207 protein-coding genes, 4 tRNA genes, 1 other RNA gene, 2 pseudogenes and 1 riboswitch (1 of these 215 cut by a window edge) are annotated in these 225,299 nt (G+C 62.9%); of the genes and pseudogenes, 123 read left to right on the forward strand and 91 right to left on the reverse strand.

Annotated elements, in window-relative coordinates; translation table 11 throughout:
• Window positions 1–26 precede the first annotated feature (26 nt).
• The 14 genes from NKI39_RS01260 to NKI39_RS01325 all read right to left on the reverse strand — a co-directional run bounded on the left by NKI39_RS01260 (window position 27) and on the right by NKI39_RS01325 (window position 14,829).
• On the reverse strand, window positions 27–818 hold the full coding sequence (locus NKI39_RS01260; RefSeq protein WP_352813744.1) for an ABC transporter substrate-binding protein: 792 nt from the start codon (window positions 816–818) through the stop codon (window positions 27–29).
• Window positions 819–996: 178 nt separating this feature from the next.
• Window positions 997–1,392 carry a RidA family protein gene (locus NKI39_RS01265; RefSeq protein ID WP_352813742.1) on the reverse strand — a complete coding sequence of 132 codons (396 nt, stop codon included), beginning with the start codon at window positions 1,390–1,392 and terminating at the stop codon, window positions 997–999.
• Between the two features lie 71 nt (window positions 1,393–1,463).
• Window positions 1,464–2,612 carry an acyl-CoA dehydrogenase family protein gene (locus NKI39_RS01270; RefSeq protein ID WP_352813741.1) on the reverse strand — a complete coding sequence of 383 codons (1,149 nt, stop codon included), beginning with the start codon at window positions 2,610–2,612 and terminating at the stop codon, window positions 1,464–1,466.
• A 224-nt stretch (window positions 2,613–2,836) separates the two neighbouring features.
• Entirely contained in the window at window positions 2,837–3,649 is an 813-nt protein-coding gene (locus NKI39_RS01275) for an enoyl-CoA hydratase family protein (protein ID WP_352830392.1), read from the reverse strand.
• Window positions 3,646–4,116 (reverse strand): MarR family winged helix-turn-helix transcriptional regulator, encoded by a 471-nt coding sequence (locus NKI39_RS01280; RefSeq protein WP_023676834.1) that lies wholly within the window; start codon window positions 4,114–4,116, stop codon window positions 3,646–3,648. Before NKI39_RS01280 ends, NKI39_RS01275 begins: the two co-directional genes overlap by 4 nt.
• Complete coding sequence (locus tag NKI39_RS01285; protein WP_352830395.1) at window positions 4,110–4,883, reverse strand: SDR family NAD(P)-dependent oxidoreductase; 774 nt, start codon at window positions 4,881–4,883, stop codon at window positions 4,110–4,112. The genes NKI39_RS01280 and NKI39_RS01285 overlap by 7 nt, the downstream gene beginning before the upstream one ends.
• Window positions 4,880–7,174: a bifunctional salicylyl-CoA 5-hydroxylase/oxidoreductase gene (locus NKI39_RS01290; protein WP_352813735.1), complete on the reverse strand. Its 2,295-nt coding sequence runs from the start codon at window positions 7,172–7,174 to the stop codon at window positions 4,880–4,882. Before NKI39_RS01290 ends, NKI39_RS01285 begins: the two co-directional genes overlap by 4 nt.
• A gap of 143 nt (window positions 7,175–7,317) precedes the next feature.
• Window positions 7,318–7,917: a VOC family protein gene (locus NKI39_RS01295; RefSeq protein ID WP_352830399.1), complete on the reverse strand. Its 600-nt coding sequence runs from the start codon at window positions 7,915–7,917 to the stop codon at window positions 7,318–7,320.
• Between the two features lie 80 nt (window positions 7,918–7,997).
• Window positions 7,998–8,828: an ATP-binding cassette domain-containing protein gene (locus tag NKI39_RS01300; RefSeq protein ID WP_352448550.1), complete on the reverse strand. Its 831-nt coding sequence runs from the start codon at window positions 8,826–8,828 to the stop codon at window positions 7,998–8,000.
• Window positions 8,821–9,711, reverse strand: a complete 891-nt coding sequence (locus NKI39_RS01305) for an ABC transporter ATP-binding protein (RefSeq protein WP_352767129.1) — start codon at window positions 9,709–9,711, stop codon at window positions 8,821–8,823. The genes NKI39_RS01300 and NKI39_RS01305 overlap by 8 nt, the downstream gene beginning before the upstream one ends.
• Window positions 9,708–10,556: an ABC transporter permease gene (locus tag NKI39_RS01310; protein WP_352540476.1), complete on the reverse strand. Its 849-nt coding sequence runs from the start codon at window positions 10,554–10,556 to the stop codon at window positions 9,708–9,710. The genes NKI39_RS01305 and NKI39_RS01310 overlap by 4 nt, the downstream gene beginning before the upstream one ends.
• Window positions 10,549–11,556: an ABC transporter permease gene (locus tag NKI39_RS01315; protein WP_352540477.1), complete on the reverse strand. Its 1,008-nt coding sequence runs from the start codon at window positions 11,554–11,556 to the stop codon at window positions 10,549–10,551. The genes NKI39_RS01310 and NKI39_RS01315 overlap by 8 nt, the downstream gene beginning before the upstream one ends.
• 64 nt (window positions 11,557–11,620) lie before the next feature.
• The gene (locus NKI39_RS01320) at window positions 11,621–13,147 is read right to left on the reverse strand and encodes an ABC transporter substrate-binding protein (protein ID WP_352813732.1); all 1,527 of its coding nucleotides are present in this window, start codon (window positions 13,145–13,147) and stop codon (window positions 11,621–11,623) included.
• Window positions 13,148–13,254: 107 nt separating this feature from the next.
• Window positions 13,255–14,829, reverse strand: coding sequence for a phytoene desaturase family protein (locus NKI39_RS01325; RefSeq protein ID WP_352540479.1), 1,575 nt, complete (start codon window positions 14,827–14,829; stop codon window positions 13,255–13,257).
• A 117-nt stretch (window positions 14,830–14,946) separates the two neighbouring features.
• Here NKI39_RS01325 and NKI39_RS01330 point away from each other — a divergent pair, with 117 nt between their 5' ends.
• From NKI39_RS01330 to NKI39_RS01350, 5 genes are all read left to right on the forward strand, one after another.
• Window positions 14,947–15,738 carry a cyclase family protein gene (locus NKI39_RS01330; RefSeq protein ID WP_352830404.1) on the forward strand — a complete coding sequence of 264 codons (792 nt, stop codon included), beginning with the start codon at window positions 14,947–14,949 and terminating at the stop codon, window positions 15,736–15,738.
• Between the two features lie 131 nt (window positions 15,739–15,869).
• Window positions 15,870–17,441 carry a phytoene desaturase family protein gene (locus NKI39_RS01335; RefSeq protein ID WP_352813730.1) on the forward strand — a complete coding sequence of 524 codons (1,572 nt, stop codon included), beginning with the start codon at window positions 15,870–15,872 and terminating at the stop codon, window positions 17,439–17,441.
• The gene (locus tag NKI39_RS01340) at window positions 17,441–17,920 is read left to right on the forward strand and encodes a MarR family winged helix-turn-helix transcriptional regulator (RefSeq protein WP_352455076.1); all 480 of its coding nucleotides are present in this window, start codon (window positions 17,441–17,443) and stop codon (window positions 17,918–17,920) included. Before NKI39_RS01335 ends, NKI39_RS01340 begins: the two co-directional genes overlap by 1 nt.
• A gap of 42 nt (window positions 17,921–17,962) precedes the next feature.
• On the forward strand, window positions 17,963–20,116 hold the full coding sequence (locus NKI39_RS01345; protein ID WP_352830407.1) for a thiamine pyrophosphate-dependent enzyme: 2,154 nt from the start codon (window positions 17,963–17,965) through the stop codon (window positions 20,114–20,116).
• Window positions 20,109–21,698, forward strand: coding sequence for an indolepyruvate oxidoreductase subunit beta family protein (locus NKI39_RS01350; RefSeq protein WP_352767116.1), 1,590 nt, complete (start codon window positions 20,109–20,111; stop codon window positions 21,696–21,698). Before NKI39_RS01345 ends, NKI39_RS01350 begins: the two co-directional genes overlap by 8 nt.
• Before the next feature lie 26 nt (window positions 21,699–21,724).
• Here NKI39_RS01350 and NKI39_RS01355 read toward each other — a convergent pair whose 3' ends face one another.
• Complete coding sequence (locus tag NKI39_RS01355) at window positions 21,725–21,895, reverse strand: hypothetical protein (protein WP_352681299.1); 171 nt, start codon at window positions 21,893–21,895, stop codon at window positions 21,725–21,727.
• Between the two features lie 331 nt (window positions 21,896–22,226).
• On the opposite strand from NKI39_RS01355, the gene NKI39_RS01360 reads away from it, so the two are divergent.
• The 3 genes from NKI39_RS01360 (at window position 22,227) to NKI39_RS01370 (ending at window position 26,587) form a co-directional block, all read left to right on the forward strand.
• A complete protein-coding gene (locus NKI39_RS01360) occupies window positions 22,227–24,911 on the forward strand; it encodes an ATP-binding protein (RefSeq protein ID WP_352830410.1) in 2,685 nt (894 codons plus the stop codon).
• A 319-nt stretch (window positions 24,912–25,230) separates the two neighbouring features.
• Complete coding sequence (locus NKI39_RS01365; protein ID WP_352470024.1) at window positions 25,231–25,857, forward strand: hypothetical protein; 627 nt, start codon at window positions 25,231–25,233, stop codon at window positions 25,855–25,857.
• Between the two features lie 109 nt (window positions 25,858–25,966).
• On the forward strand, window positions 25,967–26,587 hold the full coding sequence (locus tag NKI39_RS01370; protein ID WP_352767109.1) for a LysE family translocator: 621 nt from the start codon (window positions 25,967–25,969) through the stop codon (window positions 26,585–26,587).
• A 35-nt stretch (window positions 26,588–26,622) separates the two neighbouring features.
• Here NKI39_RS01370 and NKI39_RS01375 read toward each other — a convergent pair.
• A tRNA-Thr gene (locus NKI39_RS01375) sits at window positions 26,623–26,698 on the reverse strand.
• 354 nt (window positions 26,699–27,052) lie between these two features.
• Here NKI39_RS01375 and NKI39_RS01380 point away from each other — a divergent pair.
• On the forward strand, window positions 27,053–28,204 hold the full coding sequence (locus NKI39_RS01380) for a hypothetical protein (protein ID WP_352767107.1): 1,152 nt from the start codon (window positions 27,053–27,055) through the stop codon (window positions 28,202–28,204).
• 99 nt (window positions 28,205–28,303) lie between these two features.
• Here the strand turns inward: NKI39_RS01380 and NKI39_RS01385 are convergent, their stop codons facing one another.
• Together NKI39_RS01385 and NKI39_RS01390 are read right to left on the reverse strand one after the other, a co-directional pair.
• Complete coding sequence (locus NKI39_RS01385; protein WP_352540485.1) at window positions 28,304–29,905, reverse strand: cisplatin damage response ATP-dependent DNA ligase; 1,602 nt, start codon at window positions 29,903–29,905, stop codon at window positions 28,304–28,306.
• A gap of 73 nt (window positions 29,906–29,978) precedes the next feature.
• Window positions 29,979–30,989, reverse strand: a complete 1,011-nt coding sequence (locus NKI39_RS01390) for a ligase-associated DNA damage response exonuclease (RefSeq protein ID WP_352470029.1) — start codon at window positions 30,987–30,989, stop codon at window positions 29,979–29,981.
• 107 nt (window positions 30,990–31,096) lie between these two features.
• Here NKI39_RS01390 and NKI39_RS01395 point away from each other — a divergent pair, with 107 nt between their 5' ends.
• Window positions 31,097–32,041, forward strand: a complete 945-nt coding sequence (locus NKI39_RS01395) for a methyltransferase domain-containing protein (protein ID WP_352813723.1) — start codon at window positions 31,097–31,099, stop codon at window positions 32,039–32,041.
• A 55-nt stretch (window positions 32,042–32,096) separates the two neighbouring features.
• Window positions 32,097–32,453 (forward strand): hypothetical protein, encoded by a 357-nt coding sequence (locus NKI39_RS01400; RefSeq protein ID WP_352470032.1) that lies wholly within the window; start codon window positions 32,097–32,099, stop codon window positions 32,451–32,453.
• Between the two features lie 7 nt (window positions 32,454–32,460).
• Here NKI39_RS01400 and NKI39_RS01405 read toward each other — a convergent pair whose 3' ends face one another.
• Together NKI39_RS01405 and NKI39_RS01410 are read right to left on the reverse strand one after the other, a co-directional pair.
• On the reverse strand, window positions 32,461–33,324 hold the full coding sequence (locus tag NKI39_RS01405) for a prephenate dehydratase (RefSeq protein WP_352830414.1): 864 nt from the start codon (window positions 33,322–33,324) through the stop codon (window positions 32,461–32,463).
• A gap of 30 nt (window positions 33,325–33,354) precedes the next feature.
• Window positions 33,355–34,083, reverse strand: coding sequence for a 3-deoxy-manno-octulosonate cytidylyltransferase (locus NKI39_RS01410; RefSeq protein WP_352470034.1), 729 nt, complete (start codon window positions 34,081–34,083; stop codon window positions 33,355–33,357).
• 192 nt (window positions 34,084–34,275) lie between these two features.
• Here NKI39_RS01410 and NKI39_RS01415 point away from each other — a divergent pair, with 192 nt between their 5' ends.
• The 7 genes from NKI39_RS01415 to NKI39_RS01445 all read left to right on the forward strand — a co-directional run bounded on the left by NKI39_RS01415 (window position 34,276) and on the right by NKI39_RS01445 (window position 44,032).
• Complete coding sequence (locus NKI39_RS01415) at window positions 34,276–34,929, forward strand: c-type cytochrome (RefSeq protein ID WP_352470035.1); 654 nt, start codon at window positions 34,276–34,278, stop codon at window positions 34,927–34,929.
• 173 nt (window positions 34,930–35,102) lie between these two features.
• Complete coding sequence (locus tag NKI39_RS01420) at window positions 35,103–36,986, forward strand: extracellular solute-binding protein (protein ID WP_352830417.1); 1,884 nt, start codon at window positions 35,103–35,105, stop codon at window positions 36,984–36,986.
• Window positions 36,986–38,854, forward strand: coding sequence for an extracellular solute-binding protein (locus NKI39_RS01425; RefSeq protein WP_352830419.1), 1,869 nt, complete (start codon window positions 36,986–36,988; stop codon window positions 38,852–38,854). Before NKI39_RS01420 ends, NKI39_RS01425 begins: the two co-directional genes overlap by 1 nt.
• A gap of 279 nt (window positions 38,855–39,133) precedes the next feature.
• Entirely contained in the window at window positions 39,134–40,228 is a 1,095-nt protein-coding gene (locus tag NKI39_RS01430; RefSeq protein ID WP_352830422.1) for a microcin C ABC transporter permease YejB, read from the forward strand.
• Window positions 40,228–41,367, forward strand: coding sequence for an ABC transporter permease (locus NKI39_RS01435; protein ID WP_352767092.1), 1,140 nt, complete (start codon window positions 40,228–40,230; stop codon window positions 41,365–41,367). Before NKI39_RS01430 ends, NKI39_RS01435 begins: the two co-directional genes overlap by 1 nt.
• Complete coding sequence (locus tag NKI39_RS01440; RefSeq protein ID WP_352767090.1) at window positions 41,364–42,995, forward strand: ABC transporter ATP-binding protein; 1,632 nt, start codon at window positions 41,364–41,366, stop codon at window positions 42,993–42,995. The genes NKI39_RS01435 and NKI39_RS01440 overlap by 4 nt, the downstream gene beginning before the upstream one ends.
• A 95-nt stretch (window positions 42,996–43,090) precedes the next feature.
• The gene (locus NKI39_RS01445; protein ID WP_352613864.1) at window positions 43,091–44,032 is read left to right on the forward strand and encodes a 2-hydroxyacid dehydrogenase; all 942 of its coding nucleotides are present in this window, start codon (window positions 43,091–43,093) and stop codon (window positions 44,030–44,032) included.
• A 25-nt stretch (window positions 44,033–44,057) separates the two neighbouring features.
• Here the strand turns inward: NKI39_RS01445 and NKI39_RS01450 are convergent, their stop codons facing one another.
• The 3 genes from NKI39_RS01450 to NKI39_RS01460 are packed head-to-tail and all read right to left on the reverse strand — an operon-like array spanning window position 44,058 to window position 45,781.
• Entirely contained in the window at window positions 44,058–44,360 is a 303-nt protein-coding gene (locus tag NKI39_RS01450) for a Dabb family protein (RefSeq protein WP_023676866.1), read from the reverse strand.
• A 22-nt stretch (window positions 44,361–44,382) separates the two neighbouring features.
• The gene (gene nudC / locus NKI39_RS01455) at window positions 44,383–45,324 is read right to left on the reverse strand and encodes an NAD(+) diphosphatase (RefSeq protein WP_352830426.1); all 942 of its coding nucleotides are present in this window, start codon (window positions 45,322–45,324) and stop codon (window positions 44,383–44,385) included.
• Window positions 45,325–45,361: 37 nt separating this feature from the next.
• Window positions 45,362–45,781, reverse strand: coding sequence for an HIT family protein (locus tag NKI39_RS01460; protein ID WP_023676868.1), 420 nt, complete (start codon window positions 45,779–45,781; stop codon window positions 45,362–45,364).
• 358 nt (window positions 45,782–46,139) lie between these two features.
• Between NKI39_RS01460 and ffs the strand changes: the two genes are divergently transcribed.
• The 12 genes from ffs to NKI39_RS01520 all read left to right on the forward strand — a co-directional run bounded on the left by ffs (window position 46,140) and on the right by NKI39_RS01520 (window position 59,230).
• An RNA gene (ffs, locus tag NKI39_RS01465) (signal recognition particle sRNA small type) lies at window positions 46,140–46,236 on the forward strand.
• A gap of 104 nt (window positions 46,237–46,340) precedes the next feature.
• Complete coding sequence (locus NKI39_RS01470) at window positions 46,341–48,179, forward strand: DNA polymerase III subunit gamma/tau (protein ID WP_352767084.1); 1,839 nt, start codon at window positions 46,341–46,343, stop codon at window positions 48,177–48,179.
• A 31-nt stretch (window positions 48,180–48,210) separates the two neighbouring features.
• The gene (locus tag NKI39_RS01475; protein ID WP_352470044.1) at window positions 48,211–48,534 is read left to right on the forward strand and encodes a YbaB/EbfC family nucleoid-associated protein; all 324 of its coding nucleotides are present in this window, start codon (window positions 48,211–48,213) and stop codon (window positions 48,532–48,534) included.
• Between the two features lie 288 nt (window positions 48,535–48,822).
• Window positions 48,823–49,761 carry a cell wall hydrolase gene (locus NKI39_RS01480; RefSeq protein ID WP_352830429.1) on the forward strand — a complete coding sequence of 313 codons (939 nt, stop codon included), beginning with the start codon at window positions 48,823–48,825 and terminating at the stop codon, window positions 49,759–49,761.
• 331 nt (window positions 49,762–50,092) lie between these two features.
• A complete protein-coding gene (gene recR / locus NKI39_RS01485; RefSeq protein ID WP_352767079.1) occupies window positions 50,093–50,698 on the forward strand; it encodes a recombination mediator RecR in 606 nt (201 codons plus the stop codon).
• 178 nt (window positions 50,699–50,876) lie between these two features.
• Window positions 50,877–52,142: a lytic murein transglycosylase gene (locus tag NKI39_RS01490; protein WP_352767077.1), complete on the forward strand. Its 1,266-nt coding sequence runs from the start codon at window positions 50,877–50,879 to the stop codon at window positions 52,140–52,142.
• Window positions 52,143–52,343: 201 nt separating this feature from the next.
• Window positions 52,344–53,987, forward strand: a complete 1,644-nt coding sequence (locus NKI39_RS01495; RefSeq protein WP_352767075.1) for an ABC transporter substrate-binding protein — start codon at window positions 52,344–52,346, stop codon at window positions 53,985–53,987.
• Between the two features lie 18 nt (window positions 53,988–54,005).
• Entirely contained in the window at window positions 54,006–55,073 is a 1,068-nt protein-coding gene (locus tag NKI39_RS01500; RefSeq protein ID WP_352830433.1) for an ABC transporter permease, read from the forward strand.
• Between the two features lie 13 nt (window positions 55,074–55,086).
• A complete protein-coding gene (gene nikC, locus NKI39_RS01505) occupies window positions 55,087–56,007 on the forward strand; it encodes a nickel transporter permease (RefSeq protein WP_352830436.1) in 921 nt (306 codons plus the stop codon).
• A 10-nt stretch (window positions 56,008–56,017) separates the two neighbouring features.
• Window positions 56,018–56,851, forward strand: coding sequence for an ABC transporter ATP-binding protein (locus NKI39_RS01510; RefSeq protein WP_352767069.1), 834 nt, complete (start codon window positions 56,018–56,020; stop codon window positions 56,849–56,851).
• On the forward strand, window positions 56,848–57,597 hold the full coding sequence (locus NKI39_RS01515; protein ID WP_352830440.1) for an ABC transporter ATP-binding protein: 750 nt from the start codon (window positions 56,848–56,850) through the stop codon (window positions 57,595–57,597). The genes NKI39_RS01510 and NKI39_RS01515 overlap by 4 nt, the downstream gene beginning before the upstream one ends.
• A 355-nt stretch (window positions 57,598–57,952) precedes the next feature.
• On the forward strand, window positions 57,953–59,230 hold the full coding sequence (locus tag NKI39_RS01520; RefSeq protein ID WP_352767067.1) for a 4-aminobutyrate--2-oxoglutarate transaminase: 1,278 nt from the start codon (window positions 57,953–57,955) through the stop codon (window positions 59,228–59,230).
• A gap of 63 nt (window positions 59,231–59,293) precedes the next feature.
• On the opposite strand, the gene NKI39_RS01525 is transcribed toward NKI39_RS01520, so the two are convergent.
• Window positions 59,294–59,896 carry a sulfotransferase family protein gene (locus NKI39_RS01525; RefSeq protein ID WP_352813714.1) on the reverse strand — a complete coding sequence of 201 codons (603 nt, stop codon included), beginning with the start codon at window positions 59,894–59,896 and terminating at the stop codon, window positions 59,294–59,296.
• Between the two features lie 117 nt (window positions 59,897–60,013).
• Window positions 60,014–61,261 carry an NAD(P)/FAD-dependent oxidoreductase gene (locus NKI39_RS01530; RefSeq protein ID WP_352830443.1) on the reverse strand — a complete coding sequence of 416 codons (1,248 nt, stop codon included), beginning with the start codon at window positions 61,259–61,261 and terminating at the stop codon, window positions 60,014–60,016.
• 426 nt (window positions 61,262–61,687) lie between these two features.
• Here NKI39_RS01530 and NKI39_RS01535 point away from each other — a divergent pair, with 426 nt between their 5' ends.
• From NKI39_RS01535 to trmB, 18 genes are all read left to right on the forward strand, one after another.
• On the forward strand, window positions 61,688–62,977 hold the full coding sequence (locus NKI39_RS01535) for an imelysin family protein (protein WP_352767418.1): 1,290 nt from the start codon (window positions 61,688–61,690) through the stop codon (window positions 62,975–62,977).
• Between the two features lie 56 nt (window positions 62,978–63,033).
• Window positions 63,034–63,345, forward strand: a complete 312-nt coding sequence (locus NKI39_RS01540) for a (2Fe-2S)-binding protein (protein WP_023676882.1) — start codon at window positions 63,034–63,036, stop codon at window positions 63,343–63,345.
• Window positions 63,311–63,796, forward strand: a complete 486-nt coding sequence (bfr, locus tag NKI39_RS01545; RefSeq protein WP_352767061.1) for a bacterioferritin — start codon at window positions 63,311–63,313, stop codon at window positions 63,794–63,796. The genes NKI39_RS01540 and bfr overlap by 35 nt, the downstream gene beginning before the upstream one ends.
• 12 nt (window positions 63,797–63,808) lie before the next feature.
• The gene (locus NKI39_RS01550) at window positions 63,809–65,416 is read left to right on the forward strand and encodes a di-heme oxidoreductase family protein (RefSeq protein WP_352767059.1); all 1,608 of its coding nucleotides are present in this window, start codon (window positions 63,809–63,811) and stop codon (window positions 65,414–65,416) included.
• Entirely contained in the window at window positions 65,416–66,489 is a 1,074-nt protein-coding gene (locus NKI39_RS01555; protein ID WP_352767057.1) for an imelysin family protein, read from the forward strand. The genes NKI39_RS01550 and NKI39_RS01555 overlap by 1 nt, the downstream gene beginning before the upstream one ends.
• 2 nt (window positions 66,490–66,491) lie before the next feature.
• Window positions 66,492–67,598 carry a DUF1513 domain-containing protein gene (locus tag NKI39_RS01560; RefSeq protein WP_352767055.1) on the forward strand — a complete coding sequence of 369 codons (1,107 nt, stop codon included), beginning with the start codon at window positions 66,492–66,494 and terminating at the stop codon, window positions 67,596–67,598.
• 159 nt (window positions 67,599–67,757) lie between these two features.
• Window positions 67,758–68,450 carry a tRNA (adenosine(37)-N6)-threonylcarbamoyltransferase complex dimerization subunit type 1 TsaB gene (tsaB, locus tag NKI39_RS01565; RefSeq protein WP_352767053.1) on the forward strand — a complete coding sequence of 231 codons (693 nt, stop codon included), beginning with the start codon at window positions 67,758–67,760 and terminating at the stop codon, window positions 68,448–68,450.
• Window positions 68,450–68,944, forward strand: a complete 495-nt coding sequence (gene rimI / locus NKI39_RS01570) for a ribosomal protein S18-alanine N-acetyltransferase (RefSeq protein WP_352767051.1) — start codon at window positions 68,450–68,452, stop codon at window positions 68,942–68,944. Before tsaB ends, rimI begins: the two co-directional genes overlap by 1 nt.
• Window positions 68,945–68,965: 21 nt before the next feature.
• Window positions 68,966–69,766 carry a lyso-ornithine lipid O-acyltransferase gene (gene olsA / locus NKI39_RS01575; RefSeq protein ID WP_352767049.1) on the forward strand — a complete coding sequence of 267 codons (801 nt, stop codon included), beginning with the start codon at window positions 68,966–68,968 and terminating at the stop codon, window positions 69,764–69,766.
• Between the two features lie 63 nt (window positions 69,767–69,829).
• Entirely contained in the window at window positions 69,830–71,239 is a 1,410-nt protein-coding gene (gene miaB, locus NKI39_RS01580) for a tRNA (N6-isopentenyl adenosine(37)-C2)-methylthiotransferase MiaB (protein ID WP_352813712.1), read from the forward strand.
• Between the two features lie 26 nt (window positions 71,240–71,265).
• A complete protein-coding gene (locus NKI39_RS01585; RefSeq protein WP_352541253.1) occupies window positions 71,266–72,315 on the forward strand; it encodes a PhoH family protein in 1,050 nt (349 codons plus the stop codon).
• 17 nt (window positions 72,316–72,332) lie between these two features.
• On the forward strand, window positions 72,333–72,830 hold the full coding sequence (gene ybeY / locus NKI39_RS01590) for an rRNA maturation RNase YbeY (protein ID WP_352470060.1): 498 nt from the start codon (window positions 72,333–72,335) through the stop codon (window positions 72,828–72,830).
• A 28-nt stretch (window positions 72,831–72,858) separates the two neighbouring features.
• Window positions 72,859–73,932 carry a hemolysin family protein gene (locus tag NKI39_RS01595; RefSeq protein ID WP_352613880.1) on the forward strand — a complete coding sequence of 358 codons (1,074 nt, stop codon included), beginning with the start codon at window positions 72,859–72,861 and terminating at the stop codon, window positions 73,930–73,932.
• Between the two features lie 17 nt (window positions 73,933–73,949).
• Window positions 73,950–74,129, forward strand: coding sequence for a VOC family protein (locus NKI39_RS01600; RefSeq protein WP_352767044.1), 180 nt, complete (start codon window positions 73,950–73,952; stop codon window positions 74,127–74,129).
• A 229-nt stretch (window positions 74,130–74,358) separates the two neighbouring features.
• Window positions 74,359–75,945, forward strand: coding sequence for an apolipoprotein N-acyltransferase (lnt, locus tag NKI39_RS01605; protein WP_352541257.1), 1,587 nt, complete (start codon window positions 74,359–74,361; stop codon window positions 75,943–75,945).
• Window positions 75,946–76,082: 137 nt separating this feature from the next.
• Window positions 76,083–76,502 carry a helix-turn-helix domain-containing protein gene (locus tag NKI39_RS01610; protein WP_023676895.1) on the forward strand — a complete coding sequence of 140 codons (420 nt, stop codon included), beginning with the start codon at window positions 76,083–76,085 and terminating at the stop codon, window positions 76,500–76,502.
• Between the two features lie 329 nt (window positions 76,503–76,831).
• Window positions 76,832–78,121, forward strand: a complete 1,290-nt coding sequence (gene metK / locus NKI39_RS01615; protein WP_023676896.1) for a methionine adenosyltransferase — start codon at window positions 76,832–76,834, stop codon at window positions 78,119–78,121.
• Window positions 78,122–78,132: 11 nt separating this feature from the next.
• Window positions 78,133–78,834: a tRNA (guanine(46)-N(7))-methyltransferase TrmB gene (gene trmB / locus NKI39_RS01620; RefSeq protein ID WP_352614602.1), complete on the forward strand. Its 702-nt coding sequence runs from the start codon at window positions 78,133–78,135 to the stop codon at window positions 78,832–78,834.
• Between the two features lie 60 nt (window positions 78,835–78,894).
• Here trmB and NKI39_RS01625 read toward each other — a convergent pair whose 3' ends face one another.
• Complete coding sequence (locus NKI39_RS01625; RefSeq protein WP_352830451.1) at window positions 78,895–79,059, reverse strand: hypothetical protein; 165 nt, start codon at window positions 79,057–79,059, stop codon at window positions 78,895–78,897.
• Between the two features lie 281 nt (window positions 79,060–79,340).
• Here NKI39_RS01625 and rimP point away from each other — a divergent pair, with 281 nt between their 5' ends.
• The 11 genes from rimP to NKI39_RS01680 all read left to right on the forward strand — a co-directional run bounded on the left by rimP (window position 79,341) and on the right by NKI39_RS01680 (window position 92,286).
• Window positions 79,341–79,973 carry a ribosome maturation factor RimP gene (gene rimP / locus NKI39_RS01630; protein ID WP_023676900.1) on the forward strand — a complete coding sequence of 211 codons (633 nt, stop codon included), beginning with the start codon at window positions 79,341–79,343 and terminating at the stop codon, window positions 79,971–79,973.
• Window positions 79,974–80,020: 47 nt separating this feature from the next.
• Window positions 80,021–81,616 carry a transcription termination factor NusA gene (gene nusA, locus NKI39_RS01635; RefSeq protein ID WP_352681242.1) on the forward strand — a complete coding sequence of 532 codons (1,596 nt, stop codon included), beginning with the start codon at window positions 80,021–80,023 and terminating at the stop codon, window positions 81,614–81,616.
• A 38-nt stretch (window positions 81,617–81,654) separates the two neighbouring features.
• The gene (locus tag NKI39_RS01640) at window positions 81,655–82,305 is read left to right on the forward strand and encodes an RNA-binding protein (protein WP_352541262.1); all 651 of its coding nucleotides are present in this window, start codon (window positions 81,655–81,657) and stop codon (window positions 82,303–82,305) included.
• On the forward strand, window positions 82,302–84,869 hold the full coding sequence (gene infB, locus NKI39_RS01645) for a translation initiation factor IF-2 (protein WP_352470067.1): 2,568 nt from the start codon (window positions 82,302–82,304) through the stop codon (window positions 84,867–84,869). Before NKI39_RS01640 ends, infB begins: the two co-directional genes overlap by 4 nt.
• 16 nt (window positions 84,870–84,885) lie before the next feature.
• Window positions 84,886–85,341 carry a hypothetical protein gene (locus NKI39_RS01650; RefSeq protein WP_352830455.1) on the forward strand — a complete coding sequence of 152 codons (456 nt, stop codon included), beginning with the start codon at window positions 84,886–84,888 and terminating at the stop codon, window positions 85,339–85,341.
• Between the two features lie 215 nt (window positions 85,342–85,556).
• Window positions 85,557–85,982 (forward strand): 30S ribosome-binding factor RbfA, encoded by a 426-nt coding sequence (gene rbfA, locus NKI39_RS01655; protein ID WP_352541264.1) that lies wholly within the window; start codon window positions 85,557–85,559, stop codon window positions 85,980–85,982.
• Window positions 85,982–86,935, forward strand: coding sequence for a tRNA pseudouridine(55) synthase TruB (gene truB, locus NKI39_RS01660; protein ID WP_352541265.1), 954 nt, complete (start codon window positions 85,982–85,984; stop codon window positions 86,933–86,935). The genes rbfA and truB overlap by 1 nt, the downstream gene beginning before the upstream one ends.
• A 146-nt stretch (window positions 86,936–87,081) precedes the next feature.
• Window positions 87,082–88,176: a magnesium/cobalt transporter CorA gene (corA, locus tag NKI39_RS01665; RefSeq protein WP_352613885.1), complete on the forward strand. Its 1,095-nt coding sequence runs from the start codon at window positions 87,082–87,084 to the stop codon at window positions 88,174–88,176.
• A 140-nt stretch (window positions 88,177–88,316) separates the two neighbouring features.
• The gene (rpsO, locus tag NKI39_RS01670) at window positions 88,317–88,628 is read left to right on the forward strand and encodes a 30S ribosomal protein S15 (protein WP_280940423.1); all 312 of its coding nucleotides are present in this window, start codon (window positions 88,317–88,319) and stop codon (window positions 88,626–88,628) included.
• Between the two features lie 407 nt (window positions 88,629–89,035).
• Window positions 89,036–91,183 (forward strand): polyribonucleotide nucleotidyltransferase, encoded by a 2,148-nt coding sequence (pnp, locus tag NKI39_RS01675; protein ID WP_023676908.1) that lies wholly within the window; start codon window positions 89,036–89,038, stop codon window positions 91,181–91,183.
• Window positions 91,184–91,272: 89 nt separating this feature from the next.
• Complete coding sequence (locus tag NKI39_RS01680; protein ID WP_352767033.1) at window positions 91,273–92,286, forward strand: class I SAM-dependent methyltransferase; 1,014 nt, start codon at window positions 91,273–91,275, stop codon at window positions 92,284–92,286.
• A gap of 36 nt (window positions 92,287–92,322) precedes the next feature.
• On the opposite strand, the gene fabI is transcribed toward NKI39_RS01680, so the two are convergent.
• The 3 genes from fabI to fabA all read right to left on the reverse strand — a co-directional run bounded on the left by fabI (window position 92,323) and on the right by fabA (window position 95,008).
• Window positions 92,323–93,135 carry an enoyl-ACP reductase FabI gene (fabI, locus tag NKI39_RS01685; protein WP_352613887.1) on the reverse strand — a complete coding sequence of 271 codons (813 nt, stop codon included), beginning with the start codon at window positions 93,133–93,135 and terminating at the stop codon, window positions 92,323–92,325.
• Window positions 93,136–93,148: 13 nt separating this feature from the next.
• Window positions 93,149–94,369: a beta-ketoacyl-ACP synthase I gene (fabB, locus tag NKI39_RS01690; protein WP_352830458.1), complete on the reverse strand. Its 1,221-nt coding sequence runs from the start codon at window positions 94,367–94,369 to the stop codon at window positions 93,149–93,151.
• Window positions 94,370–94,489: 120 nt separating this feature from the next.
• Entirely contained in the window at window positions 94,490–95,008 is a 519-nt protein-coding gene (fabA, locus tag NKI39_RS01695) for a 3-hydroxyacyl-[acyl-carrier-protein] dehydratase FabA (RefSeq protein ID WP_352470073.1), read from the reverse strand.
• 240 nt (window positions 95,009–95,248) lie between these two features.
• On the opposite strand from fabA, the gene irrA reads away from it, so the two are divergent.
• Window positions 95,249–95,680, forward strand: a complete 432-nt coding sequence (irrA, locus tag NKI39_RS01700; protein ID WP_023676913.1) for an iron response transcriptional regulator IrrA — start codon at window positions 95,249–95,251, stop codon at window positions 95,678–95,680.
• A gap of 10 nt (window positions 95,681–95,690) precedes the next feature.
• Window positions 95,691–96,050 carry a DUF4260 domain-containing protein gene (locus NKI39_RS01705; RefSeq protein ID WP_352613888.1) on the forward strand — a complete coding sequence of 120 codons (360 nt, stop codon included), beginning with the start codon at window positions 95,691–95,693 and terminating at the stop codon, window positions 96,048–96,050.
• A gap of 81 nt (window positions 96,051–96,131) precedes the next feature.
• Here the strand turns inward: NKI39_RS01705 and NKI39_RS01710 are convergent, their stop codons facing one another.
• Window positions 96,132–96,689 (reverse strand): SH3 domain-containing protein, encoded by a 558-nt coding sequence (locus tag NKI39_RS01710; RefSeq protein ID WP_352541270.1) that lies wholly within the window; start codon window positions 96,687–96,689, stop codon window positions 96,132–96,134.
• A 156-nt stretch (window positions 96,690–96,845) separates the two neighbouring features.
• On the opposite strand from NKI39_RS01710, the gene NKI39_RS01715 reads away from it, so the two are divergent.
• A complete protein-coding gene (locus tag NKI39_RS01715; protein WP_352470076.1) occupies window positions 96,846–97,847 on the forward strand; it encodes a 2-hydroxyacid dehydrogenase in 1,002 nt (333 codons plus the stop codon).
• 64 nt (window positions 97,848–97,911) lie between these two features.
• On the opposite strand, the gene NKI39_RS01720 is transcribed toward NKI39_RS01715, so the two are convergent.
• The 9 genes from NKI39_RS01720 to NKI39_RS01760 all read right to left on the reverse strand — a co-directional run bounded on the left by NKI39_RS01720 (window position 97,912) and on the right by NKI39_RS01760 (window position 107,466).
• The gene (locus NKI39_RS01720) at window positions 97,912–98,400 is read right to left on the reverse strand and encodes a GNAT family N-acetyltransferase (RefSeq protein ID WP_352613890.1); all 489 of its coding nucleotides are present in this window, start codon (window positions 98,398–98,400) and stop codon (window positions 97,912–97,914) included.
• The gene (locus NKI39_RS01725) at window positions 98,397–99,158 is read right to left on the reverse strand and encodes a molybdopterin-synthase adenylyltransferase MoeB (RefSeq protein WP_352470078.1); all 762 of its coding nucleotides are present in this window, start codon (window positions 99,156–99,158) and stop codon (window positions 98,397–98,399) included. Before NKI39_RS01725 ends, NKI39_RS01720 begins: the two co-directional genes overlap by 4 nt.
• Before the next feature lie 76 nt (window positions 99,159–99,234).
• Window positions 99,235–100,383, reverse strand: a complete 1,149-nt coding sequence (gene recF, locus NKI39_RS01730) for a DNA replication/repair protein RecF (RefSeq protein ID WP_352613891.1) — start codon at window positions 100,381–100,383, stop codon at window positions 99,235–99,237.
• Window positions 100,384–100,409: 26 nt separating this feature from the next.
• Complete coding sequence (gene dnaN, locus NKI39_RS01735; RefSeq protein WP_352613892.1) at window positions 100,410–101,528, reverse strand: DNA polymerase III subunit beta; 1,119 nt, start codon at window positions 101,526–101,528, stop codon at window positions 100,410–100,412.
• Window positions 101,529–101,727: 199 nt separating this feature from the next.
• Entirely contained in the window at window positions 101,728–103,275 is a 1,548-nt protein-coding gene (gene dnaA / locus NKI39_RS01740) for a chromosomal replication initiator protein DnaA (protein WP_031211816.1), read from the reverse strand.
• Window positions 103,276–104,116: 841 nt separating this feature from the next.
• A complete protein-coding gene (gene rpsT / locus NKI39_RS01745; RefSeq protein ID WP_023676922.1) occupies window positions 104,117–104,383 on the reverse strand; it encodes a 30S ribosomal protein S20 in 267 nt (88 codons plus the stop codon).
• A 160-nt stretch (window positions 104,384–104,543) separates the two neighbouring features.
• Entirely contained in the window at window positions 104,544–105,317 is a 774-nt protein-coding gene (locus tag NKI39_RS01750; RefSeq protein ID WP_352613893.1) for an enoyl-CoA hydratase, read from the reverse strand.
• A 24-nt stretch (window positions 105,318–105,341) separates the two neighbouring features.
• Window positions 105,342–106,232 carry a bifunctional DNA-formamidopyrimidine glycosylase/DNA-(apurinic or apyrimidinic site) lyase gene (gene mutM, locus NKI39_RS01755; RefSeq protein WP_352613894.1) on the reverse strand — a complete coding sequence of 297 codons (891 nt, stop codon included), beginning with the start codon at window positions 106,230–106,232 and terminating at the stop codon, window positions 105,342–105,344.
• On the reverse strand, window positions 106,225–107,466 hold the full coding sequence (locus NKI39_RS01760; protein ID WP_352613895.1) for a phosphopentomutase: 1,242 nt from the start codon (window positions 107,464–107,466) through the stop codon (window positions 106,225–106,227). The genes mutM and NKI39_RS01760 overlap by 8 nt, the downstream gene beginning before the upstream one ends.
• A gap of 160 nt (window positions 107,467–107,626) precedes the next feature.
• On the opposite strand from NKI39_RS01760, the pseudogene NKI39_RS34265 reads away from it, so the two are divergent.
• Window positions 107,627–107,755 (forward strand): annotated as a pseudogene (locus tag NKI39_RS34265) (phosphate/phosphite/phosphonate ABC transporter substrate-binding protein); the annotation flags it as partial.
• A gap of 101 nt (window positions 107,756–107,856) precedes the next feature.
• Here NKI39_RS34265 and NKI39_RS01765 read toward each other — a convergent pair.
• From NKI39_RS01765 to NKI39_RS01775, 3 genes are all read right to left on the reverse strand, one after another.
• Complete coding sequence (locus NKI39_RS01765) at window positions 107,857–108,477, reverse strand: TadE/TadG family type IV pilus assembly protein (RefSeq protein ID WP_352470083.1); 621 nt, start codon at window positions 108,475–108,477, stop codon at window positions 107,857–107,859.
• A gap of 30 nt (window positions 108,478–108,507) precedes the next feature.
• On the reverse strand, window positions 108,508–109,068 hold the full coding sequence (locus tag NKI39_RS01770) for a TadE/TadG family type IV pilus assembly protein (RefSeq protein WP_352613896.1): 561 nt from the start codon (window positions 109,066–109,068) through the stop codon (window positions 108,508–108,510).
• A gap of 151 nt (window positions 109,069–109,219) precedes the next feature.
• Window positions 109,220–109,642 carry a pilus assembly protein N-terminal domain-containing protein gene (locus NKI39_RS01775; protein ID WP_352613897.1) on the reverse strand — a complete coding sequence of 141 codons (423 nt, stop codon included), beginning with the start codon at window positions 109,640–109,642 and terminating at the stop codon, window positions 109,220–109,222.
• 342 nt (window positions 109,643–109,984) lie between these two features.
• Here NKI39_RS01775 and NKI39_RS01780 point away from each other — a divergent pair, with 342 nt between their 5' ends.
• The 9 genes from NKI39_RS01780 to NKI39_RS01820 all read left to right on the forward strand — a co-directional run bounded on the left by NKI39_RS01780 (window position 109,985) and on the right by NKI39_RS01820 (window position 119,045).
• Entirely contained in the window at window positions 109,985–110,155 is a 171-nt protein-coding gene (locus NKI39_RS01780) for a Flp family type IVb pilin (RefSeq protein WP_023676929.1), read from the forward strand.
• 149 nt (window positions 110,156–110,304) lie between these two features.
• Complete coding sequence (locus NKI39_RS01785; protein WP_352613898.1) at window positions 110,305–110,823, forward strand: A24 family peptidase; 519 nt, start codon at window positions 110,305–110,307, stop codon at window positions 110,821–110,823.
• Window positions 110,824–111,012: 189 nt separating this feature from the next.
• A complete protein-coding gene (gene cpaB / locus NKI39_RS01790) occupies window positions 111,013–111,828 on the forward strand; it encodes a Flp pilus assembly protein CpaB (RefSeq protein WP_023676931.1) in 816 nt (271 codons plus the stop codon).
• On the forward strand, window positions 111,825–113,351 hold the full coding sequence (locus NKI39_RS01795; RefSeq protein WP_352613899.1) for a type II and III secretion system protein family protein: 1,527 nt from the start codon (window positions 111,825–111,827) through the stop codon (window positions 113,349–113,351). The genes cpaB and NKI39_RS01795 overlap by 4 nt, the downstream gene beginning before the upstream one ends.
• Window positions 113,352–113,365: 14 nt before the next feature.
• Window positions 113,366–114,100, forward strand: coding sequence for a CpaD family pilus assembly protein (locus NKI39_RS01800; protein WP_352448620.1), 735 nt, complete (start codon window positions 113,366–113,368; stop codon window positions 114,098–114,100).
• Between the two features lie 55 nt (window positions 114,101–114,155).
• On the forward strand, window positions 114,156–115,439 hold the full coding sequence (locus NKI39_RS01805) for a CpaE/TadZ family protein (RefSeq protein ID WP_352621909.1): 1,284 nt from the start codon (window positions 114,156–114,158) through the stop codon (window positions 115,437–115,439).
• 29 nt (window positions 115,440–115,468) lie between these two features.
• Entirely contained in the window at window positions 115,469–116,977 is a 1,509-nt protein-coding gene (locus NKI39_RS01810; RefSeq protein WP_352613901.1) for a TadA family conjugal transfer-associated ATPase, read from the forward strand.
• A 29-nt stretch (window positions 116,978–117,006) separates the two neighbouring features.
• Entirely contained in the window at window positions 117,007–118,020 is a 1,014-nt protein-coding gene (locus NKI39_RS01815) for a type II secretion system F family protein (protein WP_023676935.1), read from the forward strand.
• A gap of 8 nt (window positions 118,021–118,028) precedes the next feature.
• Window positions 118,029–119,045 carry a type II secretion system F family protein gene (locus NKI39_RS01820; protein ID WP_023676936.1) on the forward strand — a complete coding sequence of 339 codons (1,017 nt, stop codon included), beginning with the start codon at window positions 118,029–118,031 and terminating at the stop codon, window positions 119,043–119,045.
• A gap of 116 nt (window positions 119,046–119,161) precedes the next feature.
• Here NKI39_RS01820 and NKI39_RS01825 read toward each other — a convergent pair whose 3' ends face one another.
• Window positions 119,162–119,983 carry a tetratricopeptide repeat protein gene (locus tag NKI39_RS01825; protein WP_352470190.1) on the reverse strand — a complete coding sequence of 274 codons (822 nt, stop codon included), beginning with the start codon at window positions 119,981–119,983 and terminating at the stop codon, window positions 119,162–119,164.
• Window positions 119,984–120,105: 122 nt separating this feature from the next.
• On the opposite strand from NKI39_RS01825, the gene NKI39_RS01830 reads away from it, so the two are divergent.
• The 5 genes from NKI39_RS01830 to pdeM all read left to right on the forward strand — a co-directional run bounded on the left by NKI39_RS01830 (window position 120,106) and on the right by pdeM (window position 126,068).
• On the forward strand, window positions 120,106–121,470 hold the full coding sequence (locus NKI39_RS01830) for a leucyl aminopeptidase family protein (RefSeq protein ID WP_352613902.1): 1,365 nt from the start codon (window positions 120,106–120,108) through the stop codon (window positions 121,468–121,470).
• 70 nt (window positions 121,471–121,540) lie between these two features.
• Window positions 121,541–121,891, forward strand: coding sequence for a MarR family winged helix-turn-helix transcriptional regulator (locus NKI39_RS01835; protein WP_023676939.1), 351 nt, complete (start codon window positions 121,541–121,543; stop codon window positions 121,889–121,891).
• Window positions 121,854–122,765: a C40 family peptidase gene (locus NKI39_RS01840; RefSeq protein WP_502898527.1), complete on the forward strand. Its 912-nt coding sequence runs from the start codon at window positions 121,854–121,856 to the stop codon at window positions 122,763–122,765. The genes NKI39_RS01835 and NKI39_RS01840 overlap by 38 nt, the downstream gene beginning before the upstream one ends.
• 67 nt (window positions 122,766–122,832) lie before the next feature.
• Window positions 122,833–125,355: a ligase-associated DNA damage response DEXH box helicase gene (locus NKI39_RS01845; RefSeq protein WP_352830462.1), complete on the forward strand. Its 2,523-nt coding sequence runs from the start codon at window positions 122,833–122,835 to the stop codon at window positions 125,353–125,355.
• Window positions 125,352–126,068: a ligase-associated DNA damage response endonuclease PdeM gene (gene pdeM, locus NKI39_RS01850; protein ID WP_352830465.1), complete on the forward strand. Its 717-nt coding sequence runs from the start codon at window positions 125,352–125,354 to the stop codon at window positions 126,066–126,068. Before NKI39_RS01845 ends, pdeM begins: the two co-directional genes overlap by 4 nt.
• Window positions 126,069–126,070: 2 nt before the next feature.
• Here the strand turns inward: pdeM and NKI39_RS01855 are convergent, their stop codons facing one another.
• Genes NKI39_RS01855 through NKI39_RS01865 form a run of 3 tightly spaced genes read right to left on the reverse strand, consistent with a single transcriptional unit; the run spans window position 126,071 to window position 130,679 of the window.
• Complete coding sequence (locus NKI39_RS01855; RefSeq protein ID WP_352830468.1) at window positions 126,071–127,006, reverse strand: dimethyl sulfoxide reductase anchor subunit family protein; 936 nt, start codon at window positions 127,004–127,006, stop codon at window positions 126,071–126,073.
• An 11-nt stretch (window positions 127,007–127,017) separates the two neighbouring features.
• Window positions 127,018–127,752, reverse strand: coding sequence for a 4Fe-4S dicluster domain-containing protein (locus tag NKI39_RS01860; protein WP_352830471.1), 735 nt, complete (start codon window positions 127,750–127,752; stop codon window positions 127,018–127,020).
• Complete coding sequence (locus tag NKI39_RS01865; protein WP_352830473.1) at window positions 127,749–130,679, reverse strand: molybdopterin oxidoreductase family protein; 2,931 nt, start codon at window positions 130,677–130,679, stop codon at window positions 127,749–127,751. The genes NKI39_RS01860 and NKI39_RS01865 overlap by 4 nt, the downstream gene beginning before the upstream one ends.
• 279 nt (window positions 130,680–130,958) lie before the next feature.
• Between NKI39_RS01865 and NKI39_RS01870 the strand changes: the two genes are divergently transcribed.
• A complete protein-coding gene (locus NKI39_RS01870) occupies window positions 130,959–131,861 on the forward strand; it encodes a LysR substrate-binding domain-containing protein (protein WP_352770812.1) in 903 nt (300 codons plus the stop codon).
• 5 nt (window positions 131,862–131,866) lie between these two features.
• On the opposite strand, the gene NKI39_RS01875 is transcribed toward NKI39_RS01870, so the two are convergent.
• The 4 genes from NKI39_RS01875 to NKI39_RS01890 form a co-directional block, all read right to left on the reverse strand.
• On the reverse strand, window positions 131,867–133,123 hold the full coding sequence (locus NKI39_RS01875) for an Hsp70 family protein (protein WP_352830476.1): 1,257 nt from the start codon (window positions 133,121–133,123) through the stop codon (window positions 131,867–131,869).
• Between the two features lie 108 nt (window positions 133,124–133,231).
• Window positions 133,232–134,023, reverse strand: a complete 792-nt coding sequence (locus tag NKI39_RS01880) for a TIGR02186 family protein (protein WP_352455141.1) — start codon at window positions 134,021–134,023, stop codon at window positions 133,232–133,234.
• A complete protein-coding gene (locus NKI39_RS01885; RefSeq protein ID WP_023676949.1) occupies window positions 134,023–134,946 on the reverse strand; it encodes a sulfite exporter TauE/SafE family protein in 924 nt (307 codons plus the stop codon). Before NKI39_RS01885 ends, NKI39_RS01880 begins: the two co-directional genes overlap by 1 nt.
• A 191-nt stretch (window positions 134,947–135,137) precedes the next feature.
• Window positions 135,138–138,998 carry a peptidoglycan-binding protein gene (locus tag NKI39_RS01890; protein WP_352830479.1) on the reverse strand — a complete coding sequence of 1,287 codons (3,861 nt, stop codon included), beginning with the start codon at window positions 138,996–138,998 and terminating at the stop codon, window positions 135,138–135,140.
• A gap of 551 nt (window positions 138,999–139,549) precedes the next feature.
• Here NKI39_RS01890 and NKI39_RS01895 point away from each other — a divergent pair.
• The 7 genes from NKI39_RS01895 to NKI39_RS01925 all read left to right on the forward strand — a co-directional run bounded on the left by NKI39_RS01895 (window position 139,550) and on the right by NKI39_RS01925 (window position 148,504).
• Window positions 139,550–140,011 carry a MerR family transcriptional regulator gene (locus NKI39_RS01895; protein ID WP_023677331.1) on the forward strand — a complete coding sequence of 154 codons (462 nt, stop codon included), beginning with the start codon at window positions 139,550–139,552 and terminating at the stop codon, window positions 140,009–140,011.
• Between the two features lie 237 nt (window positions 140,012–140,248).
• Window positions 140,249–142,045, forward strand: coding sequence for an acyl-CoA dehydrogenase (locus NKI39_RS01900; RefSeq protein ID WP_352830481.1), 1,797 nt, complete (start codon window positions 140,249–140,251; stop codon window positions 142,043–142,045).
• 238 nt (window positions 142,046–142,283) lie between these two features.
• The gene (locus NKI39_RS01905; RefSeq protein ID WP_352830484.1) at window positions 142,284–143,453 is read left to right on the forward strand and encodes an acyl-CoA dehydrogenase family protein; all 1,170 of its coding nucleotides are present in this window, start codon (window positions 142,284–142,286) and stop codon (window positions 143,451–143,453) included.
• Window positions 143,454–143,485: 32 nt separating this feature from the next.
• Window positions 143,486–144,694 (forward strand): acetyl-CoA C-acetyltransferase, encoded by a 1,209-nt coding sequence (locus NKI39_RS01910; protein ID WP_352541294.1) that lies wholly within the window; start codon window positions 143,486–143,488, stop codon window positions 144,692–144,694.
• A gap of 12 nt (window positions 144,695–144,706) precedes the next feature.
• Complete coding sequence (locus NKI39_RS01915; RefSeq protein ID WP_352501746.1) at window positions 144,707–146,926, forward strand: 3-hydroxyacyl-CoA dehydrogenase NAD-binding domain-containing protein; 2,220 nt, start codon at window positions 144,707–144,709, stop codon at window positions 146,924–146,926.
• 82 nt (window positions 146,927–147,008) lie between these two features.
• Entirely contained in the window at window positions 147,009–147,653 is a 645-nt protein-coding gene (locus tag NKI39_RS01920; protein WP_352501699.1) for a S24 family peptidase, read from the forward strand.
• 11 nt (window positions 147,654–147,664) lie between these two features.
• A complete protein-coding gene (locus NKI39_RS01925; protein ID WP_352501700.1) occupies window positions 147,665–148,504 on the forward strand; it encodes a thermonuclease family protein in 840 nt (279 codons plus the stop codon).
• On the opposite strand, the gene NKI39_RS01930 is transcribed toward NKI39_RS01925, so the two are convergent.
• A complete protein-coding gene (locus NKI39_RS01930; RefSeq protein WP_352501701.1) occupies window positions 148,467–150,122 on the reverse strand; it encodes a lysine--tRNA ligase in 1,656 nt (551 codons plus the stop codon). The two genes, NKI39_RS01925 and NKI39_RS01930, sit on opposite strands and share 38 nt — an antisense overlap.
• Before the next feature lie 238 nt (window positions 150,123–150,360).
• Here NKI39_RS01930 and NKI39_RS01935 point away from each other — a divergent pair, with 238 nt between their 5' ends.
• A complete protein-coding gene (locus tag NKI39_RS01935) occupies window positions 150,361–150,771 on the forward strand; it encodes a tellurite resistance TerB family protein (protein ID WP_023677339.1) in 411 nt (136 codons plus the stop codon).
• Between the two features lie 14 nt (window positions 150,772–150,785).
• Here the strand turns inward: NKI39_RS01935 and NKI39_RS01940 are convergent, their stop codons facing one another.
• Window positions 150,786–151,637, reverse strand: a complete 852-nt coding sequence (locus NKI39_RS01940; RefSeq protein ID WP_352501702.1) for an ABC transporter substrate-binding protein — start codon at window positions 151,635–151,637, stop codon at window positions 150,786–150,788.
• A 271-nt stretch (window positions 151,638–151,908) separates the two neighbouring features.
• Between NKI39_RS01940 and NKI39_RS01945 the strand changes: the two genes are divergently transcribed.
• The 3 genes from NKI39_RS01945 (at window position 151,909) to NKI39_RS01955 (ending at window position 154,141) form a co-directional block, all read left to right on the forward strand.
• Window positions 151,909–152,640: a helix-turn-helix transcriptional regulator gene (locus NKI39_RS01945; RefSeq protein ID WP_023677341.1), complete on the forward strand. Its 732-nt coding sequence runs from the start codon at window positions 151,909–151,911 to the stop codon at window positions 152,638–152,640.
• Between the two features lie 97 nt (window positions 152,641–152,737).
• Entirely contained in the window at window positions 152,738–153,376 is a 639-nt protein-coding gene (locus NKI39_RS01950; RefSeq protein ID WP_023677342.1) for an acyl-homoserine-lactone synthase, read from the forward strand.
• A 15-nt stretch (window positions 153,377–153,391) separates the two neighbouring features.
• Window positions 153,392–154,141, forward strand: coding sequence for an enoyl-CoA hydratase-related protein (locus NKI39_RS01955; RefSeq protein ID WP_023677343.1), 750 nt, complete (start codon window positions 153,392–153,394; stop codon window positions 154,139–154,141).
• Between the two features lie 24 nt (window positions 154,142–154,165).
• On the opposite strand, the gene ppk2 is transcribed toward NKI39_RS01955, so the two are convergent.
• Entirely contained in the window at window positions 154,166–155,068 is a 903-nt protein-coding gene (gene ppk2, locus NKI39_RS01960; RefSeq protein ID WP_352501703.1) for a polyphosphate kinase 2, read from the reverse strand.
• A gap of 197 nt (window positions 155,069–155,265) precedes the next feature.
• On the opposite strand from ppk2, the gene NKI39_RS01965 reads away from it, so the two are divergent.
• The 3 genes from NKI39_RS01965 (at window position 155,266) to NKI39_RS01975 (ending at window position 158,495) form a co-directional block, all read left to right on the forward strand.
• Window positions 155,266–156,528: an ATP-binding protein gene (locus NKI39_RS01965; RefSeq protein ID WP_352501704.1), complete on the forward strand. Its 1,263-nt coding sequence runs from the start codon at window positions 155,266–155,268 to the stop codon at window positions 156,526–156,528.
• Window positions 156,529–156,645: 117 nt separating this feature from the next.
• The gene (gene phoU / locus NKI39_RS01970; RefSeq protein ID WP_023677346.1) at window positions 156,646–157,371 is read left to right on the forward strand and encodes a phosphate signaling complex protein PhoU; all 726 of its coding nucleotides are present in this window, start codon (window positions 156,646–156,648) and stop codon (window positions 157,369–157,371) included.
• Window positions 157,372–157,487: 116 nt separating this feature from the next.
• Window positions 157,488–158,495 carry a magnesium and cobalt transport protein CorA gene (locus NKI39_RS01975; protein WP_023677347.1) on the forward strand — a complete coding sequence of 336 codons (1,008 nt, stop codon included), beginning with the start codon at window positions 157,488–157,490 and terminating at the stop codon, window positions 158,493–158,495.
• A 90-nt stretch (window positions 158,496–158,585) separates the two neighbouring features.
• Here NKI39_RS01975 and NKI39_RS01980 read toward each other — a convergent pair whose 3' ends face one another.
• Entirely contained in the window at window positions 158,586–159,110 is a 525-nt protein-coding gene (locus NKI39_RS01980) for a GcrA family cell cycle regulator (protein WP_023677348.1), read from the reverse strand.
• A 355-nt stretch (window positions 159,111–159,465) separates the two neighbouring features.
• On the opposite strand from NKI39_RS01980, the gene NKI39_RS01985 reads away from it, so the two are divergent.
• The 3 genes from NKI39_RS01985 to NKI39_RS01995 all read left to right on the forward strand — a co-directional run bounded on the left by NKI39_RS01985 (window position 159,466) and on the right by NKI39_RS01995 (window position 162,764).
• The gene (locus tag NKI39_RS01985) at window positions 159,466–160,665 is read left to right on the forward strand and encodes an aspartate aminotransferase family protein (protein WP_352470110.1); all 1,200 of its coding nucleotides are present in this window, start codon (window positions 159,466–159,468) and stop codon (window positions 160,663–160,665) included.
• Window positions 160,666–160,679: 14 nt separating this feature from the next.
• The gene (gene argF, locus NKI39_RS01990) at window positions 160,680–161,591 is read left to right on the forward strand and encodes an ornithine carbamoyltransferase (protein ID WP_352470112.1); all 912 of its coding nucleotides are present in this window, start codon (window positions 160,680–160,682) and stop codon (window positions 161,589–161,591) included.
• Between the two features lie 162 nt (window positions 161,592–161,753).
• Entirely contained in the window at window positions 161,754–162,764 is a 1,011-nt protein-coding gene (locus tag NKI39_RS01995; protein WP_352501705.1) for an Hsp33 family molecular chaperone, read from the forward strand.
• 6 nt (window positions 162,765–162,770) lie between these two features.
• On the opposite strand, the gene apaG is transcribed toward NKI39_RS01995, so the two are convergent.
• Window positions 162,771–163,163 carry a Co2+/Mg2+ efflux facilitator ApaG/CorD gene (gene apaG, locus NKI39_RS02000; RefSeq protein ID WP_023677352.1) on the reverse strand — a complete coding sequence of 131 codons (393 nt, stop codon included), beginning with the start codon at window positions 163,161–163,163 and terminating at the stop codon, window positions 162,771–162,773.
• A gap of 227 nt (window positions 163,164–163,390) precedes the next feature.
• On the opposite strand from apaG, the gene NKI39_RS02005 reads away from it, so the two are divergent.
• On the forward strand, window positions 163,391–164,545 hold the full coding sequence (locus tag NKI39_RS02005) for a ceramide glucosyltransferase (RefSeq protein ID WP_352501706.1): 1,155 nt from the start codon (window positions 163,391–163,393) through the stop codon (window positions 164,543–164,545).
• Between the two features lie 37 nt (window positions 164,546–164,582).
• Here NKI39_RS02005 and NKI39_RS02010 read toward each other — a convergent pair whose 3' ends face one another.
• On the reverse strand, window positions 164,583–165,773 hold the full coding sequence (locus NKI39_RS02010) for an O-succinylhomoserine sulfhydrylase (protein ID WP_352501707.1): 1,191 nt from the start codon (window positions 165,771–165,773) through the stop codon (window positions 164,583–164,585).
• Window positions 165,774–165,843: 70 nt separating this feature from the next.
• Window positions 165,844–165,921: riboswitch (SAM riboswitch) on the reverse strand.
• A 135-nt stretch (window positions 165,922–166,056) separates the two neighbouring features.
• Here NKI39_RS02010 and NKI39_RS02015 point away from each other — a divergent pair.
• Window positions 166,057–167,151 (forward strand): 2'-deoxycytidine 5'-triphosphate deaminase, encoded by a 1,095-nt coding sequence (locus NKI39_RS02015; RefSeq protein WP_352470117.1) that lies wholly within the window; start codon window positions 166,057–166,059, stop codon window positions 167,149–167,151.
• Window positions 167,152–167,168: 17 nt separating this feature from the next.
• Here NKI39_RS02015 and NKI39_RS02020 read toward each other — a convergent pair whose 3' ends face one another.
• From NKI39_RS02020 to chvE, 5 genes are all read right to left on the reverse strand, one after another.
• Entirely contained in the window at window positions 167,169–167,621 is a 453-nt protein-coding gene (locus NKI39_RS02020; RefSeq protein WP_352501708.1) for a hypothetical protein, read from the reverse strand.
• A 27-nt stretch (window positions 167,622–167,648) separates the two neighbouring features.
• The gene (gene araD1 / locus NKI39_RS02025; protein WP_352457733.1) at window positions 167,649–168,641 is read right to left on the reverse strand and encodes an AraD1 family protein; all 993 of its coding nucleotides are present in this window, start codon (window positions 168,639–168,641) and stop codon (window positions 167,649–167,651) included.
• Window positions 168,642–168,831: 190 nt separating this feature from the next.
• On the reverse strand, window positions 168,832–170,124 hold the full coding sequence (gene mmsB, locus NKI39_RS02030; RefSeq protein ID WP_292659525.1) for a multiple monosaccharide ABC transporter permease: 1,293 nt from the start codon (window positions 170,122–170,124) through the stop codon (window positions 168,832–168,834).
• Complete coding sequence (gene mmsA / locus NKI39_RS02035) at window positions 170,121–171,653, reverse strand: multiple monosaccharide ABC transporter ATP-binding protein (protein ID WP_023677359.1); 1,533 nt, start codon at window positions 171,651–171,653, stop codon at window positions 170,121–170,123. The genes mmsB and mmsA overlap by 4 nt, the downstream gene beginning before the upstream one ends.
• 99 nt (window positions 171,654–171,752) lie before the next feature.
• Complete coding sequence (gene chvE, locus NKI39_RS02040; protein WP_254816339.1) at window positions 171,753–172,817, reverse strand: multiple monosaccharide ABC transporter substrate-binding protein; 1,065 nt, start codon at window positions 172,815–172,817, stop codon at window positions 171,753–171,755.
• Between the two features lie 316 nt (window positions 172,818–173,133).
• Here chvE and NKI39_RS02045 point away from each other — a divergent pair, with 316 nt between their 5' ends.
• Window positions 173,134–174,123 carry a LysR family transcriptional regulator gene (locus NKI39_RS02045; RefSeq protein ID WP_352464898.1) on the forward strand — a complete coding sequence of 330 codons (990 nt, stop codon included), beginning with the start codon at window positions 173,134–173,136 and terminating at the stop codon, window positions 174,121–174,123.
• A gap of 313 nt (window positions 174,124–174,436) precedes the next feature.
• Here the strand turns inward: NKI39_RS02045 and NKI39_RS02050 are convergent.
• Window positions 174,437–174,510 (reverse strand) — tRNA-Gly (locus NKI39_RS02050).
• A 131-nt stretch (window positions 174,511–174,641) separates the two neighbouring features.
• Here NKI39_RS02050 and NKI39_RS02055 point away from each other — a divergent pair.
• Window positions 174,642–174,905 (forward strand): DUF6460 domain-containing protein, encoded by a 264-nt coding sequence (locus NKI39_RS02055; protein ID WP_352830490.1) that lies wholly within the window; start codon window positions 174,642–174,644, stop codon window positions 174,903–174,905.
• Window positions 174,906–174,909: 4 nt separating this feature from the next.
• Here the strand turns inward: NKI39_RS02055 and NKI39_RS02060 are convergent, their stop codons facing one another.
• On the reverse strand, window positions 174,910–175,812 hold the full coding sequence (locus NKI39_RS02060; RefSeq protein WP_352830492.1) for a histone deacetylase family protein: 903 nt from the start codon (window positions 175,810–175,812) through the stop codon (window positions 174,910–174,912).
• 50 nt (window positions 175,813–175,862) lie between these two features.
• Between NKI39_RS02060 and NKI39_RS02065 the strand changes: the two genes are divergently transcribed.
• Window positions 175,863–177,287: an MATE family efflux transporter gene (locus tag NKI39_RS02065; RefSeq protein ID WP_352501747.1), complete on the forward strand. Its 1,425-nt coding sequence runs from the start codon at window positions 175,863–175,865 to the stop codon at window positions 177,285–177,287.
• 3 nt (window positions 177,288–177,290) lie between these two features.
• On the opposite strand, the gene NKI39_RS02070 is transcribed toward NKI39_RS02065, so the two are convergent.
• Window positions 177,291–178,367 carry a quinone-dependent dihydroorotate dehydrogenase gene (locus NKI39_RS02070; protein WP_352501711.1) on the reverse strand — a complete coding sequence of 359 codons (1,077 nt, stop codon included), beginning with the start codon at window positions 178,365–178,367 and terminating at the stop codon, window positions 177,291–177,293.
• Entirely contained in the window at window positions 178,364–178,714 is a 351-nt protein-coding gene (locus NKI39_RS02075; RefSeq protein ID WP_352830496.1) for a DUF952 domain-containing protein, read from the reverse strand. The genes NKI39_RS02070 and NKI39_RS02075 overlap by 4 nt, the downstream gene beginning before the upstream one ends.
• A 126-nt stretch (window positions 178,715–178,840) precedes the next feature.
• Here NKI39_RS02075 and NKI39_RS02080 point away from each other — a divergent pair, with 126 nt between their 5' ends.
• Together NKI39_RS02080 and NKI39_RS02085 are read left to right on the forward strand one after the other, a co-directional pair.
• Window positions 178,841–179,272: a hypothetical protein gene (locus NKI39_RS02080; RefSeq protein WP_352501713.1), complete on the forward strand. Its 432-nt coding sequence runs from the start codon at window positions 178,841–178,843 to the stop codon at window positions 179,270–179,272.
• A gap of 119 nt (window positions 179,273–179,391) precedes the next feature.
• Complete coding sequence (locus tag NKI39_RS02085) at window positions 179,392–180,054, forward strand: response regulator (protein WP_502893818.1); 663 nt, start codon at window positions 179,392–179,394, stop codon at window positions 180,052–180,054.
• Between the two features lie 3 nt (window positions 180,055–180,057).
• Here NKI39_RS02085 and NKI39_RS02090 read toward each other — a convergent pair whose 3' ends face one another.
• Window positions 180,058–183,546, reverse strand: coding sequence for a PAS domain-containing hybrid sensor histidine kinase/response regulator (locus NKI39_RS02090; protein ID WP_352501714.1), 3,489 nt, complete (start codon window positions 183,544–183,546; stop codon window positions 180,058–180,060).
• Between the two features lie 232 nt (window positions 183,547–183,778).
• Here NKI39_RS02090 and mscL point away from each other — a divergent pair, with 232 nt between their 5' ends.
• Together mscL and NKI39_RS02100 are read left to right on the forward strand one after the other, a co-directional pair.
• The gene (mscL, locus tag NKI39_RS02095) at window positions 183,779–184,201 is read left to right on the forward strand and encodes a large conductance mechanosensitive channel protein MscL (RefSeq protein WP_352830499.1); all 423 of its coding nucleotides are present in this window, start codon (window positions 183,779–183,781) and stop codon (window positions 184,199–184,201) included.
• Window positions 184,202–184,312: 111 nt separating this feature from the next.
• Window positions 184,313–185,479 carry a pyridoxal phosphate-dependent aminotransferase gene (locus NKI39_RS02100; protein ID WP_352501716.1) on the forward strand — a complete coding sequence of 389 codons (1,167 nt, stop codon included), beginning with the start codon at window positions 184,313–184,315 and terminating at the stop codon, window positions 185,477–185,479.
• A gap of 112 nt (window positions 185,480–185,591) precedes the next feature.
• Here the strand turns inward: NKI39_RS02100 and hemA are convergent, their stop codons facing one another.
• The gene (hemA, locus tag NKI39_RS02105) at window positions 185,592–186,869 is read right to left on the reverse strand and encodes a 5-aminolevulinate synthase (protein ID WP_352830503.1); all 1,278 of its coding nucleotides are present in this window, start codon (window positions 186,867–186,869) and stop codon (window positions 185,592–185,594) included.
• A gap of 265 nt (window positions 186,870–187,134) precedes the next feature.
• On the opposite strand from hemA, the gene galE reads away from it, so the two are divergent.
• Complete coding sequence (galE, locus tag NKI39_RS02110) at window positions 187,135–188,130, forward strand: UDP-glucose 4-epimerase GalE (protein WP_352488244.1); 996 nt, start codon at window positions 187,135–187,137, stop codon at window positions 188,128–188,130.
• A 43-nt stretch (window positions 188,131–188,173) separates the two neighbouring features.
• Entirely contained in the window at window positions 188,174–189,424 is a 1,251-nt protein-coding gene (locus tag NKI39_RS02115; protein ID WP_352501717.1) for a D-amino acid dehydrogenase, read from the forward strand.
• A 36-nt stretch (window positions 189,425–189,460) separates the two neighbouring features.
• Here NKI39_RS02115 and NKI39_RS02120 read toward each other — a convergent pair whose 3' ends face one another.
• The 7 genes from NKI39_RS02120 to NKI39_RS02150 form a co-directional block, all read right to left on the reverse strand.
• Window positions 189,461–190,831 (reverse strand): FGGY-family carbohydrate kinase, encoded by a 1,371-nt coding sequence (locus NKI39_RS02120; protein WP_352501718.1) that lies wholly within the window; start codon window positions 190,829–190,831, stop codon window positions 189,461–189,463.
• On the reverse strand, window positions 190,828–191,145 hold the full coding sequence (gene rhaM / locus NKI39_RS02125; protein WP_352470130.1) for an L-rhamnose mutarotase: 318 nt from the start codon (window positions 191,143–191,145) through the stop codon (window positions 190,828–190,830). Before rhaM ends, NKI39_RS02120 begins: the two co-directional genes overlap by 4 nt.
• Window positions 191,145–192,146, reverse strand: coding sequence for an ABC transporter permease (locus NKI39_RS02130; protein ID WP_352501719.1), 1,002 nt, complete (start codon window positions 192,144–192,146; stop codon window positions 191,145–191,147). Before NKI39_RS02130 ends, rhaM begins: the two co-directional genes overlap by 1 nt.
• Window positions 192,143–193,120: an ABC transporter permease gene (locus NKI39_RS02135; protein ID WP_352501720.1), complete on the reverse strand. Its 978-nt coding sequence runs from the start codon at window positions 193,118–193,120 to the stop codon at window positions 192,143–192,145. Before NKI39_RS02135 ends, NKI39_RS02130 begins: the two co-directional genes overlap by 4 nt.
• Window positions 193,117–194,658: a sugar ABC transporter ATP-binding protein gene (locus NKI39_RS02140; RefSeq protein ID WP_352830509.1), complete on the reverse strand. Its 1,542-nt coding sequence runs from the start codon at window positions 194,656–194,658 to the stop codon at window positions 193,117–193,119. The genes NKI39_RS02135 and NKI39_RS02140 overlap by 4 nt, the downstream gene beginning before the upstream one ends.
• Window positions 194,659–194,741: 83 nt before the next feature.
• Window positions 194,742–195,737 carry a rhamnose ABC transporter substrate-binding protein gene (gene rhaS, locus NKI39_RS02145; protein WP_352448664.1) on the reverse strand — a complete coding sequence of 332 codons (996 nt, stop codon included), beginning with the start codon at window positions 195,735–195,737 and terminating at the stop codon, window positions 194,742–194,744.
• 55 nt (window positions 195,738–195,792) lie between these two features.
• Complete coding sequence (locus tag NKI39_RS02150) at window positions 195,793–196,602, reverse strand: DeoR/GlpR family DNA-binding transcription regulator (protein WP_352488252.1); 810 nt, start codon at window positions 196,600–196,602, stop codon at window positions 195,793–195,795.
• Between the two features lie 187 nt (window positions 196,603–196,789).
• Between NKI39_RS02150 and NKI39_RS02155 the strand changes: the two genes are divergently transcribed.
• Window positions 196,790–198,892, forward strand: coding sequence for a bifunctional rhamnulose-1-phosphate aldolase/short-chain dehydrogenase (locus NKI39_RS02155; protein WP_352501722.1), 2,103 nt, complete (start codon window positions 196,790–196,792; stop codon window positions 198,890–198,892).
• Between the two features lie 125 nt (window positions 198,893–199,017).
• Window positions 199,018–200,310 (forward strand): L-rhamnose catabolism isomerase, encoded by a 1,293-nt coding sequence (gene rhaI, locus NKI39_RS02160; protein WP_352470137.1) that lies wholly within the window; start codon window positions 199,018–199,020, stop codon window positions 200,308–200,310.
• 67 nt (window positions 200,311–200,377) lie between these two features.
• On the opposite strand, the gene NKI39_RS02165 is transcribed toward rhaI, so the two are convergent.
• Window positions 200,378–200,623: a hypothetical protein gene (locus NKI39_RS02165; RefSeq protein ID WP_352501723.1), complete on the reverse strand. Its 246-nt coding sequence runs from the start codon at window positions 200,621–200,623 to the stop codon at window positions 200,378–200,380.
• 52 nt (window positions 200,624–200,675) lie between these two features.
• Here NKI39_RS02165 and NKI39_RS02170 point away from each other — a divergent pair.
• Window positions 200,676–200,816, forward strand: a pseudogene (locus NKI39_RS02170) (sugar isomerase); the annotation flags it as partial.
• Window positions 200,817–201,195: 379 nt separating this feature from the next.
• Entirely contained in the window at window positions 201,196–202,932 is a 1,737-nt protein-coding gene (gene ggt, locus NKI39_RS02175; RefSeq protein WP_352501724.1) for a gamma-glutamyltransferase, read from the forward strand.
• 64 nt (window positions 202,933–202,996) lie between these two features.
• Here the strand turns inward: ggt (NKI39_RS02175) and NKI39_RS02180 are convergent, their stop codons facing one another.
• The 3 genes from NKI39_RS02180 to NKI39_RS02190 all read right to left on the reverse strand — a co-directional run bounded on the left by NKI39_RS02180 (window position 202,997) and on the right by NKI39_RS02190 (window position 204,405).
• Window positions 202,997–203,338 carry a hypothetical protein gene (locus tag NKI39_RS02180; RefSeq protein ID WP_292663955.1) on the reverse strand — a complete coding sequence of 114 codons (342 nt, stop codon included), beginning with the start codon at window positions 203,336–203,338 and terminating at the stop codon, window positions 202,997–202,999.
• A gap of 181 nt (window positions 203,339–203,519) precedes the next feature.
• Window positions 203,520–203,966, reverse strand: a complete 447-nt coding sequence (locus tag NKI39_RS02185) for a hypothetical protein (RefSeq protein WP_352470141.1) — start codon at window positions 203,964–203,966, stop codon at window positions 203,520–203,522.
• 139 nt (window positions 203,967–204,105) lie between these two features.
• Complete coding sequence (locus NKI39_RS02190; RefSeq protein ID WP_352488261.1) at window positions 204,106–204,405, reverse strand: DUF1236 domain-containing protein; 300 nt, start codon at window positions 204,403–204,405, stop codon at window positions 204,106–204,108.
• A gap of 422 nt (window positions 204,406–204,827) precedes the next feature.
• Here NKI39_RS02190 and NKI39_RS02195 point away from each other — a divergent pair, with 422 nt between their 5' ends.
• The 8 genes from NKI39_RS02195 to ggt (NKI39_RS02230) all read left to right on the forward strand — a co-directional run bounded on the left by NKI39_RS02195 (window position 204,828) and on the right by ggt (NKI39_RS02230) (window position 211,668).
• Window positions 204,828–205,019 (forward strand): DUF3606 domain-containing protein, encoded by a 192-nt coding sequence (locus NKI39_RS02195; protein ID WP_352501725.1) that lies wholly within the window; start codon window positions 204,828–204,830, stop codon window positions 205,017–205,019.
• Between the two features lie 102 nt (window positions 205,020–205,121).
• Window positions 205,122–205,388, forward strand: a complete 267-nt coding sequence (locus tag NKI39_RS02200; RefSeq protein ID WP_352501726.1) for a DUF6894 family protein — start codon at window positions 205,122–205,124, stop codon at window positions 205,386–205,388.
• Window positions 205,389–206,067: 679 nt separating this feature from the next.
• Complete coding sequence (locus NKI39_RS02205) at window positions 206,068–206,418, forward strand: VanZ family protein (protein WP_352819315.1); 351 nt, start codon at window positions 206,068–206,070, stop codon at window positions 206,416–206,418.
• A gap of 511 nt (window positions 206,419–206,929) precedes the next feature.
• A complete protein-coding gene (locus NKI39_RS02210; protein WP_352470145.1) occupies window positions 206,930–207,601 on the forward strand; it encodes a GntR family transcriptional regulator in 672 nt (223 codons plus the stop codon).
• Between the two features lie 78 nt (window positions 207,602–207,679).
• A complete protein-coding gene (locus NKI39_RS02215) occupies window positions 207,680–208,525 on the forward strand; it encodes a transporter substrate-binding domain-containing protein (protein ID WP_352470146.1) in 846 nt (281 codons plus the stop codon).
• A gap of 99 nt (window positions 208,526–208,624) precedes the next feature.
• Window positions 208,625–209,320, forward strand: a complete 696-nt coding sequence (locus NKI39_RS02220; protein WP_502898530.1) for an ABC transporter permease — start codon at window positions 208,625–208,627, stop codon at window positions 209,318–209,320.
• A gap of 14 nt (window positions 209,321–209,334) precedes the next feature.
• The gene (locus tag NKI39_RS02225; protein ID WP_352501748.1) at window positions 209,335–210,054 is read left to right on the forward strand and encodes an ABC transporter permease; all 720 of its coding nucleotides are present in this window, start codon (window positions 209,335–209,337) and stop codon (window positions 210,052–210,054) included.
• A 21-nt stretch (window positions 210,055–210,075) separates the two neighbouring features.
• A complete protein-coding gene (ggt, locus tag NKI39_RS02230) occupies window positions 210,076–211,668 on the forward strand; it encodes a gamma-glutamyltransferase (RefSeq protein WP_352501729.1) in 1,593 nt (530 codons plus the stop codon).
• Between the two features lie 190 nt (window positions 211,669–211,858).
• Here ggt (NKI39_RS02230) and NKI39_RS02235 read toward each other — a convergent pair.
• The 10 genes from NKI39_RS02235 to NKI39_RS02280 form a co-directional block, all read right to left on the reverse strand.
• Window positions 211,859–211,934 (reverse strand) — tRNA-Phe (locus NKI39_RS02235).
• 319 nt (window positions 211,935–212,253) lie between these two features.
• Entirely contained in the window at window positions 212,254–212,445 is a 192-nt protein-coding gene (gene yacG, locus NKI39_RS02240) for a DNA gyrase inhibitor YacG (protein ID WP_352470149.1), read from the reverse strand.
• Complete coding sequence (locus NKI39_RS02245) at window positions 212,442–213,071, reverse strand: Maf-like protein (protein WP_352830515.1); 630 nt, start codon at window positions 213,069–213,071, stop codon at window positions 212,442–212,444. The genes yacG and NKI39_RS02245 overlap by 4 nt, the downstream gene beginning before the upstream one ends.
• A gap of 26 nt (window positions 213,072–213,097) precedes the next feature.
• Window positions 213,098–213,316 (reverse strand): translation initiation factor IF-1, encoded by a 219-nt coding sequence (gene infA / locus NKI39_RS02250; RefSeq protein WP_006200926.1) that lies wholly within the window; start codon window positions 213,314–213,316, stop codon window positions 213,098–213,100.
• A gap of 88 nt (window positions 213,317–213,404) precedes the next feature.
• Complete coding sequence (locus NKI39_RS02255) at window positions 213,405–213,887, reverse strand: arsenate-mycothiol transferase ArsC (RefSeq protein ID WP_502898533.1); 483 nt, start codon at window positions 213,885–213,887, stop codon at window positions 213,405–213,407.
• Window positions 213,875–214,360 (reverse strand): UPF0262 family protein, encoded by a 486-nt coding sequence (locus tag NKI39_RS02260; protein WP_352470151.1) that lies wholly within the window; start codon window positions 214,358–214,360, stop codon window positions 213,875–213,877. Before NKI39_RS02260 ends, NKI39_RS02255 begins: the two co-directional genes overlap by 13 nt.
• Before the next feature lie 2 nt (window positions 214,361–214,362).
• On the reverse strand, window positions 214,363–215,655 hold the full coding sequence (gene hisD, locus NKI39_RS02265; protein ID WP_352501730.1) for a histidinol dehydrogenase: 1,293 nt from the start codon (window positions 215,653–215,655) through the stop codon (window positions 214,363–214,365).
• Window positions 215,656–215,659: 4 nt separating this feature from the next.
• Window positions 215,660–216,094 (reverse strand): DUF2948 family protein, encoded by a 435-nt coding sequence (locus NKI39_RS02270; protein ID WP_352470153.1) that lies wholly within the window; start codon window positions 216,092–216,094, stop codon window positions 215,660–215,662.
• Between the two features lie 301 nt (window positions 216,095–216,395).
• Window positions 216,396–217,688 carry a UDP-N-acetylglucosamine 1-carboxyvinyltransferase gene (gene murA / locus NKI39_RS02275; RefSeq protein ID WP_023677408.1) on the reverse strand — a complete coding sequence of 431 codons (1,293 nt, stop codon included), beginning with the start codon at window positions 217,686–217,688 and terminating at the stop codon, window positions 216,396–216,398.
• Window positions 217,689–217,845: 157 nt separating this feature from the next.
• Complete coding sequence (locus NKI39_RS02280; RefSeq protein WP_352501732.1) at window positions 217,846–218,052, reverse strand: hypothetical protein; 207 nt, start codon at window positions 218,050–218,052, stop codon at window positions 217,846–217,848.
• Window positions 218,053–218,212: 160 nt separating this feature from the next.
• Between NKI39_RS02280 and NKI39_RS02285 the strand changes: the two genes are divergently transcribed.
• Window positions 218,213–218,287: transfer RNA gene (locus tag NKI39_RS02285), tRNA-Thr, on the forward strand.
• A 165-nt stretch (window positions 218,288–218,452) separates the two neighbouring features.
• Here the strand turns inward: NKI39_RS02285 and NKI39_RS02290 are convergent.
• The 3 genes from NKI39_RS02290 to NKI39_RS02300 all read right to left on the reverse strand — a co-directional run bounded on the left by NKI39_RS02290 (window position 218,453) and on the right by NKI39_RS02300 (window position 221,184).
• Window positions 218,453–218,791: a BRA0787 family protein gene (locus NKI39_RS02290; protein ID WP_352501733.1), complete on the reverse strand. Its 339-nt coding sequence runs from the start codon at window positions 218,789–218,791 to the stop codon at window positions 218,453–218,455.
• 67 nt (window positions 218,792–218,858) lie between these two features.
• The gene (locus NKI39_RS02295) at window positions 218,859–219,086 is read right to left on the reverse strand and encodes a hypothetical protein (protein ID WP_352819321.1); all 228 of its coding nucleotides are present in this window, start codon (window positions 219,084–219,086) and stop codon (window positions 218,859–218,861) included.
• Between the two features lie 295 nt (window positions 219,087–219,381).
• Window positions 219,382–221,184 (reverse strand): dipeptide ABC transporter ATP-binding protein, encoded by a 1,803-nt coding sequence (locus NKI39_RS02300; protein WP_352501735.1) that lies wholly within the window; start codon window positions 221,182–221,184, stop codon window positions 219,382–219,384.
• A 191-nt stretch (window positions 221,185–221,375) separates the two neighbouring features.
• On the opposite strand from NKI39_RS02300, the gene NKI39_RS02305 reads away from it, so the two are divergent.
• The 4 genes in view from NKI39_RS02305 to NKI39_RS02320 are tightly spaced (at most 33 nt apart) and all read left to right on the forward strand, a layout consistent with a single transcriptional unit that may run on beyond the window.
• Window positions 221,376–222,734: an LLM class flavin-dependent oxidoreductase gene (locus tag NKI39_RS02305; RefSeq protein WP_352501736.1), complete on the forward strand. Its 1,359-nt coding sequence runs from the start codon at window positions 221,376–221,378 to the stop codon at window positions 222,732–222,734.
• A gap of 22 nt (window positions 222,735–222,756) precedes the next feature.
• Window positions 222,757–223,533 (forward strand): DUF427 domain-containing protein, encoded by a 777-nt coding sequence (locus NKI39_RS02310; RefSeq protein WP_352501737.1) that lies wholly within the window; start codon window positions 222,757–222,759, stop codon window positions 223,531–223,533.
• 33 nt (window positions 223,534–223,566) lie between these two features.
• Window positions 223,567–225,201, forward strand: a complete 1,635-nt coding sequence (locus tag NKI39_RS02315) for an ABC transporter substrate-binding protein (RefSeq protein ID WP_352501738.1) — start codon at window positions 223,567–223,569, stop codon at window positions 225,199–225,201.
• Window positions 225,202–225,208: 7 nt separating this feature from the next.
• A protein-coding gene (locus tag NKI39_RS02320) for an ABC transporter permease (RefSeq protein ID WP_352830522.1) crosses the window boundary here: on the forward strand, window positions 225,209–225,299 show its beginning. 869 nt of this gene lie beyond the right edge of the window; only the first 91 of its 960 coding nucleotides appear in the window; the start codon lies at window positions 225,209–225,211; its stop codon lies off the right edge, out of view.

Below are 225,299 nucleotides of genomic sequence, written 5' to 3' on the forward strand. Positions count from 1 at the left end.
CACGACATTTAAGCGTGAACTGCCGCTCAGGCCCTCGGCATAGGAGTTTCCTTGACGGTCGAGGAATCGGCAGGTGCGTCGCTGCCGAACCACTTCTTGTGGATCGCGGCCAGCGTGCCGTCCTTCTTCATCGCGGTCAGCGCGTCGTTCAGCTTGCCGAGCAGCGGGTGGTCCTTGGTCATCATCAGACCGTACTGCTCGCCGGTCTTGATGCGCTCTTTTACGGCGAGATCCTTCATCCTGGTGAAAGAATATTCCAGGCCCGGAATATCGCTGACCGCCGCATCGACGCGGCCGGAGCTGAGATCGAGCAGCAAGTTCTGCTGCGTGTCGTAGCCCTTGACGTCACTGAACCCGTCCGCTTCCTGGTGGGCCTTGACCCAGGCTTCGCCGGTCGAGCCGGACAGCACGCCGACGATCTTGCCCTTGAGGTCGGCCTCGGCCTTGATCGGGCTGTCGGCCTTCGCGGCGATGCCCATGTCGGAATCATAGTAGGGCTGCGTGAACGACTGAGACTTCAGCCGCTCCGGCGTGATGGTGATCGACGAGATGGCGACGTCGATGCGCTTCGAGGTGGTGGCGGCGAACAGCGCCTGGAAACCGAGATCGGCGATATCAGTGGTCATGCCGATACGCTTTGCCGCCTCATTGATGATGTCGACTTCGAAACCCTCGAACGTGCCGCTCTCGTTCTTGTATTCAAAAGGCGGATTGGTCGGATAGGCGCCGACATTCAGCGTGCCTTCGGCGTAGGCCGGGCCGCCGGCGATGCCGATGGCAGCAGCAAGAAGCAGCAGGTTGCGACGGGTGAAGTTCATTTTCGTTCCCTCTGGTTGTGATCGGACGGGTTTGGCCCCGCACGGTTTTGATGCGTCAAGTGACGGGACTGCCGGAAAGCCCTCCCGGCACGGCAGTCGCAAGACATCGAATGCTATCCAAAGTACCGCGCTTTTCAAGGCGAAAGTTTTAAGCTTAAAAAATTGCCGCGTGTTGCCGTCACTCCGGAATAACCGCTGTGGCCTGGATCTCAACCTTGGCGCGATCCTCGACCAGCGCCATCACCTGCATGGCGGCCATCGCCGGAAAATGCCGGCCGATCACCTCGCGATAGACCTCGCCGATCCCCTTGAGATTGGCCAAATATTCCGCCTTGTCGGTAAAGTACCAGGTCATCGAGGTGATATGTTGCGGCTTGGCGTCGGCCTCGGCGAGCACAGCAACAATATTGGCCAGCGTCTGCCGCACCTGGCCGACAAGATCATCGGTCTCGAAGAGGCCCTGTCCGTTCCAGCCGACCTGCCCGCCGACGAAGACAAGCTGCCCACGCGCGGCGACGCCATTGGCGTAGCCGACGGGTTTCGCCCAGCCTTCCGGCTGCAGGATGGTGTGCATGTCAAAACCTCCCAATGCTCAAATCCGGTCGCTCAAAACTCGAAGACAATAATTTCACGCAAACTCCCGTCTCAGGCCGCTCCCATCACTTGCCGTGCAATCACCACCTTCTGCACATCGGACGCTCCCTCGTAGATGCGCAGCGCCCGGATCTCGCGATACAGGCTTTCGACGATATGGCCCTTGCGGACGCCGTCGCCGCCATGCAGCTGCACAGCCCTGTCGATCACCTCCTGCGCTTTGTCGGTAGCGAACAGCTTGGCCATGGCGGCTTCGCGGGTAACCCGAGCCGCGCCCATGTCCTTGGTCCAGGCGGCACGATAGACCAGCAACGCGGCGGCATCGACATCCAGCGCCATGTCGGCGATGTGGCCCTGCACCATCTGCAGCTCGGCCATCGGCGCACCGAACAGCCTGCGCTCGGCCACTCTTGTGATGCTTTCGTCCAGCGCGCGCCGGGCAAAGCCGAGCGCCGCTGCGCCGACGGTCGAACGGAACACGTCGAGCACGGACATGGCGATGCGAAAACCGTCCCCGGGTCTGCCGATCAGCGCCGAGGCTGGAATGCGTGCATTGTCGAAGGACAGCCGGGCGAGCGGGTGCGGCGCAATCACCTCCAGCCGCTCGGCAACGATCAGCCTCTCGGTTTCGGAAGGCACGACAAAGGCGGAAAGCCCCTTGGCGCCGGGCGCCTCGCCGGTACGGGCAAAGACAACATAAAAGTCAGCGATACCGCCGTTGGAGATCCAGGTCTTTTCGCCGGATAGGAGATAGCTGTCGCCGTCACGCGCGGCGGTCATTTCCATATTGGCGACGTCCGAGCCCGAGCGCGGCTCCGACAGCGCGAAAGCCGAAATCGCCTTGCCGGCCCGTGTCTTCGCCAGCCAGCTCTGCTGGTCGGGCGAGCCGAACAGGCTGAGCGCGCCAGTGCCGAGCCCTTGCATGGCGAAGGCGAAATCGGCCAGCCCATCATGCCGGGCCAGCGTCTCGCGCGTGAGGCAGAGCGTGCGCACGTCGAGTGCTGCAGGGTTGTCGGTGTCGAGGGCCGTCGGCTTCAGCCAGCCGTCCTTACCGAGCTTGGCCACCAGCTCGCGGCAGGCGGCGTCGACATCGTCATGCGCGACCGGCAGGTTCTTGGCGCACCATGCCTCCAGCCGCTCCGCCAGATCGCGGTGGCGATCCTCGAAGAACGGCCAGGAGAGGAAGGAACGGTCAGGCATTGCTGCCTCCACAATTCTCCGGCCCTGGCGCTCCACGGCGCCCCCCTCTGTCCTGCTGGACATCTCCCCCTCTAGGGGGGAGATTCGCGGCTTCGCTGCCACGGCTCTCCCTGCGATGTTGGAGATTGGCGAAAGCGGGCCTGATATCCAATCTCCCCCCTTGAGGGGGAGATGGCCGGCAGGCCAGAGGGGGGTGCTGTCCCGCCAGCGTGGAAGCGATCATCTCAATTTCCCTCGAACACCGGCTTCTCCTTAGCCACGAAAGCCGTGTACGCCCGCTCGAAATCGCGGGTCTGCATGCAGATCGCCTGCGCCTGTGCTTCCGCTTCGATCGCCTGGTCGAGACCCATCGACCATTCCTGGTTCAGCTGCGTCTTGGTCATGCCATGGGCGAAGGTCGGGCCGGAAACGATGCGCGCGGCCATGTCGAGCGCGTCGGCCTCAAGCGTTGCGGCATCGACCAGCCGGTTGTAGAAGCCCCAGCGCTCGCCTTCCTCGGCACTCATCGTGCGGCCGGTATAGAGCAGCTCGGCGGCGCGGCCCTGGCCAATGATGCGCGGCAGGATCGCGCAGGCCCCCATGTCGCAGCCGGCAAGGCCGACGCGGGTGAACAGGAATGCTGTCTTGGCCTGGGGCGTGGCGATGCGGATATCGGAGGCCATGGCGATAATCGCGCCGGCGCCGACCGCCACGCCATCGACCGCCGCAATAATCGGCTTGCCGCAATTCAGCATCGCCTTGACGAAATCGCCCGTCATGCGGGTGAAGGCGAGCAGCGCCTTCATGTCCATCTTGACCAGTGGGCCGATGATTTCGTGGACATCGCCGCCCGAGCAGAAATTGCCGCCATTGGGCAGGACCACCACAGCATCGACATCATCGGCGTAGACAAGGTCGCGAAATATGTCGCGCAATTCGGCATAACTGTCGAAAGTCAGCGGGTTCTTGCGCTCCGGTCGATCGAGCCGGATCTTTGCGATCTTGCCTTCGACCTGCCAGTGGAAATGCTTCGGCTTGCGGCCGGCCAGCTTCGTCATTCCCGTCCCTCCCAATTGCTGCGGAAGGAGGTCAGCATGCCGGTCAGCCGGCGCGCCTCATCCTCGCTCACATTGCCCAGCAACTCGCCGACCCATTTCTCATGCGCGGCGGCGATCACGGCGAAAATCTTCGATCCCTCTTCCGTCAGCCGCACCATCGAGGTGCGGCGGTCGCCATTGCGTCGGGCCCGCATCACCAACCCTTCCGAGACCAGCCGGTCGATGATGCCGGTGACATTGCCGTTGGACACCAGCAGGAAGCGCGAAAGATCGCTCATCAGCATGCCCTCCGGCGCGCGGTAGAGCGCGGCCATCACGTCGAAGCGCGGCAGCGTTGTGTTGAACTCTTGCCGCAGTCGTTCGCGCAGCTCGGCCTCGATGGTGCGCGAGGCGCGCAGCAGGCGTATCCACAGCCGCAGGCGGTCCTTGCCGGGTCCGGACGGGGCGGGCAGGGGACCGGCTACCATGTCTCACCTCCGGAGATCGAAATCGTCTGTCCGGTAATCGACCGGGCGGCGTCGCCACACAGATAAAGTACCGCGGCCGCAATTTCTTCCGGCTGGATGAAGCGGCCTTGCGGGTTGGTCGCGGCTAGGCTCGTCCGTGCCTGCTCGGACGAGCGGCCGGTCGTTTGGACGATGCGTTGGACGGTGCTCTCCAGCATCTCGGTTTCGACAAACCCTGGGCACACGGCATTCACTGTTATGCCGGACTTGGCGGTCTCGACGGCGAGTGCCCGCATCAGGCCGACGACGCCATGCTTGGCGGCAACGTACGCTGCGACATAGGGATAGCCTTTCAGTCCGGCGGTGGAAGCGACGAAGATGATACGGCCAGTCTTGCGCACTGCCATGCCGGCCAACGCCGGCTTCACCGTCAGGAACGCACCGGTCAAGTTGACGTCGAGCGTGCGCTGCCAGTCTGCCAGCGAGGTCCGCTGCGCCGGGGCACTGCCGGACATGCCGGCATTGGCAACGACGATGTCGAACGCTCCGCGTGCCGCTTCCGCGGCCTCGTAGAGCGACGCCATCGACGTCTCGTCGGTGACGTCGGCGGCAATGGCGAAGATGGACTTGTTCTCCGCGGCAACCTCGGCAAGCGGCTCCACGCGCCGGCCGCAGATGGTCACGTCAATGCCCGCGCCGGCCAGCGCCAGCGCGATCGCGCGGCCGACGCCGGAGCCGCCGCCGGTGACCAGCGCATGACGCCGCGAAATCGTCCCCGCGGCACTCATATTTTCAAGCCCGCTGCCGCTTCGCGTTCGGCCAGCCGGTAGAGCTGGTCGCGGCCGGGCAGATAGGGATCCGGCCATTTGACGCCGCGATCGCCAAGCGTGACGGCCGCGTGCAGCGTCCAATACGGATCGGCAAGATGCGGCCTAGCCAGTGCGACGAGATCGGCGCGGCCCGCCATCAGGATCGAGTTGACGTGGTCCGGCTCATAGATATTGCCGACCGCCATCGTCGCCATGCCGACCTCGTTGCGGATGCGATCGGAAAACGGCGTCTGGAACATGCGGCCATAGACCGGTCTTGCCACGGCCGACGTCTGGCCGGCCGATACGTCGCAGATGTCTACGCCGGCCTCATGCAGCAGCCGCGCGATCTCTACGGCATCGGCCGGCGTCACGCCTTCGATGCCCAGCCAGTCATTGGCGGAGATGCGCATCGAGATCGGCTTCTCGGCCGGCCACGCGGCGCGCACCGCATGAAAGATTTCCAAGGGGTAGCGCATGCGGTTTTCCAGCGAGCCGCCATAGGAGTCGGTGCGCCGGTTGGTCAAGGGCGTGATGAAGGAGGACAGGAGATAGCCGTGCGCGGCGTGGATTTCGAGCATGTCGAAGCCGCAGCGCGCCGCCATCTCGGCCGAAGCGACAAACTGGTCGCGCACCATATCCATGTCGGCGCGGTCCATCGCCTTCGGCACCTGGTTTTCCCGCGACCACGGCACGGAAGATGCTGCCATGACGGGCCAATTGCCTGAGGGCAGCGGCACGTCGGTTCCCTGCCAGCCGAGCCTGGTCGACCCCTTTGCACCGGAATGGCCGATCTGGGCGCAGATCTTGGCCTCGGTTTCGGCATGGACGAACTCGACCAGCCGCTTCCAGGCGACCTCATGCTCGGGCGCATAGAAACCGGGGCAGCCAGGCGTGATGCGGCCCTCCGCGCTGACGCACGTCATCTCGATGTAGAGGAGACCGGCGCCGCCCTTGGCCCGTTCGGCGTAATGGGCGAAATGCCAATCGGTCGGACAGCCGTCGACCGCTTTGTACTGCGCCATCGGTGAGACGACGACGCGGTTCTGCAGCCCCATGCCGCGCAGCCGGAACGGCGCGAACATCGGCGCGCGACGCAGATTGTTGCCCCCGGCGCCGGCCTGGCGCTGGAACCACTCCTCGGCGCCGGCCAGCCATTCGGCATCGCGCAGCCGTAAATTCTCGTGACTGATGCGTTGCGAACGCGTCAGCAGCGAATAGTTGAACTGCACCGGATCGAGGCCGAGATAGCGCTCGACCTCCTCGAACCATTCGAGCGAATTGCGCGCCGCCGACTGCAGCTTCAGCACTTCGGTGCGGCGGGCGTCCTCATATTTGCTAAAGGCGGCCTCGAGGTCTGGCTCGGACTCGACATAGTCGGCCAGCGCCACCGCGCTTTCCAGCGCCAGCTTGGTGCCGGAACCGATCGAGAAATGCGCGCTCGCCGCCGCGTCGCCCATCAGCGCCAGGTTCTTGTAGGACCAGCGTTCGCACAAGACGCGCGGGAAATTGATCCACGCCGAGCCGCGGATATGATTGGCGTTGGTCATCAGCGCGTGGCCGCCGAGATGACGGGCAAAGATGCGCTCGCAGACGGCAATCGATTCCTGCTGCGACATCGCGCCGAAGCCGAAGCGCTGCCAGGTCTGCTCGCTGCATTCGACGATGAAGGTCGCGGTATCGCTGTCGAACTGGTAGGCATGCGCCCACACCCAGCCATGCTCGGTCTTTTCGAAGATGAAGGTGAAGGCGTCGTCGAATTTCTGGTGGGTGCCGAGCCAGACGAACTTGCATCTACGAATGTCGATATCGGGCTTGAACACGTCGACGAAGGCGCCCCGCGCTTTCGAGTTCAACCCGTCGGCGGCGACAACCAGCTCGTGCGTCTCCATATATGGCTTGGGATCGGCGATGTCGGTTTCGAAGACCAGCTTGACGCCGAGTTCGCGCGCCCGCCGCTGCAGCAACGTGAGCAGCCGCTTGCGGCCAATGCCGCAAAAGCCGTGACCGGTCGAGACCGTGCGCACGCCGTCATGGATGACGGCGATATCGTCCCAATAGGCGAAATGCTTGCGGATCCAGACGGCGCTGACCGGGTCGTTTTTGGTCAGGTTCTCCAGCGTTTCGGCCGACAGCACGACGCCCCAGCCAAACGTATCATCGGCACGGTTGCGCTCGAACACCGTGACCTCATGCGCGGCATCCCTGAGCTTCAGCGAGATGGCAAAGTAGAGCCCGGCTGGTCCGCCGCCGAGAACCGCAACTTTCATCGTGCGATCTCCTCTTCGCTTCTGTTTGTCGAGTTTACGCCTGAGACGGATTAATTCAAGCTTGAAGTTTCAGGATTGAAACAATCCGTTCCAGAAACCCAGCTTGCCGGCAGTCGGCTTGCGCAGGCCAGGGACGCCCCGGGCTATTTTTCCGGGTTCTTCGGGCTCCACAGCACCGTCTCCGCATCTTTTTCATAGGCCATGCCATTGGGATAGCTGATCGCTTCCAACTGCAAGCCCCAGGGCGCCTGGAAGTAGAGGATGGTCTGGCCGGCGGCCGGGCCTTCGGTAACCGGCAGCGGTCCCATCCGCGTCTTGACGCCCTTGCCGTCAAGATAAGCTTTTGCGGCGGCGATGTCGTCGACATAGAAGGCGATAAGGAAGCCGCCTATGTCGCTGTTGCGAGGCGTCAGGTCCTTCTGGTCCGGCGCGGTGTATTTGAACAGCTCGATGTTCGACCCGTGTCCGCAGCGGACCAGGATGATCTCCTCAATCACCGCCTTGGGATCGACGCCCAGCAGATCTTGCATGAATGTGCCCTTGTCGTCGGCGAACGGGCCGAACGACATCGCCTTCTTGCAGCCAACCACCTCGGTGAAGAAATCGACCGCCTGCTCCATGTCGGGGACGGTGACGCCGGTGTGGTCGTGGCCACGCATGCCGGGAATGGAACTGGCGTAAGCCGTGCCGATGCCTCCCAGCACGGTGGCGGTGAGCACTGCGTAGCGGATTGCATTCTTCATGTCAGTCATCCTCCATCGCGGGACATTTTGCCGGGTGCACGCCTGAGGCCCGCTCTTTAGCGTGCGAATAGGATTGTGTTTCATGCCGGCGCCTTTGCGGCGGGAAGTAGCCAGGCATCATCGATCTCGGGCAGCGGAATGGCGGCGAGGAGATCGCGCGTGTAGCCCTGCTGCGGCTGCTCGAACAAAGCGTCGGTCGCACTGGCTTCGACGATCGCGCCTTCGCGCATGACGATCACTTGCCGGCAGAGCCGCCGGATCACCGACAGGTCATGGCTGATGAAGGCAACGGTCAGGCCCATTTCGGCGGCGAGTTTTTCCAGCAGCGTCAGGATCTGTGCCTGCGTCGACACGTCGAGGCCTGAGACGATTTCGTCGGCCAGCACGAATTTCGGCGACAGCGCCAGCGCGCGGGCAATGCCGACGCGCTGGCGCTGGCCGCCCGACAATTCATGACGATAGCGGCTGGCGAAGCCTTGCGGCAGGCCGACGCGCTGCAACGCCTCCGCGACACGATCCCTGAGATTGTCGCCAAGCCCGTTCTGCTTGAGCGGTGCTGCGATGATGCTGAAGATGGTGCGGCGCGGGTTGAGCGACGACATCGGATCCTGGAAGATCATCTGCAGATTGCGGCGCAGCGGCCGGAGCTCGGCCTCAGGCAGGTGTGTGATGTCGCGGCCGTCGAAGATGACCTTGCCGGCGCTCGGCTCCAGAAGCCGCACTAAGGCGCGGCCAAGCGTCGATTTGCCGGAGCCGGATTCGCCGACGATGCCGGTCACCGATCCCTTTGGCAGGTCGAAATCCAGCCCTTTCAGGATCTCGGCCAAGGGCGCGCGGCCGATCAGCGGCTTGCGCGTCATGTCGGGCAGCGCGACCTTCAGCCCACGCACGGAAAACAGCGGCTCAGCCATGCGGGCGCCTCCAGGCCTGATCGGCGGCGGCGATCTCCGCGGCTAGCCCGGCCAGTACCGCCTCGTCCACGGGTTTCAGCGAAGCGAAGGGATCGGTGTAGCGCGGAGTCGCGGCCATCAGCGCTCGCGTGTAGGGGTGCTGCGGGGCAGCGAAGAGAGCGGCCGTTTCGGCCTCCTCCACCACCTTGCCGGCATAGAGCACCGAGACCTTCTGGCTGATCTTGGCGACGACGCCGAGATCATGGGTAACGAACAGGATCGCCGTGCCGTGCTCGCGCTGCAGCTGCGCGATCAGCCGCAGGATCTGCTTCTGCACCGTCACGTCGAGCGCCGTGGTCGGCTCGTCGGCGACGATCAGCCTTGGTTCGGCCGCAAACGCCGCGGCGATCAGCACGCGCTGGCGCATGCCGCCGGACAGCTCGTGCGGATAGCATTTGAGGACACGCTCGGGGTCGCGGATCTGCACCTCGTCCAGCAATCGGCGGATGCGTGCATCGGCCTTCTCGCCGCTCCAGCCGAGGATGCGCACCAGCCGGTCGGTCATCTGCGGGCCGATGCGGCGTGACGGGTTGAGCGCGGTAAGCGGATCCTGCGGGATCAGCGCCGTGCGCGCGCCGATCAGCGTGCGCCTTGCCTTTGGCTGAAGCTTGCCGAGGTCCTCGCCCTCGAGCAGCATATCGCCTTCGACGATGCGCACGCTCGAAGGCAGGACGCCAAGCACCGCCTTGCCGATCATCGTCTTGCCGGCGCCGCTCTCGCCGACCAGCGCGCGCACCTCGCCGGGCTCGACGGCGAGCGACACCGAGCGCAGCACGCGCAGGCCATTAGGCAGCACCGCGCTAAGGCTGCGTATGTCGAGGCAGGGTTTCGCCTGCGCGTTCATCGCAGCACCGGATCGAAACGTGCCCTGAGGCCCTCGCCAAACTGGCTGAACGACAGCACCGTCAGGATCAGGGTGACCAGCGGGAACACCAGCACCCACCAGGCCTGATGGATCGACAGGCGACCCTCGGCGATGATGCCGCCCCAGGTCGGGTCGTCGGTCGAGATCGACAGATTGACGAAGGACAGGATCGCCTCGACGATGACGGCAATGCCCATCTCCAGCGACAGCAGCGCGACGATCGACGGCACCACATTGGGCAGCACTTCGCGCAGCATGATGCCGATGCGGCCGTAGCCTGCGATGCGGGCGTTCTCGACATAGTCCATGCGCGACTGGCCCATCGTCTCGGCGCGGATCACCCGGCAGAAGCGCGTCCAGTCGATGACGGCAATGGCAATGATAACCGAGCTCAAGCCGGTGCCGAGCACGGCGACCAGAAGGATGGCAAACAGCACCGGCGGAAACGCCATCCAGACATCGACGATACGTGAGATGATGCGGTCGGCCCAGCCGCCGAAATAGCCGGCGATCAGGCCGAGCGTCGAGCCGACCAGGCAGGCGGCAAAGGCTGCCGCGAAGGCGACGATGAAGGCGATACGGGCACCGAAGATCAGCCGTGACAGAAGATCGCGGCCGAGGCTGTCGGTGCCGAGCCAGTAGCCGGGCTCGGCGCCATCAATCCAGAAAGGCGGCAGCCGCTCCAGCATCAAATCCTGCGCCAGCGGGTCCTGCGGTGCGACCAACGGCGCAAAAATCGCGGCCAGCAGCGCAATCAGCAGCCAGCCGCCGGCCAGCCACAGGCGTGCCCGCGAGCCATGTCTCGAAATGCGGGCCTCATCCATGGCGCAGCCTCGGATTGAGCAGGGCGTACATCATGTCGACGGCAAGGTTGATCAGCACGAACAGCAGCGCGAAGACCAGCACGATGCCCTGGATCAGCGGCAGGTCGCGGTTGATGACGGCATCGATCGCCATGTTGCCGAGACCTTCATAGGAAAACAGTCGTTCGACGATGACCGTGCCGCCGATGAGGAAGGTGAACTGCACGCCGACCAGCGTCAGCGTCGGCAGGGCCGCGTTCTTCAGCGCCTCGCGCAGGATGACCTGCGTTTCCGAAAAGCCCTTTACCCGCGCCAGCACGACGTAGTCGAGGTCGAGCACTTCCTTCAGCGACTGTTTCAGCAGCTGCGAGATGATCGCGGCCAGCGGCAGCGCCAGCGCAATCGCCGGCATCAGCATGTGTGCCAGCAGGTCCCTGGTCAGGTCGAAGCGCAGCCGGACGATGCTTTCGAACAGATAGAATTGCGTGGCGAAGGGCAGGTCGAGCTGCGGCGACACCCGGCCAGAAATGTCGAAGATGGGCACCAGCACGCCAAACAGAAGGATCAGCACCAGGCCCCACAGGAAATCGGGAATCGAGAGTGCCGCACCGCTGGCAATGTCGATGCCGGCTTCGACCGCGGTGCCGCGTTCGCGCGCGCCGAGGATCGCCGTCGTGCCGCCGATCGCCAGCGCCATCACAAGCGCGACGATCGCGAGTTCCAGCGTCGCCGGCAGGCGGTTGAAGACCAGGCCCAGAACATCCTGCCGGAGCGAAATCGAAGTGCCGAAATCGCCCCTGACGACACCTGCCAGCCAGATGAAAAATTGCTGGACGATGGTCTTGTCCAGCCCGTAAAGCGCGCGCAGACGCGCGATGTCGGCATCGGTTGCACCGGGCGGCAGCATCATCGCGATCGGATCGCCTGGCGCGACACGGATGACGACGAAGACGACGACGGCCACGCCGAACAGCGTGATCGCCATCGTCAGAAGACGGATCAGGAATCTTTGCAGCAGCATGGTCGCCCGTGGCGGAAAATGCGCGCCGTCATTCCGGACGGCGCGCGACAAGCCGAAGACTGTCTCAGGCCGGGCTCATCAGCGCCGGCAGAAGTGCGCCCGACACATGCTGCACGACATTGACGCCCTTGGCATGCACGATCGGCTGCGCATACTGGATCAGCGGCAGCACATAGGCCTGTTCGGCGATATATTTGTCGACGGCCTTCCAGCCGGCAATGCGCTTGGCCTCGTCCTTCTCGCCCCATAGCGGGTTGATCATGTCGATCAGGTCCTGGCTGTCCCACACCGAGTGCGGGCTCGGGCCATACATGGCAAAGCCGGTCGACGTGGTGGGATCGCCGATGGCATTGCCCCAATTGTAGAAGGCCGCCGGCGCCAGCTTGTCGGCGGCGCGCAGCTCGTAGTGCTTGGCGATCTCGTAGACCTCGATGGTCGCCTCGATGCCGACCTTGCGCCACATGCCGACGATCGCCTGGATCATCTCGTAGTCCTTGGGCTTGAAGCCCTTGGTCGTCTGTATCGTGAACTTGACCGGTTTTTCCGGCGAATAGCCGGAGGCGGCCAGCAGTTCCTTGGCCTTGTCCGGATTGTGCTCCATCTTGATCGACGCATCGTAGGCCGCGTATTCCGGCGTCTCCAGCGTATCGATGGGCTGGCCGTAACCGCGCAGCAGCCGGTCGACCAAAAGCCTTTTGTCGACCGCCATCACCGCCGCCTGGCGCACGTTCTTGTCCAGCATCACGTCGATGTCGTTGAAGAAGATCATGCCGATGTCGGAAACGTTCTTGCATGAGCCGGCAAGTCCATCCTTGGCGATCAGGCGGTCATACTCCTCATAGGGGATTTCCAGCGTCACCTGCGAGGAACCGGACTCGATCTCGGCGACGCGGCTCGCCGCATCGGTAACGAACTTGATGGTTACGTTCTCGAAGGCCGGCTTGCCGCCCCAGTAGTTCGGGTTGGCCTTGAGCCGCAGGAAGGCGTTGCGCTCGAATTTGTCGACCATGTAGGGCCCGGTGCCGATCGGGGCTTTCTCAAAACCCTCGGCGCCGACCTTTTCGTAATAGGCCTTCGGCATGATGTAGCCGGTCAGGAACGACATCCACTTGAAATACACCGGGTCGAATTGCACGACGTCGCCGGTGATCTTGTTGCCGTCGATCTTGAAGTTGTTGACGTTCTTCCAGACGAACTGGATCGGGTTGCCGGTTTTTTCATCGCCCGCCCGCTGCAGCGACCAGACCACGTCTTCGGCCGTGAATGGCGAGCCGTCATGCCAGGTGACGCCCTCGCGCACCGTCATCATGATCTTGCTGCGACCCTCGTTCCAGCCCCATTCGGTGAGCAGGCCGGGCGCGAAAGAAAGATCCGGCTTCTGCGGGATGAACTGGTCGAACACCGACTGGTACAGACCCTGGATGGTCGGGTTGACCGCTGAAGGCCCGGTGGTCGGGTCCCAGGACGGCAAATTGACATTGTAGGCGATGGTCAGTTCGCCGGCAGCCCTGGCGATTTGCGGCAGGCCGAGCGCCGTGGCGCCAAGTGCGGCCGCGCCATATCCGAGCAATTCTCGTCTGTTGATTGTCATGGTCGTTCCCCTGTTGCTTTTATGCGCGGTGTCGTTGTCAATCGGTGGGTTCAGGCTCCTTGGGCAACCGCGCCTTGTCCTCCTTCACCCTAGATGAAAAATGGAGCCTACCTCCCGCCAAGTTGTTGCGCGAGCATGAAGCCCGACGCCGCCCCGGTGCCGGCGCCGGGCCATGTTGCCGCCCCGGTCAGGTGCAGATTGCCGACCGGCGTGTTCCAGCCAGCGTAACCGCGCGCCGGCCGGAACAGGAAATTCTGCGCCAGATGATGGCTGCCGCAGATCTGGTCGCCGCCGACAAGGTTCGGGTTCTCGCGTTCGAGGTCGATGGGCGAGAACACGGCGCGGCCGAGGATCTTCCGACGAAGGCCGGGCGCATAGCGCTCGATAATGTCGAGGACGCGCTCGGCGTAGTGCTCCCTAGCCTCGTCCCAGTGAGCCACCGCGATCGTGCCCGCCGCATCGCCTGCAATCTCGGCTGGCAGCATGCGCACCTGCACCCAAAGTACGTGCTTGCCGTCCGGCGCGCGCGAGGGATCGACGGCCGTCGGCTGGCCGACGACCAGCACCGGTTCGTCCGGCAGCACCCCTGACATCGCCTGCTGATAGGTCCAGGACATGGCATCGAGCGACGGCGACAGATGCACATAGGCGAACTGCCGAAGCTCGGCACCGGCGCGCCAGTCCGGCAGGTCGTCGAGCGCCAGATGGATCATCAACGTCCCCGGCGCGTGGCGGAATTTTTTCACGGCCGTGTCGAAGCCGGTGTCGCCGGATCCGTTAGGCAACAGTTTCCCGGTCAGCGCCTTGGGCGCTACACCGGCGATGACGGCCTTGGTGGCGGTGTGGGTCTCGCCGGAAGTGAGCCGCACGCCGGTCGCTTTGCCGGCCGAAACCGTGATCTCGGCGACATCAGCCCCAGTGACGATCTTGCCGCCGGCGGCCGTGAGCATGCCCGACAAAGCGCGGATAATCGTGTCGGCGCCGCCTCTGCCGAGCACCATGCCGAAGCACTGGTTGGCCATGGATTCGAGGTAAGGGAACACCGCGCCGCCGGCGATGTCAGGCGCGAAATCGAGATGCATGCCCCAGGTGGCCAGCGTCGCCCTGACATGCGGTGACTCGAAAGTATCCTCGAGCCAGGCGCGGGGTGACGAAAGCAGCAACCGACCTGTATCGAGCGCGCCGGCAAAACCCTTCTTGCGCCAGAGGTTCCAGGCGGTGCCGGCGAGCGCACGGCCGCTCATCGGCGAGCCCAGCAGCCGGAACAGATGCTCGGCCTCCGCCGGGAATGCCGCAACCAGACGGCGCCATGTCTGTGCGTCGGCGTCGGAAAAAGCGGCCATGCGCGAGGCGGTCACTTCCAGGTCGCTGCTGACGCCGAACCAGCGACCGTCGGGGAAGGCGCTGGCAAAACAGTCGGCCACCGGCACGAATTCCAGCCCGTGGGTTTTCAATTCATTTGCATATTTCTTGTGAAAGGCCGAGCCGGCGAACAGGCTGAGATTCATCGCGCCGAAATCGTGCCGGAAGCCCGGAAGCGTCAATTCGCGCGTCTGAACGGCGCCGCCGATCGTTGCATTACGCTCGAAAACTGCGGTTTTCCAGCCTTTGAGCGCCAGATGCGCGGCGCATGCCAGACTGTTGTGGCCTGCCCCGACAAATATGGCGTCGAACTCGCTCACGCCCCGTCCCATTTCCTTTATGCTTAAAGATAATTGCAGATGCATATGTTTTCGTCTAGTAGGATATTAAGGGCCGCGAGAGCCTTCAGCACCATCGAGAAAGAGGGAACAGAGACCATGGACACACAACAACTTTTAGGCGAAGTCGCCGGCCAGCTGCTTTCAGGCGCCATTCAGGTGGTCGACCTGACGGCGCCGCTCGGGCCCGACACACCGCTGATCAAGCTGCCGCCGGAACTGGCGGTCGACACGCCGAAGATCGAGATCCACGCCATCTCCGCCTATGACAAGAACGGTCCGTGGTGGGCGTGGAACTGGCTCAAGCTCGGGGAGCATTCGGGCACGCATTTCGACGCGCCCAACCACTGGATCACCGGCAAGGATTATCCGGACGGCGCCACCGACACCATTCCGGCGCAGAACTTCGTCGGACCCGTCAACGTCATCGACTGTTCCAAGCAAGCGGCAGCCGATCACGATTTCCTGCTCACCGTCGATCACATCAAGGCATGGGAAGCCGAACATGGCGCTATCAACCTCGGCGAGTGGGTGGTGATGCGCACCGACTGGTATAAGCGCAACGGCTCGGAAGCCGAGTTCCTCAACGCCAATGAGACCGGACCGCACACGCCTGGCCCGACCGCCGAAGCCATCCAGTATCTGATTAGCAAGGACATCAAGGGCTGGGGCAGCGAGACGATCGGCACGGATGCTGGAAAAGCAGGGGGAATGGAGCCGCCGTTCCCGGCGCATAGCCTGATGCACAAGGCTAACCGCTACGGTCTCGCCAGCCTTTGCAACCTCGACCGGCTGCCGCCGAAAGGCGCGATCCTGATCGCGGCGCCGCTCAAGATCGAGCACGGCACCGGCAGCCCGATCCGCGCGTTGGCGTTGGTGCCAAGGCAATAGGGTAGCTGCGGTCTTCGGGAGAAGATCATGTGCGGAAGTGGCACTGTGGTGACGGAGTGGGAGCGGCAGCCTTGCAAAGCTGCGGCTCTACGGCGCCGTAGAGCGCCAATCTCTGCTAGGAGCACGCATCGATGAGCGCTCCCGATCACATCGTCGTCGGCAGCGGCATCAACGCGCTGGTCTGCTCGGCGATGCTTGGCGGCAAGGGGGCGAAGGTGCTGGTGCTCGAGCGCAACGACCGCATCGGCGGCTGCATGCGCACCGAAGAAATCACCGCGCCCGGCTTCATCCACGACGTGATGGCGACGACCTTTGTCCTGTTCATCACCTCGCCGGCCTATGCGGCGCTGGGCAAGGATCTGGCGCGGCACGGCCTGGAGTTTTGCAACACCTCCACGCCGACCGGTGTGCTGCGCCCGGACGGCAGCCATGCCGTCCTGCGCACCGATCGTACCGCCAATGTAGCGGCGATCAATGCGCTTGCCGCGGGCGACGGCGACCGGCACGCAAACGATGTCGGCGAGATCGAGCGCAACGCCGGTCTGCTGTTCGGACTGCTCGGTGGCAGCCTGTGGTCCTACCCGACGGCCAGGCTGCTGGCGGGTGAAGCCTGGCGGCGCGGCCCGCGTGGCCTTGCCGCCTTTCTCGGCAGCGCGCTGGTGCCGGCGCGCGGTTGGCTGGAAAGCACCTACCAGTCGGAAACGATGCGCGCGCTGTGGGCGCCCTGGGTGCTGCATGCCGGCCTCGGGCCTGAGGACGCGTTCTCCGGCCAGATCGCCAAGGTCATCGCCTTCGCGCTTGAGGCGGCCGGCGCGCCGATCGTCAAGGGCGGTGCCAGGAATCTGCTGGCCGCCTTCGAGGCCCTGATCAGGGAACGTGGCGGCGAAATCCGCACCGGCGCCGACGTCGCGGCTATTGTCCAAAGCGGAGGCCGCGCCGCCGGCGTGCGGCTGGCTTCGGGCGAAACGATCAACGTGAACAAGAGCGTCATCTGCTCGGTCACGCCGACCCAGCTCTACGAGCGGCTGCTCGGCGACGCGGCGCCGAAAGCAGACGTCGAGGCAGCGCAAAAATACCGCTACGGCAAGGGCAATTTCCAGATCCACTATGCCTTGGACAAGCCGCCGGCATGGCGCGGCGAGGGCCTGGACAAGGTCGCGCTGCTGCATCTGACGCCGGGGCTCGACGGCGTCTCGAAGGCCTGCAACGAAGCCGTGCGCGGCATGCTGCCGGAGGTGCCGACCATGTGCATCGGCCAGCCGCACGCGCTAGACCCATCGCGCTGCCCGGACGGCAAGGCGGTCCTGTGGCTGCAACTGCCCGAGGCGCCACGGCATATCAAGGGCGATGCCGCCGGCAAACTGCAAACACCGGCAGACGGTCGCTGGACCGAGGCGCTGCGCGAAGCCTATGCCGACCGCGCCGAAGCGATCCTTGCCAGCCATATCGATGGGTTCAAGGACAGCGTCATCGCACGCCGCGCCTGTTCGCCGGCCGACCTGGAAGCGATGAACATCAATCTGGTCGGCGGCGACCCCTATGGCGGTTCCTCGGCTATCGACCAGTCGTTTCTGTGGCGGCCGTTCAAGACGAGCCGCAATCACGCCACCGGGGTCAGGGGTCTCTACCACATCGGTGCCTCGACCCATCCGGGTGCTGGCTTGGGCGGCGGCTCCGGCTTTCTCCTGGCGGGGAGGCTGTGATGGAACAGAAGGTTGAAAAGCGCCAGCGCATCTCGACTTTGGGCCAGATCGGCCTGCAGCAATTCGCGCCCTATCTGATGAACCGCATCATGGGCCGCTACAACGCCACCTTGCGTGACAATTTCCGCAAGCAGGGCCTGACCATTCCGCAGGTGCGTACGCTGGCCGTGTTGTCGGTCACCGATGGCGTCACCGTCAACGATCTCTCGGTCTATACCGTCATCGAGCAGTCGACCTTGAGCCGCACGCTCGACACGCTGGAGGGGCAAGGGTTTGTGCGGCGCGAGCAGGGGGTCACCGACAGCCGTATCCGCCATGTGTTCCTGACCGACGATGGCCGCGCCGAGTTCGCGCGCGCCTGGCCGGCCATGCACGACGCTTTCGAGGCAATGTTCGACGATGTCGACGATGCCGAATACGCGGCGCTGATCGCGACATTGCAGAAGATGCTGAAGAACATTCGCAAGCACGACATCTGATCTTACGCGCCGCCATCGGGGCGGTAACGGAAGGAGCCCAAAATGGCCGAACGGTCTTTTGCCAAGGAAGTCGAAAAGCTCAGGCTCGGCGCCGGCGAGGAGTTTTCCGGCGAAGGCATTCTCGCCATCACCAAGGCGCTGCTGCAATGCGGCGTCGGCTATGTCGGCGGCTATCAGGGCGCGCCGATCAGCCATTTGATGGACGTGCTGGCCGACGGGCAGGATATCCTGGGCGAGCTCGGCGTGCATTTCGAGGCGAGCGCCTCGGAAGCGACCGCCACCGCCATGCTTGCCGCATCGGTGCATTATCCTATCCGCGGCGCGGCGACCTTCAAGTCGACGGTCGGCACCAATGTCGCCTCCGACGCGCTCGCCAATCTCGCTTCCGGCGGCGTCACCGGCGGTGCATTGATCATCGTCGGCGAGGATTACGGCGAAGGCTCCTCGATCATGCAGGAGCGCAGCCACGCCTTTGCCATGAAGAGCCAGGTCTGGCTGCTCGACCCGCGACCGAACCTGCCGTCGATCGTCAAGGCGGTGGAGGACGGCTTCGAGCTGTCCGAGGTTTCCAACACGCCGGTCATGCTGCAGGTCCGTATTCGCTGCTGCCATGTCCACGGCCATTTCATCGCCAAGGACAACAAGCGCCCGGCGATGACTGTGGCCGATGCGCTCGAGGCGCCGCGCCGCGACACCGGCCGCATCGTGCTGCCGCCGGCGTCCTTCCTGCACGAAAAGGAAAAGGTGCAGAAACGCTGGCCGGCGGCGGTGGATTTCATCCGCGCCAACAAGATCAACGAGTTTTTCGGCCCGGAGCACGGCTCGGTCGGCATCGTCATGCAGGGCGGCATGTACAATTCGGTCATTCGGGCGCTGCAGCGGCTCGGCCTCGCCGACACTTATGGTGACACCGACGTACCGCTCTATGTGCTCAACGCCGTCTACCCGCTGGTCGATGACGAATTCCTGTCCTTCTGCGAAGGCAAGGACGCCGTTCTCGTCGTCGAGGAAGGCCAGCCCAACTACATCGAACAGGCCTTTGCCGCGATGCTGCACAAGGCCGGCCGCGGCACCAGGCTCGTCGGCAAGGAACATCTGCCTATGGCCGGCGAATATACCGGCCAGGTGATGCTCGACGGCATCGGATCGTTCCTGCGTGCCACCATCCCGCATCTGCTGCCAAGCGAGGTCCGCGCGCCGAACAAGATCGGCGACGGGCTCGACACCGCCGACCTGATCAACGTCGTCCCGGGCCGGCCGCCCGGCTTCTGCGTCGGCTGCCCGGAGCGGCCGATCTTCGCCGCCACCAAGCTGGTCGAGCAGGAGCTGGGCAAGCACCACATCGCCTCCGACATTGGCTGCCATCTGTTCTCGATCATGCCGCCTTTCGAGCTAGGTGCCACTACCATGGGCTACGGGCTGGGGCCGGCCTCGGCTTCGGCGTTCAATTCGCCCGATGCCAAGCGCCGCTCGATCTCCTTCGTCGGCGACGGCGGCTTCTGGCACAACGGCCTGACCTCCTCGGTCGGCAATGCCGTGTTCAACAAGAATGACGGCGTCATCGTCATCGTCGACAATTTCTATTCGGCCGCGACCGGAGGGCAGGACATCCTGTCGTCCCGCGCCGGCAACAAGACCAAGTCGACCAAGCACCCGATCACCGAGGCGGTGAAGGGCATGGGCGTCAAATGGCTGCGCCACATCGACCGCACCTACGACGTAACCAGAATGCAAGACACGCTGCGCGAGGCGCTGACGACGGACGAGAAGGGCCCGAAAGTCATTGTCGCCTCGTCCGAATGCATGCTCAACCGGCAGCGCCGCGAAAAGCCGCTGGTCGACAAGGCGATCAAGGGCGGGACGCGCATAGTCAAGCCGAAATTCGGTGTCGACGAAGATATCTGCACCGGCGACCATGCCTGCATGCGGCTGTCCGGCTGTCCGTCGCTTTCGGTGAAGTCGCTCGACGATCCGTTGCGCGACGATCCGGTGGCGCATATCGACCAAAGCTGCGTCGGTTGCGGCAATTGCGGCGAGGTCGCCGATGCGGCGGTGCTCTGCCCGTCCTTCTACCGCGCCGATGTCGTCCACAATCCGAGCCGCTGGGACCGTTTCCTTGAAGCCGCGCGTCGCGCCATGATCGGTCTCTTGCAGCGGCGCCGTGAAAACCGGCGCCTGACATTCGCCGATGCTTGACGCCGTGCCCTCATCGCGCTCGAAAGCCGGCGCCCCCGAAGACGAGCGCGTCATCAAGCTTGCCGTGCTGGCGGTCGGCGGCCAGGGCGGTGGCGTGCTGGCCGACTGGATCACCGACGTCGCCGAGCGCAACGGCTACGTCGCGCAATCGACCTCCGTTGCCGGCGTTGCCCAGCGCACCGGCGCCACCATCTATTATGTCGAAATGTGCCGCGACACCGGCCGCCTGCCGGTCTTCGCGCTGTCGCCGTCGCAGGGCGACGTCGACATCCTGATTGCCGCCGAACTGATGGAGGCCGGCCGCGCCATCATCCGCGGCTTCGTCACGCCCGAGCGCACCACGCTGATCGCCTCGTCGCACCGCATCGCCGCGGTCTCGGAGAAGATCGAGCCCGGCGACGGCCGCGCCTCGTCCTCCAAGGTGCATGCCACGGCGGAAGCCGCGGCCAAGCGCTTCATTGCCTTCGACATGGAGAAGATCGCCGCCGACAATGGCTCGATGATCTCGGCCAGCCTGCTCGGCGCGCTGGCCGGCTCCGACGCCTTGCCGTTCAGTCGCGAAAGCTATGAGCAGGCGGTCAGTGCCGGCGGCCGTGGTGTCAAGGCCAGCCTAGCCGCCTTCGGCGCCGCCTACGATCGGGCGCGCGGCATCGCGAGTGCGCCTTCGGGCGACAAGACTGCAGGGCCGGCGGCCGCCGAAACCGGCTTAGCCGCGACGACAAAAGTCAGCGGTCCGGAAAGCCTGTTAAAAGGCTGGCAATCGCTGGCCGCCCGGGTCGATGCTTTGCCGGCTCCGGTCCGCGACATGGCGCTTCGCGGCCTGAAAAAAGTGGTTGACTATCAGGACGTTGCTTATGGCGGCGAGTATCTCGATAGGCTCGACAAGGCCGTCGCTCTGGACGATGTCGAACACGCCTACGCGCTGTCGATCGCCGCCGCCAAGCATCTGGCCAACGCCATGTGCTACGACGACATGATCCGCGTCGCCGACCTGAAGACGCGCTCTAGCCGCGACCGACGCGTACGCCGCGAGGTCGGCGTCAGGGACGGCTCGGTCCTGCAGGTGACCGAATATTTCCATCCGCGCATCGAGGAATTCTGCGGCACGCTGCCGGCCGGGCTCGGCAGCTACATCGAGGACCGGCCGAAGCTCGCCGCCTTTCTCGACCGCCGCATCAATCGCGGCCGCCGCATCCGCACCGACAGTTTCGCCGGCTTTGCCGCTTTGTGGTTCATCGCCGGCCTGCGCCGCTGGCGCCGCCGCCTGCTGCGCCACAAGGCCGAGACCGCGCATCTCGAGCGCTGGTATGCGCTGGCGCTGGGCCAAGTCGGCCAGGACTACGCGCTTGGTACGGAGATCCTCAACTGCCGCCGGCTGATCAAGGGTTACAGCGACACCCACGCCCGCGCCCAGTCGAAATTCGACCGGGTGCTGTCGGCGCTCGACCAGCTCAAGGGCCGCCCGGACGCCGCAGACTGGATCCGGCGCCTGCGCGAAGCGGCGCTGAAGGACGAAAAGGGCGACATGCTCGACGGCGCGCTGAAGACTGTGGCGTCGCTGGGCGACAATCCGGTGAGCTGAGGCGCTCGTTCAACCCCGGCTGCAACTCAGTCTGGCGCCCATTTCGCCTTCGACGCGGCAGTCTGCACGGTGATTCTGAGGCCGATGATCTCGGCGATCGCGGCTTCCAGCACCAGAATGATCGTTTCCTTTCCCACATCGTCGAAATTTTCGGCGACATAGCTCAGGTCGCTCAGGATGTCGTCTTCCTCTTCCATGATTTTCTCCCCCTGTTGAACGTCAGGCCGGAACAGCCGACGATGAGATGGGCTTGGGGCTGGATCTATGGAACGCGTTTCTTTCGCCACTGTCACCAAGGAAGTGAAGGCTATCCTGTCCGCTTCGCCAGGCCTGCCGACGGCTTGCAGCCGTGGCGGTCTGCCTGTTCTGTGGCCTTCGTGCCTACGGCAGCAGCAAACATATCTGCTCCAGGACAAATGACGCCCGGTTCCGAGCGGCTATTTGCCAAACATCCCCGGCCATGTGAAACGACTGTGTTGCACTCATTGCCTGCTGTTGTACCTTCAATATTCTGGAGGCGCGGGCTTGATGCTGCTTGAGCGAGAGGACCCACTTGGAGCTTTGTTGGCCGCGGCCGAGAGAGCTGCTGCCGGACATGGCGGGACCGTGCTGGTGCACGGCGAGGCGGGCCTGGGCAAGACCTCTCTGCTGCGCGAATTCGCGGAAAACGCCGACCGGGACTGCCGGGTGCTGTGGGGCTGGTGCGAGGCGCTCTTCACGCCGCGCCCATTGGGCCCTCTCCAGGACATGGCGCACTTGCTCGACCCGCGCGTGGCGGCGCTGCTTGAGGAGACCGCTGCGCCGGAGCGGCTTTTCCCGGCATTGCTGAATGCGCTGCAGCGCGCCAAGGGCACGACCGTGCTCATCTTCGAGGACATGCATTGGGCGGACAATGCGACGCTCGACCTCGTAAGATATCTCGGGCGCCGCGTCTCCCTGCTCCGCACCATGCTGGTGCTGAGCATGCGCAGAGAGGATTTGAACGCCGATCACCCGCTGACCCACGTGCTCGGCGATCTTCCCGCCGCCTCGGTACGCCGCGTGACGCTTAGACCGCTGTCTCCCCAGGCGGTGACAATGCTGGCCGAACAGGCCGGCCGCTCCGCCGATGGGCTTTATCGCATTACCGAGGGCAATCCCTTCTTCGTTACCGAGCTCCTGTCCAGCAGCGAGACCGAATCGGCGCGTGTGCCCGATTCCATACGCGACGCGGTGTGGTCGCGCCTGTCGCGCCTGACGCCGGGAGAGCGCGACGTCCTGGAGGTCATGAGCATCATGCCGGGCAGCGTTGAGCCGTGGCTGATCCGGGCCCTTCTCGGGGCCGAGGCCGAAGTGCTCGTCGATCGATGTGTCGTGCGCGGATTGCTGCGGCGGGACGACCAGGGCGCGCTGACATTTCGTCACGAGCTTGCCAGGGAAGCGACGCTCGACCGGCTCTCCCCCTCTGTGCAACGCTCGCTCCATGCGAAGGTCGAAGCGGCACTCTCGGAAGTTCCGGCCTCGCAGGCAAGCGCTCTGCTTTCGCGCCGCGTGCACCACGCCGGCGGCGCCGACAATGGCGAACGCGTGCTCGAACTTGCGCCGCTCGCCGCCAGCCAAGCCGCGCGCCTGGGGGCGCATCGGGAGGCGGCCTCGCATCTGGCGACCGCACTCAGATATGTCGACCAGGCCCCGCCGGAGCTGGCCGCGCAGCTCCATGAGGACTGGGCATACGAGGCCGGGTTGGCGCTGCTTGTCTATGACGCCATCATCGAGGCCCGGCATCGCGCCATCGCTATCTGGCGGCAGCTGGGCCGGATCGACAAGGTAGGCCTTAATCTACGCTGGCTGTCGCGGCTGCACTGGCGGCGCGGCGAAGGCCCGCAGGCGGAGGAATATGCGGACCAGGCCGTGCGTGAGGTGGAAAGCCTGCCGCCCGGTCCCGAGGTGGCAATGGCCTACAGCACGCGCTCGCAGCTCCACATGCTGCACTATCGTTTCGATGAGGCGATCGAATGGGGCGAGCGCGCGATCAGTCTGGCCGATCGGCTGGGCGAGGTCGAGACGCGTGTTCACGCCCTCAACAATGTCGGAACCGCGCTCATGTTTGCCAACCGCCCCGGCGGCGTTGAGCGGCTGGAGGAAAGCCTTGCCCTGGCGCTCGAGCACGGGCTCCACGACCATGCGGCGCGGGCCTATACGAACTTTGCGGAATGCGCGGTGGTGGCCAAGGACTTCGAGCTGGCGGAGCGGCTGCTGGCCGAAGGCATCGCATTCTGCACCAGGCACGACCTCGATTCGGCGGCGCAATACCTGCTCGGCCGGCAGGCGCAGCTTTGCATGGAACAGGGCCGGTTTCGCGAGGCCGCAACCGTCGCTCAGGGCGTCATGAATGTGGAACGCCTGCCGATGGTGATGCACTTGCCGGCGCTCACCGTGCTTGGCACGGTCCGCGTAAGGCTGGGCGAGACCGACGGCGTCGACCTTTTGCAGCGCGCGCTTGTGGAGGGCCAGACGACCGGCGAGCCGCAGCGTATCGTCCCGGTTCGCCTGGCGCTGGCGGAGGCGGCCTGGCTTGCCGAGGATGTCGGCGCCAGCCACGCGCAGCTTACCGAGCTGGCGGCTATGAACCTCGACAATTTCCGCCCCCGGGACCTTGGCGAATTGTCGGTCTGGTGGCGTCGATGCGGAATGCCCGGGTCGCTGCCGGCGCAATCGGCGCCGATTCCCTCGCCCTGGTCCGCCGAGCTTCTCGGCGATCCGCAGACCGCCGCGGCGGAGTGGACGCGTTTGTCGCTGCCCTATGAGGCAGCGCTTTCCCTCATGCAGGTTCGTGGGGCGGATGCGGGGGCGGCGCTCGCTCGCGCCGTGGCGATGCTCGACCAGATCGACGCGCCCGCGGCCGGGGCGCTCGCGCGCAAGCTTGCGCAGCGTCAGGGCCTGTCAGGCCTGCTGCCGAAGGTGCAGCGCGGACCCTATGCGGCAGCTCGCCGCCATCCACTCGGCCTGACACGGCACGAGCAGAAGGTGCTCGCCCTGATCGCCCAGGGCATCAGCAACAAGGAGGTCGCGCGACATCTGTCGCGCTCGCCCCGCACGATCGAGCATCACGTCTCCTCGCTGCTCGGCAAGCTCAATGCCGCAAACCGCATGGAAATCCTCCTGCGCCTGCGAGGCGAGCCGTGGCTGTTGACGGGCACCCATCCGCTGGAACCGCACCAGACTGGATCATGATCCCAGCCGATTCTGTCGAGATGGAACAGGCTCTGGGTAGTTCCCACAGCAAAATTTCCGCGAAAACTGGGAAATCGACCGCCTAAAAATGGGTGGCGGTACCGATTTGCACGCCCGCCGCTCCGCGTAGGCTTCTGCTCGCAGCGTGGATGGACCTCCCAACACCACGACGCCTTCACGATCCGGGGGAGAAGGCGGGCAACGGCGGCGGAACGGGGGCCGCCGCCGGCGTCCGTCGCTGGGGCGGATCGTACCAGGAGCAGGGGCGATGTCGGCAAGCGAAAAAGCGGATGCCCAGCGGCGCTGGCCAGGACAACGATTGGCACAAGCGGTCGCGGTGCGGCTTTCAGGACCCGGAGGCTGTTATATTGCCGGTAATGTGCTGGGCCTCGGCATGGCCATGTTCATGCAGATTCGGTTGGCGCTAACCGAGGCGAGCAGCACTTTCGCCGCGCCTCTAATGTTCGGCCACGACCTCGCCGGCGGCTGGAACTCACTGGCGCTGCTGGTGGCGAGCGCCATCTTCTTGCGCAGCGGCGAGGAGTATCATCGCGCCCTCAGCAACGGACATCTCGACCCGTCGGTAATACAGCGCGCAGATTTTCTGTCCGGCACCGGGTCATTGGTGCTCGGGTCAAGTCTGCTGCTCGTCGGCAATCCAATCCTGGTCGTGACATCGGGGTTGCTCCATGCCGTGGGCAAGTTCGGCAGCGCCTTCAGGCTCGGCGCGCATGGCGCGGTGCTCTTCGGCCTCAAAATGCCGGAGCTCTTCCGCCTTTCGGTACTGCTCAGCCGCTTTCCGGCAATTATCGTCACCGCGACCGAAGTCGCCCGCGTCATTGCTGACGCTCGCACCGATCAGATCCAGGCTATCGCAATCCCTGCGACGCTTCTCGTCTGTTACCTGCTTTGGGCACGCGGGGATATTCTTCTATTTGGAAAGTAAATCTGAAAACATCTAAGCATTTTCGCGTCGCATGGTGAGAAACAGGGAGTGGGAGCGCGACGGTGATTCTTCTCTAATCTGTAACCGGCGCAGCAAACGGGAGACTGGCATGTCAAGTTCGCTTATTCTGTCGACGGCGATGCTGCAATTCCTGGCGGCATATACGGTGATCATGATCACGCCAGGCCCTATTGGCCTCGCGACCGGCAGCCTTGCCTCCTTGCACGGCTTTGGCAGGACGATCCCGCTGGTGGCCGGGATCGGCGCCGGTACCGCCGTGCTGGCGGTCCTGGTGGCGTTTGGCGCCGTTCATCTTTCCGGGTCGCTGTCGGTGCCGGCGGTCAAGATCGCCGGTGCGGCCGTCCTTGGCTGGATGGCCCTGCGCATCGCCAGAACGGCGCCGCCGGCCATCGGCGAAGCGCCTCGGCAGGCCGGATTGTTTGCCGGAGGGTTTCTCATCAGCATTCTCTCGCCTGAAACCGCCACTTTCTTCGCCGTCGCCTTCATGGGGCTGATGCTGCCGATCCGGACCTCGAACGAGATGCTGATGGTCGCGGCCATCGTCGCCATCATCGACATAGGCTGGTACGGATTCCTGGCCGTCGCGCTTTCGCGTCCGCTCGTGCGCGCTGCCGCGGTGCGGCATCATCGCGTCATCTGTCGGGCGGCGGGGATCGTGCTGGCAATGCTCGCCCTCGTCTCGGCGGCGTCAGCTTTTCCACTCGGCTGAGCGCTGGTTGAAGCAGGCGCGCGGGATAGGCCGTTTGGTGCCGCTTAGGTGACTCGAACACCTGACCCCATCATTACGAATGATGTGCTCTACCAACTGAGCTAAAGCGGCCCGGGAAGCCGAGCTTCCAAGATGGGCTGCGTGATAGACGCAACCGGCCGCGAATTCAAGATGGCAGTCGCGATTTCAGGACGAGGCAATTCGTGCCGCCTCCGGCCGGGCGCAAGGGCAGCCGCCGCGCGGATCTACCATTGGCCGCGTGATGCCGTATCGGCAGGCCGTCCCGTCCGCCACGTTGGCGGTGGCGGGAAAATCAGCGAAAAATGTTGATTCCTTTACCGAAAACCGCCGAAATGAGCTTTGTGCCCCTCGGCAAGGCAGAATGCGGCCGCTCGCTTGTTGATTGATTGGTCGCCTGCGGCTAACGATCATGGCAATGTGAGTGAAATTGCAGAGGGAATTCGCTTGGACGCGATCGAAAAAGCGATCCGCAATGCCTTCGAGAAAGGCAATGCCGACGACCGGGCGTTTCGCGAGCGGGTCTATCGATCGGCTTTCGCGGCACTCGACCGTGCCCTGCAGGCCAATCCAAACGTCACCGTGGAAGTCGCCATCAAGCGGCGCAAGGCGGTCCAGGCGAAGATCACCGAAATCGAATCGGAATTCCTGCCGGCGGTTGCCGACGTCGCCGCGCCGACCGACAGTTTGGAGGCAGCACCGGAGGTGGAGCCCCCGGCCGAAGCTGAAGCCGCGCCGTCGCCCGATGTCGTCGTTGACGGTCCGGCGCAGCCGCCCGAATCCGATGCGCCGCGGTCGCGCGTCCTGCCGGTCGTTCCCGACATCATGCCCGATGCGCCTGTTGCCGAGGCGCCGGTGATCGACATGGGGGCCTCGGTTCCGACCGAAGCCGACGCCGAAACCGACGACGCGGAAGTGACGCCCGACCGCGACGACCGGCGGGCGAGGCGGCGGCGCCTGCCCTTGACCGCGATCTTCTTCGGTGTGACGCTGCTCGCAGCCGCCGGCATCGGCCTTTATTTCGCCAACCAGACCGGCGTCTTCAAATCGGCGACCGAGCTCGACACGGCGCCGCCGGAAGCGCCGCCAACGGTCGACGGCGATGATTTCACGCCGGACGACACCGCTTCGCCGCCGAAGCAGGGCGAGGCGGACCAGGCGCACGACTGGATCAACGTCTTTTCGCCGGGTGACCCGACGCAGGTCAATGCACCGTCGGACACCAAGGCCGACGTCATCCAGGACGAAAGCGGTTCCTTCCTGCGCATCCGCTCGGGGGCATCCGGCTCGGCCATCAGCTTCGACGTCGGACAAGGCGTGCTGGAAAAACTGGCCGGCAAGCATGCCACATTCGACATCATCGCGCGCTCCGAGGAGGGCCAGGAGACGCAGATTTCCGTCGATTGCAATTTCGGCGAACTCGGCGACTGCGGCCGCAAGCGCTATGCCGTCGGTCGCGAGCGCAATGAATATCTGTTCGACGTGCGCTTTCCCAACAAGCGTCCGGGCGCTGCCGGCACCATCGCCATTAATTCCGACTTCGACAAGCAGGGCAAGTCGGTCGACATCTACGAGATCCGCGTTTCTGTCGTTCCCTAAAGCACGTCGCGTTCCGGCCTCATGCGACGCGCTTCAGGTTCTTGTTTTGATGCATGTCGTTACCGCAAAACCGCTGCACTCTTTTTTGCGCGACATGCATTAACTATCGAGCAGCGCCTGCAGCGTCTCGATGCGGTCGGCTTCGGCCGCCGGCTTGTCCCAGCGCAGCCGCGAAATGCGCGGAAAGCGCATGGCGACGCCGGATTTGTGCCGCGTCGAGCGGTTGAGCCCTTCGAATGCTACCTCAAGCACCAGCCCGTTCCTGCGGTCGGCACGCACCGAGCGGACCGGGCCAAAGCGCTCGATCGTATTGTCGCGGACATATTTGTCGATCTGCCTCAGTTCCTCGTCGGTGAAGCCGAAATAGGCTTTTCCCACCGGGACTAGCTCCTCCGATCCTTCCGGCCCGGACCAGACGCCGAATGTGTAGTCGGAATAGAAGCTCGAGCGTTTGCCGTGGCCGCGCTGGGCGTACATCAGCACGGCGTCGACCGTGTGCGGATCGCGCTTCCATTTGAACCACGGGCCCTTCGGCCGACCGGCCACATACGGCGAATCCCAGCGCTTCAGCATGACGCCTTCGATGACCGGATGCAGCGGCTTGCGGCGCAATTCCTCGAGTGCCTGCCAGTTGGTGAATTCGACCAGCGGCGACAGATCGAAGCGGCTCGGATCGAGCGTCCTGACGAAGGCCTCGAGCCGGCCGCGCCGTTCGCGGAAGGGAAGTCCGCGCAAATCCTCGTCACCAATCTGCAGCGCATCGTAGCACCGCATGAAGGCGGGGTATTGCTGCTGGATCTTGGGCGACACGCTCTTGCGGTTCAGCCGTTGCTGCAGGTCCGAGAACGTGCCCGTCGCCTGCCTGGGGTCTCCGACCAGAAGCTCGCCGTCGAGGGCGCCTGAAAAATCCATCGCCTCGGCAAGATCCGGAAAGGCGCCGGAGACGTCGTCACCGGTGCGCGAATAGAGCCGGCGAATGCCGCCTTCGCAAGCCGCCTGGACGCGGATGCCGTCCCATTTCCATTCGGCCGCGTAGTCGGCCGGGTCGAGCCTTTCGAGGTCGCCGTCGCCGACGGCATTCGACAGCATCACCGGCCTGAACAGCGCCAGCGCCGTTTTCCTGGGCTTTTCCGCTTTACCCTCCAGCCAGGCGAACAGCCCGATATAGGGCGGCGTCAGCCCGTGCCAGAGTTCCTCGATCTCGGCGATATCGACCTTGCCGAAATCGGCCAGTGCCTGCTTGGCCAGCCGCGCCGAGACGCCGATGCGCAGGCCGCCGGTGACCAGCTTTATGATGGCGAAGCGCGCCGACGTGCTGGCGCTGTCGAGCAGCCGGGCCAGCACCTGCGGCCCGTCGGAACGGCTCGCCGCCTGCAGCTTGGCCACCACCTCGGCCAGCGTCGGCTCGTGGTTCGCAACGTCGACCGGCGCTTGCGGCCAGACCAGCGACACGGTCTCGGCCAGGTCGCCGACATAGTCGTAGGAATAGCCGAACAGCACCGGATCCATGCGCTCGATCACCAGTGTGCGCAGCATCGCCGGCTTGACCGCGGCGATGGACAGATCGCCGGTAATGGCCGCCAGCGCCAGCCCGCGGTCCGGATCCTCGACGCTGCGGAAATAGTCGGTCAACAGCGTCAGCTTGCCGTTGCGCGACGGCGTCAGCACCAGCCGGTCGAGAAGCTCGGCGAAGCGGTTCATGGAAGGGGCGACGCCAATGAGAAAGGCTTGCCGCAGAGCGCCGTACCGGCGATTGCTGGATCCAAAAACACCATCAATCGCCCTCGTCCTCGTAGCCGACGAGATGCAGCGGCCTGGCGGCAATGCCTTCGAGTTCGCACCAGCGCACCAGAGCCTCCTCGCGGCCATGCGTTACCCAGATTTCTTCGGCGCCGGTCTCCTTGATCGTCGCCGTCAGCTCGTCCCAGTCGGAGTGATCGGAGATGATCAGCGGCAGCTCGACGCCGCCCTGCTTGGCGCGCTGGCGGATGCGCATCCAGCCTGAGGCGAAGCACGACATCGGATCGGGAAAACGCCGCGCCCAGCGATCGGCGAAGGCGGATGGCGGGCCGACGACGATGGCGCCGGCAAAGTCGCTTTTTTGGCCGGTCTCGACGGTCGCCGGTTCCAATGTGCCGAGATCGATGCCCTGGCTCTGGTAATATTCGCTGAGCTTGGCCAGCGCGCCGTGGATGTAGATCGGCTTTTCGTAGCCGGCATCGCGCAGCAGCCGCATGACGCGCTGCGCCTTGCCCAGCGCATAAGCGCCGACCAGATGCGTTCTCTCGGGAAACTGTTCGGTCGATTTCAGCAGCCGGGCGATCTCTTCGGAATCGGGCGGATGCCGAAACACCGGCAGGCCGAACGTCGCCTCGGTGATGAAGACATCGCATTTGAGCGGCTCGAACGGCTCGCAGGTCGCGTCCTTCTGGCGTTTATAGTCGCCGGACGCGACGATGCACGTGCCCTGGTGCGCGACCTTGATCTGGGCCGAGCCCAGCACATGGCCGGCCGGGTGAAAGCTGACGGTGACGCCGTCGAGCGCAATCGTCTCGCCGAGCACGGCGGCTTGCGTCGTTCCGGCAAAACTGTCGCCGTAGCGCAGCCCCATGATGTCGAGCGTCTGCTGCGTCGCCATCACCGAGCGGTGGCCGGAGCGGGCATGGTCGGAATGGCCATGTGTGATCAGCGCCCGGTTGACCGGCCGCACCGGGTCGATGAAGAAATCGCCGGGCGGGCAATACAGCCCTTCCGGCCGGGGATGAAGCAGGTCGCTGGCGCGCATGGCCCCAAGATAGGCGCTAATTCCGGCGCGGGAAGCCTGTTGTAAGTCACTGCTGACTCCAGCATAGAGCGCAAGCCGGCTGCAAACACCCGGCGGAACCCGATCGCATGAAACCGCTCCAGACCTCGTCCGGCGATTTGACCGCCGACCGCCGCGCCGACTATGCCGAAATGCTTTATGCATCCGGCGATCATACGGCAGCGGCGGAATTGCTGCTCGGCGCGCTCGAACTGGCGCCGCAATGGCCAGCCGGCTGGTTCCGCCTCGGCGAGATGCAGGAAGCGGCGGGCGCGCGCGATCGTGCCGCGCAGGCCTGGACGACGGCGCTGCGGCTGGACCCGGCGGACAGGCTCGGCGCGGTGCTCAAGCTGCAATTGATCGGCAGGGCGGCGGCGGCCCAGGCGCCGCCCAGCGCCTTCGTCGAGACGCTGTACGACCACTATGCCGGGAGTTTCGAGGGTGAACTGGTCGACAGGCTCGGCTACCGTCTGCCCGAATGCCTCGACCGCGCCATCCGGGCAGCACGGCCGGGCCGGTTTTCGCTGGCGCTCGATCTCGGCTGCGGTACCGGCCTCATGGGCCAGAGGCTGCGGCCGATCGCCGACCGGCTGGAGGGTTACGACATCTCGGCCGGCATGCTGAGGCAGGCGCGCGCCAAAGGCGTCTACGATCTGCTCGTCAAGACGGACCTGCAGGACTTTTGCTATTCTGGCCCGAAAGCCGATCTGGTGACGGCGGCCGATGTGTTCATCTATGCCGGCGCGCTCGACAGGGTGGTGAACAAGATTGCCGGAATGCTTGCCGGCGGCGGTCTGTTTGCGTTCTCCGTCGAGACGCTCCCGAGCGGAGAATCGTCTGACAGCGCCGGCTTCGCCTTGCAGCCGTCGCGCCGCTACGCGCATTCGCAAGGCTATGTAGAGCGGGTTCTGGATGCCGACGGCTTTTCGATCCTGTCGCTGCAGGCAACGATCATCCGGCAGGATCGCCGCCAACCGGTCGAAGGGCTGGCCGTAGTGGCAAGCTCGCTTTCCGGCAGCGTAAAATCTGGCTAAGACTTCTGCCGCTGCGCATGAGAAGCCGCAGCTGCGAAAGACAAGGAGCACGTTCATGCGCTGGAACATGACGGTCTTGGCATCTTGCCTGGCGATGGCCGGCTGCGTCGGCAATTCGATGTCCGAACGGCAGGACGAAAACGTCCAGTCCTCGCTGCTATTTGACAAGGTGCCTTGCGATCAATTGCTGGCGCAACGAAACGGCCTGGCGCAGCAATATCATCTGCCGGTGGACGCCAAGCCGTCGTTCTCCAACCCGGCGACGGGCTTTGGCCCGTTCACGCCGGATATGCGCTCAAAAGCCAAACGCGACGCCGACCAGGCAAGCGGCAAGATCGACGCCATGAACCGGTCGATCAGCCGGCGCGAATGCGGCAAGCCGGCCAAACGGAACAAGCTCGGCCTGACCTGACCGGATCTTAATCCGCCACCTTCCACTGCTCGCGCGAGGCGCTGCCGGGATAGACGCCGAGGATGCGCATTTCGCGCGAGAAAAAGCGCAACTCGTCGAGTGCCAGCTTCACCAGCGGATCGTCGGGATGACCCTCGATATCGGCGTAGAACAGCGTCGCTGTAAACGCGCCGAGCTGGTAGCTTTCCAGCTTGGTCATGTTGATGCCGTTGGTGGCGAAGCCGCCCATCGCCTTGTAGAGCGCCGCCGGCACATTGCGGACGCGGAAGATGAAGGTCGTCATCATCCTGGCGTCGGCCGAGGGACGTTCAGCCCATTGCTTGTTCTTGGTCAGCACGACGAAGCGGGTGACGTTGCTGTCGGTGTCCTCGACATTCTCCTCGATGATGTCGAGCCCGTAGAGCGTTGAGGCCAGCGCCGGCGCCAGCGCCGCCATGGTGCGGTCCTTCATCGCGGCGACCATCTTGGCGGCGCCCGCGGTGTCGCCGGCCACCGTCGCCTTCCAGCCGTTCTTGCGGATGTATTTGCGGCATTGGCCGAGCGCGTGGATGTGGCTGTGCACGGTCCTGATCTCGTCGCGCCTGACGCCGGGCAGCACCATCAGCTGGAAGTGGATCGGCAGAAAGTATTCGCCGATGATGTGCAGCTTCGATTCCGGCAAGAGATGATGGATGTCGGCGACGCGGCCGGCAATGGTGTTCTCGATCGGGATCATCGCCAGATCGGCCTTGCCGGTCTCGACGGCGTTGAAGGCGTCCTCGAAGGTCGGGCACGGCAACGGCTCCATTGACGGGAACATGTTGCGGCAGGCGGTGTCGGAATTGGCGCCCGGCTCGCCCTGGAAGGATATTTTGTTGGTCTTTTCAGGCATGCGCGGAGTCTCGGGAATTGAGGGAATTTCTTAGTCGGAAAGGAGCGCCCTGGCGCGTTCGAGATCGTCCGGCGTGTCGACGCCAAGCGGCACCGACTGCACGATCTCCGCATCGATGCGCATGCCGGCCTCAAGCGCCCGCAACTGCTCCAGCCGCTCGCGGCGCTCCAGCGGCGACGGCCTCAGCGCAACGAAGCGTTCGAGCGCGGCGCGGCGATAGGCATAGAGGCCGATATGATGGTAGAGCGGGCCTTCGCCCCAAGGGGCGGTGGCGCGGGTGAAATAGAGCGCCCTGAGCCGCGTCGTCGAGAGTGGCGAGCCGACCAGCTTGACGACGTTCGGATTGGTCTTTTCCTCGTCGCGTACGATCTCGACGCAGAGCGTGGCGATATCCACCGCTGCGTTCTCGAAAGGCTTCAGCGCGGCGCCGATAACAAGGGGGTCGATGGTCGGCAGATCGCCCTGCACATTAACGATGGTCTCGACGCTGTTGCCAGGGTCGAGAATGGTCAGCGCTTCGAAGATGCGGTCGGAACCGGTTTCGTGGTCCGCCCGCGTCATCACCGCCTCGAAACCATGCGCGCGCACCGCCCCCGCAACGCCCTGCGTGTCGGTGGCGACGACGACCCGGCCGAGCCCGGCATCGGCAGCACGGCGAGCGACGTGGACGATCATCGGAGTGCCGGCAATGTCGGCCAGCGGCTTGCCCGGCAGGCGGGTCGAGGCCATGCGGGCCGGGATCAGGATGAGCGTGGACATGAGGCGGGCAGGGGCTCGAAAAAGAGGGGGACAAAAGTGGCAAAAGGTCTCACTGGCAGCGCCCTTATAGGTGTTGCAACGCCGGAGCAAAAGACCTAGTTTCCGCGCGATTTGACCGCCTCGCAGGGTGGTTCACGATACCGACGGACGGAGTGGACGGATCGGTCCGCCGGAAAAGGGAGCCTGGGGCGTATGGATTCCAACGAAGTCAACAAGCTGCTCGCCGGCTTTCTCGGCACGGTGTTCATCGTCTTTTCCGTTGGCATCGTGTCCGACGCGCTGTTTGCCTCGCCGGCGCCGGAAAAGCCCGGCTTCGCCATCGAGGCGACCGAGCCCGCCGAAGGCGGCCCGGCCGTTCCCGCCGCGGCCGTGAAGCCGATCGCCGAGCTGCTGACCACCGCCAACGCCGAAGCGGGCGCCGCCATCTTCAAGAAATGCCAGGCTTGCCACTCCGGCGAAAAGGGTGGCCCCAACAAGGTTGGGCCCGATCTCTGGGACATCGTCGACCGTCCGGTCGCCGAGCATGAGGGCTTTGCCTATTCGGCCGGCATGAAGGAGTTCTCCAAGGGCGGCAGCGAGAAGTGGACCTACGACAATCTCAACCACTTCATCACCTCGCCGAAGAAGTTCGTGAAGGGCACCGCGATGGGCTTCGCCGGCCTGCCGAAGGATGAGGACCGCGCCAACGTCATCGCCTATCTGCGCACGCTGTCGGACAATCCGAAGCCGCTGCCGGCGCCCGGCGCCTCGGCCGAAAACGCGCCCGCCAAGCCGGCCGAAGGTGCAGCCCCTGCCAAGCCGGCAGAAGGCGCGGCGCCAGCCGCCCCGGCGGCACCCGCAAAATAACAAAACTGTAATGACATTATCCTTGAAAAAGCCGGGTTCAGCCCGGCTTTTTCGTTAGGAAAAATGCATATGCGACGACAAAGCCCCTCGGTTGCGGTTTTCAGCGCCGCCAAATGATCTAGATTGGGCCCAGACGCTATGGTGACGGCGCTATATCGCGAAGAGGAGAACGCATGACGGTTGGCCGAGCGCGGACGCTTCTGAAATCGGTGCTGATGCTGGCTGCCTTTGCCGGCGGCCTGCAGGCGGCCTTTGCGGACGAATGGCGCACGACCTCGTCGCTGATCGGCGAATCCAAATATGGCGACAATTTCCAGCACTACGACTACGTCACTCCGGATGCGCCGAAGGGCGGCACAGTGAACTCAGTGGTGCTCGGCACGTTCGACAGCTTCAACCCCTATGTCGTGCAGGGTTCGCCGGCCGCCGGCTTCGCGCAGTTCGGCGGCGGCCTGCTCCACGACACGCTGATGGAGCAGGCGACCGACGAGGGCAGCGTCAACCATCCGCTGATCGCCGATGCCTACAAATACCCGGCCGACTATTCCTCGGCGACCTACAGGCTCGATCCGCGGGCGAAATGGCATGACGGCCAGCCGATAACGACCGACGATGTGATCTGGTCGTTCCAGGTGCTGAAGGCCAACAGCCCGATGTACAGCCGTTATTTCGAGAACGTCACCGACGCGGTTGCGATCTCCGATCGCGAGGTGGAGTTCCATTTCAACCAGAAGGGCAATCGGGAGTTACCTCAGATTCTCGGCGGTCTCGTCGTGCTGCCGAAGCACTGGTGGGAAGGTACCGACGCCAACGGCAGGAAGCGCGACGTCACAAAGCCGACGCAGGAGCCGCCGCTCGGCTCGGCCGCCTACAAGATCGCCAGCTTCAAGCCGGGGTCCGAAATCATCTGGCAGCGCGTGCCGGACTACTGGGCGGCCAAGCTGCCGGTGAAAATTGGCCGTGAGAATTTCGACAGGCAGCGTTTCACCTATTTTCTCGACGACAATGCCGCCTGGCAGGCCTTCACCAAGGGCGGGCTGGACGACATCAAGCCGGAGAACAGTTCGAGGCGCTGGAACACGGCCTATGACTTCCCGGCGGTCAAGGCCGGCGACGTCATCAAGAAGGAATTCAAGACCGCGTCGCCCGAACCGATGCAGGCCTTCATGCTCAACACCAGGCGCCCGCTGTTTAGGGATCGCCTGGTGCGCGCCGCGCTGATGTATCCGTTCGATTTCGAGACGATGAACCGGACCCTGTTCTTCGGTTCCAACACCCGCACCAGCAGCTATTTCCAGGGCACCGAACTGGCGTCGAGCGGCCTGCCGCAAGGCAAGGAACTCGAAATCCTCGAGCAGTACCGTGACAAGCTGCCGCCTGAAGTCTTTACCCAGGAATTCAAGCTGCCGGTCTACGACAACCCGCAGGCTGAGCGCAAATACCTGAAAACCGCGGTCGATCTGTTCGCCAAGGCAGGCTGGATCATCAAGGGCGGCAAGATGGTCAACGCCAAGACCGGCGAGCCATGCAAGTTCGAAATCCTCGGCTGGAACGACACCGACCAGGTCATCGCCAGCCCCTACATCGCCAATCTGCGCAAGATCGGCGTCGACGCAACGCTGCGCCTGATCGACCAAACCCAGTATATCAACCGAGTCACTCACTTCGACTTTGACGTGGTCACTTCGATACTCGGGCAGTCGGACTCTCCTGGCAATGAACAGCGCGATTTCTGGAGTTCCAAGGCCGCCGATTCGCCGGGATCGCGCAATTACGCCGGCATCAAGAATCCGGTCGTCGATGCGCTGGTCGACCGCATCATCTTTGCCACCGACCGCGACGATCTGGTTGCCGCCACCCATGCGCTCGACCGGGTGCTGCTGTGGAACTACTATGTCGTGCCGCAATATTACCGTGCCGTGGTCTGGCTCGCCTACTGGAACAAGTTCGGTATGCCGGAGAAGCAGCCCGCCTATAGCGGCGTCGACCAGAATTCCTGGTGGATCGATCCGGTCAAGGAAAAGGCGCTGGCGGCCAAATACAAGAGTGGCAATTGATGGCGGTGCTGCCCCGTCGCGACTTCCTCGCCCTGGGCGGTGCCGCCGCGGCCGCGGCGCTGCTGCCCGGCCGGGCTTTCGCCACGATCCCGACCGGCGTGAAACTGCACGGCCTGTCGGCCTTCGGCGATCTCAAATATCCTCCGGATTTCGCGCATTTCGACTATGTCAATCCGGACGCTCCCAAGGGCGGCCGGATGAATTTCGCCCCGCCGAACTCCACCCTCAATCAGAGCTTCCTGACTTTCAACACGCTGAACTCGCTGGTGTTGAAAGGGGATTCGCCGCCGCGCACCGAACTCTGTTTCGATTCGCTGATGGCAAGGGCAGTCGATGAGCCGGATGCGGTCTACGGCCAGCTTGCCGAATCCGTTACCTTGTCGCAGGACCGCAACGGCTTCCGCTTCAGCCTGCGGCCACAAGCGCGTTTCCATGACGGCTCGCCGCTGACCGCCGAGGACGTTGCCTTCGCCTTGAACCTCTACAAAGATCGGGGACATCCGAACCTTTCCCAAGCGCTGCGGCACATGACGGATGCGGTCGCAATCGATCCGCTTACAGTCAGCCTTACCTTCAACGGCCAACAGTCGGCGCAGAATATCCTCGCGATCGTCGTAATGCCGATCGTGTCCAAAGCCTTCTACACGGCCAATGATTTCGACGCCTCGACGATGACCCCACCGCTCGGTTCCGGGCCGTACCGAATGGGGCGGGTGGTGGCCGGGCAGACCATCGAATATGAACGCGTCGCCGATTATTGGGGCCGCGATCTGGCCGTGAACCGCGGGCTTAATAATTTCGACCGCATCCGTATCGATTTCTACCTTGATCGCCAGGCAGCGTTTGAAGCGTTCAAGAAAGGGGATACGCATTTTCGCGAGGAGTTCACTGCGCGGGTATGGGCGACCGGCTACGACTTTCCAGCGCTGAAGGATGGCAGGGTCGTCAAACGCGAATTTCCCGGCGAGAAAACGCCATCCATGCAGGCTGTCGCACTCAATCAGCGCCGTCCGCAGTTCCGCGACATTCGCGTGAGACAGGCAATCGCCTATTGCTTCGACTTCGAATGGACCAGGCGGGTTCTGTTTTTCGACTCCTACGAGCGTTCGCAATCGAACTTCGAGCGGTCGGACTACAAGGCCAAGGGCCTGCCCTCACCCCAGGAATTGAAACTGCTGGAGCCGTTTCGAGCCGAGTTGCCGCCGGAGACCTTCGGCGATCCGGTGATGCAACCCCTCTCCGACGGTTCGGGCCACGACCGCAAGCTGCTGCGCGAGGCTTCGAGACTGCTTGCCGAAGCCGGCTGGAAGCGAACGGGCAATTTCGTCGTCAATGACAAGGGCGACCGGCTGCGGGTGGAAATGCTGGCCGAGGACGATGGCCTCGTTCGCATCTTCCTTCCGTGGTCCGAGAATATGAAGGCGATCGGCATCGACGCTTCGGTCCGGCAGGTCGATTCGGCGCAGTTTGAAGCGCGGCAGAGCAATTTCGACTTCGACTTCAACATGCTCGCATGGTCGATCGGAGCGACGCCAACCGCCGATGGTTTGGAGATCCTCTATGCTTCCCGGATGGCGAAAACGCCGGGGATGCGCAACTATCCGGGTACGGAAAGCAAAGCCATCGACGCGCTGATCGAGGCAGCCGGCAAGGCGCAGAGCCGGATCGAACTCGTCACCGCGCTCAACGCGCTCGATCGGGTCTTGCGCGCGCGGCTAGACTGGATTCCAACATATCATCTGGCGAATCACCGGGCAGCCTTCTGGGACATGTTCGGCTTTCCCGCTCAAAAGCCGGATTACGACTTTCCGGTCGAGACGCTGTGGTGGTTCGATAAAGACAAGGCGGCAAAGATTGGCAAAGCCTGAATTTCTTGCGAGCGCTGGCGCCGCCCCTCACCTGCCTGCCGGCATCCTCTCCCCGTATAGCGACGGGGAGAGGGGCGCTTTCATCGATGGTTTCGCCGATCATAAGCGTCGCAATAGAAGCGCCGAGACTACGGCCAGCCCCTTTCTCCCCGTCACTATACGGGGAGAAATGTCCGGCAGGACAATGAAGGGCGGCACCGTCTTCGGCAATTGGCCTGGGGCGATTGCCTTAGGGGCACCTTCAGACACAATGGTCGTCCTCAAGGAGGGTAAAGCCTGATGGGCGCCTACATATTGCGCCGCATCCTTTTGATGATCCCGACCCTGTTCGGTATCATGGCGGTGTCATTTGCCGTCATCCAGTTTGCTCCAGGCGGGCCGGTCGAGCAGGTCATCGCCAGGCTGACCAACCAGGGCGGCAGCGATCGCCTTGGCGGCGGCGGGGGCGATGCGGGCGGCGCCAATGTCGATGTCGCCGGCGACGTCGGCTCGAAATACCGCGGCGCGCAAGGGCTCGATCCGGAATTCATCAAGAAGCTGGAGAAGCAGTTCGGCTTCGACAAGCCGCCGCTCGAGCGCTTCGGCATGATGCTGTGGAACTATCTCCGCTTCGATTTCGGCGACAGCTATTTCCGCGACATATCGGTGCTCGACCTGATCCTGGAAAAGATGCCGGTGTCGATCTCGATCGGGCTGTGGATCACGCTTTTGTCCTACCTGATCTCGATCCCGCTCGGCATCCGCAAGGCGGTCAAGGACGGCTCCACTTTCGACGTCTGGACCAGCGGCGTCGTCACCGTCGGCTACGCGATTCCGGGCTTCCTGTTCGGCATCTTGCTGATGGTTCTGTTTGCCGGCGGCTCGTTCTGGGACTGGTTTCCGCTGCGCGGCATCACCTCCGACAATTGGGACCAGCTGTCCTGGCCGCAGCGGATCGTCGACTATTTCTGGCATATGACCCTGCCGCTGACGGCGCTGGTGCTGTCGGCCTTCGCCACGACGACGCTTTTGACCAAGAATTCCTTCCTCGAGGAAATCCGCAAGCAATATGTGGTCACCGCCCGCGCCAAGGGCCTGTCGGAGCGGCAGGTGCTTTATGGCCACGTCTTCCGCAACGCCATGCTGATCGTCATCGCCGGTTTTCCCGGTGCCTTCATCTCGGCATTCTTCACCGGGTCACTGCTGATCGAGAACATCTTTTCGCTCGACGGCCTCGGCCTGCTTGGTTTCAACTCGGTGGTGCAGCGCGACTATCCGGTGGTCTTCGCCAATCTCTACATCTTCTCGCTGCTTGGCCTGTTCGTCGGGCTGCTGTCCGATCTGATCTATACCTGGGTCGATCCGCGCATCGATTTCGAGCGGAGAGACGTCTGATGGCGCGGACCATGGCCGAAACGGCGCCGGCTCGGATCGCGCGGCCCTTTCTGTCGCCGCTCAACCAGCGGCGCCTGCAGAACTTCAAGTCCAACCGGCGCGGCTACTGGTCGTTGTGGATTTTCCTGTTCCTGTTCGTGCTGTCGCTGGTTTCCGAACTGATCGCCAACGACAAGCCGATCATCGCCTCCTACAAGGGCGAGATCCTGTTTCCGGTCCTGGTCGCCTATCCCGAGGAGAAGTTCGGTGGCTTCTATGCGGTCACCGACTACCGCGACCCGGTCATCCAGGACGAGATCAACGCCAATGGCTGGATGGTCTGGCCGCCGGTGCGCTACTCCTACCAGACCGTCAACAACGCTATTCCCGAAGCAGCACCGACCAAGCCGTCCTGGCTCTACGACAAGAAGACGCGCTGCAACCAGTATCCGAAAGGCGAGGCAGACCCCAATTGCAACGTCGGCAACTGGAACTGGCTGGGCACCGACGACCAGGCCCGCGACGTGCTGGCGCGCGTCATCTACGGCTTCAGGATCTCGGTGCTGTTTGGCCTGATCCTGACTGCCGGCTCGGCGCTGATCGGCGTGGCGGCCGGCGCTCTGCAGGGCTATTTCGGCGGCTGGACCGATCTTCTGTTCCAGCGCTTCATCGAGATCTGGTCGGCGATCCCGGTGCTGTATCTGCTCCTGATCGTTGCCGCCATCCTGCCGCCCGGCTTCTTCATCCTGCTCGGATTGATGCTGCTGTTCTCCTGGGTGGCACTGGTCGGCGTGGTGCGGGCCGAGTTCCTGCGCGCCCGTAACTTCGAATATGTCAATGCGGCGCGCGCGCTCGGCGTGTCCAACGTCACCATCATGTTCCGGCATCTGCTGCCCAACGCCATGGTGGCGACGCTGACCTTCCTGCCGTTCCTGCTCAGCGGCTCGATCTCGACGCTGACCTCGCTCGACTATCTCGGCTTCGGCCTGCCGCCCGGCTCCGCCTCGCTCGGTGAACTGTTGAAGCAGGCACAGCGCAACCTCAACGCGCCCTGGCTCGGCATTTCCGGCTTCGTCGTCATCTCGCTGATGCTGTCGCTGCTGGTCTTCGTCGGCGAGGCCACGCGCGACGCCTTCGATCCGCGCAAGACGTTCAGATGAGCGACACCCCGCTGCTTTCGGTCCAGGATCTCAGCGTCGCCTTCACGCAAGCCGGCGACCAGTCGATCGCCGTCGACCATATTTCCTTCGACCTTGCCAAGGGCGAGACGGTGGCGCTGGTCGGCGAATCCGGCTCCGGCAAGTCGGTCACCGCGCTGTCGGTGCTGAAGCTGCTGCCCTATCCGACCGCCAGCCACCCGTCGGGAAGGATACTGTTCCTCGGCGCCGACCTGCTTGCCGCCGACGAGAGAGACCTGCGCCGCGTGCGCGGCAACAAGATCACCATGATCTTCCAGGAGCCGATGACCTCGCTCAACCCGCTGCATACGATCGAGCAGCAGATCGTCGAGGTATTGAAGCTGCATCAGGGCCTGGGCGATCGCAAAGCCAAGGCGCGCACGCTGGAACTTCTGCACGAGGTCGGCATCCGCGAGCCGGAGAAGCGGCTTGACGCCTATCCGCACCAGCTTTCCGGCGGCCAGCGCCAGCGCGTCATGATCGCCATGTCGCTGGCCAACGAGCCTGAACTTTTGATCGCCGACGAGCCGACGACGGCGCTCGACGTCACCGTCCAGGCGCAGATCCTCGAATTGCTGGCCGGCCTGAAAAGCCGCAAGAACATGTCGATGCTGTTCATCACCCACGATCTCGGCATCGTCAGGAAGATCGCCGACCGGGTCTGCGTGATGACCAAGGGCAAGATCGTCGAGACCGGCCCGACCAACGAGATATTCGCCAATCCGCAGCACGCCTACACGCGGCATCTGCTTGCCGCCGAGCCGAAAGGCAAGCCGCCGGCGGCCAACCAGGCCGCCAAGCCGGTGATGGTCGGCAAGGACGTCAAGGTCTGGTTCCCGATCAAGAAGGGCTTCTTCCGGCGCACCGTCGACAATGTGAAGGCGGTCGACGGCATCGACGTCACCGTACGGGCCGGTCAGACGCTTGGCGTCGTCGGCGAATCCGGCTCAGGCAAGACGACGCTCGGCCTGGCGCTGGCCAGGATGATCTCGTCGACCGGGAACATCCAGTTCAACGGACGCGGCATCGATCAGCTGTCCTTCAACGAAATGCGGCCGTTGCGGCGCGAGTTGCAGATCGTCTTCCAGGATCCGTTCGGTTCGCTCAGTCCACGCATGTCGGTCGCCGAGATCATCGAGGAAGGGTTGAAGATCCATGAGCCGAAGCTGTCGCCTGATGCGCGCGACGAGCGTGTCGTCGACGTGCTGAAGGAAGTCGGCCTCGATCCGGCGACGCGCAACCGCTATCCGCACGAATTCTCCGGCGGCCAGCGCCAGCGCGTCGCCATCGCGCGCGCCATGGTGCTCAACCCGCGTTTCGTCATGCTGGACGAGCCGACCTCGGCGCTCGACATGAGCGTGCAGGCGCAGGTCGTCGACCTCTTGCGCAGCCTGCAGGCCAAGCACGACCTCGCCTACCTCTTCATCAGCCACGATCTGAGGGTCATCCGCGCGCTCGCCAACGAAGTCATCGTCATGCGCAATGGCAGGATCGTCGAGGCCGGTCCTTCCGAACAGATTTTTGGCAAACCGCGGACCGACTATACAAAGGCGTTGATCTCGGCCGCCTTCAAGATCGAAACGGCGCCGGTCGGCATCGTCAGCGAGTAGATTTTCGCCAGAGATCATGCACAAAATCAAAACGCAGCCGCGCCTTGCGCGTCGGGACGCGAACGCTGTTGGTAAAAAGGGAAAAACAATCCGCAATGGAAAAAGGCCGCATCCTGCTTGCCCTCACCGGTATTCATCCGCTGCGCTGGCGCGAACTGCTGTCGGCGGAGCGCGAGGTGGTGCTCGAGCCGAACGGCGCCGGCGATCCCTCGATCACCTATGCGGTGGTGTGGAAACAGCGGCCGAACCTGTTGTCGTCGCTGCCCAATCTGCGCGCCATCTTCTCGATCGGCGCCGGCGTCGACCACATCTTCGCCGATCCCACCTTGCCCGACGTACCGGTCGTCAAGGTGGTGGCCGACAACCTGACCCAGTACATGACCGAATACGTCGTCTGGCGGGTGCTCGACCACCATCGCCAGGGCATGCTCTACCGCGCCCAGCAGCAGAAGAAGATCTGGCATGAACCGCAGCAGCGGCCGGCCAGCGACATCTCGGTCGGCATTATGGGGCTCGGCACGCTTGGCCGCGCGGCGGCATCGGTGCTGTTGTCGCTCGGCTTTCCCGTCAATGGCTGGTCGCGCAGCGACCGGCCGATGCAAGGTGTCTCGACTTACGCGGGCGAGGCCGGCCTGATCCCGTTCCTCAACGCCACCGATATCCTGGTGGTGCTGCTGCCGCTGACGCCGCAGACGCACGGCATCATCAACCACAGCGTGCTGAAGGAGCTGCGCAAGCGCAACGGGCTCGGCGGCTCAGTGCTGATCAATGCCGGGCGCGGCAGGCTGCAGAAGGACGCCGACATTTTGCGCGCGCTGGACGACGGCACGCTGAAGGAAGCCAGCCTCGACGTTTTCGAGGTCGAGCCGCTGCCGAAGACCAGCCCGCTATGGAGCCACCCCAAAGTGTTCGTGACGCCGCACGCGGCGGCAACCTCCGATCCGGTCCACCTGGCGCCGATCATGCTGCGTCAGATGGATGCTTTCGAGCGCGGCGAAGCGCTGGAAAATGTAGTGGATCGCGACGCCGGGTATTAATTTTTTAGAGCGCCGCTTTCCAGTCTCAGCCCCAGCCGAGCGGCACGTAGTCGATCTCCATAAACGCCTCGACCTCGGGGATCCAGCGGTCGCGGACGAAGGCGACGTGGTCGGGATGGTCGTTATAGCCGGAATAGGCCCGCTGATCGGCAAACTCCATCGAGAAGCCGAAGCGGTAGTCGTTCTTGGGACTGACCTGCCGCAACTGCTCGAAATGCGTGACGCCCTTTATCGCCGTGAGAATCCTCTTGGCGTCGGCGAGGAACCGTTTTTCCTCGAGCGAATGCGGCGGGTGTTTCAGCGTGAACACGACGGTGTGACGGATCATTTTTTGCTCCTGCGTCTTCGTGTCACGCGCTGTCAGCCCAGGCGCGGATGAGGTTATAGGCGATCGCCCCCTTCGGCGGTGTCACCAGGCCGCCCGGATGCTCGCGGGCCACCATCGAGAGCACCTCGTCGCGAAAGAACCAGCGGCAATCTTCCAGCTCGTTGAGGTCGGGCTGGATATCGTCGTTGAGCGGTTCGCCGAAGCAGCCGATCATCAGCGAATAGGGAAACGGCCAGGGCTGGCTGGCGTGGTAGACGACGCGGCCGAGCCTGATGCCGGCTTCCTCCAGCGTTTCGCGGCGCACCGCCGCCTCGATCGTCTCGCCCGGCTCGATGAAACCGGCGAGCGCCGAATACATGCCGGGCCCGAAATGCCGGCCGCGGCCGAGCAGGCATTTTTCGCGTGTTGCCGTCAGCATGATCGCCACCGGGTCGGTGCGCGGAAAGTGCTCCGTACCGCAGGCCGGGCAATGCCGCTTGTAACCGCCCGCCCGCATCGCGGCTTCGGTGCCGCATTTGCTGCAGAAGCGATGGCTGGCATGCCAGGCGAGCAGCGCCGCCCCTTGCGCCAGCGCGCCGGCCGCCGCTTCGTCGATCAGCCCCTGCATATAGACCGAGCGATAGTCGATCGCCTTGATCGTCTCGGGAAGCTGCTCGGGCTCGACCCCGGCCGGCACCGCCAGCACCGGGCCGCTTTCGGAAAAACCGAGCAGGACGCCGTTTTCGAGCGATGCTTCGAGCGGCCGGCATTCGGCCACGCCGAACCAAGGGTCGAATGCGCCTTGCGCAAGCTTCAAATAGAGCCGGCCGCCACGCATCAGCAAAAGCCGCGCCGAGGGATCGGCGAGTGCCTTTTCGACGGAATCGTCGGCGCGGTTTTCGGACTGCCGGTCGATAACGTTGCCGGCGAAGCCGACGAACTGGCTCGGCTCGCGCAAGGGCGCGTCAAACAGGCGAAAGCTCATGCAGACTCGGGAAGGTTCAAGGTGGACACGGAGAGGCTTATAACGCTGCCTTGATCTTTTCCGCAAACTTGCGAAGGTCGGAGCGCTGATAGGGCTCGCGCAGGCCGTGCCCCCACACCGGGCCAGGCCAGCCGGGATCGCCTTCCGAGCGCGCAATGACGTGTACATGCAGCTGGCGCACGATGTTGCCGAGTGCGCCGGTGTTGATCTTGGTGCAGCCGGTCACCCGCTTCAGCGCCAGCGCCACCATGTTGGTCTCGAAGGTCAGCATCGCCTGGTCCAGCGGCGTCATGTCGTGGATTTCCTCGATGCCCGGCCGCTGCGGCACCAGCAGCAGCCATGGCCAGCGGCGGTCGTTCATGACGCGCAATTCGCACAGGCCGAGCCACATCAGCTGTTCGCTGTCGGCTTCCAGCTGGGCGTCAAGCGTGAATCCGGCCTTGAGGCCCGGCAGCATCGGCGTTTCCCTCACTTTTTGACGTTTTTTGAACTCCATCGACGCTAGAGCGGCTTCCGAAGGGCCGCAAGGGGCAGCAACCAACATTGGCCGTCGCGGCGCTGATTGTGCGCGAAGAAGTGAGGCCCGGGCAAATTGCATCAGCTTGGCGCTGCCCCGCCGAGATTGACGATTTTGATCGCGGCCACATTTTGTTCTTGCTTTGTGCCGGCAGCTATGCTACTAATCTCGCTATGGTGATTATTCGCACCAACGACCCGCCCGCCGAGGCGGGTTTTTGGTTTCAGCTTTCGCCATCGCTCAAGGACCCTATCATCCGCACTTGCATTTCATCGCCGGATTGCCGATATGGAGGTTGGGAGGTTGGTGGTGGACGGTCCACTCGCCAACCGGGTCAGGTCCGGAAGGAAGCAGCCCTAACGAGCCCGGAACGGGTCATTGTTCCAGCCTCCCGCCTCTTCGCCTTTTACCCCGACATTGACGGCGCCAAGCCGCGCGGGCGAAACTATGCGCAGGAATCGGCCGCCTCCAGTGGCAGCCCTTGGAGCTTAACGGGCGAATGAGCGAAGCCGGAAACGAGGCCGGGAAATTGGACAAGCCTGCCGCCTACCGCGTGCTGGCGCGCAAATACCGACCGTCGAATTTCTCCGAACTGATCGGCCAGGAGCCGATGGTCCGCACGTTGACCAATGCCTTTGCCACCGGCCGCATCGCCCAGGCCTGGATGCTGACCGGCGTGCGTGGCGTCGGCAAGACGACGACCGCGCGCATACTCGCGCGGGCCCTGAACTACAAAACATCGACCGTCGACCAGCCGTCCGTCGACCTTGCCGTGCTCGGCGAGCATTGCCAGGCGATCATGGAAGGCCGGCATGTCGACGTCATCGAGATGGACGCCGCCTCGCATACCGGCATCGACGACATCAGGGACATCATCGAGCGTGTGCGCTACGCCCCGGTGTCGGCGCGCTACAAGGTCTACATCATCGACGAAGTGCACATGCTTTCCAACCAGGCCTTCAACGGCCTGCTGAAGACGCTGGAAGAGCCGCCGCCGCACGTCAAGTTCATCTTCGCCACCACCGAAATCCGCAAGGTGCCGATCACCGTCCTGTCGCGCTGCCAGCGTTTCGACCTCAGGCGCATCGATGCGGCAATGATCAAGGCCGACCTTGCCAGGATAGCCCGTCTGGAGGGCATCGAAGTCGAAGACGATGCGCTGGCGATGATCGCGCGCGCGGCCGAAGGCTCGATGCGCGATGCGCAGTCCATCCTCGACCAGGCGATCGCCCATGGCGGCGGCGCGGTCAGCGCCGAAGCGGTGCGTGCTATGCTCGGCCTTGCCGACCGTGCCCGCATCGTCGACCTGTTCGAACATGTCATGAAGGGCGACGTCGCCGCCGCACTTGCCGAATTCCGTGCCCAGTACGATACCGGCGCCGATCCTGCCGCGGTGCTGACCGACCTTGCCGAGTTCAATCATCTGGTCACCCGTCTGCGTTTCGTGCCGGCTGCCATCGACGACGCCTCGCTGTCCGAGGACGAGCGCCGGCGCGGCGCCGATTTCGCCAGCACGCTGTCGGTCAAGGTGCTGTCGCGGACGTGGCAGATCCTCTTGAAAGGTATTCCCGAGGTGCAGACCTCCAACCGCCCGGTCAGCGCCGCCGAGATGGTGCTGATCCGGCTGGCCCATGCCGCCGACCTGCCGACGCTGGACGAGGCGCTGAAATCGCTGGAGAACGGCGGTACACTGCCGGGTGCCGCGCCGCGCGCGAATGGCACGCCGGCAAGCCCCGGCCCCGCAAACCATGCGCCTGCAGGCGGTGGTGCCGGCGCCGTGGCGCAGGCGCGGATGCCGACGTCCAATGGCGGCGCCCAGACAATGCGCCTGGTCGAGACGATGCGCCTGGTCGAGGCCGAGCCCGTGCCGACCAACTTCGTTGCTCCGCCGGAGCCGGCGGTCGAGGCGTCGCCGGTGCCGGTGAAATCGCTGGCCGACATTATCGCCCTTGCCGACGCCCAGCGCGACATGGCCTTCAAGGTGCTGGTGAAGCGTTGCGTGCGCCTGGTGCGCATCGAGCCCGGTCGTATCGACGTCAGCCTGACCGACGATGCGCCGAAGATGTTGCTCAATGATTTGACCGCCAAGCTGCGCGCCTGGACGGGCCGCAACTGGCTGGTGTCGCTGTCGAAGGACGAGGGCGGCCAGACCTTGGCCGAGATGGAATCGACAAAGCGCGAAAACGCCTTCCTCGATGCCAAGAGCGACCCGACGGTCGCCGCCATCCTGGCGCGCTTTCCCGGTGCCAAGATCATCGACGTGCGCATTCCCGATGCGCCGGAAGCCGACGAGGCCGAAGTGCCGGTCGAGCCGCCGGCCGACGACGACGAAACCTGAACAACCTGGACCAGCTGCAAAGGACAGTGCGATGAAAGACCTTCTCGGCATGATGGGCAAGGCAAAGGAAATGCAGGCCAAGTTCCAGGCCATGCAGGATGAGATCGCCACGCTGGAAGCCACCGGGCAGGCCGGCGGCGGCCTGGTCAGCGTGACGCTGACCGGCAAATTCGAGATGAAGTCGCTGAAGATCGACCCGGCGCTGTTCAAGGAGGACGAGGTCGAGATTCTCGAGGACCTGCTTCTCGCTGCCCACAACGACGCCAGGACCAAGGTCGAGCAGATCATGCAGGAGAAGACCAGGGCGCTGACCGCGGGCCTACCGATCCCGCCGGGAATGAAACTGCCGTTCTAAGGCTAGTGCATGTCGCGCAAAAGTGTGCAGCGGTTTTGCGATAACGACATGCATCAAAACAAGAACCTAAAGCGCGTCGCATAAGCCGGTCGAACGCGACGCGCTAGTCAATCGGTATGCCGTTACAGTGGCCGAAGAGTGCAGCGGCCCAGTGCTCGCTCCACCGCCAGCTGTGTCTATTAGGCAACTCCCCACACTTAATAACGCTTTAGCCATCTTTTTGCCTGAAAGTGTCTCATTCTTGCCGCAACCAGGGGCGGGCTGGCAGCAGAATTGAGGGGACACCTGTTGATCTCTACCCGATGGAAGACGCCGTTGCGGCTCGGCGTCGTTATCTCGCCGCTGTTTTTGGCCGCTTGCAGTCAGACCGCCTCGCACGGCATGTCCAGCCTGACCGATGCCATTACGCCGAGTTTCCTGAGCTCGCGCTCCTACAATTCCACGCCGAAGGAGAAGGAATGCCTGGAGCGGGCAATGTTCTTCGAGTCCAACCGGTCGAGCCGTGACGGCATGATTGCGGTCGGCACGGTGGTGATGAACCGGTTGCGGTCCGGCAATCACGGCAACACCATCTGCCAGGTCGTCGGCGAGCGCGGGCAGTTCGCGCCGGGCGTCATGACACGGCCGATGAATTCGAAGGCGATGCCCGACGTCGAGGAAGCCGCCGAGGCGGTGCTCAAGGGCGAGCGCAAAGCCAAGCTGAAGAATACCATGTTCTTCCACACCGCCGGCCTGCGCTTCCCCTACAAGAACATGCACTACACCATGGTCGCCGGCGGCAATGCCTTCTATGAAAAGCGCGGCCGCAACTGGCAGCCGCTGCCGGACGAGCCGGTGGTCGCCATGGCCCAGGCCAAGCCGCAAGCGCCTGCCGCTCAGGCCATACTTGTCGCCTCGGCGGAGCCGGCTCGCGAGGTCAAGCCGACATTCGCCAAGGCAACCTATGTGACCGCCGCAGCATCGCTGCCGGCAAAGCAGACAAGGGTGACCGCCGGAAAGGCGACCCCGGAGAAGACGACGGCGGAGAAGCCGATGCTTGTGGCGCTGCAGGAACCAATGCAGGAGCCGGATGCGGCCCGTTTTGGCGGAACCGTGAGCGAGCGGCCTGTCACCTCCTTCCAGGCCGTGCCGCCAGAGCCGACAATGTCGTTCGAGGCGACGCCCGAGAACACCGACGCCATCGGCGCGATGATCGCCGGCCAGACCCGGCCACTGGAAGAAAACTGAGGGCCCTAGTGGCTTGCAGTCGCTTCGGACAAATACGAGGAGTCGGCGCCGCCCCTCATCGCCCTGCCGGGCACTTCTCCCCGTATAGTGACGGGGAGAAGTGGGACGGCCGCAATCCTGGCGTACATTCTGCAACGATGATGATTGGCGAAACCGTCGATAAGAGCGTTCCTCTCCCCGTCACTATACGGGGAGAGGTCGCCGGCAGGCGGGTGAGGGGCAGCGCCAACGCCCGGAAAAGGGTGACGGGCGAATTCAAGCCTGAAGCGATTGCTCGGTCGCCCGCCTCAGCAGAGTTCCAAAACGCGTTGAAAAATCCTAAACCGGTGCGATGTCGAAGCGAATCGCCGGTCCCGAGATCGAACGCCTGATCCAGCTGCTGGCCAAGGTGCCGGGGCTCGGTCCGCGTTCGGCACGGCGCGCAGCACTCCACCTCATCAAGAAGAAGGAACAGCTGCTGGCGCCGCTCGCCGCCGCCATGGGCGAGGCGGTCGACAAGGTGCGCATCTGCTCGACCTGCGGCAATGTCGATACCTCGGATCCATGCATGATCTGCACCGACCCCCGCCGCGACCCCACTATGCTCATCGTCGTCGAGGACGTGGCCGACCTTTGGGCGCTGGAGCGGGCGACAGCCATGAACGTGCGCTACCATGTGCTCGGCGGTACGCTGTCGCCGCTCGACGGCATTGGTCCTGATGAGCTCAACATCCGTTCGCTGGTCGACCGCGTCGCCGGCGGCGAAGTCAAGGAAGTGATCCTCGCCGTCAACGCCACGGTCGAGGGCCAGACCACCGCGCACTACCTCACCGACCAGCTTTCCGGCTTCGACATCAAGGTGACGCGCCTGGCGCACGGTGTTCCGGTCGGCGGCGAACTCGATTATCTCGACGAAGGCACGCTGGCCGCCGCACTGCGCTCGCGGACGGTGTTTTGAGGCGAGCGGCGGGGAGAGTGCTTCCGAGATGATTGCGTTCCGTCGCGCCCCCCTCTGTCCTGCCGGACATCTCCCCCACGAGGGGGGAGATTGGCAGCCTCGATATCCCGGCCAAGCTTGCGACGTTGAAGATTGGCGAAAACAGACGCGACAGCCAATCTCCCCCCTGGAGGGGGAGATGTCCGGCAGGACAGAGGGGGGCGCGACAGGATGCCGACTTCGCAGGCTGGCCGTCGCGTTCTTTCTCGCCTTCCTCCTCGCCACCCCGGTCTCCGCCGCAAAAATCGACGACCAGTTCCACGCCTGGCTCAGCAACGACCTCTGGCCCGAAGCCAAGGCCAAAGGCATCTCCAGGAAAACCTTCGATGCCGCCTTCGAAGGCGTCAGGCCGGACCTGAAGCTGCCCGACCTGGTGAAGCCGGGCGAGAAGGCGACGACGCCGCAGAAGCAGCATCAGGCCGAGTTCGGTTCGCCGGGCGCCTATTTCGCTGAAAAGATAGTCCGAGCGGTGACCGCCGGCGGCCGCACCCGCGAGGCGACCAACGCTGGGACTCTTGCCGCGATCGAGAAACGCTACGGCGTGCCTGGCGAAGTGCTGCTGGCGATCTGGGGCCGCGAGAGCGGCTTCGGCGCGGCGAAGATGCCTTATGACGCCTTCGAGGTGCTGGGCACCAAGGCGTTCATGTCGACCAAGAAGGAATTCTTCCGCACCGAGCTCTTGGCTGCGCTCGAGATCGTCGAGCGCGGGCTTGCCCCGGTCGGCGCGATGAAATCGTCTTGGGCAGGCGCGCTTGGCCAGCCGCAGTTCATGCCGACATCGTTCCTCAAGCATGCCGTCGATTTCGATGGCGACGGCCGCACCGACATCTGGAATTCGACGCCCGACATACTGGCATCGATCGCCAATTATCTCGTCCATTATGGCTGGGTCAGGGGCCGCGGCTGGGGCTTCGAGGTGACTGTGCCGGACAGCGTCTCGTGCTCGCTCGAAGGTCCGGACCAGGGCAAGAAGATTTCCCAATGGGCTGATATGGGCATCAGGCGTGTGTCGGGTAAACCGTTCCCGGCGAGCGAACTGAAAGCCGAGGGCTTTCTTTTGATGCCGGCCGGGCGTAGCGGCCCGGCCTTCATCGTCACCCCCAATTTCTATGTGCTGAAGCAGTATAACACCAGCGATCTCTATGCCCTGTTCATCGGCCATGGCGCCGATCGCATCGCCCATGGCGACAGCAATTTCTCGGGCAATTGGGGCGCGGTCGGCGGGCTCTACCGCTCCGACATCGCCGCCCTGCAGCGGGCGCTGGAAGCTAAGGGCTACGATGTCGGCAGCGCCGACGGCCTGCCTGGCTTCAAGACGCGCCGCTCGATCGGCAAATGGCAGGCCAGCAACGGCCGTTCCGCTACCTGCTTTCCCGACGCCGACCTGGTTACCGCGCTGAAATAGCCGGATTTTTGCACCGCCGGTCTGGCCCAATCGACCGTTCTGCAAATGCTCGTTGCCGCGCTCGAAACCGCCGGATATGGTGAACCGGAACCGCACAAAAAATTGCCGAGACAACGGTCCGGGGATCACCGTTCGACGCGGCAAGAAATGCCACAACTCTGAGCCGGGAACTCAGGTCAACAAAAACAGGGAACAGTTAAAATGATGATGGAAAAGTTTGCTCTACGCTCCCGCTTCTTGCTCGCGGGCGCGGCCATGTCCGCGCTGCTTCTGGCCGGTGCGCCTGCCTTCGCGGTCACGCCCGCCGACACGCTGGTCGAGGGTTTCGCCATCGACGACATCATCACCATGGATCCGGGCGAAGCATTCGAATTGTCGACCGCAGAGGTCACCGGCAACACCTATGATCTTCTGGTACGCCTCGACCTCAGCGACACATCCAAGGTCAAGGGCGATCTCGCCGAAAGCTGGAGCGTCTCCGACGACGGCCTGACCTACACATTCAAGCTCAAGCCCGGCCTCAAATTCGCCTCCGGCAATCCGATCACGGCGGCCGACGTCGCCTATTCGTTCGAACGCGCCATCAAGCTCGACAAGAGCCCGGCCTTCATCATCGGCCAGCTCGGCCTCAATGGCGGCAACGTCACCGACAAAGCCAAGGCCGTCGACGATACGACCTTCCAGTTCACCGTTGACAAGGCCTATGCGCCAAGCTTCGTCTTGAACTGTCTGTCGGCGACCGTCGCCTCGGTCGTCGATGCCAAGCTGGTTAAGGAGCATGTCGCCGCGGTCACGCCGAGCGCCGACTACAAATGGGACAATGATTTCGGCAACGCCTGGCTGAAGACCGGCTATGCCGGCTCCGGTGCCTTCAAAATGCGCGAATGGCGGGCCAACGAGGCCGTCGTGCTGGAGCGCAACGACAATTACTACGGCGAAAAAGCCAAGCTTGCCCGCGTTATCTATCGCAATATGAAGGAAAGCTCGGGCCAGCGCCTGGCGCTCGAAGCCGGCGATATCGACGTCGCCCGCAATCTTGAGCCGAACGACCTCGATGCCATCGCCAAGAATGCCGACCTCACCACCACCTCGGCGCCGAAGGGCACCGTCTATTACATCAGCCTCAACCAGAAGAACCCGAACCTCGCCAAGCCCGAAGTTCGCCAGGCGTTCAAATATCTGGTCGACTACGACGCCCTGGGGTCGACCATCCTCAAGGGCATCGGCGAGATCCATCAGACCTTCCTGCCGAAAGGCGTGCTCGGCGAGCTGGACGAAAACCCGTTCAAACTCGACGTTGCTAAGGCCAAAGAGCTGCTCGCCAAGGCCGGCCTCGCCGACGGCTTCAGCGTCACCATGGACGTGCGCAGCGTCCAACCGCAGACCGGCATGGCGGAATCGATCCAGCAGACGCTGGGACAGGCCGGCATCAAGCTGGAGATCATCCCCGGCGACGGCAAGCAGACGCTGACCAAATACCGCGCCCGTAACCACGACATCTATATCGGTCAGTGGGGCCAGGATTATTTCGATCCGAACTCCAATGCCCAGACCTTCGCCAGCAACCCCGACAATTCGGATGAAGGCAAGACCAAGACCCTTGCCTGGCGCAACGCCTGGGACATCCCGGACCTGACCAAGCAGACCGAAGCGGCCCTTGTCGAGAAGGACGCGGCCAAGCGCGCCGCAATGTACCAGGATCTCGAGAAGAAGATCCTCGATACCAGCCCCTTCGTCATCATCCACCAGCAGCTGGAAGTGGCCGGCCTGCGCAAGAGCCTCAAGGGCTTCGCGCTCGGCCCGAGCTTCGACACCAACTTCGTCGGTCCCGTCTCGAAAGAGTGACGCCGGCGGACGCGCCGCATGAGTGTGGCTGAAAGCGAAGTGACGGCAGGGCGCGGTGGCGCCCGTGCTGTTGCCGTGGCCTCATCGATCGCCCGGTTCCTGGTTATCGCGATAACGACCTATCTAGGTCTGCTCGCGGTGACTTTCTTCATCGGCCGTGTCATTCCGATCGACCCGGTGCTGGCAGTGCTCGGGGACCGGGCGCCGGCCAATGTCGTCGAGCGCACGCGCCGCGAGATGGGCCTCGACCTGCCGCTGGTCGAGCAGTTCTACATCTATGTCAAACATGCCCTGAACGGCGATTTCGGCACTTCGGTGCTGACCACCAATCCGGTGATGACAGATATCCGCCGCGCCTTTCCGGCAACCCTCGAACTGGCGACGCTGGGGACGCTGATCGGTTCGGTGATCGGCGTGCCGCTCGGTGTGCTGGCCGCGGTGCGGCGCGGCAGCATCATCGACCAGATCGTGCGGATCATCGGCCTTGTCGGCTATTCCGTGCCGATCTTCTGGCTGGGGCTGCTGGCGCTGGTGCTGTTCTACGCCAAGCTGCAATGGATCGCCTTTCCCGGCCGCCTCGACGTCGTCTACGAATACACCTTCACGCCGATTACCGGCTTTTATCTGCTCGATGCACTCTGGCAGCGGCAGTGGGACGTATTTGCCGATGCCTTCCGCCACATCATCCTGCCGGCCTCGCTGCTCGGCTATTTCTCGCTCGCCTATATCAGCCGCATGACACGCTCGTTCATGCTGAACGAACTCACCCAGGAATATATCGTCGCGGCGCGCGCCAAGGGCCTGTCGGAAACGCGCATCATCTGGGGCCACGCGCTGCGCAACGCCGCGGTGCCGATGGTCACGGTGATCGCTCTGTCCTATGCCGGGCTGCTCGAAGGCTCGGTGCTGACCGAGACGGTGTTTTCGTGGCCGGGTATCGGCCTCTACATCACCAATTCCCTTCAGAACGCCGACATAAACGCCGTGCTCGGCGGCACCATCATCATCGGCTCGGTCTTCATCGCCATCAATCTACTCTCCGACCTGCTCTACCGGCTGCTCGATCCAAGGACCAAGGCAGGATGAGGACCAAGACAGGATGAGCACGGAAGCGATTCAAACCCGCCGCGACTGGCTGCTCAGCGAGCGGCCGGCGTCGCGCGTGCAGGCGAGGCTCGGCCGCGCCTATGTGGCGTGGCGGCGCTTTTCCGCCAACCGGCTGGCGTTTCTCGGGCTGCTCATCATCGTCGCCCTGCTGGTGGTCGCGGCGTTCGCCGATGTGCTGGCGCCCTATTCACCGACATTCGGCGACCTCAAGGGCTCGCGGCTCCTGGCGCCGAGTGCGGCGCACTGGTTCGGCACCGACGATCTCGGCCGCGATATCTATTCGCGCATCATCTTCGGCTCGCGCTGGACACTCTACGTCGTCGTTTTGGTTGCCATTATCGCCGCGCCCATCGGCTTGCTGGTCGGCACCGTCGCCGGTTACGCCGGCGGCTGGACCGATGCGATCCTGATGCGCATCACCGACATCTTTCTCGCCTTTCCGAAGCTGATCCTGGCGCTGGCCTTTGTCGCGGCGCTCGGCCCCGGCATCGAAAATGCCGTGCTTGCCATCGCCATCACCTCGTGGCCTCCCTATGCCCGCATTGCCCGCGCCGAAACGCTGACGGCGCGCAATTCCGATTATATCAAGGCGGTGCAATTGATGGGCGCCTCGCCGTTTCGCATCGTGCTTCGCCACATCATGCCGCTGTGCATCTCCTCGCTGATCATCAGGGTGACGCTCGACATGGCCGGCATCATCCTGACCGCTGCCGGCCTCGGCTTCCTCGGCCTCGGCGCGCAGCCGCCGCTGCCCGAATGGGGCGCGATGATCGCGTCGGGCCGCCGCTTCGTGCTCGACCAGTGGTGGGTGGCGGGTGCTCCGGGCTTTGCCATCCTCATCGTCAGCCTCGGCTTCAACCTACTCGGCGACGGACTGCGCGACGCGCTCGATCCCCGAAGCGGTGACCAATGAGTGGCGACCAATGAGCACGCTTCTCGAAGTCGACGACCTGCGCGTTACCTTCCCGACGCGCACCGGCCTGATCGAGGCAGTGCGCGGCGTTTCCTTCTCGCTCGGCCGCGAGCGGCTCGGCATCGTCGGCGAGAGCGGTTCGGGCAAGTCGCAGACCGGCCGCGCCATCATGGGCGTCACCCCGCCGCAGGCCGATGTGACCGCGAAGACGCTCGCTTTTGACGGCATCGACCTGCTGGCCGCCTCGGCGCGCGAGCGCCGCGCGCTGCGCGGCAAGCGTATCGCCATGATCCTGCAGGATCCGAAATATTCGCTCGACCCGGTGATGAGCATCGGCCGCCAGATCGTCGAGACGCTGCGCACGCATGAGAAGGTCTCCAAGGCCGAAGCCCGCGACCGCGCGCTGGCCATGCTGGAGGCTGTGCAGATCCGCGATCCGGCCCGTGTCTTCGACCTGCATCCGCACGAGGTTTCCGGCGGCATGGGCCAGCGCGCCATGATCGCCATGATGCTGATCGCCGGGCCGGAAATGATGATAGCCGACGAGCCGACCTCGGCACTCGACGTCACTGTCCAGCTCGACGTGCTCGGCATCCTCGACCGGCTGGTCAGCGAGCGCGGCATGGGGCTGATCTTCATCTCGCACGATCTGCGCCTGGTCTCGTCCTTCTGTGATCGTGTCATCGTCATGTATGCTGGCAAGGTGGTCGAACAGCTCAAAGCCTCGGAGCTCGGCCGCGCCCAGCATCCCTATACGCGCGGCCTGCTCAACTGCATGCCCAAGATCGGCGCCGACCGTCACCCGCTGCCGGTGCTCGACCGCAAGCCGGAGTGGGCAGCATGACGGCAGCCCTTTCCGTCGACAGGCTGGAGGTGGTCTTCGACCGCTTCCGCGCGTTGAAAGGCGTCAGCCTCGAGGTCGAATCCGGTGAATCCTTCGGCTTGGTCGGCGAGTCCGGCTCCGGCAAGTCGACGTTGCTCAGGGCAATCGCCGGCCTGGCGCCGGCCGCATCAGGCACCATCGCGGTCAACGGCAAAACGCTCGGCGCGCGTCGCGACAAGGCGTTCTACCGCGAGGTGCAGATGGTCTTCCAGGACCCGTACGGTTCGCTGCACCCGCGCCAGACCGTCGACCGCCTGCTGCAGGAGCCGCTCGCCATTCACGGCTTCACCCACGGCGAAAAGCGCATCCAGCGGGCACTCGACGAGGTCGGCCTCGGCACCGGGTTCCGTTTTCGCTATTCGCATCAATTGTCCGGCGGTCAGCGCCAGCGCGTGGCGATCGCCCGCGCCCTGATTCTGGAACCGTCGATCCTGCTGCTCGACGAGCCGACCTCGGCGCTCGACGCTTCGGTGCAGGCGGAGGTGCTGAACCTGCTGGAAGAGATCAGGCGCCGCCGCAAGCTGACCTTCCTGATGGTCAGCCACGACCTAGCCATCATCACCCACATGTGCGAACGGCTGATGGTGATGCAGAACGGCGAGGCGATGGAGAATCTGACCGCGGACGATCTTGTCGAACGCCGTGTCACCAAGGATTATACGCGCAATTTGCTGAGGGCCAGCGAGGGGTTCGTGCGGACGGCGTGAGTAGGCTTGCTTTCAATTCCCCGCGTCGTGTTCTTTCGCGCCCCCCTCTGGCCTGCCGGCCATCTCCCCCACGGGTGGGGAGATTGGCTGTCACCACTGATTTCGCCAATCGCCAACGTTATAGAAGGAACGCTGCCGACGAAGCTGCCAATCTCCCTCCTTGTGGGGGAGATGTCCGGCAGGACAGAGGGGGGCGCGAAGGAACGGGACTTGGCAACTTTGTGTCAGGTCGCCCGCCGGACGGGCAGGCCCAATCACCCGCCGCCAGTGCCAACTTGAGGAAAACCTGAAATAAGCCCAGAAGAGTCTCAACAGCCATCAAACGAGAGCGGGCGCCGGCCCGGTGAGGGATACGATGACAAATTCAGCCATTTCCGAACGCAAGAGCCAGTCGATTTCGCGCGGCGTCGGCATGACCACTCAGATCTATGCCGATCGCGCCGAAAACTCGGAGATCTGGGATGTGGAAGGCCGCCGCTACATCGATTTCTCGTCCGGCATCGCCGTCGTCAACACCGGGCACCGTCACCCCAGGGTGATCGAAGCGGTCAAGGCGCAGCTCGACCGCTTCACCCACACCTGCTATCAGGTCGTGCCCTATGAGAGCTATATCAGGCTGGCCGAACGGCTGAATGGCATGCTGCCCGGCAAGTTCGACAAAAAGACGATTTTTGTCACCACCGGCGCCGAGGCGGTCGAGAACGCGATCAAGATCGCCCGAAACGCCACCGGCCGGCCGGCGGTCATCGCTTTTTCCGGCGGCTTTCACGGCCGCACCTTCATGGGCATGGCACTCACCGGCAAGGTCGTGCCCTACAAGGTCGGCTTCGGCGCCATGCCGGCGGATGTCTTCCATGCGCCGTTCCCGGTTGCACTGCACGGCGTGTCGGTCGCCGATTCGCTGGCTGCGCTCGACCGGCTGTTCAAGGCCGACGTCGATCCGGCCCGCGTCGCCGCGATCATCGTCGAGCCGGTCCAGGGCGAGGGTGGCTTCTACGAGGCGCCGCGCGACTTCATGACCGCATTGCGCAAGATCTGCGACCAGCACGGCATGCTGCTGATCGCCGACGAGGTGCAGACCGGCTTTGCCCGCACTGGCAAGATGTTCGCCATGGACCACCACGAGGTGGCGGCCGACATCACCACCATGGCCAAGAGCCTGGCCGGCGGCTTCCCCTTGGCGGCGGTCACCGGGCGTGCCGAGATCATGGATGCGCCGAACCCCGGCGGACTCGGCGGCACCTATGGCGGCAGCCCGATCGGCGTCGCCGCGGCGCATGCCGTGCTCGACGTCATCGACGAGGAGAAGCTCTGCGACCGGGCCAACACGCTGGGCAACCGGCTGAAGCAGCGCCTGCAAGCGATCCGCGACGAAGCCCCGGAAATCGTCGATATCAGAGGCCCCGGCTTCATGAACGCGGTCGAGTTCAACGATGTGACGAAGGGGCTGCCGTCGCCGGAACTCGCCAATGCGGTCCGGCTGAAGGCGCTCGACAAGGGCCTGATCCTGCTGACCTGCGGCGTCTACGGCAACGTCATCCGCTTCCTCGCGCCGATCACCATCCAGGACGGAGTCATGAACGAGGCGCTCGACATCCTGGAAAGTTCGATCCGCGAGGCCTGCGCCGCCTGAGCGGCGAGGATATCGCCTAGGATTCAACTGCGGCGAAGGCCGAGATAGGTGGCAAGCCGCCGTTCAACGCCCTATGCGAGCACGAAATTCGGCAGTCGAATTGGTGCGTGGAAACGGTTCGGAAGGCAACTGTACACCGAGAAAGGCACAAAGCGGCTCCCACCCTTCGGAGGCCTGATAAGTAAGAAGGCGTTCAGGTGGCAGCGTTGATTTCACGGAAGCGTTATGTGCTTCATAGACAGCGATTGCGTGATCACGGTTATCAAATCGACCGCCAAAGACAGTGTTTCCAACCACCGCCACACCAAAGGACTGTGGATCATTGGTAGCAGCATCCATCGTGAGCCCTATTGTTTGCGCCATGCTGTCATACCAGGCTTCCGGGTCACGAACTGTCAGGATAACCTTTGCATGAAGGTAGTGGTCACTCACTTCGCGCCAAAAATGCGCCGTTGGCCAATCGACGGCGGAAAGATAGCCGGCATATGCCGCATCCCAGGTCGGGAGTTGTCCCTGTCCGGCGGCGCGCCACAGCGCCTTCTGCTCGGGATTGGCGTGGACATCTGCCATGTGATGACACGGCCCGAACCCAAGATGCTCCAACGCGAGCTTCAGCGAATATGTGCCAGTGCGACCCATGCCTGCGCCAATGACATATAGAGCCATGAGCACCCCCCGACGAATTTCAATTGGTCAAAATACCGCTGTTTCCTTTACTTCGCTATATATTTTGAAGGTCAGCTCCCGGTCGAACTTGGTCATTCAGGGTGATTGGGTTTGATCTTATCCCGCAGCGCGGACAGGCTCCTGGAAGGCGGCGAGCGCCGCCTTCAGTCCACCCGGCCCGGTCGCGACAATCTGCGGCGACGGCGAAAAGCCGGCGCCGAGCATCTTGCGGCCAAGCATGTGGTCGCCGGGCCGGTTGACCGATTCGATGCCGAGCAGCCGGCTTCCGGCATAGTGGTAGATCGAGAATTTGTTCTCGGCCACGTCGCCCAGCACGACATGGCTGTCGCCACCCGCAATCAGGCCGACCATCTGCAGCTTCATGTCGCCGATATCGGACCAGAACCACGGCACTGCCGAGTAATTGTCGGTGTGGCCGACGATGGTGCGCGCGGCGAGCCGCGCCTGGTCAGTGGCGTTCTGTACCGATTCCAGCCGCACATCGCCGCCGGTGAACCAGTGCCGGTAGGAGGCGGCATCGCCGATGGCGAGGATTTCCGGCACCGACGTACGCATCTGCTGGTCGACGCGGATGCCGTTGCCGATGGCAATGCCGGCGGCTTCGGCCAGTTCGACATTCGGCACGACGCCAATGCCGATGACGACCATCTGCGCCGGCAATCTTTCGCCGGATGAGGTGATTGCAGCCGAAACACGGCCGTTCTCGTCCTCCAGCCGTTCGATGGTGGTGCCGGTAAGGATGCGCACACCGGTGGCCTCCAGCCGCAGGCGCACATGGCCGGCGATGACCGCTGCCACGGCGCGGCCGAGCAGCCGGTCGACCGCCTCGACCACCGTAACCTTGCGGCCTGCCGCGGTGAGCGTCGCGGCAATCTCCAGGCCGATGAAGCCGCCGCCGAGGATGACGACCTCCTCGCTTTGCGCGCTCAATTCGCGGATCAGGCGGGCATCGCCGAGCGAGCGCAGCGACACAACGCCGGAAAGCTCCGAACCCGGCAGCGGCAGCAGGCGCGGCCGCGCGCCGGTGGCGAGGACAAGCCGGTCGAACGGCAACACACCGCCGCCCGAGATCCCCAGCCTGCGGCCGCCGACATCGATGCGCTCGATCCGGAGGCCTGGCCGGAAGTCGATGGCGCTGCCGGTATAAAAAGCCTCGCCGCGCAACGGCTGCGGCTTTGCTTGCTGATCCTTGATGAAGGTCTTCGACAGCGGCGGCTTGTGATAGGGCAATTCGTTTTCGTCGCCGACCAGGATCACCGGGCCGTCATAGCCTTCTTCGCGCAGGCTGGCGGCCGCTTGCACGCCCGCATGACCCGCACCGACAATGACGATCCCGTTCTTCATAACAGCCCGATTCCTCATCCAAATCTAGGACGTCTCGCCAGGTGGCGATTGTCCGGCGCCGCCGCAAGAGCGCCGATCCGGGTCGCACCCGGAACGGCCGCCTGTCAACTGCGTCATGCGCCGGCATTCCTCATACGTCGGTGTTAAAGTTGACAGTTCTAGTTTAGAATAATTCTAAACTGTTGTTTCAATTGAAGTTTTTCTATGCCACCAGTTGACATCCGGCGTCTTCGCCGTTTTATGGAAGCTCGCGCGTCAGCGCATCCCTTTGATGTCTGGGCCTTGAACCCTTTCGATTGGAGGCATTTCGGTGTCTTTCTTCCGCGAACCGCGCGATGGCGCGACCCTTCTTTGCCCGCTGGCAACTGCCCGCCGCGGCGCCGGCATTTCATTGATTCCCGAGGAGAGACAGTCATGAGAACGATGATGACCGCGCGGTATGGCGGCAGGCTTGCAGCGATCGGCGCCACGGCGATGCTGACGGCGGCTGTGTTCGTGCTGCCGGCCAAGGCGCAAACCGATGCCAAGGCGGTCATCAAGACCTATTCCGACATTGCGCTCGCCAAATACGAGGATTCGCTGATCACGGCCGAGGCGCTCGACAAGGCTGTCGATGCGCTGCTCGCCAAGCCATCTGCCGAAACGCTGAACGCCGCCCGCGAGGCCTGGAAGGCATCGCGCGTTCCCTATCAGCAGACCGAGGTCTATCGCTTCGGCAATGCCATCGTCGACGACTGGGAAGGCAAGGTGAACTCCTGGCCGCTCGACGAAGGCTTGATCGACTATGTCGCCAAGAGCTACGGCACCGAGTCGGACGCCAACGCGCTCTACACCGCCAATGTGATCGCCAACAAGTCGATCGAGATCAACGGCAAGAAGGTCGACGCCACCGAGCTGACGCCGGAGTTCCTCTCCGGCACACTGCAGGAGGCCGGCGGTATCGAGGCCAATGTGGCGACCGGCTATCACGCCATCGAATTCTTGCTTTGGGGTCAGGACTTACACGGCACCGGTCCGGGCGCCGGCGAACGGCCCTACACCGATTACGACCTCGCCAATTGCACCGGCGGCAATTGCGACCGTCGCGGACAGTATCTGAAATCGGCGAGCGACCTTCTGGTTTCCGATCTAAAGGATATGGTCGACGACTGGAAGGAAGGCGGCGCCGCCCGCAAGAACCTTGTCGATGGCGAGCTGAACGCCGCCATTTCGACCATCTTCACCGGCATGGGCTCGCTGTCCTATGGCGAGCTCGCCGGAGAGCGGATGAAGCTCGGCCTCTTGTTGCACGACCCGGAAGAGGAGCACGATTGCTTCTCCGACAATACCTACAACTCCCATCTTTACGATGCGATCGGCATCCGTGCCGCCTATCACGGCAGCTACAAGCGGCTCGACGGCACTGTCGTCGAGGGGCCGTCGGTGGCCGACATGGTCAAGGCGGTCGACCCGGCGGTTGACAAGGAATTGTCGGACAAACTGGACGTCACCGTCGCCAAGATGGAGGCCATCAAGGCGCGGGTGCTTGCCGGCGAGGCCTATGACCAGCAGATCGGAGAAGGCAACACGGAAGGCAATGCCACTGTGCAGGCGGCGATCGACGCGCTGGTCGATCAGACCAAGTCGATCGAACGCGCCGTCGGTACCCTGAAGCTCAATGCGATAGCCTTCGAGGGCTCGGACAGCCTCGATTCACCGGACAAGGTGTTCCAATAGACTATCGAAACCACCAGCCACGCGACGCAACGAAGCGACGTTAGCCAGAGCGACAAATGCTGATCTGCCATTGCAACATCATCACCGAAAAGGAGATAGAGCAGACGATCGTCGGACTGCTGGATGAGGACCCCTGGCAGCTGATCGTGCCGGCGAAGGTCTATCACGCCATGCACAAGCGCGGTCGCTGTTGCGGCTGCTTCCCAAATGTGGTCGAAACGATCATTCGGGTCACCGAAAATTACCATGCCCGCTCGGCGGCGAGTGGCGTGGACATCGTTTCACACCTGGATCGCGTCAGAGGCCTGCGCGTCCAATACGGGAGCAGAACCCATGAAAGGCGAACAGCAGATCATAGAGCGGCTTAACGAGGCTCTGTTTCTGGAACTTGGGGCGGTCAATCAATACTGGGTGCATTTCCGGCTGCTGGAAGACTGGGGATACGCCAAGCTGGCGAAGAAGGAACGCGCTGAATCGATCGAGGAGATGCACCATGCCGACCGGCTCGTGGCGCGCATCATCTTCCTCGAGGGCCATCCGAACCTGCAGTCCGTGGCGCCGCTGCGCATCGGGCAGAATGTCAAGGAAGTGCTCGAATCCGATCTGGCCGGCGAATATGACGCGCGCACCGCCTACAAGCGTTCGCGCGAGGTTTGTAACGAAGCAGGCGACTACGTGACGATGAAGCTGTTCGAGGAATTGCTGGCTGACGAGGAAGATCACATCGACTTCCTCGAGACGCAACTCGACCTGCTCGCCTCGATCGGCGAAGAAAAGTACGGCCAACTCAACGCAGCGTCGGCCGACGAGGCGGAATAAGGACATGCCGGAATGCGGCGCCCCCTAGATTTCATGCGCCGCTTGCGGCCGGCCGGGCATTGTGGCCTGCCGCCTCAGAAGAAGCCGCGATACGGTATCTTTCGCGGCGCCTTTCTTGCCGTGGTGGCGACGCTCACAGCCTCGGCGCTGGCCGGGGCGCCGCAACCGGCGGGGGTTGCCACCAGCCGCACGGATCTGACGCCGAAGGATCTGGCGCGCGTCATCGCCATCACCAGGCCGACCAGCGATTTCTCCAAGCCCGAGCAATTCGAGCTGATGCAGGGCGGCGCCGGCACCTCGAAGAAGGACGTCAACAAGGACGCCTTCTCGCAATCCTCTGCCAATGTCAGCTTCGAGGAAGAGGGTACCTTCAAGCTCGGCAACGCCATTTTCCGCAAGAACTGGGTGTCCTCGCCATCGTCGACACAAGCCTCGGATGGGCTCGGTCCGTTGTTCAACGAGCGCGCCTGCCAGAACTGTCATCTGAAGGACGGTCGCGGCCATCCGCCCCAAGGCGACAGCGGCACCACCTCGATGTTCCTGCGCCTGGCAAGGGAAGCCAGTACCGAGGAGGAGAAAGCCGCGCTCGCCGATCACAAGGTGCTCAACTTTCCCGACCCGGTCTATGGCACACAACTTCAGGAGCTAGCCGTTCCCGGCCTGCAGGGCGAAGGCAGGATGCATGTCGATTATCAGGAGCAAAAAGTAAAACTGGCGGACGGCAGCGTCGTGTCGCTGCGCAAGCCGAGCTATTCGGTCGAGGGTCTCGCCTACGGGCCGCTCGATCCGCACACCACGCTGTCGCCGCGCATGACACCGCCGATGATCGGCCTTGGCCTGGTCGAGCAGATCGCTCCTGCCGACATCCTTGCGCGTGCCGATGCGGCCGACCGCGATGGTGACGGGATTTCCGGCAGGCCAAACATAATACGCGACGCCAGCAGCGGTGAACTGACGCTCGGCCGTTTCGGCTGGAAGGCGCAGGCGGCATCGATCCGCCAGCAATCGGCGGACGCTTTTGCCGGCGATATTGGCATTTCGACGCCTGAAGTGCCGAAGCACTGGGGCGATTGCAGCGCCGCGGAAAAGACCTGCCTTGGCCTACCTAACGGTGTACAGGAGCGCCTCGGTCCGGTCGAAGCGCCGCCGCCGGTCATGGACCTCGTGACCTTCTATTCGCAAAACCTTGCCGTGCCGGCCCGGCGCGATCTCGACAGACCGGACGTGCTCACCGGCAAAAAACTGTTCTACGATATGGGCTGCATCTCCTGCCATACGCCGAAATTCGTCACCCGCCGCGGCACCCCGAACAAGGCGCAGGCCTTCCAGCTGATCTGGCCTTATTCCGATTTCCTGCTGCATGACATGGGACCTGGTCTTGCCGACGGACAGGCGGTGGGCGAGGCCACGGGAAGCGAATGGCGCACGCCGCCACTGTGGGGCATCGGGCTCACCCAGACCGTCAGCGGCAACACCTTCTTCCTGCATGACGGGCGCGCACGAAGCCTGGCCGAGGCGATTCTGTGGCATGGCGGCGAGGGCCAGAAGGCGCGTGACCGCTTTGCCGCTGCCGATGCGGCCGACCGCGCCGCGCTGATCAAGTTTCTGGAGTCGCTCTGATGCGGAAGCGTCTTGCATTCGCTCTGATGCTGGTCCTCGCCGGTGCGCTGCCGGCATCCGCGGCGGTGAAGGCTTCGGATGTGATCCAGCGGGCGATCGACGGCTTCGTCCGCCCGGCCTATGCCAGACTGCATGACCATGCGGACAGCTTGGCCAAGACCATGCACGCGCTTTGCCAGGCGCCTTCGCAAGACACTCTCGATGCGGCACGCGCCGAATTCTCAGGCGTCGTGGATGCCTGGTCGGTGGTGGAAATCATCCGTTTCGGGCCGATCGCGGAAAACAACCGGCTTGAGCGCATGCTGTTTTGGCCGGACCGCAAGAGCATCGGCCTGAAGCAGGTGCAGGCAGCACTTGCCGGCAAGGATCCGACAGCCGCCGATCCGGCCCAGCTGGCTACAAAGAGCGTCGCCATGCAAGGGCTCGGCGCACTGGAATTCGTCCTCTACGGCGACGGAGCCGGTCAATTGGTCGGCAGGGACGACGCCTATCGCTGCGCCTACGGTGCGGCCATTGCCGGCAATGTCGAGACGATTGCCGGCGAGGTTGGCGATGCCTGGAACGAGCCCAACGGCTTTGCCGCGCTCTGGGCCAATCCGGGTCCGCAGAACGCGCTCTACCACGACGGCACCGAAGCGGTGACCGAACTGGTCGGCGTCTTCATCAACGAGCTGGAAATGGTCCGCGACGTACGCCTGAAAGGCTTCCTGGGCGCCAAGCCGGAGGCCGACAAACCGAAACAGGCGATCTATTGGCGCTCGCAAAACACCGCCCGCTCGCTGACCGGGAATCTGGCGGGCATGGACACGCTGTTCCAGGCCTCGCAGCTTGGCGACGCGCTGCCGCCCGATGCGCGCTGGATGGCAGAATCGGTCCACATCCAGCTCACCAACGGGATCGAGGCGGCCAAGGCGATCAGGGGACCGATCGACAAGGCACTTGCCGATCCGGCGCTGCGCCAGAAGCTCGACTATTTCTCGCTGGTGACATCCAGCCTGACGACCCTGATCGGCACCAGGCTGACCGCCGAATTCGGCCTGACCGCCGGGTTCTCGTCATTGGATGGTGACTGATCATGAGGACGCCGCTGATCGATCGGCGCGATTTCCTGAGGGCCGCAGGCGCTGGTTTCGTAGCGGCGATGGCGCCGTCGGCCTGGGCAAAGACAATCGACGCCGACGCGGTCTTCGCCACCGCTTTCGTCAAGCGCGACGGCAGCTATGGCGCGGCCGTCCTGTCCGAGGCCGGCAAGTTGTTGCACACGATCGATCTGCCCGATCGGGGCCACGACGTTACCTTCGACCCGGTGTCCAAGCGTTCGGTGGTGTTTGCCAGGCAGCCGGGCACCTTTGCTGTCGTCTTCGACCATACCGGCCGCGATAAACCGCACACCATTGCCAGCGTTGCCGGCCGGCATTTCTTCGGCCATGGTGTGTTCTCGGCCGATGGCACGCTGCTCTACGCAACCGAGAACGATTTCGACAATGCCGCCGGCGTCGTCGGCGTCTATGACGCGCATGCGAAATTCAAGCGCATCGGCGAGTTCCCGACCTACGGCGTGGGCCCGCACGAACTTCTGCTTCTCTCCGACGGCAGGACAATCGCTGTCGCCAATGGCGGCATCGAAACGCATCCGGATTATGGCCGCGCCGAGCTCAATATCGCAACGATGAAGCCTTCCTATGTTCTGGTCGACCGCCTTACCGGCGATCTCACCGAAAAGCACGAATTACCGCCGGCGCTGCACCAACTGTCGATCCGCCATATGGATGCCGACCGCTCCGGCACCGTCTGGTTCGGCTGTCAATACAGGGGGCCGGGTACCGATCGTCCGCCACTGCTCGGCCGCGCGGCACGCGGCATGGACCTGAAATTACTCGACATGTCGCAGGACGTGCTCTCCGCCTTCAGGAACTATATCGGCTCGGTCGCCGCCAACCCTGCTGCCGGCACCATCGCGGTGTCTTCGCCTGAGGGCAATTCACTTGCCGTGATCGACGCGGCCAGCGGCCGCATCGTCGCCACCAAGGCGCTGGTCGAGGTTTGCGGCGTTGCAGCCGATGGGGAAAGCTTCATGGCGACGACCGGCGCCGGCGATATCGTCGAGTCCGGTGGCTCGATACATTCCGAGCCGGACTATGTCTGGGACAATCACGTGCTGCGTATCGAGCAGGTCGGCTAGTCCCGATACCTATTGTGGCGATTGCGTGCGTTGGAACTTACATTCTTGGACCCGCGCCGAAGCCAAGTCGCCTGACGATTTATCCATTATTCCCTTGCGGGGATCAGCCCTGGCGGGCAGAGGGAAGCTGTTTTCGAAACTGTCTCAACCGGCCGCTTCATGAAATTGCTTGCCATCGACTGTGCCGCCAATCTCTGCGCCGCCTGCGTCTACGAAGCGGCGGCCGGGAAAGAACTCGGCCGTTCGGTGCTCGATCTCGGTAAGGGTCATGCCGAGCATCTGATGGGTGTCATCGAAAAGGCGTTGGGGACCAGCAGAACCGACTATTCCGGCCTCGGCGCCATTGCCGTTTCGACGGGTCCGGGCTCCTTCACCGGTCTGCGCGTCGGCGTCTCGGCGGCGCGCGGCCTTGCGCTGGCGCTGAAAATCCCGGCGATCGGCGTGACGACTCTGGAGGCCCTGGCGGCGCAAGCGAGAGCGGCATTTCCCGGTCGCGCCGTGCTCGCCGCGCTCGATGCAGGTCGCGAGGAGATCCATGCGGCACTTTACGATGAGAGGTCGGTTCTGATCTTTGGTCCGGCCGTGACCACGCTCTCGCAAGCAGCAGCCATGGCGGTCGACAGATCTGCGGTTCTCGCCGGCACGGCGGCAACCCAAATTGCCGCGGCGGCCGGGCGCAGCTTCGATCTCGGCGGGACGGCGGCCACCGCCGACATCGCCGTCTATGCCCGGCTGGCCGCCGCCCAACGTGCCGGTAAAAAGGGCGAGGGCGAAAAGCCGAAACCGCTCTATCTGCGCGGCGCCGACGCCAAGCCGCAGGCCGGCTTTATTCTATCTAGGCAAAAAAACTGATGCGCATTCCATTCCTCCCGCCGCGTCGCAGGGACTATGCGATCGAGCCGCTGACGGTTGCCGACAGTGCGGCCATGTCGGTGCTGCATCGCGAGGATTTCGCGCGGCCGTGGACCGACGACGAATTCGCCGCGCTGCTCGAGCAGGACACGGTGTTCGGCTATGCCGCGCGCGAGACCGGACAGGGTGCCAAGCCGCCGGTCGGTTTCGTGCTGGCTCGGCTGGCGGCCGGCGAGGGGGAGATCCTGACGGTCGCGGTGGCACGCTCGCATCGGCGCCGGGGGCTCGGCTGGCAATTGATGGATGCGGTGCTGCGTGAACTGCATGCACAGCGCGCCGAGGCACTTTTCCTCGAGGTCGACGAGACCAATGTCGCCGCGATCGCGCTCTACCGGCGGTTCGGCTTCCGCGAGGTCGGCAAGCGCGCCAACTATTACAAGTCGCCGGAGCACGGCCCGACCGGCGCGCTTGTCATGCGCCGCGATCTTCGCTAGCCAAACGCCGGGGTGGTACGGATGATCGGAAAAATCAGGATTTTCCTGGCCCTGGGGCTGGTTGTCGTCGGCTCATTGGTGCTTGTGCCTTTGCAGATACTGTCGATGAGGACCGGACTCTGGCGCGAGACCTTCATCCTGAAGATCTGGCACACAATGATCGTCAGGGCACTGGGGCTGCGCATCCATGTCAAGGGAGCGCTGTCCGGCCAGCGCCCATTGCTGATTGCTGCCAACCACATCTCCTGGACCGACATCATGGTGCTGGGATCGATGGTCGATGTGACGTTCATCGCCAGGGCCGATATGGCCGGCTGGCCGCTGATCGGCATGCTGTCGAAGCTGCAACGCACCGTCTTCATCGAACGTGAGCGCAAACGCTCGTCGGGCGACCAGGCGACCGAGATCGCCGGCCGGATGGCCAAGGGCGACGCCATGGTGCTGTTTGCCGAAGGCTCGACCGGCGACGGCAACATGATCCTGCCGTTCAAGAGCACGCTGTTCGGCGCCGCTACAATGGCGATTGCCGAAGGGGCGGCCGAACAGGTCTTCATCCAGCCGGTGGCCATCGTCTATACGCGCCTGCATGGCGTGCCGCTCGGCCGCCGGCATCGGCCGGTTGCCGCCTGGATCGGCGATGAGGAGCTGATGCCGCACCTCAAGGTGCTGATGGCCGAGGGCGCCCTCGACGTCGAGGTGCATTTTGGCGAGGCGATTGCTTTCTCCAAGGGCTCCAGCCGCAAGGAGACGGCAAAGCAGATGGAACGCCAGGTGCGCGAGATGGTGCAGGCGGCGCTCGCCGAACCGCGCCCGAGCCGGTAGTCTGCGCAGGTTCCGGCCAGATTCGTCTGTTTTTTGTCGGGGAAAGGCGCTAGAAGCCGCGAAATGGAATTGAACACGATAGAACGCGACGACATCGGCGCTGCCGCCGAAAACCTGGTCGTTCCGCCTGCCGCGACCAGAAAGGTCTTCGTCAAGACCTATGGCTGCCAGATGAACGTCTACGATTCGCAGCGCATGACCGATGCTCTGGCGGCCGACGGCTATGCCGCGACAGACGCCATCGGCGAGGCCGATCTGGTGCTGCTCAACACCTGTCACATCCGCGAGAAAGCGGCGGAAAAGGTCTATTCCGAACTTGGGCGCATCCGTGAGCTGAAGGCGGAGCGTGCCAAGGCCGGGCGCGAAATGCTGGTCGGCGTCGCCGGCTGCGTGGCGCAGGCCGAGGGTGCCGAGATCATCCGCCGCTCGCCGGCTGTCGATCTGGTCATCGGTCCGCAGACCTACCACCGGCTGCCCGGGGTGCTGGCGAGGGCGCGGAGCGGCGAAAAGATCGTCGAGACCGATTATGCCGTCGAGGACAAGTTCGAGCATCTGCCGCAGCCGAAGCGCGCCGAACTGATCAGGCGCGGCGTGACGGCGTTCTTGACCGTTCAGGAAGGCTGCGACAAGTTCTGCACCTTCTGTGTCGTGCCCTATACGCGCGGCTCGGAAGTCTCGCGGCCGGTGGCACAGATCGTCGCCGAAGCCGAGCGCCTGGCGGATGCCGGCGTGCGCGAGGTGACGCTGCTCGGCCAGAATGTCAACGCCTGGCACGGAAGAGGTGAAGACGGCGAGGAATGGGGCCTTGGCCGGCTGCTGTTCAGGCTGGCAGAGATTCCAGGTCTGGCGCGGCTGCGCTACACGACCAGCCATCCGCGCGACATGGACGATGAATTGATCGCCGCCCATCGTGATTTGCCGACGCTGATGCCCTATCTACATTTACCGGTGCAATCCGGCTCCGACCGCATACTCAAGGCGATGAACCGCAGGCATATGGCCAAGGACTATCTGACGTTGATCGACCGCATCCGTGCCGCACGGAACGACATCGCACTGTCCGGCGATTTTATTGTCGGCTTTCCCGGTGAGACGGAAGCGGATTTCGAGGCGACGATGCAGTTGGTCGAAGACGTCAACTATGCCTCGGCCTTCTCGTTCAAATATTCTCCGCGCCCCGGCACGCCGGGCGCGGAGATGGGCGATCACGTGCCGGAGGCCGTCAAGGACGAGCGCCTGCAGCGGCTGCAGGCGCTGCTTCTGAAACAGCAGCAGCATTTCGGCGCAAGCCTGGTCGGCAGGACTATCGATACGCTGATCGAAAAGCCGGGCCGCCAGGCCGGCCAGAAGGTTGGCCGCTCGCCGTGGCTGCAGCCGGTTATTGTTGATGAAAAGGACGGCGAAATCGGTGACATTATCCAGGTACGAATCACGAAGACGGGCTACAACAGCCTGTTCGCCGAATTGGCCTGAAGGCCTCGGCAGATGAGGAGAGACGGTTGAGCGCTGCTGAAGTCAAGAACCTGCCCCAGAACCTACCCTCCGGGGCCTCGGATATCGCGCACATCGTACTGACTTTCGACAATAACAAGCTTGCCAGCGCCCTTTACGGCCAGTTCGACGAGAATCTGGCCAGGCTCGAGCAGAAGCTCGGCGTCGATATCCGCTCGCGTGGCAACCAATTGACCATCAAGGGCTCTTCCTCGGCCGCCGAGCAGGCGCGCCGCGCCTTGGACAATCTTTACGGCATTCTGCAGAAAGGCACCGATATCGGCCAGTCCGATGTCGACGGCGCCGTGCGCATGGCGATCGCCACCGACGACCAGCTGACGCTGCCGACGCTGGAGCGCAAGGGCAAGGTGTCCGCCGCCCAGATATCGACGCGCAAGAAGACCATCTATGCCCGCTCGCTCAACCAGGACGCCTATATGCGCGCGCTGGAGCGGTCGGAACTCGTCTTCGGCATCGGCCCGGCCGGCACCGGAAAGACCTATCTGGCGGTGGCGCATGCGGCAATGCTGCTCGAACGTGGCATGGTCGAACGCATCGTGCTGTCGCGCCCCGCGGTCGAGGCCGGTGAACGGCTTGGCTTTCTGCCGGGTGACATGAAGGAGAAGGTCGATCCCTATCTGCGGCCGCTCTATGACGCGCTCTACGACATGATGCCGGCCGACAAGGTCGAGCGGGCGATTGCTGCTGAGGTCATCGAGATCGCGCCGCTGGCATTCATGCGCGGCCGTACGCTGGCGCACGCTGCCGTCATCCTCGACGAGGCGCAGAACACCACGCCGATGCAGATGAAGATGTTCCTGACCCGGCTCGGCGAGAACTCGCGCATGATCGTCACCGGCGATCCGACCCAGATCGATCTGCCGCCAAACACCAAATCCGGCCTGGTCGAGGCGCTGAGAATCCTCGACGGCGTCACCGGCATGGTGACCGTACGCTTCAATGAAGGCGACGTCGTCAGGCATCCGCTGGTCGCCGAGATCGTCAAGGCCTACGACCGTGACGGCAAGCTGGCCAGGGGCTTGGGTGTCGAAAGCTGATACGATTATGCGGCCGCATGGCTGAGGAGCAAAAGGCGGGGGGACCGCTTCCCGTCGAGATCGATATCGCGATCGAGGCGGGCGACTGGCCCGACGAGGCGGCGCTGATGCGGCTTGTCGACCGTGCCGTCTCGGCCGCCTTTGCCGAAACCGGTGCGGACGGCCGTTCCGAGCTCAGCATCGTCTTTTCCGACGATGCCCATATCCGTACGCTCAATGCCGGCTGGCGCGGCAAGGACAAGCCGACCAACGTCCTGTCTTTTCCGGCTTTTCCGTTTGCCAGGGGCGGGCCTCTGCCGCCGATGCTCGGCGACATCGTGCTGGCCGCCGAGACTGTCGCGCGCGAGGCGGCACTGGAAGACAAGCCCATCGAGGACCATATCTCCCATCTCGTCATCCATGGCCTGCTGCATTTGCTGGGCTATGATCACGAAACGGATGCCGAAGCGGAACTGATGGAAGCGACAGAGCGCGCAGCACTTGCGAGGCTTGCCATTCCCGATCCCTACACGTAATTACAAAAGACCAATTGACCGGACGATGATGAACGACAAACCAGAGACTGCCGCCCGCTCCGACGCCGGCAGTGTGATCAAGCCTTCCGAAACGACGGAAGAGGGCTCGAGTCCGAGTACCACGACCGGCAGCTTCGCCAGCGAGGCATCGCCTGCCGGTCCTTCCCTGTTCGATCGCGTGCTCGGGCTTTTCAGGCACCGCAACGGCACCAGCCTGCGCGAGGAGATTGCCGGTGCGCTTGCCGAAACGGCGAGCGATGCAGAATCCTTCTCGCCCGGCGAACGCGCCATGCTCAACAACATCCTGCGCCTGCGCGAAGTGCGGGTCGAGGACGTCATGGTGCCGCGCGCCGACATCGAGGCGGTCGAGATCACCACGAAGCTCGGCGACCTTCTGGGGTTGTTCGAGCAGTCCGGCCATTCCCGCATGCCGGTCTATTCGGAGACGCTCGACGATCCGCGCGGCATGGTTCATATCCGCGACGTGCTGGCGCACATCACCAAGGTCGCCCGCGTCAGAAAGGGCAGGACGACCAGGAAAACTCCGGTCGCGACGGTTCTCGATCTTGCCCAGGTCGATCTGGCGCGCACCATAGGCGATCTCAGCCTGATCCGACCGGTGCTGTTCGTGCCGCCGTCGATGCTCGCCTCCGACCTGATGGGGCGAATGCAGACGACGCGCACCCAGATGGCGCTGGTCATCGACGAATATGGCGGCACTGACGGTCTCGTCTCGCTCGAGGATATCGTCGAGATGGTGGTCGGCGACATCGAGGACGAACATGACGAGGACGAGCCGATGATTACCCAGGCCGGCGAAGGCGTCTTCATCGTCGACGGCAAGGCCGAGATCGACGACGTCGCCAAGATGATCGGCGAGGATTTCGCCGCCGGCGAGCACGGCGAATATGTCGACACGATCGGCGGCATGATCTTCAACACGCTTGGCCGGGTGCCGGCGCGCGGCGAAGTGGTGCAGGCCATACCCGGCTTCGAGTTCCATGTGCTCGACGCCGATCCGCGCCGCGTCAAGCGCGTGCGCATCGTCGAGACCCTGAAGGGCGAGCGCCGCCGCCGCGCCGTCCGCACCGAGCAGGCTTGAAAGACGCGGCTTGCCCGATGCCGGTTGAGGACCCGTTCAAGCACTCGACCTTGGGCTCCGGCGTCTTCTACGAGGATACGCAGGCCGCATTGACCTGGCTTGAAAAGGCCTTCGGCTTCGAGCCGAGCATGGTGGTCAGCGATGCAGGTTCGGCGATGGTTATATCATCGTCGATTCCGAATGGGCCGACCATATAGCCAGCCCGGCTTCAGTTACAGGCAAGAACACGCGCGCGATCCTGAAGGCCATGTCTGGACCTTTTCCCAGACTGTCGGCGCTGTCCCACGCGAAGAGGCTGAGCGGCTGGGCGGGCTGAAGATACAAGGCTGGCATCGATAGCTATGAGCGGACTACGTCGCCCGGTTTGGAGCCAAGGCCGCGGCCTGATAAATCTTGCTTCCTGATTCGCACGACTCGGAAGCATAGATGGAGCGCCAGGCCGGCCGGATAATTCTGCTTTGGGGCTGGCGGCGCGCGCTGGTGGCGTTTCTTGCCGGCGCGCTGGCGGTTCTTGCCCAGGCGCCGTACGATTTCTTCGCCGTCTGTTTCGTTTCGTTTCCCCTGCTGGTGTGGCTCCTCGACGGCGCGACCGGCGAAGCCTCGGACGGTTTTCTGCGGCGCTTGCGTCCGGCCTTCGCCATCGGCTGGTGGTTCGGTTTCGGCTACTTTCTTGCCGGTCTCTGGTGGGTCGGCTCGGCGCTTCTGGTCGAGGCCGACAGCTTTGCCTGGGCCTTGCCGTTCGCGGTGGTCGGCATCCCCCTCGCGCTCGCCTTCTTCTATGGTTTCGCCGCCGTGGTCGCCCGGCTGTTGTGGAGCAACGACATCGGACGCATCGCCGCGCTCGCCTTCGGCTTTGCGCTGGCGGAATGGCTGCGCGGCTTCCTGTTCACCGGCTTTCCGTGGAATGCCGTCGGCTATGCGGCGATGCCGGTACCTTTGCTGATGCAGAGCGTCTCGGTGACCGGCATGGTCGGCATGGACGCGCTTGCGGTCTTCGTCTTTGCGCTGCCGGCGCTGCTTGCGGCGCGCCGGCATCTCCGCCTCGGCGCGGCATTGCTTGTCGTGCTCGTCGCCGCCCATGCCGGCTTCGGCTATATCCGGCTCGCCGCCCCCGAAAAGCCGGCCGCCCGCAGCCTTGACGTCCGTATAGTGCAGCCTGCCGTCGACCTTACCGAAAAATGGGATACCTCGGTGCGTGACCGTATCTTCGCCACCATGATGGGGCTTTCGGCCAAGGCGCCGGAGCCCGGCCATGACAGGCCGCAATTGATTCTGTGGCCGGAGACCTCCGTGCCGTTTCTGTTCACCGAACGTCCGGATGCCCTGCCTGCGATCGGAGAAATGCTTGGCGATGGCCAGATGCTGGTCGCCGGCGTCGTTCGCGAGGAAGGCGGCTCGGCGGCCGGCAGCCGTTACTACAACTCTGTGGTGGCGATCGACGAAAGGGGCGAAATCGTCGATGCCGTCGACAAGGTCCACCTGGTACCCTTCGGCGAATACCTGCCTTTCGCCGATCTGCTCGGCCGCTTCGGGCTTGAGCAGCTTGTTGCCGGTCCAATGACCTTCGCGGCGGGCAATGAGCGGCATCCGATCGCGCTGCCCGGCGGTATCCGGGCGCTGCCGTTTATTTGCTATGAGGTCATCTTTCCCGATCTGGTCGCAGTTGACGCAACGTCAGCCGAGCTTATTGTGAACGTCACCAATGACGCCTGGTTCGGCGACACGCCGGGGCCGTACCAGCACTTCAGGCAGGCGCAGATCCGGGCGGTGGAGAATGGGGTGCCCCTGTTGCGCGCGGCTAATAACGGCATTTCGGCCGTTGTCGACCCACGCGGTCGCATCGTCGACGCGCTGGCAATCGATGCACGCGGCGCGATCGATGTGCGTGTGCCGATCTCCGACCAAGCCATCGTTTCCTCCGGCCAACGACGCATTAACGGAATGCTGATCATGTTTTTGCTTGCCGTTGCGGCATGCATTTTGAACGTAAGGCAAAGGCTACGGGCGAATTGACAGCCGACACATTAGAAACTCATACTGTAAGCGCCTGAAAATTTTCGAAGTCGATAAGGTCGTTCTGTTGGGGCACGGGCCGCGGCGTCGTTTGGGCAGCAAAATAGAAAAAGCCGGAAAAATTCGGCGAGGAAAAAATGACAGAAGAAAACAAGAAAAAGCCGAATCCGATCGACATCCACGTCGGAAGCCGCATCCGGCTTCGCCGCAATATGCTGGGAATGAGCCAGGAAAAACTGGGTGAAAACCTCGGCATAACGTTCCAGCAGATCCAAAAGTACGAAAAGGGCACCAATCGCGTCGGCGCCAGCCGTTTGCAGGCAATCGCCTCCATACTCGGCGTCCCCGTCGCCTTCTTTTTCGAGGATGCGCCCGGTCAGGAGCCCGTGGGCAACCGTGGATTTGCCGAGGATGCTTCGATGACCTCCGCCGTCGAATTCTGCGGCAGCCCGGAAGGCCTCCAGCTGAATCGCGCCTTCGTCAAGATCGCCGATGTGAAAGTGCGCCGCAAGATCATCGAGTTGGTGAAGTCGCTTTCCACCGACGAAGTCGATTGACTGGCCCGTGAAGAGTTCAACAAGGAAGGGCTCGTCGTAGCTGGGCATGCAATTTCTCGCGGCTGCGCGCATTGAGGGATGTTCATTCCGCAGATGCGCTAAAGCGCAGATCGATTTCGCTCGACTCGCTTCCTGGAAGCCGTTTTCCTCAGTCTGTTGCGCAAGGGCTGATCGCAGTGCGCCCTGCCGCCGTCTCGGGATGCAAGGATAATAACGTCAAAATTCATGCCAGAACGGCTGCATGGCTTGACTAGCGACGCCCGGCACCGTTAACAACTGGCGCGCCAAAATCGGCGGCCTGCCGATATTTTTTTCAAGAGGGGACACCCGTGACGCGGCACAATTACTTCTTCACCTCGGAATCCGTTGCCGAGGGCCATCCCGACAAGGTCTGCGACCGCATCTCCGACGAGATTGTCGATCTCGTCTATCGCGAAGCCAGAAAGACCGGCATGGACCCGTGGAAGGTCCGCGTTGCCTGCGAGACGCTTGCGACGACCAATCGCGTTGTCATCGCCGGCGAGGTGCGCGTCCCCGAGACGCTGCTCAAGAAGGACAAGGAGGGCAACGTCCTGAAGGATGCGGCCGGCCATCCGATCGTCAACCCGGCCAAGTTCAAGTCGGTCGCTCGCAAGGCGATCCGCGAAATCGGCTACGAGCAGGCCGGCTTCCACTGGAAGACAGCCAAGATCGAGGTCCTGCTGCACGGCCAGTCGCCGGATATCGGCCAAGGCGTCGACAACGCCTCCGACCGGCAAGGCGAGGAGGGAGCCGGCGACCAGGGCATCATGTTTGGCTATGCCTGCCGCGAAACCCCGGACTTGATGCCGGCGCCGATCTATTACAGCCACAAGATCCTCGAATTGCTGGCGGCTGCGCGCCATGAAGGCAGCGGTGATGCCGGCAGGCTCGGGCCGGATGCCAAGAGCCAGGTCACCGTCCGCTATGTCGACGGCAAAGCGGCGGAAGTGACGCAGATCGTGCTGTCGACCCAGCATCTCGATGAGACGTGGGATTCGAAGAAGGTGCGCAACGTCGTCGAGCCCTATATTCGCGAAGCACTGGGCGACCTGAAGATTGCCGACAATTGCAACTGGTACATCAATCCGACCGGCAAGTTCGTCATCGGCGGGCCTGATGGCGACGCCGGCCTGACCGGCCGCAAGATCATCGTCGACACTTATGGCGGGGCTGCGCCTCATGGCGGCGGCGCTTTTTCTGGCAAGGACACCACCAAGGTCGACCGCTCGGCGGCCTATGCGGCGCGTTATCTCGCCAAGAACGTGGTTGCCGCAAAGCTCGCCGATCGCTGCACCATCCAGCTTTCCTATGCGATCGGTGTCGCCCAGCCGCTGTCGATCTACGTCGACCTGCACGGCACCGGCAAGGTCGACGAGGCAAAACTCGAGCGTGCACTGCGCGCCGTGATGGACCTGTCGCCGTCCGGCATCCGCCGCCACCTCGATCTCAACAAGCCGATCTATGCCAAGACGTCGTCCTACGGCCATTTTGGCCGCAAGGCCGGCCGCGACGGATCCTTCTCCTGGGAGAAGACCGATCTCGCCAAGGCGCTCAAGGATGCTCTCGCCGAACCGGTCGCCGAAGCAGTCGCCGCCTAACCGCGGCGCCTATGGATCCGAAGGACCGGCCAAGCCGTGCGACCGAGGCCTTTTTCGGTCGCCGGCGCGGCAAGACCATTCGACCACAACAGGCAGCGGCGCTGGAGAGCGGCTTCGCCGCCTACAGGCTCGATCTGACGGTTGAACCGCCGGCCGACCTGCGCAGCCTTTTCGAAGCCGAAGTTTCGGCTGTCCAGCTCGAAATCGGTTTTGGCGGCGGCGAACATCTTCTGCACCGTGCTACGGCAAGCCAGGCGACCGGCTTTATCGGCGTCGAGCCTTTCGTCAACGGCATGGCCAAGATGATGATGGCGGTCCGGGAGCGGCCGCTTGCCAATCTGCGCGTCTATGACGACGACGCCACACGTCTGCTGGACTGGCTGCCGCAGGCTTCGCTTGACGGCATTGACCTTCTCTATCCGGATCCGTGGCCGAAGAAGAAGCACTGGAAGCGGCGCTTCGTCAGCCCGGTCAATCTCGACCGCTTCGCGCGCGTCCTGAAGCACGGCGGAAAGTTCCACTTTGCATCCGATATCGACAGCTATGTGAACTGGACGCTCCTGCATTGCCGGGCGCACGACGCCTTCACGTGGCAGGCAAGCGAAGCAGCCGACTGGCACCGGCCCTATGATGGCTGGCCGGGGACGCGCTATGAGGCCAAGGCCATTCGCGAAGGCCGACGGCCCGCCTATCTCACCTTCGTGCGGAAATAGGCGGGAAATTAGAGCTGAGCACAAGGCGAGCCGGCCGAAGGCTCTCGGCGGCCACCTGGCTCAGAAGCGACGGATCTTGTTGAAGGCTGCCGGCTCCATGCCGAGATTGCGCAGATCATGCGCACGCGGCTTGCGACCGCGTTCCACAGCCCGCGACGCGGCTACGGCGCTGCCGAACACGCTAAAGACATCGCCTATGCCTGAAAAAAATCCACGATTGTTCATGATGGGACCCTTTCGAGCGCAGTGAGCGCTCCAATTGTGCAATGCAACGTAGATAGTCGTGCGTGGCCGGTGCTCAAACGGTGATCACTGCATGGGCGCCATGCATTTGGAGCAGCGCTGCGGACTCGGAGCCTTGCCGTCATGCAGGACGGGCTTGAAACGAGGACCACGATCGTCTATATCAGCTTCAAATTCTTGGTCGGTATGACGAAGAGTGGGTCCACCCGGTCCCGCTCTTTTTTATTACCTGCCGACCGACAGAAATCGAGTGACAGGACCGAATGACAGTGACGGCAAGCGAAGGCGACGACCGCATCATCCGCGAAAGCGGCATCGATGCGCGCATCGCGCTGATCGTTCAGCCGGTACTGCGCGCCATTGGCTTCCGCTTGGTACGTGTGCACTTGTCGGGCCAGAACGGGCTGACGCTGCAGATCATGGCCGAGCGCGAGGACGGCACCATGACGGTCGAGGATTGTGAAGAGGTCAGCCGGGCGGTATCGCCGGCGCTCGATGTCGATGATCCGATCGAGAAGGCTTATCATCTCGAAGTGTCGTCGCCGGGCATCGACCGGCCGCTGGTCCGCAAATCGGACTTTGCAGCCTGGACCGGCCATCTGGTGAAGATGGAAACGTCGGTTCTCGTCGCCGACCGTAAGCGCTTCAAGGGCAAGATCGCCGAAAGCGACGCGGACGGTGTGCTGATCGAGCGTGACAAGGCCGCTTACGGCGAGGAGCCGACGGTACGTGTTCCCTACGATGCGATTGCCGAAGCGCGGCTGATTCTGACCGACGACCTTATCCGCGATGCGCTGTCGAAGGACAATCGGGCGCGCAAGGAAGCCAGGAAACGCCGCGGCGAACCCGAAGACGCACCAGAGGGTGCGGAAGACGAAACCGAACAGGAAATGTGATTGGGCTGCCGGCCGTAAAGGTCGGCAACAAGCTCGGGAGAAAGAAGATGGTTGTAAGCGCCAACAGGCTTGAACTGCTGCAGATCGCCGATGCGGTCGCGCGTGAAAAGTCGATCGACAAGTCGATCGTCATCGCCGCCATGGCCGATGCGATCCAGAAGGCCGCGCGCTCGCGCTACGGCCAGGAAACCAATATCCGCGCCGACATCAATGCCAACACCGGCGAGATGAAGCTGCAGCGGCTGATGGAAGTGGTCGAGAAGGTCGATGACTACGCGACGCAGATTGCCATTTCCTCGGCGCGCGAGCGCAATCCGGACGCCCAGCTCGGCGATTTCATTGCCGAACAGCTACCGCCGATGGATTTTGGCCGCATCGCCGCCCAGTCGGCCAAGCAGGTCATCGTGCAGAAGGTGCGCGAGGCCGAGCGCGACCGGCAATATGACGAATACAAGGACCGTATCGGCGAGATCGTCAACGGTACCGTCAAGCGCGTCGAATACGGCAACGTCATCGTCGATCTCGGCCGCGGCGAAGCGATCATCCGCCGCGACGAGCTGATTCCGCGCGAAAACTACAAGTATGGCGATCGCGTCCGTGCCTATGTCTATGACGTGCGCCGCGAACAGCGCGGCCCGCAGATCTTCCTGTCGCGCACCCATCCGCAGTTCATGGCGAAGCTGTTCACCATGGAAGTGCCGGAAATCTACGACGGCATCATCGAGATCAAGTCGGTCGCCCGCGATCCGGGTTCGCGCGCCAAGATCGCTGTCATCTCGCGCGACAGCTCCATCGATCCGGTCGGTGCCTGCGTCGGTATGCGCGGCAGCCGCGTCCAGGCGGTCGTCGGTGAATTGCAGGGCGAGAAGATCGACATCATTCCTTGGTCGCCTTCGGCGGCGTCCTTCATTGTCAATGCATTGCAGCCGGCGGAAGTCGCCAAGGTCGTGCTCGACGAGGATGCCGAGCGCATCGAGGTCGTCGTTCCCGACGATCAGCTGTCGCTGGCCATCGGCCGCCGCGGCCAAAACGTCCGTCTTGCCTCGCAGCTCACCGGCTGGGATATCGACATCCTGACCGAGCAGGAAGAGAGCGAACGCCGCCAGAAGGAATTCGTCGAACGGTCGTCGCTGTTCATGGAAGCCCTCGACGTCGACGAGATGGTCGGCCAGGTGCTCGCTTCCGAAGGCTTCACCAGCGTCGAGGAGGTCGCGTATGTCGACTCCGGCGAAATCGCGTCGATCGACGGCTTCGACGAGGACACGGCTTCGGAAATCCAGACCCGCGCCCGCGAATATCTGGAGAAGATCGAAGCCCAGCATGACGAGAAGCGCAAGGCGCTCGGCGTCAAGGACGAGCTGCGCGAGATCCCCGGCATCACCACCGCCATGATGGTGACGCTCGGCGAGGACGGCGTGAAGACGATCGAGGATTTCGCCGGCTACGCCGCCGACGACCTGACCGGTTGGAAGGAACGCAAGGACGGCGAGACGAAGGTATTCCCGGGTGTGCTCGCCAACCACGGCGTATCACGCGCCGATGCCGAGCAGATGGTCCTGGCCGCTCGCCTGAAGGCTGGCTGGATCACCGAAGACGAGCTTGCCGCCGAGGGCGTGCCGGCTGACGAAACCGTCGGTGCGTGAGGTGAAACCGCATCGCACCGAACCCGCCCTTGGACGAGATGAACGATCGCACCTGCATCGTCACCCGCAGGCAAGCCGAACCGGATGAACTGATCCGTTTCGTCGTCGGCCCGGGTTCGGCCGTCGTTCCGGACATCAAGAGAAACCTGCCCGGCCGCGGTTGCTGGGTGACGGCCGACCGCCTACATATAGAAAAGGCAGCGGCCAAAAATCTGTTTGCCCGTGCTTTTAAGGCACAGGTGAGCGTGCCGGCCGATCTTGGCGGCATGGTCGACGCGCTACTTTCCAGGTCCGCTCTGGGCATGCTTGGCCTGGCCCGCAAGGCGGGCGCCATAGCGCTCGGAGCGACCAAGGTCGAGAGCGCCGTGCGCGGCGGACTTGCACTTTTCGTGCTCCACGCGACCGAGGCTTCCGACGATGGCGTCCGCAAGATAAGCCAGGCGCGACGGGCAACCGTCCACCTTGGCGGGCCTGCGATCCGCGCTTACAAACTTTTCTCCGAGGCCGAGTTGAGCTTGGCATTGGGGGGTACAAATGTGATACATGCTGCCGTTCTCGCGGGAGACGCGGGCAGGGCGGTCCAGAAGCGCATGGTTGCGCTCGACCGATATCGGGGCGGTTCCCCGGACGATCTGGCAATGCTTGCGGCCGTTGCTGACGAAGATGATGCCGCAGAGGATATGGAATGAGCGATACGAAATCGGGCGACGACAAGACGCTGAGTGTTACGCCGAAGAAGACCTTGACGCTGAAGCGCCCCGGCATGGAACAGGGCACGGTGCGCCAGAACTTCTCGCACGGCCGCACCAAGTCGGTGGTCGTCGAGACCAAGAAGCGCAAGTTCTCGCTGCCCGGCGACAAGCCGGAGCCGGCGGCAGCGCCTGTGTCCGTCTTCACGCCGAAGCCGGTCGCGGCAGCGCCTGCCGTGCAGGAAGCTCCCAAGGCGCCTCCCCCTCCGCCGCCGGTCGAACGCGGCGGCATGGTGCTGAACGAGTTGTCGCGCCAGGAAATGGAAGCACGCCGCCGGGCTCTCGAGGGCTCGAAGGTCCGCGATGTCGAGGATCGCCAGCGCGCCATCGAGGAAGCCAAGCGCCGCAGCGAGGACGAAGAGCGCCGCCGCCGCGAGCGCGAGGAATCGGCTCGCCGTCAGGCCGAGGAAGAGGCACGGCTGCAAGCCGAGGCCGAATCCCGCCGCCGTGCCGAGGAAGAGGCGCGCCGCCGTGCGCCGCTCGCCGCCGAACTGGCAACAGTCGATGACGAGGAAGAGGTCAAACCGAAGCGGACCGGTGCCGGCGCACCAGTGCGCCGTCTGGTTACGCCGGAAGTGGCGCGTCCGGCCAAACCGACCAAGGGCGAGGAAGACCGCCGCCGCGGCAAGCTGACTCTGAATTCGGCGCTTTCCGACGAGGATGCGCGCGCCCGCTCGCTCTCGTCGATGCGCCGCCGTCAGGAGAAATTCAAGCGCGCGTTGCATAACGAGCCACGCGAGAAAGTCATGCGTGAAGTGATCCTGCCCGAAACCATCACCATCCAGGAGCTGGCGCAGCGCATGTCCGAGCGCGCTGTCGACGTGGTCAAGTTCTTCATGAAGCAGGGCCAGATCCTGAAGCCTGGTGACGTCATCGACGCCGACACGGCCGAACTCGTCGCCACCGAATTTGGCCACACGGTCCGCCGCGTCGCCGAGTCCGACATCGAAGAGGGCTTGTTCAACATCGCCGATCGTCCCGAGGACCTGCAGCCGCGTCCGCCGGTGGTAACGATCATGGGTCATGTCGATCACGGCAAGACCTCGTTGCTCGATGCCATCCGCAATGCCAACGTCGTCTCCGGCGAGGCCGGCGGCATTACCCAGCATATCGGCGCCTATCAGGTCGAGAAGAACGCTCACAAGGTTACCTTCATCGACACGCCCGGCCACGCCGCCTTCACGGCAATGCGTGCCCGCGGTGCCCAGGCGACCGATATCGCCATCCTCGTGGTGGCAGCCGACGACAGCGTCATGCCGCAGACGATCGAATCGATCAATCACGCCAAGGCGGCCGGCGTTCCGATCATTGTGGCGATCAACAAGATCGACAAGCATGACGCCGACCCGCAGAAGGTGCGTTCGGAACTGCTGCGCCACGAGGTGTTCGTCGAATCCATGGGCGGTGAGGTGCTGGATGTCGAGGTGTCGGCGACCAAGGGCATCAATCTCGACAAGTTGCTCGAAGCGATCCTGCTGCAGGCCGAAATCCTCGACCTGAAGGCCAATCCGGACCGCACCGCCGAAGGCGTGGTCATCGAAGCCCAGCTCGACAAGGGCCGCGGCCCAGTCGCTACCGTGCTGGTGCAAACCGGCACGTTGATGCCGGGCGACATTCTCGTCGCCGGCAACGAATGGGGCCGGGTACGCGCACTCGTCAATGATCGCGGCGAGCAGGTCAAGGAAGCGCCGCCGGCAATGCCGGTGGAGGTGCTCGGCCTGCAAGGCACGCCGCAGGCCGGCGACCGCTTCGCCGTGGTCAACAACGAAGCCCGCGCCCGCGAGATCACCGAATATCGCCAGCGTCTGGCGCGTGAGAAGGCGGTGGCCAGGCATGCCGGCCAGCGCGGCTCGCTTGAACAGATGATGTCGCAGTTGCAGACCAGCGGATTGAAGGAATTCCCGCTGGTCATCAAGGGCGACGTGCAGGGCTCGATCGAGGCGATCAACGCCGCGCTCGACAATCTCGGCACCGACGAGGTGCGCGCCCGCATCGTCCATGCGGGGGCTGGCGGCATTACCGAAAGCGACGTGTCGCTGGCGGAAACTTCGGGGGCTGCGATCATCGGCTTCAACGTTCGCGCCAATGCGCAGGCCCGCGCAGCCGCGGCTGCGGCAGGCATCGAGATCCGCTACTATTCGATCATCTACAATCTGGTCGATGATGTGAAAGCGGCGCTCTCCGGCCTGCTCTCGCCGGAGCGTCGCGAGACCTTCATCGGCAATGCCGAGATCCTCGAGATCTTCGACATCACCAAGGTCGGCAAGATCGCCGGCTGCCGTGTCACCGAAGGCAAGGTCGAGCGTGGTGCGGGCGTCCGCCTGATCCGGGACAACGTCGTCATCCACGAAGGCACGCTGAAGACCCTGAAGCGCTTCAAGGACGAGGTTTCGGAAGTTCCGGGCGGCCAGGAATGCGGCATGGCCTTCCAGAACTACGAGGACATGCGCGTCGGCGACGTCATCGAGTGCTTCCGCGTCGAGATGGTGACCAGGACGCTGTAAAGCGCTTGGCACCGATATGGGCCAGGACGCTTCAAATCTGGAAGGTATGTTCCCTCTATGGGAATATACCTTCCAAACAAATGATACGCAGCTTAAACGTGCTGCGCGTTCGTTTTCCGACCTGCGGTATGGTCGATCCAGGCGTTGGATTCTCACAGGTCTTGCTTGGCTGATTTTGATAGCCTCAGTTCTTTTGATTATCTGGACATCTGCGTTGGCCGTCGCTCTGCTGGAGTACCTTTCAAAGGGCGTGGTCTCCAGTGAGACAATTTACGTTCTCGCCCCAATTGCGATGGGGACTATATATATTATAGTAGCTCGTAGTTTTCTTGGTTTCTTTAAAAGGAAAGTAAATAATAAGAAAATTGGCAATATCACCGAACCGGTAAAGATCTTCGATGGGTATATTATTCAGTTTTTGGACTCGATAAAGAATCGAAGGATAGAACGGGTGCAACTGAGCAACGACTAGCTGTTTTTCCTCATAGATAACGGTACCCATTTCGTTTTTATCCCAAGGGATGTCGTTCCCGCCGATGCGCTCGAGAAAATAAAAATCTGGGCAACTCAGGCTCGGTCGTAGAACGAAGACCTATTAAGGTCAGTTGCCCAGGGTAGCCAAACCTGCCCAACGGCGTTAAGTCAGCGGTTTGAGGCGGTTCGAACCCGCGCGAAGGAAGAATTTTCATGCCAAGACCACCATCGGCTGGCCCATCCCAGCGTATGCTTCGCGTCGGCGAGCAGGTGCGCCATGCTCTGTCGGAAACCTTGCAACGTGGCGAGATCCTCGATCCGTTGATCGAGAATGCCGTGGTGTCGGTCTCGGAAGTGCGCATGTCGCCCGATCTGAAGATCGCCACCGCCTTCGTCTCGCCGCTTGGCGCCAAGGATGCCGGCGTGGTGGTCGAAGCGCTCAACAAGCATGCGAAGTTCGTCCGCGGCCGTGTCTCCGGCGCGCTGCGGCAGATGAAGTACATGCCGGAATTCCGCTTCCGGCTCGACACCAGCTACGACAATTTCCAGAAGATCAACGAATTGCTGCACTCGCCCGAAGTGGCGCGCGATCTCAGCGCCGACGACAAAGACAAAGACGACCGGAAGGACAGCGAATAGTGGCGCGTCGCGGCAAGAAGAAGGGCCGGCCGATCTCGGGCTGGCTGGTACTGGACAAGCCGGTCGGCATGGGCTCGACTGAAGCCGTCGCCAAGATCAAATGGCTGTTCCAGGCGGAAAAGGCCGGCCATGCCGGCACGCTCGACCCGCTGGCGTCCGGCATGCTGCCGATCGCGCTCGGCGAAGCGACCAAGACCGTGCCATACGTCCAGGACGGCGCCAAGGTCTACCGCTTCACGGTTGCCTGGGGCGAGGAGCGTTCGACCGACGACCTCGAAGGCCCGGCGACCAAAAGCTCGGACCGCCGTCCGGCGGAAGCCGACGTACGGGCGCTGCTTTCGAAATATACCGGCGTCATCATGCAGACGCCGCCGCAATTTTCGGCGATCAAGATCGCCGGCGAGCGCGCCTACGACCTTGCCCGCGATGGCGAGACGATCGACATTCCACCACGCGAGGTAGAGATCGGCCGGCTCGACCTGGTCGAGCACATGGCAGATCGCACCATCTTCGAGGTCGAATGCGGCAAGGGCACCTATGTCCGCTCGCTGGCGCGCGACATGGGGCGCGACCTTGGCTGTTTTGGTCACATCGCCGAGCTGCGGCGGGTCGAGGTCGAGCCGTTCACGCAGGAAGATTTCGTCACCTTGGCCGAGTTGGAGGCCGCCCGCTTCGGCGAGCAGGGCGAGCCGCAAGCAGCAGACGCGCCGATCGACTTCGGTACCATCGATGCCCTTCTGCTCGACACCGCCGCGGCGCTCGAATGCTTGCCGCAGGTTGCGATCAGCGACGATGCGGCAACCAAAATCCGCCTCGGCAATCCGGTCATCATTCGCGGCCGTGACGCGCCGGTAGAAGCGGAGGAGGCCTGCGCCACCGCGCGCGGCAAGCTGGTCGCCATCGGCGCCATCGAGCAAGGCATGTTCAAGCCAAAGCGGGTCTTTGTCGGGTAACAGCTGTCGCCCGGCGCATGATCTCCAAACCGGATTCTATTTTGGGAAAGGATCATGCGCTAAATCAACAGGCCTACGGCGTCGTTTGCAGTCCGAAAGGATGCGCTGCGCTGTAGTGCCGTTCGACGCTGCACTCGAGGGGGCACATGGCAAAGGCTGACACGGTCAACAAACGAGCGGCGCTCAAAACACGGAGGCCGCCGGTCGGGGCTTCGCCCGGCACGCTGATCGCCGACCCGGCGGCACGCCGTTCCGAGCTCAGGCTGACGTTGATCTCGCCCGAAAAGTTCAAGACCATCGACAATGCCAGCATCGACGACGTCAACACCCATTGCCACAATTGGCCGGTTATCTGGCTCGATTGCACAGGCCTCGCCAACATCCAGCTGATCGAGGAGATCGGCCGGATCTTCAACCTGCATCCGTTGGCGCTGGAAGATGTCGTCAACACCGGCCAGCGGCCGAAGGTGGATTTCTTCGAGGACCATGCCTTTGTCGTCGTCAGGATGATCGACGATGTCACCGCGCATCGCTACGAACAGATCGCCGTCTTCTTCGGCAGGAACTTCGTCGTCACCTTCCAGGAGCGCGAAGGCGACCCGTTCGATCCCGTGCGCAAGCGGATCGCAAGCTCGGTGCCCAACCGCTTGCGCTCGCGCGGCGCCGACTATCTCGCCTATGCTTTGATCGACGCCATCGTCGACAGCTATTTCCCGCCGATCGAGGCTGCCGGCGAATTGGTCGACAGCATTGAGGACCAAATGCTGAACCAGGCGCACAAGCATCAGATGCGGCAGCTTCACGAATTGCGGCGCGATGCCAATGTGCTGAAGGGCGTGCTTTGGCCGATGCGCGACGCGCTGGCGACCATGATCCGCAACGACGTCTCTTATGTGAAGGCCGAAACCAAGATATTTCTGAACGACACGCTCGATCATTCGCTGCGATTGATCGAACTGGTCGAAACCCAGCGCGACATGCTGACCGGCCTGATCGAGATGCACTTGTCGCTCAGCCAGGCGCGCACCAACGACGTCATCAGCTATCTGACGATCGTCTCGGTGATCTTCATGCCGCTTACCTTTCTCGTCGGCGTATGGGGCATGAATTTCGACCCCGACACCTCGCCCTGGAACATGCCGGAGCTGAAGGCCTATTACGGCTATCCGCTGTCGCTCGCCTTCATGGCGCTTGTTGCGGTCGGGCTCTTTGCGTACTTCAAATGGAAGAAATGGCTCTGACTAGGCGGAAGTGCCCGTTTATGCAGCAAAAAGCCGGCTTGTGAATTAGGCTGGCCTTTTTGTCGGAATTGCACTATATGCGCCGCAGCTTCGCGCTTTGACGCGTTGCTTGCACCGGCCCCTGCTGGACGACATCCCGGCTGAGGGCGTCCCGTTTCCTCAAACAGACAAGGAAAAACACGATGTCGATTACTGCCGAACGCAAGAAGGAATTGATGGGCGAATTCGCAACCGCCAAGGGCGATACCGGGTCTCCGGAAGTCCAGGTGGCCATCCTTTCCGAGCGCATCAAGAACCTGACCGATCATTTCAAGGACCACAAGAAGGATAACCATTCCCGCCGTGGTCTGCTCGCTCTCGTTTCCCAGCGCCGCAGCCTGCTTGATTATCTCAAGCGCAAGGACGACGCGCGCTATCAGACGCTGATCGAGAAGCTCGGTCTGCGCCGTTGACGAATTGACCGGCGGGTTCTTTCGAGAGCCCGCCGGTCGCGCATTGGAGCATCGGGTCATCCAAGGCTCCATGAAGGAAGTAGAGCGCCGCGCATCGGTTTGGATGCGCAAAGGACGCTCTGAAGTTTAGATTTGCGCAGGATATTTTCCGAAAACCTGGTTTTCGGGTTCACGCGCAAGGCCACTCGGATCGATTGGCCAACCCGGTTTCGAAACAGCAGAGGGCCGCTCGAAACCGCCCATGGACGGTCATGGGGCAGGATTGCAGGACGCTCGTGCGGCAAATGCGCTGAATAGCCGAGCTTCCCGTTGTCTTGCCCGTGGCTGCCCGAGAAAGGAAGCCAAGGGAAAGGGGCATCCGCGCACGCTGAAACGGCGCGGCCCTTTCCGCATACGAAGGACAAGACATGTTCAATTACCACAAAGTGGAAATCGAATGGGGCGGCCGTCCGCTCATTCTCGAAACCGGCAAGATCGCACGTCAGGCTGATGGCGCGGTGCTGGCCACCTACGGCGAAACCAAGGTTCTCGCCACCGTCGTCTCGATGAAAGAGCCGAAACCCGGCCTCGATTTCTTCCCGCTGACGGTCAACTACCAGGAGAAGACTTACGCCGCCGGCAAGATCCCGGGTGGCTATTTCAAGCGTGAAGGCCGTCCGAGCGAGAAGGAAACGCTGGTTTCCCGCCTGATCGACCGCCCGATCCGGCCGCTCTTCGCCGAAGGCTACAAGAACGACACCCAGATCGTCGTCACCGTCGTCCAGCACGATCTCGAAAATGACCCGGACATCCTGTCGATCGTCGCCACCTCCGCCGCCCTGACCTTGTCCGGCGTGCCGTTCATGGGTCCGGTTGGCGGCGCCCGCGTCGGCTACATCAACGGCGAATACGTGCTCAACCCGCATGTCGACGAGATGCAGGAATCGAAGCTCGACCTAGTCGTCGCCGGCACCGCCGACGCCGTGCTGATGGTCGAGTCCGAAGCCAAGGAACTCGGCGAGGACCTTATGCTCGGCGCCGTCATGTTCGGCCACAGGGGCTTCCAGCCGGTGATCGACGCGATCATCAAGCTGGCTGAAGTCGCGGCAAAGGACCCGCGCGACTTCAACGCGCCGGACTATTCCGCACTTGAAGCCGAGATGCTCAAGATCGTCGAAGGCGAGCTTCGCGACGCCTACAAGATCACCGACAAGCAGAAGCGCTATGCCGCCGTCGACGCCGTCAAGGCGAAGGTCAAGGCCGCGTTCGCGCCGGCAGAAGGCGAAGAGGCCAAATACACGTCCGAACAGATCGGCACCGTGTTCAAGGAGCTCCAGGCCAAGGTCGTGCGCTGGAACATCCTCGACACCGGCTCGCGCATCGACGGCCGCGACCTGAAGACGGTCCGCAAGATCGTCTCGGAAGTCGGCGTCCTGCCGCGCACGCACGGCTCGGCGCTGTTCACTCGCGGCGAGACCCAGGCGCTGGTCGTCGCCACGCTCGGCACCGGCGAGGACGAGCAGTATGTCGATTCGTTGACCGGCATGTACAAGGAGAAGTTCCTCCTGCACTACAACTTCCCTCCCTATTCGGTCGGTGAAACCGGCCGCATGGGTTCGCCGGGCCGCCGCGAAATCGGCCATGGCAAGCTCGCCTGGCGCGCCATCCGGCCGATGCTGCCGACCGCCGACCAGTTCCCCTATACGTTGCGCGTCGTTTCGGAGATCACCGAGTCCAACGGCTCGTCGTCGATGGCTACCGTCTGCGGCACCTCGCTGGCTCTGATGGACGCGGGCGTGCCGCTTGCCAAGCCGGTCGCCGGCATTGCGATGGGCCTGATCAAGGAAGGCGAGCGCTTCGCCGTGCTCTCCGACATCCTTGGCGACGAGGACCACCTCGGCGACATGGACTTCAAGGTTGCCGGCACCGCCTACGGCATCACCTCGCTGCAGATGGACATCAAGATCGAGGGCATCACCGAGGAGATCATGAAGATCGCCCTCGACCAGGCCAAGGATGGCCGTCAGTACATTCTCGGCGAAATGGCCCACGCGCTGTCCGGCGCACGTGCCGAGCTCGGCGAGTTCGCGCCGCGCATCGAGGTCATGCACATCCCGACCGACAAGATCCGCGACGTGATCGGCTCGGGCGGCAAGGTCATCCGCGAGATCGTCGAAAAGACCGGCGCCAAGATCAACATCGAGGACGACGGCACCGTCAAGATCGCCTCGGCCAATGCCAAGGAGATCGAGGCGGCGAAGAAGTGGATACACACCATCGTCGCCGAGCCGGAAGTCGGTGAAATCTACGAAGGCACGGTCGTCAAGACCGCCGACTTCGGCGCTTTCGTCAATTTCTTCGGTCCGCGTGACGGCCTCGTCCACATCTCGCAACTCGCCAATGACCGCGTCGCCAAGACCTCCGATGTGGTCAAGGAAGGCGACAAGGTCTGGGTCAAGCTGATGGGCTTCGACGAGCGCGGCAAGGTCCGCCTGTCGATGAAGGTCGTCGACCAGGCCACCGGCAAGGAAATCGTTCGCGACAAGAAGAGCGAAGGCGAAGAAAACGCCGCCTAAGCTGATCTAACTATGCAATCGAAGCGGGCGCGCCGGAAGGTCGCGCCCGTTTGCGTTTCAACAACAGCCTTGCAGTTCAAGAGTGGTGAATGTCCGCCGAGCCGCTGAAAACGCTTTTCCATCCGTTCGAGGCCGGTGCTGTCTCCCTGCCACGAAAGGATGAACGCATACTCTTTCTCGGTGCCGAGCCCGGCTTTCGCTTGCCCGAAAGTTTTGATGCCAAGCTTCATCTTGTCCAAGGCTTCAGGCCGCACTTTCGCGCCTTGCAGGCGTCCGGCTTCGCGGTCACGCCGCAGGTCGAAGGCGAGGCTTTCGACGCGGCATTTGTGCTCGCTGGCCGCCATCGCGGCCAAAACGAGTTGCGCGTTGCCGAAGCGGTCGAACGCGCAGCACCAGGCGGGTTGATCGTCGTCGCCGGCAGCAAGGACGATGGAATCGCCAGCCTGCGCAAGCATGTCGGCGCCCTTGTGCCGCTCGAAGGCCACCTGCCGAAGCATCACGGCATTGCCTTCTGGTTTCGCCGGCCGGCCGATACCGTTGCCGCGGCAACGCTTCGCGCCGCCAATCCGGACTTGGTGGTCGAGGACCGCTTCCGCACGGCCCCAGGCATGTTTTCCTTCGACAAGATCGATGCCGGATCGAAGCTGCTAGTCGAAAATCTGCCCAACGATCTGCGTGGCAGCGTTGCGGACTTCTGTGCCGGTTGGGGCTATGTCGCCGCCGAAGTCGCCGCCCGCTCACCCGGCATATCGGCGCTTGACCTTTACGAAGCGGATTTCGAGGCGCTGGAGGCGGCCAAGGCCAATGTCGGCAACACAGGCGTGGAGCCACGTTTCTTCTGGATAGATCTGTTGAGCGAACCGGTCGAGCGCCGCTACGACGTGGTCGTCATGAACCCGCCCTTTCACCGCAGCCGGGCGACTGAGCCGGAAATCGGTGCCGGCATGATCCGCGCGGCAGGCAAGGCGCTGAAGCCCGGCGGCCGGCTGTTCATGGTGGCAAACCGCCAGCTTCCCTACGAACCGGTGCTGGCGGCCGCCTTCTCCAGCCATGCGGAGCTCGCCCGCGACGGCATGTTCAAGGTCTTATCGGCGCGACGCTGAAATCCTGCGGGGCAAGCCGGCGATACGTCGCTCGCGCTATTCCCGCCCGCCGTCGGTCTGCTTCAATTCGTCAAGCGTCGGCATGGAAACGATGTGATAGCCGGAATCGACATAATGGATTTCGCCGGTGACGCCGGAGGACAGGTCGGACAGCAAATAGAGCGCGGAGCCGCCGACTTCATCGATCGTCACTGTACGGCGTAGCGGCGAGTTGCGCTGCTGGTAGGAGAACATGTGGCGTGCGTCGGAAATCCCGGCGCCCGCAAGCGTCCGTACCGGTCCCGCCGATATGCCGTTCACCCTGATGCCGCGCGGGCCGTAGTCGTTGGCGAGATAGCGGACGCTGGCCTCCAGCCCCGCCTTGGCGACACCCATAACGTTGTAGTTCGGCATGACACGGACCGAACCGGCATAGGTCAGCGTGACCATCGAACCGCTATCCTTCATCAATGTGGCGGCGTGACGGGCGATCTCGGTGAAGGAGTAGCAGGAGATCACCATGGTGCGGATGAAGTTGTCGCGGCTCGTGTCGGCGTAGAGGCCTTTCAGCTCGTTCTTGTCGGAAAAGCCGATGGCATGGACGACGAAATCCAGCCCGCCCCACGCCTTCCCCAAAGTCTCGAAAGTCGCGGCGACCGACACGCTGTCCTCGACGTCGCAAGGCACCACCAGGGATGCGCCCAATTTCTCGGCGAGCGGCTTGACCCGGCGCCCGAAGGCCTCGCCCTGATAGGTGAAGGCGAGGTCCGCGCCATGTTCGGACAGTTTGCGGGCGATACCCCAGGCGATCGAATGATCGTTGGCAACACCCATGACAAGCCCGCGCTTGCCCTTCATCAATCCGTCCATGGTCGGCAAATCCTTATGCGGAATAGCGCTGGAAAATCAGCGTTGCGTTGGTGCCACCGAAACCGAACGAATTGGACAAAACGGTGTCGATCCTTGCATCGTCGATGCGCTTGCGCACGATCGGCATGCCCTCGAATTCCGGATCGAGGTTCTCAATGTGGGCGCTCTCGCCGATGAAGCCGCCTTGCATCATCAGGATCGAGTAGATCGATTCCTGCACGCCGGCGGCGCCCAGACAATGGCCGGTTAACGATTTGGTCGACGTGATGAAAGGCATCTTCTCGCCGAACACCTCGCGGATGGCGCCCATTTCCTTGGAGTCGCCGACCGGCGTCGAGGTGCCGTGCGTATTGATGTAGTCGACCGGCGAGGACACCGTTGCGAGCGCCTGCTTCATGCAGCGCGCCGCGCCTTCGCCCGACGGCGCCACCATGTCGTAGCCGTCCGATGTCGCGCCATAGCCGACGATCTCGGCATAGATCTTGGCGCCGCGTGCCTTGGCATGCTCGAGCTCTTCAAGAATCAGCACGCCGGCGCCGCCGGCAATGACGAAACCGTCGCGATCGACGTCGTAGGCGCGTGAGGCGACCGACGCCCTGTCGTTGAACTTGGACGACATGGCGCCCATGGCATCGAAGAGATCCGACATCGTCCAGTCGAGATCCTCATGGCCGCCGGCGAAGACGATGTCCTGCTTGCCCCACTGAATCAGCTCGTAGCCATTGCCGATGCAATGCGCAGACGTCGAGCAGGCCGATGAGATCGAATAGTTGACGCCGTGGATCTTGAACCAGGTGGCAAGCGTCGCCGACGCGGTCGACGACATCGCTTTTGGCACCGCGAACGGCCCGATCCGCTTGGGGCTGCCGTTTTTGATCGTGGTCTCGGCCGCCTCGACGATTGCACGGGTCGACGGTCCGCCGGAGCCCATCACGATACCGGTGCGCTCATTGGTGATGTCGGCCTCGTCGAGGCCGGCGTCTGCGATCGCCTGGTCCATTGCGACATGGTTCCAGGCAGCACCCTGCGACAGGAAGCGCATGGCGCGACGGTCGATCATGCCCGACGGGTCCAGCGTCGGCGCACCCCACACCCGGCAACGGAAGCCATGCTCGGCGAAAGAGTCGGAGAAGCTGATGCCGGATCTGGCATCGTGCAGCGAGGTCTGCACCTCGTTGGCATTGTTGCCTATCGACGACACGATTCCGAGACCTGTGACTACGACCCGTCTCATTCGCAACTCCTTCCAGCGGACCCCGAACCTGAAATCAATTTCCGGAATGGAACCATGCGCAAAATTAAAGTGCTACAGCGTTCATCAGACGTCCAAGACGTCGTACTGCAGGGTCTTCGTTCAGACGGCGGCCGATTGCTTGGACAGACCGACCTTCAGATCCGTTGCCGCGTATATGGGCTCGCCATCTGCCTTCAGCCAGCCATCGGCGATGCCAAGCACAAGCCGACCGCGCATCACGCGCTTGAAGTCGACGCCATACTCCACCTTCTTGACCGAAGGCGTGACCATGCCTTTGAACCTCACCTCACCGGTCGACAGCGCCATCCCCTTGCCGGGTTCACCGAGCCATCCGAGATAGAACCCCGTCAACTGCCACATGGCGTCCAGGCCCAGGCATCCCGGCATGATCGGATTACCGATGAAATGGCAGGCGAAAAACCACAAATCCGGCTTGATGTCGAATTCCGCGCGGATGAAACCCTTGTCGAACGCACCGCCGGTCTCGCTGATCTCGGTGATGCGGTCGAACATCAGCATCGGCGGATAGGGCAACTGCGCATTTCCCGGTCCGAACAGCTCGCCGCGGGCGCAGGCAAGCAATTCCTCGTAACCGTAGCTGGATTTCGGATCCGCCATCAATCTCGTCCCCGTGATCGTCCCGCGCGAAAGGAGCCCTTGTCGGTGGTTTCCTAACACAATCTGTTTCAGGCCGGAAACCGGCGTTTGCGCTTAACCTGCCCGTCTGCCCGGGTCAATGCGCGCTATTGATCGCATTCGGTCGACAGAATATATGTCAGGACACGTCCAGTTTCGGCAGATGCTCAATTTCTGCCATTTTGGACCTGTCTGAGGCGGAACTGTGAGCGCGACGGATAGATGGATCTGGGTTGCCGGAAGGATAATGTCGCTGTGGACAAGCGGGTTCGTGAGGCCGGTCTGAGGCCGACACGCCAGCGCATCGCGCTGGCCGATCTGCTTTTCGCCAAGGGCGACCGCCATCTTTCGGCCGAGGAACTGCACGAGGAGGCGCTTGCCGCCGGCGTGCCGGTGTCTCTGGCCACCGTTTACAATGCTCTGCACCAGTTTACCCAGGCCGGTCTTCTGCGCATCCTTGCCGTCGAGGGATCGAAGACTTATTTCGACACCAACACCTCCGATCACCATCATTTCTATATCGAGGGCGAAAACAGGATCTTCGATATCGACAGCGGCCCGGTGACGGTTTCCAACCTGCCGGAGCCGCCGGAGGGCATGGAGATCGCCAATGTCGATATCGTGGTGAGACTGCGTCCGAAACGCTGCGACTGACCGGCATCTTATGAAATTCCTGGATTTGACGCTCCGGCTCGAATGGGTCGCCGTCGCGGTGGCGGCTCTTGTCTTCTATGCAATCGCCGGTGTTTCCTGGTGGCTGTTTGCCGTGCTCATTCTGGCGCCCGACCTGTCGATGCTGGGTTACATCGCCGGGCCGCGCGTCGGGGCCGTCGCCTACAACGCCTTGCACACACTGATCTTGCCCGTTCTGCTGGCGCTTCTCGGCAGCGTCTTTGACAATGCAATGGCGATAGCTGTCGCGCTGATCTGGATCGCCCACATCGCCATCGACCGCGCTCTGGGCTACGGTTTGAAGCTGTCAAGCAGTTTCCAGGATACCCATCTCGGCCGCATCGGCCGCTAAACCATCCCCGAACCGAAGATCAGCGAAACAAATGCCGGATCCGGTGCTTCCAGCGCTGGCCCGACCTGCGGTTCGGAAAAGTCAGTTCTTGACCTTTTCGCCGGGATAGGCACCCCAGACCAGCGACTGCGCGAGCCAGCCGGTATGGCCGTCGAAGGTCATTTCGCACCACTGGCCATCGCAGGACTTGATCGTGCCCATCACCCCCGGTTCGAGGATCGCGATGACGCCTGCGTCTTTTGCCGGGTCGTCAAGGAGGTTGACGCGAGCGTCCTTGCCGCGCTGCCAGGGGGCGACGATCGCCGTGCGACGGCCCGAAAGCAGCGACTGATTGATCCAGCCTTCCGAGCCGTCGGCATCACGCACACGGCGCCACGTATCGAACTCCTGGATGATCTCCATCGGCAGGCCTGGCTTCATATACATCCAGTCGACGGAATAATTGACGCCCGGCCCAACGCGCGAGTTGACGCGGCCGGATTTCAGGCTGACGAAGCGCGGCAGCGGCAAGCCGCTTGGTCCGAGCGTGATGCTCTGGGCGGGTGCGGCGGCACTTTGCGCCATCACCAGTGGGCTATGGATGAGAGCGCCGAGGAATGCTGCACTGAGGGTCAGGCGGAGCGACGCGAAACCAGACACTTTCGTTCCTTTCGGCACCGGCCCATCGGCCTTCGCCCCTTTTTCTTTGTCTTCGGCGGAACCGCTTGTTACATGAATGACCGGTACCGCGATCGGCTCTCAGTTTCGCCGTTCTTGGTTAAAGAGGTCTCAACGAGATCGGGTTCGAGGAAAACAATGGCAGGCAAAAAGAAGCCCCTCGTCGTCATCACGCGCAAATTGCCCGACCCGGTCGAGACCCGCATGCGCGAGTTGTTCGACGCCCGCTTGAATGTGGAGGACAGGCCGATGACGCAGCCGGAACTGGTGGCTGCGGTCAAGGAGGCCGATGTGCTGGTGCCGACCGTCACCGATAATATCGACGCGGCGCTGATTGCCCAGGCCGGCGACAACCTCAAGCTGATCGCCAATTTCGGCAATGGGGTAGACAAGATCGACGTTGCGGCAGCGGCCAAGAAAGGCATCACCGTGACCAACACGCCGAACGTGCTGACCGAAGATACGGCCGACATGACCATGGCGCTGATGCTGGCCGTACCGCGGCGGCTGGCCGAAGGCGCCAACGTGCTGACCGGCGATAAGAAATGGGCGGGCTGGTCGCCGACCTGGATGCTCGGCCGGCGCATTTGGGGCAAACGGCTCGGCATTGTCGGCATGGGTCGCATCGGCACCGCCGTCGCCAGGCGTGCCAAGGCGTTTGGCCTCTCGATCCACTACCACAACCGCCACCGCGTACTGCCGGCAATCGAGGACGAGTTGGAAGCCACGTATTGGGAAAGCCTTGACCAGATGCTCGCCCGCATGGACATTATCTCGGTCAATTGTCCATCGACACCGGCAACCTTCCACCTGCTTTCGGCGCGGCGGCTGGCGCTTCTGCAACCGTCAGCTTACATAGTCAACACCGCGCGCGGCGATATCATCGATGAGGAATCGCTGGTCAAGCTCATCCATGACGGCAAGATCGCCGGCGCCGGCCTCGACGTCTACGAGCACGAGCCGGCGCTGAACAGCAAGCTGCTGAAACTCGCCCACAAAGGCAAGGTCGTGCTGTTGCCGCATATGGGCTCGGCGACGCTCGAAGGCCGTATCGACATGGGCGAGAAGGTAATCATCAACATCCGCGCCTTCTTCGACGGTCATCGCCCGCCCGACCGCGTGCTGCCGCTGCGGGCGTGACCGGCCATCGTGGCAGCGAATTCTGGTCGCGGCAGCTGCCTGCTCGCTTTTGGATAGCGTTTGCTTACAAAAGCACCTTGCGCATGGTGATTGAGGTCGGCCGGTCGTAACCTTTGTGTGCTGTCCGTTCGGTTTCGCGAAAGCCGAGGCGGGCGAAGGCAGCGTGGTTTCCAGTCAGTTCGACCCGGGTCTGGAGCTCGATGGCGGTCCTGTTGCGGCTGCGGGCAAGATCTTCGACGGCCTGCATCAGCTGTTTTCCAATGCCTTGTCCCTGAAGCGTCGGCTCGACCGCGAGCTTTCCAATATAGAGGTCGTCTGCGCGCTTCAGGACGAAGACGCAACCGACGATCTCGTTTCCCTTCAGTGCCAGGAATGCTGTCTCCTCCAGCGCTCTAGCCCTGAGATTTTCAACGGTGAGCCGATGCGCCGAGGACGGCGGGTCAATAACCTCGTCCATAAAGGCGAAGGCGCGCATGACCAGCGCCAGCACCTCGTCCCAACGGTCGAAATCGGCCGCAAGCTGCACGATGGAAACGTCGGCAGGCAGGCTCATGGGCTGGTTCGCTTGTAGCGGATCGTGTCGAAGCGTGCCGCCAGCGCATCGTAGAGCAGCAGTCGTCCGACCAGCGGCTCGCCAATCCCGGTGATCAGCTTGATCGCTTCCATGGCTTGCAGCGTGCCGATGACCCCGGTCAGCGCCCCGACAATGCCGGCCACCGCGCAGGATGGCACAAGTCCCGGCGGCGGCGCCTCGGGAAAGAGATCGCGGTAGCTTGGGTTCAACTTGCCGTCCGGGCCGGTTTCGAATGGCTTCAGTACGGTGACCGAGCCGTCGAAGCGGCCAACGGCGGCATGCACGAGCGGCCGGCTTTCCGCGGCGCAGGCGTCGGCCACCGCGTAGCGTGTCTCGAAATTGTCGGAGCCGTCAACGACGATGTCATAACGGGCAATGAGGGTAGGGGCGTTGTCGACGGTCAGCCTGAAATTGTGCTCTTCCACGACGACGTTTGGATTGATGCGGATGATCGCCGCTCTGGCACTGTCGGTTTTTGCCATGCCGACCATGTCCGTGCCGTGGATCACTTGTCGTTGCAGGTTGGAAAGCGAAACGATGTCGTCGTCGACGATACCGAGAGTGCCAATCCCTGCGGCGGCGAGATATTCGAGCACAGGCGCTCCCAATCCGCCGGCGCCAATGACGAGCACCCGCGCCCGCTTCAGCCGCTGCTGGCCGGCGCCGCCGATCTCGGGCAGCACGATGTGGCGGGCGTAGCGTTCGAGCTCTTCATCGGTGAGGGCGGCTGTGATCATCGCCGGACCATATAGCGGAGGAAAAAGCTTGTCAGGTATCAATGCATGCCGCTCAGAAGTGCGCCATGAACCAAGTTCAAATGGTCGGCCTGACCGTGCCGTGATCGACGGTCAGGAATTGCGCGCGTCCCTTGAGGCTGTCAAACAACGCGGCATCGGTCCCGGTCATGAAGGCCTGGCAGTTTAGTTCCTCCAGGATCGAGAACAAGGCCGCCCGTCGACCGCCGTCGAGATGGGCGGCGATCTCGTCGAGCAGCAGGATCGGTGTCATGCCCGACATCTCACCGGTTAGCCGCGCATGCGACAAGACAATGCCGACCAGCAGCGCCTTCTGCTCGCCGGTCGAACAGAGCTCGGCCGGCATCGCCTTGGGCCGGTGGCGCACCACGAGGTCGGAACGGTGCGGGCCGTCGAGCGTGCGTCCGGCGGTGCGGTCGCGGTCGCGCCCCTGGACAAGCGCACGACGGAACCGTTCCTCTACGTCGACGGCCGGCAAAATACCGAGTTCGCCTTCCAGTTCGCCAGAGATGCCGATGTCGGCTTGCGGAAACGGTCCGTCGCCGGGCAGCCGGTCGATCATGGCGGCGAGCAGGCGCACCAGTTCGGCACGCGCCGCGGCAATCGCCACGCCGGTCTCGGCCATTTGCATCTCGATCGCATCGAACCAGGCACCGTCGCGTGAACCGTCGGCGAGCAGTCTGTTGCGGCCGCGCATTGCCTTTTCGTAGTCAAGCGCGCGCTGGCCGTGGCCAGGATCGATCGCCAGCACCAGCCGGTCTAGGAAGCGCCGGCGGTCGGCAGCCGGCCCGGGGAACAGGCCGTCCATGGCCGGTGTCAGCCAGACCACGCGCAGCCATTCCAGCATGTCTTCGGCTGAGCGTGCCGTCGCGCCGTTGATCCGCACCCGCCGGCCGGCTTCGCCGTCGCTGCCCGATATTCCGGTACCGATCTCGACCTGGCCTTCCGGCCCGTCAAGCCGGGCATGCAGCGCAAAGCCACCGTCGCCGCCTTCGCGCGCCACCTCGGAATAGGGTGCGCGGCGCAGGCCGCGGCCCGGCGTGAGCAGCGAGATCGCTTCAAGCAGATTGGTCTTGCCGGCGCCATTGTCGCCGGAGAAAACGACAGCGCCGGGATCAAGGTCGATTGCCAACGCCGCATAGTTGCGGAAATTCGTAAGTATGAGCTTACTTATGTACGTCTGCTGCGGTTTTGCAGATCTGGTCACGACAGCAAGATGGCCCCGTTCGGGCCCTACACCCGCATCGGCATCAGCACGTAGAGCGCGGTCTCGTCGGCCATATCGTGGATCAGTGTCGGGGAACCGGCATCCGCCAGCATGAACTTCGCCTCCGTGCCGGTCAGTTGCGCGGCAACGTCGAGCAGGTATTTGGCGTTGAAGCCGATTTCAATCGGATCGGACGAATAGTCGGCCGCCAGTTCCTCGGTGGCACTGCCCGAATCCGGGTTGTTGACCGCAAGCGTGACCTGCCCTTCGGCGATCGAAAGCTTCACCGCCCGGCCGCGTTCGGACGAAATGGTCGAAACGCGATCGACGGCAGCGGCGAAACTCTGGCGATCGATAATCAGCTTCTTGTCGTTGCCGGTCGGAATGACGCGCTGGTAGTCCGGGAAAGTGCCGTCGATCAGCTTGGAGGTCAAGATAACGCTGCCGATGGTGAAACGGATCTTGGTGTCGGACAACTCGGTGGTGACTGCAACATCGGGATCGTCGACCAGCTTTTGCAGCTCGCTGACCGTCTTTCGCGGGATTATGACGCCAGGCATGCCCTCAGAGCCTGCCGGCGCATCGATCTCGGCGCGCGCCAGCCGGTGGCCGTCGGTCGCGACAGAGCGCAGCTTCAGCTTGCCGCCGGCCTCGTGCGTGTGCAGATAAATGCCGTTCAGATAATAGCGCGTCTCCTCGGTGGAAATGGCGAACTGGGTCTTTTCGATGAGGCCCTTTAGTCCGAAGGAATCGAGCCGGAAAATATGCGAGAACGACCCGGCTGAAAGCTCGGGAAAGTCGGACTGCGGCAGGCATTGCAGGCGGAAGCTCGAGCGCCCCGACGTCACCGTCATGGCGTTGCCGTCTTCGTCGGTCTTCAGCGCCACCTCCGCGCCGTCGGCAAGCTTGCGCACGATGTCGTAGAGCAGATGTGCCGGGACCGTCGTCGCCCCGCCACGTTCGACCTTTGCCGGCGTTGCTTCGGTCACCTCCAGGTCGAGGTCGGTCGCCTTCATTTCAAGGCTGGCCCCCTCGGCGCTGAGCAGCACGTTCGACAGGATCGGAATGGTATTGCGCCGCTCGACCACGCGGTGAACATGGTTGAGCGACTTCAGGAGATTTGACCGTTCCAGGATAACACGCATGACAAAACAGGCTCGCTTGAATGAATGAACGGGTCTCCGGCAAGCGGCGCCCCGCGAAAGGTCTGAACAGGCTCAGAATCTGCGTAAACTGACAGGAAAAACCCGGCAAACGCAAGCCCGCGCCACCGGTTCGGACCGGCTGCACGGGCTTTCTGGGGATAAAAAGGCCGGAGTCCGCGAGCCGGCGTTTTTCGGGCCGTCAGGCCTGGTCGTTGATCAGCCTTCTCAGCAATTCGAGTTCCTGCGCCAGTGTGTTGTCGGCACCGGAAAGATCCTCGATCTTGCGCACCGCATGCAGCACGGTCGTATGGTCACGACCGCCGAACCGCCGCCCGATCTCCGGCAGCGAGCGCGGCGTCATCACCTTCGACAGATACATGGCGACCTGCCGTGGCTTGACGATGGTGCGTGTGCGCCGGTTGGACAGAAGTTCGGTCTTCGACACGTTGTAGTGGCGCGCGACGATGCGCTGGATGTCCTCGATACGCACCCGCTTGGGTTCGCCCGAACGATAGATGTGGCCAAGGATCTCGTCGATGCGGTCGATGGTGATCTGCGGTTCGAAGGATTGACGAAACAAAAGCTGGTTGAAGGCACCTTCGAGCTCGCGTCCGCTGCCGGTCACCGTGCGGGCGACGTGGTTGAGGATCTCTTCGGAAATATCGAGCGACGCATCGTCGAGCTTGGCGGTGGCAAGCCTGAGCTTGAGCATACCGATACGCATGGCGAAATCCGGGGCTGACATTTCCAGCGCGACGCCGCCGTTGAGGCGCGAGCGGACGCGTGGCTCCAGCGACTCCAATTCCGACGGCGGCCGGTCGGCAGCGACCACCACTTGCTTGGCGCTGTCGAGCAGCATGTTGATTAAATGGCAGAATTCGTGCTGGATCGACTTGCCCTGCAGGAACTGCATGTCGTCGATGATGAGGAGGTCGATGTCGCGCAGCTGTTCTTTCAGCGTCAGTGCGTTGTTGTCGCGGATCGCGGTGGCGAACCGCCACATGAAATACTCAGCCGTCAGATAGACGACCCGCGATTTCGGATTCTGCTTCAGCGATTCTGCGGCGATCGCCTGCAACAGGTGCGTTTTGCCCAGCCCGACCGTCGCGTGAAGAAAGAGCGGATTGAAACGCACCGCGCTCGACTGCGATTCCGCGACCGCCTTGGCGGCGGCAAAAGCCACTCGGTTCGATGGTCCTTCGATGAAGGAGGTGAAAGTATAGCGTGGATCGAGTGGCGAACCGAGAACATTGTGCCGGAACTCGGTTTCTGCCGGCATCCCCGGGCGGGGTACCGGGACCCGTTCGACCCTGCTGGGGCTCGCCGTGCCCGCAGAGAGCGCGGTTTGCGTCTGCCTGGTCATCTTGCGCGCCGGGGCCACTTCTGGCTCGACGCTGTTGCGGCCCTGCCGTGTGGCGGTGCGAACCACGATCTCGATCTTGAGGATTTCCGGATCCTCGTGCTTCCACAACTCGGTGATGAGATCGAGATAGTGGCCGTTGATCCATGAACGCAGGAATGCGGTTGGCACTGAGATGCGGACAATGCCCTTAGAGGATTCAGCGACCTTCATGCGCCCGAACCAGCTCGAATAGACCTCGGTTCCCAGACGCGCCTTCAACTGGGCCTTGACCCGATCGAACTTCTGTTCAGCTTCATTGGAAGCCGCCATGTCGTTCCTTCCGATTAACGTTCCAGGAAATGGGAGGTCGCCTGTAAGCTCCCTTTCGATGCCGCCGCTCTGCATGATCGAGTTCCTTGTCTCTTGTACCTGTTTTCCGCCGGGGATGCGCCTCCTGCATCCATGTTTCCGGCGACCGTGTCTTCGCTGCGACACCATCGCCGCCGCCGGGCTGATGAATCGCCTCGTTGTCGGTCCGGCGCCGAAGAGCCGATCCGCTTTGGTCATGTCAGGGCAACAAAATGCCGTCCGGCGAAAAACCGCCGGCGCACCGTCGACCTGCCATGTACAATTACGCCAGTCCCCTACCGTATCGAAAAGACAAACCAACCCCGTCCGCGGAGTTGAATCCGCGCTGTAAACTCTGCCAATTTGAGCTGGCCGGTTTCAGGCTGGTCAAGGGCCAAGGGCCCGTCCCTTCGATGGACAGACATTACCGAAATCGCTGTGGATAGGGCAAGGCCACCCCTAACGGATTTTTAAGGAATCTGACTAGCAAGGGACGTTTCGAACGCCATGCCGCAACAGTTGATTTTGACAAAGCCATTGTGATTCAAACCCTTTTCCGGCGAATGTGAAAAAGGCCACACAACGCGAAATTTTCTGAAATAATTCACTTGACAGCCAATTGCCGCCTATCGGCCACAGCCGATGTGAACAAGCTGTGGATCACCATCGGTAAGCCTCTGAAAAAAAACAGTAATCTGTGACGCTCGGAAATTTTCGCATTGGCGGTTTCGAAGGCTGCGAATATCAGCGGGTATGTATACGCCGGCAAAGCATTTCGAACTTTGAAATGCATGCGGAGCGCCATTTTGCGGGCTTTCTTTTAAGTACTTGCCGGCAAACGAAAAAAACCCGGCGCGATTGGCCGGGTTTGAAGAAGCGCAGTTCAGGAAAAGATATATTAGGCCGACAGCACCTTGACCCGTTGGGCCAGCCGCGACACCTTGCGCGATGCCGTGTTCTTGTGCACCACGCCCTTGGTCGCGGCGCGCATCAATTCCGGCTCGGCCACCTTGAAGGCAGCCTGTGCGGCCGCCTTGTCGCCGGCCGCGAGCGCCTCTTCGACCTGGCGGATGTAGGTCCGGACGCGGGAGCGGCGGTTCTTGTTGATCGCTGCGCGACGGGCGATCTTGCGCGTTGCCTTTTTGGCCGAGGAGGTATTGGCCATGGTGCCTCTCTTCTGATCTGGTGGGCGCTTGCGGGATACCGCAGGGCGCAAAAAACAAACGGGCAGCCACAGGGCCGCCTCGGTTGGTGCGGCTTATAGTTCAGCTTTTCCGGCGCGTCAACGCTGCAGCGCTTTCTTTTTGACCGGCGCCTTCGTCATCTCATCGGTTCGTGAAATTCGGCTTCCGCTTGCCGCTGAAGGCCGCCATGCCTTCCTTCTGGTCATCCAGCGCAAACAGCGAATGAAATAGCCGGCGCTCGAACCGCAGACCCTCGGTGAGCGTCGTCTCATAGGCGCGGTTGACGGCCTCCTTTGCCATCATCACCGACGGCAAGGAAAAACCAGCGATCTTGGACGCTGCCTTAAGCGCTTCCTCGATCAACTCGCCGGCTGGCACCACGCGCGAGACAAGGCCGGAACGCTCGGCCTCGGATGCGTCCATCATTCGACCCGTCAGGCACATATCCATCGCCTTCGACTTGCCGACAAAGCGGGTCAGGCGCTGCGATCCGCCCATGCCGGGCATGACGCCCAGCGTGATCTCGGGTTGGCCAAACTTGGCGGTGTCGGCGGCGATGATGAAGTCGCACATCATCGCCAGTTCGCAGCCGCCCCCCAGCGCATAGCCCGCCACTGCCGCGATGATCGGCTTTCGTGCCCGCGTAAATTCCTCCCAGCCGACGAAGAAATCCTGCAGATAGGCATCCACATAGGAGATGGACTGCATTTCCTTGATATCGGCACCTGCCGCGAAAGCCTTTTCCGAACCAGTGATGACCATGGCGCCGATGTCGGCATTGGCGCCCATGCTATTCACCGACGCGACCAGTTCCGCCAGCACTTGTGAATTCAGCGCGTTGAGCGCCTGCGGCCGGTTCAGCGTAATCAGCCCGACCTTGCCGCGGGTTTCGACGATGATGGTTTCATAGCCCATGCTTTGCTCCTCCTCGGTTCTGGTTCAAGCCTGACAGGCCCGGCAGTGGAAGGTCGAACGACCGCTTTGCACGATACGCTCGATGTGGCCGCCACAACCAGGCTTGGAGCAGCCTTCCCCCTCGCGATCGTAAACCGCGAAGGAATGCTGGAAGTAGCCCAGTGATCCATCGGTCTGCATATGATCGCGCAACGACGAGCCGCCGGCGGCGATCGCATCGGCGACGACCGAGCGGATTGCTTCGGCCAGGCGTTCGCTTTGCTCTTTGGCTTTCTTGCCGGCTCTCGCGAGGGTGCCCGCTTCGCGCAGCGGCGACAGGCCGGCCCGCCAAAGCGCTTCCGAGACGTAGATATTGCCTAGCCCGGCAATCAGCCTCTGGTCCAGAAGTGCCGCTTTCAGCGGTGACTTGCGACCTTTCAGCAACGAAGCGAGCAGCGCGCCGTCCAGTGCGTTGCCTGTAGGCTCGACGCCTAATCCCGCCAGCATCGGATGCATGTCGGGCTCCCCTTCCGAAAACAGCATGAACCCGAAGCGGCGCGGGTCGTTGAAGATCACGCGAGAGCGGACGCCGGAAGGGGATGCGATGTCGAAGACGACGTGATCGTGAGCAGTGTTTTTCGAGCGTTCGTGGTGGAACGCGCCGGGCGTTGCGCTCTCGTCGGCCGTTTCGATGCGAAACGAACCCGACATGCCGAGATGGCAGATCAGAACCGGGCCGTTGTCCATGTGCATTGTCAGATATTTGGCACGGCGGCCGAGCGCCGCAATCGTCTTGCCGGTCAGCCGCTCCGAAAATCTCTCGGGGAACGGAAACCGCAAATCCGGCCGGCGTGCCTCGACACCGACAATGCGGGCACCTTCAAGGGCCGGCTGCAGACCGCGCCTGACTGTCTCTACCTCCGGCAGCTCAGGCATGGCCACCTATCGTGGCATGGAAGGAGGTGCCGTGACGGCCGCGCGCCAGCCCGAGATGTTCGGCCACGGTTTCGCCGATGTCGGCAAATGTTGTCCTCAGTCCGATGTCTGCGCCTTTGAAACCCGGCCGTGTCCCGATAATCGGAATACGCTCGCGCGTGTGGTCGGTGCCGCGCCACGTCGGATCATTGCCGTGATCGGCGGTCAAGATGAGCAGATCGCCTGGCCTCAGCCGTGCGAATGCCTCGGGCAGGCGCCGGTCGAAAGCTTCGAGTGCGGCGGCATATCCCGCAACGTCGCGCCGATGCCCGAACTCGGTGTCGAAGTCGACAAAGTTTGCGAAGACGAGGTCGCCGTCGCGGGCGTCTTCCATGGCACCAAGCGTTTTGTCGAACATCGCCATGTTGCCGGCAGCCTTGCGGACTTCCGAGATCCCCCGATGGGCGAAAATGTCGCCGATCTTGCCGATCGCGATAACCCGGCTGCCGCGCGCCGTCAGCCGGTCGAGCAGCGTCGGTTCCGGTGGCGGTACGGCATAGTCGCGACGATTATGCGTTCGCTCGAACGTGGCGGCGGTTTCACCGATAAACGGCCGCGCGATGACGCGGCCGATATTCAGCGGATCGACGAGCCTGCGCACCAGTTTGCAGAACTCGTAAAGCCGTTCCAGGCCGAAATGAACCTCATGCGCGGCGATCTGCAGGACGGAGTCGATCGAAGTGTAGCAGATCGGCTTGCCGGTGCGGATATGGTCTTCGCCGAACCGTTCGATAATCTCGGTGCCCGGAGCATGGCAATTGCCGAGGATGCCAGGCACCTTCCCTTCACGCACCATTGCTTCGGTCAACTCGGCCGGAAAGGCAGGAATCTTGTCTGGGAAGTAACCCCAGTCGAAACGGACCGGCAGGCCGGCTATTTCCCAATGGCCCGATGGCGTATCCTTGCCGCTCGAAACCTCTTGGGCCGCGCCGTGAAAGGCGGCGGCAAGCGGTGCACTGCCGGCATTCTCAAACCTGAAACCCGTTGCCGTTGCCGCGGCTTGGCCGAGACCGAGCGCGAGCATGTTTGGTACAAGAAGGGGTCCGGCACGCAGGCCTTCGCGGTCGGCGCGGCCTTCTGCGCAGGCCCGCGCGATGTGTGCGAACGTATTGGAGCCGGTGTCGCCATAACGTTCGGCATCGGCCGCGCCGCCGATGCCGAAGGAGTCGAGGACAAAAAGGAAGGCGCGTGCCATCGAAAGGTTCATCATTGCCTGTGTGTTGGCTCAGACATAGGGTTCCGCGCCGCCATTGGCAATTCGGAAACCCAAACAGCACGGCTTGGCGTGCTGGTCCCGGAGAGACGAATCGCGGCATGGTCGATCTGCGGATGGAAATGCGCGGCGCGGAGCTCGCATGAGGCTTGCCCTGACAGCATTCGCCACCGTACTGGCTTTGCTGCTGGATGCGTCTTGCACAAACCTGGCGCGAGCCGATTGGCGCGATGTTATCAGAACGTTCCGTATCGGTATCGTCGCCGAACCGTTGCCGGTCGAGGGACTATGTGCTGGCTGCAGCCATCGTGCGTCTAGTCTCGGCCCGCGGTCGCAAGCAATAGCAACAGACCGGTTAGCGGGCTTCAGGCGTCAGCAATCGCTGCACGGAATGGTCGGGCTCCTGCGCGGCCGCAGATAATAAGTTTCCGCCATCGATATCGAATTGAAGACCGAGCTCAACCCGAACCGGCTTTGGCCGTCCGCCGACCAGGTAATGATTGGCTTGTAGGCGAGATCGCTTTCGACCCGGATGAGGAACGTGCCTTTGATCTTGAGCGCGCTAGGGACCGTTGTGGTGGAATCCTTGACCGCGTCGACGCTAGAGACGCCATCGACCAGTTTGCGCGACCACACGACCAGGACTTTCGGCGTCGTCTCGTTCGTCACCTGTATCGCCGTGATAATGATCTTCGGTTTCGAGCGGTTGTAGGGCTGGAGCGTGGAACTGCCGATCGCCATGATGGCATCGACATCGGCCGCCTTGACGGTCTGCTGCTGCGTGACGAGGTCCGCTACCATGCTGCCGATGCGGCTGACCTTCTTGCTGGTCTCGATGGCTTGCGAGGCCTCCATTGTCATAAAGTACATGATCAACAGGATAGGCACGATGAGGGCAAACTCGACAGCCGCAATACCGCGGCGGTCCGAGCAAAGTCGGACTGCTCTTGTACAAATCCCTGCGATGCCCAGCTGTGCCCCCGCACGAATCATGGCTTTGCCCTTTTCAAGCGACTACGTGGTTCAGTTGTCGAACGGCTCGTTCTGCCAAGTGATCGAAGCAAAATGCAGCGTTTTGCCGTCCTTCAGGTTGGCCATCGATTTGGCCATGAAGTCGGTCATCACCGGCCATTTGTAAAAAACACGCAGCATGTTTCTCGACTCCGCCAGGCCAGGTGCGACGGTGAAGGTCTGTGTGCTCGTGCCTTTGGTCAGCACGACGTCGCCATCCTGGACCTTGAAACCGGCCAGCGCCGCATCGGCGAAGGTCGGATATTCGCGCAAGTCCACCAGCAATCCGGGACAGGTCTTGGCGACCATGATCTCCAATTTGGTGCAGATCATATCCCGCAGCTTGGTGCCGGACACATCGGTCGGTCTTAATTGGCCGGTACGCAGCTGGCGCGCGATGTCGTCGGTTGCGTTTGCCATCACTTCCTGTGCGGCAAAAGAAATGCAGCTCTCCAGGATGGCGAAGACAAGAAGCGCGAAAGGAATTGCAAGCATGGCGAATTCGATCGCCGTGCTTCCGCGGCGGTCGCCCAAAAACCGTCTTGGAGAACCTGCTCGTCCTGCCTTGCTCATGTCCGCTGCCCGCCGATGCCGCTTCTGTATCGGTCCACCCTTAGTCGGAACCGATTGAAGTCCGGTTGGAATGACCGTTAAATTCAACGGGAAGGCCTTAACCCGGCGATAACCGAAGCACGTTCCCGCCAAAGACGGAGACGTCGGCTAGCTAATGCACGGCGCTCATTTCGGCTTCAGAGGCCTTCTCGGCATCGCTCTTATACGAGCTTTCGCAATATGGCGCACAGGACATGGTCTGTACTTCGGAACGCCGATAGATGCGCACCGACGACGCTGCCTGGCGCACGACGGTTATTTGCTCATCGACGATCGGATTGCCCTGCTGGTCGAGGACGACGAGATTGGTGACGCCAAATCCCTTGCCGGTCAGTACGATCGTCGATGCGTCCTGCACGGAGGCGTCGGCGATCGCCGGATTGCCGACGACAATCGTATCGGCGGCGCGCGACAATTTGATGATCTTTGCCTGGTTCATCGTCACCTCGATGCCGGCGCCGGCCTTGGCTGGAAAGGCGAAAGCCGCTGCGGCAAAAAGCACGGCAACTGGAAATGATGATCTCGGCCCGGCCATTGAGGCGCCCCCTGGCAAACTGTTCAACGGAACATGAACGAGATTGGTGAACCAACCGTTAAGCGGCTGGAATTCAGAATCAAGCCGGAACCGGCATTGGGTCTAGCCGGCACGGCTGAAACGTCTTTGCCGAATTGCGCCTGTTGCGCCTTTTGTCGGCCGGGGCCCTGGCGGCGGGTATTTTAGTTCTGGGTTAACCACGCAATGTCGTCGAAGCGGGAAAGGAATCGGTAAGCCTGTTTATTAAGCCGATTGAAACAGCTTCTCCTTAGATTCGCAGTATCCGATCAGCCACCAAGAGAAGTTGACGGAAGTGCTGTAACAATTGGAGTAGGAGCTCGAATGTCTAACCTCATCGCACGTTTTGTGAAGGACGAATCCGGCGCGACCGCTATCGAATACGGTCTGATCGCCGCTCTTATCGCACTCGCCATCATGGTCGGCGCCGGCCAGCTCGGCAACTCGCTGAACGCCAAGTTCACCGCCATCTCCACTAAGGTGAACGGTAGCTGACCGTAACGGGTTCGCTTGTTCTGAAATAAGGGCCGCCGCACTGGCGGCCCTTATTTAGTCCTGGTATGAATTGAAATTTGCGCCTCATCAGTCGTTAGTCGAATAGGATTGGGTTGGGGGCCAGATGCAATTGGGTCATAGGCGCGCCGATGCTTGAAGCCGTGATCTTCGTCGTATTTCCGTTCTGCATGCTTTTTGCCGCGATCTCCGACATGCTTTCGATGACGATCGCCAATCGCGTGCCGGTGTTGCTTGTGGTCGTCTTCGCCTTGGTTGCGCCTTTGACCGGTATGGACTGGGCCACCTATGGCTGGCATTTCGCCGCCGCCGGCCTGGTTCTCGCGGTGACGTTCGGCCTGTTCGCGCTGGGCGGCATGGGCGGCGGCGACGCCAAGCTTCTGGCTGCCACTGGCATGTGGATGGGACTGAACATCCATCTCATCGAATACCTCGTCGCCTCGACATTCATCGGCGGCCTGCTGACGCTAGCCATCCTCGCCTATCGAAAATCGCCGCTTGCCGCCGTCACAAGCCATAATCCGTTCCTGCGCCATTTCGCCGATGAGGCGACCGGCGTTCCGTACGGCATCGCGCTTGGCATTGGCGGTCTGCTCACCTATTCCGACTCGCCATTGATGGCCTGGGCACTCACCAGGCTGGCGGGCTGAATTTCACTTTACGCGGTTGGCGCCGAGCAGGCGAGTTGGCCACGTTTTCCTTCGGGCCGGGCTTGTCGGTCCAATTTATATAAACGTTAAATTAATCACGATCGTAAGTATAACATTAACCTTGTTTTGACGATTGCCGCTGCAAAGTCCCGCTTGGCTACGTGGTTTGCCAAGGCGAGGTTCGGACAGATGCCAGCATCCCGATTGATTATTCTGAGCGTGGCGATAGCCGCGGCCGGTGGTGCAGGCTATGTCGCGAAGAACATGGTCGTGGCTCCGCCGCCTCCGGTTGTCGATTCCGGTCCTCAGGCGCCGGCGATCGCGCTGCAGGATGTGCTTGTTCTTTCCGGCGACGTTCCGATGGGCAGTCCGCTTGAAAACAACATTTCCTGGGAGTCATGGCCGTCCGCAGGCATCAACGCAAATTTCATCACCCGCGCCGCCGAGCCTGAAGCGCTGGACAAGCTGAAGGGCGCCGTCGCTCGCGTGGCGCTCTACGCCGGCGAGCCGCTGCGGCGCTCGAAGCTGATCGGTGAAGGGCAAAGCTTCATGTCGTCGATCCTGCCCTCCGGCATGCGGGCCGTTGCCACAAGCATCTCGGCCGACACCTCGGCCGGTGGCTTTATTCTTCCCAACGATTTCGTCGACGTCATCATGACCCGCCGAGCCGATCCCGCCAATGGCGGTGGTCCGGGCTTCACGACCGAAACTATCCTGAAGAACATTCGCGTCCTGGCGATCGACCAGACCATTCAGGAGGACGAGGAAGGTAAGAAGACCAGGGTTGGCCAGACCGCCACCCTGGAACTGACGCCGCAGCAGTCCGAGATCATCACCGTCGCACAGCAGATGGCGGATCGCCTGACATTGGCGCTGCGCTCGATCAAGGACAGCCAGGACAAGAATGTGGGCGAAGCCGATTACCTGGTTTCCGGCAATGGCCGGCGCGGAACAGTGCGGTTGATCAAGTCGGGCGAAGTTTCCGAAGTGGGGGCAAGGAAATGAGGCTAAAAACCAAACTGCCGCTCATCCTGGCTGCGGCGATCGGCCTGTTTCTCCTTGGAACGAATGCATATGGCATTGTCGATGCCAGTGCGGCGGGCAATGCCAGGGTGACGGCTTCGACCGCCACCCAGCGGGTTAAGCTCGGACTGAACAAGTCGGTGGTCATCGACCTCCCGAGCGATGCCTACGACATTCTCGTCGCCAACCCCGCTGTAGCCGACGCGGTGACCCGCACCGCCAGGCGCATCTATCTGTTTGGAAAGGCGGTCGGCGAGACAAATATCTTCGTCTTTGGCTCGAATGGCGAGCAGATCGTCAGCCTTGACCTAGCGGTCGAACGTGACGTCGCCGGGCTGGAGGATTATATCAAGCGCTTCATCCCGTCATCGGAGGTCAAGGTCGAGTTGCTGAACGACAACGTCGTTCTGACCGGAACCGTGGACACTCCTCTGGACGCCAAGCGCGCGGCCGATCTGGCAACTATTTTCGTGTCCGGCGGCGAGGCAACCACGGGTCAATACTCGCAGACCGCTGCCGGCGGTTCGGCTGAAGCCGGCGTCGCGATCGATAACCCGGATGCCGAGCGCCGCGTCAGCAAGATCGTCAACCTGCTGCAGATCATCGGCGACGACCAGGTGACGCTGAAGGTGACGGTCGCGGAAGTCAGCCGCTCGGTGATGAAGCAGCTCGGCGTCAACATGGTGGGCAACGGCAGCAGCAACGGCATCAGCTGGGGCGCGGTAAGCGACAATTTCACTGGTTTGGGCAAGTCGCTGTCGAACTCGGGCCTCTCTATCGGGAGCTCGACGCTGCAGGCCTACATCAATGCCATGGAACAGTCCGGTGTCATGAAAACCCTCGCCGAACCAACATTGACGGCCGTATCCGGCGAGAAGGCGACCTTCAAGGTTGGCGGCGAATACAACATGGTGACCAGCGTTTCCCAAGCCGTATCAAACGATAACCAGACCGGTCTGAAGACGTATTCGGTCGAGAAGATCGAATACGGCATTGGCCTGGAATTCCAGCCGGTGGTGCTGTCTCCCGGCCGTATCAGCCTGAAAGTCAGAACCTCGGTTTCCGAGCCGACAACGGAGGGATCTGTGTCTTTGTCCGAAGGCGTAACGAGCCCGGGCATGAATGCCCTGTCGCTCCGCAAGCGCTTGGCCGACACAACAGTGGAACTGCCTTCGGGCGGCTCGATGATGATTGCCGGCCTTGTCCGCGATGATCTCAGGCAAGCTGTCAACGGCTTGCCCGGTCTGACAAAGATTCCAGTGCTTGGCGCGCTGTTCCGCAGCAGGGATTTCGTTCGCAACGAGACCGAGCTCGTCATCATCATTACGCCCTATCTGGTGAAGCCGGTGGCGCGCAACGATCTTGCCAAGCCGGATGACAATTTCAACGCCGCCAGCGATGGCGCCGGCATTTTCCTTGGCCGCGTCAACCGTGTCTACGGCACCATGCAGACCAACAAGCCCAACGGCCGTTACCACGGCGTTGTCGGCTTTATCTACAAGTAAGCGGGGAAGCGGTCATGTCTAAGGCAACATCGAAGGCACGGGCGATCACCGCGACGCGGTCAGTCCATTCGCGAATCTGGCGGCCGGCCGTTCCCATTATGGCGATCGCGGTGGCGGCATTGCTGGCCGGCTGCGCCAATCGCGACAGCGTCACGGTGGGTGCCATACCGGACGATTATCGCACCACCCATCCGATCGTCATAGCTGAGAAGATACAGAAGATCGACCTTCCGGTCGGCGCCGGCGACCGTGGCATGACCAGATCCCAGCGTGACACGCTCCTGGGCTTCCTGGACGGATACGACAGGAGCGCGGCTCCGGTGCTGACGATCGAGATTCCGAGCGGCTCAGCCAACGAAATCGCAGCGGCCGCGGCCGGCCGCGATTTCGCCAGGCTGGCCATAGCCAGCGGCATCAGCCGGAAGCGGATCGACATGCGGTCCTATCAGTCTGTTTCGGCCGAAGCGTCCGCACCGGTTCGTGTTGCCTACGTCTCGGTGAAGGCTCAGACGGATAAATGCGGGCGCTGGCCCGAAGACCTGCTGCAGACTTCGGAAAACAAGCACTATGCCGATTTCGGCTGTTCGTATCAGAACAACCTGGCTGCCCAGATGGCCAATCCGTCCGATCTGATCGGGCCACGCAAGCCGACGCCGATCGACGCGGAAAATCGCGGCGCGGTGATCGACGTCTATCGTGACAGAGGTATTTCGGACGAATTCCTCGGCAATTCGGAAGTCGAATATTAACGAGTGTTGAGGCTCAACAAACCCTAAGCCGCGCAAGTCACGGAAAGTGATGACAATGAGCAATCTTGCCTATGACACAGAGGTACCGGGCGGCGAAACCTCGGAGCAGGATATTGCCGCGATGCAGGCGTTGCGGCCGATCCCGCGCATTTCGATCCAGGCATTTTGCGAGACCGAAGGCGTAGCCAATCCGGTCGAGCGCGCCGGCGAGGATCGCCGCATGGCCAAGGCCCATTTGAAGGTGCATATGGGGGGCATCCCCACCGCTATCGAATTCTATCAGTCGGCGCCGACGCCGAACCTGATCCTGCTTGAATCGCGCAGCGAGCCGAAGCTGTTGCTGGAACAACTCGCCCAGCTCTCCGAGCATTGCGACCCGACCTCCAAGGTGGTGGTTGTCGGCCACTACAACGATGTCGGCCTGTACCGCGAACTCATCCGTTCGGGCATTTCCGAGTATGTCATCGCGCCCGTATCGATGGCCGACATCGTCAGCGTGGTGTCTTCGATCTTCGTTGATCCGGAAGCTGAGCCGATCGGCCGCTCGATTGCCTTCATCGGCGCCAAAGGCGGCGTCGGCTCCTCGACCATAGCCCATAATGTGGCCTGGGCCATGTCGTCCCTTTTCAAATCCGAAGTGGTTGTCGCCGATCTCGACCTCGCCTTCGGAACGGCCAATATCAATTTCGACCAGGATCCGGCGCAAGGCATTGCCGAGGCAGTCTTCTCGCCGGAACGCGTCGACGAGGTCTATCTCGACCGGCTGCTCGCCCAATGCGCCGAGCACCTGTCGCTGCTTGCGGCCCCTTCGACCCTGGAGCGGGTCTACGATTTCGATCCAGACGCCTTCACCCAGCTTATCGACATAGCCCAGCGTAGCGCGCCGCTCCTCGTGCTCGATGTTCCCCACGTGTGGGCCGGCTGGACCAAGAACACGCTGGTCAAGGCCGACGAGATCGTCATCACGGCGACGCCCGAACTTGCCAATCTGCGCAACACGAAGAACCTGGTCGACATGCTGAAGCGGCTTCGTCCGAACGACCCCGCGCCAAAGCTTGTGATCAACCAGGCCGGTGTGCCGAAACGTCCTGAGATTACGCCGTCCGACTTCTCCGAATCGCTCGGCCTTTCGCCGATGTCGGTCATCCCGTTCGAGCCGCTTTTGTTCGGAAATGCTGCCAACAACGGACGTATGCTCGGTGAGATGGATGCCAAGAGTCCGGTTGTCGCCACGATCAACGAGATCGCCCATGTGCTGACAGGGCGCAGCGAAATCAAGGTGAAGAAAAAGGCTGGCCTCGGCAATCTGATCGGCAAGCTTTCGCGCAACAAGAAGTGATGCCTCAGCGGTGGAATTGGTAAGCGATCATGTTTGGTAAAAGAGGCAGCGACGACGGCAACCGGACCATTCCGGAATTCCGTCAGCCAGCACCCGCGCCTGCCGCGCCGGCGGCCGCGAACCCTGTGGAAGCGGCTGTAGCTGCCAGGCCGGCGGCGCTGCCGCCATCCGGCGCGCCTGCCGCGCCGGCGGTTCGCCGTGCGGTCGAGCCGCCGCCATTGGCGCCGGAGCCGAAAAGTATCCAGCGCCAAAAGAGCGAAACCTACTACGACACCAAAAGCCAGGTCTTCGCCGCACTCATCGATACGATAGATCTGTCGCAGCTCGCCAAACTCGATCCCGAAAGCGCGCGCGAGGAAATCCGCGATATTGTCAACGACATCATCGCGATCAAGAATTTCGCGATGTCCATCGCCGAGCAGGAAGAGCTTCTCGAGGATATCTGCAACGACGTTTTGGGCTACGGGCCGCTGGAGCCACTGCTTGCCCGCGACGATATTGCCGACATCATGGTCAATGGCTCCAAGAACGTCTACATCGAAGTCAACGGCAAGGTCGAGCAGACCGGCATCCGTTTCCGCGACAACCAGCAGCTCCTCAACATCTGCCAGCGTATCGTCAGCCAGGTTGGCCGCCGCGTCGATGAATCAAGCCCGATCTGCGATGCGCGTCTTCCTGATGGCTCCCGTGTCAACGTCATCGCACCGCCCCTGGCTATCGACGGCACCGCACTTACCATCCGCAAGTTCAAGAAGGACAAGCTGACGCTCGACCAGCTGGTCAAGTTCGGTTCGATTTCTCCGCAAGGGGCCGAGATTCTCAAGATCATCGGGCGTGTCCGCTGCAACATTGTCATCTCGGGCGGTACCGGCTCAGGCAAGACGACGCTGCTCAATTGCCTGACCAACTATATCGACCGCGAAGAACGCGTCATCACCTGCGAGGACTCAGCTGAGCTGCAATTGCAGCAGCCGCATGTGGTGCGTCTCGAAACCCGTCCGCCCAACCTCGAAGGCGAGGGCGAAGTGACCATGCGCGACCTGGTCAAGAACTGTCTGCGCATGCGCCCCGAACGTATTATCGTCGGCGAAGTGCGCGGACCCGAAGTGTTCGACCTGCTGCAGGCGATGAACACCGGCCATGACGGCTCGATGGGAACGATCCACTCGAACAGCCCGCGCGAATGCCTCAACCGCATAGAGTCGATGATCGCCATGGGCGGCTACACGCTGCCGCAAAAAACCGTGCGCGAGATCGTCGTCGGCTCCGTCGACGTGATCATACAGGCTGCACGCCTGCGCGACGGATCGCGGCGTATCACCCACATCACCGAGGTAATCGGCATGGAAGGCGACGTCATCATCACCCAGGACATCGTTCTCTATAACATCAAGGGCGAGGACGCGAACGGCAGGCTGCTGGGCGAGCACGTGTCGACTGGCATCGGCCGTCCGCATTTCTGGGAGCGCGCCCGCTACTACGGTGAGGAGCAGCGCCTCGCGGTCGCGCTCGAGGCGATGGAGAAACGCGCTGATTGATCCGTCTGGAAGCGTGGGGGCCAGGGTCGATGTTCGGAATTGACGGCACCGTATTGGCATTCGTCGTGCTCGCCGGCTTCAGCGCCGGCGCTGTGGCCTATGCTTTCCTGTTCAACCGGATCAGCACCGAGAAGCAGGTCGGCAAGCGGCTTGAATCGATCAAGACCGCCGAGACGGATCGTTCCGTCGTCAAGGCGTCGCGCGATCGCGTGGCGGAAGCGGCCAAGCGTCGCAAGTCCGTCCAGGATTCGCTGAAGGATCTCGATCAAAAGCAAAAGTCCAATCAGAGCCTGGTCAAGAAACCACCGCTGAAGATCCAAATCCGCCAGGCCGGCATGAAGATCTCGCTTGAGCGCTTCTATGTCTACTCGGCGGTCTGCGGCGTCGTATTGACGGCTCTTGTATATTTCATCGGCGCACCGTTGCTGGTCTTGCCGGCTGCGCTGCTGGTCGGCGTCTTGGGTCTGCCCCGCTGGTTCGTCTCGTTTCGCCGCGCGCACCGCGTCAAGGCGTTCCTCAACGAATTTCCGAACGCGCTCGACATCATCGTGCGTGCGGTAAAATCCGGCCTGCCGCTGAACGACGCCGTGCGTCTGATCGCCAACGAATCCCCCGAGCCGGTCAAGACCGAGTTCCGCCGCATAGTCGATTCGCAGCAAATGGGTTTGTCGATCCCTGACGCGGCCATGCGCATGCCAGAAACGATGCCGTGCACCGAGGCGAGCTTCTTCGGCATCGTCATCCAGATCCAGTCTCAGGCCGGCGGCAATCTTTCCGAAGCGCTGGGCAATCTTTCGCGCGTGCTTCGCGACCGCAAGAAAATGAAAGCCAAGGTCCAGGCATTGTCCATGGAAGCCAAGGCATCCGCCGTGATCATCGGCGCGTTGCCTTTCGTCGTCGCCTTTCTCGTCTATTTGACGAGCCCGAACTACATCATGCCCCTCTTCATCACCAGCACCGGCCATCTGATCCTCGGTTGTTCCGGCATCTGGATGTCGATGGGCGTCCTGGTAATGCGCAAGATGATGAATTTCGAAGTCTAGGACTCGTTATGACCGATCACGTCATCAGAACTCTCACCGACCCGTCCCTGCTGATCGCACTGCTGGTCGGCATCGCGGTGTTTGCGACCGTCTTCACGCTGCTGCCCGCTTTTGGCGGGAACCAGCTCAAGGCGCGCATGAAATCCGTAGCGCTGGAGCGCGATGAGCTGCGCGCCAAGCAGCGCGCGCGGCTGGCAGTCGAAGCCGACCGCCGCCGCAAGGGCCTGCGCGAAGAACAGTCGGTCGGCATGCGCAATATTGTCGATCGCCTGGATCTCAGGCGTGCGCTGGCGGATGAAGGTACCTTGCAGAAATTGAAAGTGGCGGGTTTTCGCGGGCAAAATCCGCTGACGCGCTTCCTTTTCTTCCGTCTCGTCCTGCCCTTCATCGGCTTTGCATTGGCGGCGATGTATCTGTTCGTGCTCGGCGGATTGCCCGAGCAGCCGCTTTTCGTGAAGCTGTTCGTGTGCATCGTGGTAGCCTATGCGGGATTCTACGCGCCGGTGCTCTACGTCAACAACCGCGCTACCAAGCGCAAGCAATCGATTCAGATGGCGTGGCCGGACGCGCTCGACCTGTTGCTGATATGCGTCGAGTCCGGCATGTCGGTGGAAGCGGCGCTTCGCAAGGTCGCCGATGAGATCGGCGCGCAATCGGTGGCATTGGCGGAAGAATTCATCCTGACAAACGCCGAGCTTTCCTATCTGCAGGAGCGCAAGCAGGCCTACGAGAACCTTGCAAGCCGAACTGGCCTGGAATCCGTCAGGTCGGTGTCCCAGGCGTTGGTTCAGGCCGAGCGCTACGGCACGCCCGTGGCGCATGCATTGCGGGTGCTTGCCAGTGAGAGCCGCGACATGCGCATGAATGCCGCCGAGAAGAAGGCGGCCGCGCTGCCGCCGAAGCTCACCGTGCCGATGATCCTGTTCTTCCTGCCGGTGCTGTTCGCCATCATTCTGGGTCCCGCCGGCATCCAGGTGAGCCAGCGCGGCATCTTTGGCGACCAGCCGAAATCAAGCAGCGAGTAGCGCCAGCGGCGTTGCCAGAAACGCTGATACGATTCAGAGCCACGCTGCCGGTGCAGCGCGGCTCTTTGCGTTAGACATGTTGCGGAATTCGCGCGCCGGTTCGGCGCTCGAAGCGGTCAGTTGGTGGCGGGCTTTGCCTTGTCCTGGTCCTTGAGCTGGCTCCAGGCATTCTGCTGCGCCAGCATCTGGCGAAGGTAAGCGACGTTAGCCTGCGCCTGATCCGGCGACAGCTCTTGCGAGGCGATCTTCTCTGCCTCGTCGAAACGGCCTTGCAGACCGACGACCAGCGCAAGGTTCTGGCGGACGCGGCTGTCTGCATTCGGCTGCTGGGCGGCTGAGCGCATATAGGTTTCGGCTGTGCGCAAATCACCTTCCAGCACGTACGACATGCCGAGATTGGAAAGGATCGACGGTTCGTTCGGCCTGAGGTCAAGCGCCTTGCGATAGCCTTGGCGAGCCTCGTCCTTCTGGCCGAGCTGGTCGAGAATAGCAGCTTCCGCCGATACCAGTTTCCAGTCAGGATATTCGGGCGTCTGGGCGCGGCGCACGGCATCGAGTGCCGGCTCGAACTGTCCGTTGGCGGCAAGCGCCTTGCCATAGGCGGCGAGCACGTCGCGATCCTTCGGCAAGGCGATCGCCAGCTTGCGCATCACCGCAAGCGATTGGTCTGCGTCGCCGTCCATCTGCAGCGCCGCGGCATAATTTGTCGCGATCCGCTTGTCGCTGGGGTTTTTCGAATAGGACTGGCCGAGCGCCATCGTAGCGTTGTGCAGTTCGCCCGCCGACATTGTTTCCAGCGGCTTGCCGCTTGGACGAGAAATCGAGCCAGTCGTCAATTTGCTGGTTCCGCAGCCGGCGACGCCTGCAGCAAGCACCATCATCAACGCCGTGGTGATCAGCCTATTTGCGCTGGCGTTCATCCTGCGGTTGGTCGGCATCGGCACCAGGGCTCCGTTCATGCGCGTGACCATTTGCGAGGTCATCTTTCCTCCCGCAGAAATATTCTGTTAACCCTAACGGAGAGTTAAGAAACGCCGACTCGGAAGCCGGAGGCCAGCGAATGCCTGTCGAACTCGTCGAGAAAGAATTGAGCAATGCGCTGCCGGTCCATCTGGTGGCGAAGGATGCTCTGGCGGCGGCGGGCCTTGCGCCATCCTCGGTCGCCTGGGCCAAGGCCAACGGCTTTTCCGGCGAGGCCGGCAGGACGCTGATCATGCCTGGCGACAACGGCGCGATTGCCGGAGCCCTGTTCGGCACCGGTGATGGCGAGGGCGCACTGGCCATCGGCGCACTAGCGAGAGCCTTGCCCGCAGGCGAGTGGCATTTTGCGTCCGCACCGGCCAAGCCGGAGCTTACGGCACTCGCCGTGGCGCTCGGCGGCTATGTCTTCACCCGCTACGGCAAGAAGCCAGGCAAGACGCTTCGCCTCGCGCTGCCGGCAGGCACCGACGCCGCCCGCATCCGCCGCCTCGCCGATGGCATTTTCCTGGCGCGCGATCTGGTTAACACGCCGACCAGCGATATGGGCCCCGGGCAGTTGGAAAAGGCCGCCCGGACCTTGGCCGCGACGCACAAGGCCGAAATATCGGTGACCAAAGGCGACGATCTTCTTACCGCCAACTTTCCGATGATCCACGCCGTCGGTCGGGCTTCTGCCGACGCGCCACGCCTGATCGACATGATTTGGGGGCCGAACAATGCCCCCAAGATAACGCTGGTCGGCAAGGGCGTCTGCTTCGATACAGGCGGTCTCGACATCAAGCCGTCCTCGGGCATGCTTTTGATGAAGAAGGACATGGGTGGCGCTGCCAACGTGCTGGGTCTCGCTTCCATGATCATGGCCACCGGGTTGAAGGTTCGGCTGCGCGTGCTCATCCCGGCTGTCGAGAATTCGATAGCCGGCAACGCCTTCCGGCCAGGCGACGTGCTGGTGAGCCGCAAGGGCATTACCGTCGAAATCGGCAACACCGACGCCGAAGGACGGCTGGTGCTCGCCGATGCCCTGGCCTTGGCCGATGACGAAGAGCCGCAGATGCTGGTCGATATGGCAACGCTGACAGGCGCTGCCCGTGTTGCGCTCGGTCCCGACTTGCCGCCGTTCTATACCGGTGACGAGACGCTTGCATCCGAGCTGGCGGACGCCTCCGTTGCGGTCGAGGATCCGCTATGGCGGATGCCGTTGTGGAAGCCCTATGACGCCAAGCTGGCGTCGAAGGTGGCCGACGTCAACAACGTCACGCCGGACGGTTTCGCCGGCTCGATCACCGCGGCGCTTTTCCTGAAGCGCTTCGTGGAAAAGACCGCCGGCTGGGCGCATGTCGACATCTTCGCCTGGAACCCGTTCGACCGCCCGCACGGCCTTGCCGGTGGCGAAGCGCAAGGCATCCGGGCGCTGGAGCAGGTCATTTCGAACCGCTACGGCTGATTCTCGGGCATAGCCGACGAAGGTTATTGACTGAAACGGAACCGAAACAATTTTCCGTCATGCTGGACGGATGTCGATTATCATGCGTCCAAGCCAAGCGTTGCGACTATGGCAACAGGTGGTGCTGTCGGAGGTGCGCGACGACGCGCCCGATCTCACCATGCGCCAGACGGCGATCCTGTTCACCATCTATCTCGATCCGCCGCCCCACACGGTACGGGGGTTAGCCGCCCGCCTCAACGTCACCAAGCCGGTGATCACCCGTGCGCTCGATACGATGGGGGCGCTGAAACTGGTGTCGCGCCACCGCGACGAGCTCGACAAGCGCAACGTGCTGGTCAGGCGCACAGTCGAAGGCGCGCTCTTTGTCGAGCGCTTTGGCGATGTTATCATTGCCAGAGCCCAAGAGTTGCCCATTTGAACGAGTTGCCGATTTGACCGCCAGGGATGCCCGCCTCCATGCCTTCCGCTCCGATCTCGCCGACGCCAGGCTGCGAGGCGAGGTCGCCGCCGACCGTTTCGTCGCCGGCCGGCCGGCTCGCATATCAGCCTGCGTCGCCGACATCCGCAAGGCGCCGCGCCCGGACGCCGGCGTCGATACCCAGCTTCTGTTCGGCGAAGACGTCCTCGTCTTCGAGGACGTTGAGGGCTGGGCCTGGATACAGGCCGAGCGCGACGGCTATGTCGGCTATGTCGCCGACACCGTGCTGGGCGGTCGGGAGCATGCGCCCACCCATGTTGTCTCGGTGCCGCGCACTTTCCTCTATCCGGGACCGGATTTGCGGTTCCCGGTGAGCGGGGAGCTCTCGATGGGGTCATTGGTGGCGGTGACGGGCTCAGCGGAAACGCGCGGCACGCATTATGCTCTGCTGCCGTCCGGCCAGGCGGTCATCTCGAGTCATCTCAGGCCGGTCGCCGAGGTTCATCCCGACTACGTCGCGGTCGCCGAGGCGTTTCTCGGCACGCCCTATCTGTGGGGCGGCGTCTCCGGCTTCGGCATCGATTGTTCCGGTCTCGTGCAACTTGCAATGCACATGGCTGGCAGGCAAGTGCTGCGCGACACCGACATGCAGGCGGCGACCGTCGGCGAGCCGCTCGAACCCGGGCCGGATTTTGCCGGGTTGCGGCGCGGCGACCTGGTCTTCTGGAAAGGCCACGTCGCGATCATGACAGATCCGGAGACCATGATCCACGCCAACGGCCACACCATGCTGGTGTCGCGTGAAGGACTGAGGGAGGCGGTCGCCCGTATCGGCTATCTCTATGGCGGACCGACCGGGTTTCGCCGGCCGTAGCGCGAATCGATCACCTTTTGTTCTGATTCTGCTTGGCGATTGCGCGCCGCCGCGCTACGTCTGGCGCGTGACAGAGCAGCCGCGCCTTGCCGAACAGAATGCCGCCGTCGTCCTGCCCGAGCCATTTGTCAAATGGTTTGCGGAAAAGGGCTGGTCGCCGCGCGCCCACCAGATCGATTTGCTGGCCAAAGCCCAGGGCGGCCGGTCGGTATTGCTGATCGCCCCGACCGGCGCCGGCAAGACGCTGGCCGGGTTCTTGCCATCGCTGACCGAACTGGCCGGCCGGCCGAGGAGAAGGCCGGGGCAGGCGCATCGAGGCATCCACACACTCTACATCTCGCCGCTGAAGGCGCTGGCCGTCGACATCGAGCGCAATCTCGGCAAACCCGTCGAAGAAATCGGGCTGCCGGTCACCGTCGAGACGCGCACCGGCGACACGCCCGCACACAAGCGCCAGCGGCAGAAGCTGGCGCCGCCCGACATTCTCCTGACCACGCCCGAGCAATTGGCGCTGCTGATTGCCGCGCCCGATGCCAAGCGCTTCTTCGAGGACCTGCGCTATGTCGTGCTCGACGAATTGCATTCGCTGGTGACCTCGAAGCGCGGGCATCTCCTGTCGCTCGGGCTGGCCCGGCTGCGCTCGTTTGTGCCCGCCCTGCAGACGATAGGCCTGTCGGCGACGGTCGCCGAGCCTGACGAATTGCGGCGCTGGCTGGTCAGCCAGAATCCACCGGGGCCGATGGCCGAACTGATCGTCGTCACTGGCGGCGCCAAGCCCGACATCTCCATTCTCGATTCGGAGGAGCGCGTGCCGTGGGCGGGACATTCGGCCCGCTACGCAACGCCGGAAATCTACAACGAGATCAAGCGCCACAAGACAACCCTGCTGTTCGTCAACACGCGCAGCCAGGCGGAGTTGCTGTTCCAGGAGTTGTGGCGGGTCAACGAGGAGACCTTGCCGATCGCGCTGCATCACGGCTCGCTCGACGTCGCGCAGCGCCGGCGTGTCGAAAAGGCAATGGGCGAGAACGCCCTGCGCGCCATCGTCGCCACGTCGACGCTCGACCTCGGCATCGACTGGGGCGATGTCGATCTAGTCGTCCATGTCGGCGCGCCGAAAGGTGCCTGCCGGCTGGCGCAGCGCATCGGCCGCGCCAACCACCGTATGGACGAGCCGTCGAAGGCGATCCTGATACCGGCCAACCGCTTCGAGGTGCTGGAATGCAGGGCGGCGCTCGACGCCAATTATCTCGGTGCCCAGGATACGCCGCCGCTGGTCAATGGCGGGCTCGACGTCCTGGCGCAGCACGTGCTGGGCTGTGCCTGCGGTGCGCCGTTCCATGCCGATGCGCTGTTTGAGGAAGTGCGAACGGCAGCACCCTATGCCGATCTCGATCGGCCGACATTCGATCGCGTCATCGATTTCGTCGCCACCGGCGGCTATGCGCTGAAGAACTATGAACGCTACGCCCGTATTCGTCTCAACAAGGACGGGCTGTGGCGGGTCTCAAATCCTCGCGTCGCCCAACAATACCGGCTCAATGTCGGCACCATCATCGAAGTGCCGGCGCTCAACGTCCGCTATGTCCAGGCCGGCAGCAGAGGCGCGGCTTCGCGTGGCGGCCGGGTTCTGGGCAAAATCGAGGAGGCGTTCCTCGAAACGCTGACGCATGGCGACACCTTCATGTTCGCCGGCAAGCTGCTGCGCTTCGAAGGTATCCGCGAGAATGAGTGCTTTGTCTCGAATGCACCCGGCAGCGACGCCAAGGTGCCGTATTACGGTGGTGGCAAATTCCCGCTTTCGACGTACCTGGCCGAACAGGTCCGCGCCATGCTGGACGATCCGCAGCGCTGGAAGAAGCTGCCGGAGCAGGTCGCCGACTGGTTACGCTTTCAGGCCGACAAGTCGGTGCTGCCGAAACGCGACGATCTGCTGATCGAGACCTTTCCGCGCGGCAACCGCTACTATCTGGTGGCCTATCCGTTCGAGGGCAGGCTGGCGCACCAGACGCTCGGCATGCTGCTCACCCGCCGCCTCGACAGGGCGGGAGCCAAGCCGCTCGGCTTCGTCGCCACCGACTATGCGCTTGCCATATGGTCGCTGGCCGATATGGGCCATATGTTCAGGGCGAAGAAACCGTCGCTGGCTGCGCTATTCGATCAGGACATGCTGGGCGACGACCTCGAAGCCTGGCTCGCCGGCAGTTGGTTGTTGAAGCGCACCTTTCGCAATTGCGCGCTGATCTCGGGATTGATCGAGAAACGCCACCCAGGGCAGGAGAAGAGCGGCCGCCAGGTAACCGTGTCGACGGATCTCATCTACGACGTGCTGCGCAGCCACGAGCCCGACCATATCCTTTTGCAGGCGACGCGTGCCGATGCCGCGACCGGTCTCTTGGATGTCAGCAGACTTGCCGAGATGCTCTCGCGCGTCCAAGGTCGAATCATGCATAAGAACCTCGAGCAGATATCGCCGCTCGCCGTGCCGATCATGCTCGAGATCGGCAAAATGCCGGTGCACGGCGAGGCCGATGACACGCTGCTGATGGATGCAGCCACGCTGGTCGAGGAGGCCATGGGGACGAAATGACTGTCGCGCTCGCCATGGCTGCGCCTCTGGCGGATGCTGGCACTGTCCGTATCGCCGGCGAACGCGCGATCTGCGACCGTCGCGGCGTGCTCTATTTTCCCGAATTCCGGCTTCTGACCGTATCCGACCTGCATCTGGAAAAAGGCTCATCACTGGCCAGGCGCGGCACGCTGGTCCCACCTTACGACACCGGTGCGACGTTGCTCCGGCTGCAGGCGGTGATCGCCGATTATCAGCCTGCGATCGTTATCAGCCTGGGCGACAGTTTTCACGATGGCGGCGGCGCCGCACGTATGCACGCGAGCTTTCGCCAAAGGCTGGAAGGGCTGATGGTCGGGCGCGACTGGTTCTGGGTCGCCGGCAATCATGACCCGGAAGCACCGGCCGACCTGCCGGGCGAAACCGTGCGCGAATTGGCCATCGGTTCTCTGCTCTTCCGGCACGAGCCTTCGGCGGTAAGGGTAGAGGGCGAGATATCGGGCCATCTGCATCCTTGCGCCCGCATCGTGCAGCAAGGCCGTTCGGTGCGGCGTCGTTGCTTTGCCGGCGATGGCGGCCGCATGATCATGCCGGCTTTCGGCGCCTATACCGGCTCGCTCAACGTGCTCGATCGCGCCTATGCCGGGCTGTTCCGCCGCGAAACGCTGATGGCCTATATGCTTGGCACACAGCGCATTTTCGCGATTTCCCACGCGATGCTCAGGCCGGGCTGAACCTACCTGCCGTAGTACAAAGTGACCGTGTGCTTGGCCTCGGCGAAGAACAGCCAGCGCTCGACCAGCATTCCGGCGAGTTGGGCGATTGCGGCGAGTATCGACAGTGCTGCCGCATAGGGCCACGGCAAGGCGAACGCCGCGACCAGCAGCAACGCGGGCAAAGCAAAGGCCAGCACCTGCGTGATCTGGCGGAGTTTAGCGCTGTGCTTGCGCGCAATGCGAAAACCCATCTCCTTGAGCAGATAGTTTTCCTCGGTATGCGGCCATTCCAGCGACCGCACCGTGCCGCCGGAAAGCCCGGTTGCGGTGTTGGCATTGGTCGGGATCTCCAGCCTGTCATTGTATCGCCAGGTCGCCAGCTTCAAACCCCAGCCGAGTGCGGTCAGCAACAGGGCAGCTGCCAGAAGCATATTCGAGCCTGCGGCAAATCCCTGCAGCAGGGCGTTGAGCAGTACGCTGCCGGTCATCGCCGAAAAGACCAGGTAGGCGGGGAGGGTGAAGCGGCTGTGCCACTGGGCAATCGGCTTCAACGACGCGTAGATCATGCCGGTGGTGCAGACGGTTGCGACCGCGCCGATGGCAGCCAGCAGCCCGGCGACAGCCACCCAGCCGCTCGTGCGTCCGAGGATCACCCAGCCGATGCCGAACAGTCCCGCGGGGACGAAGGTCGCGACCGACGCAACGCCTTCGCGCGACAGCCATGAGCTACGCCATTGCGAGAAGGCACGCCAGGCGCGTTCGGGCCGGCCGAGATGGCCGGCCGACGACAGCAGGCCTGTCGAGATCAGGCCAAGCGCCAGCCCCATGCCGGTGAGGCCAAGCCAGAAATCGGGCGGGATAAAGCCCTGTCCAGCGAGCACGCCAAGCAGCGCGAGCAGGCCGTAACCGGCGCCCGTGGCCGTGGTGAAAAAGACGACGGAGAAGGCTGGATGCATGAAGGCACGGGTCAGTTCGAAAGCATGCGGTCGACCCAGCCGAGGAAGCCGCCTTCGGCCCGCACCGCTTCAAGCGCTGGCGCCGGCACCGATGCGGCGCGGGTGGTGTGGGCACGTGGCGGCAGATATTTGTTGGTCGGCTTATAGCCCATTTCCGGCATCAGATCGACACCGCCGCGCTCGGCCACCAGTTGCGAGATAGCGGATGCCGGATCGCCTAGATCGCCAAAATGCCGCGCGCTGGTCGGGCAAGCAGCGACGCAGGCCGGCACGCGATCTTCTTCCGCCAGATTGTCGTTGTAGATGCGGTCGACGCACAACGTGCATTTCTTCATCACGCCGACATTGGTGTCGAATTCGCGCGCTCCGTAGGGACAGGCCCAACTGCACAGTTTGCAGCCGATGCATTTGTCCTCGTCGACCAGCACGATGCCATCCGACGCCCGCTTGTAGGAGGCGCCGGTCGGGCAGACCGTGACGCACGCCGGCGTCTCGCAGTGCAGGCAGGAGCGTGGGAAATTGACTGTGCGCCCACCCATCTCCGTGATGTGCTCATAACTGTGCACGCGGTTGAACCAGACGCCGTCGACATTGCCGCCATAGGGGTCGATGTCGGTCAGCGGCGCCATATGGCCGCCGGTATTCCATTCTTTGCAGGCGGTAACGCAGGCCTGGCAGCCGACGCAGGTGTCGAGATCGATGACAAGGCCGAGCTTCTTGTCGGTATGGGCGGGAAGGCAAGTCATTCGGCGGCTTCTCTTTTCATGCGGAACTCGGCGCCGAAACTGAGCTTGTCGGGCGAGAGCTCAGAGTCCGGCAGCTGGCGGAACCGCTCGAACTGCGGTTCGGTGAAGCCCGCTTCCTCGGGCGCGCATTTGACGATGCGCACGCGCAGGTCGAACCATGCGGCCTGGCCCGTTACCGGGTCGGAGTTCGAATAGCGTTTGCCGTTGGCATCGGCGGAGGTCTGGTCGCCGATGATGTGGTTGAGCAGGAAGCCGCGATTGGATTCGGCCGCGTCGTCCTTGAGCCCCCAGCTGCCGCGCCGTTTGCCGATCGCGTTCCAGGTCCACACCGTATCGGCGTTGACGCCGTCGGCCAGCTTGATCTGCCCCTTGACCTTGCCGTTGATGCTCTCGATCCAAACCCAATCGTCGTCGACAAGGCTGAGGCCGGCTGCCGTCCGGTAGTGCACGAACAGTCGGTTCTGGCTGGTGATCTGCCTTAGCCAGGCATTCTGCCCGCCCCAGGAATGGTACATGTGCATCGGCCGCTGCGTCAGCGCGTGCAGCGGATAGGCTTGGCTGTCGACCGCAGCCTCTTCGAAGGGCGCATACCAGAACGGCAGCGGATCCATATAGGTCTCGATGCGGCTGCGCTCCGCCTCCGGCGGCAGCACCCCGCCATGGCCGCGCGCCGCAAGGCGAAAGCGCTGCATCGGCTCCGAATAGAGTTGGAAGACGATCGGCTCGGCCTTCGGCATGAAGCCCATGCTCTCAGCCAATTCGAGATACGAGCGGTTGGCCATCTTGTAGTAGCGCTGATCGGCGGCGAAATCCTGGTGCCAGAAGCCGCCATTATCTATGTAGCGCTGCAACTGGTCGGGATTGACCTCGCCCTTGCCGACCGAGGCCCCGTCCTTGCCGCGCCAGCCGGCGAGCGGACCGACACCTGGCGTGCGCTCGTGATTGACGATGTAGTCGGCATAGTCGCGGTATTTGGCGGAGCCGTCGTCATGAACGAAGCCGGGCAGACCGAGCCCCGCGCCGAGTTCGATCAGCACCGTCTGGAACGGCCTGACGTCGCGGTCCGGCTCGACGACCGGATGGCGGATGGCGTCGCCCGGACCGTCGGCATGGCTGATCGGCCGGTCGAGCAGACTGATACAGTCATGACGCTCGAGATAGGTGGTGTCCGGCAGCACCAGATCGGCAAAAGGCACGGTCTCGGCATAATAAGCGTCGGAATAGATGATGAACGGGATCTTGTACTCGCCCGACGCTTCGATATCGGTCAGCATCGCCATCGTCTCGACCGTATTCATCGACGAGTTCCAGGCCATGTTGGACATGTACATAAACAGAGTGTCGATCTTGTAGGGATCGCCGGCCCAGGCGTTGCGGATAACCGTGTGCATGAGCCCGTGTGCGGCCAGCGGCGCATCCCAGGAGTAGGCCTTGTCGATACGAACAGGCTTGCCGCCTTCATCGATCAGCAGGTCCTCCGGTCCGCAGACGAAGCCGAGCGGCATGCCTTCGAGCGGTGTCATCGGCTTCACATTCTTGCCGGCGGGCATTGGACCCGGCGGCGCGGACCGCGGATAAGGCGGTTTGAAGCGGAAGCCGCCCGGCACGTCCACCGTGCCGAGAAGCACCTGAAGCAGATGAATGGCGCGGCAAGTGTGAAATCCGTTCGAATGGGCCGAGATGCCGCGCATCGCATGCATCGACACCGGCCGACCCTTGATGGTCTCGTGCCGGCGGCCGGCCCAGTCCGTCCAGGCCACCGGCAATTCGATTTGCTGTTCGAAGGCGACATGGGCGAGTTCTGCGGCAATGCGTCGGATGGTGTCGGCGGAGATGCCGCACCGGTCAGCGACGGCGTCCGGTGAATAGCTCTCGTCCAGATAACGGTCGGCGACGAGTTGGAAGACCGGCACGCAGCGGCGGCCGTCGACGAGAAAGCTGCCGGTCAATGCGGGCTTCGCGTCGGCATCGCTGGCATTGACAGGCATCTTCGCCACCCTGTCCCAAGCCTGCGGATTGCCCTCGCCATTGCGCATGAACAGCCCGTCATCGACAGCTCCAGGCTCCTGAACGACCAGGATGTGGGCATTGGTGTAGCGCAAGAGGTACTCGAGATCGATGCGGCCAGCCTTCAGCAATTCATGGATGAGGGCGAACACGAACAGGCCGTCGGTGCCGGGCCGGATGCCGATCCAGTCGTCGGCAATTGCATTATAGCCGGTGCGGCAGGGATTGATTGAAACCACCTTGGCGCCGCGCGCCTTGAGCTTGCCGAGTCCGATCTTGATCGGATTGGAATCATGGTCTTCGGCAACCCCGAACAGCATGAAATATTTGGTGTTGTCCCAGTCGGGCTCGCCGAACTCCCAGAACGAGCCGCCAATCGTGTAGAGGCCGCCGGCCGCCATATTGACCGAGCAGAAGCCGCCATGGGCGGCGAAGTTCGGCGTGCCGAACTGGCTCGCCCACCAGCCGGTCAGCGATTGCGACTGGTCGCGCCCGCTGAAGAAGGCAAGTTTCTTCGGATCGGTTCGGCGGATGTTCGAAAGCCGTTCTGTCGCGATCGACAAGGCTTCCTCCCACTCAATCTCGCGGAACTCGCCCGAGCCGCGCGGGCCGGTGCGCAGTAGCGGCTTCTTCAGCCGGGCCGGGCTGTAATGCTGCATGATGCCGGCGCTGCCCTTGCCGCACAGCACACCGCGGTTGACCGGGTGATCCTTGTTGCCGTTGATGTAGCGGACCTTGCCGTCTTTGATATGGACGTCGATGCCGCAGCGGCAGGCGCACATATAGCAAGTCGTCTTGGCGACGCTGTCGGAGACATCGGGCGACGTATCGACGCCGTCGCCTTCAGCGGGCGCGCGTGTATCGGCAAGCGGCCGTTGTGATGGTGCCGAATTGGCTCCGCGCAGCAGGTTGTTGGTCATGATCCGGTGATGCTCTTGCGCTCCGCGACCTTGGCTCTCGTCTTCGGGCCGGGGCCGCGCATGTAATGCTCTTCCGGCCGATAGCGTTCACCCAAGAGCCGCGGCCGCAGGCTGCGGGTCCAGTGCGCAAACACGGATTTGAACCGCCCCACCAATTCTACCCTCGACTGCTCTGGCGCGACTTTTTTCCAATTTCGGGTCAAAATTTAGAACAAAGCGACCGATCCGTCTAACAACTTGCTCTTGTAATTCCAATCGGATTTGCTTCTTAGTGTCGGAATGACCCTGGACCAGTTGCGGATCTTCGTTGCCGTCGCCGAACGGGCGCACATGACCAAAGCGGCCGAGTTGCTGGGCATCTCACAGTCGGCCGCGTCGGCCGCCATCCGCTCGCTCGAACAGCAGCACGGCGTCCAGTTGTTCAACCGAGTGGGCCGCAATATCGAGCTCGCCGAGACCGGACGCCGATTCTTGCCCGAGGCCAAGGCGGTCCTCGAGCGGACTGCGGCCGCCCACAATGTGCTGGAGCATGTCGCGCAGACGATATCAGGCAGTCTCTCGATCGCTGCCAGCCAGACCATCGCCAGTTATTGGCTGCCGCGCCGGCTCGCCTCTTTCCACGAAGCCTATCCTGCCGTCAGGCTGAGCGTGAGCATTGGCAACACCAGGCAGGTCGAGACCAATGTACTTGATGGCGCAGCCGATTTTGGCCTGGTCGAGGGGCGCACCGAATCCGACATTTTGCGCCGTGCCAAGGTCGATATCGATCGCATGATGCTGGTCGTGGCGCGCTCGCACCCTGAGATCGCAGAAGTTTCGCCTGGACATCCCGACCTTGGCGGGCTTCGCTGGATCATTCGCGAAGGCGGGTCGGGCACGCGCGAGGTGCTGGAGGACCTTGCCCGACGCGACGGGATTTCGTTCGCGGACCTGCAGATATTCCTGGTATTGCCGAGCAATGAGGCTATTCGCCAGGCAGTCGAGGCCGGCGCCGGCGCCAGCATCATTTCGGAACTCGTCGTCGCGCGCGCGGTCGCCGAAGGCAGTCTGCGTTCCGTGCCGGTCGATCTGCCGAAGCGCGAATTTGCCATGATCACGCATCGCGACCGGCAGCCAAGCCTGGCCCAGATGGCGCTCAAGGCGCATCTTGGCGGCAAAGCTGAGAGATTCGCGCCGCTTTAAGCCGATCAGCCGAACTTCCGCTGCGCGTCGAGCGCCAGCCCAAGCCCGACCGAGCCGAACACATCGCCTTCGATTACCGACGCCTGCGGCACCAGCGCCAGGATCTGCTGCCTGGCCAGCGGGATCGCGGTCGATCCGCCGGTCAGGAACACCGCGGTGATGTCCGAGGCCTTCACCTGTGCGTCGCGGATGGTCTGCTCGACCGTAGCCGCAACACGCTCAATGTCCCTGGCTATGGTGGCTTCGAGACCCTTGCGCGTGATTTCTGCCGTGAACCTCACCTCGGGCAGCGCGACCTCGACATCGGCCGACGATCGGTCCGTCAGCTCGATCTTGGCCTTTTCGACCAGCGCCGCCAGCGCGTGGCCGTAACGATGCTCGATGATGTGGATGAAGCGGTCGACCAGGTCTGCGTGCTCCGCCTCGTAGCGGATCTGGCGCAGATGCGTCATCGCCCTCGCGGTATAGACCAGGTTGATGCGCTGCCACGTCGCCAGGTCGATGAAGTAGCTCGCCGGCAGATTACGTTTGCCATCCTTGGTCGGTGAGAGATGGCCGAGCTGCGGCATCACATGGGCGATGCTCAGCAGCCGGTCGAAGTCGGTGCCGCCGATGTGGATGCCGCGGCTGGCCAGGATGTCGTCCTTGCGGTCAAGCGAGCGGGCGCGCTCGGGCGAGACCCGCACGATTGAGAAGTCGGACGTGCCGCCGCCCATGTCGACGATCAGCGCCAGTTCCTCGCGCGTCACCTTTTGTTCGTAGTCGAGTGCCGCGGCAATCGGTTCGAACTGGAAGGCGATCTGCTTGAAGCCGTGGGCACGAGCGGCGTTTTCGAGTTCGTGCTCCGCCTTGGCGTCGGCCTCGGCATCGTCGTCGACGAACTGCACGGGCCGTCCCAGCACGACGCTGTCGACCGCGTCATGGGCTTCTTCTTCCAGCTTCTTTTTCAGATGGCCGACGAACAGGCCGACAATCTCCATGAAGCCGATCGAGCGCGCCTTGATGCGCGTCTTTTCGTGGGCGAGCGAGCTGCCGAGCACACTCTTCAACGAGTGCATCAGGCGGCCTTCGATACTGTCCGTATAGTTGGCAAGGGCGCGTCGCCCGAAATAGGTGCGGTTGTCCTCGAAATTGAAGAATACCGCACTGGGCAGCGTGACTTGGCCGTCTTCCAACGCCACCAGCCGCGGCTGCCCGTTCCTGACCACGCTCACGGTGGAATTCGAAGTGCCGAAGTCGATACCGGCAAATGCTGGTCGCATCGTGCGTTCCTGTAGTTCTGATTTGGGGAGCAGCAGCTCGTATCCGGTCGGGCCGGGGGTCGCGGTCTAACCCATACCCTCGGAAAGGGAAACCACTTTTACGAGAGTTCAGTCTTTCCTGAACACCAGTCTTCCGAGCCAGCCGGTCAGCATGGCCAGCGATACGGCAAAGACACCGTAGAGGAAGGAATAGTCGTGCGCGACGCGGAAGATCGACTGTTCGAAACCGGACTTGCGGATTTCGAGCTGGGCGGAGCTTTCCTTGATGAACAGGCCGCTCTTGAACAGGAAGGCACGGGCCTTATGGGTGCCGACCGGAACGTTTGGGGCGAGCCTGACGGTGGCGCGGAACAGGTTCTGCGACAGGAACTGCACACCGCCGACATTCTCGCTGTAGAGGCCGGTCGCCGCCTTGCGTTCGCGCAGCGCGGCGGTGAACTCCTCGATTGTCGCCGGGCTGTCCTCCGCGTCGGCCGGCTGCAAATAGAGGTTGGAGGCGCCAAGCGACAGCTGCTTGTAGCTGTTCGGATCGGTGACGTCCTGCAGCGGCCGCGTCGTCGCCACCGAATAGGAGACAGGTACGTTTTTGAAGGTCTCCGACTCCAGATTGACCCAGACGCCGAGCACCCGGTCCTTGCGGCGCACGACGACCGGCCGAGCCGGGCCTTCCAGCACGACGATCACGTCGTAGCGCCCTTGCCGCGCGACAAGCGGATCGGCATTTTCCAGTGAGCCGAAAATGGTCAGGTCGGCGCCGGAAAAGCCGGCGGTAATCGAGACATTGTCGGTGGAAAGGCCGATCTGGATGTTTTCGGTTAGTGGCGCCTGCGCCTTCGCCGGTGGCGCAGCAGCCAGCAGCGACAGCAAGGCGGCGGCCGCGAGCGTCCTTAGGCCGGCCATCAGCTCAGGCCCACGCCGGACAGAGAATAGAGATTGGGCGGCGTGACGAAAAGATCGATGGCAAGCCGGATGGCTACCGCCAGCACGAGCAGCGCCAGCAGCGCCCTGAGTTGCTCGCCCCGCAGCCTCTGACCAGCCTTGGCGCCATATTGCGCGCCAGCGACGCCGCCTGCCATCAACAGGAAGGCGAGCATGACGTCGACCGTCTGGTTGGTGGTGGCGTGGACCAGCGTGGTGTAAGCCGAGGTGAAGATGATCTGGAACAGCGAGGTGCCGATGACGACGTTGGTCGGCACTTTCAAAAGGTAGATCAGGGCCGGCACCATGATGAAGCCGCCGCCGACGCCCATGATCGAGGACAGGAAGCCAATCGCCGCGCCCAGCCCAAGCACCGGAATGACGCTGACGAAGAGCTTCGAGGCCCTGAACCGCATCTTCAGCGGCAGGCGGTGGATCCAATTATGCTGGCCGGATTTCTTCAACACCGGTGCGGCGCCGCTGCGAGTAGCGCGCAGCGCATTGACGCTCTCGACCAGCATCAGTCCGCCGACGGTGCCGAGCAGCACGACGTAGAGCAGCGAGATGAACAGGTCGAGCTGGCCGAGCCGGCGCAGGAGCGCAAAGACATAGATACCACCAGTCGAGCCGACGATGCCGCCGGCTAAAAGCACGCCGCCAAGCTTGAAGTCGAGCGTGCCGCGCTTCATGTGCGACAGGGCGCCGGAGAAGGAGGAAGCGATGACCTGGTTGGCGCCGGTGGCGACCGCGATTGCCGGCGGTATGTTGTAGAAGATCAGCAGTGGCGTAATGAGAAAGCCGCCGCCCACGCCGAACATGCCCGACAGGAAACCCACCGCCGCACCCATGGCCAGCAGCACGAAGATGTTGACGGAAATTTCCGCGATCGGGAGATAGATGCCCACCCGTCAGTCTCGATCAGTTTGCCTCCTGGCGAATGCAACCGTTGCGGGCATTTTGCGTCAGAAGGCTATCTCGTTCTTGCGCCGGCCGGGCCGTGAAGTCAAACTTCGCCGCACCGCCGAAACAAAAAACAACTCAATCAGTTAACAGGCAAATCTGTGGCAAGGGCGTCGCGGAAACGACGCATCCGCCGTTATTTACGCGCAAGCAGCGCCTTGACCAGCTTTTCGTCGATCGCGCCGGTTGCCTTCATATCGTTGTCGGCCTGGAAGGCCATGATCGCGTTCTTGGTTTTCTGGCCCATCATCCCGTCGGGATTGCCGGCCTCGTAGCCGTTCTTGTTGAGAATGCGCTGGATGTTCTGGACCGCTTTCTTCATGTCGATGCTGGCGGTCGTCTGCGGTGTGCCGTCCTGCCACGATTCAGGAACGTCGGCCGAATTGGCGGCTGGATCGAGCGGCTTGGCCTTCCACAGTTCAGCCGCGGCCCGCGCACGCTCCAGCTGCTCGGGCCTCAGTGCCTTGGCGATCTCATCGCGCTTGGCCGCCGCATCCTTGTCGCCGGTCTTGGCGACGAGTGCGAACCATTTGTAGCTCTCCTCGAGGTTCTGCTTCATGCCGACGCCCTTCGCCGCGAGGATGCCGAGATTGAACTGGCTATCCTTGACACCGAGATCCGCCGCCGCCTGGAACCAGCGCGCTGCCGATTCATTGTCGGTCACGCCATCCGCCGCCATCGCAAACAGCACGGCAAGATTGTGCATCGCGCTGGCATTGCCCTGCGCTGCGGCAAGCTGGTACCAGGTTTTCGCTTTCTTGATGTCGCGTGCGACGCCGATGCCCTTCTCGTAGAAATTGCCGATGCGGTATTCTGCCGGCGCGAAACCGAGTTCGGCAGCTTTCTCATACCATTTGGCCGCCGCCGCCATGTCTTCTTTGACGCCGCGAGACTCGGCGTAGCGCGAGCCGATCTCGAACAGCGCCTTGGCGCCGCCGCCCGCCGCTGCATCGCGCAGGGCGGCCGGACCGGCATCGGCCGGAACGTCGATCTTGGCAACGCCTGCCGCGGCAGCATCCGCCGGTGGCACCGTGCCGGTCGTGTCCTGCGTCGCAGCGGTGGCTATAGCAGGCGCGGCAGCCATTGGCTCGGCGTCGCTGGCCGTCGCCGCTGCCGGCGTGGGCACTGCGGCCGCGGTGTCTTGCGCCGCCAGGTCAGCGGGCTCCGCGGAAGCCGAGGGCGCCGTCGATGTCTCGGCTGCCGGTGTAGCGGGGCCGGTTTGCGCCGCCGTGTCGTCCTTGGTCATCGATGCGGATGGCTCTGCCTGCCTGACGGTGGGCGACGGCGCGCTCTCCTGTGGTGTCGTCTGCGCGTCCGCCTTCGGCTCGCTGGCAACGCTGGCCAAATTGGTTTCCACCGGCTGTACGGCCACGGCCGGTGCCGCCTCATTGTTGGTAACTTCGACCGGGTCGGAGAAGAAGGCTTTGCCCAGTTGCAGGCCGGCAAGCGCCAGCATGATGGCGATTGCCCCCATCAGGATCGGCTTGCGCCGCGCCTTGAGCAGGTCGCCGATCCTGAGTGCCTTGACCGGGCCTTTCATCGTCGACTGGCGCTTGAGGGCGTCCGCCTCGGCAGCCGCCGCTTGCGCAGCCCGTCTGGCTGCCGCAATGAAGTCCGATTTTGCCGCCTCAGCGCCGCCTTCCCGGGTCGGCTGCCCGCGCTCGTCGCGCACGCGCTTCATGATGGCGCTGAGGTCGGGTGCGCCGGAGCCGGGTTCCAGTGGCCGGTTGGCGAGCTTGGGGTCGAGGGGCTCGTCGAGATCGACGCTCGGTATCTCGGCGCTCTGCGCCGAGCCTGCAAGCGGCGGCATCTCGGCGTCCTTCTTGCCCTTCAAGGCGCGCGCCAGCCCGCCTAACATCGATTTCCTGCCGCCGCCTTGCTCGGATTTTTCACGCGTCGTGTCTGAACCGAGAGCCGCCAGGGCTGCTGCGGCGGCGGCCTCGGCTGGCGTACGCGGACCTGGCTCGTCGCGCACGAGCGCCGCGGCGCGGCCGTCGAGATCGGCCATGCTGCCTGTCAACGGCAGCGGCTGGTCGAGGTCCATCGACGGTGCGTCCTGTATCGAGATCTTGGATGGCCGGCCGAAACGCTTGCTCAACTCCGCGCTTGCCGGTTCGCCCGTCTCCAATGAACCAAGCCTGTCAACGATCTTGAGCAGCGTATCGTGGATAGCCTCGAACGTTCTCGAATTGCGCTCGTCCGAACGCCGCGTCAGTGCCTCGAGCGTCTTCAGGTCCTGGGCGAGGCCGGTAACGGCCGCCGTGTTGGCGCTTGATCCGGCCAGTGAGCGGACGGCGCTCTCAGCCGCCTCGCGCGCCGCGCCGAGGATGGAATCGCGGGTTCCGGCCAGCGACTTCTCGATTTCGTTGAGACGCGGGCTGATGTCGTCGAATTCCGGCAGCGGCGTGCCAGGCTTGGAAAGATGCGCCGTCAGGCCGGCGACCTGCGCTTCAAGACTGCGGATCAACGCCGGGTCGATGCTGGCGACCTGTGCCGCGGACGAATCCAGCCGGCTTGAGATGTCTTCGAGCCGGCTCTCCAGGCCACGGATCGCCGCCTCGTTGGCGGGATCTGGAACGCGCGTCTCAATCCGCTTGGCCAGCGCGGTGAAGCGGGCGTCGATGGCATCCATGATGCCGGCGCTATCGACCTGCGGCATGCGCTGGTCCAGCCTGTCGGCGACCTCGTCCAACCGGCGCTCAAGGTCGCGAAACAGCATGTTGCCTTGTTCGATTGCGTCGCCCTGGCGACGTTCCATCATGCTGGACAGCACGTCGAAGCGCTGCTCGAGCCCCTGGAAGATGTAGTCGGCGTCGGGCATGGCAGGTGCGTGGTCGATCTTGTCGGCAATAAGCGCGACTTGCCTGGCAAGGCGCTCCATCGCCTGTTCCGGCAGATTGGCTCGGCCGGCCAGTTCATCCACGCGGCTCGACAATGTGTTGAGACGGTCGATGACCTCCCGACCCGGACGATCCTGCGACACTTCTTCGATTTGCTGGGCCAGTGAATCGATCCGCTTCTCGATGCGTTCGAAGGGCTCGGGGTCGAACGAATTGGCTTGCGCGGCAACCGTCGAGGCGACGATCGCGCGGGAAATCTCGTCGAGCCGCTCGTCGATCTGACTGAATGTGTCGCCGCCGCGATTGTCCTGCTGGCGGGCGAAATGGTCGACCGCTCCGGCAAGCGTGCGGACCTTTTCCTCGAGCGAGCGCAGCGACAGCGATTCCGGCAGATTGCTGACGGCATTGCTGATCTGTTCGAGCCGCTCCGTTAGCGCCGACAGGCCGGGTGCATCGGAACGCTTGCGCTGATCGGCCTCGACGCGATCCTCGAAAGCGTTCCAGCGGCGGTCGAAATCGTCCCAGCGGCGTCCGACCGCCTGCACGCTCTCCTCGCGCGCCAGCGTATCGAGCGCGGCTTTGACCTGCTCAAGCTCGAGCCGCAGCATATTGACGCTTCTGTCGTCGCTTTTTTCGGCCAGTGTCTGGATGGCGCCGGAAAGCCGCTCGAATTCGACGCTGAGTTCGGCGCTGCCTTTGCCGCCGCCATTTGACTGGAAGGCTCGCTCAATATTCTTGCGCAGTACCTCGAACTCGCGTTGCAGGCCGGAGGTCATCTGCTGGCGCAACTCTTCGCGCAGGCCGCGCAATTCGCCGGCGATCTTGCCGGCTAGGGCGACGCCGTCCTCCTGGCCCCGCACCCGGTCGATATCGCGGGCGATCGCCTGGTAATTCTGGTCGAAAGCCGCTGCTGGACCTTTCGGCCGCTGCGCGCGTGGATCCTCATACCGGCGCTGCTGGCCATAGGGTTGGGCGCTGGGATAGCGTGGTTCTGCCGCTGGTCGGCGCGGATCGGCGTGGCTTGCCGTCTCCTCGCGCGTCCGCTCCAGCCGCTGCTCCAGAGTTTCCAGGGAGCGGTTGAGCTCTTCAAGCGTCGTGTGCGGCCGGCGTTGCCTGCCGGCGTTGAGTGTATCGAGGTAGGACCGCTTGCTGTTCATCAATGCGCCCGTTTCAGAATTGCTGGCTTTCACCAGGTTCCCAAAGTCCTGCCGGGACGAAGGCGACTGCTTGGCTTGTTGCAGTGGAAGACGAGCTTCCCGGTCTCATCCGCGCTCCGAAAAACCGTGAAAAATTCAGTACAGGATAGACACGGGTAACCGACATGCGCACATTTCGCCCCAACGTGGTAAACAACGCGTTAACCAAGCTTAAGAAGTTGCAACTTTGTCGGCTGGCTGCCGACGGCGCCGGGTGTCTTTTTTGGACGCGCAAAAGACGTTGTAGAATTTTGATCAGCCGCATGATCGCTCCCGAAATCGGCAACGACCTTTTAGGTTGTCCGCTGGTGCTGCGGCATAAAGTTGCAAGACCAGAACACTCTTGCGTGCTGAGGCGGCTATCGATATAGAATTGACGTAAACGTAAATGAGCGGATTACGCCGTTTGCGATTTGTTTGTTGAAACCACGAGTGGAAGCACGCCCCCGCTTTCACTCAGGCGACGCAAGGTCCGCGACCGCGACGCCACCAGACGGGGAAAGCCAGTGACCATGAAACTTATTTCGCCCGGCCAAGCCGCGGCCAACACCAACGATATGTCGAGCGAAGCCGGTGAAGAGCTTGTCCGCATCGGCGAAATGGCCAAGAAATACGGAGTGACGCTGCGTACGCTGCGCTTCTATGAGGACAAGGGTCTGCTCAACCCGCAGCGCGACGGCTCGACCCGTCTTTATACACGCCGCGACAGGGCCCGGCTGAAGCTGATCCTGCTTGGCCGCAAGGTCGGGTTCTCGCTGCGTGACGTCAAGCAGATGATGGACCTCTACGATCCGAACGGCTCCAACACCAAGCAATTGCGGCTGGCGCTCGACAAGTCGGAGAAGCAGCTTGCCCGCCTGCAGAAGCAGCGGGCGCTGATCGACGATGCCATCAGCGAACTGAGTGCTTCGATGTCGACCGTCCGGCAAATGCTGATCGAGCGCTCGACCCCGCAGGCCAGTGTGGCGAGCTAAACTAAGCTTTCGATTTGTGACGAATAGGAGCCGCGCGGCTTTCGCTGCGCGGTTCTTCGTCGTTTGCCGTGCTTTGTCGTTTGTCGTCCTGGCGCGCGGGAGAAAATTTGCCGCAGCGCAGAATTGACGTTTACGCAAACGTCAATATTTGTTATCTCGACCACAACGTTGGTCCGTCTGCCATCCTCATATGCTGGGGCTGAGTTCGGGGCCAAGACCGCATGGTGGAGGAAACGCATGCCGATCTACAGAGCGCCGGTCCGGGACACGCTGTTCGTGCTGAACGAAGTGCTGGGATATCAGCGTTATTCCAATCTTCCCGGATTTTCCGACGCCACGCCGGATGTGCTCGAGGCCATCCTTGCCGAGGGCGCGAAGCTCGCCGAAAACGTGATGCAGCCGCTGAACCGCGTTGGCGACGTGGAAGGCTGCATGCGCCATGACGACGGTTCGGTAATGACGCCGAAAGGCTTCAAGGAAGCTTTCGACCAGTATCGCGAAGGCGGCTGGATGGGGCTCGCGGCACCTGTCGAGTTTGGCGGGCAAGGCTTGCCCTACGCAGTGCACACTGCGGTTGCCGAATACATGGTGTCGGCCAATATGTCGCTGATGATGTATGCCGGCCTGACGCAAGGCGCGATCGCTGCGATCATCACCCATGGCACCAAAGAGCAGAAGGCAACATGGTTGCCGAAGCTGGTCGAGGGCGCCTGGACCGGCACCATGAACCTGACCGAGCCACACTGCGGAACCGATCTTGGCTTGCTGCGCACCAAGGCCGTCCCAAATGGCGACGGCACCTACAGGATCTCCGGTCAGAAGATCTTCATCTCGGCCGGCGAGCATGACATGTCGGACAATATCGTCCACCTGGTGCTGGCCCGTATCGAGGGCGCGCCGGATGGCGTGAAGGGCATCTCGCTGTTCATCGTGCCGAAGCTCAAGCTCGATGCCTCAGGCAATCCGGGCGAGAAGAACACCGTCTCCTGTGGCTCGATCGAGCAGAAGATGGGTATCCATGGCAACTCGACCTGTGTCATGAATTACGACGACGCTGAAGGCACGCTGCTCGGCGAGGCCAATGGCGGGCTGAAAGCAATGTTCACCATGATGAATGAGGCGCGGCTTGGCGTCGGCCTGCAGGGCCTCTCGCTATCGGAGGTCGCCTATCAGAATGCGGTTTCCTACGCCAAGGATCGTCTGCAGGGCCGCTCGCTGTCAGGGCCGAAGGCGCCGGACAGGAAGGCCGATCCGATCATCGTCCATCCGGACATCCGCCGCAGCCTGATGACCATGAAGGCTTTCAACGAGGCCGGCCGCGCGCTGGCGCTGTGGACGGCGATCAAGTCCGACATCGCTCACCGCTCCGGAGACGACAAAGATCGCCAGGTCGCAGACGACTACACCGGCCTGATGACGCCGGTGGTCAAAGGCGTGCTCACCGACAAGGGGTTCGATCATGCGGTAATGGCGCAGCAGGTCTTCGGCGGCCACGGCTATATAGAAGAGCACGGCATGAGCCAGTTCGTCCGCGATGCGCGCATCGCCATGATCTATGAGGGTGCCAACGGCATCCAGGCGCTCGATCTCGTCGGCCGCAAGCTGGCCTTGAATGGCGGCCGCGCGGTCCAGGCCTTCTTTAGGGAAGTCGGAGAGTTCTGCGAGGAGAACCGCACCGACGAGACGATGGCGCCCTTCACCAAGGCGCTGAAAAAGGGCCTCAACGATCTGCAGGCGGCGACGATGTGGCTGGTGCAGAACGGCATGGCCAAGCCCGACAATGCCGGTGCCGCCTCGACCGACTACATGCATCTCTTCGGCCTGGTGGCGCTGGGCTATATGTGGGCGCAGATGGCCAGGGTGGCCGCAGCGAAATTGGCTGATGGCGCTGACGGCGCTTCGTCTTTCTACGACAACAAGCTGGTGACGGCGCGCTTCTTCATAGAGCGGATCATGCCGGAGACGTCGGCGCATCTTGCCCGCATCTCCAGCGGTGCCGACACATTGATGGCACTGCCGGCGGAAGCGTTCTAGCTTCGGCGTTCCCCTCCCCCTCGAGGGGAGGGTGGCCCGAAGGGCCGGGAGGGGTCCTGCGTGCAGTGCGCCGACCTCCATTCTGGTGCATGCCTTGGAGGAAAATGATCGCAATGCCGTGGCACATGGCGCAGGTTGTAAAAGATAAGGTCGAGCAAGTCATCGGCGACCCCACCCGGCCGCTTCGCGGCCACCCTCCCCTCGAGGGGGAGGGGAACGTCGGCGCGAGGGAGAAACCATGACCCACCCCGCCGAAATCCTTGGCCTTCCCAAGCCCGCCTGGGCGGCGGACGAGGTCGGCATGCTTTACGACATGGCGCACCGCTTCATGTCGGAAGAGATCGCGCCGCGTTACGACGAGTTCGAGAAGAACGAAATGGTCGACCGCGAGAGCTGGCTGAAGGCGGGTGCTGCCGGCCTGCTGTGCGCCTCGATGCCGGAGGAATATGGCGGATCGGGCGGCACCTTCGCGCATGAGAGCGCCATTATCGAGGCGATCGGCCATGTCGGCGTCGACGGGTTCGGCATTGGCCTGCACAATTCGATCGTTGCCCCCTATATCCTCCACTACGGCTCGGAGGAGCAGAAGAAGAAGTGGCTGCCGAGGCTGGCGAGCGGCGAGCTGATCGGCGCCATCGCCATGACCGAGCCCGGTGCGGGCTCCGACCTTCAGGGCGTCAAGACGCGCGCCGAAAAGGACGGCAACCAGTACAAGCTCAACGGCTCGAAGACCTTTATCACCAACGGCCAGCTCGCCAATTTCATCATCGTCGTTGCCAAGACCGATCCTGAGAAGGGCGCCAAGGGCATCTCGCTGATCGTCGTCGAGACCGACGAGCTGGAGGGTTTCGAGCGCGGCCGCAACCTCGACAAGATCGGCCTCAAGGCCAACGACACGTCGGAACTGTTCTTCAACGACGTACGTGTGCCGACCTCGAACCTGCTCGGCAACCACGAAGGCCAGGGCTTCGTCCAGTTGATGCAACAATTGCCGCAGGAGCGGCTGCAGATCGGCACCACTGCTATTGCCATGGTCGAGCGGGCGCTGGCGCTTACCATCGACTACGTCAAGGAGCGCAAGGCCTTCGGCAAGGCCATCATCGAATTCCAGAACACCCAGTTCAAGCTTGCCGAATTGAAGACCGAGGCGACCATCGGCCGCGTCTTCTATAATGACTGCGTTGCCCGCCACGTTAACGGCGGCCTCGACCCGGTGACCGCTTCGATGGCCAAATACTGGCTGTCAGACCTGCAAGGAAAAGTCGTCGACGAATGCCTTCAATTGCATGGCGGCTATGGCTACATGAATGAATATCCGATTGCGCGCATGTTTCGCGACGCCCGCGTCCAGCGCATCTACGGCGGCACCAACGAGATCATGAAATTGCTGATCGGGCGCTCGCTCTGAGCGACTTTTCGGCAAACCCAAGGAGCAGGAAAATGGCCGAAGCTTATGTCTATGATGCCGTGCGCACGCCGCGCGGCAGGGGCAAGAAGGATGGCTCGCTGCACGAAGTGCCGGCGGTGCGGCTCGGCGCCAAGGTGCTCGAGGCCATCCGCGACCGCAACGGGCTGGACACCGGCACCGTCGACGACATCATCTTCGGTTGTGTCGATCCGGTTGGCGAGGCGGGTGCGGTCATTCCACGTGCCGCCGCTTTCGAGGCCGGCTACGACACCAAGGCGCCTGGCATGCAGATATCGCGTTTCTGCGCCTCGGGCCTCGACGCCATCAATTTCGGCGCCGCCAAGATCGCGCAGGGCGCCGACGAGGTCGTCATCGCCGGTGGCGTCGAATCGATGTCGCGCGTCGGCATGGGCGCCTCCGGCGGCGCCTGGTTCATGGACCCATCGGTCGGCCTACCCGGCTGGTTCGTGCCGCAAGGAATCTCGGCCGACCTGATCGCCACCAAATACGGCTTTTCGCGCGACGACGTCGATGCCTACGCAGTCGAAAGCCAGAAGCGTGCCGCCAAGGCGTGGGGCGAGGGCCGCTTCAAGAATTCGGTGATCTCGGTCAAGGACCAGAACGGCCTGACCATCCTCGACCATGATGAACATATGCGGCCCTCGACCGACATGCAGTCGCTTGCCGCGCTCAACCCGTCCTTCGTCATGCCCGGCGAAATGGGCGGCTTCGACGCCGTCGCCGTGCAGAAGCATCCCGAGGTGGAACAGGTCAACCACGTCCACCATGCCGGCAATTCCTCCGGCATCGTCGATGGCGCGGCGGCCGTGCTGCTCGGCTCGAAAAAGGCGGGAAAGACGCTCGGCCTCAAGCCGCGCGCACGCATCCGTGCGTTCGCCAACATCGGCTCCGAACCGGTGCTGATGCTGACCGGCCCCGTCGACGTCACCGAGAAGCTGTTGAAGCGGGCGAAGATGAAGCTGTCGGACATCGACCTGTTCGAGCTCAACGAGGCCTTCGCTTCGGTGGTGCTGCGCTACATGCAGGCTTTCGACATTCCGCATGACCGGATCAACGTCAATGGTGGGGCCATCGCCATGGGCCATCCGCTCGGCGCCACCGGTGCGATGATTTTCGGTACGGTGCTGGATGAATTGGAACGCCGCGACCTCAACACCGCGCTGGTGACGCTTTGCATCGGCGCCGGCATGGGCACTGCAACGATCATCGAACGCGTCTGACGGAGAGAGATGATGAGCTACACCAATTTCACCCTCGACATCGACGCCGACGGTATTGCGCTGGTCACCTGGGACATGCCGGACCGTTCGATGAACGTCTTCACCGAGGAGGTGATGCTCGAACTGAATACCATCGTCGACAAAGTGGCGAGCGATGCAGCGATAAAGGGCGCGGTGATCACCTCCGGCAAGGATACGTTCTCGGGCGGCGCCGACATCACCATGCTGCAGAAGATGCTGGCGACCTTCGCCGCCGACAAGGCGAAGGACCCGGAGAAGGCGACCAAGGCGCTGTTCGACAATGCGGGCACCATGAACGGCCTGTTCCGCAAGCTGGAAACGTCGGGAAAGCCATGGGTTTCGGCGATCAACGGCACATGCATGGGTGGCGCGTTCGAATTGTCGCTCGCCTGCCATGGCCGTGTCGCGGCCGATTCAGACAAAGTGAGGATGGCGCTTCCCGAAGTGAAGATCGGCATTTTTCCGGGCGCCGGCGGCACCCAGCGCGTGCCACGGCTGACCGACCAGCAGCAGGCGCTGCAAATGCTGACGTCCGGCCAGACGCTGTCGCCTCAGAAGGCCAAGTCGATGGGCCTGATCCATGAGCTTGCCGAGCCGGACAAGCTGGTCGAAACCGCCAAGGCGATGATCAGGAACGGCTTGAAGCCGGTGGCGCCATGGGATGAAAAGGGCTTCAAGCTGCCCGGCGCCCCGATCTATTCGGTGGCCGGTGCCAATCTGTGGCCCCCGGCCATCGCCATTCTGCGCCGAGAGACCTATGGCAATTATCCCGCCGCTGCCGCCATCCTGAAATGCGTTTACGAGGGCTTGTTGGTGCCGTTCGACACCGCCCTGCGGATCGAGCAACGCTATTTCACCGAGATTATGCAGACCAGGGAAGCGGCAGCGATGATCCGTTCGCTGTTCGTGTCGCTCCAGGAACTGAACAAGGGCGCGCGCCGCCCGGCCGGTGTGCCGGAAACGAAGTTCAAGAAGATCGGCGTACTCGGCGCCGGCTTCATGGGCGCTGGCATTGCCTATGTGACGGCCAAGGCCGGCATTCCGGTGGTGCTGCTCGACCGTGACATGGAGTCCGCCGCCAAGGGCAAGGCGCATTCCGAGACCCTTATCTCGGATCAGGTGAAAAAGGGCCGTGCCAAGCCGCAGGACAAGGATCGGTTGCTGTCGCTGATCACGCCGACGGCCGATTACGCGGATCTTGCCGGCTGCGATCTTGTGGTCGAGGCGGTGTTCGAGGACTCGGCCGTCAAGAAGGATGCCACCGAACAGGCCGAGGCTGTGCTCAAGCAGTCGGCGATCTTCGCCTCGAATACGTCGACCATACCGATCACATCGCTGGCCAGGAATTCGGCGCGGCCAAAGAATTTCATCGGCATCCACTTCTTCTCGCCGGTCGACAAGATGATGCTGGTCGAGATCATCCTCGGCAAGAAGACCGGCGACAAGGCGCTGGCCACCGCGATCGACTTCGTCCGCGCCATCAAGAAGACGCCGATCGTTGTCAACGATACGCGCGGTTTTTACGTCAATCGCTGCGTACTGCGCTACATGTCGGAAGCCTACAAGATGCTGATCGAAGGTGTTCCGGCGCCGATGATCGAGAATGCGGCGAAAGCCGCCGGCATGCCGGTCGGTCCTCTGGCATTGACCGACGAGACCGCGATCGACCTTGCCCAGAAGATCATGAAGCAGACCGTGCGCGATCTCGGCGACAAGGCGGTCGATCCGAAGCAGATGGCGCTGATCAACACGATGGTCGACACGCATGGTCGCTTGGGCCGCAAGAACAGCAAGGGCTTCTATGACTATCCGGCAAAACCGGCCAAGAAGAAGCTGTGGCCAGGTCTCAGGGATCTCTACCCGCAGCTGGCGCCGGAGCAGGTTGATTATGAGGAACTGAAGCAGCGGCTGCTGGTCACCATCGCGCTTGAGGCGGTACGGGTGATGGAAGAGGGCATCGTTACCGACCCACGCGAGGCCGATGTCGGCTCGATCCTGGCCTTCGGCTTCGCGCCCTATACAGGCGGTGCACTGTCCTACATCGACGGCATCGGCGCTAAGAAATTCGTCAAAATCGCCAAGCGCCTGCAGAAGAAATACGGCACCGAGTTCAAGGCGCCGAAGCTGCTGCTTGATATGGCCGAGAAGGGCGAGACCTTTTACGAGCGCTTCGATCCCTATACCAAGGACGAGGCCAAGGAGGCAGCCTGACGCCGTCTTCGGCGGTGGACAAGATGGCGGCCAAGGGGTAGAACAGGGAAGGTATTTTTTCCTGTTTCGAAGGAAGAGCAAGGTGCTCTCGCACGACCGCGTTTGGGCCGCCATCGACGCTCTCGCCGAGCGTTATTCGCTTTCGGCCTCCGGACTGGCCAGGCGCGCAGGCCTCGACTCGACCGCCTTCAACAAATCGAAGCGGCTGTCCTCAGATGGACGGCCGCGCTGGCCGTCGACCGAATCGCTGGCCAAGATCATTGAGGCGACCGGCGCCTCGCTGGACGAATTTGCGGGGCTGGTCGAGGGTCGGGGTAATTCCGGCGCACTATCCGTGCAGAGATCGTCGGTGCCGCTGCTCGGCTTCGCCCAGGCGGGCGCCGGTGGCTTCTTCGACGACGCCGGGTTTCCAGCGGGGCAGGGATGGGACCTGATCGAGCTTCCGGCACGGGCAACCGAGACCTCCTATGCCTTGAAGGTCCAGGGCGATTCCATGCTGCCGCTCTATCGCAATGGCGATGTCCTGATCGTCGAGCCGGGGGCTACCATACGAAAGGGTGATCGCGTCGTCGTCAAGACCAATGCCGGCGAGGTGATGGCCAAGGTGCTCGACCGCCAGACACCGAGGTCGATCGCGCTGGTCTCCCTCAATCCCGATCACCCGGACCGCGACATCCCCATGCGCGATGTCGAATGGGTGGCGCGGATTGTCTGGGCAAGCCAGTAGGCGCGGGGCCGGTGCGTCTGACTCACCTTGCCTTGGCTGTTCTGGCGATCCCGGCGATGGCCACGGCAATTGTCGCCGGCGGCCGCGCCGTCCAGAGCGAAAGCGGCGGCCCCTGGGAGCAAATCCAGGTCGGCGCTGAACCGCAGCCCGCCGCGCCGGCTACGTCGGCCATCCCGAAACCAGTGCCAGCCAAGCAGGCGGCGCATTCGAGGGCAATCGATCCAGACATCGTGGTGCCGCCGCAGCTCGGTTCCAACGAGCTTGAACGGATAGAGCCGCGCGCCCCGTTGAGCGATCTGGCATTGGCCGGACCGCCCAAGCCGCCAAAAACGAAAATGCCCGACGACTGGAAAGGCACGAAACTATTCCAGCCCGTCGCGTCGGCCGCCGGGGTCATCGAAGCAAAGGGCTATTCGATTGCGGTTTCCGGTATCGACATCGTCAAGCAGGAGGAGACTTGCACCGACGGCGGCGAGTCGTGGAATTGCGGCATTCGGGCGCGAACGGCCTTCCGCGCCTTTCTCCGCAGTCGTACGGTGGTCTGCGCCGTGCCGCCCGAAGGCGGTCGTGATCTGATCGCCGCCGAGTGCCGGATCGGCAATCAGGATATCGGCCAATGGCTGGTCGAAAATGGCTGGGCGCGCGCCGCCAAGGGCGGCCCTTACGCAGAAGCCGGCGAGAAGGCGCGTGCAGCAAAAAAAGGCGTCTTCGGGCCGGCGCCGAGCGTTTCAGGCCTGCCGCCGCTCCCGGCTGCTGCGTCGCGATCCGCGCCTGTAGCGCCTAGCTCGATCCTGGAGGAGCAAGACGGCGTCCTCATGCCGCCAGCTGACCAGCCAGCGCCCGCTGAATGAGCTCGCGCGTTTCGGCGATGCCGTAGAGCGCAGCGAAGGAGCCGAAGCGCGGTCCGCGTTCCTGACCTATCAGCACCTGATAGATCATCTGGAAGAAGGCGACGGAGACACCGGGTCCGCCCTCCGGGCTCTGCTTGGAATGGTCCTGGTAGCGCTCGATCTTGCGCGCAACATTGAGGGCAGCGTTCTGGATTGCCTCGCTGTCGGCATCAGCCGGCAGCGCGGCGAGCGCTACCGAAAGCTTGGTCAGCGCCTCGCGCTCGACCGCGTCGGCAGCACGGTACACTTTCGCCGGCTTCACGAAATCGTCGAAATAGCGGATGGCATATTCGGCCAGCCGGTCGAGCTCGGGATGGGTTGTCGGCGTCACACCCGGCGCGTGGCGCGAAATGAAACCCCACAGCACGTCCCTGTTCTGCGCATTCGAGGCGCTGACCAGGTTGAGCAGCAGCGAGAACGGAACCGGCAGGTCGACTGCCGGGGGATTGCCGTCATGCATGTGCCAGACCGGATTGCCCAGCCGCTCCTTCCAGTCCTGCCTCTGATAGGCAGAGAGGAACGTGTAATATTCGTCTACCGCCTTCGGGATGACGTCGAAATAGAGCTTCTTCGCGGTTCGCGGGCGCTGGAACATGTAAAGGCTAAGGCTCTCGGTCGGCGCGTAAGTCAGCCACTCGTCGATGGTCAGCCCATTGCCCTTCGACTTCGAGATCTTCTGGCCGTTCTCATCGAGGAACAGCTCGTAATTGAAGCCCTCCGGTGCCGGAGCATCGAGCGCGCGGCAAATCTGCCTGGCGAGCTTGACGGAATCGATCAGATCCTTGCCGGACATCTCGTAATCGACGCCGAGTGCTGCCCACCGCATCGCCCAATCTGGCTTCCATTGCAGCTTGGCATGACCGCCGGTCACCGGCGTCTCGAAGCGCTCGCCGGTGTCCGGGTCGCGCCACACGATGGTGCCGGCGTCGAGCTTGCGCTCGTCGATCGCGACTTGCATGACGATGCCGGTCTTGGGATGGATCGGCAGGAAGGGCGAATAGCTCAGCGCCCGCTCCTCGCGCAGCGACGGCAGCATAATTGCCATCACCTTATCGAAGCGCTCGAGCATCTTGAGCAGCGTCGCGTCGAAGCGGCCGGAAGTATAATAGTCGGTCGAGGAAGCGAATTCGTAATCGAAGCCGAAACGGTCGAGGAAAGTGCGCAGCCGTGCGTTATTGGCGGCGCCGAAGGACGGATACTCATTGGAGAACGGGTCCGGTATCCTGGTCAGCGGCTTGCCGAGATACGCGCGCAGCATGTCCTTGTTAGGCACATTGTCCGGCACCTTGCGCAATCCGTCCATGTCGTCGGAGAAGCACAGCAGCCGCGTCTTGACCTTGTCTTCAGTCAGTACGCGGAAGGCGTGGCGCACCATAGATGTGCGCGCCACCTCGCCGAACGTGCCGATGTGCGGCAGGCCGGACGGGCCGTAGCCGGTCTCGAACAGCACCGTTTCCGGGTAGCCGCTGCTCGCGTAGCGGGCGGCGATCTTTTTCGCTTCCTCGAATGGCCACGCCTTGCTTTCGGCGGCGGCGGCGAGGACTTCCGGGCTGAGATCGATCGGCTGTTGTTCGGCCATGATGCTATTCCTGCAACTTTGCCAGCATCCATGCCGGCAGCCGCATGCTCTAGACCATGATCCCGAAAAGTGGAACCCGGTTTTCGGGCAGGACCGTGATCAGGCAAGAAGCCCCCGTCCCGATAGTCAGGATGGATCAACTTCCAAGGCGTGATCGGAGCGCCAACGATCGCGGCTGTTTTTCCTTGCGGCGCCGGTCCCTCGTTCCTAACTTCGGGACCATCTCAAGGAGTTGTAAATGCCATTGTCGCCACACGAAGCCATGATCTACCTGATGGTCATCACCTCGGCGTCAGACCGCGACATGACCGACGTCGAACTGGCGCGGATCGGCGACGTCGTTCGATCCTGGCCGGTGTTTGAGGATTTCAACCAGGAGCGGCTGGTCGAGGTCGCCCAGGCCTGCCAGAAAATGCTGCATGAAAAGGATGGGCTGGAGGGCGTCCTGGCGCGCGTCGCCGAGGCGCTGCCCGAACGCCTGCGTGACACCGCCTATGCCGCCGCCTTCGAGGTCGCAGCTGTCGATCTCGAAATGCGCCTGGAGGAGGTACGCGTTCTGCAGCTCGTCCGCCGGGAACTCGACCTCGATGCGCTGACGGTCGCCGCCATTGCGCGAGCCGCCAAGGCCCGCCTTCGCACACTGACCTGAGCCGGCGGCCAAGCTCAGAAAAAACTGACGGGAAAATAGCGCAGATAGAACTCGGCGAACGTGCCTTTCACCGAGATTTCCTGCAGCGCGTAGTCGAAAGCGGCGGCCAGTGCCGGATCGTCGGCCCTGGTGGCGATTGCCATGCCTGAGCCGAGATATTCGGGCGCCAGATAGGGGCCGCCGGCAAAGCGGCAGCAGCCCGCTGCATCCGAACCGCCGAGCCAGAAGGCGAAACGCATGCCGTCGCCGAAGGCGGCGTCGATCTTGCCGGCTTTCAGCTCGCCATAAAGCTCCTCCGGCTTTGCGAACGGGACGATTTGGACGTCGCCGAAATAATCGCGCAGCACCCGCTCGTGCGCGGAGCCGGCGATCACGCCGACACGCTTGCTGCGCAGCTTGTCGAACATTGGTTCGGTCAGCGCCTGTGTCTTCAGCATGATGAAGCGGGCCGGAAATTGCAGGTAGGAGCGTGAAAATGCGTATTTCGACCGCGACTCCGGCGTCGCGGCGATGCCGGCAATGATCGCTTCGCCCTCGCCTTTCCCGAGCGCACCTTCGAGCTCGGCCCAGGGCAGCGCCTGGATCTGGCATTTTTCGGCAACGCCGAGCTCGGCGCAGATGGCGCGCGCCAGGTCGACATGGAAGCCCGACAGCCGGCCTGCCCCATCGAGGAAATTGAACGGCGGGAAATCCGTGGTGGTCAGGAATCGCAGCCGCGGCAGCATCGAAAGGTCCGGCTTTGGCAGCCGCTCCTTGGCGTCCCAGAACACGGGCACCTGCGGCTCCGCGGCGAGCGCAGCAGCCGCAAGCGATTGCGCTCCGATCAATATCGAGATCAATGAAATGGATATGCGCCGAAACGCCACGCGACGACTCCGTTCGGTCTTGCCCCGGCTTTCGTACGAAATAACACAGGTTTTTGTACGAAAAAAACACAGGTGCGACGGTTTTTGGTTTCATCATTGCAATTTAGGGATATTGTTTAGTGAGTTTGCAAGTGACTGCGTGATGCCGGCTGAAGAGGAGCAGTAGGACGCACGGGGGAGGCAGCTTTGCAGTCCGGGGTTGATGGCGTGGTGCGGGTTGATCACTGCCATTGGCCTCAAGAGCGGAAGGCAACATGGGGTAGATGTTGCGATGGGTCATTTCGATCGTACGCTGGAGTTGATAGATCAGTTGCAGCACGCCGGCACAGCCGCCGCCGTCTGCGAAAAGCTGTTGGGGGTAACAAGCGGGTTCGGGCTGACGGCGCTGATGGCCGGGACGGTTCCGCAACCTGGCACGCCGAGAAACCAGCAAAAGGACCATGTGCTGCTCTGCGACTGGCCGGCTGAATGGCTTGAGCGCTACGTCGCGCGCAACTACGTCGATCACGACCCCGTCGTCAGCCACATGAAGCAGCTTCAAGCGCCATTCCAGTGGCGGGAAGCATCTCAGGGCATCCGCATCGGCAAGAGCGGCGGCGAGGTGATGGGCGATGCCGGGGAATTCAAGCTGCGCGACGGGTTGGCCTTCCCGCTAATCACGCTCGATGGCCAGATCGTCATGGTGTCGCTAGGCGGCGAGGCTGTCGAATTGTCGAGCGCCGAGTTCGGGTTGGTGTCGCTGGTCTCGACTTATGCGATTGGCCGCGCAATGCAGCTCCACACCATGGCGGGCAAAACCATCGATCATGTCGAATTAACGCCGCGTGAGCGCGAATGCCTGCAATGGGCTGCTGTTGGCAAGTCCGAATGGGAGATTTCACAAATTCTCGGCATTTCGGAACACACGTCAGAGAAACACCTTCTTAACGCCAAAAGCAAACTCGGTGCCGTCAACCGGGTCCAGGCCGTCGCGGAAGCGATAAGGCGCGGCTATATTAACTAGGTCGGCCGCGCCGGCCTAGAAATTCTTGCTTGCGTGATCGCGTAATTTTTTTGGGAAAGCACGGCCGTATCTTCCTATTGAAACTAGGAGACGGCAAATGCTTTTTTCCCTCACAACCCAGGAATTGATGGAACGGCCCGACCTCTGGGAGGCAGTTCATCGTTTGCGTTACAGAGTTTTCGTCGAAGAGATGGGATGGACCGATCTGCAGCGCCCTGATGGCCTCGAGATCGATCAATTCGACCACGACGAGGCAGTGCACCAGATCGTCATCCGCAATGGCGAGCTCGCCGGTTATCAGCGGATGTTACCGACAACCCGGGCCCATCTTCTAACCGATGTGCTGGCGGACCTTTATGAGGGAACCCCACCGTCGGGCCCGAATGTCTATGAACTGACCCGCTATGCGGTTGCGCCGGGATTCCGCGACGGTCGGCGCGGCGTGTCGACGGTCGGCACCGAGCTGATCGCCGGCTTCGTCGAGTGGGGTCTGAAGCGCAACGTCAACCAGGTGATCATCGAATTCGAGCCGATGTGGGTGCTTCGCGCGCTGCAGCTGCATTTCCTGGCAACGCCGCTCGGTTACCAGCGTACCTATGGCAACCAGCAGGTGGTTGCCACACTGCTCACCTTCAACGAGCACACGCTCGACGTGGTGCGTTCGCGCCGCAACCACTTTGCGCCGGTGCTGGCCAGAGGGTACCCGGACATGCTCGGACAGAGACGCGCCTCGTGAGATTGGAGAGAGGCCATGAACGTTCACTCAAAAGCAGAATTCCGCAATCACACGCTGATCGTCACGGTATCGTCGGGTGACGGCCGCCCGGTGCTGGACAGGCGGGCCTATGAAAGCCTGGCCAGGACATTCCACGAAGCCGCTGTCGACGACGACGTCCGCGTAGTGGTCCTGCGCGGCTTGGCCGGGTGCTTCTGCCTCGGTGCCGATTTCTCCGAATTTCTTGACGCCACCAAACATCGGCGACTGATCGCCGCCGTCACCGATATGTTCCGCACGCTGGCGACGTTTCCGAAACCGGTCCTTGCCTGTGTCGACGGCGACGCCGTCGGCGTCGGTTGCACCATCCTGTTCCACTGCGACATGGTGATCGCCTCGAGCAAGAGCACGTTTCGGGTGCCGTTCGTCGATTTCGGCCTGGTGCCGGACGCGGCGACCAGCATTCTGGCGCCGCAGAAGCTCGGCTATGCCGGGGCGTTCCGCTTCTTCTGCCTGGGCGACACGCTCGCCGCCGAAGATGCCAGGGCACTGGGCCTTGTCGGCGAGATCGTGACGGACGGCAGCGTCGAGGAAGCCACGTTAGCAAGAGCCAGGCAACTCGCCAAGAAGCCTGTCGCGGCGCTGCTACAGACGCGCGACCTGCTTAGGGGCGACACCGGCGCGCTCTGCGACCGCATCGATCAGGAGATCTCGCTTTTCCAGCAGGCGCTGCAGGACGACACCACGCTGAAGCGACTGCAGCGGATTGCCCGGCTGGCGGCATGAGAGCCGCGTATCGATGAGGTGAGCTTATTTTTCGAGGAAAGTCGGCCCTTCGCCGATGATCTTCTTGTCCTCCTTGCCGATGACGTCGAGGTCGCGGCCGTCATAGGGAAGCGAAAGGAGAATGCGCTGCATGACGGCCAGCCGCGCGCGCCGTTTGTCGTTCGCCCGCACAATGATCCAGGGCGCGAACTCCTTGTGCGTGCGCTCGACCATCAGGTCGCGCGCTTTGGTGTATTCGTCCCATTTGCTGATGCCGGCGATGTCGATTGGCGAAAACTTCCAGCTCTTCAGCGGGCTCCAGCGGCGGTCGTGGAATCGCTCGAGCTGCGTTTCCCGGCCGATGTTCAGCCAGAATTTGAAGAAATGTATGCCCTCGTTGCGAATCATCCGCTCGAAATGCGGAACCTCGTCCAGAAATTGCTCGTGCTGCTCGGGCGTGCAGAATCCCATCACCGGTTCAACGCCGGCGCGGTTATACCAGGAGCGGTCGAAGGTGACGAATTCGCCCGACGTCGGGAAGTGGTCGACGTAGCGCTGGAAGTACCATTGTCCAAGCTCGGTGGGCGTTGGCTTGGTCAGCGCCACGTTGCGCGCCGTGCGAGGGTTCAGATACTGGCGCAAAACGAAGATCGTGCCGCCCTTGCCGGCAGCGTCGCGCCCCTCGAACAGCGACATTACCCGCTTGCCCGTCGACTGCAGCCACGCCTGCGCCTTGACCAGCTCGATCTGCAGCTTCTCTAGCCTCTCGTCATACTCCTCGCTCTTCATCTTCTTGTCGTAAGGGTAACCGCCGGCAGTGAGCTTGCGGTCCTCGACCCAGTCGGGAAGCGCGGGGGCCTCGATGTCGAACGCCCTCTCCTTGCCGTCGATCATGATCTTCAGCGGCCCCGATGAGGGTGCGGCGGGGCTTTCGTTGGCGTTTTTCATCGAGGCGAACCTTTCCAGCTTCCGGACTCGTGCTATTGGGAGCCTTACTGCATCGGCCCGAAAATCGGAATCGATTTTCGGAAAGAACGATGCAGCAGATAAAGAGGTAGAGCGTCCTTTGTGCGCCCAATTGGACGCACTGCGCTCTAGCGCCGGTCCAGCAAGAAGTTCTTGAAGTGGCCGCAGACGGAGCGCAAATGGCCGACATCGGCACAGAGCGGAGAGGCAGGGCGCAAACCGTCGCCATGCGGCTGTGGAACAGCCGCTGGCTGCTGGCGGCCGGTCTCGTTGCGGTTCTGATGGTCTATGGTTTTGCCGGCATGTCTGGCTATGTGGTGCTGCTGGCTGGCGCCGTGCTGGTTGCCGCTGCGATGCTGCCGGCCGGCATCGCCCGCCAATCGACCGAAAATGCCGCGGCCATCGAGTCGGGCGTGCAACAACTTTCCGGCGAATATCTCGCGGCGGCGGTTGCCGATCCGCTGATCATTTTCGATCGCTCCGCCGCCATCGTCCACGCCAACGCCGCTGCCTTTGCCGCCTTCGGTGGGATTGCCCCCGGCATGTCGCTGTCGCTGAAATTCCGCGCGCCGGAAATGCAGGCCTTGCTGGATAGCATCTTGGCGGGCAACGTCGCTTCGGACAGCGTCGACTACATAGAAAAGCTGCCGGTCGAACGAGCCTATCGGGTGAGCGCGTCTTCAGTCGGCCATGCCACGGATCTCTACGTGCTGGTGTTCAAGGACCAGAGTGAGGCGCGCCGGATCGACAGAATGCGTGCCGACTTCATTGCCAATGCCAGCCACGAGCTGCGCACGCCTCTCGCCTCGATCGCCGGCTTCATCGAGACGCTGCGCGGGCCGGCCCGCAACGACCCCGCGGCGCGCGAGCAGTTCCTGCAGATCATGCAGAACCAGACCAGCCGCATGGCGCGCCTCATCGACGACCTTCTGTCGCTGTCGCGCCTGGAGATGAAGCCCTATCTCAAGCCGGGAACCGAGGTCGACGTGCGCCAGGCCATCGACAGCGTCATCGATTCGCTTGGGCCGCTCGCAAAGGAAAACGGCGTCGTCATCGAGCGTGATTTCGCGGAAGGGCCGCTCGACGTGGCCGGCGATCGGGACGAGCTTTTCCAGGTCTTCGAAAATCTGCTGGAAAACGCCTGCAAATATGGTCAGTCGGGCGGACGTGTCGTGGTGTCGATCATACGCAGCGACAGCGATCCCGAACCGGGCATCGACGTCACCATCAGGGATTTCGGCCCCGGCATCCCCGAAGAGCACATCCCGCGCATCACCGAGCGTTTCTACCGCGTCGACGTCGAGAACAGCCGAACCCAGAAGGGCACCGGCCTTGGCCTGTCCATCGTCAAGCATATCCTGACCCGCCACAACGCCAGACTCTCCATCAGGTCGGAGATCGGCAAGGGTGCGGCGTTCACGGTCCATTTGCCGGCTCGCTAACGTAGTACTATCTCTAGCACATAATGGGCCGTTTCTTTTTTCTGTCATCCGGCTAGCGTATCAGCGGGGATTCGAGGGAACGACTCAACCACGAGATCCCGGGAAGGCATTTCGTCCATGCAGTCCGTGCATATCGTCAGCGCCTATGACGAGGAGCTGAAATATCTGTCGAAGCGCATCGCTGCGATGGGCGGGCATGCCGAGCGCATGGTCGAGCAGGCGGTCGCGGCGCTGGTCAATGCGGATCCGGGGCTTGCCCAGAAAGTCATTCGGGACGACCTAGTTCTGGATGAGGGACAGCGCGAGATCGACGACAAGGCGATCATCATCATCGCCAAACGCCAGCCGATGGCGACGGATCTGCGCGAGATCGTCGGCGCGATCCGCATCTCGGCTGACCTCGAACGGGTAGGCGACCTCGGCAAGAACGTCGCCAAGCGGGTGGTTGCCGTCGCAGACGGGCGCCAGCCGAACAGCCTGTTCCGCGGCCTCGAGGCTTTGGCCAATCTGGCACTGACCCAGCTCAAGGAAGTACTCGACGTCTATGCGTCGCGGTCGGTGGAGAAAATCGGTTTCGTGCGCGACCGCGACGACCAGATCGACGCCATGTACACCTCTCTGTTTCGCGAATTGCTGACCTACATGATGGAAGACCCACGCAACATCACGCCCTGCACACATCTCCTGTTTTGCGCCAAGAACATCGAGCGCATCGGCGACCACGCCACCAACATCGCCGAGACGATCTACTATATCGTCACCGGCGACCAGATGCCGGCCGATCGTCCGAAGGGCGATAAGACGGACAAGATTATTCTTCCCGCAACCCAACCAGCGAAGTGAGTTCTCTCAGCACTGATGCGAATTTCGGATTCGCCACCCGACAGAAAATTGCGCTAAGCTTTCGACGCGCCGACTTCTCAGTTCCGCGATGAAGGCCACGCCTTCAGGAGGCTGCGATGGAATATGTCCGCGAGTTTGCTCCTGCGCCGCCGATGTCGGGTATAATCGCTTGCGGCGTCTATACGGCTGGGCGGCGCATCGCCGACATTCCGATCGAGGAAGCCGGCGAATGGGCCGGGAAGCCGGGCCACGTGGTCTGGATCGGACTGCTGGAGCCCGACCGCAATTTGTTGCTGCGCGTCCAGGCGCAATTCCATCTGCATGAGCTGGCGATCGAGGACGCCGAGCATCCGCACCAGCGACCGAAGATCGAGCAATATGGTGATGCCCTGTTCATCGTTGCCCGCACGGCGCAGCTGATCGACAGCCGCGTCACCTTCGGCGAGACGCATCTGTTCGTCGGCGCGGGCTACATCGTCAGCGTCAGGCATGGCCCGTCGACCTCCTACGCCGCCGTTCGCCAGCATTGGGAAAGCTGCCCGCATTCCCTTGCCAAGGGCGAGGATTTCGTCCTCTACGCCATTCTCGATTTCATCGTCGACAACTATATGCCGGTGCTTGAGCAGATCGAAAACGAGGTCGAGGCGATCGAGGACAAGGTTCTGCTGAAACCGATGACCGGCTCCGATATCGAACGGCTTTACATGCTGCGCCGCGATCTCTTGCGCCTGCGTAATGCGGCCCTGCCGCTGGTGGAGGTCTGCCGGCGGCTCACCAGCGCCGATCTGCCGCAAATCCACACAGCCATGCACCCGCTGTTTCGCGACGTCACCGACCACATCCGCACTGTCCAGGAAAAGATCGACAGCCTGCGTGAGGTTCTCGCCTTCGCCTTCGAGGCGAGCCTTCTGGTCGGTCAAAGCCAGGAGACGGCGATCTCCAAGAAGCTTGCCTCATGGGCCGCAATCTTGGCCGTGCCGACGGCATTCGCCGGCATTTACGGCATGAATTTCAGCGACATGCCGGAACTGAGGATGGAATATGGCTACCCGGCCGTCCTGGCGGCAATTGCCCTGATCTGCACGTTTCTTTACTGGCGGTTTCGCAAGAATGGGTGGCTATGAAGTGGGTGAATGATCAATAGTGAATAGGGCTAGGCAAGAGCCTTGCTTTCTTACTCCAAGCTCAGCCCGCCACCATTCACCATTCACCATTCACCTGCTCCGCCGCCGCTCCGATGCCGGCTGGAACGCCACGCGGGCGTGGTACTTGCAGTAGGGGCCGGTTTCGGCGGCGTCGTTGCCGCAGAAATGGAAGTCTTCCGAAAGCGGATCGCCGTTCGGCCATTTGCAAGTGCGCTCGTTGAGTTCGACAAGTTGCAGATGCCGCGAGATCGGCACGACGACGTTCTCGACCGGGCGGATATAGTGGCGCGCCACCGGTTCGGCATCGAACTGCGCCTTGAGCGCGGTCGCACCGATCGACATCGAGGTGGTGGCATGGCGCGTGGCGCTTGCTGCCCGGGACACCGATTTCTGGATCGTCGATCCCTGCACCGTCTTCTTCTGGCGTGCCGGTGAGGCGGTCGTGCGTCCGCGACCGGACAGTTTCAGCCGGTGCACTTTGCCGATGACCGCATTGCGGCTGACCCCGCCAAGCTGTGCGGCGATCTGGCTGGCGCTGAGGCCCTCCGACCACAATTTTCTGAGAAGTTCGACTCGCTCGTCAGTCCAGTTCATGAGACCGCGCTCCTGCTGAAACGTGCGGCAATCGGAATCCATTCCCGACCCGGCTTCTGCCGGGCAGACACCACATATATCGGGTGATTAGGTCCGCCGCACGAAATCTAGTTATTTCTCTGCTACAATTACCTTATGCGCTGACTCGGTGACAAGAGTCCCAAGGCCAACACGAATCGGTTTTTTCGGTTTTCCCCAACTTGCCCGGTCGCTTAGGAGCCGGCGTTATGCTGGGGGGCTTGCCGCGCGACCTTGCGCGACCTTTTCGTTGACTTCACGGCCGAAAAACACGATAAGCCACAAGGGCCGCCGCTTTGGCGGCTTTTTGATTTTTCCGGTTCCGGAGACGCATATAATGAGCGGTTCGGCGCTTTTCGAGACCTTTGTTCGCGCACCCCTGGCTTTCGACCACGGTGAAGGCACCTGGCTGGTCACCGACAAGGGCGAGCGATATCTCGATTTCGCCGGCGGCATCGCCGTGAATTCGTTGGGCTACAGCCATCCGCATCTGGTCGCGGCCCTCACCGAGCAGGCCGCCAAGCTCTGGCACGTCTCTAATCTGTACGAGATTCCGGGACAGAGCCGGCTCGGCGAGCGGCTGGCCGACGCAAGCTTTGCCGACAAGGTGTTCTTCACCAATTCCGGCGCAGAGGCGCTCGAATGCGCCATCAAGACGGCGCGGCGCTACCACTTCGTCAAGGGCCATCCCGAGCGCTACCGCACAATCACCTTCGAAGGCGCCTTCCACGGCCGCACCCTGGCGACCATCGCCGCCGGCGGCCAGTACAAGTATCTGGAAGGTTTCGGCCCCAAGGTCGACGGCTTCGACCAGGTCGGTTTCGACGATGTGGATGCCACCGAGAAGGCGATCACGCCTGAAACCGCGGCGATCCTGATCGAGCCGGTGCAAGGCGAGGGCGGCATCAGGCAAGTGCCGACGCAATCGCTGAAGCGGCTCAGGCAGCTCTGCGATCAGCACGGACTGCTCCTGATTTTCGACGAGGTCCAATGCGGCGTCGGCCGCACCGGAAAGCTGTTCGCGCATGAGTGGGCGGGTGTCACCCCCGACCTCATGGCGGTGGCCAAAGGCATCGGCGGCGGCTTCCCGATGGGTGCCTGCCTCGCCACCGACGAGGCAGCGGTCGGCATGACCGCCGGCGTGCACGGCACCACCTTCGGCGGCAATCCGCTGGCAATGGCGGTCGGCAACGCCGTGCTCGACGTGGTACTGGAAGACGGCTTTCTCGAAGACGTCCAGCGCAAGGCACTGCTGTTGAAGCAGGGGCTCGCTGGCGTCGCCGACGAATTTCCGGATGTTATCGAAAGCATCAGGGGCACCGGCCTGATGCTCGGGCTTAAATGCGCGATGCCCAACACCAAGGTCACGGTGGCACTGCGTGACCAGCATCTCTTGACGGTTCCGGCCGGCGACAACGTTATCCGCCTGCTGCCGCCTCTCACCGTCACCGACGCCGAGATCCACGAAGCGCTCGAGCGCATTCGTGCCGGCGCCAAGAGCCTGGCAGATGCCATCGTCGCTGCCGCTGCGAAGTAATCCTGGAATTCCTGATGTCCCTTCGCCATTTCACCGATCTTTCCGCCGTTTCCGAAGGCGATCTGCGCTTCATGCTCGACGACGCAGCGGTGCGAAAGGCAAGGCTCAAGGCCGGCGAACGCAGCAAGCCGCTCGAAGGCAAGGTGCTGGCGATGATCTTCGACAAGCCGTCGACGCGCACGCGCGTGTCGTTCGACGTCGGTATGCGGCAGTTGGGTGGCGAGACGATCATGCTGACCGGCACCGAGATGCAGCTTGGCCGCTCGGAGACCATTGCCGACACGGCCAAGGTGCTGTCGCGCTACGTCGATGCCATCATGATCCGCACCACCTCGCATGACCGGCTGCTGGAACTGATGGAAAACGCTACGGTCCCCGTCATTAACGGGCTGACCGACGAGACCCATCCCTGCCAGCTGATGGCCGACATCATGACCTTCGAAGAGCACCGCGGTCCGGTGGCCGGTAAAACGATCGCCTGGACCGGCGACGGCAACAACGTGCTGCATTCGCTGCTGGAGGCATCCGCGCGGTTCCATTTCAAGCTGAATGTCGCCGTGCCCGAGGGCAGCGAACCGGCCCAGAAGCATGTCGACTGGTCGAAAGCCAATGGCGGCAAGCTGAAATTCACCCGTTCGCCCGAGGAGGCCGTTCACGAGGCCGACTGCATCGTCACCGACTGCTGGGTGTCGATGGGCCAGGAGCACCGTGCCCGCGGCCACAATGTCTTCCTGCCCTATCAGGTCAATGCGGCACTGATGGCGAAAGCCAAGCCGGATGCGCTGTTCATGCACTGTCTGCCGGCGCATCGCGGTGAGGAGGTTACCGACGAGGTCATCGACGGACCGCATTCGGTGGTGTTCGATGAGGCCGAGAACCGGCTCCATGCCCAGAAGGCGGTCCTGGCCTGGTGCCTGGGCGCTTGATACGAGCCGCGGTGATCCGGGCCGGCCTGATCTGCGCCGCCTTGATCTGGGCCGCCTTGATCCGGGAGTTGGTGGTGCCTATCTCAGGCGCATCACGCAAATCGAGCGCGTCTCGTCGCATGCGCCCCGGAGGGCGGCATCGCCGCGCCCCGGAGCTTTGTCATGTTGGAAACTCATCAATTGGCTGAACATAAACCCAAGCTCGGCGAATTCGGCTACGCCGGCGACGACCATGTCGTGCCGTTCGAGGTCGGCCCGCTCGACGTGCGCGGTCGCACCGTCCAGCTCGGGCCGATGCTCGATGCTATTCTCAGCCGCCACGACTATCCCGAGCCGGTCGCCCGGCTCCTGGCTGAAGCCTGTGTGTTGACGGTATTGCTCGGAACTTCGCTGAAGTTCGAGGGCAAGTTCATTCTGCAGACCCGCACCGACGGGCCGGTCGACATGCTGGTCGCGGATTTCTCCACGCCGCACGCGCTGCGCGCTTATGCCCGCTTCGATGCCGACCGGCTGCAGGCTTTGACTTCTGCCGGCGAGACGTCACCGCAGACGCTGCTCGGCAGCGGCGTCCTGGCGCTGACCATCGACCAGGGCGCTCACACACAACGCTACCAGGGCATCGTCCAGCTCGACGGCGTCACACTGGAAGATGCCGCACGCACTTATTTCCGCCAGTCTGAGCAGATTCCGACCGACCTCCGGCTTTCGGTTGCCAAGCTTCTGACGCCCGGCGTCGGCGGTGCCCGCGAGCAATGGCGGGCCGGTGGCCTGCTGGCACAATTCCTGCCGCAGTCGGCGGAGCGCATGCGCGTACCCGACCTTCCCGGTGGCGATGGCGATCCGCGTGAGGAAATCCACGACCCGACCGACAATTCCTGGCAGGAGCTGCTGGCGCTGCTTGGTACTATTGAACCGACCGAGCTGATCGATCCGACGATCGGCGCCGAACGGCTGCTTTACCGGCTTTTCCACGAGCATGGCGTCCGCGTGTTCGGCGGGGTGCCGGTCGCCGACCAGTGCTCATGCTCGAGGGAGAAGATCCACGGCATCCTCGAAGGCTTTTCCGCCGAGGAGATCAGGGACAGCACCGAGGATGGCAGCATTCACGTCGCCTGCGAATTCTGCTCGAAGCAATATGACTTCGACCCGGCGGAGTTTGCAGCGGCCGGATGACGGCCGTCAATTGACGGTGCGCCGCATTCCCGGCAAGTCGAGCGAGAAGGCGGGGATGGCGACGTCGAACGTCTCGCCCCGTTTGTTGCGCATGGTGTAGTGCCCGACCATGATGCCGGACGGCGTCGAGAGCGGGCATCCAGACGTATACTGATAGCTGTCGCCGGGGTTGAGTCCGGGTTGCTCGCCGACAACCCCGGGGCCGCGCACTTCCTCGACCTTGCCGGTGCCGTCGGTAATGTGCCAGTAGCGCGACAGAAGCTGCACGAACTCATCCGACTGATTGTCGATGGTCACCTGATATCCCCAGACATAGCGGTTTTGCGGCGGGTCGGAGTGATCCTCCAGATAGAACGGCCTGACCTGCACTTCGATGTTGCGGGTGACGGCGCTGTACATAAACTGCTCCAAAGCAATGTAGATGGAACTTTCGACGCTCAGCGCAGTTTGATCAACGATGCGCGTCATCTCCTTGCCCGACTCGAGCGCAGGTGCCGAAAAACAATGTCATTTAAGTGACACATGACAATGATGGTGTGCAGGCTTGTGCCGGGCGACTCAGCGTTCTGTCGAATTGTTGAAAACGGCCGTCATGCGGCCGGCACTTCTGGAGTGACCAGATCTCGATGGAACCGACATTCGCAGCCGCCCTCCTTTCCATAGCCCTCCTTCTTTCAAATCTCGCCAGCATCCTGTTAGCTTCGCTGAAGCTGAAGCGACCAGCCAGGATCGCACCGCCCGCGGCCAACGCGCCGCCGGTATCGATCGTCATCCCGGCGCGCGGCGTCGAGCCGTTTGCCGAAGAGACGCTGGAGCGCGCCTTCTCACTCGACTGGCCGCGCTACGAACTCATCTTCTGCGTTGCCCATGCCGACGACCCGGTGGTCAAGCCGATCACCGCCGCAATGGCGCGCTTTCCAGCTATTCGCGCCCGCCTTCTAGTCGGTGACGACCGCATCAGCGGCAATCCAAAACTCAACAATTGCGTGAAGGGTTGGGAAGCGGCGCATTATCGCTGGGTCATCCTTGCCGATTCCAATGTGCTTATGCCGAGCGACTACGTCCAGCAGCTGATGGCGGCATGGCGGCATGGCACTGGCCTCGTCTGCTCGACGCCGATCGGCTCACGGCCGGACGGCTTCTGGGGGGAGGTCGAATGCGCCTTTCTCAACACGCTGCAGGCACGCTGGCAGTACGCCGGAGAGGCGCTCGGCCTCGGCTTCGCGCAGGGCAAGAGCATGTTGTGGAACAAGCCGATGCTCGACGCCAATGGCGGCATCCGCGCGCTTGCCGCCGAGATCGCCGAGGACGCCGCCGCGACCAAGCTGGTCAACGGGCTCGGACTGCGGGTCAATCTTGTCGCCTCGCCCTTCGAACAGCCGCTCGGCCGGCGCACGCTTGGCGAGATCTGGTCGCGGCAGGCGCGCTGGGCGCGGCTGCGCCGCGTCACCTTCGCGCTGTTCTTCGCCCCCGAGATCCTGATCGGCGCGGCGCCGCCGCTGGTGCTTGCGCTGATCGCGGCGGCTGACGCCGGCGTCAGCCTGCCGGCAACCGCCATCGCCGTGCTGGTCGCGGCCTACCTGCCGGAATGCGCTTTGGCCTCGGCTAAGGGATGGCAGCTGTCGCCGCGCACGATCCCGGCGATGATGGCGCGAGACCTGATGCTTCCCGCCATTTGGGCGCGCGGATGGCTGAGCGGCGCCGTCGACTGGCGCGGCAACGTGATGACTATCCAGACAAAGACCGTCGCGGAGCTGGAAGAGACCCCGTCCGGTGCCTGATCGGGCGCGTTCCCGCTCGCCTCTGTTCGGCCAGCCCTTATCCGGCAACTCTCAGTGCCTGCTCGATGTCTTCGAGCAGGTCGTCGGCGTCCTCAAGGCCAACTGACAGCCTGAGCGTTCCCGGTCCGATGCCGAGCTCGGCGCGGGCCTCATCGGTCAAGTTCTTGTGCGTCGTCGTCGCCGGATGGGTGATCAGGCTCTTGGCGTCGCCGAGATTGTTGGAAATGAGCACGACGTCGAGTGCGTTCTGGAAGGCAAAGGCGGCCTGCTTGCCGCCCTTCACATCCAGGCAGATCAGCGTCGAGCCACCCGACATCTGCTTCTTGACCACGGCCGCTTGCGGGTGGTCGGCGCGGCCGGGATAGATGATGCGGGCGATTTGCGGGTGCTCGGCCAGGAAATCCGCGATGCGGCCGGCACTTTCCGTCTGCTGGCGTACGCGTAGCGGCAGCGTCTCCAAGCCTTTCAACAGGGTCCAGGCATTGAAGGGCGAAAGGCTCGGGCCGGTGTGACGGAAATAGTCATGCAGGTTCTCGTCGATCCATTTCTTGTCCGACAGAACGATGCCGCCAAGACAGCGCCCCTGGCCGTCAATATGCTTCGTGGCCGAATAGACGACGATGTGGGCGCCGAGCTGCAGGGGTTTCTGCTGCAAGGGCGTAGCGAAGACATTGTCGACGATCAGCCTGGCGCCGATCGAATTGGCAAGTGCCGCGACGGCGGCAATGTCGACTACCTCCAGCGTTGGATTGGTAGGGCTTTCCAGGAAAAACAGTTTGGTGTTTGGCTTGACCGCCTTTTCCCAATTGGCGATGTCGGTGCCGTCGACCAGCGTTGCCTCAATGCCGTATTTCGGCGCCAGCGTCTCGACCACCCAGCGGCAGGAGCCGAACAGCGCGCGCGCCGCCACGATATGGTCGCCCGCCTTGGCGCTGCACAGCAGTGCTGCCGTCACCGCCGCCATGCCGGATGCCGTGGCGCGCGCGTCTTCGGCTCCTTCCAGCGCGCACATGCGTTTCTCAAACATGTCGACCGTCGGATTGGCATAGCGCGAATAGATGAAGCCCGGCTCCTCGCCCTTGAAGCGCGCCTCCGCCGCTTGCGCCGTCTCGTAGACATAGCCTTGGGTGAGATACATCGCCTCGGAGGTCTCGCCGAAGCCGGAACGCAGCGTTCCGGCATGCACGAGTGCGGTCTGAGGCTTCCAGTCGCGCTTCTTGGTCATCATTCCATCCAAACACCAAAATTGGTCCAAACAACAAAAAACCGGTCGCGAAAGTCGCAACCGGTCCATATGGCCTTGCGGCCCGACGGTCCTTTAGCGACTTGTTTAACGTGGCTGCAAGCCGACCGGCCAAATCACCACGGGATAACGAGCTTTAGACCCGCGCCACGCTTGCGTCAATTGCCGGCATGATTAAGAGGGTTGTACCAAGCAGGTGCCAAAGGCGTCCACGGTCGGACCTGCGACAGAACAAGACCTCGCCCGGCGTTCGAACGGAGCCAGACCCTTGCGGCAGACAGGCATTCTTCCCGATCAGGATATTTCCGCGCTGTTCCAGACGGGCGCGCTGAAATCGCCGCGCACGCTCGATGCCGATCAGATCCAGCCGGCCAGCCTTGACCTCAGGCTCGGCGACAAGGCCTGGCGGGTGCGTGCTTCCTTCTTGCCCGGCCCGGACCACAGGGTTGCCGACAAGCTCGACCGGCTGAAGCTGCACGAGATCAACCTCGCCGAAGGTGCTGTGCTGGAAACCGGCTGCGTCTACATCGTGCCGCTGCTCGAAAGCCTGGCGCTGCCCGCCCATATTTCCGCCTCCGCCAACCCGAAAAGCTCGACCGGACGGCTCGATATCTTCACTCGGGTAATGACCGACCGCGGCCACGAGTTCGACAAGATCGCCGCCGGCTATGAAGGCCCGCTCTACCTGGAGGTCAGCCCGCGCACTTTCCCGATCGTCGTGCGGACCGGCTCGCGGCTGTCGCAGATCAGGTTCCGCACCGGCAATGCGCTCTTGTCGGAAAACGAGCTGCACGAGTTGCACCGCGCCGAAATGTTGGTCGCCACCGAACCACCCAACATCTCAGGCGGCGGCATCGCGCTGTCGATCGACCTCGACGGCGACAAGGATGGGCTTGTCGGCTATCGCGGCAAGCACCACACCGGCCTGGTCGACGTCGACAAGCGCGCCGCGCAGGATGTCGTCGATTTCTGGGAGCCGCTCTACAAGAGCGGTGCCGGCGAGCTGGTGCTCGATCCGGACGAATTCTATATTCTGGTGTCGCGCGAGGCGGTGCATGTGCCGCCGCTCTACGCGGCCGAAATGACGCCCTTCGATCCGCTGGTCGGCGAGTTCCGCGTCCATTATGCCGGTTTCTTCGACCCGGGTTTCGGCCATTCGGCGTCGGGCGGCACCGGCAGTCGGGCGGTGCTCGAGGTGCGTAGCCACGAAGTGCCGTTCATCCTCGATCACGGCCAGATCGTCGGACGGTTGGTCTACGAGCACATGCTGAAACGGCCGCGGGCGCTCTACGGCACAGATCTCGGCTCGAACTATCAGGCGCAGGGCCTGAAACTGTCCAAGCATTTCCGCGCCGCCCGCTGAGCTTGTTCGCAATTCCGTCAGCCGCGAAACAGATATTCTTTCGCGGCGCCAAGGCAGCCATGAAACTGACCGATAAAGAGCAGTTCTCGCACTGCCAATCGCTTCTTCCCCCAAAATCCTCTGGTTTGCTTCTCGTCGTCAAGTGAGGCGCTTGAGCTGGACTGCAAGGGGAACAACTGCTTGTCGATACATCCCAGCACATGGGCTCTGGCGGAGTCGATACCGCAGGCTCTGCCATTGTCGTTCAGTCTGTCAGCGCGGAGTGCGGACGTCATGCGATCCGCGTTGCGCATCAGAAAGCTCACTTGCGATTTCGAATGACCGGTGGCCAGAAGCCGGTTAGTCATCGACATCCGGGCCCCGCGATAGGATTTTGCGCTGCATTGTCCGGCGCTGTAAGCCGCTGGGGAGAAATAGGCGAGGAACAGGACTAAACTTACGAACACAGTGCCAATCCGCAGGCCGTTCATTTCTCGCCCCTGAATTATGTCACCAGTTTACAACGCCTTCACCGCCACCTTCACCGGCTGCTCGATTTCAAGCGGGTTGCGCAGAGGCAGGCCGAAATCCTGCGCCTCGATTTCGAATACGTCACCGGCCTCGGTCCTGATGCCGTCGGCAAAGGACAGCGTCGCCGTGCCGAACATGTGCACATGCACGTCGCCCGGCTGGCGGAAGGCCGAGTATTTGAAGTGGTGATGCTCGAGATTGCCAATGGTGTGCGACATGTTCGCCTCGCCCGACAGGAACGGCTTTTCCCAAAGCAGCTTGCCGTCGCGCAGGATGCGTGAAGCGCCGCGGATATCGGACGGCAGATCGCCGATCAGGATCTCCGGCCCGAACGAAGCGTTGCGCAGCTTGGAATGGGCAAGGAAGAGATAGTTCACACGCTCGGTGACGTGGTCGGAAAACTCGTTAGACAGCGTGAAGCCGACGCGGAACGGGGCGCCGTCGTCGCCGATCACATAGATACCGGCGATTTCCGGCTCCTCGCCGGCATCCTGGGCGAAGGCCGGCGACATAAGCGCCGCCCCGGGCGCCACCGCCATGGTGCCGTTGCCCTTGTAGAACCATTCCGGCTGCACGCCGATCTGGCCTTTCGCCGGCTTGCCGCCCTCAAGCCCCATGCGGAACATCTTCATGGAATCGGTCAGCTGTTCCTCGCCGTCCGTGCTGAGCTTCTTGTGCATGGAATCGCGGGTCGCGGCGGAGCCGAGATGCGTCAGCCCGGTGCCGGTGAGATGGAGATGCGCCGGATCGGGATGGTTGATCGGCGACAGCAGCCGTCCCTTCTTGTAGGCTGCGTCGAGATCGACGGTTTCGCCGAAGCCCTTGCGCTCGATCAGGGCGACAAGCCCGCTGCCGGTACGCGCGGCTTCCATCGCCAGCGAATAGACGCTGCGGGCGCCGTTGATGACGCGGGTCTTGCCGCCGTTGCGGGCAACGACGCGGATCGTCTCGGCGTCGTCGAGGATTTGTGAGATCAGCATGGTAACCCTCTCTGAATTGTGGGCTGGCCTGCCCTTTCTCGGCAAACCCTGCCCTGCGCGGCCAGGACCCTGTCCGCGCCTCGGTTGAAATTCTTCGTCCGGATTGCGCTCGCGGATCAGGTCCCTCGGGGGACTTCTTTGCGCCGCCCGGCAGCGCCGCGATGTGACCCGTATGCCTCCTGGTTGCCTCTCAAGCCTTGTTCTTGTTGTAGACGTCGAAGACGACGGCGCCGAGCAGCACCAGGCCTTTGACCACCTGCTGCCAGTCGACATTGACGCCCATGATCGACATGCCGTTGTTCATGACGCCCATGATGAAGCCGCCGACCACCGCGCCGATGACCTGGCCGACGCCGCCCATCGCCGAAGCGCCACCGATGAACACCGCGGCGATGACGTCGAGCTCGCTGCCGAGGCCGGCCGCCGGCACAGCCTGCCCCAGGCGCGCTGCGATAATCAGACCGCCGAGTGCCGACAGCACGCCCATATTGATGAACACCATCAACGTCAGCCGTTCGGTCTTGATGCCCGATAGCTGGGCTGCCTTGGCATTGCCGCCCATTGCATAGATGCGACGGCCGATCGTCATGCGTTTGGTAACGAAGACGAACAACGCGATCAGCACGCCCATCACCATGAGAACGATGGGGAGGCCCCTATAGGTGGCGAATTGGTAGACGAGAAACAGCGCCAGCGCGCTGATCACCAGGGTCTTGACGACGAACAGCGAGAAGGGCTCGGCTTCGTAGCCATGCTTCTCGCGGGTGCGCCGAGCCCTGAGCCCGAAATAGGCATAGGCGAGCACGGCGACGAGGCCGATCACGATCGTCGTCAGGTGCAGCGTCAGGCCGCTGCCGACAATGGTTTTGCCGGCGGCGTTCACGGTTGGCGGTATCAGCGTCAATGGGCCGATCAGGTCCGGAATGAAGCCGGAACTGAGCGCCTTGAAGCCGACGGGAAGCGGCCCTACGGAAGACCCGCCACCCAGCAGCGCCTGGCAGATGCCGCGGAAGATCAGCATGCCCGCCAGCGTGACGATAAAGCTCGGTATTCGGTGATAGGCAATCCAGTAGCCTTGTGCCGCGCCGATCGCACCACCGACGATCAGGCAGATGATCGACACCACCAGCGGATTGCTCAATGGGCCAAGCGGCCAGATGACCATCATCATCGCCGCCAGTGCGCCGATGAAGCCGGCGACGGAGCCGACGCTGAGATCGATGTGACCCGAAACGATCACCAGAAGCATGCCCAGCGCCATCACGATGATGAAGCTGTTCTGCTGCACGAGATTGCTGAGGTTCACCGGCTTGAACAGCGTTCCGGACGTGGTGAACTGGAAGAACACCATGATTGCGATCAACGCCAGCACCAACCCGTATTCGCGCAGGTTGGTGACCAGCGCCGAGACGGCAATGCGAGGTCCCTGTTGTAGATCCTGGGCAACGCCGGTCTGCGGCCCGGGAGCGCTTTCGGTGCTCATGATGCTTTTCCTTCTCCGCGGACGATGGCGCGCATTATCTTTTCCTGGCTGGCGTCGCTTGCCGCCATTTCGCCGACGATGCGTCCTTCGTTCATGACGTAGATGCGGTCGGTGATGCCGAGCAGTTCGGGCATTTCCGACGAGATGACGATGATTGCCTTACCCTCGGAGGCGAGACGCGCGATGATCGTATAGATTTCATACTTGGCGCCGACGTCGATACCGCGTGTCGGCTCGTCGAGGATCAGCACTTCCGGATTGGCGAACAGCCATTTCGACAGCACCACCTTCTGCTGATTGCCGCCAGAAAGGTTGCCGGTCATCTGGTAGACGCTCGAGGCGCGGATATTGGTCCTGCCGCGATAATCGTTGGCGACCGAAAGCTCGCGCAAATCGTCGATCACGCCGTGGCGCGACACGCCGGGCAGGTTGGCCAGAGTGATGTTGTGCTTGATGTGGTCGATCAGGTTGAGCCCGTAGGTCTTGCGGTCCTCGGTAACGTAGGCGATGCCGTGTTCCACCGCCTTGCTCACCGAAGAGACGTCGATCGGCTTGCCGTTGAGGAACACCTCGCCGGTGATGCGACGGCCATAGGACCGGCCGAACAGGCTCATGGCAAACTCGGTCCGGCCGGCACCCATCAGCCCGGCAATGCCGACCACTTCGCCCTTGCGGGCGTTGAGGTTGATACCCTTGATGACCTGCCGCTCGGCATGGATGGGGTGGTAGACCGACCAGTTTTTCACTTCGAGAACGGTCTCGCCGATCTTCGGCTCGCGCGGCGGATAGCGGTCATCGAGCGAACGGCCGACCATCGAAGTAATGATGCGGTCCTCCGAGATGTCCTTCTTGGCCAGCGTCTCGATGGTCCGCCCGTCACGGATGATGGTGACCTTGTCGGCGACCCGGTTCACCTCGTTGAGCTTGTGCGAGATCAGGATCGACGTGATGCCTTGCCGCTTGAATTCGAGCAGCAGATCGAGCAGCGCCTGGCTGTCCTTTTCGGACAGGCTCGCGGTCGGCTCGTCGAGAATGAGCAACTTCACTTCCTTGCTGAGCGCCTTGGCGATCTCGACCAGCTGCTGCTTGCCGACGCCGATATTGGTGATCAGCGTGTTGGGGTCTTCCTTGAGGCCGACCTTCTTGAGCAGGGCGCTGGTGCGCGCCTCATTGGCATTCCAGTCGATGACGCCGTATCTGGCGTGCTCGTTGCCGAGAAAGATGTTTTCGGCGATCGACAGCATCGGCACCAGCGCAAGCTCCTGGTGGATGATGACGATGCCCTTGCGCTCGCTGTCATGGATGCCTTTGAAATGGCACTCATCGCCGCGATAGATGATCTGGCCGTCATAGGTGCCGGACGGATACACACCCGACAGCACCTTCATCAGCGTCGACTTGCCGGCGCCGTTCTCGCCGACCACGGCATGGATCTCGCCTTCCTCGACCATGAGCTTGACGTTCGACAGCGCCTTGACGCCGGGAAACGTCTTGGTGATGTCGCGCATCTCCAAAATCGTCGATGCCATTGAGAATACCACTCCTGCGAGGTCCGCAAACAATACCGGGCTGGCTCGCCAACGAAAAGGGGCCCTGCCTGCGCAGGACCCCAGGCTTTGTAACCGCGATTACTTCAGCTCTTCGGCCTTGATGTAGCCGGAGTCGACCACCAGGGCCTGATAGTTCGACTTGTCGACGTCGTGCGGTGTCAACAGGATCGAGGGAACGACCTTGACGTCGTTGTTGTAGGTCGTGGTGTCGAGGCCTTCCGGCTTGCCGCCCGAGAGCACCTTGTCGACGAGTTCGACCGTCGCCTTGGCGAGTTCGCGGGTGTCCTTGAACACGGTCGAATACTGTTCGCCGGCGATGATCGCCTTGACCGAAGCGGTCTCGGCGTCCTGTCCGGTGACGATCGGCCATGGCTGATCGGCGGTGCCGTAGCCTACGGCGCGCAGCGAAGCGATGATGCCGCGCGACAGGCCGTCATAGGGCGAGAGCACGCCATCGACGCGGCTGCCGTCCGAGTAGTTGGCGGAGAGCAGATTGTCCATGCGGGCCTGGGCGGTTGCCGCCAGCCAGCGCAGCGTGCCGACCTTGTCCATGCCCATCTGGCCGGACTTCACGACGAGGGTCTTGTCGTCGATCAGCGGCTGAAGAACCGACATGGCGCCGTTATAGAAGAAGAACGCATTGTTGTCGTCCGGCGAACCGCCGAACAACTCGATGTTGAACGGGCCCTTCTTCTCGGGATAACCGAGACCCTTGAGCAGCGATTTGGCCTGGATGACGCCGACGCCGAAATTATCGAAGGTGGTGTAGTAGTCGACATTTGGCGTCTTCTTGATCAGGCGGTCGTAAGCGACGACGACAACGCCGGCGTCATTCGCCTTCTGCAACGCATCGCCCATCGTGGTGCCGTCGATCGAAGCGATGATCAGCGCCTTCGGGCCCTTGGTGATTTCGTTTTCCAGCTGGCTGAGCTGGTTCGGAATGTCGTCCTGCGCGTACTGCAGGTCGACAGTGTAGCCCAGAGCCTCGAGCTGGGACTTGACGGCGTCGCCGTCGTTGATCCAGCGCTGCGAGGTCTTGGTGGGCATCAGCACGCCGATCAGGCCTTCGCCCGCCTGCGCCGGCAGCGTCATGGCCGCGATGCCTAGGGCCGCGACGGCGGCCAGTGTCTTGATAATCTTCACATTAACTCTCCCTGGTTGATGGACGCGTACCCTTGGGTTTCGTGGGCCGCGCAATCGTGCAGGAGCGCCAAACGCGCCGCTGCCGTCAATCGATCTCCGGTATCCTCCCAATCGGCCCCGAGACTCTGGTTCAATCGATACGAGTTTTCCCTCGTCACCGACCGTCAAGCCTCAGGACGCGCGAAGGGTGTGTCGCTTTGCCATAACTGTCAAATGCGATCTTTGATGGTTGCTATATCGAGACTGATATGGCTTAGGCTAGTGACGACGCTGCCGGATCCAGCCAGGGCGCCGGGCGTAAGAGTAGGGAAGAATCATGGCAGCGCTGCGAAATCCTGGCGGAATATCAGCCGGTTACGATGAGATCCCGGGTGATGGCGGAACCTTGCTGCGCAGCGGCTTGAGCCTGCGTCACATGCGCATGATCGCAGCCCTCGACGAGCACGGCCGAGTGAGCGCCGCGGCCCAGGTCATGAACATCTCGCAGCCGGCGGCCTCGCGCATGATCGCCGAGATGGAGGCCGTGCTCGACGTCAAGCTCTGCGAAAGGCTGCCGCGCGGCATCACGCTGACACCCTATGGCAAGGCGTTGGCACGGCGCGCGCGATCGATCCTGCTCGAGATGCGTGAGGTCGACCGCGAGATTTTCGAGCTCAAGGCGGGCAAAGGCGGCTCGGTATTCCTGGGCGCGGTGACAGCACCGGCGATCGAGCTGGCGGTGCCGGCGATCCGCGAGATCCGGCGCCTTTATCCGCGCATCGAAATCACCATGCAGGTCGAGACCTCGAACGTCTTGGCGCGCGAGCTGATCGCCTCGCGCCACGATTTCATCATCGCCCGCATCCCCGACGACCTCAATCCGCGGCTGTTCGAAGCGCGCGTCATCGGCGTCGAGAAAGCCTGCCTGATCGTGCGCCGCGGCCACCCGCTGACCAAGGGCAAGGCGGTCCGGTTGGAAGACACCGCCGCCTATGACTGGGTTTTCCAGTCGGGCGGCTCGCCGCTGCGCCAGGCGATGGAAAGCAACTTTTTGAACCGCAACATCGCGCTGCCGGACCGCATCCTCAACACCAGCTCGCTGCTATTGACTCTGGTCATGGTCGCGCAATCCGACGCCATTGCGCCGGTTTCGATCCAGGTCGCGAAGTTCATCCAGAACCCCGAAGGCCTGGCCGGCGCCATCGATGTTGTCCAGACTGAATTCGACATCGAGGTCAGGCCCTACAGCCTGATCACGGTGAAGAACCGCGCGCTGTCACCGGCAGCCAAGATGCTGCACGATTTTATTTTGCGAGAGGTGGGCTGAGGGTTGGAGCGGGTAGCGGGCGCATCCCGCGGCCGGCCAGACGACCAGACAGGCCCGCCAGCAGCGGCGCCGATGCACGTCGGCCACTACTGCCTGATGCTCAAAAAAGCCCGCCAGCAGAAGCCAGCGGGCCAAGGGTAGACTTTCCGGTTGGGGTCATTCGAGGCCCCGCCGACCCCCAATGTGAGATATTCCACGAACTGGCACATCGGCCAAACAGATGAAAGACGGCCAGCCCGGGCTGTAAAACTGCCTATAAATCCGCTGGTTTTCAGCTTGGCCAGAACAAGTGCAATGCACCGGGGGCAAAAGCTGGAGCGGGTAGCGGGAATCGAACCCGCGCGTTCAGCTTGGGAAGCTGACAAGCTACCATTACATCATACCCGCGCTGGTTCCTCCGATATCATGGGGCGGCGCCGATGCGCAATCCGGTTTGAGGGCTCGGCTTGATGCAGGGCTATCAACTGCGTATTTCTAGGCATGTGCCCGAATCGCGGCACCCGACTGTGGAGACAGGCTTGTCCGCACTGAACCGCTTTCTCGGCGATACGCCGCTCCGGGTGATCCTGAAGCTGCTTGTGGTGTCGTTCCTCGTCGGGCTGGTCATGAATGCCTTCGGCTGGTCGCCGATGGATGTGCTTTACGGCATTCGCAAATTCTTCATCGACCTGTGGAATTTGGGCTTCCACGCCAGCGACCGTTTCCTCGACTACATCCTGCTCGGTGCCGCGATCGTCGTGCCGGCCTTCATCCTGCTCAGGATCGCCAACTACCGGAAGTGAATTTTCAGGTATAGCCCGCCGCCACCTCGAACAGGATGGCGTGCCGTGCAGCAAGTGCTGCGACATCCGTCGAATAGCCTCCGCCGATAACGCCGCATACCGGTATGCCAAGCGTGCGGAAATGGCGGATCACCATATCGTCGCGGGCGTGCAGCCCGTCATCCGTGAGCGACAACCTGCCGAGCCGGTCCTCGACATGGACATCGACGCCGGCATTGTAGAAGGCGAGGCCCCAGCGCCTTCGCGCCGACAGCTCCGGCAGGATGGCGTCCAGCCGCTCCAGATAGGCTGCATCGCCGGCGCCGTCGGGCAGGGCGACATCGAGATCGGAGGCGATCTTGCGCGCGGGGTAGTTGCGGTCGCCATGCATGGAGAAGGTAAACACGCGCGGCTCGTCGTTCAGGATATCCGCCGTGCCGTCGCCCTGATGCACGTCGAGGTCGACGACCAGGATGTTTTGGACAGCAGCTTCGGCGAGCAGCACCAGCGCGGCAACGGCTACGTCGTTGAAGGTGCAGAAGCCGGCGCCTTGCGCGCGCCGTGCATGATGGCTGCCGCCGGCGGTGTTGCAGGCGATGCCGTTCAGCAACGCCAGCCGCGCCGCCAGCACCGTGCCGGCCGTTGCGAGCTGCGCCCTCAGCGAAACCCGCGGTCCGACGGGAAAGCCGATCTCGCGCTCGATCGCCACCGGCACTTTGCAGGCAAGCACCTGGTCGACATAGTCTGCCGCGTGGGCAAGCTTCAGCCATGATGGCCGCGCCGCCTCCGGCTTGTTGAGCGCTTCGGGACGTGCCAGGCCGCGTGCCCGCAACGCATCCATCAGCAGCGGATATTTGCTCATCGGGAAGCGGTGGTTGACGGCGAAGCCGGCGTCATAGTCGGGATGATGAACGATCTGCAGGGGCATGGGGCGGCCGGTGCGCCAGAGGCGGATTTCGGTAGACCATAACGGGGTGGATGGTTGCGCGAGGTCCGCAAACTGGGGCACATCGGCTGGCCGATCAAGCCGCAACAGGAAGCAACACGCGTTTGGAGCAGGCTTTACCCACCGAAGCCCACGCCACCGAAGCCAGGGCCTTTGTCGTCACCAACCGCTCGGTGCTCGCCATCGCCGTGCCGATGACGCTTGCCTATCTGACGACGCCGTTGCTCGGAATTGTCGACACGGCGGTGGTTGGGCAGTTCGGCGACGCCGCCCTTCTCGGCGGCCTGGCGGCCGGCGCCCTGATCTTCGATGTCGTCTTCACCACCTTCAATTTCCTGCGCTCCGGCACCACCGGCCTCGTCGCCCAGGCCTTCGGGCGCGGCGATGCGCTGGAGGAGCAGGCGGTGTTCTGGCGCGCCGTGCTGATCGCGGTCGCCGCCGGCATCGTGCTTGCCGCGCTTGCGCCGCTGGTCTCCACCGCCGGGCAATGGTTCATCGGCGCCGAGCCGCGCGTCAGCGCGGCGATGGACGTCTATATCCGCATCAGGATGCTCGCGGCACCGTTCTCGCTGATCAATTACGCCATCCTCGGTTACGTGCTTGGGCGCGGCGAGGGCGGGCTCGGGCTGATGCTGCAGTTGATACTGAACGGCATCAACATCGCCCTCTGCTTCCTGCTTGGCCTGGAGCTCGGCTGGGGCGTCGCCGGCGTCGCCTGGGCGACGCTCACCGGCGAATTCGTCGCCATGCTGCTTGGTCTCGCCATTGTCGGCCGGCGCTTTTGGGCGGCGCCCAGGTTGCCGCGCCACCGCGTCCTCGATCTGCCGGCATTCCTGCGCATGATGTCGCTCAATCGCGATATCATGATCCGCTCCTTTTCGCTGCTCGCCGCCTTCGCGCTGTTCACGCGCCAGGGCGCACAATTCGGCACTCTGACGCTGGCCGCCAACGCCGTGCTGATGAACCTCTTCCTGGTTGCCGGCTATTTCCTCGATGGTTTCGCCACCGCTGCCGAACAGCTCGCCGGGCGCGCCATCGGCGCCCGTGCCGCCACGGCGTTTGATCAGGCGGTGCGTCTGACGCTGCTTTGGGGGCTCGGTCTGGCCGGCGCGGCGACGCTCTTCTTCCTGCTGGAGGGCACGGATCTGATCGCCCTGATCACGACCTCGACGGACGTCCGCGCCATTGCCGACATATACCTGCCCTGGGCGGCGTTCACCGCGCTCAGCGGCGTGCTGGCTTTCCAGATGGACGGTGTCTTCATCGGCGCAACATGGTCGCGCGACATGCGCAACATGATGCTGTTGTCATTCCTGGCGTTCAGCGCCGCGCTGCTGATCCTGGCGCCGGCCTTCGGTAATCACGGCTTGTGGGCGGCGTTGCATGTCTTCCTGCTGGTACGCGGCTTCAGCCTGCTCGCCATATTGCGGCTGCGGGTGCGCACAGCCTTTAACTGATCGCTAAAGCGGTTTCGCCGCCCAGTGATCGAGGCGGCTGTCGCGAAGCTCGCACAGCGACTTCAGCCCTTGATTGTCCATGAAACGGGCCATGCCGGAAAGAATGCGCCCCGGCAGCGCGGGCCCGGCATAGATCATGCCGGTATAGAGCTGGACGAGATCGGCGCCGGCACGGATCTTTTCCAGCGCCGTCTCGGCGGAATCGACGCCGCCGACGCCGATGATAGTAGGATCCGGGCCAAGCAGTTTTCGCATCCTTGCCAGCACGATAGTCGAGCGCTCGAACAAGGGTTTCCCCGAAAGCCCGCCGGTCTCGCCGGCAAGGCCGGCGCTGCTCAGGCCGGCTCGCGCGATCGTTGTGTTGGAGACGATGACGCCGTCCATTTGCTTGTCGCTGATCTCGGCAGCGATGTCCTCAAGCTCGGCCTCGACCAGATCCGGCGCGATCTTGAGGAACACGGGCGGTTTTGCCGGTGCCGCCGCACGCGCGGCCATGACCCGCGACAGGAGCTCGCCAAGCTGTTCGCGCGCCTGCATATTGCGCAGGCCCGGCGTGTTCGGCGAGGAGATATTGATTGTCAGATAGCCGGCGTATCGCGCGAACCGGATCACGCCGCGCTCATAATCACTGACGCGGTCGGCGCTGTCCTTGTTGGCGCCGATGTTGATGCCGATGATGCCGGGGCGGCCTTTTCGGGCGGCAAGACGCTTCTCTGCGGCGGCGTGGCCTTCATTGTTGAAGCCCAGCCGGTTGATCACCGCCCCGTCCGAAGGCAGCCGGAAGATGCGCGGCTTCGGATTGCCCGTCTGCGGCAGCGGCGTGATCGTGCCGACCTCGGCGAAGCCGAAGCCGAGGCCGAGCAGCGCGTCCGGCACTTCGGCATTCTTGTCGTAACCCGCGGCCATGCCGAGCGGGTTCGGGAAATCCAGCCCGCAACGGCTGACCTTTAACCTGTTGTCCTGCGGCGGACGACCGGCGACCGGCAGCCCGCATCTCAGCGCGGCAATCGACAGCCCATGCGCGGTTTCCGGATCGAGCGTAAACAGCAGTTTCTGGCCGATCCGCTCGAACGCGCTCATTCGGCCTCCAGCGCCGGGAATTCATGCCGGCCGTCAGCGCCGAGCGGCAATGCCTGCACCGAAACGACCGCATCGAGGCCGAGCCCGCCATAGAGATGCGGGAACGGGGCGCCGCCGCGCGAGACCTCATATTTCAGCGCATTGCCGAGGCGCGCGCTGTCGACGGCAACCAGCAGCAACCCCGCCTGGCCGGCGAAATGTTTTACTGCCGTTTCCCGAACCTGCCCGGCGGTGGAAAAATGGATGAAGCCGTCGGCGACGTCGATAGGCGCGCCGGTGAAGCGGCCTTCTCTTTCAGCCTCGCGCCACAGCGCCTTGGGAACTATCTTGTAGATGATCTCAGACATGGTTGCGCTATAGTCCGAACCGACCACGCGGGGAAGGGCAGGCCCGTGTTCTTCCCCATTTCAGGTTCGTCCCCATTTCAGGCGCAAACTGTGATAGATTGCGCTGACTGGCTCATGGAGGAAAACATGCGTCTGAAACACGTCTTGATCCCCGCAGCGGTGGTGTCGCTTGTCGCGGCGTCGGCCTTTTCCGAGGAAGCCGATCGCTACCGGTTGGAGAAATCGGCCAATGGCTATGTCCGCATGGATACGCAAACCGGCGCCATGTCGCTCTGCGAGGAACGCTCCGGCCAGCTCGTCTGCAAGACGGCGGCCGACGAACGTGCCGCCCTCCAGGATGAGGTCGACCGGCTGCAAAATTCGGTGAAGGCGCTCGACGAGCGCGTCGCCAAGCTCGAAAATTCGCTTGCCGCGCGTTTCGAATCGACTTTGCCCAGCGAGGAGGATTTCAACAAGACGATGGGCTACATGGAGCGCTTCCTGCGCAGCTTCATGGACATCGTCAAGGACATGGACAAGGACGAAGACGGCGCCAAGCCCAATTCGCAAAAGACCTAGGCAATTCGTAAAAAGACCTGGGGCGGGAATAGCAATCCGGCCACGCCGAACAGCAGGCGTAGCGTTATGATCGTTCAGATCCTGCAAGGCGGAAAATCGCCAACGGGATTCGGGGAGGGATATCACCGTTGGGCTACACATTCGTCATTGCCGACGATCATCCGCTTTTTCGCGGTGCATTGAGGGAGGCACTCGCGGGCATCGGAGACGTTGCCGCCATTCACGAGGCCGGCGATTTCGAAAGCGCCAAGGCGCTGGTCCTGGCCAATGAGGACGTCGATCTGGTGTTGCTCGATCTCTCGATGCCGGGGGCAAGCGGCCTTTCCGGCCTGATTTCGTTGCGCGGCATCCATCCGGCGGTGCCGATGATGGTGGTCTCGGCGCATGACGACCCGGTGACGATCCGGCGCGCGCTCGATCTCGGCGCCTCCGGCTTCATCTCCAAATCGGCCAGCATGGAGGAGATCCGCAATGCGGTGCAGTCGGTGCTCGCAGGTGATATCGCGGCACCCGCCGGGGTCGATCTCGGCGTCGAGCGCGATCCCGAGATTTCCGACCTGATCAAGCGACTGCAGGCGCTGACCCCACAGCAGACGCGCGTGCTCGGCATGCTGGCTGAGGGACTGCTGAACAAGCAGATCGCCTATGAGCTCGGGGTCTCCGAAGCGACGATCAAAGCGCATGTCTCGGCTATCCTGCAGAAGCTCGGCGTCGACAGCCGCACGCAGGCGGTCATCCTTTTGTCCAAAATTGGCAGCGACCCGGTTCAAGCCGCCGGCTGATTCCTATTCGGCCGCCGGCGCCAGCGGCCTGACCCTGGCCATCATCGAGCGCAGCATCGCCGGTTTCAGTGGTTTGCTGATCACCGGCACGTCGAGCCTGCCGGCAGCGCCGCGAACCTCGCTGGAGCGGTCGGCGGTGACCAGCACGGCCGGCAGGTCCTCGCCATGGATCGCACGCAACTGGGCGATCAATTCGAGGCCGGTCCTGTTGTCGAGATGATAGTCGGCAAGCACGATGTCCGGCCGATGCATGCCGGACCTGTCGAGATCCTCCGCGCCGGAAAGCGTGTCGACGCTGCAGCCCCAACCCTCGAGCAGGAGCCGCATGCCGTCGAGGATGCGGGCGTCGTTGTCGATGCAGAGCACATTGAGCCCGGCAAGCGAGGCCGCTGCACGGGCAGGCGGCTTCGCCTCCGCTTCGCGCCGCGGTGCCTGCACGGCCGCCACCGGCAGCAACACGGAAAAGCGTGTGCCCTTGCCTGGGTTGGAGAAGATCCGGATTTCGAGGCGCAGGACGCGGGCGATGCGGTCGACAATGGAGAGCCCAAGGCCGAGGCCTTCCGCCTCGCGTGCGCCCTCGTCGAGCCGGGTGAATTCGCGGAACACGGTGTTGAGCTTGTCGCCGGCAATGCCGATGCCGGTGTCGATAACCTGGATCTCGGCCAATTCGCCGCGCCGCCGCACGCCGACCAGGATGCGGCCATGGCGCGTGTATTTAATGGCGTTTGAGACCAGGTTCTGGATCAGCCGGCGCAGCAGATTGCGGTCCGTCATGACGCTGAGCGACGACGGCATGATCGAGAGTTCGAGCTTCTTTTCGGCGGCAAGCGGCCGGAAGTCGTTGCCGATCTGGCGCAGCAGCCCGTCGAGGCCGAAGCTCGTATCGTCCGGCTTCATCGCGCCGGCATCGAGGCGCGAAATGTCGAGCACCGCACCGAGGATGGTCTCGACCGATTCCAGCGACGATTCGATGTTCATCGCCGCCTTGCCGGCAGGTCCCTTGCCGGTCTTCTCGATCAGCGACGAGCAATAGAGGCGGGCGGCGTTCAGCGGCTGCAGGATGTCGTGGCCGGCGGCAGCGAGGAAGCGGGTCTTGCCGAGATTGGCCTCCTCGGCCAGCATCTGCGCCTGCGCCAGCTCCTCGTTGACGCGGGTGAGCTCGGCGGTGCGGCTCTTCACCCGCTGTTCCAGGGATTCGTTGGCGCGCTTAAGCGCCAGATCCTGCTCGACACGTCCGGAAATGTCGGCGTAGGTGGCGACGATGCCGCCATCCGGCATCGGATTGGAGCGCAATTCCAGGATGCGCCCGCTTGTCTTCAGCTCCATCTGCCATGGGCTGACGAAGCTGGTCAGGCGGTTGAGCATGGTGACGCGCTGGTCTGCCGGTATGTCACCGCGCTCGGCAAGGTGGCGCAGGATACGATCGAGTGAGACGCCGACCTGGCCCATCTCGTCGGGCAGGTCGAACAGCGCCCGGTACTGGCGGTTCCAGCAAATCAACCGGAAATCGCGGTCGAAGACAGTGATGCCCTGTTCCATCTGGTCGAGTGCGATCTGCAGCAGATCGCGATTGTGCTGCAGCGCCTCCGTGGCGTCGTCGAGCAGGCGGAAGGCGTCCTTGGATTCGCGGTCGTTGCGTCGCAGCAGCAGCGACAGGATCAGCCGCGCCGAGGATGAGCCGACGGCACTGGCCAGAAGTTGTTCGGAGAAGCGGATGACGTCCATGCTGGCCTGTTCGTTGCCGAGCAGGGAAGTGCCGCTGCTCTTTTCGAACGACTGAAAGGACCGCTCGGTCCGTTCGACACCGAGATAGCGCGCGATCGTGTCCTTGAGGTCGTTGACGGTAATGGTGGTGCGGAAGCGGCGCAGGCTGGGCAGCGGACCCGCTTCGCGCGGCACGAAGATCGACGCCTGGATGCGTTCCAGCGGCACCGACGCCCGCGACAGCGAGCCGAACACAAAAAACAGCGTGTTGATCGAGAGGCTCCACAGCACGCCATGGTTCAGCGGCTCGGCGACGGTGCCGAAAAGAGCCTGCGGCCGCAATGCATCGAAGCCGAACAGGCCGTGGACGAGGATGCCGGTATCGGGCGCGACGAGCGAGGGAAGCAGCAGCGTATAGCTCCAGACGACGATGCCGGCGACCATGCCAAGTGCGGCACCCCTTCCGTTGGCGCCGCGCCAGATCAGGCCGCCGATCATTGCCGGCGCGAACTGCGCGATCGCGGCGAACGACATCAGGCCGATCGAGGACAGCCGCGCGCTGTTGGTGCTCTCGCGGTAGTAGAGAAAGGCGATGAACAGCATGATGAAGATCGCCGCCCGCCGTACATTGAGGATGAGCGTCGACCAGTCCTCGTTCTCGGATGTCGTGGTCCGCAGCAGCCGGCGCACGAACAGCGGAATGACCAGGTCGTTGGAGATCATGATCGACAGCGCGACGCTTTCGACGATCACCATTGCGGTCGCCGCCGACAGCCCGCCGATGAAGGCGGCCATGGCCAGCACGTCGTGGCCGCTGAACAGCGGCAGCGACAGCACGTAAAGGTCGCTGCTGGTCCTGGGGCCGACCAGTTCCAGGCCGGCCAATGCGATCGGCAGCACGAACAGGTTGATTGCCACCAGATAGAGCGGAAACACCCATGTCGCGGTGCGCAGCTCGGCCTCGCTGCGGTTTTCGACGATGGTGACGTAGAACTGGCGCGGCAGCATGAGGATGGCAAAGCCGCTCAGGCATGTCAGCACCAGCCAGGTAGCGAGCGAGGTGTTGTAGCCCATCGCCTGGCGCACCTGCGTGTTTTCGGCGAGCTGGTCGAACATATCGCCTGGCCCGCCGAAGATCAGGAACGTGACCATCAGGCCGATCGCCAGGAAGGCGGCGAGCTTGACCACGGTCTCGACCGCCACAGCCAGCACCAGCCCGTCCTGGTGCTCGGTGGCATCGGCATGGCGCGTGCCGAACAGCACCGCAAACAGCGCCAGCAGCATGGCCACGACCAGCGAGATGTCGCTGACGAACGGATCGAACGACGGCGGCGAGCCGGTATAGTGCTCGACCATCAGGCTGACCGAGCCGGAGATCGCCTTCAATTGCAGCGCCATATACGGCACCGCACCGATGGTCGCGATCAGTGTGGCGATCGCCGCGACAGCAAAACTCTTGCCGTAGCGGGCGCCGAGAAAGTCGGCGATCGAGGTGATCTTCTCGGTCTTGGCCAGCCTGACGATGCGCTGCAGCAGCGGAAAGCCGAACACGAACACCAGGACCGGTCCGATATAGATGCCGAGGAACTCGAGGCCGCGCTCGGAGGACAGGCCGACCGAGCCGAAGAAAGTCCAGGAGGTGCAGTAGATGGCAAGGCTGAGCGCATAGATGAAGGGCCGGGCGCGGCCGGGCCCGGTTGACGTCGAGCGCCGGTCGCCCAGGCTGGCGATGGCAAACAGCAACGTCACATAGGCGATCGCGATGATGACGATGAACCAGCCCTGCACGCCTCGAACTTCCTCCCTGCGCCGGCTTTTTCATCCGGCCTTGCAGACGCAATCACAGCTTGGCGACCGAGTCCATCGCGGCTTTCGGCGCATTATGGCCGCGGCTTCGCACAATCAAGGCCGGGGAAACACGTCTTTGCGCCTGTCGCAACCGCAGGTTTTTGCTATTCTGCCGGCCGGTCGATGCCGAGGCGTGGACGGCAGCACGGCCGGTCAGGACAAGGAGGGTCGAATGCTGAAAGAATTTCAGGAATTCATTTCAAGGGGCAATGTGATGGACCTGGCCGTCGCCGTCATCATTGGCGCTGCCTTCGGCAAGATCGTCACCTCGCTGGTCGACGACATCATCATGCCGGTCATCGGGGCGATTTTGGGCGGATTGGACTTCAACAACTATTTTCTGCCCTTGTCCTCGGCCGTTAACGCCACATCGCTGGCTGAGGCAAAGAAACAGGGCGCGGTCTTCGCCTATGGCAGCTTCATCACCGTGGCGCTGAATTTTCTCATTCTCGCCTTAATCATCTTCCTGATGGTCAAAGCGGTGAACAATCTGCGCCAGCGGCTGGAGCGCGAGAAACCGGCCGTCCCGGTTGCCCCGCCGCCGGCCGATGTCGCGCTGCTCACCGAAATTCGCGATCTCCTCGCCAGAAAGTAGCGCCTGCGGTAACTTTCTGGACCAAAACCCCGGTCGCTTGCGGCCGGGGTTTTCTGTTTTCGTCCGCCCTGAAACACGCTAGCAGTCGAGCAAACGAAAACGGACCCATCCATGACCCTGATCGATACTCTGCGCGCCGAAGCGCGGGCGGCGCCTGAAAGCGGCATTGTCGCCGTCATGAACCGCGGCCGCGGCCGCGACGGCATGATCCCGCTCTGGGCCGGCGAGGGCGACCTGCCGACGCCTGCCTTCATCACCGATGCAGCCGCCAAGGCACTCGCCGGCGGCGAGACCTTCTACACCTGGCAGCGGGGCATTCCCGAACTCAGGCAGGCGCTCGCCCGCTACTACACCAGGCATTTCGGCAAGACTTTCGCCAACGAGGAATTCATCGTCACCGGCTCCGGCATGCATGCCATCCAGATGGCCATCGATGCGCTGGCCGGCAAGGGCGACGAACTCGTCTACCTGTCGCCGGCATGGCCGAACTTCGCCGCCGCCGCCGGCATCGCGGGCGCCGTTCCAGTCGCGGTCACGCTCGATCAGTCGGGCAATGGCTGGTCCTGCGATGTCGACAAGATCGCAGCGGCGATCACGCCACGGACCAAGGCGCTGTTCGTCAACACGCCGTCCAACCCGACCGGCTGGACCGCCGACAAGGAGACGCTGCAGGCGATCCTCGATCTCGCCCGCGAAAGGGGCCTGTGGATCATCGCCGACGAGATCTACTCGCTGTTTCATTACGGCGATAGTCGCGCGCCGTCCTTCATCGACATCATGGCCGATGAGGATCGCATCTTGTTCGTCAATTCCTTTTCCAAGAACTGGGCGATGACCGGCTGGCGCATCGGCTGGATCAAGATCCATCCCGCCTTGCAGCAGGTGTTCGAGAACCTGGTCCAGTATTCGACTTCCGGCGTTGCGCAGTTCATGCAGCGCGGCGCCGTCGTTGCCCTCGATGAGGGCGACGCCTTCATCGTCGAGCAGGTGGAGCGGGCGAGGGCGGCGCGCGACCTGGTGTGCGGCATTCTCGCCGAAACCGGCAGGGCGCGGTTCACCGTGCCGCAGGGCGCATTCTATCTGTTCTTCGCGGTCGACGGCATCACCGATTCCCGCGCCGCGGCCTTCGACATGGTCGACCGCGCCAATGTCGGCCTAGCTCCCGGCACCGCCTTCGGCCCCGGCGGCGAATCCTTTCTCAGGCTATGCTTCCACCGCCGTCTCGACCAGCTCGAGGAAGCCGCGCACCGGCTGGCGAAATGGATGAAGAATATGTGAGCTGCCTCGAAGGGTTTCGAGAACCGGAGCGCAGCGGACATTTGGGTCCGTGAGCACCGGAAGCGCAGAAAGCCGCGTCAGATGGCCGCCGGAGTAGAGTTTCAAACGGGCTTCAGCCGCCCGACTTCGGCACCAGCAACGGAATGACGCGATCGCTCTTGGCGACCGACGGTCGGCCCGCCGAACCGTAGGGAATCCCCAACGCATCCCATGTCTCGACTAGCGCGTCCTGCAGGGACGCAATCAACGCGTCCGAATGGAACGGTGTAGGCGTGATGCGCAGCCGCTCGGTGCCGCGCGGCACTGTCGGGTAGTTGATCGGCTGGATGTAGATGCCGTGCACACCGAGCAGGCGGTCGCTGGCCATCTTGCAGAGCTCGGGATCGCCGACCAGAAGGGGCACGATGTGGGTAGGCGACTCCATCACCGGCAGGCCGGCCGCGGCCAGCACTTGCTTGGTCCGTGTCGCCTGACGCAGCTGCGCATCGCGCTCGGCCTGCGAGCGCTTGAGATGGCGGATCGAGGTGGTTGCCGCGGCAGCGATCGCCGGCGGCAACGCCGTGGTGAAGATGAAGCCCGGCGCATAGGAGCGCACCGCGTCGATCACGGCGCTGGTGCCGGCGATGTAGCCGCCAAGCGTGCCGAACGCCTTGGCCAGCGTGCCCTCGATGATGTCGATGCGGTCGGCCAGCCCTTCGCGCTCGGTGATGCCGCCGCCGCGCGGCCCGTACATGCCGACGGCGTGGACCTCGTCGATGTAGGTCATGGCGTTGTAGCGCTCGGCGAGTTCGACGATCTGCTTGATCGGCGCGATGTCGCCGTCCATCGAATAGACGCTCTCGAAGACAATCAGCTTGGCGCGCTCGCGGCCGGCCGTCTGCAGCAGGCTTTCGAGATGCGCGACGTCGTTATGGCGGAAGATCTTCTTCTCGGCGCCCGAGCGCCGCACGCCCTCGATCATCGAAGCGTGGTTGAGCTCGTCCGAGATGATCAGGCAATTGGGAAGCAGCTTTGCAATGGACGAGATCGACGCCTCGTTGGAAACGAAGCCGGAGGTGAAAACCAGTGCCGCTTCCTTGTCGTGCAGGTCGGCAAGCTCCAGTTCGAGCTCGACCAGCGGGTTGCTGGTGCCGGAGATGTTGCGGGTGCCGCCGGCCCCCGACCCCATCTTGCCTGCCGCCTTCTGGAACGCGGCAATGACGTCGGGATGCTGGCCCATGCCGAGATAGTCGTTGGAGCACCAGACGGTGATTTCCTCGGCGCGGCCATTGGCCCGCCAGATGGCGCGCGGGAATTTCCCGACGATACGCTCAAGGTCGGCGAAGACGCGGTAGCGACGCTCCGCATGGAGCTGGTCGATCGCTTCCTCGAAAAACCGCTGATAGTTCATGTCGCCTTCCCAGTTTTGCGCGGGATCATAGTCATTGGCCCATTCGTCGTCCACCTGGCCTTTTTGGTCAAAATGCCACGCCCCGAGCCTGTTCCTAACGACCACGGAACGTGGCCTATTCCCTTGATGTGGATCAATCTTGTTTCAGGACAATGCCACGCGCCGATGAGACTGGTTACCGCAGGTTTTAATGGCCTGGCGGCGGATTTTCCAGTACGGCGACGATTGAGACAGTTCCGATAAATCATGAATAGCGAGGATGCGGATGACGGTTTTGGTGACAGGCGGTGCCGGCTATATCGGTAGCCATATGGTCTGGGAATTGCTGGACACGGGCGACAGCGTCGTCGTCCTCGACCGGCTTTCTACCGGCTTTGAATGGGCGGTGGCCCCGGAAGCAAAGCTCGTCGTCGGCGACGTCGCCGACAGGGAACTGGTCGCTTCGATCATTCGCGACAATAAGATCGACGCGATCATCCATTTCGCCGGCTCGATCGTGGTCCCCGAATCGGTCGCTGACCCGCTTGCCTATTACGAGAACAATACCTGCAAGACGCGCACCTTGATCGAGACTGCGGTGCGCGAAGGCGTGCCCAATTTTATCTTTTCCTCGACCGCCGCCGTCTATGGCGGCGCCGGCCTGGAGCCGGTGCGCGAGGATGCCCGGCTTGCGCCGGAATCGCCCTATGGCCTGTCCAAGCTGATGAGCGAATGGATGCTGCGCGACGCGGCAAGTGCCCATGGGTTGCGCTATACGGCGCTGCGCTATTTCAACGTCGCCGGCGCCGATCCGAAGGGCCGCACCGGCCAGTCGACGCCCGGTGCCACGCATCTGATCAAGGTCGCCTGCGAGACGGCGCTCGGCAAGCGCCCCTTCATGCAGGTGTTCGGCACCGACTATCCGACGCCGGACGGCACCTGCATGCGCGACTATATCCACGTCAGCGACCTGGCGGCGGCGCATCGGCTGGCGCTTCAGCGGCTGCGTGCCGGCGGATCGAGCCTGGTCGCCAATTGTGGTTACAGCCACGGCTATTCGGTGCTCGAGGTCATCGACAGCGTCCGTCGCGTCTTCGGCCATGATTTCGACGTACGGATGGGCGATCGCCGCGCCGGCGACGCCGCCGCGGTCGTCGCCAATTCGGAGCTGGCGCGCGGCGAGCTCGGCTGGACCCCGCAGCGCGACAACCTTGACCAGATCGTTGCCGATGCGCTTGCCTGGGAGCGCATCCTGACCAGCAAGAATTCGGCTCTGGGGTGAAGTGGGCTCTCCGCAAAGGTTGGTTCAGCGCGCTGGGGGCGGAATGAAAATCCTGGTGCTTGGGGCCGGCGTCGTCGGTACGGCGGCGGCCTTTTATCTGGCCAGCGACGGCCATGAGGTGACGGTGATCGAGCGCCATCCGGCGGCGGCACGCGGCACCAGCCGGTCGAATGCCGGCCTGGTGTCGCCCGGGGATGCCACCGCCTGGGCCTCGCCCGCCGCGCTGAAGACGTTCTTGCGCGGCCTCTACAACCACGATCTCGGCATCAAGGTGCGGCTGCGCTTCGATCCGTATTTTTTCGCCTGGAGCCTGCGCTTCCTGCGCCAGTGCACGCATAAGCGCATGCGCGCCAACACCGACGTCAAGCTGCGTCTGGCGCTCTATTCGCGCGACTGCATCAACGCCGTCTCCGCCGAAACCGGCATCCACTATGACGAGCGCAAGAAAGGCATTCTGTATTTCTTCCGCTCGCAGCAGAGCTTTGATACCGGCACCGACAATTATCGTTATCTCGGCGAACACGGCCTGCCGATCGAGATCGTCGGCCGCGACCGGCTGGTCGAGCTCGAGCCCGGCCTTGCCGGCGCCAAGGACAAGATAGCCGGCGGCGTCTATTCGCCGATCGACCAGACCGGCGACTCCAGCCAATTCACGCAGAACCTCGCTGCCTATGCCGCCGAGAAACTCGGCGTCCAATTCCTCTACGGCACCACGGTCGAAGGCCTCGACATCGACGGCGACCGGGTGCGCGCCGTGATGACCTCGGCCGGCCCGGTGGCGGGTGACGCAGTGGTCATTTCCATGGGGCCGGAGAGCGGTCTGCTCGGCCGCCGCTACGGCATCGATCTGCCCGTGTATCCCGTGAAGGGCTATACCGTGACTGTTCCGCTGGAAGATGAAAGCAAGGGGCCGATCATGGGTGGCGCCGACGAGGACCGGCTGATCGGCTATTCCAGGCTGGGAAATCGGCTGCGGATGTCCTCGACGGCGGAGTTCACCGGGTTCGACCGCACGTTCAAGCCACGCGATTTCAACTCGATCCTGAACACCGGCAAGGACCTGTTCCCCGGCGCTTTCGACGAGAGCAAGGCCGAGGTCTGGGCTGGACTTCGCCCGATGATGCCGAACTCCGTGCCGGTCATCGGCCGGGCGCGGTACGACAATCTCTACCTCGACACCGGCCACGGTCATCTCGGCTGGACCATGGCCTGCGGCTCGGGAAAGTTCCTTGCCGACATAGTTGCCGGCCGCAAGCCGGAGATCGATCCGCAAGGATTGCTCTATGCGGGCTAGGCATCTCCGGGCATCAGGGCGGCATGAGCTCGGCGGTCAGGCTCGTTCGTCGACCGTTGAACGCCAGGAGCGCACGTAACTTGTCCAGAGTGGATCGGCCGACGGTTCGGTCCTTTCGCCTCTGCCTTGCGGTGTCCCCTGGTCCGACGCCAGCAAGGCGGCGCCGATACTGGTGCCGGTGGCGGCCTCGGAGGCGATGACGCCACGCGCCGTCGCCGCAGCCAGCATGCGGGTGAACAGCCGGTTGCGGGCGAAGGGTCCTTCGACGATGGTTGGACCGTCCGCGCCGATCAGGTCGAGGCAGGTCGCGGTCATCAGCGCCAGGTAGAACGAGATGGTGACAAAGCGCTGGCCGACGCTCATACCGTCCGCGTTAAGCCATGATGCGGTATGATGCGGAAACGGGCCCGAACCCTGTTGGGTCGAGGGCAATAGGGACGTCTTGCGCGCCAGCACCGTGGCAACATCGTCTTCCGTCCAGTTCTCCGATTGGCCCTCGGTCAGCACGGAAAACTCGCGGCCACCCATGAAGCGCGCCGACGGCACGGGATCGCCGAGCGCGTTGACATTGACCAGCGTATCGCAGGCCGGGTCGAGCGCGATCTTGTTGCCGCCAACCGCCATCGACACCACCCAGGTGCCGGTCGAGACCACGGAGAAAGGCGGTCGGTCGGACAGGAGATGTGGCAGCAGCGAGGCGTTGGAATCGTGCAGGCCGCAAAACACCGGCGTTTGCGGGTCGAGCCCGGTCCGTGTCGCAAGCGCGGGCAGGATCGGGCCCAAGCGGTCCTTGGCCTGCCGCACCGGCGCCATTAGCCGGCGCCATTGCAGCCGGTCGACCAGCGACGAAAAATCCGCTTTCCACGGGTTCCACAGATCGGTGTGGCAGCCGAGCGAAGTCACCTCGCTGGCGGCGACGCCGGTCAGGCGCAAGGCCCAGTATTGCGGATACATCAGGATCGCGGCGGTTCTGGCGAAATCCGCCGGAAAGCGCTTCTGCTGCCAGAACAGCTGCGTGCCGAGATTGAGGCCGGCCGGCAGGCGCGGCGTGCCGGTCTCGGAGAACGCCGGACGGATCGTGTCATAGTCCCCGGCAAGGGCATCCGGACCGTCGAATTCGTAGTCGAGCACCGGCAGCGCCAGCTCGCCTGATGCGTCGACCAGCACGGACGTTGCGCCATGGGTGGTGATCGATATCGCATCGATGCGCTGCTCGCAGTCGATCTCGGCCAGGCTGCCAAGGATAAACGCCCATAACCGCTCGACGTCATGGTGCGGGTATGGGCCTTGCCGAACCGGCTCGTTCACCATCCTGCGCAGCGTGACTTCGCTTGCTGCGGCAAGATCGACCAGCGCCACCTTGGCGTTGGTCTTGCCGATATCGATGACGGCGACGTGGCGGGTCATTCCATATGGAACATTGTTTCCAGCGGCACCGCCACCGGCTCGTTGTTCGGCTTGGTCTCCATGATGTCCGCCATCTCGGCCCACCAACGCTGCATCACCGGATGCTTCGGCAATTCGTCCATGCCGTGGTCGTCACGGCGCCACAGCACGCCGAACAAGGTGTTGGTCTCTTCGTCGAGATGGATCGAGTAATCGGAGATACCGGCCTGCTTGAGCAGCGCGACCAGCGACGGCCAGATGTCGTCGTGGCGCTTCTTGTATTCGGCCTTCATGCCCGGATTGAGCTTCATCTTGAACGCGTATTTCTCCGGCATCAGGCAAAGCGCTCCCGCCGTACTCGCCGCCACAGGATCGGCAGCGCGATGACGATGATCAGCAGCAGGCCGATGAAGATCGACATAACAATCCCTGGCACATTGAGCAGGCCGAGGCCGAAGGTCACCAGCCCCATGATGAAGGCCGCGAGCACGACGCCCACTATGCTGCCGGCCCCGCCCAGGATGCTGACGCCACCAAGCACCACCATGGTGATGACTTCCAGCTCGTAGCCCTGTGCGATGGACGGCCGGGTCGAGCCGAGCCGCGATGTGATCAGCACCGAGGCGATGCCCGCCATCAGGCCGGTCAGGCAAAACAGGATGAATTTGATACGGCCGACGCGTACGCCGGAAAACTGCGCCGCGACCGGGTTGTTGCCGATGGCAAAGACCCGGCGGCCGAAGCTCGTCCGGTGCAGAAGGAACCAGTAGACGACTGCCGCGATCAGGAAAAGCGTCAGTTCGAACGACACCACCCACCAGACATAGCCCTGGCCGAAGAAGGCGAAGCTCGCGGGATAGCCCTTGTAGGCCTGGTCGCCGAGGATGATGAAGGCAATGCCGCGAAACAGGCTCATCGTGCCGATGGTGACGACGATCGACGGCAAGCCGAGCCTGGTGACGAGCAGTCCGTTGAAGGCGCCGCAGCCGAGCCCGACGACGAGGCCGATTGCCACCAGTTCAGGCGTGCCGGCGCCGGCCTGCACCGCCATGCCCATCATTGTTGACGCCAGCGCGATGATGGCGGCCACCGACAGGTCGATTTCGCCGGAGATGATCAGCAGCGCCATGGCCAGCGCGATCAGCGCCTTTTCGGTGAAGTTGAAGGTCAGGTCCGACAGCGACCATGGGTCGAGGAAATAGGGCGAGGCAAAACTGTTGATGGCAAAGATGGCGACCGCCACCGCGACGAGCAGCGCCTCCCAGGAGAAGACCGCCGCGGTGAACGGCTTGTCGAGCCGATCGGGAATGTGGCGTGGGGCAGGGGTATCGGTCATGCCGCTTCCGCCTTTTTGAGAATGATGCGGCCTTGCCGGCGTTCGCCGCGCGCGTTGAGCACCACGGCCAGGATGATGGCGCTGCCTGAAATCGCCATCTGCCAGAAGGGTGAGATGTTGATCACCGGCAGTGCGTTGGAGATGATGCCGAGGAACAGCGCGCCGAGCACCGCGCCGCCGACCGAGCCGATGCCGCCGGCGATCGAAATGCCGCCGATGACGCAGGCGGCGATGATATTGAGCTCATAGCCATTCGCGACCTCGACCGAGGCGATGACGTAGCGCGAGATCCACAGATAGCCACAGAGGCCGCCGATCATCCCCGAGATGCAGAAGACGATGAATTTCGTCCGTCCGACATCGATGCCGGCATAGACCGATGCGGTCGGGTTGACGCCAATGGCATAGATCGAGCGGCCGAGCGCGGTGCGCGTCATCACGAGGAAAAACAATGCAATGACCAGCAGGGCGATCCAGGACAGAACCGGAATGCCGAGGAAAGCCGCGCGCTGCAACCCGATGAACTCAGCGCTCATCTGGTCGGCGTTGACCCACGCGCCGCCTGAAATGACGAACGTGGCGCCGCGGTAGATGGTGAGGGTGCCGAGCGTTACCACGATCGAGGGAATGTTCAGCCGCCATACCAGCAGGCCGTTGATGGCGCCGAGCACCAGGCCGACCAGAAGTGCGATGACGATCAGCAGCGGGATCGGGATCGCCGGATGCGCGGCGTTCAGCATTGCCACCACCATGCCGGTGAAGCAGAGATTTGAAGCCATCGACAGGTCGATCGAGCGGGTCAGGATGACGACCATCTGGCCGAGCGCCAGGATCATCAGGATCGACGTGTCGTTGAACACCTGGCGCAGGTTGGCCGGATCGGCAAAACCTGGAAACCGCGTGGAGATCAGCCCGATCAGCACGGCGATTGCCGCCAGCAGCCAGACCTCGCGATGTTTGAGAAGAGCCTTCATGCCGCGATCCCCGCTGCCGTCCTGACCAAGGTTTCGGCGTCGAGCCCTTTATTGTCGTAGACCGCGGCAATGCGGCCCTCGCGCATAACCACGACGCGGTCCGACATGCCGAGGATTTCCGGCAATTCGGACGACACCATGATCACCGACAGGCCTTGCGCGACGAGCTCGGCCATGAAGCCGTGCACGGCCGCCTTCGAGCCGATGTCGATGCCCTTGGTCGGCTCGTCCAGGATGATCACCTTGGGCGCGGTCGCCAGCCATTTGGCGATGACGATCTTCTGCTGGTTGCCGCCCGACAGCGTGCCGACGTCCTGGCTGAGCGAGGAGGCGCGCAGATCGAGCCGCTCGGTGTAGGAGCGGGCCAGCGCGAACTCTTCGGCCAGCCGCAATATGCCGGACTTGGATGTCCGTTTGAGCGAGGGCAGCGAGACATTCTGGAAGATCGGCAGGCCGATCACCACGCCTTGCTTGCCGCGTTCCTCCGGCACATAGACGATGCCGGCGTCGATCGAATCCGCCGCCGATTTCGGCGCGATTGCCTTACCCTCCAGCGTGATCGTGCCGCCGCTGGTGCGGGTGATGCCTGATATCGCCTGCATCACCTCGCTGCGCCCGGCGCCGACAAGGCCGTAGAAGCCGAGGATTTCGCCCCTGTGCAGCTCGAAGCCTATGTCGTCGAACTCGGTCGGGTGCGACAGGCCGGAGACGGCCAGCACCGGCGCGCCGATCTCGGCCTTGCGCTGCGGAAAGATGTGATCGACCGAGCGGCCGACCATCATGCGCACGATCTGGCTCTGGCCGGCGTCCTTGATCAGGCCTTCGCCGACCATCTCGCCGTCGCGGAACACGGTATAGCGGTCGGCGATGCGGTAGATCTCATCGAATTTGTGGCTGATGAACAGGATCGCCTTGCCGTCGCTCTTGAGGAATTCGATCAGCAGGAAAAGCTCTTCGATCTCCTTCATCGAAAGCGCTGCCGTCGGCTCGTCCATGATGACGATCCGCGCGTCGATGGACATGGCGCGGGCAACCGCGACTAGGTGCTTGTTGGCAATGCCGAGGTCCTTCAGCCTGGCGTCGGCGTCGATATGGCCGGCGCCCATCGTGTCGAGCACCTCGCGGGCATTCTTGCGCATGGTGCGCCAGTCGATGGTTTTGAAACGCGTGCGCGGCGCATGGCCGAGGAAGATGTTTTCGGCCACCGTCAGGTCGTCGAACAGCACGGTTTCCTGGTGGATGGCGGTGATGCCGTGCCCGAACGCGGCGTGGGCGCTGGGCAGTGTGACCGGCTGGCCGTCGATGCTGATCGTGCCAGCATCCGGCTGGTAGATGCCGGTCATGATCTTGACCAGCGTCGACTTGCCGGCGCCGTTTTCGCCGATCAGCGCGGTTACCTGGCCGGGATAGAGCGACAGGCCGACATTGTGCAGCGCCCGCACGCCGGGAAAGCTTTTCGAGATGCCGGACAGCGTCAGGCGCGGTCCGGATGACAAAGGCGCTTCATGTGCCACTTCGTGCCGGGCTGTCGTGTCCATAATCGTATCAAGCCCTGTAGCAAGGTTCGTTTGAAAGCGCGGCGGGACCTGAGCCCCGCCGCACCGTTTCGAAGGTCCCAGGATCAATAGATCTTGGAGAACTTTTCGATGTTCGACTTGTCGAACTGGAAGGGCGGAGCCATCGCAGCCGAGTTGGTGTCGTCGAGCGTGACCTTGCCGACGCGGCCGATCGACAGCGTAGCACCGGGCTTGGCCTCTTCCTTCTTCACCGCCAGATCGTGGGCGAGGTAGACGGCGGAGTAGCCGAGGTCGATCGGGTTCCACAGCGCAACCGCCTGGCTGGCGCCATTGTCGATGAACTTTTTGAACTCCGACGGCAGCGCCAGGCCGGTGACGTTGACCTTGCCGATCAGGCCTTCATCGGTCACCACCTGCGCGGCGGCAACGACGCCGACCGTGGTCGGTGCGATGATCGCCTTGAGGTTCGGATAGGACTTCAGCAGGCCCTTGGCTTCGTCCGTGCTCTTGGCCGAGTCGTCGTCGCCATAGACGGTGGCGACGAGCTTGATCTTGGGGAACTTCTCCGGCAGCACCTTCTTGGCCGCGTCGATCCAGGCATTCTGGTTGGTCGCGGTCGAAGAAGCCGACAGGATGGCGACATCGCCGCCTTCCGGCAGGTAGTCGGCGGCCAGCTTGATGATGGTCTCGCCGATCAGGTTGGTATCGGAGGGGTTGAGGTGAAGCTGGCGTCCTTCCGGCGCGACGCCTGAATCCCACGAGATGACGGTAATGCCGCGCTGCATCGCCTTCTTCAGCACTGGCACCAGCGCGTCGGCGTCGTTCGCCGAAATGGCGATGGCATTGACCTTCTGGGCGATCAGCGAATTGACCACTTCGATCTGCGCTTCGGCGGTCGCCTTGGTCGGGCCGGTGTAGATGATGTCGACATCGCCGAGCTCCTTGGCCGCCTCTTCGGCGCCCTTGTTGGCGGCGTCGAAGAAGCCGTTGCCGAGCGACTTCACCACCAGCGCGATCTTGACGTTTTCGGCGTAGGCGGCATTCACGAACATGGCGGCGGAGAACGCCGCCGTAACCATCAGTTTCTTCAGAAAGCTCATCGAATATCCTCCCTTGAGCGTTGCATTCCATCGCCGCTGCGGGCGCGAGTGGTTCTCAGGCCTGCAGCGAAGATTCTTCCTTGTTGGTTGCCGTTGTGCGGGCGATGATCAGCGTCACGCCGGCGGTCTCCAGCATCTTGGCTTCGCGATCCTCGATGGCGTCGTCGGTGATCACCGTGGCGATGCGCGACAGGCCGCACAGGATCAGGCTCGAGCGTTTGCGGAACTTCGAGGAATCGACCAGCACCACCAATTCGTCTGCCTGGTCGATCAGTTTCTGCTCGGCCTGGATCAGCAGCGGGTCGCCTTCCATAAGACCGAGCGGCCCCAGCCCTTGCGCGCCCATGAACATGCGGCGCGCGTAGAAATTGCGCGTCACGTCATTGTCGAACGGCGACAGGATGATGTTCTGCTCGCGGTAGATGGTGCCGCCCGACAGCATCACCGTGTTCTTGGAGTGCCTGAGCAAGTGCTCCGCGATCGGGAAGGAATTGGTGAAGATCGGCATGCGGCGGCCGGTCAGGAAATGCACCATCTGGAAGGTGGTGGTGCCGCCATTGATGATGATCGGCTCGCCGTCCTTGCACAGTTCGACGGCTTCCCGCGCGATTGCCCGCTTCTGCGAAGCGTTGATGGTCTCGTTGACGGAAAAGGGCCGGCCGGCCAGGCCGATGAACTGCGGCGGCGAAAGCGCCTCGGCGCCGCCGCGCACCCGGCGCAGCCGTTTTTGCACATGCAATGCCGCGATGTCGCGCCGGATCGTCGCCTCCGACGACTCCGTCAGGTCGACCATCTCCTGCACCGTCACCACAGGCTTTTCCTGGACGGCGGACAGAATGATCCTGTGGCGCTCTTTCTCGTGCATGGTTCCTCCCTGCCGGAGCATCTAGTCACCCAAAGCGCGCAGTGTCAATCATTTCCGATCAGATAATTTCATTGTGCAATGCAATATGACTGATATTGATCGTTTGTGATTGACAAGGCCGCCGCTTGGGTAGAAATTCGTACAAAAGGGACCCGCGCCGTTTGCGTGTCCCAAAGGGAGAATACCTATGCTCGACAAGCGCTCCGGCACGCGCCTCGCCAATCTTTGGGATGACGCAAAAGCGCAAGCAATGAGCGAGCCCGAACGTCTGGTCTATCGCTCGAATGTTCTTGGCTCCGACAAGCGCGTCACCAATTATGGCGGCGGCAACACCTCCTCCAAGATCTGGCAAAACGATCCGCTCACCGGCGAGAGCGTGGAAGTGCTGTGGGTCAAGGGCTCGGGCGGCGACAGCGCCTCGATCAAGCTCGACGGCTTCGCCACGCTCTACATGGACAAATTGCGCGCGCTGAAAGGTCTCTATCGCGGCCTCGAACATGAAGACGAGATGGTCGGCTATCTGCCCCATTGCACCTTCAACCTCAACCCGCGCGCGGCTTCCATCGACACGCCGCTGCATGCCTTCGTGCCGAAGCCTTATGTCGACCATATGCATCCCGATGCCATCATCGCCATTGCCGCCGCCAAGGATTCGCAGGCGCTGACCAAGGAGATCTTCGGCGACACGATCGGCTGGCTGCCATGGAAACGTCCGGGCTTCGAGCTCGGCCTGTGGCTGGAGAAATTCTGCCGCGAAAACCCCGAAGCCAAGGGTGTCGTACTGGCCAGTCATGGCCTGTTCAGCTGGGGCGACACGCCGAAGGAATGCTACGAGACGACGATCTCGGTGATCAACCAGGCGATCGACTGGTTCGAGCGCAAGAGCCAGGGCAAGCCGATTTTCGGCGGCGAAGTCGTCAAATCCCTCGATGCGCCTGCGCGTCGCGCCGCGGCCGCAAAACTGATGCCGAGGATCCGTGGCCTGATCTCGGAGAACAGCCACAAGCTCGGCCATTTCGACGATTCCCCTGCCGTGCTCGAATTCGTCAATTCCAGGGATTTGCGGCCGCTGGCGGCACTCGGCACGTCCTGCCCGGACCACTTCCTGCGAACCAAGATCCGGCCGCTGGTCATCGAGTTCGACCCCCAAAATCCCGACGTCGATGCCGTCATTGCCCGTCTTGCCGATGATGTGGCGGAGTATCGCGTCGGCTATCAGGCCTATTATGACCGCTGCAAGCACGCGGATTCGCCACCGGTGCGCGATCCGAACGCCGTCGTCTATCTGATGCCCGGCGTTGGCATGTTCACCTTCGCCGGCGACAAGGCGACGGCGCGCATATCGGGCGAGTTCTACGTCAACGCCATCAACGTCATGCGCGGTGCCTCGACGGTCTCGACCTATGTCGGCCTGCCCGACCAGGAAGCCTTCGACATCGAATACTGGCTGCTCGAAGAGGCAAAGCTGCAGCGCCTGCCGAAACCAAAGGCTCTTGCCGGCCAGATTGCGCTGGTCACCGGCGGCGCCGGCGGCATTGGCCGGGCCACCGCCAACCGGCTGCTGCGCGAGGGCGCGTGCGTCGTGCTGGCCGATATCGACGAAGCAGCCCTTGCCGGCGCCAATGACGAGCTTGCCAAGGCCTATGGCAAGGATTTCGTGCGGCCCGTAGTCATCAACGTCACGTCCGAGGATCAGGTGATCTCCGGCTTTGCCGAAACGGCGGTCGAATTCGGCGGCATCGATATTCTGGTCTCCAATGCCGGCCTGGCCTCCTCGGCGCCGATCGAGGACACCACGCTGACGCTGTGGAACAAGAACATGGACATCCTGTCGACCGGCTATTTCCTGGTTTCGCGGGAGGCGTTCCGGCTGTTTCGGGCGCAGAAGATCGGCGGCAACGTCGTCTTCGTCGCCTCCAAGAATGGGCTTGCCGCATCGCCAAACGCCGCCGCCTATTGCACTGCCAAGGCCGCCGAAATCCATCTGGCACGCTGCCTGGCGCTGGAAGGCGCGGAAGCGCAGATCAGGGTCAATGTCGTCAACCCCGACGCCGTGCTGCGCGGCTCGAAGATCTGGAGCGGCGAATGGAAGGAACAGCGCGCCGCCGCCTACAAGATGTCGACCGACGATCTCGAGGAGCACTACCGCTCGCGTTCGATGCTGAAGCGGTCGGTGTTCCCCGAAGACATCGCCGAGGCGATCTATTTCTTCGCCTCCGATATGTCGGCCAAATCGACCGGCAACATCATCAACGTCGACGCCGGCAACGCACAGAGCTTTACGCGATAAGCAGTCGTTTGAGGGTTGGCGCCGACGCCGGAGCTTTACCCTTCTCCCCGTTACCATACGGGGAGAAGGTGCCGGCAGGCGGATGAGGGGCAGCGCCAACCGAACGCATTTGGGAGGAAACTTTAGTGTCCGAAACCATCATCTCCGCCGATGTTGTCGAGAAAGATAATGCCGCGCGCAACGCCAATCTCAAGCGCGACTACGAGTCCCTCGGCGAGCGCCTCGACCGCCGCGGCATCGCCATCGATGCCATCCGCGACAAGGTCGAGAAATTCGCCGTCGCCATCCCGTCCTGGGGCGTCGGCACCGGCGGCACCCGCTTTGCCCGCTTTCCCGGCGCCGGAGAGCCGCGTGACATTTTCGACAAGATCGAGGACTGCGCCGTCATCCGGCAATTGACGCAGGCGACGCCGACCGTCTCGCTGCATATTCCCTGGGACAAGGCCGATCCGAACCGGCTGAAGCAGGCGGCATCCCGCTTCGGCCTCGGCTTCGACGCCATCAACTCCAACACCTTCTCCGACGCCAGGGACCAAAAACTTTCCTATAAATTCGGCTCGCTGTCGCATGCCGATGCAGCGACACGCCGGCAGGCGGTCGAGCACAACCTCGAATGCATCGAGATCGGCAGGACGCTGGGCTCCAAAGCGCTGACGGTATGGATCGGTGACGGCTCGAACTTTCCCGGCCAGGTCAATTTCGCCAAGGCATTCGAGCGCTATCTCGACGCGATGAAGGAGATCTATGCCGGACTGCCGGACGGCTGGAAACTGTTCACCGAGCACAAGATGTACGAGCCGGCCTTCTATTCGACCGTCGTGCAGGATTGGGGCACCAACTACATCATCGCCAACGAGCTTGGCGACAAGGCGTTCTGTCTGGTCGACCTTGGCCATCACGCCCCCAACGTCAACATCGAGATGATCGTGTCGCGACTGATCCAGTTCAAGAAACTTGGCGGCTTCCATTTCAACGATTCGAAATATGGCGACGACGATCTCGACGCCGGCTCGATCGATCCCTACCGGCTGTTCCTCGTCTTCAATGAACTGGTCGATGCCGAGCTTGCCGGTGCCGAAGGTTTCGATCCGGCCCACATGCTCGACCAGAGCCATAACGTCACCGATCCGATAGAAAGCCTGATGTTGTCGGCGGTCGAGGTGCAGCGCGCCTATGCCCAGGCGCTGCTGGTCGACCGCAAGGCGCTCGAAGGCTTCCAGGACGCCAATGACGCGCTGATGGCGACGCAGACGCTGAAGACAGCCTATCGCACCGACGTCGAGCCTATCCTTGCCATGGCGCGGCTGAAGACCGGCGGCGCCATCGATCCGGTCGCCGCCTACCGCGCCGCGGGCTACCGGGCGAAGGTCGCAGCCGAACGGCCGGCGGTGGCGAGCGTCGGCGGTGGGATTGTTTGATATTGGCTGAAAAACGAAAACCCGCCTAAGGCGGGTCGTCGGTGCGAATCAATCGCGATTGTTGCGTTTATAAGCCCAGGCTTGGGCGGATCGCATTCCAGTCTTCCCAAGCATTCTCAAGCCTGATGTCATCATAGCCGCGCTTCTTCGCCACCTGCGCGGCGACGTCGTATGGCATCGCCATGCATGCGGCGCTGTCCCTGATCGCCACGACTTCGTCCTCAGTCAAAGGCGAGCCCTTTTGCTGTTCGCGATTGAGCAGAACCGCCACAAGCGATGGGATCGCTACCAAAACCAACTGCTCGTCGGTCACGTCGAATTCTGCTTCGGATCAGCCATGCTTGCGCCTGTACCATGCTCAGTGGCTGCGGCCTATCCTTGCCATGGCGCGGCTGAAGACCGGCGGCGCCATCGATCCGGTCGCCGCCTACCGCGCCGCCGGCTACCGGGCGAAGGTCGCAGCCGAACGGCCGGCGGTGGCGAGCGTCGGCGGCGGGATTGTTTGATGTTGAGGGTGAAAATGAAAACCCGCCTCGGGAGGGCGGGTCGTTGGAGCCAATTAGCACCACACGCAGATTAGTAGCATAGCTGCCGGCACAAAGCAAGAACAAAATTGCTGTAACGTGAAAATTCTGGGAGCCGCGATGAAGCGTGGCCTTGTTTCCAACGCTGCGGCGCTCAGAAGTAACGGCATGGATCCTAGGGTCTCCGCGACGCAGCGGAGACCCTAGGATCCATGCCGTTGCAGTCGCCGAAGATTGCAACGGCGGTTGCGAGGCGAACCGGCACAGGCGTGCGAACCCTCCCGATTCTTTCGATCTTCGCAGTAGACTCGACCTCCCCAAACCGCTTTCCTAGGCCCACCCCAAGCCTCGGAGAACGGCCATGCACAATTTCCGCCGGACGCTGATCGCCGTCAGCCTCTCCCTCACCTTGGCCTTTATCCCGTTCCTTGCCCTTGCCGCCTCGCCGCAGCCGGCGAAGGGCGAGCACGGCATGGTGGTGACCGCCCAGCATCTTGCGTCTGAGGTCGGCGTCGAGGTGCTGAAGCAGGGCGGCAACGCGGTCGATGCCGCGGTCGCCGTCGGCTATGCGCTGGCCGTGGTCTATCCGACCGCCGGCAATATCGGCGGTGGCGGCTTCATGACCATCCGCTTCAAGGACGGCCGCTCGACCTTCCTCGATTTTCGCGAGCGCGCGCCGCTGGCCGCGACCAAAACCATGTATCTCGACAAGGACGGCAAGCCGGTAAAAGGCGCCAGTCTCGACGGCTATCTGGCGGTCGGCGTGCCGGGCTCGGTCGCTGGTTTCGAGATGGCGCGGGAGAAATACGGCACGCTGTCGCGGCAGGGCTTGCTGGCGCCGGCCATCCGCTTTGCCACGGAAGGCTTCGTGCTGGAGCAGGGCGATGCGGCCTCGCTCCAGGGCGGCGCCGAGCGGTTGGCAAGGGACCCAGCGGCGGCGGCCATTTTCCTCAAGCCGGACGGCAAGCCCTATGCTGTCGGCGAGCGGCTTGTTCAGCCCGATCTCGCGGCTTCGCTGGCCGCCATTTCCGACCGCGGGGCGGATGCCTTCTACAAAGGCGCGACCGCCGACGCCATCGTCAAGGCGAGTGGCGAGAAGGGCGGCATTCTGGCCAGGGCTGATTTCGAAAGCTATGCGGTGCGCGAGCTCAAGCCGGTGACCTGCAATTATCGCGGCTACGAGATCATTTCCTCGCCGCCGCCGAGCTCCGGCGGCGTCATCATCTGCGAGATCCTCAACGTGCTTGAGTTCTATCCGTTGTCCTATCTCGGCGCCGGTTCGGCCGAGACGGTTCACGTCATGGTCGAGGCGATGCGCCACGCCTATGTCGACCGCAATTCGGCGCTCGGCGATCCCGGCTTCATCGACAATCCGGTCGCAAAACTGCTCGACAAGAATTACGCCAGGGAAATTCGTGAAAAGATCGATCCGTTCCGGGCCGGCGTCTCGCAGGAATTGATGCCGAAGGGTTTTGGCGAGAGCAAAGAGACGACGCATTTTTCGATCATCGACAATGATGGCAATGCCGTCGCGGTAACCTACACGCTGAACGGCTCTTTCGGCGCCGGCGTTGTCGCCGCCGGCACCGGCATCCTGCTCAACAACGAGATGGACGATTTCACCCAGAAACCCGGCGTGCCCAATCTCTATGGCCTCGTCCAGGGCGAGGCGAATGCGATTGCGCCGAAAAAGACGCCGCTGTCGTCGATGAGCCCGACCATCCTCGCCAAAGACGGCAAGCCGTTCATGGTCATCGGCAGCCCCGGCGGTTCACGCATCATCACCATCACGCTGGAGGCGATCGTCAACGTCGTCGACCACGGTATGAACATCCAGCAGGCCATCGACGCACCGCGCATCCATCACCAATGGTTGCCCGACACGGTCTATATCGAACCTTTCGGCCTGTCGCCCGATACCGAAAAGCTGCTTACCGGCATGGGCTACCGCCTCGATCTTGCCGACACGACCTGGGGCCAGGCGGCCGGCATCCTGGTCGGCGGCAAGAGCCTGGCGGAAATCGAGAAGGGTGGCGGCGCCCGCTACAATGGCGCCATCGACAGCCGCGCCGCAGCCGGCAAGGCTATCGGGTATTAGACCCCAAAAGTGGGAATCGGTTTTTCGGATAAGATCATGGTCAACAATAAGATTTCGCTCTGAATCAGGTGACCAGCGCGATCGTGGACGCTATCAGCATCAGCGCCGCGATGCCGACGAACAGGGCGTAGATGCGTGGCCGGTCGAGCAGAAGCGCATTGCCGGATATCCATGCCGCGGTGGCGCCACCAAGCGCGAAAAAGAAGGTGCTGCGGCGCCCGAAGCTCAAGCCGGCAGCCATCAGGCCACCGATGATCAGGGCGCCGAACACGATGATCACGGCGACCGCGTATTTCTCGAAATCGTTGCTGCCGGCGCTCGGGCCGATTGCGTTCAACCTTGACAGATCGTCCGGATCGAACGGGCTGGTCGACCCATATTCGTCTTGACCGACAGGCTCATGCATTATTCGTTCTCCGCAAACCGACAGCAAATCATCAAGCCTCGCCGAGCGCAACCGCTCGCCGAATGTGATCGGCACGGTGTTCAACACTTTCTGGCGGCGGCTTGCCAGAGATTTTTGAATTCGCGCTTGGATCGCCGCCCCGCTGCGCGGCCTGGTCAAGCGCCTTGCCCGAGCTGAACCTTCATGCCGCCCTGGCCAAGGACTGCGTTGCCTGAACGGAAGCCCCAAGCACCGCCTGTGCGCTGTCTGCCTGCCTTTCATCGACATGCGCCAGCACCAGGATCACACCTTGTGCGGCATCTGGCTTGCCTAGCTGCTTGCCGATATCGGACAATGCGCCGAAAAGTCTGCCGGCAACGCAGCCCAAGGCTGCACCGACGAGGGCCGATGCCAGCCATCCCGCGCCGAGGGGATCGATGCCGGGGATATCGAAGGCGCCGAGGCCGGCCAACAAACCCGCCGCGCCAAGGGCGGCACCGGTGCCTGGACCGCGCAAGACGGCGCCGATTTCGTCGTCGTAGGGTCCGATGATACTGATCTGGTGGCGCGCAATTCCTGCCGCCTGAAGTGCTTCGACGGCTCGCGCCGCCTGGTCATGGGAATCAAAAAGTCTGCTGATTGTTCGCATTGAAACTGCCTGTGAGGCCCCCCGGCCCTCGACGGTGCGGCGGGTTCCTGCTGAGCGACGACGCCGAGGAACCGCCTAACGCATACGTCGCCCGCCGCACATTTACGCGCGGCGGGCGACGACTGCCCGAGCTTTCACGTCACTCGATGATCTTGACGATCTTGCGCGTGCCTGGGTCGACGACGACGGTGCGGTTGTCGACGACGACATAGCGGTATTTGACGTTGGGGACTTCATGAAGCTCGACGGTATCGGGGAGCGTCGAGCCGATATTGAGCTCCACCCCAGGGATTTTCACCGAGGCCAGCGGCTGCTTCTTCACATACTCCTTGATGACCGTTTCCTGCTGCGGTTCGATGACAACGTCTTGCGCCGCAGCGGCGCCGATGCCTGCCAGCAGCAAAAATCCCGCCACCGCGGTGGAAAGATGCATTCTCATGGTCGTCTCCTTTGCGAACTCGGTCCGCTCTTCACGCCAAGGCTCACTCGAACGGAAGGCAGCTGAAAACGTTCCGTCGACGGGGCTTCGGTCCCGCCCGGCAGGGACCAACCGACGTGTTGCCGCAGGACCTAAGTCTGATCCTTGCGCGCAAAGGGTGGGTTTGCCGCGTGACCCGGAACCGTGGCGGCGCGTGGCCGTTGCTGGCTGCACGTTCCGGGAGGATTCCATGGAAAAGGTCGACGGTTGCTCGCACCGGTCCTGGCTGTTTCCATTCCGATCGAACCCGGCATCTGCGCAGCACTGTCCCTTCCTGCGCCGATAAGGGTTCGCGCGTCACTTTGTGGCGGGCGAACCCTCAGATTGCTGCGTGCACCAAAGTTGACCCCCTGAAGCGAAGAGAAGGGGCGAGGAGAGCGGAAATGGCCGATAACAAGAGCAAGCGAGACTTCAGCGACCGCAATCGCGTTTCGGCGGATGAATATTATGAGGTCGAATATTTCGCGCGGGAAAATGGTGTTTCGCCCAGCCAGGTGAGCAAGCTGATCAAAAGGACCGGCGGCGACCGGATGATCCTCTCGCAGGCGGTGAAGGCATTGCGCGAGCGCAAGTGAGCTGGCGGCGAAGCCAACGGTGGAAAGGCACTGATCGCGATCGGCCGAGATCCGGCCAGCTATCGACAACGTGCCCGGATGCCGCCGCTTCGGCCAAGCGCAATGCCCCGCTACTTCTTCGATTCCGATGAAGACGGAATTGTCTATTCCGACGATCAGGGAACGTTATATGACGATCTCCCGCTGGTCAGGAAAGAAGCCCTTCGCACATTGGCCGAGATGGCCAGGGATGGCCTTCCTCATCGCAGGATTGCAGTCAAGGTCCGGGACGACCGTGGCGGTCTGGTCCTTGAAGTGGCTTTGACCTTTGCCGTTGAAACGCGGCACTTCGACGAGCGGATTTTCCGGATCGACTTGCGCACGAACTGACGGCTCGATCATCATCGCGCCGAGCATCAGATTTCTGGTGCAGCGGCATCTTCCCCTGGCGCGGAACATTAGAAATCTCTAATTGTTATCTTAAGCAGCGGGAACCTCCCAGGTTTCTGCTGCAGATCGGGTGCAACCCGATCGGCCCGCGCCCTCCGCCAGAGGCGCGGGCTTCGTTTGTTTAGCCGATGCGCAACGCCGTTCGGCAGCAGCATATTGGAGGCCTGCGGGAGCATTAGTAACATCTGTCGCTACCGCGGCGCCCTGGCGCCCAGGCAACGGAGCCCGTCGTCCGACAGGGCGGCGGGCTTTTTTGACGCGGGTCGGTCATCACGCAATCGATGGAATTCTGGCCGGCGCCGCTTCGTGTGGCATGGGGTAAGGTGCCCTGACGCAGCGCCGGCCAAGCGGAAATCAGGTCCGCCGCAGCCAGATTGTAGCCGCGCCGGCGCAGCAGGTAATTGCGTGATCGCGGAAGCCGCACCATTGCAGAGCCCTCCCAGCAGTTCGGTCTGCCCAGCGGCTGACCCGATGCATTCATTCATTCTGACGATGCACCGGACGCCCCGACGGCGGAAATTGGACGCAGCACTCGCTCTCGATTCAGCGGCCGATGCTCCCTGCAGATTTCGGACGAAAGGCCATTCTATCCTTGTCGCGCCTGGATTCTTATCAGATCGTGGCAAGGTTTGCCTTTACGGCCGCGTTTGCCGGCGTTCTGCTGTTCGCCCTTTTGCCGGAGCAAGTCCTGCGGGGCCTTGGCCTGGCTTTCACGTCTGATCACGACAAGCTCAATCACGCCGCCGCCTTCGTCGTCCTGGCGGCTCTCGGAAGTTTCGGCTGGCCGGAACGCAAGGCGAAGCTGATCGTACTCCTCGTTCTCACGGGCGCGGCGATCGAGGGGCTTCAGGCCGTGCGACTGATAGGGCGCGACCCGGATCTATTCGACTGGGTCGCCGACTGCGCGGGAATCGCGTGCGGACTGATGGTTGCAAGCTGGACAAGGCGGCTCGCCGGCGGATTGCCATAGCTCGAAAGCGCATAACGGAATCGGCGCGCCCGTGCCCCAATAAGGGGAAATTGGCCGGCGCCACTGGGGGGCGCGTTGGGGTAAGTTGCCTGATGGGGCGCCGGCCAGGCGGAAAAATTACGTCCGCCGCAAAGTAACATAGCAGGAACGGCAAAGCGCGGCAGTAGCGTGATCGCGGAAGGTCCGCGTTGGCGCCTCCGGTGCGGTGACCCGTTTTGGATCAACAAATCTGGCACCTGAATTGCACTGCAGGCAATGCCGGGAAATCCCGGCAATCGTCCCCGAATATGGGGCCTCGCCGCTTCGCAAATGGAGCGGCGGGCCTTTTGCCGGACGTTGAAAAGTAGGCCGATCAGCGGCTTAGCCGATCACGGTGTGCTTAGCCCGATTTCCCCTGCCAAGTGCTTATTCTCACAAGAGAAATTCTAAAGCGCCCAAGCATCGGTGCTTGACACAGGTTTCGATAACTGGATAAGTGGATACACAGATACGCTCTGATCGGACCAGGGACATGGCAGCTGACGCAATCGAGCCGTTGGGCATCACGACCGCCGAGGAGGAGGCTTATCGCCACATTCAGCGGGCCCTGAGGATGGGGCGTTACCGGGCCGGGGACCGGCTGATCCCGGAAGAGATCGCGACGGAAATCGGCATGAGCCGCATGCCGGTTCGCGAAGCATTCCGCCAACTGGCCGCGGAAGGTCTTGTGGTCATTCGCCCGAACCGTGGCTGCATCGTCGCCGGGCTTACCCTCGATGAGATCTACGAAACCTTTGAAATACGCTCGGTGCTCGAAGGGCTGGCGGTGAGGCTTGCCATGCCGCACATCGATGCCGAAGTGCTTGAAGAACTGGAACGCCAGCTGGACCGCATGGAGCGCGCCAGCCAGACCGGCAGCAGCGACTGGGTCGTGCGCCATCAGGCCTTCCATTTGCAGATTTGCCAACTGAGCAACCGACCCAAACTCGTCCGGCAGATTGCCAGCCTGCACGTCGTGATCGAACCCTACCTGCGCATCTGGTTCGACTATGTCGACAAGCCCGCCAGCGCGCGTGCCGAGCACGAGATCCTGATCGACGTGCTGCGGTCAGGTGACGCCGGCAAGGCTGAGATTGTCATGCGGGATCATATCGTCGAGACAGCGCCGCTTCTGGCCAACTTCGCAAGTCCCGGCCGCCGCTAGGGAATACTCGTTGAAGCCGAAAGATAATCCGGCACGACGAAAGGGAACTGCCGTACCGGCAAAAAAGAGGAGAATGACATGAAAATTAGCCGCATCGCAGCCATTGCGTCGGTCCTGTTCGGCCTGGTCCAGGCCGCCGTTGCACAAGAAACACCAAAGGCAATTACCATTGCCACCGAAGGAGCCTACGCGCCCTGGAATTTCACCACAGCCGACGGCAAGCTGGACGGCTTCGAAGTCGATCTCGCCAATGATCTGTGCGGGCGAATGAAGATCGAGTGCAAGATCGTCGCACAGGACTGGGACGGCATGATCCCCGCGCTGACCGTCGGCAAGTTCGACGTGATCATGGCGAGCATGTTCATCACTGAAAAACGTCTGAAGGTCATTGATTTTACCCAGCCATATGCGGTTGACCCCTCAGGTTTCGCGGTCGCCAAGGATAGCGAACTGGGCAAGCTCGGCATTTCCAACGAGCGGTTCAAGCTGGACAATGAAGCCACTTCGCAGGCGGCAATCGACAAGCTCAAGCCATTGCTGAAGGGAAAGATCATTGGAGTTCAGGCTGCAACGGCGAACCTGGAATTCCTGAAAAAATACTTCTCGGACGTCGCCGAGATTCGCGAATACAAGACCACCGAGCAACACGATCTCGATCTTGCCGCGGGTCGCATCGACGCGCTCTTCGCGCAACAGACAGCGCTGGCCGCCACGCTGAGCAAGCCGGAGTTCAGCGACTATACGCTTGCAGGACCAGGATTTGTCGGGGGTCTCTTCGGTCTTGGCTCCGGGGCCGGCATCCGCAAAGAGGACACCAAGCTGAAAGACATGCTCAACGGCGCCATCGACGCCGCGACCGCCGACGGCACGATCAAAACCCTGTCGCTTAAATGGCTCAAGAGCGACGTTACTCCAGTCAAGTAAGCGCTTGCCGGCGAACGGCCATTCCTGACCACGTTCCGGAGCTGAGCCGTTCGTCCTGCCGGGGCATCAATGCCGGGGGTATAAATGCCGGGGGTATCAATGGTTGACGCATTCCGGCTGCTTGGTTTCCAGCACGGAGGTTGGGGGGCTGCTCTTCTCATGGCGGCCTCGGTCACAGTGCTCCTGTCTGTGCTGGGCTTTGCGCTTGGCGCTGTATTTGGCGGGCTGGCAGCGGCCGGGCGTCTCCGCAACTCCAAAATATTGAGGTTCTTGGCCCTTGGCTATTGCACGGTTTTCAGGGGCGTGCCCGACCTTCTGACCATTTATCTGCTTTACTATGGAGGTAGCGTCGCCCTGACCTCGCTTGGTCATAGCCTGGGCGGGTCCGGATTCGTCGGCGTTCCGGCCTTTGCCACGGGAACCTTGGCTATCGCGATCATCTCGGGCGCCTATCAAGCCGAGGTCTATCGAGGGGCTTACGTCGCCATCGACCAGGGACAGCACGATGCCGCTTGCGCGCTTGGTCTCAACCGGCTGCAGCGGCTGCGACAGGTTATTTTTCCCCAGCTCCTGAGATACGCGCTGCCAGGTCTCGGCAATGTGTGGCAGTTGGTTCTGAAGGACTCCTCGCTGATATCGGTAATCGGCCTCGTTGAACTGATGCGCCAGGCGCAGATCGCTGCAGGTTCGACCCGTGAACCGTTCATCTTCTACATTGCTGCAGCCTTGCTCTATCTGGCTATCGCTTCCGTCACGGGCCACGCCTTTTACCGTCTGGAACGGAAGGCGCCGTGACGCGTCCGGTCGGCATGATAGATTTCAGTTTTTTCCTTGAGATCCTGCCGAAGCTACTCGCCGGCCTGCCGCTCACGATGGAACTGGCCCTGACTTCCATCGTTGCCGGCTTCATTCTTGCCGTCACATTGGCGCTTGCCCAGCAATCGGAATCGCCCTTCGTCGTCTTGCCGATCCGTGGCTTCGTTGCCGTGTTTAGGGGCACGCCTCTGCTGGTGCAGATTTTTCTGACCTATTATGGCCTTGGTCAGTTCCGGCACCAACTGTCGGCAATTGGATTATGGGCCGTTTTCCGCGAACCCTACTGGTGCGCAATCATCGCGCTGACCCTCAACACCACCGCCTATGGCAGCGAAATCCTCCGCGGCGCGATTCAATCGGTGCCACGCGGCCTTGTCGAGGCGGCGCGGTCTGTCGGCCTGTCCACCTGTTTGACCTATCGGCACGTTATCCTGCCGCTGGCCTTTCGCCAGGCGCTGCCGAGTTACGGCAATGAAATCATCCTGATGATCAAGGGCACGTCTCTGGCTTCCATCGTGACCTTGATGGAGGTGACTGGAATTGCCCAGGGATTGATCTCCCAGACCTACCGCGCCTTTGAAGTCTTCATTTGCGCGGGCGCCATTTATCTCGCTTTGAACTTCGCGATCATCCGTGCCTTGGCGGCACTCGAATACTGGATGTCGCGGCATCTGCGGCACCGCCCCTCGACGATGAGCGACGCCGCCTCTTGAGCACGATCAGAAGGGCATAGCATGCGAAATTTTGAGAAACCAACGCGCTCGGTCGTCGTTTCACGCGAGGCCATGGCCGCCACCTCTCATCCGTCGGCGACCCTGACGGCGGTCGAGATCATGGCGGCCGGCGGCAACGCCATGGATGCCGCCATCGCAGCCTGCGCGGTGCAATGTGTCGTCGAGCCAGCCTCGACCGGCATTGGAGGCGACTGCTTCGCTCTTCTGTCGCGAAACGGATCCGGCGAGGTCATCGCCTACAACGGATCGGGCAGGACACCCGCCGCCCTGACAATTGACTGGTTCCTCGAACGTGGCATGGCCGAGGTGGCCCGCAATTCTCCCGGCTCCGTCACCATCCCGGGAGCCATCGATGCCTGGACCAGATTGCACGCTGATCATGGACATATGCCCTTCGATCAAATCCTGGCCCCCGCTATACGTTTCGCCGAGGAAGGCTACGCCATTTCACCGCGGGTCCATCGTGACTGGGCGTTGGAAGAAGAACTTCTGGCCTCCGATGTAGCCGCGAAACGGATTTTCCTGCCAAACGGCCGCGCGCCACGTGTTGGCGAAGTGCATCGCCAGCCTGAGTTGGCTGCAACGCTGCGGCTGATCGCCAAGAAGGGACGAGAGGCCTTCTACACTGGCCCTGTGGCCGACGACATGGTCGCCTATCTTCGTGGGCTCGGCGGATTGCACACACTCGAAGATTTCGCCTCGGCAACAGGCGAATACGTGACCCCGATCAGCACGGCGTTCCGAGGCTGCGATGTGTTCGAATGTCCGCCGAATGGCCAGGGTGTGATCGCGCTGCTCATTCTAAACATCCTCTCGCGCTTCGAAGCGCACGGCGACCCGCAATCCGCGGACCGGCTTCACCTGGAAATCGAAGCAACACGCCTCGCTTACGCCGCGCGTGACCTGCTCGTCGCCGATCCCGACACTTCCGAGGTCCCGGTGGCCGACATGTTGTCGAATGCCTGGGCCGATCGTCTGGCCGGCATGATTGACCTAAAGCGCGCCCGCGCGGACCTGCCGGCGTTCGATATGCCGCTGCACAGCGACACGGTCTATATTTCCGTTGTCGATAAGGACCGCAATGCGGTCAGTTTCATCAACTCGGTCTTCGACAGCTTTGGCTCGGGTCTGGTCTCGCCACGCTCCGGTGTCGTCTTGCACAATCGCGGGCAAAGCTTTTCGCTTGACCCCAGGCACCCCAATGCAGTGGCGCCGAACAAGCGACCTTTGCATACTATCATACCCGGGATGCTTGCGAGAGACGGCCGGGCAGAAATGCCTTTCGGCGTTATGGGCGGCTACTACCAGGCAATGGGCCACGCGCACCTGCTGACGAAGGTGCTCGATTTCGGGATGGATCTGCAGGAGGCGATTGATCTGCCGCGGGTCGCCCCCGTCAGCGGCACCATGAACGTCCAGGCCGAACACGGGCTCGCTGGCGAAACCGTAGCTGAACTTAGCCGACGCGGTTTCGAAATCATTCCCGCCACGGACCCGATCGGCGGTGCGCAGGCCATTCGCATCGATTGGGCAAACGGGACCCTGCTGGGCGGTTCTGAACCGCGCAAGGACGGCTGCGCCCTCGGTCTGTAGAGCGGTTATGGCCAGAGCGGGATGCAAGATGCCGAAGATGCTCTCCATTGACATTTGGCCGAGCAGGAGCCGCTGGCGCCATGGTCCCGATAATTCTTGCACGCCATCGACAATCCGATCGGCGCGAGGTTGTCACCCATGTCTTAGGTACAAACTGTTACCCATGTCTCCGAGCCGTACAGGGAAAAAATGGTGCCCAGAGGCGGATTCGAACCACCGACACGCGGATTTTCAGTCCGCTGCTCTACCAACTGAGCTATCTGGGCCTGCTCCGGTAGGCGGCAATCTGCACACCGGGTTCATGAAAGCGCCGTCGGCACCCCTTGAAAGCGCGTGGGTTATAGCACGGGAATCCGGCCTGTCCAGCGCTTAGAGCATGATCCCGAAAAGTGGAATCCGGTTTTCGGAAAAGATCATGCTCAGACAAAACGCCAGAACCTGTTCCGTCCGACAGTGCCCGGATGGAACAGGTTCTGGACATTGATCGCAGGCGGGAAACGACAGGCAGTCCGCAAGGCCGATCATCGGTCACGATCGCGGCTGCGAAACCGTCCCAAGCCTGTGGAAAACCGCAGGTGGACGGTGCTATTTCTGGTCGTCGTTCTGATCCTCGTCGTCGCGGCCCGGGATGACGTAGACCCCCTTCAGCCAGCGGTTGAGGTCGATGTCCTTGCAGCGCGTCGAGCAGAACGGGTAGGTTTCGCGCGCCGATGGCTTGCCGCATTCGGGGCAGGGCCGCTTGGGCCGCAACGGCGTGACCTTGTCGTCCGGGCTCATATCCGCGCACCCGACAGCCAGTTGGCGTGCACCTTAAACCCTTCGCCGCTCAAAAGCGCTACCGTCTCGTAGAGTGGCAGGCCGACGACGTTGGTGTAGGAGCCGACAAGCTTGACGACGAAGGCGCCGGCAAGCCCCTGGACGCCATAGCCGCCGGCCTTGCCGCGCCATTCTCCGGATGCGATGTAGGCCTCGATCTCCTCGCGCGGCAGCCGCTTGAAGCGCACCCTGGTCTCGACCAGCCGCAAGCGCTGCTTGCCGCCAGGTGTGATCAGGCAGATGCCGGAATAGACGCGGTGCGAACGGCCGGACAAAAGCCCAAGGCAGTTGGCGGCGTCGTCGAGCGTCTCGGCCTTGGGCAGGATGCGTCGCCCGACGGCAACCACCGTGTCGGCCGCCAGCACGAAGCTCGGCGCGTAGTCCGTCTCGGTTTTCAGCGAGGCCAGCGCTTTCTCGGCCTTCTGCGTCGCCAGGCGCTTGGCCAGCGAGCGCGGGTGTTCGGCGCGCAGCGGCCTCTCGTCGACATCAGCCGGCAGCACACGGTCCGGCTCGATGCCGGCCTGCTGCAGCAGCTCGATCCGGCGTGGCGAACCCGAGGCAAGCACGAGCTTCTGCAAAATGCCCATCGCGATCCCGGCCTGGGTCCTTGAACTTACTTGAAGCGGTAGGTGATGCGGCCCTTGGTCAGGTCGTAGGGCGTCATCTCGACCAGGACCTTGTCGCCGGTCAAAACGCGGATGCGGTTCTTGCGCATGCGGCCGGCCGTATGGGCGATGATTTCATGTTCGTTTTCGAGCTTGACCCTGAACATCGCGTTGGGCAGCAGTTCCGTCACGACACCCGGAAACTCGAGGACTTCTTCCTTCGGCATTCGATACCTTTGCTTGGATGGGTACTTCCAGCGCCCGGCCGGAAAGTTGCGCGGAACCTATATGATAAACGCCCGCTTGTGAACATGCTTAATCCGCGGCGTTTTCAGCCCCGTTGCCGAGGAAACGGCGGCCGATCCGCCCCTTCAGCCGCTCGCGCACGTCGCGGTAGGCGGCCATGATTTGATCGCGCGTGCCGCTGACGCCGGTCGGGTCGGGCATCGGCCAATATTCGACCTCGACGGCCAGCGAGCGGGTGAGTTCGAGCGCGATGTGGTGGGCTTCCGGCGCCAGCGTGACGATCAGGTCGAAATAATCGTCCTCGAGGTCATCCATCGTTCTCGGGTGCCGTTCGCCGAGCGACAGCCCTTCTTCGGCCAGCACGGCATCGACGAACGGATCGCGTTCGCCGCCGCGCACTCCCGCCGAGGCGACGAAGGTGGTAGGCGGGAGCACCTTGCGCGCCAGCAATTCGGCCATCGGCGAGCGCACGACGTTCATGCCGCAGACAAACAGGATCGAGCGGGGCAGGATCTGGCGGGGCAGCGGGGCGGCCAGTTTCAGCCTCGCCAGTGCAGCACGCAAACCAGCGTGAACAGCCGGCGCGCCGTGTCGAAGTCAATCTCGATCTTGCCGGCAAGCCGGTCCATCAGCCTCTGCGAGCCTTCATTGTGCAGGCCGCGCCGGCCCATGTCTATCGCCTCGATATGGCTTGGCGTCGCGGTGCGGATGGCATCGTAATAGCTTTCGCAGATCATGTAGTAGTCCTTGACGATGCGCCGAAGCGGCGTCAGCGACAGGATGTGGGTGACCACGGCTGCGCCGTCCTCGCGCGTCACCGCGAACACCAGCCGGGACTCGGCCAGCGACAGTTTCAGCCGGTATGGCCCGGCGCCGTCGTCATTGACCGGCTGGAAGCGGTTCTCCTCGATCAGGTCGAAGATCGCCACCGCCCGCTCATGCTCGACATCGGGCGTCGAGCGGCCGATCGTCTCGTCGAGCTCGACATCGATCAGCCTGGCGCGGGTTTGGTCGTAGTCGGACATTTCTACATGTTCAGCCGGATGGCGACGGAGCGTCCATGCGCATCGAGGCCTTCCGCCTTGGCGAGCGTGATCGCCGCCGGCGCCAGTGCCCGCAACTGCTCCGGCCCGAGCTTCAGGATCGAAGTGCGCTTGACGAAATCGAGCACCGAAAGCCCGGACGAAAAGCGCGCCGAGCGCGCCGTCGGCAGCACGTGATTGGAGCCGGCGACATAGTCGCCGATGGCTTCCGGCGTGTGGCGGCCGAGAAACACCGCACCGGCATTGCGCATCCGCGCCAGGAACGCCTCTGGGTCGTCGATGGCAAGCTCGACATGCTCGGCCGCGATGCGGTCGACCAGCGGCAGTGCTGCCTCGATCGTCGGCACCAGGATGACGGCGCCGAAATCGCGCCAGCTCGCCGCCGCCGTTTCTCCGCGCGGCAGGTTCTGCAACTGCCGCTCCACCGCCTGTTCGACCGCTGCGCCAAAGGCACGGTCGTCGGTGATCAAGATCGACTGCGCCGACACATCGTGTTCGGCCTGGGCGAGGAGGTCGGCGGCGATCCAGTCCGGATCGTTGCTGCCGTCGGCGACAACCAGCACTTCCGACGGCCCGGCGATCATGTCGATGCCGACCGTGCCGAACACGTGGCGCTTGGCCGCCGCGACATAGGCATTGCCAGGGCCGACGATCTTGGCGACGGGCTTTATCGTTTCGGTACCATAGGCAAGGGCCGCGATCGCCTGGGCGCCACCAACGCGGTAGATTTCGGAGACACCGGCAAGATCGGCTGCCACCAGCACCAGCGGCGGCACCTCGCCGCCGGAGGCCGGCACCACCATGGCGATGCGCTCGACGCCGGCGACCTTGGCCGGCACCGCGTTCATCAGCACCGAACTCGGATAGCTCGCCGTGCCGCCCGGCACGTAGAGCCCGACGGCCTCGATTGCCGTCCAGCGCGAGCCGAGCTCGACGCCGGCGGCATCGGTGTAGCGGTCGTCCTGCGGCAGCTGCCGCTGGTGGTGGGAGCGGATGCGCTCGCGCGCGAATTTCAGCGCCTCGACCGTCTGCGGATCGGCGGCCTCGTAAGCCTTGGCAATGTCGTCCCTGGAGACGGCGATGCCGAGCCTGGCCAGGTCGCCGCCGCCGAATTTCTGCGTGTACCCGACCAGCGCCGCGTCGCCCTCGGCGCGCACCTTGGCGATGATCTCGCGCACCACGGCGTCGACATCGGCCGAGACTTCCCGCTTGGTCAGCAGGAACGCGGCAAAGCGCTGCTCGAAATCGGCGTCGGACTGGCGAAGCGTGATGGCCATCGGCTCAAACCCTGTGGACCGGGCGCGACGTCGCTTCCCAGGCGCCGCCGACATCGGCAAGCCGCGCCTCGATGCATTCGACATCGAGCATGATCGCGCCGCCGCCCGAAAAGATCAGCTCGACGATGCCGGCCGGTTTGTCGAGCGCGAGAAAGCTGATCGCCAGCAGTGACAGCACCTCGTCCGGCTTGTCGCGGGCAATGCCGCTGGTCTTGGCGCCGAGCACCCGGTCGAAATGCAGCACGGCCTGCCGCCGCTCATTGTGCTGGCGGAAGAAGCCGGATTTCGCCTCCCAGACGAAGCGGTTCATGGTCAGCACGAAGCGCTTTACCGAAGGCAGGTATTCGAGATCGCTGACCTTCATGACGGCATCCTGGACATGCGCCGAGATGATGCTCAGATCCTGATCGTCGAGCGCGACAAGCTTGAGGCCATTCATGCGGAATTCGCACCTGCGATTTGATTATTCGACCTTCTGTTAGGCGGTCTTTCCTGCTCGTGCAACCGCGCCGGAGGTCTTGTCCAGGCAATCGCCCCGGTCAGCGCTGCCCCTCATCCCCCTGCCGGGACCTTCTCCCCGTATAGGGACGGGGAGAAGGGGCTGGCCGCAACCTCGGCACCCTCCCGCAACGCTGGAGATTGGCGAAATCCTTCGCGAGGCGTCCCTTCTCCCCGTCCCTATACGGGGAGAAGATGCCGGCAGGCAGATGAGGGGCAGCGCCGACCTGAGCCTGCTATGGTCACCCCGAAATGCGCTCGATCTCCGCGCCGCAGCCGGACAGCTTTTCCTCCAGCCGCTCGAAGCCGCGGTCGAGATGGTAGACGCGGTTGACCGTGGTTTCGCCTTCGGCTGCAAGGCCGGCAATGACCAGCGACACCGAGGCGCGAAGATCGGTCGCCATGACCGGCGCGCCCTTCAGCTTCGCTACGCCGTCGACGATCGCCGTCTGGCCGGACAGCGTGATGTGGGCGCCGAGCCGGGCGAGTTCCTGGACGTGCATGAAGCGGTTTTCGAAGATCGTCTCGGTGATGCGCGACTTGCCCTTGGCCATCGTCATCAGGCCCATGAACTGCGCCTGCAGATCGGTCGGGAAAGCCGGGAAGGGCGCCGTCGTCACATCGACCGGCGAAATGCCGGCGCCGTTGCGCCTGACGCGGATGCCGGAATTAGTCTGCGTGATCTCGGCGCCGGTCTGCGAAATGATGTCGAGCGCCGTCTGCAACAGGTCGGGCCGCGCGCCTTCCAGCACGACGTCGCCGCCGGTCATCGCCACCGCCATCGCATAGGTGCCGGTCTCGATGCGGTCGGGGATCACCCTGACGCGAGCACCCGACAGCGCCTCGACGCCGTCGATGGTGATGGTCGCCGTGCCGGCGCCCGAGATCTTCGCGCCCATGGCGTTGAGGCATTCGGCGAGATTGACAATCTCCGGCTCGCGCGCGGCGTTTTCGAGCACCGTCTCGCCCTTGGCCAGCGAGGCCGCCATCATCAGCACATGGGTGGCGCCGACCGAAACTTTCGGGAACACATAACGGTTGCCGACAAGCCGGCCGTTCCTGGTCTTGGCGATGACGTAGCCGGTGTCGACGTCGATATCGGCGCCCAGCGCCTGCAGGCCTTCGAGGAAGAGGTCAACCGGCCGTGTGCCGATTGCGCAGCCGCCGGGCAGCGACACCTTGGCCTCGCCCATGCGGGCCAGCAGCGGTCCGATCACCCAGAACGACGCCCGCATCTTCGACACCAGCTCGTAAGGCGCCGTCGTGTCGACGATGTTGCGGGCCGAGAAAGTGATGGTGCGCGAATAGCCTTCCTGCTGCTTTTCGCGGCGGCCATTGACCGAATAGTCGACGCCGTGATTGCCGAGGATGCGGATCAGCTGCTCGACATCGGCCAGATGCGGCACGTTTTCCAGCGTCAGCGTGTCATCGGTCAAAAGCGCGGCGATCATCAGCGGCAGCGCAGCGTTTTTCGCGCCCGAGATCGGAATGCTTCCGGCAAGCTTGTTGCCGCCGACAATTCTGATGCGATCCATGAAGAGCGTCCCCTCGGCGCCAAGGCCGGTTTAAATCGGTTGAGTCTGTTGCGGCCATCTAGACCATTGGCCGGCTTGGTTCAAGAAACAGGCTACTCCCCACTTTGGCCCACGCCGACTTGGCCAAAGTACCGGCGACCAACATAGCCGATTCGCGTTAATCTTTTTTCATCACCGCTTGCAGCCCCTCCGGCCGCTTGTCGGCGTCGCCGGCTCTTCGTGAGCGCGATTGCGCCTTGCGCTTCTGCAGGTTGGCGCGCAACTGCTCGGCCAGCCGGTCCTTGCGGCCCGTTCCGGCCTTTTTCGCTGAACCATCCTTCTTCGGTGATCCATCCTTGTTCGGAGAAACTGTCTTGCCGTTCATCGTTCTGCCCCCGGCCGGCGACCCGCCGGTGCATATAAAGGGATAGCCAACATTGTGGCACGGCCATGTCCGCAACGATCGCCCGGTGCGGCCTTTCAACCCGTCTTTGTCTTGGCCTTGCGCTTGCCGGTTCGATATGGCAGAAGCCCCGCCATCGGCGGCTGCGGTAGCTCAGTGGTAGAGCACTCCCTTGGTAAGGGAGAGGTCGAGAGTTCAATCCTCTCTCGCAGCACCAGTCTATCCGCACCATGCAGAGCTATGGCCATCGCCGCGCATGACCGACTGAGCAAATAGAGGCTATCAGGGCAGATCGCGACGCATACCGGCTGAATGATACGGAGCCGAGCTGCCTTGTGCCCGGCTCCTCCGGCTTTGACGGGAACCTATGCAGCGTCGCCTGTTAGTTGCCGACGTCGCCGCCCCGGAGCCGCTTCACGCACAAAGCGCGAAGGACCAGAGCGGCATCGGCGTAAGTGATCGCCTTTTCGCCGCCGAAAACCAGTGCATTGCCGACAACCTCTAGGACATCGCCCTCGATGCGCCAAGGAAGAATATCGGTGCAGGTCCGCATGCGGCCGAAGACCGAACTGATCGGCACCATCTGGTCCTCAAATTCCACGTGCGGCTCGTCCGTTCCCGGAATCCAGGTTTGGTAAGCTTCCAAGGCATCGTCGAAGGCTCCGTGCAAATGAATCGGAGCATGGCCCTCATGCAGTGCGGGTAAAAGGCGTGTGGTCATCGGTCTCCTCCTGGATCGCGGCAGCCAGCCAATGCTGCCAGGTAACCCCCGCATTTCGATGATTGGTCTATGGCCGGATGCGACGGGCGCCTACCCAATAGCCGCAAGTGCCGATGCCCCAATAGAAGGCTTCATCCCGTCCTGAGCGGCGAAATTTCGCCTCGGAGTCAGAAGCGTCGTCCGCCTGCGCCTGATCCGGCGCATAACGTGAACGCTCCATGGGCGGGAAAAGGGCGCCGATCACGATCCTGATACAGCCCGGAACGGGTTCCAGAAATGTCTGCGTCATCGTCATCTCCTGATCCTGCGAACATGGACGGCGAAAAGTCAGGCACTTGAAGCGGGCAGTATGACCGGCTTCTTAGCAAATGTCTATCAAACTTGTAGACATTGGCTTGTAAGGAGCGAGCCTCAGACGAAATACCATGCGAGCTTGCCTGTGACTACGGTGGATGCTTGATCGCCAAGCTTCCTGCTATCCGCGCCTCGAACGGCCGCAGCTCCCGGTCTCTTGGCACTTTGCGACGGGGATCAGCTCCATCGCGCCTTCCTCGCGAGCGCGACGGATCTTCAGAATGATGATCCGTCCTTCATGAACCTTGGTCGAGCCGCCAACATGCGATCAGGTGCTCGTCGCCAGCTTGGCTGAGGGGCGGTTCGGCTTTCCAGCAATCGGCAACAGCGAGCGAGCAACGGCCGGCGAAGGCGCATCCCTGGCTCGGGCCCGCCGCGATGTCGGCCTGAGAGATGATCTTCGGCGCTGCATCGTCTGAAGACGCCGCCAGCAGCAGTTTCGTATAGGGATGATTGGGTCCGTGAAAAATCTGGTCGGATGAGCCGGTTTCGACCAGGCGGCCGCGGTACAGCACGCCGATCCTGTCGGCCATGTAGCGCACGACCCTGAGATCGTGGCTGATGAACAGATAGGTCGTGTCCTTGTCGCGCTGCAGGTCGTTGAGCAGGTTGAGAACAGTTGCCTGGACGGAAACGTCGAGCGCCGAAGTGGGTTCGTCGAGCACGACGACCTTCGGCACGCCGGCGAAGGCCCGTGCGATGGCCGCCCGTTGCCGCTGGCCGCCGGATAGTGATCGCGACTTCTGCTCGGCTGTGGCGCCGGCAAGGCGAACCGATTGCAGCAAATCGCTGACGCGGGCCTTTATCTCACTGCTGCGCAGGCCGGCGAGCCGGCGCAGCGGGCGGCCGAGGATCCTGCCGATCCGCTTACGCGGGTTTAGCGTGCGATCCGGCGACTGGAAAACCATCTGCACATCGCGGCGTTCGCCAAGACTTCTCTTCTCGACGCGCGGTGCGACCGTCCTGCCGAACAGTTCGACCGATCCGGCGTCTGGCATCTGTAGGCCGGTGACGATCCTTGCCAGGGTCGACTTGCCGGAACCGGACTCGCCGATCAGCCCGAAGGTCTCGCCGTGGCCGATATCGAGATCGACATTGCTGAGCACCGGTTGGCTGCCGAAGGCATGGCTGATACCTTTACAGGCGATCGCGATTCGGCGTTCTTTGCGCTCGCCGGCATCTTCATTCTGGACCGCTGAGTGCGATGGCAGGCCGTCCGTCTCCGCCAGTCTTCCATTCCGCTTCGTGTAGTTGAGCGCCGGGATCGAGGCGATCAGCGCCTTCGTATAGGCGTGAGAGGGGTTGTCGAAGATATCGCCGGCGGCGCCGCTTTCGACCACGGTTCCCGACTGCATCACCGCCACCCGGTCGCAGGAGCGGCGGATCATGTTGATGTCGTGGCTGATCAGCAGAATGCTGGTCTTGTGGTCCCTGCGCAGGCCGGAGAGGATGGCGATGATCTCGGACTGGACGCTGGCGTCGAGCGCCGTCGTCGGCTCGTCCAGCACCAGCAGCGACGGGTCGAGCGCAATCGCGATGGCGATGTTGGCGCGCTGCTGCATGCCGCCGGAGAGTTCGTGTGGATAGAGCCCCAGCACCCGTTCCGGATGGCTCACCCGAACGCGCCCGAGCAGTTCGCAAGCCCGCTCGCGCGCCTCGTCACGGCGCACCGGGCGATGCCGCATGATCGTCTCGGTGATCTGGCGACCGATCGTCATGCTTGGGTTGAGGGCCGCGCCCGGGTGCTGGTAGACGGCGGCGATGTGATTTCCCCTGAGTTGGCGCAACTGCTCGGCGGAGAGGTCGCGGATTTCGCGGCCCTGGAACTCCAGCGCTGACGCCGCGATGCGGGCATTCTTCGGCAGATAGCGCAGGATGGCGAGCGCCACCGAGCTTTTCCCCGATCCAGACTCGCCGACAAGGCCGAGTGCTTCGCCTTCGCCTATGCGCAGGGAGACGCCACTGACGGCGGGATGCGATCCATTGCGCCCGTCATAGGCGATGGAAAGCTGGTCGACGTTCAGAACCGAGGAGGACATTGGGAGCTTGAAACCACTTTCTTCCAGCGTCGCGATCGAGGGCAATCGCTTCCACTTTCGCAACGCATTATATCTATAAAGTTACTCGAATTAGGACGGAGCGCAATCTAACTTTCATGGCTCAAGAGCGATTGTCGCCGCTTGCCGAAGCAGTGCGACAATCTCCGGAGCAGATCTGGAAGGAGACCGGCATGGCTCGAGACCACATGATCCTCAGCGCATTTTTCTTCAACCCGCAGGGCGATCATCGGATGTCGTGGCGCCATCCGCGGGCGCCGGGCCGGGAGGTGCTGGACTTCGAGTTCTACCGTGATCTCGTGCAGGCGGCCGAGCGGGCCAGGATCGACACCATCTTCGTCGCCGACCACGTTTCGATCTGGGATTCGGTCAAGAGCGGTGTCGCCCACTACGCCAATGCCCGCCTTGAGCCATTGACGCTGCTGTCGGCACTGGCCGGCGTGACCAAACACATCGGCCTGATCACCACGGCGTCGAGCTCGTACAGCGAGCCCTACAATGTTGCGCGCATGTTCGCCTCGCTCGACCATATCAGCAAGGGCAGGGCGTCGTGGAACGTCGTCACATCGGCCATGGACGAGGAGGCGCGCAATTTCGGCCGCGACGGCAACATCGAACATGCGTTCCGCTATGAGCGCGGGGCCGAATTCCTCGATATCGTCAAGGCGCTTTGGGACAGCTGGGAAGACGAGGCGCTGCTGATCGACAAGGAGACGGGCTATTTCGCCGATCCCGACAAGGTCCACCCCATCGATCACAAGGGCAAGCACTTCAAGGTGCGCGGACCCCTCAACGTCTCGCGGCCGCCGCAGGGCCACCCGCTGATCGTCCAGGCAGGCTCGTCCGAGGACGGCAAGAACTTCGCCGCCGCCCAGGCCGATGCGCACTTCGCCATCTACAGCACCAAGGAGGATGGAATCAAATATCGCCAGGATATCAACGAGCGGCTTGCCCGCCACGGCAGGCGGCCGGAGAGCTTTAAGATCCTGCCGGGGATCCTGCCGATCGTCGCCGCCTCCGAGGCGGAGGGCCGGGAACGGCAGGAATACCTGCAGACGCTGCTTCCCGATCAGGTCGGCATCGACCTTCTGTCAAGCTGGAGCGGGTTGGATCTCTCAGTCTATCCGCCAGACGGGCCGCTGCCGCCGCTACCGGACGAGAGCACGTTCAATGGCGGACGGACATCGCTCAACCGGGTCAAGGAATGGTCGAAGCAGAATCTCAGCCTACGCGACATCGCCCGCAAGCTCGCCAACAGCGGTTCGGTCCCGACTGTCGTGGGCACGCCCAAACAGATCGCCGACCAGTTGCAGGACTGGTTCGTTTCAGGCGCCGCCGACGGCTTCAACCTGATGTTCCCGCTGCTGCCCGAGGACTGGGTGAATTTCGCCGAGCAGGTGGTGCCGGAGCTGCAGCGCCGCGGCGTGTTCCCGACCGAATACGCGCCAGGAACGCTGCGCGACCGCTTCGGTCTGGCGCGGCCGGCAAACCGCTTCGCCGAGCAGCGCGACAACGCACGCGCCGTGTCCTGACATCCGCTTCGGAGCAACGATCATGACAGCAGCACCCAGACTTCAGCCGCGCGAAGCCACGGCCCCGCATCTCGTCAATGTCCTGCACAGTCCCAAGCGCGTCCGCGTCAAATTCGGCGGCCGCACGATCGCCGACAGCCGCAACGTGCTCGTGCTGCGCTCCAACCATTTCCTGCCGATCTATTTCTTCCCGCCGTCAGCGGTAGACCCGTCGGTGCTGAAGCCCTCGCTGCATCGCGAACCGCATCCAGTCGGTGGCGAGACGGCCTATTGGGATATCGACACCGGCGACAGGCGCAGTGCCAACGCGGCGTGGGCGTTCATCTCGCCGCCGGACGAATCGCTGGCGTCCCTGGCTGGCCGCATCGCCTTCACCTGGAAGGCCGTCGACCAATGGTTCGAGGAGGACGAAGAGGTCTTCGTCCATGCGCGAGACCCTTATGCGCGCATTGATGTGCTGCAAAGCACGAGCCATGTGCAGGTCTGGTTCGACGGCGAGCCGATCGCCGACAGTCACCGCCCGGTGCTTTTGTTCGAGACCCATCTGCCGACGCGTTTCTATCTGCCGGCGGAAGACATCCGGCTGGAGCGGCTGACGGCGTCCGTTACAACGACGCGATGTCCCTACAAGGGCATTGCCTCCTACTGGTCGGGGCTGCTGAGCGACGGAACGGTGCGCCCGGACATCGCCTGGAGCTACCGGGATCCAATCGTCGAAATGCCGAAGATCAAAGGCCTCATCGCCTTCTATCCGCAGGCCGTTGACCGCATCCATCTCGACGGCGAACCCGTCGCATAGGTTTTTAATTTTCATTTCAAAGCAGGGTTTAACATGACCAAACGCAGGGATATCGACGCACTTCGCAGCCTGTCGGGGGACATCTGGAATGTCGCCGTCGACGAATATCAGGGCGGCTTTCTCAAGCGCCGCGATCTCCTGAAATACGCCGCACTGCTCGGCCTGACAGGCTTTGCCACCTCGCAGGGGTTCGGAGCCGCGCGCGCCGCGGCCGCCGGCGGTACGGTCCGTGTCGGGCTCGGTCAGCCGACCAAGGCGATCGATCCGGTTTCGGTGACCGATCCGGCCAGCATCGGGGTGATCAGCCAGGTCGGCGAATATCTGATCCTCGACGATCCGAAGGACGGTCTCCAGCCGAAGCTCGCTTTGTCCTGGGAGGCCGACGAGACAGCCAGCCGCTGGACCTTCAAATTGCGGCAAGGAGTGAAATTCCACGATGGCCGCGCCGTCACCGCCAAGGACGTGGTGGCGAGCTTCGAGCGGCTGGTCGATCCCGCCAGCGGCTCGTCGGCGCTCTCAGCCTACAAGGGCATCCTGTCCAAGGGTGGCGCCAAACTGGTCGACGATCAGACAATCGCCTTCGATCTCGACGGTCCCAACAGCAACTTTCCCTTCTATGTCTCCTCCGACGTCTACAATGCCGTCATCCTGCCGGCCGACTATACCGGCGATTTCGAGAAGACTTTCAACGGCACCGGCCCGTTCAAGCTCGAATCCTTCCGTCCCAAGCAAGGCGCGAGCTTCGTGCGCAATGACGATTACTGGGGCGACAAGGCGCTGCCCGACCGCATCGAGATCAAGTTCTTCGACGACGAGCAGGCGCAGGTGCTGGCGCTGCAGGCCGGCCAGCTCGACGTCATCCCCAGCACGACGCGCCTGGAACTGGCGATCGAGGGCAACCCCAACTTCAAGCTGCTCAGCGTGCAGGCAAGCTCGCATGACCAGGTGCATCTCAGAACCGACCAGGCGCCGTTCACCGACAAGCGCATCCGCCGCGCGCTGGCACTCACCATCGACCGCGAGGCGGTGGTCAAGGGGCTGCTGAAGGGCCGCGCCATCGTCGGCAACGACACCCCGTTCGCGCCGATCTTCCCTTCGGCCGATCCGTCGGTGCCGCAGCGCAAGCAGGATATCACGGAGGCCAAGCGGCTGCTTGGCGAGGCCGGCGTGCCGAACGGCTTCGAGGTGACGCTGACCACCGAACGCGCCTATGACATTCCCGACTATGCGGTGATCATCCAGAACTTCGCCAAAAAGGTCGGCATCGATGTCAAGCTCAATGTCCTGCCGCAGGACGCCTATTACGGCTCGGCGACCTTCGGCAGCTCGCCTTGGCTGGATTCGGTTCTCGGCATCACCGACTACGGCCATCGCGGCACGCCCGACATCTTCCTCAACGCCACGCTGAAGAGTACGGGAGCCTGGAACGCGGCGCATTTCAACAACCCCGGCTATGATGCGCTGCTGCTCGACTACTCGAAGGCGCGTGACCTCAATGCCCAGCGCCTTGCTGCCGGCAAGATCCAGACGCTTTTGCTTGACGAGACGCCGGCGATCATCAGCTACTTCTCGCAATACAGCCGGATTGTCAGCTCGAAGGTCGAGGGCGTGCGCTTCACCGCAATCTCGCATCTGCTGCTCGATCGCGTTTCCTTCGTCCAGGCATGATCGCGACATGCTGACCGGCCGCATTCTGTCAGCGCGTGTGGGCACTCTTGTCCTCACGCTGTGGCTTGTCAGTGTCCTGGTTTTCTTCGCCGGGCAGG

This window comes from Mesorhizobium sp. M0664, from assembly GCF_040320565.1.
Taxonomy (GTDB): domain Bacteria; phylum Pseudomonadota; class Alphaproteobacteria; order Rhizobiales; family Rhizobiaceae; genus Mesorhizobium.

What these genes read in the sequence shown, in the direction of transcription:
- NKI39_RS01260 (WP_352813744.1), bottom strand. Translation starts at nt 818, where the DNA reads ATGAACTTCACCCGTCGCAACCTGCTGCTTCTTGCTGCTGCCATCGGC.
- NKI39_RS01265 (WP_352813742.1), bottom strand. Translation starts at nt 1,392, where the DNA reads ATGCACACCATCCTGCAGCCGGAAGGCTGGGCGAAACCCGTCGGCTAC.
- NKI39_RS01270 (WP_352813741.1), bottom strand. Translation starts at nt 2,612, where the DNA reads ATGCCTGACCGTTCCTTCCTCTCCTGGCCGTTCTTCGAGGATCGCCAC.
- NKI39_RS01275 (WP_352830392.1), bottom strand. Translation starts at nt 3,649, where the DNA reads ATGACGAAGCTGGCCGGCCGCAAGCCGAAGCATTTCCACTGGCAGGTC.
- NKI39_RS01280 (WP_023676834.1), bottom strand. Translation starts at nt 4,116, where the DNA reads ATGGTAGCCGGTCCCCTGCCCGCCCCGTCCGGACCCGGCAAGGACCGC.
- NKI39_RS01285 (WP_352830395.1), bottom strand. Translation starts at nt 4,883, where the DNA reads ATGAGTGCCGCGGGGACGATTTCGCGGCGTCATGCGCTGGTCACCGGC.
- NKI39_RS01290 (WP_352813735.1), bottom strand. Translation starts at nt 7,174, where the DNA reads ATGAAAGTTGCGGTTCTCGGCGGCGGACCAGCCGGGCTCTACTTTGCC.
- NKI39_RS01295 (WP_352830399.1), bottom strand. Translation starts at nt 7,917, where the DNA reads ATGAAGAATGCAATCCGCTACGCAGTGCTCACCGCCACCGTGCTGGGA.
- NKI39_RS01300 (WP_352448550.1), bottom strand. Translation starts at nt 8,828, where the DNA reads ATGGCTGAGCCGCTGTTTTCCGTGCGTGGGCTGAAGGTCGCGCTGCCC.
- NKI39_RS01305 (WP_352767129.1), bottom strand. Translation starts at nt 9,711, where the DNA reads ATGAACGCGCAGGCGAAACCCTGCCTCGACATACGCAGCCTTAGCGCG.
- NKI39_RS01310 (WP_352540476.1), bottom strand. Translation starts at nt 10,556, where the DNA reads ATGGATGAGGCCCGCATTTCGAGACATGGCTCGCGGGCACGCCTGTGG.
- NKI39_RS01315 (WP_352540477.1), bottom strand. Translation starts at nt 11,556, where the DNA reads ATGCTGCTGCAAAGATTCCTGATCCGTCTTCTGACGATGGCGATCACG.
- NKI39_RS01320 (WP_352813732.1), bottom strand. Translation starts at nt 13,147, where the DNA reads ATGACAATCAACAGACGAGAATTGCTCGGATATGGCGCGGCCGCACTT.
- NKI39_RS01330 (WP_352830404.1), top strand. Translation starts at nt 14,947, where the DNA reads ATGGACACACAACAACTTTTAGGCGAAGTCGCCGGCCAGCTGCTTTCA.
- NKI39_RS01335 (WP_352813730.1), top strand. Translation starts at nt 15,870, where the DNA reads ATGAGCGCTCCCGATCACATCGTCGTCGGCAGCGGCATCAACGCGCTG.
- NKI39_RS01340 (WP_352455076.1), top strand. Translation starts at nt 17,441, where the DNA reads ATGGAACAGAAGGTTGAAAAGCGCCAGCGCATCTCGACTTTGGGCCAG.
- NKI39_RS01345 (WP_352830407.1), top strand. Translation starts at nt 17,963, where the DNA reads ATGGCCGAACGGTCTTTTGCCAAGGAAGTCGAAAAGCTCAGGCTCGGC.
- NKI39_RS01350 (WP_352767116.1), top strand. Translation starts at nt 20,109, where the DNA reads ATGCTTGACGCCGTGCCCTCATCGCGCTCGAAAGCCGGCGCCCCCGAA.
- NKI39_RS01355 (WP_352681299.1), bottom strand. Translation starts at nt 21,895, where the DNA reads ATGGAAGAGGAAGACGACATCCTGAGCGACCTGAGCTATGTCGCCGAA.
- NKI39_RS01360 (WP_352830410.1), top strand. Translation starts at nt 22,227, where the DNA reads ATGCTGCTTGAGCGAGAGGACCCACTTGGAGCTTTGTTGGCCGCGGCC.
- NKI39_RS01370 (WP_352767109.1), top strand. Translation starts at nt 25,967, where the DNA reads ATGTCAAGTTCGCTTATTCTGTCGACGGCGATGCTGCAATTCCTGGCG.
- NKI39_RS01385 (WP_352540485.1), bottom strand. Translation starts at nt 29,905, where the DNA reads ATGAACCGCTTCGCCGAGCTTCTCGACCGGCTGGTGCTGACGCCGTCG.
- NKI39_RS01390 (WP_352470029.1), bottom strand. Translation starts at nt 30,989, where the DNA reads ATGCGCGCCAGCGACCTGCTTCATCCCCGGCCGGAAGGGCTGTATTGC.
- NKI39_RS01395 (WP_352813723.1), top strand. Translation starts at nt 31,097, where the DNA reads ATGAAACCGCTCCAGACCTCGTCCGGCGATTTGACCGCCGACCGCCGC.
- NKI39_RS01400 (WP_352470032.1), top strand. Translation starts at nt 32,097, where the DNA reads ATGCGCTGGAACATGACGGTCTTGGCATCTTGCCTGGCGATGGCCGGC.
- NKI39_RS01405 (WP_352830414.1), bottom strand. Translation starts at nt 33,324, where the DNA reads ATGCCTGAAAAGACCAACAAAATATCCTTCCAGGGCGAGCCGGGCGCC.
- NKI39_RS01410 (WP_352470034.1), bottom strand. Translation starts at nt 34,083, where the DNA reads ATGTCCACGCTCATCCTGATCCCGGCCCGCATGGCCTCGACCCGCCTG.
- NKI39_RS01415 (WP_352470035.1), top strand. Translation starts at nt 34,276, where the DNA reads ATGGATTCCAACGAAGTCAACAAGCTGCTCGCCGGCTTTCTCGGCACG.
- NKI39_RS01420 (WP_352830417.1), top strand. Translation starts at nt 35,103, where the DNA reads ATGACGGTTGGCCGAGCGCGGACGCTTCTGAAATCGGTGCTGATGCTG.
- NKI39_RS01425 (WP_352830419.1), top strand. Translation starts at nt 36,986, where the DNA reads ATGGCGGTGCTGCCCCGTCGCGACTTCCTCGCCCTGGGCGGTGCCGCC.
- NKI39_RS01430 (WP_352830422.1), top strand. Translation starts at nt 39,134, where the DNA reads ATGGGCGCCTACATATTGCGCCGCATCCTTTTGATGATCCCGACCCTG.
- NKI39_RS01435 (WP_352767092.1), top strand. Translation starts at nt 40,228, where the DNA reads ATGGCGCGGACCATGGCCGAAACGGCGCCGGCTCGGATCGCGCGGCCC.
- NKI39_RS01440 (WP_352767090.1), top strand. Translation starts at nt 41,364, where the DNA reads ATGAGCGACACCCCGCTGCTTTCGGTCCAGGATCTCAGCGTCGCCTTC.
- NKI39_RS01445 (WP_352613864.1), top strand. Translation starts at nt 43,091, where the DNA reads ATGGAAAAAGGCCGCATCCTGCTTGCCCTCACCGGTATTCATCCGCTG.
- NKI39_RS01450 (WP_023676866.1), bottom strand. Translation starts at nt 44,360, where the DNA reads ATGATCCGTCACACCGTCGTGTTCACGCTGAAACACCCGCCGCATTCG.
- nudC (WP_352830426.1), bottom strand. Translation starts at nt 45,324, where the DNA reads ATGAGCTTTCGCCTGTTTGACGCGCCCTTGCGCGAGCCGAGCCAGTTC.
- NKI39_RS01460 (WP_023676868.1), bottom strand. Translation starts at nt 45,781, where the DNA reads ATGCTGCCGGGCCTCAAGGCCGGATTCACGCTTGACGCCCAGCTGGAA.
- NKI39_RS01470 (WP_352767084.1), top strand. Translation starts at nt 46,341, where the DNA reads ATGAGCGAAGCCGGAAACGAGGCCGGGAAATTGGACAAGCCTGCCGCC.
- NKI39_RS01475 (WP_352470044.1), top strand. Translation starts at nt 48,211, where the DNA reads ATGAAAGACCTTCTCGGCATGATGGGCAAGGCAAAGGAAATGCAGGCC.
- recR (WP_352767079.1), top strand. Translation starts at nt 50,093, where the DNA reads ATGTCGAAGCGAATCGCCGGTCCCGAGATCGAACGCCTGATCCAGCTG.
- NKI39_RS01490 (WP_352767077.1), top strand. Translation starts at nt 50,877, where the DNA reads ATGTCCGGCAGGACAGAGGGGGGCGCGACAGGATGCCGACTTCGCAGG.
- NKI39_RS01495 (WP_352767075.1), top strand. Translation starts at nt 52,344, where the DNA reads ATGATGATGGAAAAGTTTGCTCTACGCTCCCGCTTCTTGCTCGCGGGC.
- NKI39_RS01500 (WP_352830433.1), top strand. Translation starts at nt 54,006, where the DNA reads ATGAGTGTGGCTGAAAGCGAAGTGACGGCAGGGCGCGGTGGCGCCCGT.
- nikC (WP_352830436.1), top strand. Translation starts at nt 55,087, where the DNA reads ATGAGCACGGAAGCGATTCAAACCCGCCGCGACTGGCTGCTCAGCGAG.
- NKI39_RS01510 (WP_352767069.1), top strand. Translation starts at nt 56,018, where the DNA reads ATGAGCACGCTTCTCGAAGTCGACGACCTGCGCGTTACCTTCCCGACG.
- NKI39_RS01515 (WP_352830440.1), top strand. Translation starts at nt 56,848, where the DNA reads ATGACGGCAGCCCTTTCCGTCGACAGGCTGGAGGTGGTCTTCGACCGC.
- NKI39_RS01520 (WP_352767067.1), top strand. Translation starts at nt 57,953, where the DNA reads ATGACAAATTCAGCCATTTCCGAACGCAAGAGCCAGTCGATTTCGCGC.
- NKI39_RS01525 (WP_352813714.1), bottom strand. Translation starts at nt 59,896, where the DNA reads ATGGCTCTATATGTCATTGGCGCAGGCATGGGTCGCACTGGCACATAT.
- NKI39_RS01530 (WP_352830443.1), bottom strand. Translation starts at nt 61,261, where the DNA reads ATGAAGAACGGGATCGTCATTGTCGGTGCGGGTCATGCGGGCGTGCAA.
- NKI39_RS01535 (WP_352767418.1), top strand. Translation starts at nt 61,688, where the DNA reads ATGACCGCGCGGTATGGCGGCAGGCTTGCAGCGATCGGCGCCACGGCG.
- NKI39_RS01540 (WP_023676882.1), top strand. Translation starts at nt 63,034, where the DNA reads ATGCTGATCTGCCATTGCAACATCATCACCGAAAAGGAGATAGAGCAG.
- bfr (WP_352767061.1), top strand. Translation starts at nt 63,311, where the DNA reads ATGAAAGGCGAACAGCAGATCATAGAGCGGCTTAACGAGGCTCTGTTT.
- NKI39_RS01550 (WP_352767059.1), top strand. Translation starts at nt 63,809, where the DNA reads ATGCGGCGCCCCCTAGATTTCATGCGCCGCTTGCGGCCGGCCGGGCAT.
- NKI39_RS01555 (WP_352767057.1), top strand. Translation starts at nt 65,416, where the DNA reads ATGCGGAAGCGTCTTGCATTCGCTCTGATGCTGGTCCTCGCCGGTGCG.
- NKI39_RS01560 (WP_352767055.1), top strand. Translation starts at nt 66,492, where the DNA reads ATGAGGACGCCGCTGATCGATCGGCGCGATTTCCTGAGGGCCGCAGGC.
- tsaB (WP_352767053.1), top strand. Translation starts at nt 67,758, where the DNA reads ATGAAATTGCTTGCCATCGACTGTGCCGCCAATCTCTGCGCCGCCTGC.
- rimI (WP_352767051.1), top strand. Translation starts at nt 68,450, where the DNA reads ATGCGCATTCCATTCCTCCCGCCGCGTCGCAGGGACTATGCGATCGAG.
- olsA (WP_352767049.1), top strand. Translation starts at nt 68,966, where the DNA reads ATGATCGGAAAAATCAGGATTTTCCTGGCCCTGGGGCTGGTTGTCGTC.
- miaB (WP_352813712.1), top strand. Translation starts at nt 69,830, where the DNA reads ATGGAATTGAACACGATAGAACGCGACGACATCGGCGCTGCCGCCGAA.
- ybeY (WP_352470060.1), top strand. Translation starts at nt 72,333, where the DNA reads ATGGCTGAGGAGCAAAAGGCGGGGGGACCGCTTCCCGTCGAGATCGAT.
- NKI39_RS01595 (WP_352613880.1), top strand. Translation starts at nt 72,859, where the DNA reads ATGAACGACAAACCAGAGACTGCCGCCCGCTCCGACGCCGGCAGTGTG.
- NKI39_RS01600 (WP_352767044.1), top strand. Translation starts at nt 73,950, where the DNA reads ATGCCGGTTGAGGACCCGTTCAAGCACTCGACCTTGGGCTCCGGCGTC.
- lnt (WP_352541257.1), top strand. Translation starts at nt 74,359, where the DNA reads ATGGAGCGCCAGGCCGGCCGGATAATTCTGCTTTGGGGCTGGCGGCGC.
- NKI39_RS01610 (WP_023676895.1), top strand. Translation starts at nt 76,083, where the DNA reads ATGACAGAAGAAAACAAGAAAAAGCCGAATCCGATCGACATCCACGTC.
- trmB (WP_352614602.1), top strand. Translation starts at nt 78,133, where the DNA reads ATGGATCCGAAGGACCGGCCAAGCCGTGCGACCGAGGCCTTTTTCGGT.
- NKI39_RS01625 (WP_352830451.1), bottom strand. Translation starts at nt 79,059, where the DNA reads ATGAACAATCGTGGATTTTTTTCAGGCATAGGCGATGTCTTTAGCGTG.
- rimP (WP_023676900.1), top strand. Translation starts at nt 79,341, where the DNA reads ATGACAGTGACGGCAAGCGAAGGCGACGACCGCATCATCCGCGAAAGC.
- nusA (WP_352681242.1), top strand. Translation starts at nt 80,021, where the DNA reads ATGGTTGTAAGCGCCAACAGGCTTGAACTGCTGCAGATCGCCGATGCG.
- NKI39_RS01640 (WP_352541262.1), top strand. Translation starts at nt 81,655, where the DNA reads ATGAACGATCGCACCTGCATCGTCACCCGCAGGCAAGCCGAACCGGAT.
- infB (WP_352470067.1), top strand. Translation starts at nt 82,302, where the DNA reads ATGAGCGATACGAAATCGGGCGACGACAAGACGCTGAGTGTTACGCCG.
- NKI39_RS01650 (WP_352830455.1), top strand. Translation starts at nt 84,886, where the DNA reads ATGGGCCAGGACGCTTCAAATCTGGAAGGTATGTTCCCTCTATGGGAA.
- rbfA (WP_352541264.1), top strand. Translation starts at nt 85,557, where the DNA reads ATGCCAAGACCACCATCGGCTGGCCCATCCCAGCGTATGCTTCGCGTC.
- corA (WP_352613885.1), top strand. Translation starts at nt 87,082, where the DNA reads ATGGCAAAGGCTGACACGGTCAACAAACGAGCGGCGCTCAAAACACGG.
- pnp (WP_023676908.1), top strand. Translation starts at nt 89,036, where the DNA reads ATGTTCAATTACCACAAAGTGGAAATCGAATGGGGCGGCCGTCCGCTC.
- NKI39_RS01680 (WP_352767033.1), top strand. Translation starts at nt 91,273, where the DNA reads ATGTCCGCCGAGCCGCTGAAAACGCTTTTCCATCCGTTCGAGGCCGGT.
- fabI (WP_352613887.1), bottom strand. Translation starts at nt 93,135, where the DNA reads ATGGACGGATTGATGAAGGGCAAGCGCGGGCTTGTCATGGGTGTTGCC.
- fabB (WP_352830458.1), bottom strand. Translation starts at nt 94,369, where the DNA reads ATGAGACGGGTCGTAGTCACAGGTCTCGGAATCGTGTCGTCGATAGGC.
- fabA (WP_352470073.1), bottom strand. Translation starts at nt 95,008, where the DNA reads ATGGCGGATCCGAAATCCAGCTACGGTTACGAGGAATTGCTTGCCTGC.
- irrA (WP_023676913.1), top strand. Translation starts at nt 95,249, where the DNA reads ATGGATCTGGGTTGCCGGAAGGATAATGTCGCTGTGGACAAGCGGGTT.
- NKI39_RS01705 (WP_352613888.1), top strand. Translation starts at nt 95,691, where the DNA reads ATGAAATTCCTGGATTTGACGCTCCGGCTCGAATGGGTCGCCGTCGCG.
- NKI39_RS01715 (WP_352470076.1), top strand. Translation starts at nt 96,846, where the DNA reads ATGGCAGGCAAAAAGAAGCCCCTCGTCGTCATCACGCGCAAATTGCCC.
- NKI39_RS01720 (WP_352613890.1), bottom strand. Translation starts at nt 98,400, where the DNA reads ATGAGCCTGCCTGCCGACGTTTCCATCGTGCAGCTTGCGGCCGATTTC.
- NKI39_RS01725 (WP_352470078.1), bottom strand. Translation starts at nt 99,158, where the DNA reads ATGATCACAGCCGCCCTCACCGATGAAGAGCTCGAACGCTACGCCCGC.
- dnaN (WP_352613892.1), bottom strand. Translation starts at nt 101,528, where the DNA reads ATGCGTGTTATCCTGGAACGGTCAAATCTCCTGAAGTCGCTCAACCAT.
- dnaA (WP_031211816.1), bottom strand. Translation starts at nt 103,275, where the DNA reads ATGCAGAGCGGCGGCATCGAAAGGGAGCTTACAGGCGACCTCCCATTT.
- rpsT (WP_023676922.1), bottom strand. Translation starts at nt 104,383, where the DNA reads ATGGCCAATACCTCCTCGGCCAAAAAGGCAACGCGCAAGATCGCCCGT.
- NKI39_RS01750 (WP_352613893.1), bottom strand. Translation starts at nt 105,317, where the DNA reads ATGGGCTATGAAACCATCATCGTCGAAACCCGCGGCAAGGTCGGGCTG.
- mutM (WP_352613894.1), bottom strand. Translation starts at nt 106,232, where the DNA reads ATGCCTGAGCTGCCGGAGGTAGAGACAGTCAGGCGCGGTCTGCAGCCG.
- NKI39_RS01760 (WP_352613895.1), bottom strand. Translation starts at nt 107,466, where the DNA reads ATGGCACGCGCCTTCCTTTTTGTCCTCGACTCCTTCGGCATCGGCGGC.
- NKI39_RS01765 (WP_352470083.1), bottom strand. Translation starts at nt 108,477, where the DNA reads ATGATTCGTGCGGGGGCACAGCTGGGCATCGCAGGGATTTGTACAAGA.
- NKI39_RS01770 (WP_352613896.1), bottom strand. Translation starts at nt 109,068, where the DNA reads ATGAGCAAGGCAGGACGAGCAGGTTCTCCAAGACGGTTTTTGGGCGAC.
- NKI39_RS01775 (WP_352613897.1), bottom strand. Translation starts at nt 109,642, where the DNA reads ATGGCCGGGCCGAGATCATCATTTCCAGTTGCCGTGCTTTTTGCCGCA.
- NKI39_RS01780 (WP_023676929.1), top strand. Translation starts at nt 109,985, where the DNA reads ATGTCTAACCTCATCGCACGTTTTGTGAAGGACGAATCCGGCGCGACC.
- NKI39_RS01785 (WP_352613898.1), top strand. Translation starts at nt 110,305, where the DNA reads ATGCTTGAAGCCGTGATCTTCGTCGTATTTCCGTTCTGCATGCTTTTT.
- cpaB (WP_023676931.1), top strand. Translation starts at nt 111,013, where the DNA reads ATGCCAGCATCCCGATTGATTATTCTGAGCGTGGCGATAGCCGCGGCC.
- NKI39_RS01795 (WP_352613899.1), top strand. Translation starts at nt 111,825, where the DNA reads ATGAGGCTAAAAACCAAACTGCCGCTCATCCTGGCTGCGGCGATCGGC.
- NKI39_RS01800 (WP_352448620.1), top strand. Translation starts at nt 113,366, where the DNA reads ATGTCTAAGGCAACATCGAAGGCACGGGCGATCACCGCGACGCGGTCA.
- NKI39_RS01805 (WP_352621909.1), top strand. Translation starts at nt 114,156, where the DNA reads ATGAGCAATCTTGCCTATGACACAGAGGTACCGGGCGGCGAAACCTCG.
- NKI39_RS01810 (WP_352613901.1), top strand. Translation starts at nt 115,469, where the DNA reads ATGTTTGGTAAAAGAGGCAGCGACGACGGCAACCGGACCATTCCGGAA.
- NKI39_RS01815 (WP_023676935.1), top strand. Translation starts at nt 117,007, where the DNA reads ATGTTCGGAATTGACGGCACCGTATTGGCATTCGTCGTGCTCGCCGGC.
- NKI39_RS01820 (WP_023676936.1), top strand. Translation starts at nt 118,029, where the DNA reads ATGACCGATCACGTCATCAGAACTCTCACCGACCCGTCCCTGCTGATC.
- NKI39_RS01825 (WP_352470190.1), bottom strand. Translation starts at nt 119,983, where the DNA reads ATGCCGACCAACCGCAGGATGAACGCCAGCGCAAATAGGCTGATCACC.
- NKI39_RS01830 (WP_352613902.1), top strand. Translation starts at nt 120,106, where the DNA reads ATGCCTGTCGAACTCGTCGAGAAAGAATTGAGCAATGCGCTGCCGGTC.
- NKI39_RS01835 (WP_023676939.1), top strand. Translation starts at nt 121,541, where the DNA reads ATGTCGATTATCATGCGTCCAAGCCAAGCGTTGCGACTATGGCAACAG.
- NKI39_RS01840 (WP_502898527.1), top strand. Translation starts at nt 121,854, where the DNA reads ATGTTATCATTGCCAGAGCCCAAGAGTTGCCCATTTGAACGAGTTGCC.
- pdeM (WP_352830465.1), top strand. Translation starts at nt 125,352, where the DNA reads ATGACTGTCGCGCTCGCCATGGCTGCGCCTCTGGCGGATGCTGGCACT.
- NKI39_RS01855 (WP_352830468.1), bottom strand. Translation starts at nt 127,006, where the DNA reads ATGCATCCAGCCTTCTCCGTCGTCTTTTTCACCACGGCCACGGGCGCC.
- NKI39_RS01860 (WP_352830471.1), bottom strand. Translation starts at nt 127,752, where the DNA reads ATGACTTGCCTTCCCGCCCATACCGACAAGAAGCTCGGCCTTGTCATC.
- NKI39_RS01865 (WP_352830473.1), bottom strand. Translation starts at nt 130,679, where the DNA reads ATGACCAACAACCTGCTGCGCGGAGCCAATTCGGCACCATCACAACGG.
- NKI39_RS01870 (WP_352770812.1), top strand. Translation starts at nt 130,959, where the DNA reads ATGACCCTGGACCAGTTGCGGATCTTCGTTGCCGTCGCCGAACGGGCG.
- NKI39_RS01875 (WP_352830476.1), bottom strand. Translation starts at nt 133,123, where the DNA reads ATGCGACCAGCATTTGCCGGTATCGACTTCGGCACTTCGAATTCCACC.
- NKI39_RS01880 (WP_352455141.1), bottom strand. Translation starts at nt 134,023, where the DNA reads ATGGCCGGCCTAAGGACGCTCGCGGCCGCCGCCTTGCTGTCGCTGCTG.
- NKI39_RS01890 (WP_352830479.1), bottom strand. Translation starts at nt 138,998, where the DNA reads ATGAACAGCAAGCGGTCCTACCTCGATACACTCAACGCCGGCAGGCAA.
- NKI39_RS01895 (WP_023677331.1), top strand. Translation starts at nt 139,550, where the DNA reads ATGAAACTTATTTCGCCCGGCCAAGCCGCGGCCAACACCAACGATATG.
- NKI39_RS01900 (WP_352830481.1), top strand. Translation starts at nt 140,249, where the DNA reads ATGCCGATCTACAGAGCGCCGGTCCGGGACACGCTGTTCGTGCTGAAC.
- NKI39_RS01905 (WP_352830484.1), top strand. Translation starts at nt 142,284, where the DNA reads ATGACCCACCCCGCCGAAATCCTTGGCCTTCCCAAGCCCGCCTGGGCG.
- NKI39_RS01910 (WP_352541294.1), top strand. Translation starts at nt 143,486, where the DNA reads ATGGCCGAAGCTTATGTCTATGATGCCGTGCGCACGCCGCGCGGCAGG.
- NKI39_RS01915 (WP_352501746.1), top strand. Translation starts at nt 144,707, where the DNA reads ATGAGCTACACCAATTTCACCCTCGACATCGACGCCGACGGTATTGCG.
- NKI39_RS01930 (WP_352501701.1), bottom strand. Translation starts at nt 150,122, where the DNA reads ATGGCCGAACAACAGCCGATCGATCTCAGCCCGGAAGTCCTCGCCGCC.
- NKI39_RS01935 (WP_023677339.1), top strand. Translation starts at nt 150,361, where the DNA reads ATGCCATTGTCGCCACACGAAGCCATGATCTACCTGATGGTCATCACC.
- NKI39_RS01945 (WP_023677341.1), top strand. Translation starts at nt 151,909, where the DNA reads ATGGGTCATTTCGATCGTACGCTGGAGTTGATAGATCAGTTGCAGCAC.
- NKI39_RS01950 (WP_023677342.1), top strand. Translation starts at nt 152,738, where the DNA reads ATGCTTTTTTCCCTCACAACCCAGGAATTGATGGAACGGCCCGACCTC.
- NKI39_RS01955 (WP_023677343.1), top strand. Translation starts at nt 153,392, where the DNA reads ATGAACGTTCACTCAAAAGCAGAATTCCGCAATCACACGCTGATCGTC.
- ppk2 (WP_352501703.1), bottom strand. Translation starts at nt 155,068, where the DNA reads ATGAAAAACGCCAACGAAAGCCCCGCCGCACCCTCATCGGGGCCGCTG.
- NKI39_RS01965 (WP_352501704.1), top strand. Translation starts at nt 155,266, where the DNA reads ATGGCCGACATCGGCACAGAGCGGAGAGGCAGGGCGCAAACCGTCGCC.
- phoU (WP_023677346.1), top strand. Translation starts at nt 156,646, where the DNA reads ATGCAGTCCGTGCATATCGTCAGCGCCTATGACGAGGAGCTGAAATAT.
- NKI39_RS01975 (WP_023677347.1), top strand. Translation starts at nt 157,488, where the DNA reads ATGGAATATGTCCGCGAGTTTGCTCCTGCGCCGCCGATGTCGGGTATA.
- NKI39_RS01980 (WP_023677348.1), bottom strand. Translation starts at nt 159,110, where the DNA reads ATGAACTGGACTGACGAGCGAGTCGAACTTCTCAGAAAATTGTGGTCG.
- NKI39_RS01985 (WP_352470110.1), top strand. Translation starts at nt 159,466, where the DNA reads ATGAGCGGTTCGGCGCTTTTCGAGACCTTTGTTCGCGCACCCCTGGCT.
- argF (WP_352470112.1), top strand. Translation starts at nt 160,680, where the DNA reads ATGTCCCTTCGCCATTTCACCGATCTTTCCGCCGTTTCCGAAGGCGAT.
- NKI39_RS01995 (WP_352501705.1), top strand. Translation starts at nt 161,754, where the DNA reads ATGTTGGAAACTCATCAATTGGCTGAACATAAACCCAAGCTCGGCGAA.
- apaG (WP_023677352.1), bottom strand. Translation starts at nt 163,163, where the DNA reads ATGTACAGCGCCGTCACCCGCAACATCGAAGTGCAGGTCAGGCCGTTC.
- NKI39_RS02005 (WP_352501706.1), top strand. Translation starts at nt 163,391, where the DNA reads ATGGAACCGACATTCGCAGCCGCCCTCCTTTCCATAGCCCTCCTTCTT.
- NKI39_RS02010 (WP_352501707.1), bottom strand. Translation starts at nt 165,773, where the DNA reads ATGATGACCAAGAAGCGCGACTGGAAGCCTCAGACCGCACTCGTGCAT.
- NKI39_RS02020 (WP_352501708.1), bottom strand. Translation starts at nt 167,621, where the DNA reads ATGAACGGCCTGCGGATTGGCACTGTGTTCGTAAGTTTAGTCCTGTTC.
- araD1 (WP_352457733.1), bottom strand. Translation starts at nt 168,641, where the DNA reads ATGCTGATCTCACAAATCCTCGACGACGCCGAGACGATCCGCGTCGTT.
- mmsB (WP_292659525.1), bottom strand. Translation starts at nt 170,124, where the DNA reads ATGAGCACCGAAAGCGCTCCCGGGCCGCAGACCGGCGTTGCCCAGGAT.
- mmsA (WP_023677359.1), bottom strand. Translation starts at nt 171,653, where the DNA reads ATGGCATCGACGATTTTGGAGATGCGCGACATCACCAAGACGTTTCCC.
- NKI39_RS02045 (WP_352464898.1), top strand. Translation starts at nt 173,134, where the DNA reads ATGGCAGCGCTGCGAAATCCTGGCGGAATATCAGCCGGTTACGATGAG.
- NKI39_RS02060 (WP_352830492.1), bottom strand. Translation starts at nt 175,812, where the DNA reads ATGCCCCTGCAGATCGTTCATCATCCCGACTATGACGCCGGCTTCGCC.
- NKI39_RS02065 (WP_352501747.1), top strand. Translation starts at nt 175,863, where the DNA reads ATGGTTGCGCGAGGTCCGCAAACTGGGGCACATCGGCTGGCCGATCAA.
- NKI39_RS02070 (WP_352501711.1), bottom strand. Translation starts at nt 178,367, where the DNA reads ATGAGCGCGTTCGAGCGGATCGGCCAGAAACTGCTGTTTACGCTCGAT.
- NKI39_RS02075 (WP_352830496.1), bottom strand. Translation starts at nt 178,714, where the DNA reads ATGTCTGAGATCATCTACAAGATAGTTCCCAAGGCGCTGTGGCGCGAG.
- NKI39_RS02080 (WP_352501713.1), top strand. Translation starts at nt 178,841, where the DNA reads ATGCGTCTGAAACACGTCTTGATCCCCGCAGCGGTGGTGTCGCTTGTC.
- mscL (WP_352830499.1), top strand. Translation starts at nt 183,779, where the DNA reads ATGCTGAAAGAATTTCAGGAATTCATTTCAAGGGGCAATGTGATGGAC.
- NKI39_RS02100 (WP_352501716.1), top strand. Translation starts at nt 184,313, where the DNA reads ATGACCCTGATCGATACTCTGCGCGCCGAAGCGCGGGCGGCGCCTGAA.
- hemA (WP_352830503.1), bottom strand. Translation starts at nt 186,869, where the DNA reads ATGAACTATCAGCGGTTTTTCGAGGAAGCGATCGACCAGCTCCATGCG.
- galE (WP_352488244.1), top strand. Translation starts at nt 187,135, where the DNA reads ATGACGGTTTTGGTGACAGGCGGTGCCGGCTATATCGGTAGCCATATG.
- NKI39_RS02115 (WP_352501717.1), top strand. Translation starts at nt 188,174, where the DNA reads ATGAAAATCCTGGTGCTTGGGGCCGGCGTCGTCGGTACGGCGGCGGCC.
- NKI39_RS02120 (WP_352501718.1), bottom strand. Translation starts at nt 190,831, where the DNA reads ATGACCCGCCACGTCGCCGTCATCGATATCGGCAAGACCAACGCCAAG.
- rhaM (WP_352470130.1), bottom strand. Translation starts at nt 191,145, where the DNA reads ATGCCGGAGAAATACGCGTTCAAGATGAAGCTCAATCCGGGCATGAAG.
- NKI39_RS02130 (WP_352501719.1), bottom strand. Translation starts at nt 192,146, where the DNA reads ATGACCGATACCCCTGCCCCACGCCACATTCCCGATCGGCTCGACAAG.
- NKI39_RS02135 (WP_352501720.1), bottom strand. Translation starts at nt 193,120, where the DNA reads ATGAAGGCTCTTCTCAAACATCGCGAGGTCTGGCTGCTGGCGGCAATC.
- NKI39_RS02140 (WP_352830509.1), bottom strand. Translation starts at nt 194,658, where the DNA reads ATGGACACGACAGCCCGGCACGAAGTGGCACATGAAGCGCCTTTGTCA.
- rhaS (WP_352448664.1), bottom strand. Translation starts at nt 195,737, where the DNA reads ATGAGCTTTCTGAAGAAACTGATGGTTACGGCGGCGTTCTCCGCCGCC.
- NKI39_RS02150 (WP_352488252.1), bottom strand. Translation starts at nt 196,602, where the DNA reads ATGCACGAGAAAGAGCGCCACAGGATCATTCTGTCCGCCGTCCAGGAA.
- NKI39_RS02155 (WP_352501722.1), top strand. Translation starts at nt 196,790, where the DNA reads ATGCTCGACAAGCGCTCCGGCACGCGCCTCGCCAATCTTTGGGATGAC.
- ggt (WP_352501724.1), top strand. Translation starts at nt 201,196, where the DNA reads ATGCACAATTTCCGCCGGACGCTGATCGCCGTCAGCCTCTCCCTCACC.
- NKI39_RS02180 (WP_292663955.1), bottom strand. Translation starts at nt 203,338, where the DNA reads ATGCATGAGCCTGTCGGTCAAGACGAATATGGGTCGACCAGCCCGTTC.
- NKI39_RS02185 (WP_352470141.1), bottom strand. Translation starts at nt 203,966, where the DNA reads ATGCGAACAATCAGCAGACTTTTTGATTCCCATGACCAGGCGGCGCGA.
- NKI39_RS02190 (WP_352488261.1), bottom strand. Translation starts at nt 204,405, where the DNA reads ATGAGAATGCATCTTTCCACCGCGGTGGCGGGATTTTTGCTGCTGGCA.
- NKI39_RS02195 (WP_352501725.1), top strand. Translation starts at nt 204,828, where the DNA reads ATGGCCGATAACAAGAGCAAGCGAGACTTCAGCGACCGCAATCGCGTT.
- NKI39_RS02200 (WP_352501726.1), top strand. Translation starts at nt 205,122, where the DNA reads ATGCCCCGCTACTTCTTCGATTCCGATGAAGACGGAATTGTCTATTCC.
- NKI39_RS02210 (WP_352470145.1), top strand. Translation starts at nt 206,930, where the DNA reads ATGGCAGCTGACGCAATCGAGCCGTTGGGCATCACGACCGCCGAGGAG.
- NKI39_RS02215 (WP_352470146.1), top strand. Translation starts at nt 207,680, where the DNA reads ATGAAAATTAGCCGCATCGCAGCCATTGCGTCGGTCCTGTTCGGCCTG.
- NKI39_RS02220 (WP_502898530.1), top strand. Translation starts at nt 208,625, where the DNA reads ATGGTTGACGCATTCCGGCTGCTTGGTTTCCAGCACGGAGGTTGGGGG.
- NKI39_RS02225 (WP_352501748.1), top strand. Translation starts at nt 209,335, where the DNA reads ATGATAGATTTCAGTTTTTTCCTTGAGATCCTGCCGAAGCTACTCGCC.
- ggt (WP_352501729.1), top strand. Translation starts at nt 210,076, where the DNA reads ATGCGAAATTTTGAGAAACCAACGCGCTCGGTCGTCGTTTCACGCGAG.
- yacG (WP_352470149.1), bottom strand. Translation starts at nt 212,445, where the DNA reads ATGAGCCCGGACGACAAGGTCACGCCGTTGCGGCCCAAGCGGCCCTGC.
- NKI39_RS02245 (WP_352830515.1), bottom strand. Translation starts at nt 213,071, where the DNA reads ATGGGCATTTTGCAGAAGCTCGTGCTTGCCTCGGGTTCGCCACGCCGG.
- infA (WP_006200926.1), bottom strand. Translation starts at nt 213,316, where the DNA reads ATGCCGAAGGAAGAAGTCCTCGAGTTTCCGGGTGTCGTGACGGAACTG.
- NKI39_RS02260 (WP_352470151.1), bottom strand. Translation starts at nt 214,360, where the DNA reads ATGTCCGACTACGACCAAACCCGCGCCAGGCTGATCGATGTCGAGCTC.
- hisD (WP_352501730.1), bottom strand. Translation starts at nt 215,655, where the DNA reads ATGGCCATCACGCTTCGCCAGTCCGACGCCGATTTCGAGCAGCGCTTT.
- NKI39_RS02270 (WP_352470153.1), bottom strand. Translation starts at nt 216,094, where the DNA reads ATGAATGGCCTCAAGCTTGTCGCGCTCGACGATCAGGATCTGAGCATC.
- murA (WP_023677408.1), bottom strand. Translation starts at nt 217,688, where the DNA reads ATGGATCGCATCAGAATTGTCGGCGGCAACAAGCTTGCCGGAAGCATT.
- NKI39_RS02280 (WP_352501732.1), bottom strand. Translation starts at nt 218,052, where the DNA reads ATGAACGGCAAGACAGTTTCTCCGAACAAGGATGGATCACCGAAGAAG.
- NKI39_RS02290 (WP_352501733.1), bottom strand. Translation starts at nt 218,791, where the DNA reads ATGACCACACGCCTTTTACCCGCACTGCATGAGGGCCATGCTCCGATT.
- NKI39_RS02295 (WP_352819321.1), bottom strand. Translation starts at nt 219,086, where the DNA reads ATGACGATGACGCAGACATTTCTGGAACCCGTTCCGGGCTGTATCAGG.
- NKI39_RS02300 (WP_352501735.1), bottom strand. Translation starts at nt 221,184, where the DNA reads ATGTCCTCCTCGGTTCTGAACGTCGACCAGCTTTCCATCGCCTATGAC.
- NKI39_RS02305 (WP_352501736.1), top strand. Translation starts at nt 221,376, where the DNA reads ATGGCTCGAGACCACATGATCCTCAGCGCATTTTTCTTCAACCCGCAG.
- NKI39_RS02310 (WP_352501737.1), top strand. Translation starts at nt 222,757, where the DNA reads ATGACAGCAGCACCCAGACTTCAGCCGCGCGAAGCCACGGCCCCGCAT.
- NKI39_RS02315 (WP_352501738.1), top strand. Translation starts at nt 223,567, where the DNA reads ATGACCAAACGCAGGGATATCGACGCACTTCGCAGCCTGTCGGGGGAC.